193 protein-coding genes, 1 tRNA gene, 1 other RNA gene, 1 pseudogene and 1 riboswitch (2 of these 197 only partly in view) are annotated in these 230,686 nt (G+C 40.0%); of the genes and pseudogenes, 60 read left to right on the top strand and 136 right to left on the bottom strand.

Features of this window, described 5'->3' with window-relative positions; translation table 11 throughout:
* The 3 genes from ACWPW6_RS06715 to ACWPW6_RS06705 all read left to right on the top strand — a co-directional run.
* Window positions 1-233, top strand: partial view of a hypothetical protein gene (locus ACWPW6_RS06715; RefSeq protein ID WP_250000254.1) — the 3' portion only. The gene continues 7 nt to the left of window position 1, outside the view; 233 of the gene's 240 nt are visible here — the last part of the coding sequence; the start codon falls outside the window, past its left edge; the stop codon is at window positions 231-233.
* Window positions 234-727: 494 nt separating this feature from the next.
* Window positions 728-2,482 carry a lipase family alpha/beta hydrolase gene (locus ACWPW6_RS06710; RefSeq protein ID WP_196713344.1) on the top strand — a complete coding sequence of 585 codons (1,755 nt, stop codon included), beginning with the start codon at window positions 728-730 and terminating at the stop codon, window positions 2,480-2,482.
* Complete coding sequence (locus ACWPW6_RS06705; protein ID WP_247047880.1) at window positions 2,482-3,549, top strand: T6SS immunity protein Tli4 family protein; 1,068 nt, start codon at window positions 2,482-2,484, stop codon at window positions 3,547-3,549. Before ACWPW6_RS06710 ends, ACWPW6_RS06705 begins: the two co-directional genes overlap by 1 nt.
* Window positions 3,550-3,905: 356 nt before the next feature.
* Here the strand turns inward: ACWPW6_RS06705 and ACWPW6_RS06700 are convergent.
* Window positions 3,906-4,005, bottom strand: a pseudogene (locus ACWPW6_RS06700) (transposase); the annotation flags it as partial.
* A 332-nt stretch (window positions 4,006-4,337) separates the two neighbouring features.
* On the opposite strand from ACWPW6_RS06700, the gene ACWPW6_RS06695 reads away from it, so the two are divergent.
* Together ACWPW6_RS06695 and ACWPW6_RS06690 are read left to right on the top strand one after the other, a co-directional pair.
* Window positions 4,338-4,814, top strand: coding sequence for a GNAT family N-acetyltransferase (locus ACWPW6_RS06695; RefSeq protein WP_196713347.1), 477 nt, complete (start codon window positions 4,338-4,340; stop codon window positions 4,812-4,814).
* Between the two features lie 59 nt (window positions 4,815-4,873).
* Entirely contained in the window at window positions 4,874-5,968 is a 1,095-nt protein-coding gene (locus ACWPW6_RS06690) for a fatty acid desaturase family protein (RefSeq protein ID WP_154622935.1), read from the top strand.
* Between the two features lie 19 nt (window positions 5,969-5,987).
* Here ACWPW6_RS06690 and ACWPW6_RS06685 read toward each other — a convergent pair whose 3' ends face one another.
* Window positions 5,988-6,881 carry a hypothetical protein gene (locus ACWPW6_RS06685; protein ID WP_250000252.1) on the bottom strand — a complete coding sequence of 298 codons (894 nt, stop codon included), beginning with the start codon at window positions 6,879-6,881 and terminating at the stop codon, window positions 5,988-5,990.
* Window positions 6,882-7,280: 399 nt separating this feature from the next.
* Between ACWPW6_RS06685 and ACWPW6_RS06680 the strand changes: the two genes are divergently transcribed.
* The gene (locus ACWPW6_RS06680) at window positions 7,281-8,225 is read left to right on the top strand and encodes an ATP-grasp fold amidoligase family protein (RefSeq protein ID WP_154623621.1); all 945 of its coding nucleotides are present in this window, start codon (window positions 7,281-7,283) and stop codon (window positions 8,223-8,225) included.
* 60 nt (window positions 8,226-8,285) lie between these two features.
* On the opposite strand, the gene ACWPW6_RS06675 is transcribed toward ACWPW6_RS06680, so the two are convergent.
* Window positions 8,286-9,428 carry an MFS transporter gene (locus ACWPW6_RS06675; RefSeq protein ID WP_163863516.1) on the bottom strand — a complete coding sequence of 381 codons (1,143 nt, stop codon included), beginning with the start codon at window positions 9,426-9,428 and terminating at the stop codon, window positions 8,286-8,288.
* 652 nt (window positions 9,429-10,080) lie between these two features.
* Entirely contained in the window at window positions 10,081-11,673 is a 1,593-nt protein-coding gene (prpR, locus tag ACWPW6_RS06670; protein ID WP_154635749.1) for a propionate catabolism operon regulatory protein PrpR, read from the bottom strand.
* A 253-nt stretch (window positions 11,674-11,926) separates the two neighbouring features.
* Between prpR and prpB the strand changes: the two genes are divergently transcribed.
* From prpB to ACWPW6_RS06655, 3 genes are read left to right on the top strand one after another with little or no spacing between them, the layout of a single operon-like run.
* Window positions 11,927-12,811, top strand: coding sequence for a methylisocitrate lyase (gene prpB / locus ACWPW6_RS06665; protein WP_154624144.1), 885 nt, complete (start codon window positions 11,927-11,929; stop codon window positions 12,809-12,811).
* A gap of 46 nt (window positions 12,812-12,857) precedes the next feature.
* The gene (prpC, locus tag ACWPW6_RS06660) at window positions 12,858-14,021 is read left to right on the top strand and encodes a bifunctional 2-methylcitrate synthase/citrate synthase (RefSeq protein ID WP_163860987.1); all 1,164 of its coding nucleotides are present in this window, start codon (window positions 12,858-12,860) and stop codon (window positions 14,019-14,021) included.
* Window positions 14,022-14,035: 14 nt separating this feature from the next.
* Entirely contained in the window at window positions 14,036-15,484 is a 1,449-nt protein-coding gene (locus ACWPW6_RS06655; RefSeq protein WP_154624146.1) for a bifunctional 2-methylcitrate dehydratase/aconitate hydratase, read from the top strand.
* Window positions 15,485-15,853: 369 nt separating this feature from the next.
* Here the strand turns inward: ACWPW6_RS06655 and ACWPW6_RS06650 are convergent, their stop codons facing one another.
* From ACWPW6_RS06650 to ACWPW6_RS06620, 7 genes are all read right to left on the bottom strand, one after another.
* Complete coding sequence (locus ACWPW6_RS06650; protein ID WP_154624147.1) at window positions 15,854-17,485, bottom strand: sodium/sugar symporter; 1,632 nt, start codon at window positions 17,483-17,485, stop codon at window positions 15,854-15,856.
* A gap of 242 nt (window positions 17,486-17,727) precedes the next feature.
* Window positions 17,728-18,732, bottom strand: a complete 1,005-nt coding sequence (locus ACWPW6_RS06645; protein WP_154624148.1) for a substrate-binding domain-containing protein — start codon at window positions 18,730-18,732, stop codon at window positions 17,728-17,730.
* Between the two features lie 149 nt (window positions 18,733-18,881).
* Window positions 18,882-19,922, bottom strand: coding sequence for a galactose-1-epimerase (galM, locus tag ACWPW6_RS06640; RefSeq protein ID WP_196713350.1), 1,041 nt, complete (start codon window positions 19,920-19,922; stop codon window positions 18,882-18,884).
* 1 nt (window position 19,923) lies between these two features.
* Window positions 19,924-21,099, bottom strand: coding sequence for a galactokinase (galK, locus tag ACWPW6_RS06635; RefSeq protein WP_410241974.1), 1,176 nt, complete (start codon window positions 21,097-21,099; stop codon window positions 19,924-19,926).
* A 67-nt stretch (window positions 21,100-21,166) separates the two neighbouring features.
* Complete coding sequence (locus ACWPW6_RS06630) at window positions 21,167-22,219, bottom strand: UDP-glucose--hexose-1-phosphate uridylyltransferase (protein ID WP_163860982.1); 1,053 nt, start codon at window positions 22,217-22,219, stop codon at window positions 21,167-21,169.
* A 23-nt stretch (window positions 22,220-22,242) separates the two neighbouring features.
* Entirely contained in the window at window positions 22,243-23,268 is a 1,026-nt protein-coding gene (galE, locus tag ACWPW6_RS06625; protein ID WP_154624152.1) for a UDP-glucose 4-epimerase GalE, read from the bottom strand.
* Between the two features lie 302 nt (window positions 23,269-23,570).
* Window positions 23,571-24,500, bottom strand: a complete 930-nt coding sequence (locus tag ACWPW6_RS06620; RefSeq protein WP_154624153.1) for a cation diffusion facilitator family transporter — start codon at window positions 24,498-24,500, stop codon at window positions 23,571-23,573.
* A 297-nt stretch (window positions 24,501-24,797) separates the two neighbouring features.
* Here ACWPW6_RS06620 and ACWPW6_RS06615 point away from each other — a divergent pair, with 297 nt between their 5' ends.
* On the top strand, window positions 24,798-25,235 hold the full coding sequence (locus tag ACWPW6_RS06615; RefSeq protein ID WP_154624154.1) for a universal stress protein: 438 nt from the start codon (window positions 24,798-24,800) through the stop codon (window positions 25,233-25,235).
* A gap of 60 nt (window positions 25,236-25,295) precedes the next feature.
* Here the strand turns inward: ACWPW6_RS06615 and eco are convergent, their stop codons facing one another.
* Window positions 25,296-25,772: a serine protease inhibitor ecotin gene (gene eco, locus ACWPW6_RS06610; RefSeq protein WP_154624155.1), complete on the bottom strand. Its 477-nt coding sequence runs from the start codon at window positions 25,770-25,772 to the stop codon at window positions 25,296-25,298.
* 269 nt (window positions 25,773-26,041) lie between these two features.
* On the opposite strand from eco, the gene ACWPW6_RS06605 reads away from it, so the two are divergent.
* The 3 genes from ACWPW6_RS06605 (at window position 26,042) to ACWPW6_RS06595 (ending at window position 28,571) form a co-directional block, all read left to right on the top strand.
* A complete protein-coding gene (locus tag ACWPW6_RS06605; RefSeq protein WP_154635748.1) occupies window positions 26,042-26,260 on the top strand; it encodes a DUF465 domain-containing protein in 219 nt (72 codons plus the stop codon).
* A 233-nt stretch (window positions 26,261-26,493) separates the two neighbouring features.
* A complete protein-coding gene (locus ACWPW6_RS06600; RefSeq protein ID WP_163860980.1) occupies window positions 26,494-26,853 on the top strand; it encodes a nitrous oxide-stimulated promoter family protein in 360 nt (119 codons plus the stop codon).
* Between the two features lie 902 nt (window positions 26,854-27,755).
* Entirely contained in the window at window positions 27,756-28,571 is an 816-nt protein-coding gene (locus ACWPW6_RS06595; protein ID WP_251463868.1) for a helix-turn-helix transcriptional regulator, read from the top strand.
* Between the two features lie 274 nt (window positions 28,572-28,845).
* Here ACWPW6_RS06595 and ACWPW6_RS06590 read toward each other — a convergent pair whose 3' ends face one another.
* The 7 genes from ACWPW6_RS06590 to xerD all read right to left on the bottom strand — a co-directional run bounded on the left by ACWPW6_RS06590 (window position 28,846) and on the right by xerD (window position 39,378).
* Window positions 28,846-32,034, bottom strand: coding sequence for a hypothetical protein (locus ACWPW6_RS06590; protein ID WP_250000248.1), 3,189 nt, complete (start codon window positions 32,032-32,034; stop codon window positions 28,846-28,848).
* A gap of 26 nt (window positions 32,035-32,060) precedes the next feature.
* On the bottom strand, window positions 32,061-32,597 hold the full coding sequence (locus tag ACWPW6_RS06585; protein ID WP_154625090.1) for a hypothetical protein: 537 nt from the start codon (window positions 32,595-32,597) through the stop codon (window positions 32,061-32,063).
* Between the two features lie 629 nt (window positions 32,598-33,226).
* On the bottom strand, window positions 33,227-34,744 hold the full coding sequence (gene lysS, locus ACWPW6_RS06580) for a lysine--tRNA ligase (protein ID WP_154624309.1): 1,518 nt from the start codon (window positions 34,742-34,744) through the stop codon (window positions 33,227-33,229).
* Window positions 34,745-34,751: 7 nt separating this feature from the next.
* Window positions 34,752-35,853 (bottom strand): peptide chain release factor 2 gene (prfB, locus tag ACWPW6_RS06575; protein ID WP_154624310.1). Its coding sequence is split into 2 segments (ribosomal slippage): window positions 34,752-35,774 and window positions 35,776-35,853, totalling 1,101 coding nucleotides; the frame shifts between segments, so codons are not numbered across the junction.
* A 137-nt stretch (window positions 35,854-35,990) separates the two neighbouring features.
* On the bottom strand, window positions 35,991-37,724 hold the full coding sequence (recJ, locus tag ACWPW6_RS06570; protein ID WP_247047060.1) for a single-stranded-DNA-specific exonuclease RecJ: 1,734 nt from the start codon (window positions 37,722-37,724) through the stop codon (window positions 35,991-35,993).
* Window positions 37,725-37,733: 9 nt separating this feature from the next.
* Window positions 37,734-38,435, bottom strand: a complete 702-nt coding sequence (dsbC, locus tag ACWPW6_RS06565) for a bifunctional protein-disulfide isomerase/oxidoreductase DsbC (protein ID WP_154624311.1) — start codon at window positions 38,433-38,435, stop codon at window positions 37,734-37,736.
* Between the two features lie 19 nt (window positions 38,436-38,454).
* A complete protein-coding gene (gene xerD / locus ACWPW6_RS06560; RefSeq protein WP_247047071.1) occupies window positions 38,455-39,378 on the bottom strand; it encodes a site-specific tyrosine recombinase XerD in 924 nt (307 codons plus the stop codon).
* An 84-nt stretch (window positions 39,379-39,462) separates the two neighbouring features.
* Between xerD and fldB the strand changes: the two genes are divergently transcribed.
* The gene (gene fldB, locus ACWPW6_RS06555; protein ID WP_154624312.1) at window positions 39,463-39,981 is read left to right on the top strand and encodes a flavodoxin FldB; all 519 of its coding nucleotides are present in this window, start codon (window positions 39,463-39,465) and stop codon (window positions 39,979-39,981) included.
* 44 nt (window positions 39,982-40,025) lie between these two features.
* Here fldB and ACWPW6_RS06550 read toward each other — a convergent pair whose 3' ends face one another.
* Both ACWPW6_RS06550 and sdhE read right to left on the bottom strand, forming a co-directional pair.
* Entirely contained in the window at window positions 40,026-40,436 is a 411-nt protein-coding gene (locus tag ACWPW6_RS06550; protein ID WP_163860914.1) for a protein YgfX, read from the bottom strand.
* Window positions 40,417-40,683 (bottom strand): FAD assembly factor SdhE, encoded by a 267-nt coding sequence (gene sdhE, locus ACWPW6_RS06545; protein ID WP_154624313.1) that lies wholly within the window; start codon window positions 40,681-40,683, stop codon window positions 40,417-40,419. Before sdhE ends, ACWPW6_RS06550 begins: the two co-directional genes overlap by 20 nt.
* Window positions 40,684-40,936: 253 nt before the next feature.
* On the opposite strand from sdhE, the gene ygfZ reads away from it, so the two are divergent.
* A complete protein-coding gene (gene ygfZ / locus ACWPW6_RS06540) occupies window positions 40,937-41,926 on the top strand; it encodes a tRNA-modifying protein YgfZ (protein WP_154624314.1) in 990 nt (329 codons plus the stop codon).
* Between the two features lie 11 nt (window positions 41,927-41,937).
* A complete protein-coding gene (locus ACWPW6_RS06535; protein ID WP_154624315.1) occupies window positions 41,938-42,558 on the top strand; it encodes an HD domain-containing protein in 621 nt (206 codons plus the stop codon).
* A 96-nt stretch (window positions 42,559-42,654) separates the two neighbouring features.
* Here ACWPW6_RS06535 and gcvP read toward each other — a convergent pair whose 3' ends face one another.
* From gcvP to ACWPW6_RS06500, 7 genes are all read right to left on the bottom strand, one after another.
* The gene (gcvP, locus tag ACWPW6_RS06530; protein ID WP_163860913.1) at window positions 42,655-45,531 is read right to left on the bottom strand and encodes an aminomethyl-transferring glycine dehydrogenase; all 2,877 of its coding nucleotides are present in this window, start codon (window positions 45,529-45,531) and stop codon (window positions 42,655-42,657) included.
* Between the two features lie 92 nt (window positions 45,532-45,623).
* Window positions 45,624-46,016 carry a glycine cleavage system protein GcvH gene (gene gcvH, locus ACWPW6_RS06525; protein WP_154624331.1) on the bottom strand — a complete coding sequence of 131 codons (393 nt, stop codon included), beginning with the start codon at window positions 46,014-46,016 and terminating at the stop codon, window positions 45,624-45,626.
* 54 nt (window positions 46,017-46,070) lie between these two features.
* A complete protein-coding gene (gene gcvT / locus ACWPW6_RS06520; RefSeq protein WP_250000246.1) occupies window positions 46,071-47,165 on the bottom strand; it encodes a glycine cleavage system aminomethyltransferase GcvT in 1,095 nt (364 codons plus the stop codon).
* Between the two features lie 505 nt (window positions 47,166-47,670).
* Complete coding sequence (gene ubiI / locus ACWPW6_RS06515) at window positions 47,671-48,900, bottom strand: FAD-dependent 2-octaprenylphenol hydroxylase (RefSeq protein WP_154624318.1); 1,230 nt, start codon at window positions 48,898-48,900, stop codon at window positions 47,671-47,673.
* A gap of 25 nt (window positions 48,901-48,925) precedes the next feature.
* Window positions 48,926-50,104: a 2-octaprenyl-6-methoxyphenyl hydroxylase gene (gene ubiH, locus ACWPW6_RS06510; protein ID WP_250000244.1), complete on the bottom strand. Its 1,179-nt coding sequence runs from the start codon at window positions 50,102-50,104 to the stop codon at window positions 48,926-48,928.
* 29 nt (window positions 50,105-50,133) lie between these two features.
* On the bottom strand, window positions 50,134-51,450 hold the full coding sequence (gene pepP, locus ACWPW6_RS06505) for a Xaa-Pro aminopeptidase (protein WP_154624320.1): 1,317 nt from the start codon (window positions 51,448-51,450) through the stop codon (window positions 50,134-50,136).
* Window positions 51,451-51,723: 273 nt separating this feature from the next.
* Window positions 51,724-52,299, bottom strand: coding sequence for a YecA/YgfB family protein (locus tag ACWPW6_RS06500; protein ID WP_154624321.1), 576 nt, complete (start codon window positions 52,297-52,299; stop codon window positions 51,724-51,726).
* Window positions 52,300-52,473: 174 nt separating this feature from the next.
* On the opposite strand from ACWPW6_RS06500, the gene zapA reads away from it, so the two are divergent.
* From zapA to ACWPW6_RS06485, 3 genes are all read left to right on the top strand, one after another.
* Complete coding sequence (gene zapA / locus ACWPW6_RS06495) at window positions 52,474-52,803, top strand: cell division protein ZapA (protein ID WP_154624322.1); 330 nt, start codon at window positions 52,474-52,476, stop codon at window positions 52,801-52,803.
* Window positions 52,804-52,914: 111 nt separating this feature from the next.
* A non-coding RNA gene (ssrS, locus tag ACWPW6_RS06490) (6S RNA) lies at window positions 52,915-53,096 on the top strand.
* 142 nt (window positions 53,097-53,238) lie between these two features.
* On the top strand, window positions 53,239-53,829 hold the full coding sequence (locus ACWPW6_RS06485) for a 5-formyltetrahydrofolate cyclo-ligase (protein WP_250000243.1): 591 nt from the start codon (window positions 53,239-53,241) through the stop codon (window positions 53,827-53,829).
* Between the two features lie 40 nt (window positions 53,830-53,869).
* Here ACWPW6_RS06485 and serA read toward each other — a convergent pair whose 3' ends face one another.
* Together serA and rpiA are read right to left on the bottom strand one after the other, a co-directional pair.
* Window positions 53,870-55,120, bottom strand: a complete 1,251-nt coding sequence (serA, locus tag ACWPW6_RS06480; protein ID WP_250000241.1) for a phosphoglycerate dehydrogenase — start codon at window positions 55,118-55,120, stop codon at window positions 53,870-53,872.
* Window positions 55,121-55,500: 380 nt separating this feature from the next.
* Window positions 55,501-56,157 (bottom strand): ribose-5-phosphate isomerase RpiA, encoded by a 657-nt coding sequence (gene rpiA / locus ACWPW6_RS06475; RefSeq protein ID WP_154624325.1) that lies wholly within the window; start codon window positions 56,155-56,157, stop codon window positions 55,501-55,503.
* A gap of 192 nt (window positions 56,158-56,349) precedes the next feature.
* Here rpiA and ACWPW6_RS06470 point away from each other — a divergent pair, with 192 nt between their 5' ends.
* Window positions 56,350-57,252 (top strand): LysR family transcriptional regulator ArgP, encoded by a 903-nt coding sequence (locus tag ACWPW6_RS06470; protein ID WP_154624326.1) that lies wholly within the window; start codon window positions 56,350-56,352, stop codon window positions 57,250-57,252.
* On the opposite strand, the gene ACWPW6_RS06465 is transcribed toward ACWPW6_RS06470, so the two are convergent.
* The 4 genes from ACWPW6_RS06465 to ACWPW6_RS06450 all read right to left on the bottom strand — a co-directional run bounded on the left by ACWPW6_RS06465 (window position 57,249) and on the right by ACWPW6_RS06450 (window position 60,319).
* A complete protein-coding gene (locus ACWPW6_RS06465; protein WP_163860911.1) occupies window positions 57,249-57,983 on the bottom strand; it encodes an oxidative stress defense protein in 735 nt (244 codons plus the stop codon). The two genes, ACWPW6_RS06470 and ACWPW6_RS06465, sit on opposite strands and share 4 nt — an antisense overlap.
* Before the next feature lie 113 nt (window positions 57,984-58,096).
* Entirely contained in the window at window positions 58,097-58,717 is a 621-nt protein-coding gene (gene argO, locus ACWPW6_RS06460; protein ID WP_196713362.1) for an arginine exporter ArgO, read from the bottom strand.
* Window positions 58,718-58,924: 207 nt separating this feature from the next.
* Window positions 58,925-59,800: a small-conductance mechanosensitive channel MscS gene (gene mscS / locus ACWPW6_RS06455; RefSeq protein ID WP_154622356.1), complete on the bottom strand. Its 876-nt coding sequence runs from the start codon at window positions 59,798-59,800 to the stop codon at window positions 58,925-58,927.
* A gap of 147 nt (window positions 59,801-59,947) precedes the next feature.
* Window positions 59,948-60,319, bottom strand: a complete 372-nt coding sequence (locus tag ACWPW6_RS06450; RefSeq protein ID WP_154622355.1) for a YacL family protein — start codon at window positions 60,317-60,319, stop codon at window positions 59,948-59,950.
* Window positions 60,320-60,535: 216 nt separating this feature from the next.
* Here ACWPW6_RS06450 and ACWPW6_RS06445 point away from each other — a divergent pair, with 216 nt between their 5' ends.
* On the top strand, window positions 60,536-60,913 hold the full coding sequence (locus ACWPW6_RS06445) for a VOC family protein (protein ID WP_154622354.1): 378 nt from the start codon (window positions 60,536-60,538) through the stop codon (window positions 60,911-60,913).
* A 90-nt stretch (window positions 60,914-61,003) separates the two neighbouring features.
* Here ACWPW6_RS06445 and ACWPW6_RS06440 read toward each other — a convergent pair whose 3' ends face one another.
* From ACWPW6_RS06440 to nadC, 15 genes are all read right to left on the bottom strand, one after another.
* A complete protein-coding gene (locus ACWPW6_RS06440) occupies window positions 61,004-61,360 on the bottom strand; it encodes a helix-turn-helix domain-containing protein (protein ID WP_154622353.1) in 357 nt (118 codons plus the stop codon).
* 78 nt (window positions 61,361-61,438) lie between these two features.
* On the bottom strand, window positions 61,439-62,119 hold the full coding sequence (locus ACWPW6_RS06435) for a fimbria/pilus chaperone family protein (protein ID WP_163860910.1): 681 nt from the start codon (window positions 62,117-62,119) through the stop codon (window positions 61,439-61,441).
* Between the two features lie 42 nt (window positions 62,120-62,161).
* Window positions 62,162-64,588 carry a fimbria/pilus outer membrane usher protein gene (locus ACWPW6_RS06430; RefSeq protein ID WP_163860909.1) on the bottom strand — a complete coding sequence of 809 codons (2,427 nt, stop codon included), beginning with the start codon at window positions 64,586-64,588 and terminating at the stop codon, window positions 62,162-62,164.
* A gap of 36 nt (window positions 64,589-64,624) precedes the next feature.
* Window positions 64,625-65,257 carry a hypothetical protein gene (locus ACWPW6_RS06425; RefSeq protein WP_154622350.1) on the bottom strand — a complete coding sequence of 211 codons (633 nt, stop codon included), beginning with the start codon at window positions 65,255-65,257 and terminating at the stop codon, window positions 64,625-64,627.
* A 25-nt stretch (window positions 65,258-65,282) separates the two neighbouring features.
* Window positions 65,283-65,990 carry a type 1 fimbrial protein gene (locus ACWPW6_RS06420; protein WP_250000239.1) on the bottom strand — a complete coding sequence of 236 codons (708 nt, stop codon included), beginning with the start codon at window positions 65,988-65,990 and terminating at the stop codon, window positions 65,283-65,285.
* A 65-nt stretch (window positions 65,991-66,055) separates the two neighbouring features.
* A complete protein-coding gene (locus ACWPW6_RS06415; protein ID WP_250000237.1) occupies window positions 66,056-66,694 on the bottom strand; it encodes a fimbrial protein in 639 nt (212 codons plus the stop codon).
* Window positions 66,695-66,756: 62 nt separating this feature from the next.
* Window positions 66,757-67,389, bottom strand: coding sequence for a DUF1120 domain-containing protein (locus ACWPW6_RS06410; RefSeq protein WP_154635746.1), 633 nt, complete (start codon window positions 67,387-67,389; stop codon window positions 66,757-66,759).
* Window positions 67,390-68,286: 897 nt separating this feature from the next.
* Window positions 68,287-70,884, bottom strand: a complete 2,598-nt coding sequence (gene acnB, locus ACWPW6_RS06405; RefSeq protein ID WP_163860905.1) for a bifunctional aconitate hydratase 2/2-methylisocitrate dehydratase — start codon at window positions 70,882-70,884, stop codon at window positions 68,287-68,289.
* A 561-nt stretch (window positions 70,885-71,445) separates the two neighbouring features.
* Complete coding sequence (locus tag ACWPW6_RS06400) at window positions 71,446-71,799, bottom strand: VOC family protein (protein ID WP_154625093.1); 354 nt, start codon at window positions 71,797-71,799, stop codon at window positions 71,446-71,448.
* Between the two features lie 365 nt (window positions 71,800-72,164).
* Window positions 72,165-73,592 (bottom strand): dihydrolipoyl dehydrogenase, encoded by a 1,428-nt coding sequence (gene lpdA, locus ACWPW6_RS06395; RefSeq protein WP_154625094.1) that lies wholly within the window; start codon window positions 73,590-73,592, stop codon window positions 72,165-72,167.
* A gap of 204 nt (window positions 73,593-73,796) precedes the next feature.
* Window positions 73,797-75,662 carry a pyruvate dehydrogenase complex dihydrolipoyllysine-residue acetyltransferase gene (gene aceF / locus ACWPW6_RS06390; protein WP_250000235.1) on the bottom strand — a complete coding sequence of 622 codons (1,866 nt, stop codon included), beginning with the start codon at window positions 75,660-75,662 and terminating at the stop codon, window positions 73,797-73,799.
* Between the two features lie 13 nt (window positions 75,663-75,675).
* Complete coding sequence (gene aceE, locus ACWPW6_RS06385; protein WP_196713371.1) at window positions 75,676-78,342, bottom strand: pyruvate dehydrogenase (acetyl-transferring), homodimeric type; 2,667 nt, start codon at window positions 78,340-78,342, stop codon at window positions 75,676-75,678.
* Window positions 78,343-78,507: 165 nt separating this feature from the next.
* Window positions 78,508-79,278, bottom strand: coding sequence for a pyruvate dehydrogenase complex transcriptional repressor PdhR (gene pdhR, locus ACWPW6_RS06380; protein ID WP_154625096.1), 771 nt, complete (start codon window positions 79,276-79,278; stop codon window positions 78,508-78,510).
* Between the two features lie 604 nt (window positions 79,279-79,882).
* Complete coding sequence (locus tag ACWPW6_RS06375; RefSeq protein WP_369119982.1) at window positions 79,883-80,005, bottom strand: hypothetical protein; 123 nt, start codon at window positions 80,003-80,005, stop codon at window positions 79,883-79,885.
* 243 nt (window positions 80,006-80,248) lie between these two features.
* Window positions 80,249-81,148, bottom strand: a complete 900-nt coding sequence (gene nadC, locus ACWPW6_RS06370) for a carboxylating nicotinate-nucleotide diphosphorylase (protein ID WP_154625097.1) — start codon at window positions 81,146-81,148, stop codon at window positions 80,249-80,251.
* A gap of 252 nt (window positions 81,149-81,400) precedes the next feature.
* On the opposite strand from nadC, the gene ampD reads away from it, so the two are divergent.
* The 7 genes from ampD to yacG all read left to right on the top strand — a co-directional run bounded on the left by ampD (window position 81,401) and on the right by yacG (window position 87,122).
* The gene (gene ampD / locus ACWPW6_RS06365; RefSeq protein ID WP_250000490.1) at window positions 81,401-81,949 is read left to right on the top strand and encodes a 1,6-anhydro-N-acetylmuramyl-L-alanine amidase AmpD; all 549 of its coding nucleotides are present in this window, start codon (window positions 81,401-81,403) and stop codon (window positions 81,947-81,949) included.
* Window positions 81,950-82,348: 399 nt separating this feature from the next.
* The gene (gene ppdD / locus ACWPW6_RS06360) at window positions 82,349-82,774 is read left to right on the top strand and encodes a prepilin peptidase-dependent pilin (RefSeq protein WP_154635759.1); all 426 of its coding nucleotides are present in this window, start codon (window positions 82,349-82,351) and stop codon (window positions 82,772-82,774) included.
* A 15-nt stretch (window positions 82,775-82,789) separates the two neighbouring features.
* Complete coding sequence (locus ACWPW6_RS06355; RefSeq protein WP_154635760.1) at window positions 82,790-84,190, top strand: ATPase, T2SS/T4P/T4SS family; 1,401 nt, start codon at window positions 82,790-82,792, stop codon at window positions 84,188-84,190.
* Window positions 84,190-85,377, top strand: coding sequence for a type II secretion system F family protein (locus tag ACWPW6_RS06350; protein ID WP_154635761.1), 1,188 nt, complete (start codon window positions 84,190-84,192; stop codon window positions 85,375-85,377). The genes ACWPW6_RS06355 and ACWPW6_RS06350 overlap by 1 nt, the downstream gene beginning before the upstream one ends.
* A gap of 156 nt (window positions 85,378-85,533) precedes the next feature.
* Window positions 85,534-86,139, top strand: a complete 606-nt coding sequence (coaE, locus tag ACWPW6_RS06345; protein WP_154622666.1) for a dephospho-CoA kinase — start codon at window positions 85,534-85,536, stop codon at window positions 86,137-86,139.
* A 9-nt stretch (window positions 86,140-86,148) separates the two neighbouring features.
* Window positions 86,149-86,907: a cell division protein ZapD gene (gene zapD / locus ACWPW6_RS06340; protein ID WP_154622667.1), complete on the top strand. Its 759-nt coding sequence runs from the start codon at window positions 86,149-86,151 to the stop codon at window positions 86,905-86,907.
* A gap of 17 nt (window positions 86,908-86,924) precedes the next feature.
* A complete protein-coding gene (gene yacG, locus ACWPW6_RS06335; protein WP_154622668.1) occupies window positions 86,925-87,122 on the top strand; it encodes a DNA gyrase inhibitor YacG in 198 nt (65 codons plus the stop codon).
* 237 nt (window positions 87,123-87,359) lie between these two features.
* Here yacG and mutT read toward each other — a convergent pair whose 3' ends face one another.
* The 3 genes from mutT to secM all read right to left on the bottom strand — a co-directional run bounded on the left by mutT (window position 87,360) and on the right by secM (window position 91,141).
* Window positions 87,360-87,749, bottom strand: a complete 390-nt coding sequence (gene mutT / locus ACWPW6_RS06330; protein WP_163860900.1) for an 8-oxo-dGTP diphosphatase MutT — start codon at window positions 87,747-87,749, stop codon at window positions 87,360-87,362.
* Window positions 87,750-87,802: 53 nt separating this feature from the next.
* Complete coding sequence (gene secA, locus ACWPW6_RS06325; RefSeq protein ID WP_163860899.1) at window positions 87,803-90,514, bottom strand: preprotein translocase subunit SecA; 2,712 nt, start codon at window positions 90,512-90,514, stop codon at window positions 87,803-87,805.
* Window positions 90,515-90,616: 102 nt separating this feature from the next.
* Window positions 90,617-91,141, bottom strand: coding sequence for a secA translation cis-regulator SecM (gene secM / locus ACWPW6_RS06320; protein ID WP_154622671.1), 525 nt, complete (start codon window positions 91,139-91,141; stop codon window positions 90,617-90,619).
* Window positions 91,142-91,246: 105 nt separating this feature from the next.
* Here secM and ACWPW6_RS06315 point away from each other — a divergent pair, with 105 nt between their 5' ends.
* A complete protein-coding gene (locus ACWPW6_RS06315; protein ID WP_154622672.1) occupies window positions 91,247-91,768 on the top strand; it encodes a DUF721 domain-containing protein in 522 nt (173 codons plus the stop codon).
* Window positions 91,769-91,826: 58 nt separating this feature from the next.
* Here ACWPW6_RS06315 and lpxC read toward each other — a convergent pair whose 3' ends face one another.
* The 21 genes from lpxC to leuO all read right to left on the bottom strand — a co-directional run bounded on the left by lpxC (window position 91,827) and on the right by leuO (window position 117,067).
* Window positions 91,827-92,744: a UDP-3-O-acyl-N-acetylglucosamine deacetylase gene (lpxC, locus tag ACWPW6_RS06310; protein WP_154622673.1), complete on the bottom strand. Its 918-nt coding sequence runs from the start codon at window positions 92,742-92,744 to the stop codon at window positions 91,827-91,829.
* A gap of 99 nt (window positions 92,745-92,843) precedes the next feature.
* The gene (ftsZ, locus tag ACWPW6_RS06305) at window positions 92,844-94,013 is read right to left on the bottom strand and encodes a cell division protein FtsZ (protein ID WP_154622674.1); all 1,170 of its coding nucleotides are present in this window, start codon (window positions 94,011-94,013) and stop codon (window positions 92,844-92,846) included.
* Between the two features lie 56 nt (window positions 94,014-94,069).
* Complete coding sequence (ftsA, locus tag ACWPW6_RS06300; RefSeq protein WP_008910356.1) at window positions 94,070-95,326, bottom strand: cell division protein FtsA; 1,257 nt, start codon at window positions 95,324-95,326, stop codon at window positions 94,070-94,072.
* Window positions 95,327-95,362: 36 nt separating this feature from the next.
* Entirely contained in the window at window positions 95,363-96,172 is an 810-nt protein-coding gene (gene ftsQ / locus ACWPW6_RS06295; RefSeq protein WP_154622675.1) for a cell division protein FtsQ, read from the bottom strand.
* Window position 96,173: 1 nt separating this feature from the next.
* Window positions 96,174-97,094, bottom strand: a complete 921-nt coding sequence (locus ACWPW6_RS06290; protein WP_196713376.1) for a D-alanine--D-alanine ligase — start codon at window positions 97,092-97,094, stop codon at window positions 96,174-96,176.
* A gap of 4 nt (window positions 97,095-97,098) precedes the next feature.
* Window positions 97,099-98,517: a UDP-N-acetylmuramate--L-alanine ligase gene (gene murC, locus ACWPW6_RS06285; protein ID WP_230085795.1), complete on the bottom strand. Its 1,419-nt coding sequence runs from the start codon at window positions 98,515-98,517 to the stop codon at window positions 97,099-97,101.
* Between the two features lie 101 nt (window positions 98,518-98,618).
* Window positions 98,619-99,692: an undecaprenyldiphospho-muramoylpentapeptide beta-N-acetylglucosaminyltransferase gene (gene murG / locus ACWPW6_RS06280; RefSeq protein ID WP_154622677.1), complete on the bottom strand. Its 1,074-nt coding sequence runs from the start codon at window positions 99,690-99,692 to the stop codon at window positions 98,619-98,621.
* The gene (gene ftsW / locus ACWPW6_RS06275; protein ID WP_250000233.1) at window positions 99,689-100,882 is read right to left on the bottom strand and encodes a cell division protein FtsW; all 1,194 of its coding nucleotides are present in this window, start codon (window positions 100,880-100,882) and stop codon (window positions 99,689-99,691) included. The genes murG and ftsW overlap by 4 nt, the downstream gene beginning before the upstream one ends.
* A complete protein-coding gene (gene murD / locus ACWPW6_RS06270) occupies window positions 100,882-102,198 on the bottom strand; it encodes a UDP-N-acetylmuramoyl-L-alanine--D-glutamate ligase (RefSeq protein ID WP_231131800.1) in 1,317 nt (438 codons plus the stop codon). The genes ftsW and murD overlap by 1 nt, the downstream gene beginning before the upstream one ends.
* Before the next feature lie 10 nt (window positions 102,199-102,208).
* Window positions 102,209-103,291: a phospho-N-acetylmuramoyl-pentapeptide-transferase gene (mraY, locus tag ACWPW6_RS06265; RefSeq protein ID WP_154622680.1), complete on the bottom strand. Its 1,083-nt coding sequence runs from the start codon at window positions 103,289-103,291 to the stop codon at window positions 102,209-102,211.
* The gene (murF, locus tag ACWPW6_RS06260) at window positions 103,285-104,658 is read right to left on the bottom strand and encodes a UDP-N-acetylmuramoyl-tripeptide--D-alanyl-D-alanine ligase (RefSeq protein ID WP_250000231.1); all 1,374 of its coding nucleotides are present in this window, start codon (window positions 104,656-104,658) and stop codon (window positions 103,285-103,287) included. The genes mraY and murF overlap by 7 nt, the downstream gene beginning before the upstream one ends.
* Window positions 104,655-106,142, bottom strand: coding sequence for a UDP-N-acetylmuramoyl-L-alanyl-D-glutamate--2,6-diaminopimelate ligase (gene murE / locus ACWPW6_RS06255; protein ID WP_163860893.1), 1,488 nt, complete (start codon window positions 106,140-106,142; stop codon window positions 104,655-104,657). Before murE ends, murF begins: the two co-directional genes overlap by 4 nt.
* Window positions 106,129-107,895, bottom strand: coding sequence for a peptidoglycan glycosyltransferase FtsI (ftsI, locus tag ACWPW6_RS06250; protein WP_154622682.1), 1,767 nt, complete (start codon window positions 107,893-107,895; stop codon window positions 106,129-106,131). Before ftsI ends, murE begins: the two co-directional genes overlap by 14 nt.
* 15 nt (window positions 107,896-107,910) lie before the next feature.
* Window positions 107,911-108,228 (bottom strand): cell division protein FtsL, encoded by a 318-nt coding sequence (gene ftsL / locus ACWPW6_RS06245; RefSeq protein ID WP_154622683.1) that lies wholly within the window; start codon window positions 108,226-108,228, stop codon window positions 107,911-107,913.
* A 2-nt stretch (window positions 108,229-108,230) separates the two neighbouring features.
* Window positions 108,231-109,181 (bottom strand): 16S rRNA (cytosine(1402)-N(4))-methyltransferase RsmH, encoded by a 951-nt coding sequence (gene rsmH, locus ACWPW6_RS06240; protein ID WP_154622684.1) that lies wholly within the window; start codon window positions 109,179-109,181, stop codon window positions 108,231-108,233.
* Window positions 109,182-109,183: 2 nt separating this feature from the next.
* A complete protein-coding gene (gene mraZ / locus ACWPW6_RS06235; RefSeq protein ID WP_154622685.1) occupies window positions 109,184-109,642 on the bottom strand; it encodes a division/cell wall cluster transcriptional repressor MraZ in 459 nt (152 codons plus the stop codon).
* 695 nt (window positions 109,643-110,337) lie between these two features.
* Window positions 110,338-111,351: a catabolite repressor/activator gene (cra, locus tag ACWPW6_RS06230; RefSeq protein ID WP_163860892.1), complete on the bottom strand. Its 1,014-nt coding sequence runs from the start codon at window positions 111,349-111,351 to the stop codon at window positions 110,338-110,340.
* A gap of 164 nt (window positions 111,352-111,515) precedes the next feature.
* Window positions 111,516-112,007 carry an acetolactate synthase small subunit gene (gene ilvN / locus ACWPW6_RS06225; RefSeq protein WP_068445711.1) on the bottom strand — a complete coding sequence of 164 codons (492 nt, stop codon included), beginning with the start codon at window positions 112,005-112,007 and terminating at the stop codon, window positions 111,516-111,518.
* A gap of 2 nt (window positions 112,008-112,009) precedes the next feature.
* The gene (ilvI, locus tag ACWPW6_RS06220) at window positions 112,010-113,737 is read right to left on the bottom strand and encodes an acetolactate synthase 3 large subunit (RefSeq protein WP_163860890.1); all 1,728 of its coding nucleotides are present in this window, start codon (window positions 113,735-113,737) and stop codon (window positions 112,010-112,012) included.
* 307 nt (window positions 113,738-114,044) lie between these two features.
* A complete protein-coding gene (locus ACWPW6_RS06215) occupies window positions 114,045-115,877 on the bottom strand; it encodes an AMP-dependent synthetase/ligase (protein WP_154623206.1) in 1,833 nt (610 codons plus the stop codon).
* Window positions 115,878-116,113: 236 nt separating this feature from the next.
* The gene (leuO, locus tag ACWPW6_RS06210) at window positions 116,114-117,067 is read right to left on the bottom strand and encodes a transcriptional regulator LeuO (protein WP_250000228.1); all 954 of its coding nucleotides are present in this window, start codon (window positions 117,065-117,067) and stop codon (window positions 116,114-116,116) included.
* 885 nt (window positions 117,068-117,952) lie between these two features.
* Here leuO and leuA point away from each other — a divergent pair.
* The 6 genes from leuA (at window position 117,953) to mutH (ending at window position 125,879) form a co-directional block, all read left to right on the top strand.
* Window positions 117,953-119,533: a 2-isopropylmalate synthase gene (gene leuA, locus ACWPW6_RS06205; protein WP_163860888.1), complete on the top strand. Its 1,581-nt coding sequence runs from the start codon at window positions 117,953-117,955 to the stop codon at window positions 119,531-119,533.
* 2 nt (window positions 119,534-119,535) lie between these two features.
* Window positions 119,536-120,627, top strand: coding sequence for a 3-isopropylmalate dehydrogenase (gene leuB / locus ACWPW6_RS06200; RefSeq protein WP_154622664.1), 1,092 nt, complete (start codon window positions 119,536-119,538; stop codon window positions 120,625-120,627).
* Between the two features lies 1 nt (window position 120,628).
* A complete protein-coding gene (leuC, locus tag ACWPW6_RS06195; protein ID WP_163860886.1) occupies window positions 120,629-122,032 on the top strand; it encodes a 3-isopropylmalate dehydratase large subunit in 1,404 nt (467 codons plus the stop codon).
* Between the two features lie 13 nt (window positions 122,033-122,045).
* Complete coding sequence (gene leuD / locus ACWPW6_RS06190; RefSeq protein WP_154622662.1) at window positions 122,046-122,648, top strand: 3-isopropylmalate dehydratase small subunit; 603 nt, start codon at window positions 122,046-122,048, stop codon at window positions 122,646-122,648.
* Between the two features lie 318 nt (window positions 122,649-122,966).
* Window positions 122,967-124,646: an HTH-type transcriptional regulator SgrR gene (sgrR, locus tag ACWPW6_RS06185; RefSeq protein ID WP_154622661.1), complete on the top strand. Its 1,680-nt coding sequence runs from the start codon at window positions 122,967-122,969 to the stop codon at window positions 124,644-124,646.
* Window positions 124,647-125,195: 549 nt separating this feature from the next.
* Window positions 125,196-125,879 carry a DNA mismatch repair endonuclease MutH gene (gene mutH, locus ACWPW6_RS06180; RefSeq protein ID WP_154622660.1) on the top strand — a complete coding sequence of 228 codons (684 nt, stop codon included), beginning with the start codon at window positions 125,196-125,198 and terminating at the stop codon, window positions 125,877-125,879.
* A gap of 173 nt (window positions 125,880-126,052) precedes the next feature.
* Here mutH and ACWPW6_RS06175 read toward each other — a convergent pair whose 3' ends face one another.
* The gene (locus ACWPW6_RS06175; RefSeq protein WP_154622659.1) at window positions 126,053-126,292 is read right to left on the bottom strand and encodes a helix-hairpin-helix domain-containing protein; all 240 of its coding nucleotides are present in this window, start codon (window positions 126,290-126,292) and stop codon (window positions 126,053-126,055) included.
* A 183-nt stretch (window positions 126,293-126,475) separates the two neighbouring features.
* On the opposite strand from ACWPW6_RS06175, the gene ACWPW6_RS06170 reads away from it, so the two are divergent.
* A complete protein-coding gene (locus ACWPW6_RS06170) occupies window positions 126,476-127,345 on the top strand; it encodes an alpha/beta fold hydrolase (protein ID WP_154635629.1) in 870 nt (289 codons plus the stop codon).
* 39 nt (window positions 127,346-127,384) lie between these two features.
* Here ACWPW6_RS06170 and ACWPW6_RS06165 read toward each other — a convergent pair whose 3' ends face one another.
* The 4 genes from ACWPW6_RS06165 to speA all read right to left on the bottom strand — a co-directional run bounded on the left by ACWPW6_RS06165 (window position 127,385) and on the right by speA (window position 132,831).
* A complete protein-coding gene (locus ACWPW6_RS06165; RefSeq protein WP_250000226.1) occupies window positions 127,385-128,290 on the bottom strand; it encodes a sphingomyelin phosphodiesterase in 906 nt (301 codons plus the stop codon).
* Between the two features lie 371 nt (window positions 128,291-128,661).
* Window positions 128,662-129,441 (bottom strand): acetoin reductase, encoded by a 780-nt coding sequence (locus tag ACWPW6_RS06160; RefSeq protein ID WP_154622995.1) that lies wholly within the window; start codon window positions 129,439-129,441, stop codon window positions 128,662-128,664.
* A gap of 460 nt (window positions 129,442-129,901) precedes the next feature.
* Window positions 129,902-130,822, bottom strand: coding sequence for an agmatinase (gene speB, locus ACWPW6_RS06155; RefSeq protein ID WP_154622996.1), 921 nt, complete (start codon window positions 130,820-130,822; stop codon window positions 129,902-129,904).
* 104 nt (window positions 130,823-130,926) lie between these two features.
* Complete coding sequence (gene speA, locus ACWPW6_RS06150; RefSeq protein WP_250000224.1) at window positions 130,927-132,831, bottom strand: biosynthetic arginine decarboxylase; 1,905 nt, start codon at window positions 132,829-132,831, stop codon at window positions 130,927-130,929.
* A 643-nt stretch (window positions 132,832-133,474) separates the two neighbouring features.
* Here speA and metK point away from each other — a divergent pair.
* The gene (metK, locus tag ACWPW6_RS06145; RefSeq protein ID WP_154622998.1) at window positions 133,475-134,629 is read left to right on the top strand and encodes a methionine adenosyltransferase; all 1,155 of its coding nucleotides are present in this window, start codon (window positions 133,475-133,477) and stop codon (window positions 134,627-134,629) included.
* 351 nt (window positions 134,630-134,980) lie between these two features.
* On the opposite strand, the gene ACWPW6_RS06140 is transcribed toward metK, so the two are convergent.
* The 5 genes from ACWPW6_RS06140 to ACWPW6_RS06120 all read right to left on the bottom strand — a co-directional run bounded on the left by ACWPW6_RS06140 (window position 134,981) and on the right by ACWPW6_RS06120 (window position 139,676).
* A complete protein-coding gene (locus ACWPW6_RS06140) occupies window positions 134,981-135,895 on the bottom strand; it encodes a LysR family transcriptional regulator (protein ID WP_154622999.1) in 915 nt (304 codons plus the stop codon).
* Window positions 135,896-136,207: 312 nt separating this feature from the next.
* Window positions 136,208-137,887, bottom strand: coding sequence for a glycosyl hydrolase family 18 protein (locus ACWPW6_RS06135; protein WP_154635544.1), 1,680 nt, complete (start codon window positions 137,885-137,887; stop codon window positions 136,208-136,210).
* Window positions 137,888-138,497: 610 nt separating this feature from the next.
* On the bottom strand, window positions 138,498-138,905 hold the full coding sequence (locus tag ACWPW6_RS06130; RefSeq protein WP_154623689.1) for a DUF6691 family protein: 408 nt from the start codon (window positions 138,903-138,905) through the stop codon (window positions 138,498-138,500).
* 4 nt (window positions 138,906-138,909) lie between these two features.
* Window positions 138,910-139,347 carry a YeeE/YedE family protein gene (locus ACWPW6_RS06125; RefSeq protein ID WP_154623688.1) on the bottom strand — a complete coding sequence of 146 codons (438 nt, stop codon included), beginning with the start codon at window positions 139,345-139,347 and terminating at the stop codon, window positions 138,910-138,912.
* Between the two features lie 2 nt (window positions 139,348-139,349).
* Entirely contained in the window at window positions 139,350-139,676 is a 327-nt protein-coding gene (locus ACWPW6_RS06120; RefSeq protein WP_154623687.1) for an ArsR/SmtB family transcription factor, read from the bottom strand.
* Window positions 139,677-139,778: 102 nt separating this feature from the next.
* On the opposite strand from ACWPW6_RS06120, the gene ACWPW6_RS06115 reads away from it, so the two are divergent.
* Complete coding sequence (locus tag ACWPW6_RS06115; protein WP_154622146.1) at window positions 139,779-140,312, top strand: SprT family zinc-dependent metalloprotease; 534 nt, start codon at window positions 139,779-139,781, stop codon at window positions 140,310-140,312.
* 29 nt (window positions 140,313-140,341) lie between these two features.
* On the opposite strand, the gene ACWPW6_RS06110 is transcribed toward ACWPW6_RS06115, so the two are convergent.
* On the bottom strand, window positions 140,342-141,412 hold the full coding sequence (locus tag ACWPW6_RS06110) for a magnesium transporter (protein WP_163860880.1): 1,071 nt from the start codon (window positions 141,410-141,412) through the stop codon (window positions 140,342-140,344).
* A 74-nt stretch (window positions 141,413-141,486) separates the two neighbouring features.
* Window positions 141,487-141,660: riboswitch (M-box (ykoK) riboswitch) on the bottom strand.
* Window positions 141,661-142,273: 613 nt separating this feature from the next.
* Here ACWPW6_RS06110 and ACWPW6_RS06105 point away from each other — a divergent pair.
* On the top strand, window positions 142,274-142,510 hold the full coding sequence (locus ACWPW6_RS06105; protein WP_154635590.1) for a HEAT repeat domain-containing protein: 237 nt from the start codon (window positions 142,274-142,276) through the stop codon (window positions 142,508-142,510).
* A 147-nt stretch (window positions 142,511-142,657) separates the two neighbouring features.
* On the opposite strand, the gene hcr is transcribed toward ACWPW6_RS06105, so the two are convergent.
* Both hcr and hcp read right to left on the bottom strand, forming a co-directional pair.
* Complete coding sequence (hcr, locus tag ACWPW6_RS06100; protein ID WP_154624040.1) at window positions 142,658-143,662, bottom strand: NADH oxidoreductase; 1,005 nt, start codon at window positions 143,660-143,662, stop codon at window positions 142,658-142,660.
* 48 nt (window positions 143,663-143,710) lie between these two features.
* The gene (gene hcp, locus ACWPW6_RS06095; RefSeq protein WP_154624039.1) at window positions 143,711-145,363 is read right to left on the bottom strand and encodes a hydroxylamine reductase; all 1,653 of its coding nucleotides are present in this window, start codon (window positions 145,361-145,363) and stop codon (window positions 143,711-143,713) included.
* 318 nt (window positions 145,364-145,681) lie between these two features.
* Here hcp and ACWPW6_RS06090 point away from each other — a divergent pair, with 318 nt between their 5' ends.
* Entirely contained in the window at window positions 145,682-146,788 is a 1,107-nt protein-coding gene (locus ACWPW6_RS06090) for a porin (RefSeq protein ID WP_247047984.1), read from the top strand.
* 65 nt (window positions 146,789-146,853) lie between these two features.
* Here ACWPW6_RS06090 and ACWPW6_RS06085 read toward each other — a convergent pair whose 3' ends face one another.
* From ACWPW6_RS06085 to ACWPW6_RS06065, 5 genes are read right to left on the bottom strand one after another with little or no spacing between them, the layout of a single operon-like run.
* Window positions 146,854-147,276, bottom strand: a complete 423-nt coding sequence (locus tag ACWPW6_RS06085) for an NUDIX domain-containing protein (protein ID WP_250000220.1) — start codon at window positions 147,274-147,276, stop codon at window positions 146,854-146,856.
* 15 nt (window positions 147,277-147,291) lie between these two features.
* The gene (locus tag ACWPW6_RS06080; RefSeq protein WP_250000218.1) at window positions 147,292-148,551 is read right to left on the bottom strand and encodes an adenylosuccinate synthetase; all 1,260 of its coding nucleotides are present in this window, start codon (window positions 148,549-148,551) and stop codon (window positions 147,292-147,294) included.
* A 16-nt stretch (window positions 148,552-148,567) separates the two neighbouring features.
* Window positions 148,568-149,221 (bottom strand): HAD family hydrolase, encoded by a 654-nt coding sequence (locus tag ACWPW6_RS06075; RefSeq protein ID WP_154624036.1) that lies wholly within the window; start codon window positions 149,219-149,221, stop codon window positions 148,568-148,570.
* Between the two features lie 9 nt (window positions 149,222-149,230).
* Window positions 149,231-150,325: a phosphoribosyltransferase family protein gene (locus tag ACWPW6_RS06070; protein WP_250000216.1), complete on the bottom strand. Its 1,095-nt coding sequence runs from the start codon at window positions 150,323-150,325 to the stop codon at window positions 149,231-149,233.
* A gap of 11 nt (window positions 150,326-150,336) precedes the next feature.
* The gene (locus tag ACWPW6_RS06065; protein WP_154624034.1) at window positions 150,337-151,122 is read right to left on the bottom strand and encodes a HisA/HisF-related TIM barrel protein; all 786 of its coding nucleotides are present in this window, start codon (window positions 151,120-151,122) and stop codon (window positions 150,337-150,339) included.
* Window positions 151,123-151,464: 342 nt separating this feature from the next.
* Between ACWPW6_RS06065 and clcA the strand changes: the two genes are divergently transcribed.
* On the top strand, window positions 151,465-152,871 hold the full coding sequence (gene clcA / locus ACWPW6_RS06060; protein WP_250000215.1) for a H(+)/Cl(-) exchange transporter ClcA: 1,407 nt from the start codon (window positions 151,465-151,467) through the stop codon (window positions 152,869-152,871).
* A 48-nt stretch (window positions 152,872-152,919) separates the two neighbouring features.
* On the opposite strand, the gene tehB is transcribed toward clcA, so the two are convergent.
* From tehB to ACWPW6_RS06035, 5 genes are all read right to left on the bottom strand, one after another.
* A complete protein-coding gene (gene tehB / locus ACWPW6_RS06055) occupies window positions 152,920-153,807 on the bottom strand; it encodes an SAM-dependent methyltransferase TehB (protein ID WP_154624032.1) in 888 nt (295 codons plus the stop codon).
* A 114-nt stretch (window positions 153,808-153,921) separates the two neighbouring features.
* On the bottom strand, window positions 153,922-155,001 hold the full coding sequence (locus ACWPW6_RS06050; RefSeq protein WP_154624031.1) for a linear amide C-N hydrolase: 1,080 nt from the start codon (window positions 154,999-155,001) through the stop codon (window positions 153,922-153,924).
* A 354-nt stretch (window positions 155,002-155,355) separates the two neighbouring features.
* Window positions 155,356-156,162, bottom strand: a complete 807-nt coding sequence (locus ACWPW6_RS06045; protein WP_250000213.1) for a topoisomerase IV — start codon at window positions 156,160-156,162, stop codon at window positions 155,356-155,358.
* Between the two features lie 202 nt (window positions 156,163-156,364).
* Window positions 156,365-156,943, bottom strand: a complete 579-nt coding sequence (locus ACWPW6_RS06040; protein ID WP_154622050.1) for a YceI family protein — start codon at window positions 156,941-156,943, stop codon at window positions 156,365-156,367.
* A gap of 14 nt (window positions 156,944-156,957) precedes the next feature.
* The gene (locus ACWPW6_RS06035) at window positions 156,958-157,515 is read right to left on the bottom strand and encodes a cytochrome b (protein ID WP_154622051.1); all 558 of its coding nucleotides are present in this window, start codon (window positions 157,513-157,515) and stop codon (window positions 156,958-156,960) included.
* Between the two features lie 396 nt (window positions 157,516-157,911).
* Here ACWPW6_RS06035 and ACWPW6_RS06030 point away from each other — a divergent pair, with 396 nt between their 5' ends.
* A complete protein-coding gene (locus ACWPW6_RS06030) occupies window positions 157,912-158,550 on the top strand; it encodes a glutathione S-transferase family protein (RefSeq protein ID WP_154635592.1) in 639 nt (212 codons plus the stop codon).
* A 136-nt stretch (window positions 158,551-158,686) separates the two neighbouring features.
* Here ACWPW6_RS06030 and ACWPW6_RS06025 read toward each other — a convergent pair whose 3' ends face one another.
* Entirely contained in the window at window positions 158,687-159,304 is a 618-nt protein-coding gene (locus ACWPW6_RS06025) for a malonate decarboxylase holo-ACP synthase (protein ID WP_250000211.1), read from the bottom strand.
* A 216-nt stretch (window positions 159,305-159,520) separates the two neighbouring features.
* Between ACWPW6_RS06025 and ACWPW6_RS06020 the strand changes: the two genes are divergently transcribed.
* Window positions 159,521-160,489, top strand: a complete 969-nt coding sequence (locus ACWPW6_RS06020; protein ID WP_250000209.1) for an FUSC family protein — start codon at window positions 159,521-159,523, stop codon at window positions 160,487-160,489.
* 193 nt (window positions 160,490-160,682) lie between these two features.
* Window positions 160,683-161,324, top strand: a complete 642-nt coding sequence (locus ACWPW6_RS06015) for an NAD(P)-dependent oxidoreductase (protein WP_247047246.1) — start codon at window positions 160,683-160,685, stop codon at window positions 161,322-161,324.
* Between the two features lie 49 nt (window positions 161,325-161,373).
* Here the strand turns inward: ACWPW6_RS06015 and ACWPW6_RS06010 are convergent, their stop codons facing one another.
* The 11 genes from ACWPW6_RS06010 to ACWPW6_RS05960 all read right to left on the bottom strand — a co-directional run bounded on the left by ACWPW6_RS06010 (window position 161,374) and on the right by ACWPW6_RS05960 (window position 177,601).
* A complete protein-coding gene (locus tag ACWPW6_RS06010; protein WP_250000207.1) occupies window positions 161,374-162,486 on the bottom strand; it encodes a class II histone deacetylase in 1,113 nt (370 codons plus the stop codon).
* 349 nt (window positions 162,487-162,835) lie between these two features.
* On the bottom strand, window positions 162,836-163,675 hold the full coding sequence (iolB, locus tag ACWPW6_RS06005; RefSeq protein WP_154622771.1) for a 5-deoxy-glucuronate isomerase: 840 nt from the start codon (window positions 163,673-163,675) through the stop codon (window positions 162,836-162,838).
* A 142-nt stretch (window positions 163,676-163,817) separates the two neighbouring features.
* Window positions 163,818-164,711 carry a myo-inosose-2 dehydratase gene (gene iolE / locus ACWPW6_RS06000; protein ID WP_154622770.1) on the bottom strand — a complete coding sequence of 298 codons (894 nt, stop codon included), beginning with the start codon at window positions 164,709-164,711 and terminating at the stop codon, window positions 163,818-163,820.
* A gap of 32 nt (window positions 164,712-164,743) precedes the next feature.
* Window positions 164,744-166,648 carry a bifunctional 5-dehydro-2-deoxygluconokinase/5-dehydro-2-deoxyphosphogluconate aldolase gene (locus ACWPW6_RS05995; protein ID WP_454209456.1) on the bottom strand — a complete coding sequence of 635 codons (1,905 nt, stop codon included), beginning with the start codon at window positions 166,646-166,648 and terminating at the stop codon, window positions 164,744-164,746.
* 20 nt (window positions 166,649-166,668) lie between these two features.
* Window positions 166,669-167,802, bottom strand: coding sequence for a Gfo/Idh/MocA family protein (locus ACWPW6_RS05990; protein WP_250000206.1), 1,134 nt, complete (start codon window positions 167,800-167,802; stop codon window positions 166,669-166,671).
* A 275-nt stretch (window positions 167,803-168,077) separates the two neighbouring features.
* Window positions 168,078-168,782, bottom strand: coding sequence for a 3'-5' exonuclease (locus ACWPW6_RS05985; RefSeq protein ID WP_154622714.1), 705 nt, complete (start codon window positions 168,780-168,782; stop codon window positions 168,078-168,080).
* Window positions 168,779-170,650, bottom strand: coding sequence for a DUF294 nucleotidyltransferase-like domain-containing protein (locus tag ACWPW6_RS05980; protein WP_163860872.1), 1,872 nt, complete (start codon window positions 170,648-170,650; stop codon window positions 168,779-168,781). Before ACWPW6_RS05980 ends, ACWPW6_RS05985 begins: the two co-directional genes overlap by 4 nt.
* Before the next feature lie 16 nt (window positions 170,651-170,666).
* Window positions 170,667-172,355, bottom strand: a complete 1,689-nt coding sequence (locus ACWPW6_RS05975; RefSeq protein ID WP_154622712.1) for a solute:sodium symporter family transporter — start codon at window positions 172,353-172,355, stop codon at window positions 170,667-170,669.
* A 123-nt stretch (window positions 172,356-172,478) separates the two neighbouring features.
* Complete coding sequence (gene iolG, locus ACWPW6_RS05970; protein WP_154622711.1) at window positions 172,479-173,465, bottom strand: inositol 2-dehydrogenase; 987 nt, start codon at window positions 173,463-173,465, stop codon at window positions 172,479-172,481.
* A 674-nt stretch (window positions 173,466-174,139) separates the two neighbouring features.
* The gene (iolD, locus tag ACWPW6_RS05965) at window positions 174,140-176,077 is read right to left on the bottom strand and encodes a 3D-(3,5/4)-trihydroxycyclohexane-1,2-dione acylhydrolase (decyclizing) (protein WP_195848148.1); all 1,938 of its coding nucleotides are present in this window, start codon (window positions 176,075-176,077) and stop codon (window positions 174,140-174,142) included.
* A gap of 12 nt (window positions 176,078-176,089) precedes the next feature.
* Window positions 176,090-177,601 (bottom strand): CoA-acylating methylmalonate-semialdehyde dehydrogenase, encoded by a 1,512-nt coding sequence (locus tag ACWPW6_RS05960; protein ID WP_196713391.1) that lies wholly within the window; start codon window positions 177,599-177,601, stop codon window positions 176,090-176,092.
* A 287-nt stretch (window positions 177,602-177,888) separates the two neighbouring features.
* Here ACWPW6_RS05960 and ACWPW6_RS05955 point away from each other — a divergent pair, with 287 nt between their 5' ends.
* Window positions 177,889-178,725, top strand: coding sequence for a MurR/RpiR family transcriptional regulator (locus tag ACWPW6_RS05955; RefSeq protein WP_196713392.1), 837 nt, complete (start codon window positions 177,889-177,891; stop codon window positions 178,723-178,725).
* A 401-nt stretch (window positions 178,726-179,126) separates the two neighbouring features.
* A complete protein-coding gene (locus ACWPW6_RS05950) occupies window positions 179,127-180,119 on the top strand; it encodes a hypothetical protein (RefSeq protein WP_250000204.1) in 993 nt (330 codons plus the stop codon).
* 262 nt (window positions 180,120-180,381) lie between these two features.
* Here the strand turns inward: ACWPW6_RS05950 and ACWPW6_RS05945 are convergent, their stop codons facing one another.
* Complete coding sequence (locus tag ACWPW6_RS05945; RefSeq protein ID WP_154635594.1) at window positions 180,382-180,636, bottom strand: helix-turn-helix domain-containing protein; 255 nt, start codon at window positions 180,634-180,636, stop codon at window positions 180,382-180,384.
* A 722-nt stretch (window positions 180,637-181,358) separates the two neighbouring features.
* Here ACWPW6_RS05945 and glgC point away from each other — a divergent pair.
* The 4 genes from glgC (at window position 181,359) to ACWPW6_RS05925 (ending at window position 188,200) form a co-directional block, all read left to right on the top strand.
* Window positions 181,359-182,645, top strand: a complete 1,287-nt coding sequence (glgC, locus tag ACWPW6_RS05940; protein WP_196713394.1) for a glucose-1-phosphate adenylyltransferase — start codon at window positions 181,359-181,361, stop codon at window positions 182,643-182,645.
* 11 nt (window positions 182,646-182,656) lie between these two features.
* Window positions 182,657-185,110, top strand: a complete 2,454-nt coding sequence (gene glgP / locus ACWPW6_RS05935; protein ID WP_250000202.1) for a glycogen/starch/alpha-glucan family phosphorylase — start codon at window positions 182,657-182,659, stop codon at window positions 185,108-185,110.
* A 209-nt stretch (window positions 185,111-185,319) separates the two neighbouring features.
* Complete coding sequence (locus ACWPW6_RS05930) at window positions 185,320-186,207, top strand: helix-turn-helix domain-containing protein (protein ID WP_154621995.1); 888 nt, start codon at window positions 185,320-185,322, stop codon at window positions 186,205-186,207.
* 613 nt (window positions 186,208-186,820) lie between these two features.
* A complete protein-coding gene (locus tag ACWPW6_RS05925; protein ID WP_154621996.1) occupies window positions 186,821-188,200 on the top strand; it encodes a sugar porter family MFS transporter in 1,380 nt (459 codons plus the stop codon).
* Between the two features lie 217 nt (window positions 188,201-188,417).
* Here ACWPW6_RS05925 and ACWPW6_RS05920 read toward each other — a convergent pair whose 3' ends face one another.
* The 20 genes from ACWPW6_RS05920 to napF form a co-directional block, all read right to left on the bottom strand.
* On the bottom strand, window positions 188,418-189,164 hold the full coding sequence (locus tag ACWPW6_RS05920; RefSeq protein WP_154621997.1) for an SDR family oxidoreductase: 747 nt from the start codon (window positions 189,162-189,164) through the stop codon (window positions 188,418-188,420).
* 461 nt (window positions 189,165-189,625) lie between these two features.
* Window positions 189,626-191,668 (bottom strand): TonB-dependent copper receptor, encoded by a 2,043-nt coding sequence (locus tag ACWPW6_RS05915; protein ID WP_154621999.1) that lies wholly within the window; start codon window positions 191,666-191,668, stop codon window positions 189,626-189,628.
* Window positions 191,669-191,799: 131 nt separating this feature from the next.
* The gene (locus tag ACWPW6_RS05910; protein ID WP_410241973.1) at window positions 191,800-192,174 is read right to left on the bottom strand and encodes a DUF2946 domain-containing protein; all 375 of its coding nucleotides are present in this window, start codon (window positions 192,172-192,174) and stop codon (window positions 191,800-191,802) included.
* A gap of 265 nt (window positions 192,175-192,439) precedes the next feature.
* Complete coding sequence (locus tag ACWPW6_RS05905) at window positions 192,440-193,471, bottom strand: phosphotriesterase family protein (RefSeq protein ID WP_154622001.1); 1,032 nt, start codon at window positions 193,469-193,471, stop codon at window positions 192,440-192,442.
* Window position 193,472: 1 nt separating this feature from the next.
* Window positions 193,473-194,438 (bottom strand): DMT family transporter, encoded by a 966-nt coding sequence (locus ACWPW6_RS05900; protein WP_154622002.1) that lies wholly within the window; start codon window positions 194,436-194,438, stop codon window positions 193,473-193,475.
* A gap of 124 nt (window positions 194,439-194,562) precedes the next feature.
* Window positions 194,563-195,300, bottom strand: coding sequence for a glutamine amidotransferase (locus ACWPW6_RS05895; RefSeq protein WP_154623976.1), 738 nt, complete (start codon window positions 195,298-195,300; stop codon window positions 194,563-194,565).
* A gap of 25 nt (window positions 195,301-195,325) precedes the next feature.
* A complete protein-coding gene (locus ACWPW6_RS05890) occupies window positions 195,326-196,546 on the bottom strand; it encodes a PfkB family carbohydrate kinase (RefSeq protein ID WP_154635595.1) in 1,221 nt (406 codons plus the stop codon).
* 627 nt (window positions 196,547-197,173) lie between these two features.
* A complete protein-coding gene (locus tag ACWPW6_RS05885) occupies window positions 197,174-198,244 on the bottom strand; it encodes a cytochrome c-type biogenesis protein CcmH (RefSeq protein ID WP_250000200.1) in 1,071 nt (356 codons plus the stop codon).
* The gene (gene dsbE, locus ACWPW6_RS05880; protein ID WP_250000199.1) at window positions 198,241-198,798 is read right to left on the bottom strand and encodes a thiol:disulfide interchange protein DsbE; all 558 of its coding nucleotides are present in this window, start codon (window positions 198,796-198,798) and stop codon (window positions 198,241-198,243) included. The genes ACWPW6_RS05885 and dsbE overlap by 4 nt, the downstream gene beginning before the upstream one ends.
* A complete protein-coding gene (locus ACWPW6_RS05875) occupies window positions 198,795-200,726 on the bottom strand; it encodes a heme lyase CcmF/NrfE family subunit (RefSeq protein ID WP_250000197.1) in 1,932 nt (643 codons plus the stop codon). The genes dsbE and ACWPW6_RS05875 overlap by 4 nt, the downstream gene beginning before the upstream one ends.
* Window positions 200,723-201,202 carry a cytochrome c maturation protein CcmE gene (ccmE, locus tag ACWPW6_RS05870; RefSeq protein ID WP_163860862.1) on the bottom strand — a complete coding sequence of 160 codons (480 nt, stop codon included), beginning with the start codon at window positions 201,200-201,202 and terminating at the stop codon, window positions 200,723-200,725. The genes ACWPW6_RS05875 and ccmE overlap by 4 nt, the downstream gene beginning before the upstream one ends.
* The gene (ccmD, locus tag ACWPW6_RS05865; protein WP_154623891.1) at window positions 201,199-201,411 is read right to left on the bottom strand and encodes a heme exporter protein CcmD; all 213 of its coding nucleotides are present in this window, start codon (window positions 201,409-201,411) and stop codon (window positions 201,199-201,201) included. Before ccmD ends, ccmE begins: the two co-directional genes overlap by 4 nt.
* The gene (locus ACWPW6_RS05860; RefSeq protein WP_154623890.1) at window positions 201,408-202,148 is read right to left on the bottom strand and encodes a heme ABC transporter permease; all 741 of its coding nucleotides are present in this window, start codon (window positions 202,146-202,148) and stop codon (window positions 201,408-201,410) included. The genes ccmD and ACWPW6_RS05860 overlap by 4 nt, the downstream gene beginning before the upstream one ends.
* Window positions 202,149-202,340: 192 nt before the next feature.
* Complete coding sequence (gene napC, locus ACWPW6_RS05855; RefSeq protein WP_154623889.1) at window positions 202,341-202,943, bottom strand: cytochrome c-type protein NapC; 603 nt, start codon at window positions 202,941-202,943, stop codon at window positions 202,341-202,343.
* 9 nt (window positions 202,944-202,952) lie between these two features.
* Complete coding sequence (gene napB / locus ACWPW6_RS05850) at window positions 202,953-203,402, bottom strand: nitrate reductase cytochrome c-type subunit (RefSeq protein WP_154623888.1); 450 nt, start codon at window positions 203,400-203,402, stop codon at window positions 202,953-202,955.
* The gene (napH, locus tag ACWPW6_RS05845) at window positions 203,399-204,262 is read right to left on the bottom strand and encodes a quinol dehydrogenase ferredoxin subunit NapH (protein ID WP_247047579.1); all 864 of its coding nucleotides are present in this window, start codon (window positions 204,260-204,262) and stop codon (window positions 203,399-203,401) included. Before napH ends, napB begins: the two co-directional genes overlap by 4 nt.
* Window positions 204,249-204,944: a ferredoxin-type protein NapG gene (gene napG, locus ACWPW6_RS05840; RefSeq protein ID WP_154623886.1), complete on the bottom strand. Its 696-nt coding sequence runs from the start codon at window positions 204,942-204,944 to the stop codon at window positions 204,249-204,251. The genes napH and napG overlap by 14 nt, the downstream gene beginning before the upstream one ends.
* A 6-nt stretch (window positions 204,945-204,950) precedes the next feature.
* Window positions 204,951-207,437 carry a nitrate reductase catalytic subunit NapA gene (gene napA / locus ACWPW6_RS05835; RefSeq protein ID WP_247047581.1) on the bottom strand — a complete coding sequence of 829 codons (2,487 nt, stop codon included), beginning with the start codon at window positions 207,435-207,437 and terminating at the stop codon, window positions 204,951-204,953.
* Window positions 207,418-207,696 carry a chaperone NapD gene (gene napD / locus ACWPW6_RS05830; RefSeq protein ID WP_196713400.1) on the bottom strand — a complete coding sequence of 93 codons (279 nt, stop codon included), beginning with the start codon at window positions 207,694-207,696 and terminating at the stop codon, window positions 207,418-207,420. The genes napA and napD overlap by 20 nt, the downstream gene beginning before the upstream one ends.
* Entirely contained in the window at window positions 207,686-208,177 is a 492-nt protein-coding gene (napF, locus tag ACWPW6_RS05825) for a ferredoxin-type protein NapF (RefSeq protein WP_154623884.1), read from the bottom strand. The genes napD and napF overlap by 11 nt, the downstream gene beginning before the upstream one ends.
* 752 nt (window positions 208,178-208,929) lie before the next feature.
* Here napF and nrfA point away from each other — a divergent pair.
* The 7 genes from nrfA (at window position 208,930) to ACWPW6_RS05790 (ending at window position 216,265) form a co-directional block, all read left to right on the top strand.
* On the top strand, window positions 208,930-210,366 hold the full coding sequence (nrfA, locus tag ACWPW6_RS05820) for an ammonia-forming nitrite reductase cytochrome c552 subunit (protein ID WP_163860859.1): 1,437 nt from the start codon (window positions 208,930-208,932) through the stop codon (window positions 210,364-210,366).
* 45 nt (window positions 210,367-210,411) lie between these two features.
* The gene (nrfB, locus tag ACWPW6_RS05815; RefSeq protein ID WP_154622026.1) at window positions 210,412-210,978 is read left to right on the top strand and encodes a cytochrome c nitrite reductase pentaheme subunit; all 567 of its coding nucleotides are present in this window, start codon (window positions 210,412-210,414) and stop codon (window positions 210,976-210,978) included.
* Window positions 210,975-211,646: a cytochrome c nitrite reductase Fe-S protein gene (gene nrfC, locus ACWPW6_RS05810; protein ID WP_154622025.1), complete on the top strand. Its 672-nt coding sequence runs from the start codon at window positions 210,975-210,977 to the stop codon at window positions 211,644-211,646. The genes nrfB and nrfC overlap by 4 nt, the downstream gene beginning before the upstream one ends.
* Window positions 211,643-212,599 (top strand): cytochrome c nitrite reductase subunit NrfD, encoded by a 957-nt coding sequence (gene nrfD, locus ACWPW6_RS05805; RefSeq protein WP_250000195.1) that lies wholly within the window; start codon window positions 211,643-211,645, stop codon window positions 212,597-212,599. Before nrfC ends, nrfD begins: the two co-directional genes overlap by 4 nt.
* Window positions 212,600-212,630: 31 nt before the next feature.
* The gene (locus tag ACWPW6_RS05800; protein WP_250000193.1) at window positions 212,631-214,508 is read left to right on the top strand and encodes a heme lyase CcmF/NrfE family subunit; all 1,878 of its coding nucleotides are present in this window, start codon (window positions 212,631-212,633) and stop codon (window positions 214,506-214,508) included.
* A complete protein-coding gene (nrfF, locus tag ACWPW6_RS05795) occupies window positions 214,501-215,598 on the top strand; it encodes a heme lyase NrfEFG subunit NrfF (protein WP_423811150.1) in 1,098 nt (365 codons plus the stop codon). Before ACWPW6_RS05800 ends, nrfF begins: the two co-directional genes overlap by 8 nt.
* Before the next feature lie 238 nt (window positions 215,599-215,836).
* Window positions 215,837-216,265: a hypothetical protein gene (locus ACWPW6_RS05790; RefSeq protein WP_196713404.1), complete on the top strand. Its 429-nt coding sequence runs from the start codon at window positions 215,837-215,839 to the stop codon at window positions 216,263-216,265.
* Window positions 216,266-216,956: 691 nt separating this feature from the next.
* On the opposite strand, the gene ascB is transcribed toward ACWPW6_RS05790, so the two are convergent.
* Together ascB and ACWPW6_RS05780 are read right to left on the bottom strand one after the other, a co-directional pair.
* Window positions 216,957-218,387, bottom strand: a complete 1,431-nt coding sequence (ascB, locus tag ACWPW6_RS05785; protein WP_163860854.1) for a 6-phospho-beta-glucosidase — start codon at window positions 218,385-218,387, stop codon at window positions 216,957-216,959.
* A gap of 492 nt (window positions 218,388-218,879) precedes the next feature.
* Window positions 218,880-219,023 (bottom strand): hypothetical protein, encoded by a 144-nt coding sequence (locus ACWPW6_RS05780; RefSeq protein WP_154635554.1) that lies wholly within the window; start codon window positions 219,021-219,023, stop codon window positions 218,880-218,882.
* 1,709 nt (window positions 219,024-220,732) lie between these two features.
* Between ACWPW6_RS05780 and uidA the strand changes: the two genes are divergently transcribed.
* Window positions 220,733-222,544, top strand: a complete 1,812-nt coding sequence (uidA, locus tag ACWPW6_RS05775) for a beta-glucuronidase (RefSeq protein ID WP_154622915.1) — start codon at window positions 220,733-220,735, stop codon at window positions 222,542-222,544.
* Window positions 222,541-223,941, top strand: coding sequence for a glucuronide transporter (gene uidB / locus ACWPW6_RS05770; protein WP_250000191.1), 1,401 nt, complete (start codon window positions 222,541-222,543; stop codon window positions 223,939-223,941). The genes uidA and uidB overlap by 4 nt, the downstream gene beginning before the upstream one ends.
* Before the next feature lie 196 nt (window positions 223,942-224,137).
* On the opposite strand, the gene ACWPW6_RS05765 is transcribed toward uidB, so the two are convergent.
* The 5 genes from ACWPW6_RS05765 to ACWPW6_RS05745 all read right to left on the bottom strand — a co-directional run bounded on the left by ACWPW6_RS05765 (window position 224,138) and on the right by ACWPW6_RS05745 (window position 229,965).
* Window positions 224,138-225,553: an NAD(P)/FAD-dependent oxidoreductase gene (locus ACWPW6_RS05765; protein ID WP_154635555.1), complete on the bottom strand. Its 1,416-nt coding sequence runs from the start codon at window positions 225,551-225,553 to the stop codon at window positions 224,138-224,140.
* Between the two features lie 1,137 nt (window positions 225,554-226,690).
* A complete protein-coding gene (locus ACWPW6_RS05760) occupies window positions 226,691-227,263 on the bottom strand; it encodes a hypothetical protein (RefSeq protein WP_154622038.1) in 573 nt (190 codons plus the stop codon).
* A 716-nt stretch (window positions 227,264-227,979) separates the two neighbouring features.
* On the bottom strand, window positions 227,980-228,186 hold the full coding sequence (locus ACWPW6_RS05755; RefSeq protein ID WP_250000189.1) for a hypothetical protein: 207 nt from the start codon (window positions 228,184-228,186) through the stop codon (window positions 227,980-227,982).
* 414 nt (window positions 228,187-228,600) lie between these two features.
* Entirely contained in the window at window positions 228,601-229,356 is a 756-nt protein-coding gene (locus ACWPW6_RS05750; RefSeq protein WP_154635574.1) for a YnfC family lipoprotein, read from the bottom strand.
* 532 nt (window positions 229,357-229,888) lie between these two features.
* Window positions 229,889-229,965: transfer RNA gene (locus tag ACWPW6_RS05745), tRNA-Arg, on the bottom strand.
* A 187-nt stretch (window positions 229,966-230,152) separates the two neighbouring features.
* Between ACWPW6_RS05745 and folD the strand changes: the two genes are divergently transcribed.
* A protein-coding gene (gene folD / locus ACWPW6_RS05740; RefSeq protein WP_154623451.1) for a bifunctional methylenetetrahydrofolate dehydrogenase/methenyltetrahydrofolate cyclohydrolase FolD crosses the window boundary here: on the top strand, window positions 230,153-230,686 show its 5' portion. Its footprint extends 324 nt past the window's final position; the window shows 534 of its 858 coding nt (coding positions 1-534); its start codon is at window positions 230,153-230,155; its stop codon lies off the right edge, out of view.

The following is a 230,686-nucleotide window of genomic DNA, read 5'->3' as shown; positions in this document are numbered from 1 at the left end:
CTTCGAAAACTATTTATCAGGGGCTAAAAATAAATAGGTCAGGCACAGATGACGTTTATAGAACATTAGAAGCATATATATATGATAATTACATTACTTTCATTCTCGCAACAAATATCTTAGATTTATCAGCTACAAAATATGCAGATGAAAAAACATATATTGAAATATCTGGTTTTAGTGAAATAGAAAAAATACTCGGCCAACTAAACCTGCGTCTATGCGATATTTGATATCTCGATTAAATGAATGGTTTGAGCATTACATCCTTACTGAAAAAGAGTTTGTATTCCAAATGGTTTTATTTTAGATGAACAAAACACACAAAAAGAAGGTGTTTATTTTTTATACAGAAATAATAATTTTCGTATAGTACTAAACATGGATTATCACGAAGCGCCTCAGAATGAAGTATTATTAAGTAAATCTTTTGAAATAAAAAACCGATGATGCTAAACAATTTATAGAGGCTTTAAAAGGAGCGTTAAATCCTAATGACATACCAGCTCAAGAGTGGTTAATGGCTAAGTTTATAATAAAGAAAAATCAGATTTTCATTACTATTATTTTCTTTTAAAGGTAAATCCTCGTGCTAAATCCTTTTTAAGGATAACTTTATTTAACATAAAGGTGTTATGAGGATCAAAAAATTCGTCCTACTATCCTACTGTGATTCTTTTTAATTTAGGTTATGCTTTATACATAACCTAAATTTTAAGGATGTCTTATGACTCAGGATGAACAAAACGAAAATATCCAACATAGTTTTTGTGAGTTCGATGAGAAGAAACGTGTTAAGTGGACGTGTACAACAGAACATCAATCACAGAATGCCAAAGCGAACCTTTATGTCCCTGCAACCAAAGTGGTCCCTGTTATTTTCTTACCTGGAATTATGGGGTCTAACTTAAAACATAAAGATACGGGTGACTCTGTTTGGCGAGTACGGAGCAATTGGGGACTAATGGCATGGGATGCTCTAGGGTGGGCTTTTACATCAGGGAAACGTCGTCGTGAGCTATTAAACCCTAATGCGGTTGTGACAGATTTTGGTCAAAAAGTGGAGAATGATGATAACGAATCAACCTATTTTGCTAATTCGCGTCAAAAACGAGGTTGGGGAAGCGCATTGAGTTTTTCTTACTTTAAACCCTTAGAGCAATTACAGAAAGAATTACTGATATGGGAGGATTATTATAACCAAGCAAGAAAAGATGGTATCGCCTCTAAGGAGGCGGCAACTGAATATTTTAAAGGCCATGGTAAAGGTTCTAAATCTATTTTTCAGCATATTTTAGGCAAAAAGTTGTCAGACGACGATGATAATCCGCTTTCGCTTGATGAAGCTGGTAAATACCGCAGAGTGTTACTCCCATTACATGTTTTTGGCTACAACTGGCTGCAAGACAATGCACAATCTGCACAAGAGCTTGCAAAGTATATTGATGACGTATTGATGATGTACAACACCAATGAAAATGGGGGCATTGGGCATGGCCTCGCCTTTGAAAAAGGACATGAAAAAGTCATTCTAGTCACACATTCCATGGGGGGATTGGTTTCACGTTATGCCTCTGAGTTATTAGAGACCCCCTACAAAGATAAAATCCTTGGGGTTGTGCATGGTGTAATGCCGGATTTAGGCTCACCGACAGCCTACAAAATGATGAAAATTGGGGAACATGCATTTCCGATGTCACTTGTTTTGGGGGCTAGTGCAACACGGTTGATGTCTGTCTTGGCTCAATCCCCCGCGCCAATGCAACTTTTGCCTTCCCCAAAATATAACCATGGAAAACCGTGGCTACGGATTGAAAAAGGCAGTCCGGATGGCGTGACCAATTTATTGTTGCCTCAAAATGGAGACCCATTCAAGGAAATTTATCTTCAAGATGAAGTTTGGTGGCGAATGTATGAGTCTGATATTTTGGATAAGGATAAACAAACTATTGGTGATAACTATATAAAATATAGATTATTAATGAATCAGTGGGTTTTACCTTTTATACGAAAAATGGACGGTAAATATCATGCCAATACTTTCCAATTTTACGGAGCATATGACGATAAAGAAGACACTAAACTCGCTAAAGATGACCGCCGTTCTGACGAAACATTGACGTGGAAATTACAAGAACGCAATTCGTGGTTATGGGTGTCCGATGATAGTCGAGTCACTGAAATATATGGCGATAAGCGCGAATACACACTACTTAAATCCAATAATCAATGGCAACGGACGGGTAGTAGTAAAGAAGAAGGAGGGGATGGTGATGGTACTGTTCCTAAACTTTCGATAAATCTTAATGCTAGCAGCCAATTTAAAGAAATTTTAAAAACCAATGTTGGACATCAAGATGCTTATCAATTTGATGCATGGAAAGGGGATGGTAGCTATGGGGAAGGAAAATTATCGCCTGCGATAAAATTTACCTTACGATCCTTATGTCGAATATTGCAAACGGATGAGGTGAAACCCTAATGAAAAAGAGATTAATTGTTTTTTTCGGTTTGATCTTTTTAGTGGGGTTAGCTGCATGCTCAGTGTCTAATAAAACCTATTCACGCTCACTTAATGAAAAGGATTCTGCTGTGATTAATACTCTGTTTGATGATGCACCCACCTATTGCTTAGGTCGTTATAACTTTAATTATCCAAAAGCGTTAACGGAAACACTATCTTCGGTCATCATTGTGGATGACATGACGATTGAAAGCCAATTTATTTATCCTCCCGCATTTAAGCAACGTATTGAATTACGTGAAGATGAGTTAAAGAAACAACGTGTGAGTGATGAATCAGATGGGCCATTTTTAAAAGATATTGTGAGATTAGATAAAGGAATAATTGTTGATGTTAATGAAAGCTTTAGTACTCCTGACGCATATAGAGTACTAGAAGGACATGTTTATATTGATAATGTCGCTTTTATTATAAAGACTAAAATTACTGATTTAACGAATGATAAATACAAGGATGAACAAGAAATTTATATTAAATATAATAAGCAAATAACAGATAAACCTCAAAAACTAGCAGCGATGCAGTCGCTGATTTCTCGCTTACAGGGTCGTCCAAAGAATGAAATCCCGACAGAAAAAGGAATATGTATTCCTTATGGGTTTATTCACGATGATGGACGTGAACACAAATATAAATTATCCATGCTATTTAAAAATAGTCAGTTTTCTTGGGCGATTGTCATGGACAACATGTTGGGAAGTGAAGAGGAAAGTTTGCTTGAGCGTTCATCAGAAATTAAACCGATTATGCGACAGCTAGGCGCATCAACATTGAAAAAAGGCACCGTGCAATATAATCATATTGCTGGTGAAGAGTGGTTAATTTCCGGTGAAGAAGACGGGGATAAAAAATACCGTTTTCAATATAATGCCAATGAAAAGAGTGTCACTTACCTACAACCTTTAGTGCTTATTCTACTGCACAACTCAGGCATACTGACCGTAAAAGATTATACCGACAAACAGATGGTGGAAATCTGGGATCGGGTCTTGCAATCCTTTAAAATGCACCCAAACGCTTACTAAAGCGTATAGCGCAATAATATGATTATTATTGCGCTGATTTAATACAAACGTACTTATGGCGTTCAAGAAATTTGCCCTGTTATCCTACTGTTTTTTTTTATTTAGGTTATCAAGTATAACCTAAATAAAAGGATGTCTTGCTTGTATGGCATCGAGCGTTTCATGGTCTTTGTTTCCCCAATCTAATAGCTGACGATACAATGTGGCTTGTGACAACGATATCAGCTTGCAAGGTTTAATAACTGATAAACTCGTCGCCTTTAATGATTGAGCGTAGGGCTGCTCTACTCGGCCATCACTAACCTTTTTTGCGAAAAGCGCCTTCATGGCATGATTTTCAAAGCTGACTGCCGCAAAGAGCTTTTTAAGTTTCCTCTTTTCCTCTTCAAGCTCTTTTAATCGTTTAACATCATTAGCTTCCATGCCACCATACTTTGATTTCCAATTATAATCAGTTTTGATATCACAGTGAGTCATCATACCCAGCTCGATGGCATAATAATGAGTAGTACGGCAGAAGCTGAATGACATCAATGTTGGTTTAATTCACCTAAAAAATCGTTACAAAAACATTATGAGAAGCCTAGAAGAGAAGTCGAAACGGATGTGCAACGTAGATATAAAAACATTTCCTCAGAGAGCTATTTAGGTCAATACCTTAAAACTCTAACTCGGACTCCATCGGCAATAAAAACGAAATAGGCATTTTTCAAAAATACGAGTCATTTATTTTCTTTTAAATCCATTTGGGTAGACTATTGCCATCAAAAATAATGGAGCACCACACAATGCCTCTACAAGCTGATTTTATACCACTAACAAAAGAAATGATTGAGGAATGCGCTAGACTCTATTGCAAGACCTATAGCTCAGCACCTTGGTTTGAACATTGGCCATCGCATCAGCCCATTATCGAATTTATTACCCATCATTTAGGTAATAATTACTTTATGGGCTTTGTTATTCAAATAGATAAACGCATTGTGGGTGCCTGCCTTGGCTTTAAAAAACCGTGGAATCAGGGAGTAGAATATTATATTGATGAACTCTTTATTCATCCTGATTTTCAAGGAAAAGGTCTTGGAAGTGCTTTTATGCAACACATTGAACAACAATGCGTTCAGCATAATCTTAATGCTATTATCCTAAATACAGAAAAAGGCTTTCCTGCCGAGAATTATTATCAACGCAATGGCTTTACGATACACAATAATTTGATTATCTTATCCAAACACACCACTGACAGTCATGATAGTGTCGAATAATGTCATCATTATTTTACTACCACCTAACCTGTTATTTAACTTTTTAGCTATGTGAGATTATGGATACACCATTGAGTGAATTGCACTTTAAAAATAATGATGAGCAACGTTTTCATCTTGCATTAAAACAGGCTAGTAATGAATATCTAAAATGTAAAAATGACCATGTTTACGCTAGCTCAATGGATATCTGCTTAGTTCTCGGTATGTTTGCGATTGCCATTATCTGTTATATTCCCACGCTATTGACGTATTCAACGTTTGTCTATGTTATTGCCTATATCTGTTTTGTGTTGTTAATCATGTTATTAAATGTCCTTGGACAACATGATGCCTGCCATAATACGCTGTTTAAAACACCATGGCTCAATCGTATTTTTGGTCGTCTAGTTACCTTACCTCTGGGACTTGAACCTGAATTTTGGCGTGCGAGACATGTCTATTTTCATCATCGCTATGCCAATATTGAGCATTATGATTTAGATACGGAAGAAAATGGTATTTTTCGACAAACGCCTTTTCAAAAATGGCGCCCAGTCATGAAATACCAATACCTGTATTGGCCACTCATTGCTTCATTCTCTCTAACTTGGATTGCATTCGTTTTTGATTGGTCTGATCGGACAGGGAAAACCCCGCTAAAATCACGTGGAATTTTAACAGGCTGGTCAGGTTGGCTATTATTTTTTACTAGCAAACTTGCTCATCTATTATTAATGCTAGGATTACCCTTATTCATTGCCCATCATAATGGTATTAGTGTGATGACCATTTTGCTCACCTATCTAGTAAGCCAGATGATTGCTTCTTTATTTGTTGTCTATTTGCTGTTAGGCACACATTGGGCAGAAACTGCCTTTTTTGAGGCACCTGATAATCAGCAGATGCCTCACGGCTGGTATCAACATAATTTTATTACTGCGTGTGATTGGCTCCCCTCCCCTAAATACTTATGGCGTTTAACTGGGGGATTAAATTACCACCTCACTCATCATCTCTTTCCTGGTTGGCATCATCGGCATTACCCTGCACTTGCAGCAATTATCGAAAAACTTGCAAAACAACATAATATGCCGTATCGCTGTATTAGCTATCGACAATTGCTGAGCGCTCAAATTCGTTTTCTACGCCAGATGGGGAAAGAGCCACAATAATAAAACGGTCTAAAATAGGTTAACCTGCATACTGAGTGATGCCAGTATAACCTTTACCTTGGTATATTTTATCGACATCCCCTGTCGCTAATGCCACTTTATAAACGCCACCAAGCAGATCTGCAACATACATTAATTGTGCTTCTTTATCATGTGTTAAACCTATTGCTTCATTAAAGCCTCGACAAATAACGCGATAATGAGTTAGCCCATTGCTGGTAATGTCAGCACGGTTTAAACTATTACCCCTTGGTTCACCGCCTCTGTCGGTCCAATAAAGGACATTCGCTTGTTGATCAAGTAATAGATCAATAGGCTCAGGAAGATCACCGAGCAATAATTCAATATCTTTTCTCGACGATGGCTGATAATGGCTAGCGGGATGTAAAGGCGCCCTAAATAAACGACCAACCCCACCCTTTGCCGTTCCCTTTTGGGTCCAGTAAAGCCAGTTATTCGGAGCATCAACGGCAATTCCCACACATTGGTCAAGTATATCGACTTTGTTTAGGCTATTTCGAGGTCGCTCAATATGAACGTGTAAATCTGTTCCGTCAATGTTACATGAGCTAACTTTTCCGCCTTCTCGGTCACACCAATATAAACGCTGAGTTTGTTGATCGAGTTGGAGTTGTTTTGGCGTTCGTACAAGCCCATTTCCTACCAACATTTTTCTTTCTGTGGCATCAAAACTCATGACATTTATAGAACCATCATCGGCGTCATAGTCATCCCCCATATTGCTCCAATAAATTAACCTTTTTATAGGGTCAACAGCGATACCATCCGGTGTACCGCCAAGGCCTTCAATTAGTGTATCAATTTGGGCTGTTGATTTGTGAAGCTGAATAATTGCGGGATTGATAACATCCAATAGTAATAAATAAGGTTGAGAGAGCTCGCTAGGTTTCACATTAATACCTCATCATGTATTTAATTAACGTCATACTACAAATATAGTTAGCCAATTGATAATTAGCTAACTAATGATTAGAAATATAATGTGCTTTTAGGTACCTAGCGAAGATCGTATGTTGCGAGAATGTATTCTTAACGTTAATTTATTGACTATAAAATATAATGACTACTTTTGATATCAGTCTAGGCCAAAATAAGATTAACTAGCCCAATTCGTTATTACTTATTTTATTTAGCTTAAGTGTTTCTTAAGAAACTGTTCATCACTAGGTTAATTAAGATAACAATGCCTCTATATTTAATATCTATTTATGTTTGTAGAAATATAATTACCAAACAATTTCAGATTGTAACAATTTATTATAAATAACATTAAGAATGGTTGGCGACTCATATGAAAAAAGTCGAATATTCACTCAAAAAACTGCGCACATTAGTGATCAGCGATAGGCTCTATCTATCTAATAAATTTAGAAAAAAACTTAACTATACGCCTAATTTCAATAATCCTAAAAGCTTTAATGAAAAAGTAAACTATAGGATGTTATATGATAGGAATCCGTTATATACACAACTGGCAGACAAGCTAGCGGTGAGAGAATATGTCTCTCGAAAAATTGGTGAGCAATATTTAGTCCCCATTTTGGCCACTTATGATGACGTTAATGCAATCGATATTGATAAGTTACCAGAGCGTTTTGTATTAAAGTGTAATCATGATAGTGGTAGTAGTATTATTTGTGTGGATAAAAAGCGTTTTGATCTCCAAAAAGCAAAAGATAAGCTTTCATTCCATCTTATAAAAAATTTGTACTACATTACTCGTGAACGGCATTATAAAGATATTCAAGCTCAAATAATTTGTGAATCATATATCGACCTATTTACAAACAAAAATAGGAAGCTTGTACCTGAAACTTGTCGTATTCACTGCTTTGCAGGGAAACCGACCTTTGTTGAAATCGACTATACCGATGAATTTGGAAATGAGTTCATCAATATTTATGATACCGAATGGCAACTACAACCTTTCACGTTTGGTTATCCAAACATGTTAGAACCTGTTGCTGAACCAGCGTTGTTTCAAGATATGTTAAGGCTAGCTCAGCGACTTGTCAGCCCGTTTGATTATTGCCGCGCCGATTTTTTAATGTCTGAAGAGACATTATATTTTAGTGAACTGACTTTTGCGCCCAATGCTGGACGTACAGAAATTCAGCCGTTGTCATGGGATTTTAGATTGGGAGAGATGTGGCAACAAAAAATTATTGGTGCGACTGGTAACATAGAGGCTGAGGGAGCATTAGCCACAGGTACTTTTAGTCATAAGAAAAAATAACTGATTTAGTTAAAAAAACCGTGTTCACTCAATGAGTAACACGGTTTTTTTATATCATCGCTAATTCGCTAATACCCCAGCTTTACGGCGTACACTTGCAATCAACATATAAATGGTTGTGACGGTTAAAACAATAAAGAAGAAGTTCACTAATCCATTATGTTGTTCTAAGAAAGTACCTGCTACTAGCGGCCCGACAGCAGAGCCTACGCTATAGCTAAATAACATGACTTGAGTTGCAGCAACAATGTAAGAAGAATCCAAGTTATCGCAAGCTAGCGTAATCGCAATGGGGTACAAGGCGAATGAAGACATGCCTAACAACGCCAATGCCACTATCATTACCAGATAATCACTAGAGACATAAATGATCCCCATCGCGAATACCCCTAATAATGAGACCATCGCTAACAGAAGCGTTTTACTCATGATCACAGAAAGCTTGCTCACGACGGGCTGAATTAACATGCCACCTAAAATAATCGATGCCATTAATACGCCCACTTGTTGGGTAGTAAATGGACCATTTTTGAGTGATAACGGCATTAATCCATAAATTGTGCCCATCAAAATACCTGACGTCATGCAACCGATAATGGCAGGCTTGCTCAGACGAGTTATTTTTTTCAATGACAGTTTTTGATGGGAGTCGCAAGCAGGTTGCCCTTGACGAAATAACAAGGGAGGTAAAACCGCCAGCAATAATAACCCTAGAACCACCATAAAAGGATAGGCACCATGAGTACCAATCACCCCGATGGCTAATTGCCCTAATGTGGTTCCGCCATACAGGGACGTCATATAAAAACTCAGTCGTTTAGCTCTTTCTTTAGGGCTATCACCGATAAGCAACCATGATTCGACAACCACGAAAATCCCTGCAACAGCAATCCCTGCAACCACACGGTTTGGTAGCCAAGCCGCAATGCTTGGAGTCCAAGGTAAGATAACTACCGTTGCCGCAAGCAGTAATAAAAAGGCAATAAATGAAAGACGATGGCCAATTTTAGCAATAATAGGCTCAATCATCATTGAACCTATTAATAATCCAATATAATAGGCACTCGCTAACCACCCCGCATAACTGGTATCAATATTGAATCCACCCATTGATAATGGGATTAAACTCATCAGATAGCCCGATGCGATGGCAAAAATAGTCAAGCCAGCGACAGGAACGAAAGTACTGTCTTGTTTGCGCATTAATGTAGAGGCCTGTTTCACGACCTACTCTCCCACTGACAAAATAAATAATAACTCGTCATATTTCAAATTGCAGCATGCCTGACTTTGCGATTAGGACTAGAGGCATAATGGAGTATGCGCCTAGTAACACATTCACGGGTCACTTAGCTGTATTTAAAAATTTTTAGAGTATCTGCGCTGCATTCATCGGGGGGCCACGCGGCAATATTGAGTACCTAAAAAGCACTCAGTCCGGCGACTACTGCAGGTGTTAAAATAAAATGATAAGACTAATTTGGCGGCAATATAGAACTTTACTCAGTTAAATTAAAATGAGAAAAACTAATGCTCACTAGCAAAAATATTTATGTGAGAAAAATCACGTTTTTTTGCGACTTGATTTTTACGCCTATCAGGTTAGATAATAAATAAATAGCATTAAAAACAATAGGTTGAAAAAACCTCATTCCATTGTAACCTATGCCGCATTGTTGGTTAATTTTAAACCGCATCACGTTAATTTATTTAGTGGAACAACCATTAAAAAATATTTTCTTACAATATTGTGCTGCACTATTTACTTGATAAAGTCACTTACTAGTATGAATCATCTATTTTATTCATTTTTTGAATTGAAAATCTTATTTATCTTTAATTAATTTCATTTTAATTAAAGAGAGCTATTTTCTTGTTTTAATCGACGCCACAATGTTGTGCGACTAATCCCTAAATAGCGTGCTACGGCTTGCCTATCCCCATTAAAATAATCCATGACTTCAGATAGCGTCTCTCCTATCGGTTGATTTTCGACTAAATCATTCCTCTCGGTTTTACGCTCAGGTGATAAATTCATAAGCATTTTTTGGGTAATGCCTTTATCGGGGTAAGCACTGCAATATAATGCAACCCGTTCCATCAAATTACGTAATTCTCGAACATTGCCAGGCCATAAATATTGGCTAAAAAACTCACGACAACTAAATAGCTGTTGTACTCTAAAAGCAGGCAATGACTGCTGTAACCCAGCAAAAGCCAGTTTGAGCAATCTTTCTGCTAACATGTAAATGTCCTCTCCTCGTTCGTGTAGCGAAGGTACCTTCATACGCAATACGCCCAAACGATAAAATAGATCGGCTCTAAAACGGCCCTCTTTTACCCAGTTATCAAGGTCACAATGTGTTGCACAAATGACGCGGACATTCACCTGCAAGGGACGATAGCCACCAATTCTGACGACGGTCATCTCTTCCAAAACCCTGAGTAATCGCGTCTGTAAGGCCAATGGCATCTCACCGATTTCATCTAAAAATAGCGTTCCTCCATTTGCCATTTCAAACAATCCTGCACGTCCACCACGTCGTGATCCAGTAAATGCCCCCTCTTCATAACCAAACAGTTCCGCTTCTAATAAATTTTCAGGAATGGCGCCACAATTGACTGCGACAAATGGGATCGGAGATTTATTCCTTTTATGTTGATTAAATAGTCGATATTCATGATGAATAGCCTGAGCGACCATCTCTTTACCTGTTCCGCTTTCTCCTTGGATCAATACGGTCGCTTCTGACTTCGCATATAGCATAATATCTTGGCGAACGCGCTCCATTAGCGGTGAAGCACCAATTAAGTCGTTAATCGTGTGCCGTACTTTGGTTGTATTTTCAGATTGATAACCTGTTGGTATGGTTTTTTGGTCATAGGAGATACGACTTAATTCTATTGCATCATAAAATGCTTGGCGTATCGTTTCGGTTGAATAGATAAAGATCCCCGTCATTTCTAATTCTTGAGCGAGATCCATAATTAACCCAGCGCCAACAACGACATTAATTCCCATCGCTTTCAACGCTTTTAATTGTGCACGCGCATCTTCTGCGGTGATATAGCTACGTTGTTCAATGCGCAAACCAAAATTTCGCTGAAATTCATCCAGTGATGGAATGATTTTTTGATAATTAATAATGCCAACTTTATGGCTAATTTCACGAGCCTTAGCTAAGGCTTGCATCACATCGAAACCACTCACTTTAACAATAATGACTGGCACCGATACATGGCTTTTTAAGTAAGCACCATTTGAACCCGCACTGATTATTGCATCACAATGACCTGTTTTTAATCGTTCACGCACCTCTTCAGCGGCCTGCTCAAACCCCATATTCAGCGGTGTAATATCCGCCTGTGCACTGAATTCAGGGCTAATATCACGAAAAAGTGTGAATAATCGCGAAACAGAAACTGTCCAAATAATCGGTTTTTGCATACTGTTAGCCCTAAAAGTCTTATGATGTTTCGATAACGTTTCATTTAACACTAGCATTGTTTCAATGAAACATCACAGCCTCTTGTTCAAGAATTCAAAAGTCAGTCACAAACCTCATCTATTTCACATCACATTGATTTCAAATAGATAAAATAATTATTACACCTATATTAGATTTTGGCATGGCACTTGCTATACATAAAATAACAAACACAGATACATTTTGTTAGCAATTTGATAACGTGAGGTTTCTATGCCATCAATACCCGCAGGCCAAGCTTTTCGTCATGCATTAAGTAGTGAAACACCTTTACAACTCGTCGGGACTATCAATGCCAACCATGCTTTATTAGCTCAACGAGCAGGTTATAAAGCGATTTATCTTTCCGGTGGAGGGGTTGCAGCAGGCTCTTTAGGGATGCCAGACCTCGGTATATCGACCTTAGACGACGTCCTGATTGATATTCGACGCATTACAGATGTTTGTGATTTGCCTTTAATGGTTGATGCTGATATTGGGTTTGGCCCTTCTGCATTTAATGTCGCACGCACCGTGAAATCAATATATAAAGCAGGAGCCGCTGGCTTACACTTAGAAGATCAGGTTGGCGCTAAACGTTGTGGACATCGACCGAATAAAGAGATCGTTTCTACGCAAGAAATGGTTGATCGTATTAAAGCCGCGGTTGATGCTCGTGTTGATGATAGTTTTGTGATCATGGCACGTACAGATGCGCTTGCCGTCGAAGGATTAGAAGCCGCATTAGAAAGAGCTCATGCTTATATTGAAGCCGGCGCAGATATGCTATTCCCTGAAGCAATTACTGAATTAAATATGTACCAACAGTTTGTCGATCATACTCAAGTTCCTGTGCTTGCTAATCTGACTGAATTTGGTCAAACCCCTCTTTTCACACTTGATGAATTACGCAGTGTCGGTATTGCAATCGCCCTGTACCCACTCTCTGCTTTTCGTGCCATGAATAAAGCGGCTGAACAGGTTTACACCACATTACGTCAAGAAGGCACTCAAAAAAGTGTTATCCCATTGATGCAAACCCGCGATGAACTTTATCAGAGCATTAATTATTACGATTATGAACAAAAATTAGACGCACTTTTCTCACAACAAAAATAATCGCTCCAATAAAAAAAGTTGTGCGACACCGACAGAGGATAATCCGATGAATGAACAACTTAATACGACTGGAACATCACAATTTAAACCTAAAAAATCCGTGGCGCTTTCTGGTATTGCCGCTGGTAATACTGCACTCTGTACTGTTGGTAAAAACGGTAATGATTTGCACTATCGAGGGTATGATATTCACGACCTCGCGACACAATGTGAATTTGAAGAAGTCGCCTATTTGCTTATTCATGAAAAATTACCGACAAGCTCGGAGTTAACCGCATATAAAGAAAAACTCAAAGCGTTAAGAGGACTTCCTGCTAGTGTCAAACAGACCTTGGAGTCCATTCCGGCCAACGCACATCCAATGGATGTCATGCGTACCGGTGTTTCAGTCATGGGTTGTGTATTACCTGAAAAAGAAGCACATACATTAGCAGGTGCAAAAGACATTGCAGACAGGTTACTTGCCTCTCTTGGTTCCATGTTGCTCTATTGGTATCACTTCAGCCATCATGGTCGTCGTATTGAAACAGAAACCGATGATGATTCAATCGGCGCGCATTTCTTGCACTTATTACACGGTAAAAAACCGCCCGCTCAATGGGAGCGTTTCATGCATATTGCCTCCATTCTCTATGCTGAGCATGAATTTAATGCATCCACTTTTGCAGCAAGAGTAATAGCAGGAACTGGCACCGATTTTTATTCCGCGATTACCGGAGCCATTGCCGCATTGCGAGGCCCTAAACATGGTGGGGCAAATGAGGTTTCATTAGAAATTCAGCAGCGTTATTCCTCTATTGAAGAAGCAGAACAAGATATCATCGCTCGCCTTGCAAGGTCGGAAGTGGTGATTGGTTTTGGTCATCCTGTTTATACACTTGCGGACCCACGCCACCCTATTATTAAGTCCGTGGCGCTACAACTATCCGAACAGAATTTAAATCGCCAACTCTATGATATTGCCCATCATTTAGAGTTAGTGATGAAGCGAGAAAAAAACATGTTCCCCAACTTAGATTGGTTTTCAGCCGTAACCTATCATTTAATGGGGATCCCTACCGCGATGTTTACCCCCCTGTTTGTAATGGCGCGCACCGCTGGATGGTCTGCCCACATTATCGAACAGCGCCAAGATAATAAAATTATCCGACCTTCTGCTAATTATATTGGTCCAGAAAATAAATTATTTACTCGTATGGAACAACGTTAATAAGGATGACATTCATGACAACTGCTCTTTCAACTCAACAAGAATTCGATAAAGTGATCAGTGATATCGTTGATTATGTTACTGAATATCCAATTACTTCTGAGCTTGCCTATGAAACCGCTTATTATTGTTTTTTAGATACACTCGGTTGTGGCATGGAATCTCTCGAATATCCGGCTTGTAAAAAATTACTCGGTCCTATTGTTCCCGGTACTCTCGTACCTAATGGCGCTAAAGTTCCAGGAACGCAATTTCAGCTAGACCCTGTTCAAGCGGCTTTTAATATTGGCGCGATGATCCGTTGGCTAGATTTTAATGACACATGGCTTGCTGCTGAATGGGGGCATCCTTCTGATAATCTCGGTGGTATTTTAGCGGTTGCTGATTGGTTATCACGAGAAGCTATCGCAAAAGGTAAAGCCCCTTTAACCATTAAGCATGTATTAACGGCGATGATTAAGGCCCATGAAATACAAGGATGCATTGCCTTAGAAAATGCGTTCAATAAAGTCGGGCTTGACCATGTCATCTTAGTGAAAGTGGCTTCTACTGCTGTTGTCGCTCACATGCTAGGACTCAATCGCGAAGAAATCCTGAATGCGGTATCTCTTGCTTGGATTGATGGTCATAGTTTACGTACCTATCGTCACGCACCGAACACGGGTTCACGCAAATCTTGGGCGGCTGGAGATGCAACATCTCGCGCAGTGCGTTTAGCTTTAATGGCACAAAAAGGTGAAATGGGCTACCCCAGTGCATTAACCGCCAAAACATGGGGGTTCTATGATGTGTTGTTTAATGGGCAAGCTTTCCGTTTTCAACGCACTTACGGCTCCTATGTCATGGAAAACGTGCTATTCAAAATCGCTTTCCCTGCTGAATTCCATGCACAAACCGCTGTAGAGGCAGCATTACAACTGCACGATAAACTGAAATCACTCGGAAAAAGTGCAGAGGATATTGAGAGTGTATCAATACGCACCCATGAGGCATGTATACGTATTATCGATAAGCAAGGTCCGCTGAATAATCCAGCTGATCGTGATCATTGTATTCAATATATGGTCGCAGTCCCGCTGATTTTTGGACGTTTAACTGCTGCTGATTATGAAGACAATATTGCTCATGATCCACGCATCGATACCTTGCGTAGCAAAATAGTTTGCCGTGAAGAACCTAGCTTCACTCAAGACTATCATGACCCTGATAAACGCTCTATCGCGAATGGGTTAACGATCAAACTGAAAGATGGACAAGTCTTTGATGAGTTGTTAATCGAATACCCTGTGGGTCATAAACGCCGCCGTAAAGAAGGGATCCCTTTGCTATTAAAGAAATATCGCACTAATTTGGCTCGTCAATTTCCTGAAACTCAGCAATTACGCATTCTTGCTGCTTCATTAGATAAACCGCTATTAGAAGCGATGCCCGTCAATGAGTTTATGGACTTATTTGTTATTTAATCATGAAGTTTAAGTATGGGAGCATTAGCGCCCATACGCCCATATTTGATGAATAGCGCCTTGCTATTCATCAATTCCTGTTTTAGATAAAAATTAAATAGAGTGTGTTGTCATTCAAGAATGAAAACATGGCTTTCATCAAGCTAGATACTGGGTTATCAAGTAAAACAGGGGACATTCGTCCCCTGAGGTGGTTGACAACGCGGGATAAAAGCGTGGTTTTTCCCGCGTTGTATTATCAGCCGAAAATCAATAAATTGATTTTCCTCGTTTATTTTCAAAACCTATTCGACTTGCCGCCAAACATACTCGGTTTGTCAGCCGTCTGAGGGGACATTCGTCCCCTGTTGATTGTTTCAATCTATTCACTTACCAAAACAGTGCATACAGAACACACAAGATAATGAAGATTGCATAAGAGGCGATATTGAAACCCGCGGAGGTTTTAAAGGTTTCAGATGTCAAAATAATGGCGCCTTGGCTATCATCTTCTTTTGACGTAGTTAAACTAATTAAACCAATGACAACGGCTGTAAAGAAGAAGGTATACATCATTTGATCAAGGAATGGCATTCCTAATGGCATTAATTTTAAGAATAAAGCAAATGGAATGGAAAGCAGTACACCGATAATGGCCCCTTTTGCATTCGTTTTTTTCCAGAATAAACCCAGCAAGAATACGGCTAAAATTCCAGGGCTTACTAATCCAGTATATTCTTGAATATATTGGAAAGCTTGACCAATATTACCCAGTAATGGAGCAATAAAGCAGGCAATAATTAATGCAACTACAGCACTAACTCGACCCACATTCACTAATTTATGATCACTTGTTGAAGGTGCGATATATTCTTTATATATATCCATGGTGAAAATCGTAGCCACTGAGTTCAGCATAGAAGCTAATGATGACACGATCGCTGCTGCCAATGCGGCAAAAACAATGCCTTTAGCGCCAACAGGTAAGAATTGCGTTAACCAAGGATAAGCTTTATCTGCCTGAGCAAGTGTTGGAATATGCTCCTGCGCCATGGTACCTAAACCAGCTAGCAGTTGTGGGTCAGTCACAATCACATACGCCGCAATCCCAGGTACAACAACCAGAATAGGCACAATAAGTTTTAAGAAAGCGGCAAAGACGAGGCCTTTTTGCGCTTCATTGATCGATTTCGCCGCTAAAGCACGTTGAATAATATATTGGTTAAAACCCCAATAATACAAGTTAGCAATCCATAGGCCACCAATCAGCACAGCGATACCCGGTAAATTACTGAACTGAGGGTTATCTTGACTTAAGATCATTTCAAAGTGTTGAGGTGCTTCACTCACCATGCGGCTCATTCCCGCAGAGAGCCCACCGTCTCCACCAATATAACTGACCGCCATTATTGCCGTGAGTAAGCCACCGAGGATCAGGAAGAATACCTGTACAACGTCAGTCCACGCGACTGCCGATAGGCCACCATATAAAGAGTAAGCAACCGCAAACAATGCCAAACCAAAAATAGCGTAAGACATTGGGATACCTAGGATAGTTTGTAAAGCTAACGACCCTAAATATAATACTGACGTTAGGTTAACAAACACGAATAATGCGAGCCAAAATACCGCTAAAATCGTTTTTAGTGTGCGGTTGAAACGCTTTTCAACAAATTCAGGAATGGTAAAAATGCCTTTATCGATAAAAATAGGCATAAAGTATTTAGCAACAATAATTAATGTTAGTGCCGCCATCCATTCATAAGACGCGATCGCTAATCCAATAGAAAATCCTGAGCCAGACATGCCAATAAACTGCTCAGCAGAAATATTTGCCGCAATGAGTGAAGAGCCGATGGCCCACCAAGGTAACGTTTTGCCCGCTAGAAAATAGTCTTTAGTCCCCTTTTTCTCACCTTTTTTATTCCGAGAAACCCATAAACCCACTGATATGATGATAAGTACATACAGGATAAATACCCCGTAATCTAATGTACTTAAGCCAACACCTTCTGTATGCATGATCAATTCCCTCACCAAAATGATTCGCAATCAGTGTAAACGTTACCATTAAAAATCACTGTTAGATTAATCACATATTTTCACAATAAATTAATTTCGGTGATCAATCATGAAATAAGTGGCTATTTATGCGTATATTAAATACGCTAACCATCGTTGAAATATCATTTTTTTGAAAAAATCAAAAAAAATCACAACATCAAAAAGGATACCATCATAAAGTGATGATAACGTTTACATTGTTATGATTTTAATGGACGTACAGAATTACGCTGTACTAATGTTGGAGAGTAGATCAAACCACCCGTATCTATCTTTTCATTACGAGCGAGTGCCAACGCTAACTCCGTCGCACGCTCAGCCATCATTTGGATAGGATAACGGATCGTTGTTAAACGAGGATGGATATAACGCGCGATCAATACATCATCAAAACCGATGACTGATACTTGTTCAGGGGAAGAAATATCATTTTCATCGAGGACTGCGATAGCGCCTGCGGCCATAAAATCGTTATACCCCACAACCGCGGTTATCTCTAATGATTTCATTAATAAATTCGTCATCGCTTGTTCTCCACCTTCCCCATAAGGCATACCATATTCAATATAACTTTCAGGAAGTGAGATAGCGTGTTTTTTCAGCGCATCACAATAACCAAGCAACCGCTGCTCAGCATCTTCAATTTTATGATTTGATGAAATATAAGCGATTTTTGTATGGCCTTGGCGGATAAGATGTTCGGTTGCTAGGTAAGCACCTTTATAATTATTCAGTGAAACACAGCGGTCAGCAATCGCCTCAATACGTCGGTTGATCAGGACTAAACTCGGCACTTCATCAGCAAATTTAATTAACTCTTCATCTGATAAGGCTTTTGAATGAATGATCAGTGCATCGCAGCGATTATTAATTAATAATTCTATTGATTGACGTTCTTCTTGGGCAGTGTGGTAACCATTACAAATCAGAATATGCTTACCATTTTTATGGGCGACCGCATCAACAGCCTTCACCATGGTACCAAAAAAGGGGTCTGAAACATCATTGACCAACACGCCAATCGTATTTGAACTTTGGCTCACTAATGCACGGGCTGCGGCATTAGGCCGATAACCAAGCTTAGACATGGCACTTTTCACCGCAGCAATTGAAGTTTTACTCGCCTTAGGTGATTGATTAATCACTCTGGAGACTGTCGCTACCGACACTCCCGCTTCTTTCGCCACGTCTTTTATTGTTGCCATTTTTTACCCCTAAGTTCAGTTGGTTTCATTAAACAATGAATTAGTAGAAAAAACAATGGGGTATGTCTTAGAACCTGATAATGTCATGGAACCAATATATCAACTCTATGACTCATCACGAAAAACGCCGCATTAAAGCGGCGTTAAGCTTAAAAAATGAATTGATAACTCGTTTGTTGTTCGTATTGTTGGTTCGGTTGTGAAATTCCCCTGTATTCATCGCCCCATTCGGGATGATTAACCGCATCCGGAAGAAACTGGGTCTCAAAAGCCACGCCAGAGAACGGGGTATAATGACGTGATTTCCCTGGTACCGAAATTAAATAGTTTCCAGTATAAAACTGCATTGATGGCATCGTTGTTGCTATATCCATCCGAACGTCACCATCAGGTGCAAAGAATGAAGCGACGGTTTGCTCACCATCAATCAAGTCAGTTGAAAGGATCATCGTATGGTCATATCCCCCCGCTGCTTTTTGATCCGCATCTTGTAAAAAGTCATAACCAATGCGTTTTTTGCGACGAAAATCAAAAAAAGTCTCCGTAACATCCCGCCATTCTCCTGTTGGGACACCACGCTCATCCGTAGGCAGATAGTGAGTCGCTGATAATTGTAAGTCGTGCTCAAGCGCGGTTCTTACGGAATCCTCACCGGCCAAGTTAAAATAAGCATGATTTGTCAGATTGACAGGGCACAATTCATTCACTTGAGTGCGGTAATGAATGATCACTTTGTTTTCATCTGTTAATACATAACGTACTTCCACCTGGAGTTCACCCGGAAATCCCTGATCACCTGCCGCAGAAGTTAATGAGAATATTGCCTCTTGTGGATCTAATTGTGTGACTTTCCAAACCCGATAACTAAAATTATCCACACCACCATGTAAACAATTTTCACCTTGATTTTTTGTCACTTGATATTCACGACCCGCTAAATTAAAACGGCCATTTGCGATACGATTTGCTACCCGACCAACCGTTGCCCCCAAATAAACCCCCTGATCCATCTGGGCAGCCATGTTTGGTGAGCCAAGTAAAACATCGCGCTTACCCGTTGGCAGTGGCAAGATGCAACTGATCCAACTTGCCCCCAAAGTCGACAATAAAATTTTCATGCCATGACGGTTGGTGAGTGCAATGACTTTCGATGCACGGGCAACATACCTTTGGTCTTTTGATAACTGCACTTTATTCTCCCAACGATAATGCATTCGTTATCAGCCCAGCGCCATCGCTTGGCTGGCAAACATAGATATCCGCTTGTAGCCCTGTCATGGCGTGATAGTGTGTTTCAACAGCCTGAACAACAGATTCAACCAATTGTTGTTTCATCAGTGCCACAACACATCCGCCAAATCCCCCTCCAGTCATTCGGACACCCCCCTGTTCACCAAGAACGGCTTTCACAATATCAACTAACGTATCAATCTCTTTGACGGTGATTTCAAAATCATCACGCATAGAAATGTGTGACTGTTCCATTAATGTACTGAGTAGAGGCAGATTATTTTCTGTTAAGGCTTTTGCGGCTGCAAGTGTTCTATCATTTTCACTAATAACATGTTTGGCTCGTTTGGCCACCAAAGGCTCCAGCTCCCCTTGTTTTTGATTAAATTGCGCCATGGTGACATCACGTAATGCTTTAACACCAAATTGTTTAGCGGCGTTTTCACACTGCTGGCGGCGGGTATTATACTCACTATCAACCAAACCGCGCTGTTTATTTGAATTGATAATCATGACCACAAGGTCATCAGGTATCGGAATAGGCGCCAATGCTAAGCTGCGGCAATCAATGAGTAGAGCATGCCCCTCATCACCACAAGCTGAAATGAGTTGATCCATGATCCCACAATTGCAACCTACAAATTTATTTTCTGCTTGCTGCCCATTCAATGCAATATCTTGTTGGCTGATCTTGAGCTGATATAGCACCTTCAATGTTTGTCCTATCACCACTTCCAGTGAAGCAGAAGAACTAAGCCCTGCACCTTGCGGCACATTACCACTCACCGCAATGTCACAGCCTGAAAACTGGTAACCTCTGAGAAGTAAAAACTTAACCACGCCACGAATATAGTTTGCCCACATTTTTTCAGGTAAGAATTGAATCTCTTCATCGAGACTAAATTCATCGATATCATTCGCATAATCAGCGGCAACCACTCGAATGATGCGGTCATGACGTTTTTTAGCGGCCGTTATCGTTTGATAATCAATTGCACAAGGCAATACAAAACCATCATTATAATCTGTATGTTCACCAATTATGTTCACTCGACCCGGTGCTTGTACGTACACCTCTGGTTGAGAATCAAATTTTTGGTGGAAGGCGTCGGTGACTTTTTGGCGAAGAATTTCAATGCTACTCATAGCAACCTCTTGATAATAATTAAACTATTTTGATACGTCACTGTGTCTTTTCGAATATTCACTGCTGTTTATAGTGAACTTCACTGACAGCACGTAACCTTTCAGCTGCTTGTTCTGGCGTTAAGTCACGCTGAGTTTCTGCTAGCATTTCATACCCAACCATAAATTTTTTGACTGTCGCCGAACGTAAAAGAGGTGGATAAAACAACGCATGCAACTGCCAATGATCCCTGTTTTGATCATCACTCAAGAAAGGCGCAAAATGCCATCCCATTGAATAGGGAAATGCACATTGGAATAAATTATCATAGCGACATGTGAGCTTTTTCAATGCAATACTGAGGTCTTCTCGTACTTCAAGACTCATCTCGTTCATACGCCTAATATGCGTTTTCGGCATTAGCATTGTTTCAAATGGCCAAGCCGCCCAGTAAGGAACAACAGCAAGCCAATGCGCTGTTTCAACAACCGTTCTTGACCCCTCTTGCAATTCGGCTTGCGCATAATCCAATAATAAATTACTGCCTTGCTGCTGATAATAACGCTGTAACTGGGCATCTTTACGAGCAATTTCATTGGGTAAAAAATCACTTGCCCAGATTTGTCCATGTGGGTGAGGCTGAGAACACCCCATTATCTCACCTTTATTTTCAAAAATTTGCACCCACACAAAGCGTTGACTCAGCTCGTCAACTTGTTGTATCCAAGTGTCAATCACTCGACCGATTTGTTGCGTGGATAACTCCGGTAAAGTTTTACTATGATCAGGCGAAAAACAAATGACGCGGCTCAAACCGCTAACTGACTGTGTTTTAAATAACGCAGATTGCTCTTCCGGCTGCTGGCATGCTTCGGGCAATAAGGCGGAGTAGTCATTCTGAAAAACATACGTACCTTGGTAGTCTGGGTTGATATCCCCAGAGATCCGTTGGTTAGTTGGACATAAAAAACAACTCGCTTCATATTCAGGTAATTGTTTTATTTCTGGCTTTTCATCTTGCCCGTGCCAAGGACGCTTAGCTCGATGTGGGGAAACTAACACCCACTGCCCCGTTAATGGGTTATAACGTCTGTGGGGGCAATCTGACGGATTAAATGGAAGTTTATTCATCGTAATTATTCTCCTATCCTCTATTATGATTCATAACCATTAGGGTTATTGGATTGCCAACGCCATGAATCTATAGCCATATCATCAATCGTACGACACGCTTTCCATCCGAGTTCACGTTGCGCTTTTTCAGATGTTGACCAGTACTCAGCAATATCGCCCGCCCTTCTAGGAACGATGGTATAAGGGATTTTCCTTCCTACCGCTTTCTCAAATGCATGCAGCACTTCCAACACACTGCTTCCTTTTCCCGTTCCAAGATTATAAATATGTAATCCCGCCTTCTGGCTGACCACTTTCAGAGCAGCAACATGCCCATCCGCTAAATCCATAACATGGATATAATCACGGACCCCTGTTCCATCAATGGTAGGGTAATCGTTTCCATAAATAGACAGTTTGTCACGTCGTCCCACCGCAACTTGCGCAATATAAGGGGTTAAATTATTAGGGATACCTTGAGGATCCTCCCCCATAGAACCTGAAGGATGAGCCCCCACAGGATTGAAATAACGTAATAATGTGACAGACCAATTAGGTTGAGCCGTAAACAAATCTGACAAGCAACGTTCAACCATATATTTACTCGTGCCATAAGGGCTTTGCGTATTGCCCGTTGGAAATGCTTCAGTAATAGGCACAGTATCGGGTTCACCGTATACCGTTGCTGAGGAACTGAAAATAATACTGTGTACGCCTGCACGCTGCATACAACGGGCAAGTACTAACGTTCCATTCACATTCACGTCATAATATTCAAGTGGCTTAGCGACAGATTCACCAACGGCTTTCAAACCTGCAAAATGGATAACCGCACTGATTTTATGTTCACGAAAAATAGCCTCTAACAACGCTTCATCACGGACATCCCCTTGATAAAAAATAGGTCGTACTGCTGTTAGTTTTTCTATCCGGTTTAATACTTCTGTTTTTGCATTGCACAGGTTATCAATAATCACCGGTGTGAACCCTGCGAGGATCATTTGGACGCACGTATGACTACCGATGTATCCCATCCCCCCAGTGACAAGCACTTTTGTAGGCTGCATAGCTTACCCCTTGATTCATTTAAGGATATAAAAATTCATTGCACAGAGTATAACAACGGGCTAACCCACTAATCTGTGATCTGACTCGCGATAGTGTAAACGTTTACACAAATAGAGGCAATAACGCTAAATAAGCGGTCAATCGGCAAAAATAAGTTGCATGAGGCGTAACAGGGAATAGTAAGACTTGGTATGTCGGCAAGAAAAAAGATTAGTGTGCAAATACAAATAACTAAATGCTGGTTGTAATAAGAAGCCAGAAAGTCTTATTTTCTGGCTATACGTGGATTATGGGTAATGAATTAATGAATGCACTCTTTGTCATAGGGATCTAAGTGAGTCATTACATTAAGAATTTGTGGATTTTCCATTAGCTTATCACGGACGTTTACCGCAATTTCATGACCTGCAATGATCGATAAATTCCCATCGACTTCCAAATGCACATCGACTAAATAAAAATCCCCCGACTTACGCGTTTTTAAATCGTGGAAGCCTTTGATTTCATCAATACCATCAAGAACGGTACGGATCTCTTGTAATGTTTCTTCATCGGCACCTTTATCCATCAAATCTTGCATTGACTGATATGTAAATTTATAACCCATACGAAAAACAAAAGTCCCGACGATCAATGCAGCGATAGGGTCAAAAATTTTAAAGCCACATAAACTACCTATGATCCCGATAGCCACAACTAACGATGAGGCGGCGTCAGAGCGTGCATGCCAAGCATTCGCAACCAACATACTCGAGTTAACTTGATTCGCCACTCGTAACATATAGCGAAAGAGGCTTTCTTTGGCGATTAATGATACCAATGCAGCCACTAATGCAATTGTATGCACCTCTTGAATCAACTCTGGATTAAGCATTTTTTGTGTTGCCGACCAAATCATGCCAACACCAACAATTAATAAAATCACACCTAAAATCAAAGATGCTCCATTTTCGTAACGAAAATGTCCGTAGGGATGATCGTCATCAGGCTGCTTATGGCTTTTTTTGTTGGCAATTAAAACAACAAAATCCGCAATCAAATCAGATAATGTATGAATACCATCTGCAATTAAACCTTGTGAATGAGAAATGAAACCAATAATAATTTGCCACAACGAAAGCAGCATATTAACGATCACACTAATCAATGTGCTCTTTTTAGCAGCATGAAATTTTTGTTGTTGGAGTGTTAACTCATTGTCTGTTGTATCTGATTGCGTACGCTTATTCATAATCTATATTCTTAATGAAAAACAAAACAATTATCATTTAAATGAACTTTTAAATCAATATGTTACCTAATAGCATCACTCATATTGACACAAGAAACAAGAAAAGTCTTGTTATTTAATTATCGCTTATTCTGTTAATTAATAATCATCACTTTCTATAAAATAATATTAATTTGAATAGCTAAAAAAGACGTTTTTCTATTTAAATCCAATGTAATTAACAAAAGGCAACTCACTTATACTATATTAACGGCTAGCTGCTATAATAGCGCCAATTAACATACGAATGAGGTGGTTATGTATAATAAAATTTTAGTCCCTATCGACCTACTAGAAGATTCGCTTAATCCACAAATCATCAAACATATTGAAGAGCTATCAAAATTAGGTTCCCCTGAAATCCACTTCTTATCAGTGATCCCAAGCGCTGAACTATTTTTTGGTATTGAAGTGACTATTCTGCCTGAAAGTCATAAAAACTCAGCGGAGCGTTCTATTCTCGCACTCAGAGCGTTAGAAGAAGTGATCAAGGACATCAATATCCCTGATGACAAAATGGTATGTAAAATTGGCATTGGTTCAGCCAAAGATGAAATTCTCAGTTATGCCGATGATATCGAAGCTAACTTAATTGTAATAGGTTCCCATCGACCAAGTGCCTCAACCTATTTACTTGGTTCGACCGCATCTACGCTTGTTCGCCATGCCAAGACATCGGTACTGGTCATTAGATAAACGCTAAGAAAAAGTGCCACATATCATCATGTGGCACTGATAAGACAAAATGACGACAAATTATTTTTTGCTCGAATCAAGTAACTGATCGTCAGTTGACCAAATACGGTATTTCACATCCATCTCTTTTGGTGCATAAACCACAATAGGTAGTTTACTGTTATAACGAACAAAAGCATCATCACCAAGTTGTGTTGTCACAAAACGCTCTTTCGCTGGCTCTGAACACGCCATCATCGTTCCAGCTGGCCCTTTTACATCTTCTAATTTGTAATAGTTATATCCCCAGCCTTCTAAGGTTTTTTCTTCTAAATCGCCCATAAACCATTGGCGATTACAGTCAGCCTTAATCGTCTTACCGATAACTAATTCGACTTGCAAGTTATCTTCATTAGGTTTTGTAGGCAGTTGTATCACATGACGAGTCATGCCCTTTTCCGCTTTAGGATAAGGTGCGATCTTTTCCAACTCCCCTGTTGCCATTGCGCAAGAAGACACTAATGCTGCTGCCATTACAGATAAAATCGCTTTTTTCATTATAAAATCCTATTAAAAATAACAAAGCTAACTGAAAATACATATCATGCATCTAGAATAAGTTAAAAAGTCTAACTTTCCTACTCTGGATGATTCTTAATTTTAAAAATACGAAAATATAACTATCTCAATAAAGTTAATCATAGCTAATTTTAGTGGAATGATCATAAATTTGATAAAAACTATGTAAATCCCTATTTGTTATAATGCATAAATAATAGACGATGCTTATACTGAGTGTGAGGCTTAATACATTCTGAGGAGGTAGTATGTTATCTACAGATCAAGATTTAGTTTCAAAGTTAATATCTACACACCCCCGCTTTCAAAACCTTTATGAAAAACATCATCAGCTTGATAAAGAAATCAGCAAATTAGAAGGCCCGTCCGGTGCTGGTTATAACGAGCATGTTGTGAAACTCAAAAAAGAAAAATTACATTTAAAAGACGAAATGCAAAAAATAATGCAATCCGTCAATAAGGTCTAAATCGCAATCGGCTAGGTCATAACAGGAGACGTTTGGCTTATCACGCCACATTGTTGTGTTTAATTTTGTAAGTCATCTAAACTCACTGATAGACCTACTCAATAAATTTTAATTTTATTATGGCATAAGTATCAACTTATGCCATTTACGTGACTTGCGTTTATCTTTACTTTCTATTAAATGCAATAAGTTGTATATTAAATGCAATTTATTGCATAAATTGAGGTGATTCAATGGTCGGTAAACGTATTCAAAGAGAAATTAAAACTATTGAAAAAATGATCCAAATATATGAAAAGGCGCATCCCGCCTCCGCAGACTCACCAGAGCAATATCAAAAATTATATGATTATGCAATTAATCGCCTTGAAAAATGCCGTTATGGAGAACAAAAACCCGCCTGTAAACAGTGCCCAATACATTGCTATCAGCCTAAAATGCGTGAACAAATGAAACTGATTATGCGCTGGTCAGGGCCCAAAATGCTCTTTCATCATCCTATATTAGCAATACGCCATTTATTAGATGACAGAAAACCAGTTCCCGAACTTCCTGCAAAAAAATCAAGAAGGTCGTCAGATACAAATAATTAACAACAAGACGACTTATGTTTTGATTAAAAATATTCCATCATGAAAATTCTATTGATATAGCCTAGTTCTGATGCATAGAAAGATTGTTAATTAATAGTAAAAACTCCTTCATCTACAGTTAAAACCGTCGATATTAATTTATCACTGTACCTCTGTGAACTTTTACCAGTCCCTCCCTCACTTTACATCGTGTTTTCCTGCATCTTATATGACGAAATGTATTTATCTTAAATCCCATCGTGACGTTTTTCTAAAAATTAATACCCACTGGTAACTAATAATTAAAATGCATGTTTATATGTTCACTCAAAATGCTCATTCGCAAAAATACTGGGGTTAAATGAGATTATTGTCTCAATAATAGGAATTGTCTTACGACTTTAATATATATAATTAATCGTTACGATAATTATATTTGATTAGTGACGTAGTTAACAATTCCTATCATTAATTTTATTAATTAGTTATATGTTTACCGAGGTGAATGACAGTAAAATATATAACTAAATTTCTTCTTCACACACTGAAAACGGTAAGTAACCCTAACTAGATCAATAAACAATGAAATTGAGCAAATCCCTTAAAATAGTTTTCATCCTGCCAAAACCTAATAACCAAAATAATAAACCATCATAAACAAAATCAATAGATAATAAAAAAGGCAAGCTGTGTTAATATTCGTTATTTACGTCATAAATCTCAAAATAACTCGTAAAAACAACCTTTAGACACATTTATTAATATTTAGAATTAAACTGTGACACAAAAAAATGAGGTTTATATAATTTCAATCAATCAAAGGAAGGTGAATTTATATTTCACTGATTAAAACAACAAAGGTATTTAATATTAAATTAAAAAAATAACATTTGACTACATAGAATTAACATACAGGATGCGTCATGCAAAATGATAACAATGTGACTGATTGTCGTATAAAAAGAACCGCTATTAATAAAAATAGCTCATATTCTATTATAGAACGTCCCACAAAAGGATTACTTATTATTGAAAAAGGAACCTTAATATGGGAAAGTCCGACAACAATAGAAATGTTACACCCAGGTGATATTCTTTATCATCAACAAGGTTCATATGCTTTAAAAACTTTAGACTATGAATCTGAGTGTGAGTTTCTTTCAATATCCTTAGAAGATCAATTTTTGCGTGAGTTCATGAATCACTATGGTAGCCAATTAAGTGAAATTGAGCGATCAGATAATAGTAGCCATGATGTGATTAAATTTACCACATCAGCCATTATTGATGACCTAAAGAATAGTTTTAAAAACCTTATTAAACAACAATGTCCACCATTACTGGAATCATTGCGTATTTCTGAATTTCTTTTGTTACTCTCTTATAGTGAGCAAGGATCACAACTACTTTCAAACCTAAGACAACTCACCAATCGACAGGCTGAACGTTTACAGAATTTTATGGAAAATAATTTTTTAAAGGAATGGAAACTTGCTGAATTTGCAAAAACCTTCGGTATGGGGTTAACAACATTTAAAGAATTATTTAATACTGTTTACTCAACCTCACCACGTTCATGGATTAGTGAGAAAAGAATTATGTATGCACACCAATTGCTCATCAACACTCAAATGAGTATTGTGGAAATATCAATGGAAGCGGGTTTTTCAAGCCAATCTTATTTCACCCAAAGTTATCGTAAACGCTTTGGATTTACACCTAGTAAATCGAGAAGTTAGCCAATTAATTTGAGTAACTAAATGACAAAGAATACATGCCCTGTCAGTGATAGCAGTGCCCATTCACTGTATACTGACAGAAAGGCACATCTTATGGCCATGTAATGAAACACAGCCTTTCTTATCCCACCAACGCTATTAGTTTAGAGGTGGACAGTCTATTAATTAAACCTTTATATCGCATCGATAATTTGTGAATAATATGTCTATCGATAACGCCATAAAAAAGGCCGTATTACTAATATGTAAACGGCCTTTTTTGACCTGTTATACGTTATTTAACGCTAATGATTTTTAAATCGATAATTGACATGGAGTTTGGTGGTATTTGTCCAGGTATACCATCAACCCCATAACCACCTTCCGGTTTGATATAAACCTTAACCATCCCCCCTTCACCCGCCTTCTCAATAAATGAGTTCAACGGAACAGGTAACTCATTATAAGGTAATGTGACCGGATTCTTATCTGTATATAACACCGTCACGGTTCCATCGGTAAGCTGTTCACGCATAATAAATGTGATACTTTTCTTCTTCACATTACTAATTGGCTTACCTTTTTGTAGGATCTTATAATACGTAAAGGCATCAAGTTTGCTATATTTCTGCTTGGTGATTTCTTCAATCATTTTTTGATTGCGTTTTTTATTTTCTTCCGCAATCGCATTGAGTTCTTTCTGTGTGAGTTGTTTTACAGATGGACGAACCGCAGCAGCACCTGTAGACGATGGTTTTGCTTTTAGCTTATCGTTCTCTTCTTGAAGCTGCATCACCTTTTTATTCAGCTCCATAATTTGCGATTTCAGTGCTTCATCTGAAGATAAGAATTTTTGTTGCTTTAACTCAGATTGCAACGTTTTCAACTGTTCTTTCGCGGTTGCTAATTCTTTTTGCAATTGAGCACTATCAGACAGCTGCTTTTTCAATTTCTCTAATTCAGCACTCTGAGCTTGATATTTTGTATCAATCGTTTTCAGCTTTTCAGCGTCTAATTTTAATGCACTGATTTGCTTATTAGCTTCTGCTAATCGTTTGTCAATTTCAACTGCCTGTTTATCTTTTGCAGTAACGTCGCTCTCAAGGCGCTGAATTTTTTGTTCACGCTCTTTAACTTGCTTTTCAATTTCTGCTTTTTGGGTTTGCAGTTGCTGCTGAGCGACTTTCAGTTCCGCTTCTAACGTTTTTTTCTGCTCTACTTGCGCTATTTGAGCAGCTAACATAATTTGCGATTTCGCAACCTGTTGTTCATGCTCTTTTAACTTGGCTTGCAACTGCTGATTTTGTTCCGCTAGCTGCTTCGCTGCTGCCTGCTGCTGTGCCAATGCCTCACGGGTCGCTTGGCTGTCAGCTTCCACTTTCTTCGACGCCTGCTCTTGCTGCTTCAATAACGCCACTTGCTGGTTCAGATCAGCGGTCAACGCTTTAACCTGTTGATCTGACGCTTGTGCCATTAACTGTTTTTGCTTCTCAACCTCTTTTTGCAGCTGTGCAACATCCGCATTAGCTTGCTTCAACTGCGCTTGCGCCGTCGCATAATTCTGTTCTTGTTGCGCTAATTTCGCTTGCAGTTGCTGTTGTGTTTTTTCGTTACTTGCAGACTGCTTCGCCAACGCCTCTTGTTCAGCTTTTTGAGATTGTAGCTGTTGTTGTGCAGCTTTGAGTTCTGCCTCTAACTTCTTCTTCTGTTCAGACTGTGCCATCTGTGCAGTCAACGTGGCTTGCAGTTTTGCTGCCTGTTGCTCATGCTCTTTTAACTTGGCTTGCAACTGCTGATTTTGTTCCGCTAGCTGCTTCGCTGCCGCCTGCTGCTGTGCCAATGCCTCACGGGTCGCTTGGCTGTCAGCTTCCGCTTTCTTCGACGCCTGCTCTTGCTGCTTTAATAACGCCACTTGCTGGTTCAGATCAGCGGTCAACGCTTTAACCTGTTGATCTGACGCTTGTGTCATTAACTGTTTTTGCTTCTCAATCTCTTTTTGCAGCTGTGCGACATCCGCATTAGCTTGCTTCAACTGCGCTTGCGCCGTCGCATAATTCTGTTCTTGTTGCGCTAATTTCGCTTGCAGCTGTTGCTGTGTTTTTTCGTTGCTTGCAGACTGCTTCGCTAACGCTTCTTGTTCTGCTTTACCCGCTTTTAATTGTTGTTGCGCTAATTTTAGCTCAGCCTCAAAAGCTTTAGATGTTTCTTGCTGCTTAGCCAATTCGGCTTGAATATCACTATTTTGTTTTTGAGCTAACTGAAGAGCTGCTTCTTTTTGCTTCAGCAGTTCCTTCTGTTTTTCAAGGGAAGCCGTGACAAGTTTAACTTGTTCATCACTGCTTTTATTTAACCTATCGGCTTGTTCTTTTGCATCAGTTTCTAATTTAGCTAATTGCTCGGTTAATTGTTGAACTTGCTTCTGTGCATTTTCAAATTGTGATTGTGCTCGTACGAGTTCTTTATCTTTTTCTGCTAACTGCTTTTCAGCGGCTGTTTGCGCTTGAATACTGTTACTTAATTTCTTTTCAAGCGCGTCAATGGCCTGCTGAGCTTGCTGATTATTTAATGTCAGTTGTTCTAAACTATGTTGCTTTTCAGTCAGCGTATTTTTAACCGCGGTGAGTTCATCGGTGAGTAATACAATGGTTTCTTTATCATCTGTTGCATTTAGCTTTTCTCTTAATAAAGCAACCTGATTCTTGTTTTCAGTCAGCTGGTTATTAATGCGCTCTATTTCAAATTGCTTCTCAGCAATTTCATGGCTCAATTCCGCAACACTTTTATTATGTGCGATTAACTTTTCAACTAATTGCCTATCAGTTAAAAGCTGCTTATAAGCAATTAACTGACCAGCACCTTGAGCAGCACCAAACTTAAATAAGTGTGTTGACTGTTGTTGTGCTAATAAGTCAGCGAGCTGTTCTAAATAGTCGGTATTGTCACGTAATACATGGGTTGAGTATTTGGCGGAATAAAGCCCCAACGGATCCAAAACAAGCTGATATTTCGCAAAGTCTTTCGATAAATACTGGGGATGCCATTGCGTTGAATTAAAGAAATAAGGGTAGGAAGACAATAGCAAAGACTGGTGTGCTGAACCAGTTTGTTGTGCTGTTGTGTTTTCAGGTAATGGACATTCAGACAACGGCACCGTTGTTTTTTCTGTTGGTTGTGTAACAACCTTTGTCGTCGTGACTTTTGGCTGAGTTTGTTTCGTTACCGAACCTTGTGCCTTAGGCTGAGTCCGTACAGACGTTTTTCCTTGCCCAACGTTTCTACCCGCCGCAGATTTGGATTTTTCTTTTGGCTCAGGCGCAAGTGGTAAAGATGAAAATGAGTCATAGCCCTGACTTTGAATATTCAGTGGTTTTTCAGGCAATTTTCCTTCCTGCTCTAATTGCAGGTAAGTGTCAAAGTCATCAATGACGTTATTAAAGCTATCCGATTTTGCTAATTGACTAAAAGTAGCCGAAAAAATGGCCAATGATATACAAAGCCTTAGGTTAATTCTCATAATCCACTAATTTTTTCCAATGTTGATTCGGTAGACAAGACTGAGTTATAACGAACTTTGGCACAAAGCACCTTTGTTTTAGCTTCTATTGCCATCTGTAATAATTCGATCGTATCTGGACTCGCTGTTGAGGAGACTTGTTTATAGAGTTGATTTATTTCGCTCACCTCTTTAAACGAACCAACTAAGCGATTGTAATCTGCTGGCGACAGTGTTTTTAAAGCATTAAGCTCTTTAATGCAGGTATTTAAATGTTGAAATGATTCTTGGTCATTTCCAGTGGCATTTAATCCCATCGAACGCTGTTCTGTCGGTTTTTTACTAATAGCCGAGTTTAAAGCAGACTGGGAATCAGCATAGGAATAATCCATATACTGCTGTTTTGTTTCAGAAGAATTAGAAGCAGATGCGGTTGAGGTTATCGCTTCCTTTTTCTCTGTATTATCCGTGTGATAGCCCAAAGAACAGCCAGAGAGCATCGTCGTCCCAACTAAAAGCAGAGATGCAACAATAAATTTATCTTTTAAAAACATATGGTTACCTTACCAGCACTTTTTCTTCGCTATTATAATGAGATCCAAGAAACCTAGTGTAAGCTAAAATTTATCTATTTTCTATAATCCCCAATCTAGAAATAGATTCATCTCATAAATTTTGGTTAATTATTTTAATCTTAGCATTAAATCAGAACTAACCACACTCTTTTTAATGTGACAATAAACTAAAGAACACTTAATTTGAGTTTTATAAATAATCACGACAACAAATTATCATCTTACAAACCGAGTGGTAACTTTTATTTGGTAAATGATCTGTTATCTCAAGCGAGTCGCTATAGGAAATTGATTTTTCGAATAAAGTAAAATATTTCAATTGAGAAATATTTTCTAACAAAAAAATAAATTGACAGCGTTACACGATTGGCATTGGCTTAAATAAATTACACTTAATATGTTATCAATATAATTTATATTGATTATGTGTTTTTACCTACTTGGGAATAATAGATAATCTATATCTATTACCATACAAATATATCACTCAATCAGTTTCACTTAAGTTACGATTTTATCGTGTTAGACGGTCTTCTTTTATGAATTAAATAGTTTGGGATGAGATAAAATTATGCCCAGAAATATCTGGGCATAATGATGGTATAAAATTAAGCTTTAGATGGGCGTAATGCAGGGAATAAAATAACATCACGAATAGTATGGCTGTCGGTAAACAACATCACCATACGGTCAATACCAATGCCTAACCCAGCAGTTGGTGGTAAACCATGTTCTAATGCCGTCACATAGTCTTCATCATAGAACATTGCTTCATCATCGCCTTCATCTTTATGACGAACTTGTTCAGCAAAACGTTCCGCTTGGTCTTCTGCATCATTCAACTCAGAAAAACCATTACCGATTTCACGGCCACCAATAAAGAATTCAAAACGATCCGTAATAAACGGATTGTCATCATTACGACGTGCCAAAGGCGAAACTTCCGCTGGGTATTCAATGATAAACGTTGGCTGGATCAAATGACTTTCAGCAACTTCTTCGAAAATTTCACACTGAACACGTCCTAATCCCCAACTCTTTTCAATCTTAATACCAAGAGATTGTGCAATCGCAACCGCTTTATCCATGTCATCCAAATCGGCAACATTGGTTTCAGGACGATACTTGCAAATGGCTTCTTTCATTGTCAATTTGGCAAATGGTTTGCCAAAATCGAACTCTTGATCACCATATTTCACCACGGTGTTACCAAGTACTTTTTGCGCTAGCGTACGGAATAATTCCTCGGTCAAGTCGATCAAGTCGCGATAGTCCGCATATGCCATATAGAGTTCCATCATAGTGAACTCAGGGTTATGACGTGGTGATAAACCTTCATTACGGAAGTTACGGTTGATTTCAAACACACGCTCGAAGCCACCAACAACCAAACGCTTTAGATATAGCTCAGGCGCAATACGCAAGTACATGTCAATATCAAGTGCATTATGGTGGGTAATAAATGGACGAGCAGAAGCACCACCAGGAATGACCTGCATCATTGGTGTTTCAACTTCCATAAAGCCTTTGCCTACCATAAAATTGCGTAATTCGGCCAAGATTTTAGAACGAACCATGAAGGTATGGCGTGATTCATCATTAGCAATTAGGTCAAGGTAACGTTGACGATAACGAGTTTCCTGATCGGCTAGACCGTGGAACTTGTCTGGTAACGGACGTAATGCTTTGGTTAACAAACGCACTTCGTGGCAGTGAACGGTTAATTCACCTGTTTTGGTTTTAAATAAGCGACCTTTTGCACCTAAAATATCGCCTAAATCCCATTTCTTAAATTGTTCGTTATAAACGCCTTCCGCTAAATCATCACGAGAAACATAAATTTGAATACGACCACCCACATCTTGCAGTGTCGCAAATGATGCTTTCCCCATAATACGGCGCGTCATCATACGGCCCGCAATGGCAACTTCGATGTTTAAATCTTCGAGTTCTTCTGCGGATTTTTCATCGTACTGTGCGTGGATCTTATCCGACGTGATATCACGACGGAAATCATTTGGGAATGGAACCCCTTTTTCACGTAAAGTGACCAGTTTTTCTCTACGTGTTTTTAATTCGTTATTCAAATCGGGGGCTTGTTCTGCGCCCTGTTGTTGCTGAGACATTTTTTCCTCACAGGCCAGCTTTCAAGCTAGCTTCAATGAATTTATCCAAATCACCATCCAGTACGGCTTGCGTATTTCGCGTTTCCACACCAGTACGTAAATCTTTAATACGTGCATCATCAAGGACATAAGAACGAATTTGGCTTCCCCAACCAATATCCGATTTATTCTCTTCCATCGCTTGTTTGTCAGCATTCTTTTTCTGCATTTCCAGTTCATACAGCTTCGCTTTCAACTGGCGCATAGCTTGATCTTTGTTTTTATGTTGCGAGCGGTCATTTTGACACTGGGTCACAATATTGGTCGGTATGTGGGTAATACGTACCGCTGATTCTGTTTTGTTGACGTGCTGCCCACCTGCACCAGACGCACGGTACACATCAATGCGTAAATCAGCTGGGTTAATTTCGATATCAATATCGTCATCAACTTCTGGGTAAATAAATGCTGAACTAAATGAAGTATGACGACGCCCACCAGAATCAAAGGGACTTTTACGAACTAAGCGATGAACACCGGACTCGGTTTTAAGCCATCCGTACGCGTAATCCCCAATGACTTTAATTGTTGCGGATTTTAAACCGGCAACGTCACCGTCTGACTCTTCAATAATTTCTGTTTTGAAACCTTTCGATTCAGCCCAACGGAGATACATACGCATCAGCATACTTGCCCAATCTTGCGCTTCCGTACCACCAGAGCCGGCTTGTAGATCGATATAGCAATCGGCACTGTCATATTCACCAGAGAACATCCGGCGAAACTCAAGTTGTTCTAATTTGCCCTGTAGCTGATTTAACTCTTCACCCGCTTCATTAAAGGTATCTTCATCATCGGCTTCAATTGCCAGTTCAAGTAAACCTTCCACATCTTCAAGGCCTTGAGTCAGCTGATCGATAGTATCGACGATAGCTTCAAGCGATGAGCGCTCTTTACCTAACGCCTGTGCTCTTTCAGGCTCATTCCAAACATCAGGTTGTTCAAGCTCTGCGTTAACTTCTTCTAAGCGTTCTTTCTTGGCATCATAGTCAAAGATACCCCCTAAGAACCGCTGTGCGCTCAGACAAGTCCTGAATCTTACTTTTTACTGGGTTTATTTCAAACGTCATTTTTCAATGTCTTATGTTTGGTCGTTATAAATAGAATGAATTCTTTAGAAACCGTCAATTATAACGAAATTTCCGCAAAGTTTATAGCACCATGAAAATCAATATTGCAATAAACACGCTCGGCTAAGGTAAACGCATTATTCGGGCCAAATATGTTCAATCATTAATTGCACACTCTTTTGCCCTCGAAACTCATTCACATCAAGTTTAAACGCTATCTTAGCGCGTTTGACACTATGGTCAGGCCACCGCCGTACATCGATATTAAACATAATGGCATCGAGCATCGGCCCACCACTGACAGGTTCTAACATCAATTTAAGATGACGCTCACCGACGATTCGTTGTTGTAAAAGTTGAAAGTGCCCATCAAACACAGGCTCGGGGAATGCTTGCCCCCACGGGCCACTTTCACGTAACAGCTCTGCTGTTTCTAGCGTGTACTCATTCTGTTTCAATTCACCATCACTCCAGACCACACCGGCTAATTGTTCAGGATGAATGAGCTCCCCCATCAATAACTCAAAATGGTGCTTAAATAATTCAAATTTAGTTTCCTCAAGGCTTAGCCCGGCTGCCATCGCATGTCCACCAAATTTTTGCATAAGTCCAGGCTGTAAGGTATTTAAACGCTCTAATGCATCGCGCATATGTACACCGGGCACTGAGCGTCCAGAACCTTTGAGAGTGCCATCTCCTGCGGGCGCAAAAGCAATGACGGGACGATGGTATTGTTCTTTAATTCTTGAAGCCAAAATACCCACCACACCTTGATGCCATTCGGGGTGATAAATCGCCAGACCATTCGGTAGCTGGCTGTCTCCATACTCAATTTTATTAAATAAAACAGAGGCCTCTTGCTGCATACCCACTTCAATTTCGCGTCGAGCTTGGTTCAAACCATCCAGTTCGTTAGCCAGTTCTCTCGCATAAGCCATATCATCAGTCAGTAATAATTCAATACTGACTGACATATCATCCAAACGGCCTGCCGCGTTCAATCGAGGGCCTAACGCAAAACCAAAGTCATTGGCGACTAGGCGAGAACATTCTCGCTTTGAGACTTCAATAAGCGCTTTAATGCCCGCACAGCAGCGCCCTGCTCTTACTCGGTTTAATCCTTGATGCACTAAAATACGGTTATTTGTATCAAGAGGCACCACATCGGCAACCGTTCCAAGCGCAACTAAGTCTAAATATTCGGCTAAATTAGGTTCTTTTAGGCCTTGCTTAACAAACCAGCCTTCTTGTCGTAATTTCGCTCGTAATGCTGACATCAGATAAAATGTGACCCCGACTCCCGCTAAGGATTTAGAGGCAAACTGGCAGTTTTCTAAATTAGGATTAATGATCGCATCTGCCTTGGGTAACGTTTCTCCAGGTAAATGGTGGTCGGTAACTATCACTTTAATATCAAGTTGATGGGCAAATTCGACCCCTTCATGTGAGGAGATACCATTATCAACGGTAATGATAAGGTCGGCCCCTCGATGATGGGCTTCCTCCACGACTAAAGGGGTTAATCCATAACCATTTTCAAATCGATTTGGCACAATGTAATTTAGGTTTGCATACCCCATCGCTTTCAAGGCGCGCATCGCGAGTGCGGTACTCGTTGCACCATCAGCATCGAAATCACCAACAATCGTGATAACGCGATGGTTTTCGAGTGCGTCATACAGCAGTGATAGCGCATGATCGATACCTGATAATGCACGGTAATCCAATAAGTTAGCCGCTTTACGTTCTAATTGAGCAATATCGGTAATGCCTCTATGGGCATAAACTCGCTGAAGGATCTCAGGAAAACCGTCCAACGTTTTCATGTCATCCGCGAGTGTTCGCCGTTGTAAAAAAGTTTCTACATTCACGATAGTTAACTATTTTTGTTCGAGTATTTTTAAAAGATCATCAGGGGCTAAATAACCTGAAAGCAGCTGGCCATCAGGTAAAACAATCGCTGGTGTACCTGTCATTTTAAACTGGCTACCGAGTTTCATATGTTTACTGAGATCAATTTTACAGTCATCAATGATCGCCACTTCATCGCCCTTAAATGCTTTAGTTAACGCATTTTGAGGCAATGCATTACACCAAATTGATGCCATCTGTTTTGCTGACTCATGATTTAAACCTTGTCGAGGATATGCGAGGTAGCGTACTGTCACGCCTTTATCATTGAGTTCACCCACAGACTCATGAAGTTTTTTACAGTAACCACAGGTGATATCGGTAAATACCGTCACGACATACTTCTCTTTCGGAGCCTTAAATACAATCATTTCATCTTTTAATGCATCAGCCTTTTTCAGTAACGGCTGATTCGAAATATTGACTGGTACTTTGCCGCTTAAATCATAAATCGGTCCTTGCACCAGATATTTACCATCATCAGTGACATAAATAATGCCATCTGAGGTATCGATTGTGTTTAACCCCACGATTGGCGATGGCTTAATTGATTCCACAGATATGTTATACCTTGCCAGTTTTTCTTCGATAACCTTATCGTCAGTTGCAGCAGGTATCGATGTGGAAAATGTCGCAATGCAAGCTGCCCATAATAATAATTTACGTTTCATAATTATCCTTTTACGCACACTACCCCCGTGGGTGGTGTTGCTCATGTAACACGCGCAAACGTTCTGTTGCGACATGTGTATAAATTTGTGTAGTAGAGAGATCACTATGTCCTAACAACATTTGCACAACGCGTAAATCTGCGCCGTGATTCAATAAATGGGTCGCAAATGCATGACGTAGAACGTGGGGTGATAATGCTTCAGAATCTATATTCGCAATCACAGCATAATGCTTAATACGGTGCCAAAATGTCTGGCGCGTCATTTGAGTGCCACGTTTACTTGGAAATAGCACATCGCTAGCCTTGCCGTTCAGTAATTCAGGTCTACCTTCTTGAATATATTTTTCCACCCAATAAATAGCTTCTTCTCCCAATGGGATCAACCGTTCTTTATCGCCCTTCCCGACGACGCGAATAACACCTTGCCGCAAACTCATATCAGAGAATGTTAACCCGACCAGCTCAGAAACACGTAACCCACAGGCATACAGGACTTCAAGCATTGCCTTATCACGAAGCTCCAGTGAATCTTCAATTGCTGGGGCATTCAGCAAATCTTCAACTTGTTGTTCGCTTAAATCTTTTGGCAAGCGCTGCGGTATTTTAGGTGCTGCAATCACCGCTGAAGGGTCATCGTTCCGTATTTTTTCACGGCATAAATATTGAAATAACCGACGAATCGCGCTCAGCAAACGCGCTGAACTTGCTGCTTTATAACCACTATCAATACGTTCAGCCAGAAAAGCTTGCAAATCTATCGATTGAACATTTTCTAAATGCAATTGGTTCGCGTCTAACCATTTATCGAGTGATTGCAAATCTAAACGATAAGATGCTAAGGTATTTTCAGCGAGATCCTGTTCCAACCAAATTGTATCAAGAAACTGCTCAATTAATGGATTAAGTTGTTTTATTTCCACGCTACCTGTGTTCCCCTTCATCATTACCACACAATCGAGTCTGCCCGAATAGCATTCATTCTGTTACAATACCTCTCTACTGCAATGAAAACTAGTTACATTAACATGAAAATAGGTCTCTTTTACGGTTCTAGTACTTGTTATACCGAAATCGTCGCTGAAAAAATACGCGATATCCTCGGCGACGATTTAGTGACATTACATAACGTCAACGACACACCTCCTGAATTAATGGAACAGTATGACACCTTAATTTTGGGGATCCCTACGTGGGATTTTGGTGAAATACAAGAAGACTGGCTAGCCATTTGGGATGCACTTCCCAAACTTGATTTGAACAACAAGATTGTTGCCATGTATGGGATGGGCGACCAAATTGACTATAGTGAATGGTTTCTCGATGCACTCGGTATGCTTTACCACCAGCTAAAACCAACAGGGGTTAAATTTATCGGTTTCTGGCCACTCGATGGTTATGAATTCGAAAGTCCTAAACCATTGACTGAAGATGGAACACAATTTGTTGGTTTAGCGTTAGATGACGTTAACCAATTTGAAGAAACCGATGAGCGTATTGCCAAATGGTGTATGCAAATTTTAACCGAGCTGGAACAATTATTGTAACTATCTAATAGTTATATTTTCTATTACTGCAATATTATCTAAGATTAAATATCTGGATATTGCAGTAATAGTTGATTTAAATTACGCCAGCTTTCTTCAGATAACGCATCCTTTGCTATCCATAAGCGGATTTTCTGTTGCTTACCTTGTAGTGCACTTAGCGTCAATAATATACCAACACGACTACACCACGGTTGCTTAATAATATTCCACTCGTTTTTTTTCCATTGCACCTTGTTGCCATTCACGAGCACTGCGGTGCCTTTAATTTTACTGATACTTTTTTGGCTTTTAGCCCAACTTGCAATCACAATGGCAAGTAAAGGTAACCAGACCATGGAATTACCTGGCGCCCACGGTGCTACCAATAAAATAAAACCTACCAGCCCGTGTGCACAGGTTGAAAAAAGTTGTGTCTTCCATGAAATGGAAAGATTAGATTTCCACAGGACCACGATTTTTATTTCTTTCCTGAATCAATTTAACCATACCAAACAACTCTTCATCATCTGGACGCCCGTGATTCATTAACCAGTTAAATAGGTCTGGATCAGCGCACTCAAGTAAACGGACGAAAGTCTGTTTGTCCTTATCGGAAAGGCTATCATACTCATACTCAAAGAATGGCATGATGGAAATATCCAATTCACGCATACCACGGCGGCAAGCCCAATGAATTCTTGCTTTGTTCTCTATATCCATTCCGTTACGACCTTACTTTGTTACATTTAACTGATAAGATTGATTATTTTCAACACTCTAACAGATAATCGATTAGGAAAACATGACCTATAGTACAATGTCGCTAATTTCCATGCCTCATGGCGCTTTTATCTAAGAATGATAATTAAAAATATTGAATAATTGATGGTGCATCATAATAACTACTTGCAATGTTATCCAGCTCTTTTACCATTAACCACCTTCTGATCAGAAAGAAAAAACAGGTGAAATCATGACTACTGAAGTTGCTCACTCTCAACAATTCCCCCTCGATTCTCAGTCTTTACCACTTATATTGATTTCACTGGAAAACTGGGGGCTGATTCACTCACATGGCCTTGATGCTGAAAAATACCTTCAAGGGCAAGTGACTGCCGACGTGGCCGCATTGACACCCTCTCAACATACCTTAACCGCCCATTGTGACCCAAAAGGTAAAATGTGGAGTAATTTACGTCTATTCCACCATCTTGATGGCTTTTCTTATATCGTAAGAAACAGCCTCATCGAGAGCCAGTTAGCGGAACTGAAAAAATACGCGGTTTTCTCAAAAGTGACCTTTGAACAAAAAAATGATTTGAAGCTACTTGGTATTGCCGGAGAAGGCGCTAAAGAGGCACTCGCTCGTGTGTTCAGTACCCTCCCCGATGCTGAAAATCAAGTTGTCGTTGATGGAGACTCTACGATCCTTCACTTTGCACTCCCCAAAGAGCGTTTTCTCGTTATTACTGGCAATGATTCTGCCGAGAAAATATCGAATGCACTCAATGCTCCTATGGTAGGCGATGACCAATGGCTTTCTTTAGACATTGAAGCGGGGTATGCAATTATCGATCAAGCAAATAGCGCGCAACACCTGCCACAAGCTACCAACCTACAAGCACTGCCTTTCGGAATTAGCTTTAAAAAAGGGTGTTATACCGGACAAGAAATGGTCGCTCGTGCGAAATTCCGCGGTGCAAACAAACGCGCGATGTATTGGCTAAAAGGCAACTCAACCTCCGTACCTGCGATTGGTGAAGGCGTTGAATGGCAACTTGGTGACAAGTGGCGTCGTACAGGCACAGTGCTTGCCGCAGTCAAATTAGCAAATGGTGACGTCAACATTCAGGTCATTATGAATAATGACATGGAAGCAGACAGTGTCTTTCGTGTTATTGGCGATGAAAACAGTCACCTGACTATCCAGCCACTCCCATACTCTTTGGAAGAAGAACAATAATTGAGGTTTTTATGTCATCAGTAACAGGTAATAAGCCAGTAGACGTGTTAAATTTTGGCGATTTTACCGAAGTGATCCAATTCTTAATGGAATTGGATAAGCTAAAAAGTGTTTATCGCAAAAACAAGTTGCTCAACAATGAAAGACAAGAAAACACAGCGGAACATAGTTGGCAATTCGCGATGGCAGCGATGAGCTTTGCCCCTTATGTGAAAGGGGTGAATGTTGATCATGCCATCAAATTAGCCTTGGTTCATGATGTGGTTGAAATCGATGCTGGTGATGTACTGGTTTATGATGTTGCCGCACGAGAAGCAATCCGCGAACAAGAGGTAAAAGCGGCTGTGCGTATTTTCGGCCTGCTTCCCTCTCCGCAAAATGAACAATTTTTAGCCTTGTGGAATGAATATGATGCGGCTGAAACGTTAGATGCTAAGTTTGCCAACGTCATTGATAGAACCATTCCAATGCTTTTAAATTTACATAATCAAGGGCAGAGCTGGGTTGAAAATAATATTCGTCTTGAGCAAGTTATCGCTCGAAATGAGTTTATTGAAGAGGTTTTCCCTGAGTTTTGGGAGCAGTTGTTACCACAATTAAAAATTGCTCAACAAAAAGGCTGGTTATTGTAAGCCTCTCTTAAAATAACAAGACCCCCAATCATTGATTATTCAACGATTGGGGGTCATTTCTAATAGACTACTCGCTTGTTACTGCCAGCAGACTGACTAAATATAATCTTCAATCGGCACACACGAACAGTGCAGATGACGATCGCCATACACATCATCCAAACGTTTCACGGCAGGCCAATATTTGTTAGCTTTGGTTGCTGAAGTCGGGAACACCGCCAACTCTCGACTATAAGCATGTTCCCATTGCTCAACAAGCTCTGTTTGAACATGTGGAGCGTTCACCAAAGGGTTATCCTCTAGGGTCCACTCACCATTAGCGACTTTGTCAATCTCATTACGAATCGATAACATTGCTTCGATAAAACGGTCAATCTCAACAAGGCTTTCAGACTCCGTTGGCTCAATCATCAAGGTTCCCGCAACAGGGAATGACATCGTTGGCGCATGGAATCCATAATCGATCAGACGTTTTGCGATGTCTAATTCACTGATCCCTGTATCCTTCTTAATCGGGCGCAAATCAACGATACATTCATGCGCGACATAACCATCGCGACCGGTATACAGGATGTCATAGCGACCTTGTAAGCGTTTAGCTATATAGTTTGCATTTAAAATAGCGACCTGACTCGCTCTTCTCAAACCGTAGGAGCCCATCATGCGGATGTACATCCAGCTGATAGGTAGGATAGAAGCACTGCCAAATGGTGCTGCTGAAACGGCGCCTTGTTCCGTAACCATCTCGTGCTCAACCACGGAATGCCCCGGTACAAATGGTGCTAAATGTTTTTTCACACCGATGGGTCCCATGCCCGGTCCACCACCACCATGAGGAATACAGAACGTTTTGTGTAAATTCAGGTGGGAAACATCGGCACCAATATAGCCCGGTGTTGTCAGACCAACTTGAGCGTTCATGTTAGCACCATCAAGGTACACTTGCCCACCAAACTGATGAACGATTTCACAAACCTCTTTAATACTCTCTTCGTATACCCCATGCGTTGACGGATAGGTCACCATCACACAAGAAAGATCAGCACGATGTTTTTCCGCTTGTTGACGTAAATCTGTCAGGTCAATATTGCCTTCGTCGTCACACCGCACCACCACGACTTCCATACCCGCCATATGTGCCGATGCAGGGTTGGTACCATGCGCTGAGGCAGGGATCAAACAAATGTGACGATGACCTTCATTTCGACTTTCATGATAGCGTCGGATAGCCAATAGTCCCGCATACTCACCTTGTGCGCCGGAGTTAGGCTGCATACAAACCGCATCATACCCTGTCAACTGAACAAGCCAATGCGATAGCTGTTCGATCATTTGATGGTAACCTTGCGCTTGTTCTGGTGGGCAGAAAGGATGCATTTCACCAAATTCAGGCCAAGTGATGGGTAACATCTCAGCCGCCGCATTCAGTTTCATGGTGCAAGAACCTAATGGGATCATCGCCTGATTCAGCGCTAAATCTTTACGCTCTAAGCTATGCATATAGCGCATCATTTCCGTTTCACTGTGATAGCGATTGAAATTTGGATGTGACAAAATCACATCATTTCGTTGCATTGCAGGGCTAATCGCACTCTCAGCAGATGCAACCTGCTTATCCAGTTTTTCGAAATCTAACTTTTGCTCACTACCCGTGATAATAGTGAATAACTCATTCAAATCTTGTCGTGTAGTTGTTTCATTAAAGGTAACACCTACAGCGCCATGAATATCACTACGCAAGTTAACTTTCGCTTTTTCTGCACGTGCGAGAACAGCTGCTTTATCTGCAACTTCGATAGATAAGGTATCAAACCAGCTGTGATGGCGTAACGTAACCCCCGCATCCTCTAACGCTTTAGCAAAAATAGACGTAAAACGATGAATACGTTCTGCAATCAATTTTAACCCTTGTGGGCCATGGTACACCGCATACATAGCCGCGATGTTTGCTAACAGAACTTGAGAGGTACAAATATTTGAGTTCGCCTTCTCACGACGAATATGCTGTTCACGAGTTTGCATCGCCATACGTAATGCCGTGTTACCCGCCGCATCACGAGATACCCCAATAATACGACCGGGCATGGCACGTTTATATTCATCACGACAAGCAAAGAACGCTGCATGTGGGCCACCATAGCCCATAGGCACACCAAAACGTTGCGCCGAGCCAAATACGATATCGGCCCCCTGTTTTCCAGGAGCCGTTAGCACCACCAGAGCCATCATTTCAGCCGCAACACAGCTAATAATCTTACGCGCTTTTAATTTAGCCAACAGCTCGCTGTAATCATGCACCTCACCTGTCGACCCAACTTGCTGTAATAAAGCGCCAAAAACACCCTCGTGCTCAAGCACTTTTTCTGCTTTATCAACAATCACTTCAAAACCAAATGTGTTCGCTCGAGTACGGACTACATCCAATGTTTGAGGGTGAATATCATCTGCGACAAAAAAACGTTCAGCTTCTTTCAGTTTACTGATCCGTTTTGCCATTGCCATTGCTTCTGCGGCCGCTGTCGCTTCATCTAAGAGGGAAGCGGACGCTAGCTCTAAGCCAGTTAGATCAATGGTTAATTGTTGGAAGTTTAACAAGGATTCTAAACGACCTTGAGAAACTTCAGGTTGATAAGGGGTATACGCTGTATACCAACCCGGATTTTCCAGTAAGTTACGTAAAATCACAGGCGGTAAAATGGCTGGGGCATACCCCATGCCAATATAATTTTTATAACGTTTATTCAGGCTTGCAATCGCTTTCAACTCGGCAAGTGCTTCTTGTTCCGTCGCACCACTGCCTACTCTGGGCGGTTCAGCTAATAAAATCGCTTTCGGGACAATATCGTCCGTTAATGCATCAAGGGATGTGGCACCCACAGTGTCCAACATGGTTTTTACTTGTTGTTCTGAAGGACCGATGTGGCGTTGAATAAATTCCGAACGGTTTTCTAATTGACTCAGAGACATCGTCATATCTATGTTCCCATTCCTAATATCTGCAACAACAGGGTTGGTATAAAAGCAAAACGCCCCGTAATTACAGTCATTACGGGGCGTTAGTTGTGTTATTCGTCTTCTTCGAGTAACGCAGAATAAGCATCTGCATCTAACAAATCAGCTAATTCTGACTCATCAGAGATTTTTATACGGAAGATCCAACCTTCTTGGTAAGGCTGTTCATTGACTAACTCTGGAGAGTCACCAAGAGCTTCGTTAACTTCAATGATTTCTCCACTTAGTGGAACATAAATATCCGATGCCGCCTTAACAGATTCTACAACCGCACATTCACTACCAATATCCACCGAGCTTCCCACTTCAGGTAGATCGACAAACACCATATCACCTAATAATTCTTGTGCATGCTCAGTAATACCTACGGTGTATACACCATCACCTTCATGACGGACCCACTCATGTTCACGGGTATATTTCAGCTCAGCAGGAACATTACTCATCATCAACCTCACTCTTATTTACAAATTTTTTAGATAGATAGGATTTAACTCGTCTTAAACAAGCGCCTTTCCTTCCCGAACAAATCCCGGTTTTACCACCTCAACTGGCATTTCTCGGTTACGTATTTCAACAATAGCTTTATCTTGTATTTCTTTTGGTACACGCGCCAAAGCAATACTAAAACCGAGCGTTGGCGAAAAAGAGCCGCTAGTAATGACGCCTTCTTGTAATTTGCCTAGATCGTCAGTAAAACGTACCGTTTGACCCGCCCGTAATATGCCTTTTTCACGCATTACGATACCAACTAGTTTTTCTGTGCCTTGTTCTTTCAACTTCTCTAATGCTTCACGCCCAATAAACTGGCGCTCTTCAGGTTTCCAAGCAATCGTCCACCCCATATTGGCGGCCAGCGGTGAAATGCTTTCATCCATATCTTGGCCATATAAGTTCATACCGGCCTCAAGACGTAGCGTATCACGAGCCCCTAATCCTGCTGGATGCACACCGGCTTTAACTAGCTGACGCCAAAAATCAATCACTTGCTCTTTCGGTAAAGCGATTTCATACCCTTTTTCGCCCGTATAACCGGTTGTCGCAATGAACAAATCATCAACTTGAATACCATAGAAAGGTTTCATGTCAGCAAGTTGTGCACATTGCACTTGAGTCAGCAGAGAGTGAACTTTTTGTTGTGCTGTAGGGCCTTGAACGGCTAATAGCGCAAGATCATCACGAACGTGAATAGAAACGGCATATGATTTAACATGCTCTTCAATCCATGCAATATCTTTATCACGGGTTGCAGAGTTGACGACAAGACGATAAAAGTCATCATCAAGATAATAAACGATCAGGTCATCAATCACGCCACCAGAGGCATTTAGCATGCCGGTATAGAGTGCTTTTCCCTTATCAGTCAGCTTGGCAATGTCATTTGCCAAAAGATAGCGAAGGAAATCACGGCAACCTTCACCATGTAAATCAACAATAGTCATGTGGGAGACATCAAACATCCCAGCCTCGGTTCTCACTAAATTATGTTCATTGATTTGTGAACCGTAGTGCAGTGGCATCATCCAACCATGAAAGTCCACCATTTTCGCACCGCAAGCAATATGTTCATCATATAGCGGGGTCTGCTTTGCCATGAATACCCTCTTTACATTTGAATAAGATAGGGTGAGCGTTACGCTTTTTTATGCAGAGAAAAAGACCTATGACTCCACAACCAATAACGCTACGCAAACGATAACATCTTATTAAAAACTACCACTGTTTTTAGTAAGAAACCATTAAAAAAAATAGGGCTACCGATACTCTGTATTACTGATTACAAGGGATATAATCCAGCTAAATTTGTTAAAAAATTGAGAATGATCACTCAATACCACCATATTTGGTGTAAAAGAGTAGACTTAATCAACGTGTGTTCACAGAAGTTAGCGAAAAATCAATCTTAGCACTCAGTCATAAAATTAGTAAAACTAATCCGAAAACTGATTGTAATTAGAATTTCTCAGTCATTGACAATTAAATTAATGATGACATTAAAAACCGTAAGGCATGGTGAGCCATCACATAAAAATGGGTATTTTTAACCTATCAGGAAGGAAAGATTGGTGGAAAATATGGCCACCAATCTATAGAACGGGATTATTCCGCGGAATCAATTTGAATTTTTTGTAGCCACTCAGGCATATCAAATAAGCCCATAGCATGGTTAAGAAGTTGGGGTTTAACACCAGGTAAACTATCCGCGAGCACTAAGCCTAAATCGCGGAATAATTTTTTAGCGGGGTTATTGCCATCAAACAATTCACGGAACCCTTGCATGCCCGCTAACATCAACGCTGCACTATGCTTACGATGACGTTCGAAAGTACGCAAATAAAAATATTGTCCAAAATCTTTGCCTTCACGATGTAATCGTTTGATTTCACCGAGTAACATCGCCACATCCATAAAGCCTAAGTTAACGCCCTGTCCAGCCAGTGGGTGGATGGTGTGTGCGGCATCCCCGAGAAGCGCTAAACGTTGCGCGGCAAATTGACGTGCATACCGTCCTGTTAGCGGAATAGTCAATCTATCGCTTTCTAAATGACACAACCCTAAGCGGGTATCAAACGCCACAGCCAATTCTTTTTCAAAACTGGCTTTATCAAGCTGCTGACGTCTAGCCGCTTCTGTTGCAGGTTGAGACCACACAATAGAACAGAGATGAGGGTCAGTTAAAGGAAGGAATGCAAGTATCCCTTTCCCATCAAAAGCTTGACGTGCTATGGCCTCATGAGGTTGTTCCGTACGAATAGTCGCCACTAACGCCGTGTGCTCATAATCCCAAAACGTCAATGGAATATCTGCATGCCCACGCAACCAAGAGTTCGCACCATCGGCTCCAACAATCAACCTTGCTGTAAGCATTGAGTCATCAGAGAGTGTAATAAACACATCATTTTCCCCCCAAACCACCTTTTGAATCGTTGCGGGAGCGAATAAAGTGATATCTCGGGATGACGAGGCCTTTTGCCAGAGCGCATCTCGGATAACATGATTTTCAATAATATGCCCTAAATGGGAAAGATTTTGCTCTTTAGCAGAAAACTGGATACGGCCAAAACTATCGTTATCCCAGACCTCCATACCTTTGTAGGCCGATGCTCTCATCGATTTAATCGTTGACCAAACAGCTAAATAGCTTAATAACTTTTCACTTGCTGCGTTAATAGCAGAAACCCTAAGGGTGTATGGTTCATTCTCAGAAAACGGCTGTTTTGCTGGCTGAGGTTCAATAACAGCAACACGTAATCCTGTTCCTTCTAAACCACAAGCCAATGCTAACCCAACCATACCACCACCGGCGATAACCACATCAAACGATTGCATATTTTTATTCCTCTTAGTTTTGTGGTTATTGTTCCGCGACCCAGCCAAGTGTTTGACGAGCTAAAACATCACGTACTGACGGTAACATTTCCATTGCCATTAAACCTAAATTACGTCCAACCACTAACGGTAAACAACGATTTGCAAACACGCGCACTAAACCATCAGTCATTGTCACGGTTCGTTCTCTATCAATAGCTCGCGCTTGCTGATAGGTATTCAAAAGTGCATAAGCACCGATATCCTGCCCTTGTTGATGGGCGGCCACCACCGACTCAGCCAACTGCATGACATCACGGATCCCCAGATTAAAACCTTGACCTGCGATAGGGTGTAATGTTTGAGCCGCATTTCCCACCAAAACGGTGCGATGACTAATCGGATTTAACGCTTTTCGAAGTGATAACGGATAACAAAAACGGGTACCAACCTGAATGATTTTACCCAGACGCCATCCAAAAGCTTGTTGCAGCTTAGACATGAAGGTTTCATCATCCCACGTTTTGATAAGTTCCGCTTGCGCTTGTTGATGACACCATACTAAGGAGCTGCGTCCATGCGACATGGGTAATAACGCGAGTGGGCCAAATTCAGTAAAACGCTCAAACGCTTGCCCTTGTGGGTCAATTGATGTTTTAACATTCGCAATAATCGCCACTTGACCATAGTCATCCTGCTGCCACTGTACATGGCATGCTTGACCGACGGCTGAATGACTCCCATCCGCGGCCACTAAAAGAGCCCCTGAAAGGGTTTCACCGCTATCTAAGGTTACTGTAACGCTATCGTTGTGCCGTTGAATGTTTTCAACTTTTGCGGGGCAATACAACGAAACGCCCGCTGCTTTATGCAATAAATCAAATAACCGTGCACCGGCGTCATGTAACTCAATCACACTCCCTAATTCTGGAATATGGTAATCCTGTGCATGGATATTAACGAAACCAGCATGGCCTCTATCGGAAACATGAACATGAGTTATTGGTGTGACACAGTCAACGAATGAATCCCAAATACCAATTTTAGATAACCGCTGACATGTTCCATGAGCAAGTGCAATCGCCCTAGCATCAAACCCTGGGTGCTTTTCTTCTGGTAAGGCGGCCTCTACCAGCGAAACTGATAACCGTCCTTGGCTTAATGAAGAAATAGCCAGAGCCAAGGTTGCCCCTGCCATTCCACCACCAACAATAATCACGTTCATGTTGTATTTATTACCTTATTACAGCTTATTTAAGCATTGTTAGCTGCGGCCATTAATGCTTCTATTTCATCAGGGTCCTTCACCACTAAATCGGTCAAGTTTTCATTACCCGTTTCGGTAATCACAATGTCGTCTTCAATACGAATACCAATACCGCGATATTCTGGTGGTACATCTGCTTCAGGCGCAATATACAGTCCAGGTTCAACCGTCAATACCATTCCAGGTTCTAGAATGCGATCACGGTCAACGCCATAGAATCCAACATCATGAACATCTAACCCCAGCCAGTGGCTTAAACCATGCATAAAGAATGGGAAGTGTGCTTTGTTTTCGATCAATTGATCGACATCGCCATGTAAAATACCCAGCTCCACTAAGCCTTCCACTTTAATTCGAATGATTTTTTGTGTCACTTCATGAATGCTGGTACCTGGGCGATACAATTCTAAAGCGGTATTTAATGCTTTAAGAACGATATTGTAAATCGCTCGTTGTGGTTCAGTAAACTTACCATTTACAGGGAATGTACGGGTGATATCGCCTGCATAGCCATCAAACTCGGCCCCCGCATCAATTAACACCATTTCCCCATCTTTCATTTCACATTCATTTTCGGTGTAATGCAAAATACACGCATTTTCGCCACTACCAACAATCGAATTATACGATGGAAAACGTGCACCATGACGCGTAAATTCATACTCCAACTCGCCACAGAGTTGATATTCATACATGCCCGGCCGACACGTTTTCATTGCACGAATGTGCGCTAATGCGGATATCTCACCAGCCTTACGCATCACGGCAATTTCAGCTTCTGATTTAAATAGACGCATTTCATGTACCAAAGGACGCCAATCAATGATTGTCTGTGGAGCTCGTAAGTTACGACGTCCCCCTTTGCGTAAAATATCGAGCGCGCCGAAAACTAACTTATCCGCATATTCAAATTCGCCTTGTGCATGATAAATGACATCAAGACCATTTAATAACTGATACAGTTGCTCTTCAATTTCATCAAAAGGCAGTGCTTTACTGATCCCTAATTTTTCCGGCGCAGCCTCTTGCCCTAACCGACGACCAAACCAAATTTCTGCGGTCAGGTCGCGAACACGGTTAAAGAGAACGGTGTGGCTGTGTTTTTCATCACTTTTAATTAACAGTAAAACGGCTTCAGGCTCACTAAACCCCGTCAAATAAAGAAAATCACTGTGCTGGCGATACGGGTATTCACAATCCGCGTTGCGTTGAGCGACGGGCGCTGAAAAAATAATAGCGGCACTTGCTGGCTCCATCTGAGCCAATAATGCGTTACGACGAGAAATAAATTCCTGTTTATTCATACCGTTTCTGCCTTATTATCTAGACTGTTGAGTTGAACGTTATACCTTTCTATTTTAAGCATATAGACTCGCCATTCTTCAAGTTGCCTCAGTACTGACACCATACAACGCTTTGAATGACGATGACTTCGCAAACATCCTAAGCTTCTTTCGAGTGTCACCTAGCAACAAGAAATTAGAGTACAACGGCAAGCGCTTAATCTGTATCTGTTTTGCCTTGTAAAGCGCAATTTAGCTCAAATAAGCAAATAGACTTAACAAAGCCAGACAGTATTAATGAAGAATAGGTTTATTATTCGCCGCTGTTTGCACTTTTTTGCCTTCGGTGAAAGAGATATAGCAAAGCTGTACAGCGACTCTGACATACTCCACCACCTCTTCCAACGCCTGTTCAAGCTCTTCTTGGTCTTCATCCTCATCGTAACCAAGCATGCCGATATTACGTAAATCAGTGATCACTTCACTGACTTCTTTTTTATCCGCTAATTTAGGTTGCGCCACACCAATTCCTAGTAAGAAATGATTAACCCAACCCGCTAAAGCATCCGCATGATCAAATACAGACGCATTGTCATCAGGAAAAAGCATAGAAAAAGCAAATTCGCTTTCATCTAACACTTGAAAAGTCGTATCGTAGAGTTCACGTAGCGGTTGAGCAACCGCTTGAGGGAAGGCTAAACCGTCATTAGCCAAATCATGGACTAATGTCTGCCAGCCGCCATCGCGGCTACCACCGCAAATCAGCCCAGTAATTAAGCCATGAATTTCTGCGGCGGTAAGTGCGATAGAATATTGTTGGAGAAGATTGTCCAACGTTTCATAGTTTGGTAAAGATTTTTGTATAGACATCTGAATTCGTCATGTTAGCTAATCATTCATGATATGCTACCATCAAGGATGGTCGCTGTACCAGTAAGCTTTTGAACTGTCTTTTGAATAAAGCAACCAATACTAGTGAAATAACATCTATTACTTTACGCCGAGCATTGTATTTGCGGCGAGTCCTATTCGTATGGAGGTATCATGTCCGCACAACCTGTTGACATTCAAATATTTGGGCGCTCAATGAGAGTCAACTGCCCTGTCGAACAAAAAGAAGCCCTGATTGCATCAGCCCAAGAACTTGAGCAACGCCTTCAAGATCTTAAAGATAGAAGTGGGGTCACCAACACAGAACAGCTTATTTTTATCGTTGCATTGAACGTGTGTCACGAATTAACACAAGAAAAGACAAAAACGCGTGATTATGCATATAATATGGAAGAGAAAATAAAAATGCTGCAACAAACCATTGAGCAAGCATTACATGATCAGGTGAAAATTACTGAGAGGCAGGTTATGCCTATCGGCTAAATTTGCTTAATAATCATACATTAGTATAAAAAAATAAACAAAAATGGGGTTGCTTTTTCAATCCAAACTCATACAATGAAGTACATAGAGTAACGATATGTACTCAAACAAATTTCTCTGAGATGCTCGTCAGTGGGTAAGTCCCCTGAGCCGATATTTCAAAAAAATAGAATGTGGTTATTGCGCTGGTGAGCACGCCTGATTCGCTCAGGAAGCCTAAAGGTTGCTAAACTGCGTTCACCTTGAACCAAGGGTTCAAGGGTTACAGCCTACAACGGCATCTTGGAGACCCTCATTTTTCTGTGACACTTCCCCCTGAGTTTACGTCTAGTACTACCATCTCGCGCTCATTACGCTATACTTCCAACGCTTACTCACAAATTTATCAACCCTTTAATAATAATAGCGTTAATAGCCTCTGAGGTTGCGGATCTTATGGAAGATAAGTTATCAGTCATGCGTCAACAAATTCGCCAATCCGTTCGTCAATTACGCCGACAGTTGACTCCAGAGCAACAACAACTGGCCGCGAAAAAAATCGTACAGCAGACTTTATCTCACCCTAAAATAGCTCAAGCGCAGCACATTGCTTTGTTTCTTTCTTTCGATGGTGAGATCCATACCCAGCCCTTAATCGATGCACTCTGGCAACAGGATAAAAAAGTCTACCTACCTGTATTACACCCCTTTAGCCGTCATCATCTGCTGTTTTTAAACTATGCGCCAACGACGCAATTAATCAAAAATAGATTTAACATCGATGAGCCACCACTCGATGTCACTCAAGTGCTACCTATCAATCAGTTAGATATCATGATGATCCCATTAGTTGCCTTTGATGAACAAGGCCAACGTTTAGGCATGGGGGGTGGCTTTTATGATAGAACCTTAGCTAACTGGCAACAGAAAGGCTTTTACCCCATTGGTTTGGCACACAATTGCCAGCGCGTTCCCTTGCTCCCTGTGGCACATTGGGATATCCCGCTACCTGAAATTATTACGCCCCAAAAAATATGGCACTGGTGATCCAGTGCCATCATGTGTATTCAATCTCGTTGGTTAACGATTAATATAATAATCGTGCACGGATCGTTCCCGGCAATTGTTTCAATTTAACCAAGATATCGTCAGCGTGGTCAGGTTGTTGAGTGATAATATCAATAACAACGTAACCTACGTTTCCTGAAGTACGTAAATACTGACCAACAACGTTGATATTATTTTCAGTAAATACTTGGTTAATGCTATTCATCATACCAGGACGGTTTTCGTGAATATGCAGTAAACGGTTAGTATCTTCTGTATGAACTGGCAGAGAAACTTCAGGGAAGTTCACCGCAGAAAGCGTCGAGCCATTGTCTGAATATTTCGCTAATTTACTTGCGACTTCTAGCCCAATATTTTCTTGCGCTTCTTCCGTTGAACCACCGATATGCGGAGTCAAAATCACATTATCAAATTTGATTAGCTCACTAATGAAGGGATCATTCGGGTCATTATTAGCAGCAGGCTCAGTCGGGAAGACATCGACAGCGGCACCCGATAAATGTTTACTCTCAAGGGCATCGGCTAAAGCAGGAATATCAACGACTGTTCCGCGTGAAGCGTTAATGAAAATAGCCCCTGGCTTCATCAATTCAAACTGCTCTTTTGCAAACATATTCTTGGTGCTCACTGTTTCAGGCACATGCAAGCTGACCACATCACTCATGTTCAATAGCTCAGCCATTGAGCGCACCTGTGTCGCGTTACCAAGAGGCAGTTTATTTTCGATATCATAAAAATAAACATCCATACCAATGCCTTCAGCCAATATACCTAGCTGAGTACCGATATGACCATAACCCACAATCCCTAGACGCTTACCGCGCGCTTCAAAACAACCTTTAGCTTGTTTTTCCCAAATACCGCGGTGCGCTTTCATGTTCGCTTCAGGTATGCGACGTAACAATAACAGTAATTGACCAAGCACCATCTCAGCGACAGAACGGGTATTTGAGAACGGTGCATTAAAAACTGGGATACCGCGTTTAGCCGCAGCATCTAAATCCACTTGGTTTGTACCGATACAAAAACAACCAACAGCAACCAATTTTTCAGCTGCTGCAAAAATATCTTCAGTCAGATGAGTACGGGAACGAATACCAACAAAACGCGCATCTTTAATTGCTTCTTTTAATTCTTCGTCCGACAACGCACTTTTGTGATATTCAATGTTGGTATAACCTGCTGCTTTTAAATTATCAACCGCGCTTTGGTGAACCCCTTCCAATAGTAAAAATTTAATTTTGTCTTTTTCCAAAGATACTTTGACCATTTACCCTACCCTATCATGCTTAAGATTTGTAACAGATGAACTGACCGTGTACCAACATAGCAAAAAACGGCACAGTATCAATACAATCGTTTGCCTAGTCCCTCTCACTAAACGCGATGAAAAAGAAGTAATATGGTAGAAAATCAGGGTGAGTAACACAAAATAAGGATTTTGCCTGCACTATAAGCATTAGTGTGAGATATATCACCAAAATAATCATAAATAAAAATTAGTGAAATTTTTTACGGGTCAGTGATACCGCTAAAATAGATAACAAAAATCCATGCCACATAAAAAATAAGCCAACCACATAATGGCTGGCTTATCTGATTGACGGCTAGGTAAGGCGATGACAATCAAATCATGATTGTCATGCTAATTTATTTAATGGTTTTAACACCGGCAGACGTTCCCATTAAAACAACATCAGCACCGCGATTTGCAAATAGGCCTACCGTTACAACGCCTGCTATCCCATTGATTTTATTTTCAAGAGCAACGGGGTCAACAATGCTAAGGTTGTGAACATCTAAAATAACATTACCATTATCTGTCACAACATTTTGACGATATTCAGGTGTTCCACCTAACTTAACAAGCTCTCTCGCAACATAGCTACGCGCCATCGGGATCACTTCAACAGGCAGTGGAAATTTGCCCAATACATCCACTTGTTTTGACTCATCAACAATACAAACAAATGTTTTAGAAATAGCTGCAACGATTTTTTCACGTGTTAAAGCCGCTCCACCACCTTTGATCATATTCATATGATGGTCAATTTCATCTGCACCATCAACATAAACATCCAGTGAGTCGACATCATTACAGTCAAGTACAGGGATACCTAATGATTTAAGCTTAGCGGTTGATGCTTCAGAACTTGATACCGCGCCTTCAATTTGGCCTTTCATGGTCGCCAGTGCATCAATAAAATGAGAAGCAGTAGAGCCTGTGCCAACCCCCACGATCGTACCCGGTTTTACGTATTCTAATGCTGCCCAACCTACTGCTTTTTTTAGTTCGTCCTGAGTCATGCCCATGCCTTCTATTATTTTTCACAAGTAAATAAAGTTTGTTGAATAAGCCTATTATATAACGGACCCTTAACAAGGTCAGCTTTGTTCGTTGTATTCTGTGATTCACACATTGTCATCAATATTACAGGAGTTCTGAAATAAAATATGGCATAGTGAGTAGTAGAATAACAACAAGGAGAATACCCCCTAATGAAGCGCCCTGATTACCGCGCGTTGCAAGCACTGGATGCTGTCATTCGTGAAAGAGGATTTGAGAGAGCGGCTCAAAAACTGTGTATTACACAATCTGCGGTTTCACAGCGGATCAAACAATTAGAAAATCTATTTGGTCAACCGCTACTCGTTCGAACAGTTCCGCCACATCCCACAGAGCAAGGGCAAAAGCTATTAGCCTTACTCCATCAGGTAGAATTACTCGAAGAACAGTGGCTAGGTGACGAAAATGGGGGTTCAACGCCACTATTACTTTCACTTGCGGTCAACGCCGACAGTTTGGCCACATGGCTATTACCAGCCCTGAATCCTGTTTTAGGTAACACCCCCATTCGCTTAAACATTCAAGTGGAAGATGAGACGCGCACACAAGAGCGTTTGAGACGAGGTGAAGTCGTGGGTGCTATCAGTATCCAACCTCAAGCACTACCGGGCTGTTTAGTTGATAAGCTAGGTGCTTTAGATTATATCTTTGTTGCCTCTCCCGATTTTGCTAGCAAATACTTCCCTGAAGGGGTCACACGTTCATCATTGCTTAAAGCACCAGCCGTTGCATTCGACCACCTTGATGACATGCACCAAGCTTTTGTTCAGCAGAATTTTGGCTTATCACCCGGTAGTGTGCCCTGTCATATAGTGAACTCATCAGAGGCATTCGTACAATTAGCAAAACAGGGCTCTACTTGCTGTATGATCCCACATTTGCAAATTGCCGATGAATTAAAAAATGGTGAACTGATAGATTTAACACCGGGCCTATGTCAGCGCCGGATGCTCTATTGGCATCGTTTTGCGCCTGAGAGCCGCACGATGAAGAAAGTCACTGACGCCCTGCTCAAAACAGGACGTCAAATGTTAAAACAAGAAGATGAACTTTAGCGTTTTAATTCAAAAACCACATCAACTTGGTCATTAAAATCAATACTCTGCTGCTCATAGGTTTCATTCACATCTCTCTCTGGGGCAGCAGAGAGTGCCATTTTACCTCTGTAATTCATCACTGGTGCAGGATATGGTACCGCATCTGGCGCTCGATAATTTACGCTATATACAGGCCCTAATTGAACATTGAAGCCTTTCGCTAACGCATTCGCTTGTTCAATCGCATTTTTAATGGCTTTTTCACGTGCTTCATCGCGATATTGTTGAGGGTTATTAACACCGAACTGTACCGCATTAATTTCATTAAGGCCCGCTTTTAACGCGCCATCAAGAAGTGTATTTAATTGATCAAGTTTCGTCACTTTCACTTCAACAGAGCGAACTGCGGTGTAACCGACAATCGATGACTTTTGCGAATCTTTATCATATTCATATTTAGGCTGAGTGCGCACATTCGCGGCATTGATATCTTTTTTCTCGATACCATTTTGTTTTAAAAATTCAAAATACTCAGCGACACGCTTATCAACACCAGCCTTCGCTGCCGCGGCATCCTTTTCGGTCACTTCAACATTGATATTTAATGTGGCCATATCGGGTGCCGCTTTAATTACCGCATTACCTGATGTTGTAATATGTGGCCCTTCAGGAAGCGGATTAGCTTGTGCAATAGCTGGAACCGCAACACCAGCCATCATGGCCGCAAGAACTAGAGACTTTAACTTCACAGGACCTCCTAATAAATAATAATAAGAAAGTTGTAGTGACACATTATCTAGTCTACAACCCTGCCTAAACCTTAACACATCCTATGTGAAATTATTTTCGGATTAATAAGAAATTACCAATAACTTATCCCCTGTCTCGCTAATTGAAATGCGATGAACCACATGACCAGCCCAACAAAGAGATTAATGACCCGCTGTGAACGAGGTGTTTTTAATACAGGAGAAAACCAAGCTGCTAATAGTGACAAGGCAAAAAACCAACTAAAAGATGCGGTCAATGCTCCCGCGGTAAACCAAGGTCGTAGCTGGCTTTCTAGCTGTCCTCCTACACTACCTAACACCACAAATGTATCTAAATAAACATGAGGATTTAGCCATGTGACAGCAAATAGCGTCACCACCACTCGCCAACGACTAATGACCTTATTTTCTGCTTGAATAACCACATCATCGTGACTGATAGCTGTCCGAAATGCACCATAACCATACCAAACCAGAAATACGACACCAGCCCAAGTGATCAACTGCATTAACATTTCGGACTGACTCAATAACGCGCTTCCACCAAATACCCCCGCGACAATTAAAACGGTATCACTTAAAGCGCATAAAAATGCACTCATGATATGATATTGCTTGCGACTTCCCTGCTGTAAAACGAATGCATTTTGTGGCCCAAGAGGAAGGATCATTGCAGCCCCCAATAAAGCGCCTTGAATATAAATAGTAAACATGCATAAATTCCTAATAATTATTCATATTTTATACACGCAAATTCTAGCGAGAAAAAATTATTAGTGAAAATTATTAATTCTTATCGAACATTAGAAAAATTTATTTGGATAAATGAGTCAAAAACCGCAAGAAAAGAAGGAGAAAAGGTGAAAAAAAATGAGCCAATCCAATGAATCAGCTCATTTCTAAATAGTCTGCTAATAATCTTATTCAGCAGAATCTTTTTTTACCGCCACTGGATTTTGTTGATGCACATGCACATCCATTTGTGGGAATGGAATACCAATATCGTGCTTATCGAGTGCACGTTTAAAATTCTCCATCAGATCCCAATAGACTGGCCACGTATCACCATTTTTAGCCCAAAAGCGGACTAAATAATTTAATGAAGAAGGCGCCATTTCATGCAGACGAATCGTCACACCCTTATCATGTAAAATACGGTCATCTGCTGCGACAATATCACCTAATACTTTTTTCACTAGGTCAATATCGGAATCATAAGCAACACCCACAATGATATCGGTACGACGGTCAGGTTCGCGAGTTACGTTAATAATATTATCTGCAATAATTTTACCGTTTGGAATGACAATGATGCGGTCGTCCGCAGTTCTTAATGTGGTTGAGAAAATTTGCACATTTTGAACTGTCCCTTCTACCGCGCCGATTTGCACATATTCCCCCGCACGTAGTGGCCTAAAGACAACTAACAATACGCCAGCCGCAAAGTTACCCAGTGAATTTTGTAAAGCTAAACCAACCGCTAAACCTGCGGCACCCATAACCGCGATCACTGACGCTGTTTGAACACCAATTTTGCCAAGTACGGCAATGAAGGTAAACGCGATGATGGTATAACGCGCTATCGCAGATAAAAAATCACTCACAGTAGGGTCGATACCACGACCTACCATCACACGATGTAACCCACGCCCTACCCATTTCGCCACCATCAAACCAACAATAAGGATGATAATTGCGGAAACGATATTCACCGCATACTGAACTAACAGATCCTGATTAGCTGCAAACCAGTTGGTTGCGTCATTCAACGCCCCTGTAACATCATCAGTATTCATAGAGTCCTCTAAATTTAAATTAAATTACTTTGTATATGAAACAACCACATCTTCCAAACAGTTAATCCTATTCAGACGAATCATATCGCATCATTATTAAATAATAACGACAGTCTCCGAAATCAGACAATCAACCAAAATTAAAGTTTATTTCACTTTGTTTTCTAAAACAAATCGTCTGTATTCATTTAGCATGCTAATAAAGTCGTCAATACCACAAAAAGCGACACTTTCGTTATCATAATAACTCATGCCTTCTTCTAGTCCCTCGGTCTCAAAAGCTAATTGATTAGCACGGATCATCACTTCTTCATCATCCAATAATAATGTATATTCGTGACCGATCAGCTCCCACTGTTTTTCGCTTCCTTTGATTAATGCGTAATTAGCCTCTATTTCATCCAATAAGCTTAAATCACCTTTAACCTCTTCATTAAGCCAATGGCCAATCGCTTCATGATCCATCGAAAACTTTGCCGATATCTCACCTGTTATGTCTTGAAAAAATTGGTACTCCATAATACACCTCGAAGCAGACTCTATTATTTATAATTATACCTCTAGTTAGATATTATTGTGTCCTCTTCACTGCGCATAAAAAGAAAATTATCGACAAAATCGGCAACATTGATACATCTTTGAGCATATTGATATTAGACTAAAATCACTTTGATAACAGACAGCCTATCTATTATCAAACAACAATCACCTATAAATAATGGTAGGAACTCACAGATGATTGACTATTTAGACCACCTCGTATTAACAACAACCGATCAAAATGCCTGCATTGACTTCTATACCTCAGTACTCGGAATGGAGCTCATCACCTTTGGTACACAGCGTTATGCGTTGCAATTTGGTCAGCAAAAAATCAATATTCATCAATATGGTAAAGAATTTGAGCCGAAAGCACACTTGCCCGTTCCTGGCTCTCTCGATTTATGCTTTATTAGCAAGACACCCATTGAACAGGTGATCAAACATATTGAGAAACAAGGGGTTAAAATTATTGATGGGCCAATTAAACGAACCGGAGCGATGGGGGAAATCTTATCGATTTATGTACGTGATCCAGATTTAAATCTTATCGAAATATCAAATTATATCTAATCGTGATTCGCTACCATGCCACATGCAGTGTGGCATGATAAATCATATTGAATGTTTAACATTCGACTCGTCGTTATTAGAACAATTTATCTACTCTTTAGTTTTGAGAAAATATTGTTCTATTTCATCGTATGTTCCCAGCTTATTAAAAAGTGGCTTAAATTTAGTATAAGCTGGAAGATTATCTCTTTCTATTTGATAACGTAAATAAGCAAAAAAAGAATCGAGATCACACTCAAGGATATATAATATATGCAATAACGTATCGACAGATATCGTATTAATACCTCGTTCATAACGTGAGTATTGTTGTTGTGAAATACCCAACTTATTTGCCAGTTTGGTTCCTGACATAGTATTTTCTTTTCTTAACCTTTGAATCTCTCGACCAATAATTTGAGTAAAAAAATTTTTAGGTATCGAGCTATCTAAAATTGATTCATTCATATTATCACTTCCCTACTAAAGAGCTATAAATATCATCCTTTGATACCAACACTGATTAATCTAAAACATCATTATTAATTAGTGTTTCACTTTTACATTGACATCACTTTCAAGTTTAAATCCATAACGGCTTAACGGTGCTATTGTTATATCAGTAGCATTACCTGTTATATTGACTGCTTTATTTTCACCAGGTCTAATATAAAACTGACCTATAGAATAAGTATGGTTTCCAGGAATAACACTAAAAGAGGGTGACAATCTAATAACTTGTTTACCTTCATTTTTAAATATTAATTGCTCACCTTTTTGCGTAACAGAAAGTGCATCCCAAGGTGTCAAACTCACATTCATATTTTCAGGCATTACTAACATTGCAACATCTTGGCGAATAGGCATTTTAGCTGCATTTTCCCTTTTAGCACCTACACCTTGAAATGATGCTTTTAAAATAACTTCATCAGATAATTTAACGCCATTTTTCAAAATGAAATTAATTTGTTGGCTCTCATGAGGCTCAATACGAATGATAGGAGGCGTAATCATAATATCACCGGCCAGTTTCGTTGAGCCTTCAAGATCTTCAACTTTTGTGGATAATAAAATAGGTTCACTCCCTGTATTTTTAACGTTAAACACCTTTCTATTTTCACCCGCATCCAATATCACTGTCATTGTTTCCAACTGAAAACTGGCCATAACATTTGCGCTTATCATTAATAAGCAAACTGAACCTAAAACTGTAAGTAACTTCTTCATAAATAACCTCTACATAAAACTCATATTGAATTTAGTGATAACTTATTGGCATACGGCATCAGCTTCTTCATAAAGATTTTCAGGTGAAAAATGATCTGAGACGGTATAACTCACAATACAATCATCTGAATTCACTGAACGAAGAATTAATTCATCACCAATTTGTTCATTCGTTAAAAGCGCATTTCCATTACCCATCACCGTTCCAATATACTTTCCATTTTTATTGACAAGACTTGCACCATTAGGTGCTTCTGAACCATCTTTTAGGGTAATACTAAGTAATAGTTGTCTCATTTCCGTTGCTTTGATCTCTTTTGTGATCACACTACCTTTAGCCACCGCAACATCAAATGTGGTTGTATCAAGTCGAATATTTAATGGTAAATCTTGCGTATCAAGCTGAACGGTTGTTTTCCTATTTGTTGGTAATGCTGAAATAGCAGCAGTTCCAAAATGGTTCGTTATCGTTGTTCCACTTCCTAACGCACTAATCTTAACATTTGGCTGATTTGGAATATAAACAATGCCAAATGTATTGCTTAAAGGTAATGGTGAAGTTGCAACTAACCCATTAGAATACGCAATCGAGCCTGAAGCCGATGACATAAATGAATAAACATCATTTTCTGTCATAGAGGCATTTAGTGACAGTTGTGAATATGCATTTCTATTACTCACGCTACCATTGATACGATTAGTATCACTACTGCGACCTGCTCCTAGGGAATAATTCCATCTATCATTTGGCCGATAATGGTAATTCGCCATCAGAGTGCTACGGTCATCATAATATTGGCTTTGTAAAGTGACATTCGAGCGCTTATTTATTGGTATCGATGCATTTAAGAAATAGCGCTCCCCTTGCTCACGGCTAGATTGAAAAGAGAAATTCAACGAAATATCATAAAATTTTCGCCCATAAGCAACAGTATGACTGACCGAATCAGGTGTATTGCCATAATAATTGTTGTGGTTCAGGCTATAACTGAAACTTCCCCACGTCATATTACCCCAGCTAGCAAACAGAGAAGTCGATGACTGAAGTTCACCACTAAACCATGGCCAATCAAATCGCTCGTCTTCAATAATGGGGAGATCTTTTTGCACTGTATCATCCAACGTTGGATACTCATTACTACGATAGAGAAATGAAGTTCCTAATGATGCACCACCGCTGGAAACTGATGTATTAAAATCAATTTGGTTACCTTGCTTTTTATCATTACGGGACGCTGTCGCACTAATGCCACCACTAACCACCACGTCTGAACCGTACGACGTATTTGCTCCACCACTCATCGATTGATATTTATCTGAATAAAGCAACCCTGCTGAATAATCTATTTGCTTATACTGCGCACTTAATTCCAAGCTACCAATCAACGGTGTATCGACTTTTTGATCACGATTAACACGGCGATACTGACCAAGAGCAAATTGATAAGATAAAGGCGATAAATTATCGGTTGCTTGATTCGATGTCAGTACTTGATATCTCTGACGTTCACCATTGTCTTGAATAATAGTGACATCGACAGGCACACCACTACTAATATTATTAATTCTATTTAATTCAAATGGACCAGCCGGTACGATAGTTCGATAAAGCAGACGACCATTTTGCTGCACTTCCACTGTTGAGAGTGAATTTGCTACTCCTGTAATTGGAACAACCAAGCGGCTATTAAGCTGTAAGGCACTATCTGAATAAATTTGAACACCATTAATTGGAATACCAGAATAATAATGACCTACGCTATTTAACTGACCAACTTCGAATTGTGACTTTAATGACTCGATACTGCGCGACAGTACTGTCTCGTTAAACTGGTATTCTGAGTTTCCTTTACTTGATGAAAAGCTACTATTATTTCGTAGAACCCAATTATTCCAATTTGCGCCAGTCTCAAACTGCCCTTGATAAAAATTTTGATTATTAGTTCCATTAATCTTCATACCATAAATACGGTAATTATTGACTAAACCAAAACCCCCATAGGTCAACTCACTCCCCTGTAATTTAGGATCAAAGTTATCCTCAGAAACAATAATATCAATAATGAATTCATTTGGACGCATCACAACCTGTGAATCAGGATATACATCCTGAAAAATATGACATCGCTCACCAAGATGAGTCGATTTTAGTCTCAATGTTTTCTGCAAACTTTCATCGATACAAAGGTTACCACTATCATCTATTTTAGCATTTACAGAATAGCTATTGCTCCCATTTAATTTTATTGTGACATCATGATTACCAGGAAGAAACTTACTCCCTTGCATAAAAAAATCAGCGACTTCTTCACCATAGCCAAGCGCTTTCAATGAATCAATATCAAAGTCTACTTTTGAATTCTTATTTAACTTATCGCTATTCGATGAATAAGAGGACTCATTATAAAATATGAATATCAATGCAATAAAAAAATAGTAACATCGTGTTTTTTTATTAGTATATAACATACATGCTCATTGTTTTATTAGATGATTATTAAAACATTAAATACCAAATGAAAAAATCAACTCAGCATTACCATCCAGTTCAGCGCCATTAACAATAGGCCCATCCGTTTCTTTTAACGAATTCAGTTTAGCTGAAACGGTAATGTCTACAGAAAACACTTTTCCTGAAGCTGGCGTATTTTCTCCCAGCAGCCAGCCATAAGTTTTATTTTTTTTCACGGTCATAGAAGATGCTTTAGAGGCAGACATATTTTCACTTAAGAACATATCAGCTCTTTCATTATCAACGCTGGCATGACTTAGTGTTAATTGATAATTACCTATTTTACCCTGCCTATTAACATGACCTAAGCCAAAATAGCTTTCATTATCCATACGTGAAGAATCATGGCGATTATCGACTATTTTAAGAAACAGACTTACCGGTGTATTACATAAAACCTGCCATGTTTTTTTTACTTCTGGAATTTCTGTTAACTCATTTAATTTAAAATAACTAGCATGAAGCTGTGAAAATTGATAATTTCCATCATTCGGTGGAATAATGTCACAACTTGGTGGTATCACAGTTTCAGCCGGAATATTTTGGGCATATATTCCCTGGGCTTTTACAAAAACACTCAAAAAGCACATAAAAAACAACGTTACTTTTAATGAAATTAAACGCATAGATACGTGCCTAGTTTATTTATAATTAGATGCCAAAGTTAAATGTAACCACAGCTTCAGCGTTATAATTTACGCCATCATTTAGATTAATATTGGCTTTAGATAAGTCAGTTCTTGAATTAATAAACGCACCACCTTGTTTAAATGATACGGAAAAGACTTTCCCAGGAACGAGTGATTCTTGAAACTCAGATGTATCAACAGTTTCCTTTGCTACATTAGCCCAGCCATAATATTCATCTTTGGTCAGTGTATTGTCTCTAATCCCAGAAGTGGGCTTTATATTGCTATAAAGGCGACGAGCATAAACAGCCTTGTTATCTACTTCTAGATCCTCAAGTAAAAAATACACTCCACCCAGGGCTTGAGGCTCCCCCACATTAAAACGGAAATAGATATGACCGTATGATGACTTTAACGGAGTAGCCGGTAAGTTTAAGCTTTGGTATGTATCATTCGCCATAAACGTTAAATAGGTTGTTGCGTCACATGTCACTGTTACCGTGTTTTTAACTAATGATTCGTTAGGGAATATATACATATCAGATACCGGTATGACATCAAGAGATAATTTCCCCATATCATAAATAATATCTGTTTTTTCCATCCCATTAACTAAACATGTTGGTGGCTTAATATCGCCATTAACTTTTAAGTTTGCATTAATATCACCATAACTCATACCTGAAACTAATAATGGAAATAGTGTAATGCATTTTGTCAACTTATTCATGAATAAATCAATAACCTCAGTCACTTACATAATAGATAGAATACATAATTAACTTCAGCATTAGATTAAATAGAAAAACTAAACGCTAAAGTGGCATGGCCATCTAAAGACACATCACCAGAAAAATCCTTTAAAGCACCATTTAATACCGGTATTACTTCAAAATCAGCCGCAAAAATTTGTGCAGCAGCTAATTGCCCAAACTTAGATGCCCAAAATATTTTCCTTCCAAAATTGACGCCTAATTGTGTAGCGTTAAAATCTGAATCAGATGAAATACCGACTTTAGTTTCCTCAGCATCGTTGTTTGCTTTCGTTGTCGCATTTTTCATCTTAATCGAATAATAACCAATGTTTTTGCTATCATCAGCGCCATACTTACCTAAACCAAATAAATTAGCAGAACCTTTGAGTAAAACACTATCGCTACGATTATCTGTCGCAATAAAATTTAAAATTGTTGTAGCATCACAAACTATTTCAATACGTTTAGTTTCTGGTGTTAAACGTAAATTACCCGTTGTAGGAAACATTTGTGGAGATACCGTAAATTTATATTCAATATCACTTTCATCTCCATTATTAATACTACACGTTGGTGGTTTTACTGTTCCCATAATTTTTAAATTTGCATCAACATCAGCATAGCTTGCACTTAAAAAAAATAATGGTAATAACGCTACATATTTCACTGAATTGTTCATCTTTATCCGTAACCTTATTCAGTAAGGTAGGCCCCACAAGGCCCACCTTTATCTATGTAAAATTAAATAGAAAAACCAAATGACAATGTTGTATGACCATCTAAAGATACATCACCAGAATAGTTCTTTAGTTCTGCACTTAATGTTGGTTTCACTTCAAAGTCAGCTGCAAAAATTTGTGCAGCTGCAGGTACCTGTGAGGCTAATCCCCAAGATGCTTTTCTATTTTTCATTACTGAAAGCTCAGTTGCATTATAGGCTGTTCCAACTAACACACCTACTTTCTTTTCTGTTGCATCAGCATTTGCTTTGGTCGTTGCATTTTTCATAGCGATAGTATAAAAACCAATGTTTTTATCATTATCAGTACCATATTTACCTAAACCAAAGTTAGTATTTCCTACCGTCATAACGCTATCACTACGATTATCTGTAGCATCAAAACTTAAATAGGTTGTTGCATCACAGACTATTTCAATTCTTTTAGATTCAGGAGGTAAAACTAAAGCACCAGTAGCAGGGAACATCTGTGGTGCAACATCAAATTTATATTCCACATCAATTTCATTTTGATTATTAATAGTACATGTCGGTGGTGTTATTGAACCTGTTACTTTTAAATTAGCAACTGGAGCAGATAAAGCTGCACATGAAACAGAAATTAACGACAATGCACATAAAGTTTTCTTAAACATTTTTTTGACCTTTAATTTAATATAAAAAATAAAAACAAAACCCTAGCTAATAATGAATATCAGCCATTAATAAGACTACATAATCAGTAATAAAAATTACTTTCATCCAATAAAGATTATATTCAGACACTCATTAAATTTTAATAACAAATAAAACATCACTCTTTTTTAGATGGCTTATAAACAATGAAAATTTAATGAATAAGATTTATCTCACCTTCAAATTTATTAATTCCCCTACTGCTTCACAGATGCAAACATTATAGGCAATTTATACACCAATTCATATTACACCTAATAGACGTAAAACCTAGATAGACAGATACAAAAACAAATGTAACAAAAAATTTCATCATGAAAAACAGGACAATATACTACTTTCTTAATTTCACACACCATCCCATCTAGTTTATAAAATTAAAAGTGACGTATTATGAATAAAAAAAATAATATTAAACTCTTTATTTATTTTTATTTAACAGTTGTTAATATTTACTAACAAATTATACGCAAATGGAGTGTATAATTATCGATAAAAACATACATATATTTAAATTCAATATATTTAATTATATTTATCAATGAGATAGAAAGGTCATATATCATTACTTTATTTATCAGATGTGAGAGTAACATTATTATATTGACTATTTTAGTCATTCAAAATAAGACGGTATTTGTAATAACACTAACAATTTATTAAATTCATGTTCTTTATTATTTAATCGAATAATGATGAATTCGATAAATTTTATATTTATAAATTAACTTATCTAATAGGATAACTTCATCCTTTCTCTATTACTGCTGTACATAAAATAGGTAATTAATATCATTTTTAGAGTAAAAAAAAGCCCCGAAATAAATTCGAGGCTGTTACTTTCTTCCAGATGAAAACTACACGGCGGTTTGGAAAATCACGCCATCAGCCTTCTCGGTATACTGTTCTAACTGATCAAAGTTTAAGTAACGATAAGTATCAGCAGCAGTCTCATCAACTTTATCCATAAACTGCAAGTACTCTGAAGGCGTTGGTAAGCGACCTAATAGAGACGCTACAGCGGCTAATTCAGCAGAGGCTAAGAATACATTAGCGCCTGTACCTAATCGGTTAGGGAAATTACGTGTTGAAGTTGATACAACTGTTGCACCATCGGCAACACGCGCTTGGTTCCCCATGCATAACGAGCAGCCAGGAACTTCGATACGCGCCCCGCTCTTACCAAACACACTGTAATAACCTTCTTCGGTTAATTGCGCTGCATCCATCTTAGTTGGCGGAGCAACCCATAGGCGTGTCGGTAACTGACCTTTATGCTGATCGAGCAATTTACCTGCTGCACGGAAATGGCCAATGTTAGTCATGCAAGAACCAATGAAGACTTCATCGATTTTTTCATTTTGCACATCAGACAGTAAGCGAGCATCATCAGGATCGTTCGGTGCACATAAAATTGGTTCTTTAATTTCATTAAGATCAATTTCAATCACCGCGGCATATTCAGCATCAGCATCAGCTTCTAACAATTGTGGATCGGCTAACCAGCTTTCCATGCCTCTAATACGACGCTCAATCGTACGACGATCGCCATAACCTTCAGATATCATCCATTTCAATAGAACAATATTTGATTGCAGATATTCAATGATTGGCGCTTTATCCAGTTTAATCGTACAGCCTGCGGCAGAACGTTCAGCAGAGGCATCTGCTAGTTCAAAAGCTTGCTCGACTTTCAGCTCAGGTAAACCTTCAATTTCTAGAATACGGCCCGAGAAAATGTTTTTCTTACCTTTTTTCTCAACCGTCAATAAACCATCTTTGATTGCATATAGCGGGATCGCATGCACCAGATCACGCAAAGTGATCCCCGGCTGCATTTCACCTTTAAAACGCACCAATACTGACTCTGGCATATCAAGCGGCATGACGCCCGTTGCAGCAGCAAATGCCACTAGGCCAGAACCGGCAGGGAAAGAAATACCAATTGGGAAACGTGTATGTGAGTCACCACCTGTACCAACTGTATCAGGCAACAGCATACGGTTTAGCCATGAGTGGATGATACCATCCCCCGGACGTAGGGAAACACCACCACGGTTCATAATAAAATCAGGGAGCGTATGGTGAGTTGTCACATCGACAGGTTTTGGATAAGCCGCAGTATGACAGAATGACTGCATAACCAAATCAGCGGAGAAGCCTAGACATGCTAAATCTTTCAGCTCATCGCGAGTCATTGGACCCGTAGTATCTTGCGAGCCAACAGAAGTCATTTTCGGTTCACAGTATTCACCAGGGCGAATACCAGGACGACCACAAGCACGACCTACCATTTTTTGCGCTAAAGAGAAGCCACGATGACTTTGTGCAACAGATTTAGCGTGACGGAATACTTTGGTTGGTTCTAAGCCGAGAGATTCACGGGCTTTGGCTGTCAAACCACGACCAATAATCAGAGGAATACGGCCACCAGCACGAACCTCATCAATTAAAACATCCGTTTTCAGTGCAAATGTTTCAAGTAATTCACCCGTTTCATGGTGACGAACTTCACCTTTATAAGGATAGATATCAATGACATCACCCATATTCAGCTTAGACACATCGACTTCGATCGGCAGTGCACCCGCATCTTCCATCGTGTTAAAGAAGATTGGGGCAATTTTGCCACCAAGTACCACGCCACCACCACGTTTGTTTGGTACAAATGGAATGTCGTCACCCATAAACCATAGCACTGAGTTAGTCGCTGACTTACGAGAGGAGCCCGTACCAACAACATCACCCACATAAGCTAAAGGAAAACCTTTCTCGCTCAAAGCTTCGATTTGTTTAATTGGACCAACATTACCCGCATCATCAGGTTCAATACCATCACGTGGGTTTTTCAACATGGCTAGCGCATGCAATGGAATATCTGGGCGTGACCAAGCATCTGGTGCAGGGGAAAGATCATCGGTGTTTGTTTCACCAGTTACCTTAAATACGGTCACGGTTAATTTTTCGGCGAGCTCTGGGCGTTCTAAGAACCATTCTGCATTTGCCCAAGATTCTATAACTTGTTTGGCGTATTCATTTCCGGCTTTCGCTTTTTCTTCAACATCATAGAAGTTATCAAACATCAGCAGAGTATGTGACAGTGCTTTAGCGGCTATTGGCGCAAGCTTCGCATCGTCTAACGCTTCAATGAGTGCATGAATATTGTATCCGCCCTGCATTGTACCAAGCAGCTCAATCGCTTTTTCAGGGGAGATAAGAGGTGAGGCGGTTTCGCCTTTCGCGATAGCCGCTAAAAAGCCGGCTTTAACATAAGCTGCTTCGTCAACACCAGGGGGCACACGGTTGGTCAGCAGGTCTAACAGGAAATCTTCTTCACCTTTAGGTGGGTTTTTCAGTAGTTCTACTAGTGCAGCTACTTGTGCAGCATCTAATGGCTTAGGGACAATCCCTTGAGCGGCACGCTCGGCTACGTGCTTACGGTAATCTTCTAGCACGACGTTCTCCTCGCTTCATTGTAATTTATATACCCGGCTGTCTGCACCATCTTGAAAAAACATCATCCGGTGCCAGGTCAGAGGAATTTGCTCGCATAATCTCAATGGCAGTAAAATTATGTCCAGCTTCGGGCACTCAGCATAGCAGAGTTTAAATAGAATGTTAATTCATTCACAAGAAAGCAACATACTTCTACTTACTTTAGGCCCTAATCATCTATTACAGGTTGTTTTTAGTTTAAGATTCTATAATCAGTCACAAAAAGCAGATATAAACTCTAGTTAATTCAAGGTGCAGCTAGGCGACCAGTGAATCAGCCGCAAGGGGCATCAAACCCCGATGAAGAGCATGACAACACCTTAATTAAAAGCGCACAACTGGCAGTAGAGCCTATAGCCACACTTTTTATAATGCATTTATACCGTTAACGCACCCTCTTTTGTGCCCTTTTTCATTAGTTATCACAAATTATATCTTTTATCGTAATTTTATTTATCTCTCTAATTGATAAGGAAAATCATTACGATTGGTCATAATTTTTTTAACGGTTTTAATTGATTTTATTGCCCTTTTAAACCAATTAAATTACCAAACGGATCTTCAAGCTGACACATTCGGTTGTTACCATCGATTCGCATTGGTCCTCGGTATAGTTTCGCACCTAAAGTGATTAGATGTTTCATTGCAGCATCTAAAGATGCAGTTTGCCAATAAAGCACGGTTCCCCGCTTACCTTCTCTGACCTTTTCATCCGCTTGCACAATTTCAATGGTGAAATTCCCTATATGCAATAACGTAAAATCAAACTCAGGGAGATACTCGGCTACCGCTTGCGAAAAAGCTTGCTGGTACCAAGCTAAGCCTACGGAAACATTAGGAACATGAATTAAAATTGCAGCGGGTATCAGTTTCATGGCATTTGCTTATTGATATACGTTATAAGGATTAATCTACACTCTAAATAATTCGAGGTGCAACTATGTGACTAGTGTGAGTGAGCGCAGTCAGCAACGCTGCGACTTGAAGTATAAGCGTAATTAGCGCAAAGAATGTAATATTTCATGAGCCAAATACGCATTATCATTAATATTGATTTATCTTTCACTCTTAAAGACGCTTTTTATTTAAGAAAACTATTTAAATGAATATGATAATCACCCAAAAAATATAACTACCTATATACAAAAGCAAAAAGCCAATGTGCTTCCACATTGGCTTCTATCTACTTTACTGATAAACAGCGAATTAAAAAGGCTGTTTACCAAAGCGACTTAAGAAATTATTTTTTCTTTTTCGCTTTAGCGTTTGGTAAGTCAGTAATGCTACCTTCGTAGATTTCTGCCGCCATACCAATTGATTCATACAGTGTTGGGTGAGCATGGATAGTTAATGCGATATCTTCTGCATCACAACCCATTTCAATTGCTAGGCCAATTTCACCTAACAGTTCGCCACCGTTAACACCAACAACCGCACCACCGATAACACGGTTAGATTGCTTGTCGAAAATCAGTTTGGTCATACCTTCTGAACAGTCTGAAGCAATTGCACGACCTGAAGCAGCCCAAGGGAATGTTGCGACTTCATAGCTGATGTTTTTCTCTTTCGCTTCTTTCTCTGTTAGACCTACCCATGCAACTTCTGGCTCAGTGTAAGCGATAGATGGGATAACTTTTGGATCGAAATAGTGTTTCAAGCCAGAGATAACTTCAGCTGCCACGTGCCCTTCATGAACACCTTTGTGTGCCAGCATTGGTTGACCAACGATGTCACCGATAGCAAAAATATGAGGAACATTCGTGCGCATTTGCTTATCGACATGGATGAAACCACGGTCATCAACTTCGACGCCAGCTTTACCTGCATCAAGGTTTTTACCATTTGGTACACGGCCGATTGCAACAAGCACAGCGTCATAACGTTGTGGTTCAGCAGGTGCTTTTTTACCTTCCATAGAAACATAGATGCCGTCTTCTCTTGCTTCAACAGCCGTCACTTTTGTTTCTAATAGTAAGTTGAATTTTTTACTAATTTGTTTGGTGAATACTTTAACCACATCTTTGTCAGCCGCAGGGATGACTTGGTCAAACATTTCAACAACATCAATTTGAGAACCCAGAGCATGATACACAGTCCCCATTTCCAGACCGATGATACCACCACCCATAACTAACAAACGCTCTGGAACTTCTTTCAGTTCTAGTGCATCCGTTGAATCCCAAATACGTGGATCTTCATGAGGAATAAATGGTAACTGAATAGGACGTGAACCCGCAGCTATGATCGCATTATCAAAGTTGATCGTTGTGCTACCGTTTTCGCCTTCAACAACCAGTGTGTTAGCACCAGTAAATTTACCAAGACCGTTAACAACGTTCACTTTACGGCCTTTTGCCATACCAGCCAAACCACCTGTCAGCTGATTAATAACTTTTTCTTTCCACAGGCGAACTTTGGAAATATCCGTTTTTGGCTCACCAAAAACAATACCATGTTCAGCGAGGGCTTTAGCCTCTTCAATCACTTTAGCTACATGCAATAGTGCTTTAGAAGGGATACAACCAACGTTCAAACAAACTCCACCCAGAGTTGAATAACGTTCAACTAAAACAGTATCTAAACCTAAGTCAGCGCAACGGAAAGCCGCAGAATACCCTGCAGGGCCTGCACCAAGTACCACTACTTGGGCTTTAATTTCAGTACTCATCATGACCTCTTTTTGTTTTGTCCAGCGGGCTGCCGAAAAAACGAATTATTCCACCGGAAAATACACACCGCGAGCAGTTTACAGAATTGTTAACATCCTGAAAAGGCTCATTACGTGACGTGACTCGCAACGTTTCGGATGAACAGTAAAAAATTCTGCCCCAGCCTAAATAAAACAGACCGGCCTATTAGCCGGTCTTATTTATTACATCACCAGTCGGCGAATATCGCTCATCAATTGACCTACTAAGGTGATAAAGCGAGCACCATCAGCACCGTCAATCACACGATGGTCGAATGAAAGTGACATTGGTAGCATTAAACGAGGTACAAACTCACTGCCATTCCATACTGGTTTCATGGAAGAGCGAGATAGCCCCATAATAGCTACTTCAGGCGCATTAACAATTGGTGCGAAACCAGTTGTTCCGATACCACCAAGGCTAGAAATCGTGAAGCATCCGCCCTGCATATCAGAAGCCGTCAATTTACCTGCACGTGCTTTCTTAGAAACTTCCATCAGTTCGCGAGAAAGTTCCATGATGCCTTTTTTGTTCACATCTTTGATAACAGGAACAACAAGACCGTTAGGTGTATCAACCGCGATACCAATGTTGATATATTTCTTCATGAATAGGCGTTGCCCATCTTCAGAAATAGAGCTATTGAAACGTGGCATTTCTTCAAGCGCACGAGCCACAGCTTTCATGATAAACACCAGTGGGGTAATTTTAACACCTAGCTGTTTCTTCTCTGCTTCTTTGTTCTGCTGCTTACGGAACTCTTCAACATCAGTAGTATCAACGTCTTCCATCAGCGTAACGTGAGGGATCATGACCCAGTTACGGCTCAGGTTAGCACCGGAGATTTTTTGGATACGGCCCAGTTCAACTTCTTCAACTTCACCAAACTTGCTGTAATCCACTTTTGGCCATGGCAGCATACCTGGCAGGCCACCACCCGCTGCGGCAGGCGCTTCAGCACGTTTGATCGCATCTTTAACGTAAGATTGCACATCTTCACGCAAAATACGACCTTTACGACCAGTACCTTTTACCTTAGCAAGGTTAACCCCAAACTCACGAGCTAAACGGCGAATAACTGGTGTCGCATGAACATAAGCCTCGTTTTCAACGAATTCATTCTTGCTATCAGCCGCTTTCGCTGGCGCTGCCGCAGGTGCCGGAGCCGATGATGCAGGAGCCGGAGCTGGAGCCGCAGAGGCTGCTGCCGCTGGTGCTGCACCTGCCACTTCAAAGGTCATGATCAGCGAGCCAGTTTTCACCTTATCACCTGTTGCGATCTTAATTTCTTTGACTGTACCTGCAAATGGAGCAGGAACTTCCATTGACGCTTTATCGCCTTCAACAGTGATGAGTGACTGTTCTTCTGTAACAGTATCGCCAACTTTAACCATGATTTCAGTGACTTCAACTTCATCACCACCGATATCTGGTACATTCACATCTTTAATTGCAGAAGCTGCTGGAGCAGGTGCGGATGCTGACGCTGCTGGTGCAGGTGCTGCCGCTGGTGCAGAACCGGCGACTTCAAAGACCATAATTAGCGACCCAGTTTTCACCTTATCACCTGTTGCGATCTTAATTTCTTTGACCGTACCTGCAAATGGAGCAGGAACTTCCATAGACGCTTTATCGCCTTCAACAGTGATGAGTGACTGTTCTTCTGTAACAGTATCGCCAACTTTAACCATGATTTCAGTGACTTCAACTTCATCACCACCAATATCAGGTACGGATACTTCTTTTAACTCAGCAGCAGCTGCCGCCGCCGCTGGTGCAGCCGGAGCCTCAGCAAGAGCCGCTGGAGCGGCACCTTCTGCTGATTCAAATACCATAATTAATTTACCGGTGGTAACTTTGTCACCAACTGCAATTTTAATTTCTTTAACCACACCCGCTTGTGGAGATGGTACTTCCATAGAAGCTTTATCACCTTCAACAGTGATAAGTGATTGCTCTGCTTCTACTTTATCACCAACTTTGACCATCACTTCGGTGACTTCAACTTCATCAGCACCGATATCAGGCACTTGGATTTCAATAGACATTGATTCTTACCTCTTATGCCAGACGTGGGTTAACTTTTTCTGGGTTGATGTTGTATTTTTTAATCGCTTCTTCAACGACGTTAACATCAATCTCACCACGTTTAGCCAATTCACCTAGCGCCGCAACGATTACATAAGATGTATCCACTTCAAAGTGGTGACGTAGGTTTTCACGGCTGTCAGAACGACCGAAACCATCAGTACCCAATACACGATAATCGCTTGCTGGGATGAAAGTACGAATCTGTTCTGCAAACAGTTTCATATAGTCAGTTGATGCAACAGCTGGCGCATCATTCATCACTTGAGCAACATAAGGTACACGTGGTGCTTCAGATGGGTGCAGCATATTCCAACGCTCACAATCTTGACCATCACGCGCCAACTCAGTGAACGAGGTTACGCTATAGATATCAGAACCGATACCGTATTCAGTCGACAGCACGTTAGCCGCTTCGCGAACATGGCGCATCATTGAACCAGAACCTAACAGCTGAACTTTACCTTTACTACCTTCAATTGAAGCCAGTTTATAGATACCTTTGCGGATACCTTCTTCAACACCTTCTGGCATCGCTGGCATATGATAGTTTTCATTCAGAGTCGTGATGTAATAGTACACGTTCTCTTGTTTCTCACCATACATACGCTCTAAACCGTCCTGCATAATGACTGCAACTTCATAAGCATAAGCAGGGTCATAAGAGATACAGTTAGGGATAGTCAGTGATTGAATATGGCTATGACCATCTTCGTGTTGTAAGCCTTCACCATTTAAAGTTGTACGGCCTGAAGTACCACCAATCAAGAAACCACGAGCTTGTTGGTCACCCGCTGCCCACAATAGGTCGCCGATACGTTGGAAACCAAACATGGAGTAGTAGATGTAGAATGGGATCATCGGCAGGTTATTCGTGCTGTAGGATGTTGCAGCCGCTAACCATGATGCACCTGCACCCAGTTCGTTAATCCCTTCTTGTAGGATCTGGCCTTTAGAGTCTTCTTTATAGTAAGCCACTTGCTCACGATCCTGAGGCGTATACTGCTGACCTTTCGGGCTATAGATACCAATTTGACGGAACAGACCTTCCATACCGAAAGTCCGTGCTTCGTCAGCAATGATTGGGACTAAACGATCTTTGATAGAGTTGTTTTTCAACATCACGTTTAACGCACGAACAAATGCGATAGTGGTTGAAATTTCTTTTGATTGCTCTTCTAGCAATTGGCTGAAATCAGACAATGTAGGGATTTCTAATTTCTCATCAAAGTGAGTACGACGCGCTGGCAGATAACCGCCTAATGCTTGACGACGCTCATGCAGATATTTGTATTCTTCAGAATCTTTTTCAAACGTAACATATGGCAGTTTTTCGAGTTGATCATCAGCCACTGGCACGTTGAACTGATCACGGAAGTGACGAACGCCATCCATGTTCATTTTTTTCACTTGGTGAGCAATGTTTTTACCTTCTGCTGTTTCACCCATACCATAACCTTTAATGGTTTGAGCTAAAATAACAGTTGGTTTACCTTTAGTATCTGCTGCTTTTTTAAATGCGGCATAGACTTTCTTCGGGTCATGACCACCACGGTTCAGAGCCCAAATCTCATCATCAGTCATGTCTTTAACTAATGCAGCCGTCTCTGGGTAACGATTAAAGAAGTGCTCGCGAACGTATGCACCATCACGTGATTTAAAGGTCTGATAGTCACCATCAAGGGTTTCGTTCATCAATTGGACAAGTTTACCGCTAGTATCTTTACGTAGCAGCTCATCCCAACGATCACCCCACATAACCTTAATAACTTGCCAGCCAGCACCGCTAAAGATACCTTCTAGCTCATTAACAATTTTGCCGTTACCTGTTACAGGGCCATCTAAACGCTGCAAGTTACAGTTAATAACGAATACGAGGTTATCTAGCTTATCGCGAGTTGCGATAGTGATTGCACCTTTAGATTCTGGCTCATCCATCTCACCATCACCTAAGAATGCATAGACTCTTTGTGCAGAAGTATCTTTCAAACCGCGGTTATCAAGATATTTCAAGAATTTAGCTTGATAGATTGCGTTAATTGGACCAAGACCCATTGACACTGTTGGGAATTGCCAGAAATCAGGCATCAGTTTAGGGTGAGGATAAGAAGATAGACCTTTACCACCAATTTCTTGACGGAAATTGTTCATCTGCTCTTCAGTTAAGCGCCCTTCTAAGAATGCACGAGCGTAAATTCCTGGAGAAATATGACCTTGGAAGAAGACCAAATCCCCGCCATCATTATTGTTATGAGCGCGGAAGAAATGGTTAAAGCAAACTTCATATAAAGTCGCTGAAGACTGGTATGATGCCATATGGCCACCCAGTTCCAAATCTTTCTTAGAAGCACGCAGTACAGTCATCACTGCGTTCCAACGAATTGCGGAGCGAATACGGCGCTCCAAATCCATGTTACCAGGGTATGCAGGCTCGTCTTCAACAGCAATTGTGTTGATATAATCAGAACTACCAGATGCACCAGCAGCAATGTTTACACCGCCTTTACGCGCTTCGCTCAATACCTGTTCGATAATGAACTGAGCACGATCAACACCTTCTTCACGGATGACCGATTCAATCGCCTGTAGCCAGTCGCGAGTTTCAATCGGATCCACGTCATTTTTCAACATATCTGACATGGTGTATTCCTTATCTGTTATCTATTTTTTAATGTTTATGTGGAGCCTATCTTCGCGCTACTTTGCAGAAAATAGCGGGAAGATAGGCCCTGCTGTTGTTGCCGCTAGAACTCTCACAGAGAGTAGTCACAGTAATACAGACGCAGCAGTCAGTAATCTGCATTACTAATTTAATTCAGGATGTTGTTGCAACCGACGTAAAGAGCGTTCACGTCTTGTTTGTTCACGGCTAATATCCAAAAGTAACTCTTCAATAAATGCTAAATGACGATGAGAAGCTTCTCTTGCCTTCTCAGGTTCTCTTGCCATTATAGCGGAGAATATCTGAGCACGATGTTCACTAACTGCTTTATACATTTCTTTACGGGTATATAAAAACTCAAAGTTCTGACGAATATTCTGTTCCAACATCGGCACCATACAGCGTAATAAGTGCAGTATGACTACATTATGTGCTGCTTCTGTGACAATAAGTTGATATTGCAAAACCGCATTAGATTCCGCATCAATATCCCCACTTTGTTGAGCTTTTATGATCAATTCATAACTTTGTCGAATACGTTCTAAATCCTCATCAGTACCGCGTAATGCGGCATAATAAGCCGCTATACCTTCAAGGGCATGACGAGTTTCAAGAAGATCGAATTGAGATTCTGGATTACCGGTAAGGAGTTCGGTTAGTGGGTCACTAAAACTTTGCCACATTTGTTTTTGAACATACGTACCACCACCTTGACGGCGTGATAATAGCCCTTTGGCTTCGAGGGTTTGGATAGCTTCACGTACTGATGGCCGAGAAACGTCGAACTGTTTTGCCAGTTCACGCTCAGGAGGCAGCTTTTCGCCGGGGCGTAATGTCCCTTCGAAAATAAGATGCTCGAGGCGCTGCTCGATGACATCCGATAATTTTGGTTGGCGAATTTTACCGTAAGCCATAACCTGCCATGATCATTAGTGATTAATTATTGATTAGGTATCACTCAGTGTTAATTGGTAATACCAATTTCATTATGGATTAATAAAGTAACAAAGTATTCACTAACTGTCCATAAAGACCTTGCGCTAAATCATAAAATCCTGCAAATTTTAACAGATTTTTTTAAAGTTTAGCATGTTTTGATAACCAATTCGCCTATCACAAACACGTCGATTTAACATTTCTATCGAATTTATATGCTTAAACAAAGAAGCTGAAACGATATAGTTGCAGATATTTGGAATTTAAATTCATAAAAAATGAATATTCTCTCACTACTCTCAATCAAAGCGATACGCGCAAGAAACATACATGAGTTGGAGTGAAGAATATCGCTAACTATTCATACTATTTGTTGTTTTACTCAATATAAGAGTTGTATGGATTCACTAAAATAGCAAAATTTAACCATACAAAAATCTACAAGCAACCCGATTACATCGTATTCAGACAAGAATGCAGCCCAAAGCGTAGCCGTGTCGTTATTTTAAGCTCTCTCCACACAGATAAGCCAAAATGTCGTTTAACACCCTGAAATAAATATGCACTCTGCTTATAACTTGGTCAATCGGTCAGTCGGTTAACCGGTTGGTTGATTGGTTGATTGGTTGATTGGTTGATTGGTTGATTGGTTGATTGGTTGATTACAATAGAAATAAAATCAACATCGTCAACGCATTTTGTCATGCTCAATGTTCCTTCCCTAGAAAGTCACTTCAGTGCACCAGTAAAACAATCAGTCGGCACCGTCTCTATTAAATAACGATATAGAAATCGAGGCTCACTCGATGACACCAAAGCCAGAAAATAAGGCACTTTCTCGCTTTGGTCATTCTCTTACCTAGCCATCAAGGACGAGAGTTTTGCTGTATATACAGAAGGTTAAAATTCATAAATAGGTTAAATCTACTTCCATCTATCAGTGCTTACTTATTTTTCTTCCGCAAAACGCATCGATAGATCCATCGCTTTAATGTGTTTCGTGAGCGCACCGACAGAAATGAAATCAACGCCTGTTTCTGCAAACTCTTTGATCGTGTCTAATGTTACATCTCCTGACACTTCGAGGGCGGCTTTACCAGCCGTTAGCACCACGGCTTCTTTCATCATATTAACGGTAAAGTTATCGAGCATGATGATATCTGCATCTACTTTTAATGCTTGCAGTAATTCATCTAAATTTTCAACCTCAACTTCAATTGGCACTTCAGGATGAGCTTGTCGTGCCAACGTGACAGCTTTAGCTACTGAGCCAGCAGAAATAATATGGTTTTCTTTAATTAAATAAGCATCTGATAAACCAAGTCTATGGTTATATCCTCCTCCCATTAATACTGCATATTTTAAAGCGCTTCTTAGCCCTGGAATAGTTTTACGCGTATCTAAGAGTTTTGCTTTAGTGCCTTCAAGTTGTGCCACATATTGCGCGGTGACCGTGGAAACAGAAGACAACGTTTGAATAAAATTTAAGGCCGTTCTTTCACCAGTCAATAGGATGTGCGAAGGACCTGACATTTCACAAAGTAGCTGGTTTGGAACCACTTTATCACCATCATTAACATGCCATGTGATATCGATTTGCCCACCAAGCTGCTTAAATACTTCCTCTAACCATTTTTGACCACAAAACACACCATCTTCTCTCGTGATAATACGAGCAGTTGCGCGGGCTGCTGGCTGTAACAATTGCCCCGTGATGTCTTGTCGAACATCTACAATTTGGCCAAGGTCTTCTTTTAATGCATGAGTGACCATAAAAGGAATATCAGTATTTAATTTTTCAAACAGTGCTTCACGTCTTTGATTTTCGTCATAACGCCTTGTCGCCATCAATAAACTCCAATACCTGTATGTGCAATTCGCCATCTATCCTGTCACTTCAAGGCACATGGCATGTGTGATAAACCTATCTCTCGCTTAATCAACCAAATTACTTTAGCATCTTCTTCGCTTTAACAAAAAAAACACGTTATTGAATACAAACATACAACTCGAATTATTCTATGTATATGCTAATCTTTCTTCCTCACAGCGATGTTTGCAAATGAAGAATAGATAGAAAGGAATACTATGGCACTGGATATGAAAATACATAATGGTTGGTTGCAAAATGTGACCCATATCCCGTCACCACATCATGATGAACGACCAGAAAATGTGTCCCCTTCTCTTTTGGTGATCCACAACATTAGCCTCCCGCCAGGGCAGTTTGGGGGGTCTTATATCAACCAACTTTTTACTGGAACACTTAATCCAACAGAGCATCCCTTTTTCGACGAAATTAAACACCTTCGTGTTTCTGCTCATTGTTTAATTCGCCGAGATGGCGAAATTATTCAATATGTTCCTTTTCATCTACGAGCGTGGCACGCAGGACAATCGAGTTATCAAGGTAAAGAAAAGTGTAATGATTTTTCTATTGGCATTGAACTAGAAGGTACTGATTTTGAACCTTTTACTACTGCACAGTACGATTCATTAACCAAACTCACGTGTTCTCTTATCACGCTATACCCTGAAATCAAGAACCACATCACGGGGCATAGCGATATCGCCCCCAATCGAAAGACAGATCCTGGACCTTATTTTGATTGGCAACGATTTAAAACACAGTTAGCCACACACTGTTGATAAACACTATTATGAATTAACATCTCGCGGCATCTTTTGCCGCTTTTATTTATCCACTGTTTTAATCGCACCATAGCGTTTTTCAAATTGGATCTATCACATATCTTGCTAATCTCGTTTAATCGCAATAAATAATAGAAATATATAATAAGGTTCCTATTATTTTTATAATCAACTTATCCTATTTATTCTTTATACATATTATAGCTATCATACTCGCTAATAAATAAAACATGTTATTTTCCATTCAATCTGTATTTGCGAGGCTCCTCCCAAGAAAATGTAATATGTGTCATTTTCAATTTTTCATTTACATAGCCTTTCGCAAAATGAATTTTATTGAATTAAATAATCATCCCTTCCATTTTAAAGTATCCCCTCACCCAACAAGGAGGCTATATGAATCAAAAAGGATTTTCTTTAATTGAAATCATGGTCGTTATTGCAATAATTTCCATATTAAGTGCTATTGCTATCCCCGGTTATCAAGGTTATATGCAAAAGGCCGCCATAACCGATGTATTGCAAACTATTTTACCTTATAAGAATAATATAGAGATCTGTGCCTTTAATAGAGGAACACTCGCAGCCTGTAATGCAGGGAGTGAAAATATCCCCAACAATATAAAAGGAAAATATATAAAAAATATAGATGTAGCATCCGGAGTGATAAATTTCACCGCAGACAAAAATCTCGACAGTTTATCCGTCACATTAACACCAACAGTCCCGACTGATAGCTCCCCCTTTCAATGGCAAGTCATATGTGAAAGCAGCAATGATAATAAATTAAAAACGTTATGTGAAAATACATTTGTATTCTGAAAAATAGGATAAATTATGATGACCACCAGGGAACAGGATTTTATATTCAAAGAGCTTAAAAGTGTCTGTGACAAACATTATATTATTATTGTAGATTATAATAATAAACGACTGTCTATCGGTGTACCTAAAAAACCTCATGATAATGTTCTTGCGACTTTACGTTTTATTGCTGGTGTGCCTGTATGTTATGATATTTGGCCAAAAGAAAAAATTGACCACTACTTCAATAAAAAATATGCAGAGATTCAAGAACCAGAAACCGTATACCATAGCCAGGAAAAAGAACAATTAGCTATCACTTCTCCAGCCGTTGATTTTGCTGAAAATATGTTGAAAGCCGCAGTAAGAAAACGCGCTTCTGATATTCATATTGAACCGACAAAACAGGGGCTGAAAATCCGCCTACGCGTTGATGGTAAACTCTATTTTATTCCATCCCCACCATTAGAAATCAATAATGAAATTATTGCACGCATAAAAATACTAGCAAAATTAAATATTGCAGAAAAACGATTACCGCAAGATGGGCAAATGAATTGGTATTTTGATGGACACAACTACAGTATCCGTTTATCAACGATTCCAACGCTATATGGAGAAAAGTTAGTTCTACGAATACAGAATACTCAGCTAAAATATTCTATTGAACAAATTGGTATGAATAATCAGTTACTGGTCAGTTTAAAGAAAAAATTATTGCAGCCACAGGGGTTAATTCTCGTGACTGGGCCTACCGGTAGTGGAAAAACAGTCACACTCTACAGTTCATTAGAATATCTCAATCAATCTTCACGTAATATATCGACTATTGAAGACCCGATTGAAATCCCATTGTCAGGCATTAATCAAATACACGTTAATGATAAATATGGGCTAAGTTTTGCACATATATTACGCGCGTTACTTCGACAAGACCCAGATATTATTATGATCGGAGAAATTAGGGATGAGGAAACAGCCCAGATTGCAACCAGAGCTGCACAAACAGGGCACCTAGTATTATCGACTTTGCATACCAACTGCACGTTAAGTGCCATTGATAGAATGACTCAACTCGGGGTGAGTAAATCACAACTCAGTTCGTGTTTAAAAATGGTCATTGCACAAAGACTCGTACGTCGATTATGCCCTAACTGTAAAGTAAAACAGCCAAAGGTCGTGCAAATAAGTGAAAATATCTCAATTAAAGAATGGTCATCGGCTGGATGTGATCTCTGTTTTGCGGGTTTTATGGGAAGAACAGCAATCTATGAATATCTGGAACAAAATGCGCTTAGCCAAATTTTTCATTATGAAAAAAATCATACCAATCATTTTCAAACGCTTTTTCAAGATGGTTTAAATTTAATCGATAGCGGAGAAACAACGCTACAAGAGCTATATTCAGTCATCGGATATGGAGAAGAATTATAATGTTTATTTATTCCTATATCGCGTTATCTCATGAAAATAATCTTATTAAAGATACCATTATCTCTAGAAATAAAAAATCTGCATTTATTGAGTTACTCGAGTCTGAACACACGCCTATTCAAATCCGTTTTAGATCGTTATTCATTCTGAATAAGAGCAACATTCATTATCGCGTCCATTTTTTTTATCAATTAAATACGCTCCTCTCCTCTGGCATTAATTTATTGCAAAGCCTATATATTTTACAAAAAAATATAAAAGATCCATTGTGGAGAAAAATCATCGCATCAGCAATTTATGATTTAAAACGCGGGAATAATCTTTCCAATAATCTTGAGAAGCACCCAAACATATTCACTCCAACAATTATCAGTTTAGTAAAAGTAGCCGAAAAAACAGGAGATTATGAAAAAACCTTTAAAATTATCGCTACCATGCTAAAACACGATGCTGAAGCCCAAAAAAAGGTTATAAAGTCACTGAGATATCCGTTAATACTCGTGTTATTGTCAATTGTGTTAGTTTTTATTATGTTAATTTATGTACTACCTCAATTTGAAACTATTTATCATAGTTTTCAACATGAGTTACCAGCGATCACTAAATTAATGATAAGCATTTCTAATTTAATCACTCAGTATTTAGTTTATTTACTGCCGATTACCCTAATTTCCTTATCACTTATTTGGCGGTTTAATGCTTATTTTTCAATATTCATGGCGAGTTTACTGTTTTATATTCCCCCGATAAAAAAACTCATTGAAATAAATAATCTCAATATATTTTTTCTAACCTTATCCTCTACACTAGGCGCGGGGCTGCCATTAACAGAATGTCTGAAATGCACAGCAGAGACGATCCATACACCAATCTATAAAAAAACTAGCTTATTGGTATATCAATCTGTGTTAAAAGGAGAATCATTGTCTAATGCCGTTAAACATAACTCTTTTTTCCCCGCAATAGTCTATCAATTGATTGCGGTGGCAGAAGAGTCAGGCCAACTACCTCACTTTTCACAATACTTATTTACTCATTTTTCAACTCAACATACCGCCCTCATGGAAAAATCACTCAAAAACTTAGAACCCATATTGCTCCTATTAATGGCCTTACTTGTTGGGAGCATAATGGTCGCAATGTACCTCCCTATATTTAATTTAGGAAATGTTATAACAACCATTTGATATAGTTAATTATAGGATAGCATTTTATCTATTTATGCTATAAAACTACCTACTGACGGTAAGTCCGGTAAGCTTACAGTGCGTATTATCTCCTGAGTGAAGACAAACAGGAGAAATCCGTGTAACCTATTATTTTTCAAAACAATGAATACGATTATGGCCTATATTGTTGCACTAACAGGAGGAATTGGTAGCGGAAAAACAACCGTTGCTAATCAATTTGCTAAGCTAGGGGTACCACTGGTCGATGCCGATATTATTGCTAGAAAGGTGGTAGAACCTAATTCGCCTGCTCTTGCAGCGATTAAAAACCGTTATGATGAAAACATTATTCAATCGGATGGTTCTCTCAATCGCCAGCATCTTAGGAAAATTATTTTTTCTAATGAATCTGAAAAACAATGGCTAAATGCCCTACTTCATCCCCTCATTCAGCAAGAGACACAAAGACAATTACAACAAATTACCAACCCTTATGTCATTTGGGTTGTTCCTTTATTATTTGAAAACAAGCTATCACACCTAGCGGATCGGGTTCTTGTCATTGATGTTACCCCTGAAGAACAAATTCAGCGCACAATGCAAAGAGATAATGTTAATCAAGAACATGTAGCTAATATTATGCAATCGCAAACTAGCAGAGAAAACCGCTTGTTACAAAGTGATGACATTATTACAAATCATGATGGTGAATCTGATATTGCTGAAAAGGTCGCTGCACTCCACGAAAAGTATATGACGCTAGCACAACAGAACAAATAGGAAATCAATATGAGTGAATCAAACACTGTAAACTTCGTCACTTACGAGTATCCATTGAATGAAAAAATTCGCTCATGGCTAAGGCTCGAAACACTGCTAAATCAAGTTTATGAACTTAGCCACATTACCTCCTATACATCCGGTATTGCTTTTTTCCGTTCCGTATCAGAATTAATAGAAATTCTTGATAGGGGCGAAGTGCGATCTGATATGATCAAAGAGCTTGAAAAGCAACGTAGACGTTTATCTGCTTGGTCCGATGCACCGAATGCAGACAATCAGCTTATTTCATCTCTACTTAACGACCTTGCAACTAAAGCCGCAAATATCACAACAGCACCTAGATTTGGTCAACAGCTAAGGAACGATAAAATCATTAGTATGGTTCGCCAACGATTAAGTATTCCCGGCGGATGCTGTAGTTTTGATCTCCCCACACTCCAATTGTGGTTACATATGCCGCAAGAACAGAAAGAGCAAGCTATTAGCGGTTGGCTTAAAAGCCTAGCCCCTTTGAAAGATACGTTAGATACAATCTTGAACCTTATTCGTCAAGCGGGCTCTTTTGAAATTAAAGAGTGTCACAATGGCTTTTATCAAGATAGTGTCGAAGATAAAGAGTTATTAAGGGTGAGGCTATCAAGCGATAAGCTGATTTTCCCTCAAATTTCAGGCCATAAAACACGATTTGCAATTCGTTTTCTTCACATTGACAGCGAAAATGGTATTGTACCCGCAATGATGACTTTTGAATTATCCTGCTGTTAATAAGGGGGAAGTAGTAAATGACGGAAAAAATTGAAGTTAATTGTCCAACATGCCAGAAAATTGTTATTTGGGGAGAAGAAAGCCCATTTAGGCCATTTTGCAGTAAGCGATGCCAACTTATCGATCTTGGTGAGTGGGCGGCTGAAGAAAAACGAATTGCCAGCCAAGGTGATATTTCTGACAGTGATAATTGGAGTGAACAACCTGAACATTAATAGCAACAAGCAAGATAGCTATTGCTGTTAATGACATGCCTTATATCCTGTTGTTAATAAATTAACGGGAATATAAGGCATTATGCGAATAACTCGCGCCATTTCACTTTATCGTAAACCGCTTAATAAACGAAAGCTTACCTTACTTTTACTCACAGCCTGATTTTAATCACCCTCTTCTATCAGCACAGAAATGATGATTAATCCCCTCTTAACTGACGGTGAGTTCAGGGAAAATTATTTTAGCATATCAATAATAATACGATTCGCAGGTGGGAACTCACTAGCCACTAAATCTTTCTGATCGACCCAACGGCTTTTTTGTCCCTCTTTCCCATAAGGCTCATTTTCCCAACGAGAAACCATATAAAAGTAGAGAGTCACACGGCGTTCATCAAATTCATGTTCAACACAGTGAAAGAGCTCACATTCAGTGACAATTATCCCTACTTCCTCTTCTAACTCGCGAATTAACGCATCTTCAGGCTGTTCCCCGTGTTCTAATTTTCCGCCAGGGAATTCCCAAAAACCCGCCATATGAGTGCCACTTGGGCGCTCAGTAATAAATATTTTGTGGTCATCATTACGGATGATGCCAGCGGCAATATACAGATGTTTTTTTTCCATAATTTCTTCGTTAAAAAGGCGGGTTACCCCGCCTTGTGTGATGTGATATTAAATTACTTTAAGCGGCCATGACATTGCTTATATTTTTTGCCTGAACCACAAGGACAAGGATCATTACGACCGATTTTATGACCCTGTGTGGCTATCTGTGCTTCAGCTTCAGACATCAATGATTCAGCGCCGGCATCATGACTCAACTGCTGTTTTTTCGCTAAGCGTTCTGCTTCTTCTTTACGCTGTTGTTCTAAAGCTTCAACTTCTTCAGGTAAACGAACCTGAACTTTAGATAGTGTACTGATAACCTCGTATTTCAACGATTCAAGCATATTCGCAAACATGTTGAAAGATTCACGCTTATATTCTTGTTTTGGATCTTTCTGCGCGTAACCACGCAAATGGATACCTTGACGTAAATAATCCATCGAAGCCAAATGCTCTTTCCACAATGTATCTAACGTCTGTAGCATGACACCTTTTTCGAAATTACGCATCATTTCCGCGCCAACGATCTCTTCTTTTTTCTGATAGATTTCAATGGCTTTTTCCATAATACGCTCACGAAGAGTTTCTTCATGTAATTCAGGCTCTTTATCCAACCATTCTTTAATTGGTAAATCTAAATCGAAATCACTGACTAAGCGTTTTTGTAGCCCTTCAATGTCCCACATTTCTTCCAAAGATTGTGGTGGAATATAGGCATCAATAGTGGTCGTGAATACATCTTGACGAATGCTATCTACCGTTTCTTTAATATCACCACCGTCAAGCAGCTCATTACGCTGAGTATAAATAGCACGACGTTGGTCACTCGCTACATCATCATATTCAAGCAGCTGCTTACGAATATCAAAGTTACGGTTTTCAACTTTACGTTGCGCATTTGCAATAGCTTTCGTGACCCATGGGTGTTCAATCGCTTCACCCGGTTTCATGCCTAATTTACGCATCATGCCTGTGACACGATCAGAGGCAAAAATACGCATCAACGCATCTTCCATGGAGAGGTAGAAACGTGAAGAACCGGCATCACCTTGACGACCCGCACGACCTCGTAACTGGTTATCGATACGACGAGATTCATGACGTTCTGTACCGATGATATGTAAACCACCAGCAGCAAGTACCGCGTCATGACGCTCTTTCCAACGCGCCTTGATTTCATCAATTTGCTCTTGGGTTGGCGCTTCCAAAGCTGCAACCTCAGATTGCCAACTACCACCCAACATAATATCCGTACCACGACCAGCCATGTTAGTCGCGATAGTAACCGCTCCAGCTTGACCTGCGTTCGCAACAATATCCGCTTCTAAAGCATGGAATTTCGCGTTCAATACATTATGTTCAATTTTTGCTTTTCTCAATGCATTAGAAATCAGCTCTGATTTCTCAATTGAGATAGTCCCCACGAGCACGGGTTGGCCGTTTTGTGTTCTTTCACGGATATCTTCAATAATCGCTGCGAATTTATCCTCTTCAGTCATATAGACTAAGTCAGGTAAATCCTTACGGATCATAGGACGGTTAGTTGGGATAACAATGGTATCTAATTTATAGATAGAGCTAAACTCAAATGCCTCGGTATCCGCGGTTCCCGTCATACCCGCCAGTTTTTCGTATAAGCGGAAATAGTTTTGGAAGGTAATTGATGCCAGTGTTTGGTTTTCATTTTGGATCTCAACACCTTCTTTTGCTTCCACCGCTTGGTGCAAGCCATCAGACCAACGACGGCCTTCCATTGTACGGCCTGTATGTTCATCAACGATGATAACTTGACCGTCTTTAACAATATAATCCACATCCAGTGTAAATAACGCATGAGCGCGTAAGCCTGCCATCACGTGATGCATCAGCATAATGTTTGATGGAGAATACAGTGATTCACCTTCTTCCATTAAGCCTTCTTCCGTTAACAGTTGCTCAATCAGTACTAAACCACGCTCAGTCAGCGTGACCTGACGTGATTTCTCATCTACTGAGAAATGCCCTTCACCTTGGAAAGTGTCAGAGTCTTCCTTCTCTTGACGCACAAGTTTAGGAATTAATTTATCAACTTTTTTGTACAGTTCTGAGCTATCTTCAGCCGGACCAGAAATAATAAGTGGTGTACGCGCTTCATCGATAAGAATTGAGTCAACCTCATCCACCAATGCGTAGTGTAATTTACGCTGTACGCGCTCTTCTGGGCTAAATGCCATGTTGTCACGTAAGTAGTCAAAGCCGAATTCGTTGTTAGTACCATAAGTAATATCAGCCGCATAAGCTTCACGCTTAAGTCCTGCTGGCATACCTGGAAGGTTTATACCAACACTCAGGCCTAAAAATTCGAATAATGGACGGTTGTTTTCAGCATCACGTTTCGCCAAATAGTCGTTAACTGTAACAACGTGAACCCCTTTACCCGTTAATGCGTTCAAGTAAGCAGGGAGAGTCGCTGTCAGTGTTTTACCTTCACCAGTACGCATCTCAGCGATACAGCGCTCGTTCAAAACCATCCCACCAATCAGCTGTACATCAAAGTGACGCATACCAAAAACACGTTTACTGGCTTCTCGAACAGTTGCAAACGCTTCAGGAATGATGCTTTCAAGGCTTTCGTTTTTACTCAGACGCTCACGGAATTCTTGGGTTTTAGCTTTGAGTTCATCATCACTTAACTTTTCAAACTCCGGCTCAAGACGATTAATCTTTTCGACTTCTTTACGTAGACGACGGAGGGTACGGTCATTACGACTACCAAAAACTTTGGTTAATAATTTTGTTAACATATTTATATATTCTCAGGTAATTCAGTTAATTACTAAACAATTAAATCATGTAATTTGCTTAGAACATAGTGCATATCTCAAGATCGACAATGTTATTGCTAATTAACTCATAAGAGGACCGGCACGGATCCCATGAACCTGAGCAACCCAAATTGCAGGTTGATATGCTACAAAATGTGGAAAAGCGTAGCGTTCCGGTTGGGTAACATTGTCACCCCATTGAAGTGAACGTTGTGCCAGCATGGCATACAACGTATCAAGCATGACTTGTGGAGCTAGTAGTGAACCTTTAGCTTCATCTTGTAAATTCGTATCACCATCTTCAGTGTTTGAAAAAGCGAAAGTCAGTTGTCGAATGACATTCCTAACCGCATGTTGCTGCCAATAATTCACAGAATAGGACGATGACGGTGAAGAACGTTGGGGTTGTTGTTGTGCAAATAAGTTATCAAAAGCACTAACCGCTTGATTTTGGCGATTAACAGACGAATTAAACTGGGTTTGCTGAGCATCTGATAAGGCATTTAAAATCGCAGGCATGCCAATCCCTGTAGCGACAAGTCCTAATAGGAAATGAGACCACAAGTATCTTCTACCAAATTGTCGCCAAAGATTTAAAATGCCCATCAAAGTCTTATATTATGTTGCTGTTACACTATTTTTATTCAAGTTCGCGTTATACTACTCAGCTATACTTAAGAATAAACCTAACACATTAGGCGGAGCCGAAAAATGAGAGATAGTCACCCACAAGCATTATTCGATGTCCTTGAGGAGTCACTCGCTAAAACGAGCAGCCCCCTATTAACTATTCAGCGTACTGCTAACGCGATTAACCGGCTTAACAAAGCTGTTAAAGGATTGCTCCCTAGCGAACTTAAGCCGATGTGCCGCGTTGCAAACTATCGTAACAGCATTTTGATTATCGAGGTTGCTAATGCAAGCTGGATGACCCGATTAAATTACGAAAAACTTAATCTACTTTCTGCATTACGAGGCTCTATTCTACCATCTTTATCTTCCATAGACATCAGAATCAATCCTACTCTTATGCGAAAAAAGACTGAAAATAGCTCACTGAATAATCAAACAGTTAAAAATATGCAAACTAGGAATGAACGGAGAATAAGTGCGGAAACGGCTAAGCATCTTTTACGTTTAGCAGAGAATAGTTCAAAAGATTTAAAACAGAGACTAGAGCGGCTGGCTGCGCTGGCCGGAGAGAGTACCAGCACAACCAACAGAAAAGATTAACGCTGACATTCGCGTTTTATAACAACAACTGATTCAACTGTTTACCAACTTAACTTGATTAAGCGTAAACCGTTGAAGGTGCTTTGAATGCCACGGGTAATTCAGCTTCATCTTCAAATGTCACCAAATCCCAAGCAGATTCTTTAGCCAGTACCGCTTGTAGAAGTTTGTTATTCAATGCATGACCAGATTTATAGGCAGTAAATGCACCAATAATATTATGTCCACACATGAATAGGTCACCGATAGCATCAAGTGTTTTGTGACGAACAAATTCATCTTCAAAACGCAAACCATCTTCGTTGAGGACACGATAGTCATCAACAACGATAGCACAATCGAAACTACCGCCTAAGCATAGGCCTTGAGATTGCAGATATTCAATATCACGCATAAAACCAAATGTACGCGCACGGCTAATTTGGCTAACAAAGGCTTCAGCAGAAAAATCGATTTTATAACGCTGCGTACTGCTATCAATAGCAGGGTGATTAAAATCAATAGTAAAATCAAGGCTAAAACCATTATATGGTGTGAATTCAGCCCATTTATCACCATCTTCTACACGCACTTTTTCTTTAATACGTACGAATTTTTTCGCACAATTCAGTTCTTCAATACCTGCATCTAGCAATAAGAAGACGAACGGTGCTGCACTGCCATCCATAATTGGGATTTCAGGCGCATTGACTTCAATAACAATGTTATCGATACCTAATCCTGCCAAAGCAGCATTCAGATGCTCTACGGTCGAAATACGCACGTTATCTTCATTAACTAAACAAGTACATAACATGGTATCACGGACAGACTTAGCATCAGCCGGAAAATCAACCGGAGGATTTAGGTCAGTACGACGGTAGATGACCCCGGTGTTTGCCGCCGCTGGACGCAGAGTAAGCGTGACTTTCTTGCCAGTATGTAAACCAACACCAGTCGCTTCAACTATACGTTTAAGTGTCCTTTGTTTGATCATCGTTTTTTTCTCGCAATGTTATCCGTCCTGCTGATTATCATACTAGATAACCAGCAGGAAAGTTTAGCACAAAAAGCGGAGAAACCAATATAATTAAAATTAATCGGCCTGTTTACGCAAAAATGCAGGAATATCCAAATAATCGGGTTCTTTATTTGTTTGCGTATTTTGGTCATTCACCGCTTTCGCCGCAGCTGGTTTTTCTTCTGTCAATGAAGACATAGAAGACATGCTACTTTGCATTTGCTGGTAGCGCTGTTCCATAGAAACCTGCTGTGACATTTTGTTATTGACCAGTGTAATTTCAGGACGCTTGTCCATCCCAATACCTGTTGCAACAACAGTAACACGTAGTTCATCATTCATCTCAGGGTCGAGTGATGTACCAATAACAACGGTCGCATTATCAGATGCGAATGCACGAATGGTATTACCGACCGTTTCAAACTCATCCAAACGCAGATCGAAACCAGCGGTAATGTTGACAAGAACGCCGCGTGCACCAGAAAGGTCGATATCTTCTAGAAGTGGACTTGAAATAGCCATTTCAGCCGCTTCTTCAGCACGATCTTCACCACGAGCAACACCTGAACCCATCATTGCGTAGCCCATTTCTGACATAACAGTGCGTACGTCAGCAAAGTCCACGTTCATCAAGCCAGGGCGTGTGATCAGTTCTGCAATCCCTTGAACGGCACCTTTAAGGACATCGTTTGCAGCACCAAAAGCATCCAATAAAGAGATACCACGACCTAAGACTTTTAATAGTTTATCGTTCGGGATCGTAATCAATGAGTCAACATGTTTTGATAACTCAGTAATTCCCGATTCCGCAAATGCCATACGCTTTTTGCCTTCAAAATTGAAAGGCTTAGTCACGACGGCAACCGTTAGTATACCCAGCTCTTTAGCAACTTCAGCCACGACTGGAGCAGCACCTGTACCTGTACCACCACCCATACCGGCTGCAATGAAGACCATGTCTGCACCATCAAGTGCATTGCGTAAAGCTTCACGATCTTCTTCAGCGGCATTACGACCTACTTCAGGGTTTGCTCCTGCACCTAGGCCTTTAGTAATACCAGTACCAATCTGGATTGTTTGTCCGACTGCGGTTTTGCGCAGTGCCTGTGCGTCAGTATTGACGGCAAAAAACTCAACGCCTTCAATACGCTCACGCACCATGTGTTCAACGGCGTTACCGCCGCCGCCACCAACGCCGATGACTTTAATCACCGCATCGTTGGTTAGCTCCATTGGTTCAAACATAATGTCTCTCCGTTTTGTGCTTACTTCGAAGCTAATAATATGCTTCTGAATAAAAATTAAAATTCTTTTCTCAGCCAACCAGTGATTTTACTAAACCACCCTTTAACTGAAGCACGTTTTTCCGTTTCGGTATCATCGCCAAGATGGCTTTCTTTACCGTAATGCAGAAGCCCAACCGCAGTTGAATAGTATGGCTCCTGAGCATAATCCGTTAAGCCTGTTATATTGAGCGGGGTACCAATCCTGACTTGTGTATGGAAGACTTTTTGTGCACATTCGACGAGACCGTCTATTTGCGCAGCGCCTCCAGTAAGCACGATCCCCGCTGCCAAATGGTGTTTGACACCTTGTTGACGTAACTGTTCCTGTAAATTTAAAATTTCTTCGTTTACGAGGTTTAACAGCTCTGTATAGCGTGGTTCAATGACCTCCGCTAAAGTCTGACGTTGCAGACTTCTTGGTGGGCGTCCTCCCACGCTAGGTACTTCCACCGTTTCATCTTTGCTGACTATCGAACCGACAGCACAGCCATGACGAACTTTGATCGCTTCTGCATCACTTGGTGGAGTTCCAAAAGCATAAGCAATATCGCTGGTCACAACATTGCCTGCATAAGGAATCACTTTGGTATGACGTAATGCACCACCGGTGTACACCGCCATATCCATCGTGCCGCCGCCAATATCAACGACACAAACCCCCAACTCCCGCTCATCTTCCGTCAAAACAGAATAGCTAGCAGCAAGTCCAGCAAAAATTAACTGATCAACTTTCAGCCCACAACGTTCAACGGCTTTCACGATATTTTTTGCCATATCGTTGTGGCAAGTGATCAAATGAACTTTGGCTTGCATACGTACACCAGACAAACCAACAGGGTTCTTAATACCTTCTTGATAATCAATCGCGAATTCTTGCGGTATAACATGAAGAATGCGATGTTCATCGCGAACTCGGACTGATTTAGCGGTATGAACAACACTGTCAACATCTTCTTGTGTCACTTCTTCTTCCGACACAGGTACCATACCAATTTCATTTTGACAGCTAACATGCTTACCCGATAACGCAAGATAAACTGAAGAAATTTGGCAATCTGCCATCAGCTCAGCCTGATCAATCGCCCTTTGTACACATTTAACGACTGACTCCAGATCGTTAACGCCACCTTTGTCCATTCCACGAGATGGACAACTTCCCACCCCGATAATATTCACCATACCATCGGGCAGAATTTCGCCTACAAGGGCCGACACCTTGGAAGTCCCAATTTCAAGGCCTACAACTAATTTTCTGTCCGTCGTTTTGATCATTTGCTTCTGCCTAGTCTGAGTTATTAGCAATATTCATTATTGTAACTCCAGTGGTGCATCCACTAATAAAGGAGCCCACCCCACCGCAGCGCCACTGGTATAACGAAGGTCGACATAATCAACACGTTTATCTGTGGTTTGCTGCAACAGCGGATAAAGTTCAAGGAAACGATTTAACCGCTCAAGTACATCTTTTTTTCCGAGTTCTATTCGAACATCATTATCTAAAATAAGTTGCCAAGCATGGCGTGCAGTCATAGAGACTGATTTCAATTTTAAATTTTGTTCTGCCAGTATTCTTTTAAATTCAACATACTCTTTGATAACTTCTTTTTGGCTACCTTGAGGGCCATAAAGTAACGCATAATCGCCTTTGTTACTCTCACTCGCGGGGAGGCTAAAAACTCGCCCTTCACTATCAACCATGTTCTGATCATTCCAACGAGCGTAAGGAACATATTCTACCAGATGAATCTTTAACTCATCAGGCCACTGTTTACGAACTGTGACTTGACGTATCCATGGCATAGCACTGATCTGATTTTGAATGGCATTGACATCCACGGTCATAAACGTGCCCGGTTGACCAAGTGCTAATATCGCTTTTCTGACATCATCATTCGTTGTGTAATGACGCTCCCCCGTCAGTACTAACTTTGACATTGGCAGCCTGTCCGCATCTTTCATCCAATTCATGACGGTCCAGCCACTCCAAATGATTGTTCCAACAACCATTAAGAAAAAAATCAACCCACCAAGAAATGCCCCATTACTTGGGCCTGAGTTTGGGTCATTGCTGCCATCATTATGCTTATGATGTCGAACATTTAATGCTGCCTGTGACATATCAGTTAGCCAATTCCAAAATACGTACCACCAACTGCGAAAAATCCATACCTGCTTGACGTGCGGCCATCGGAACTAAACTGTGGCTCGTCATGCCTGGTGAGGTATTCACCTCTAATAAATAGAACTGACCATCACTGTCTTGCATCACATCAACGCGTCCCCAACCACGACAACCAACAGCTTGATAAGCACGTACCGCCAATTGTGACAACGCAGCTTCTGATTTTTCATCTAAGCCGCTTGGGCAAAAATACTGTGTTTCATCTGAAAGATATTTCGCATCATAATCGTAAAATACCCCAGCAGGTTGAATACGAATGGAAGGGAGCGCTTGCTCACCAATCATCGCCACCGTAAATTCCGGCCCACTTAACCACTTTTCAATTAATACTGTTTCATCGAAACGAAATGCTAATTCCAACGCGGTTGATAAATCATCCATGTTATCAACTTTGCTCATCCCTACACTTGACCCTTCTAAGCTCGGTTTGACAATAAGGGGGAGTCCTAGATGTGACACTAATGTTGAAATTTTTGCTTCCGTCAACTGACTAAAGCTAAATTGACTCAATGAAACGTAAGGTGCGACCGGTAAGCCTGCGCCTTCCCAAAGTTGTTTGGTTCTTAATTTGTCCATACTGAGAGCAGAAGCCATTACGCCACTCCCCGTATAAGGTAACCCTAAGAACTCCAACATCCCTTGTATAGTACCATCTTCACCACCACGACCATGAAGGGCGATAAATACTTTATCGAATCCTTTTTCCTTAAGCGTGATAACAGGAAAGTCTTTCGTATCAATTGGATGAGCGTCAACACCGGCCTGACGTAAACCCGCAAGTACTGCCTGCCCAGATTGCAGAGAGACTTCACGTTCAGCAGATGTACCGCCAAATAACACCGCAATTTTTTCGGCCATGAGTTTACTCCTCTGCCATTGGTGGCTGTAATTTTGTCTCAGCAAGATTACGGGCTATTTTACCAATATTTCCAGCACCTTGAACCAAAATTAAGTCATTAGGCTCCAGTGCTTGAGCGAGCAGTTGCGCGACTTGTTCAGGCTCTGCCACATAAATCGGGTCAAGTTGACCACGACCACGAATTGTTCGGCATAATGAACGGCTATCTGCACCGGGTACGGGTTTCTCCCCCGCTGGATACACTTCCAACATCAGTAACACATCAACTTGGTTGAGAACATGTGCAAAGTCGTCATATAAATCGCGAGTACGTGAATAGCGGTGTGGCTGAAAAACCATCACAATTCGCTTGTCAGGCCAACCCGCCCTTGCCGCTTTAATCGTCGCATCCACTTCAGTTGGGTGATGACCATAATCATCAACCAACATCACTTCCCCTTCTTTACCATTAACATGGCGTAATGAATAATTGCCTAAGAAATCAAAACGACGCCCTGTCCCCTGAAACTCTATAAGTGCAGAGAGAATATGCTGATCATCAATCCCTTCTTCCGTTGCTACCGCCACAGCGGCTGCCGCATTAAGGGCATTGTGTCGACCTGGTGCATTAAGAACCACCGTCAACTCAGGCATATTTTCACGGGCGATAGTAAAGAAGCCTTGATTACCTTTTTGTTCATACTTAACAATACGCACATCCGCATCGTCACTAAAACCATAAGTCGTCACATAACGGCTTACACGCGGTAATAAAGAGCGGATCACCGGATCATCAATACACATCACTGCACGACCATAAAATGGTAAGTTGTGCAAAAAGTTGATGAACGTATCTTTCAAGGTTTCAAAATTACCTTGATAAGTGTCCATATGGTCAGCTTCAATATTGGTCACTACCGCAACCAAAGGCTGCAAATGTAAAAATGATGCGTCACTCTCATCCGCTTCAGCAATCAGATAACGGCTACTTCCTAAACGAGCATGAGTCCCCGCAGATTTCACTAACCCCCCATTAACAAATGTTGGGTCTAAACCTGCTTGAGCATAAATTCCTGAAATCATAGCCGTCGTTGTCGTTTTACCATGCGTACCTGCGACAGCGATACCATGTCGATAACGCATTAATTCAGCCAGCATTTCAGCACGACGAATAACAGGAATACGCAACTCGTGTGCTGCCTGAATTTCTGGATTATCCGCAGAAATGGCCGTTGAAACGACAACAACACTCGCATCTTCAACATTTTCAGGGCGATGATTAAAATAAATCGTTGCTCCTAAAGCGGTCAGTTGCTGAGTCACTGCATTTGGCGCTAAATCAGAACCACTGATTTGATAACCTTCATTAGCCAGTACTTCGGCAATACCACCCATGCCAGCACCGCCGATACCGACAAAATGGATGTGCCGAACTCTTCTCATTTCAGGCACTGCTGTTCTTAATTTCGCCAACTGTTGTGTATTCACTCTATGTCTTCGCTTTTGTTAATTCTATATCAATGTCGTTTTATCGATGATCGCGGCTATTTAGCCACTTCACTAATCACCGCCGCGACTCGTTCGGTCGCATCGGTAATCGCACAAGAACGTGCTTTGATAGCCATCGATAATAATTCTTGTCGATCCCACTGCTCCAGCAGGCTAGCGACGTTATCCGCGGTAAACTGAGGTTGCTCAAGTATTTTGGCCGCCCCCGCTTTTTCTAACGGTAAAGCATTCCAATATTGCTGACGATCTTTATGTTGAAAAGGTACGAAAATAGCAGGTAACCCTGCCGCAGCGATTTCACTCACTGTTAAAGCACCTGAACGACAGATCACAATATCCGCCCATGCGTAAGCTTGAGCCATATCATCAATAAACTCAGTAACTTTATACTCGGAATTAACTGAATTTTTTAGCCTTTCATTATACAACGCTTCGGTAGATTCTTTACTTCCTTTTCCAGCTTGGTGCCAGATATTTAACTGTTTGCCGACTTTTTCAGCAACTTCAGGCATAATTTGATTCAAAATACGCGCGCCTTGACTCCCCCCTACTACCAGTACGCGTATTCTCTCATCGCGATTCGATAATCTCTCTTCTGGCAATGGCAGTGCCAATACATCCTTACGAACTGGATTTCCAACAATAGGGGCATGCGGAAAAGCGCCCGGAAATGCCTGTAAAACACGTTTAGCTATTTTTGAAAGCCATTTATTGGTTAAACCGGCTATACCGTTTTGCTCGTGCAGAATGACGGGCACTCCCGATAACCATGCCGCAATTCCACCGGGACCAGAAACATAGCCCCCCATCCCCAGCACAGCATCGGGTCGATACTGCTTAATAATCGCTTTTGCTTGGCAAACTGCCTTGCCTATCCGCCAAGGCGCGGCCGCTAATGCCATAATGCCTTTACCTCGGAGCCCTGATATTCGGATAAACTCAATGTCGATGCCATGTTGCGGCACTAGTGTCGCTTCCATACGGTCGGCAGTACCTAGCCAGAGGATCTCCCAGCCTTGAGCCTGCAAATAATGCGCCACAGCTAAACCTGGGAAAACATGTCCCCCAGTCCCACCCGCCATGACCAGTAACCTTTTTGCTTGACTCATTTAGCACTCCTTACAAACGCCTGGGCTTTTTCCAGACGCGTTTCAAAATCTACACGTAATAATACTGCGATAGCCGCGGACATCACGAGCAAGCTCGACCCACCGTAGCTAATCAATGGTAAGGTTAACCCTTTAGTTGGCAACATACCTGCTGCTGCCCCTACGTTTACTAATGCCTGAAAAGTAAACCAAATACCGATTGAGCAAGCTAAATACCCAGCAAATAATTGGTTAGCTAGCAATGCACGACGACCAATCATCATCGCCCTAAATGCCAACATGAAAACCATCAGTAAAACCAAAACAACACCAACATACCCCAGCTCTTCCGCTAAAACGGAAAAAATAAAGTCAGTGTGAGCCTCTGGTAAGTATTCAAGTTTTTGCACCGAATTACCCAGTCCCTGACCCAATAACTCACCTCTACCGAATGCCATCAACGATTGGGTTAGCTGATAACCACTTCCAAATGGGTCTTCCCATGGATTGAGAAATGATGTCACACGGCGCAAACGATAAGGTTCCAACCAAATCAAGGCGAGTACACCAAAAACACAAGCGGCAATCCCAATAATAAAGGGGGCTAATCGTGCTCCAGCTAAGAATAGTAACCCTAATGTCGTCACGACGAGGACGATAACCGTTCCTAAATCCGGTTGTAACAGCAGTAATAACGCCATGATAATTAAAATACACATGGGTTTTACAAAGCCTAGGAAGCGAGTTCTTACTTCGTCTGATTTTCTCACTAAGTAGCTGGATACATAGCAAAATAGCGCGAATTTAGAAATTTCTGCTGGCTGAATTTTTACAATCCCAACATCAATCCAACGTGATGCACCGTTAACGGAGCTACCCGCTACCAGTACAACCGCTAACAGTAAAAGAGAAACCATCAACAACACAAAGCTGTATTTTTCCCAAACAGCCATGGAAACTCGCATCACGCCTAAAACTAAGATAAAGGCGACAGCTAAATACATGACATCACGTTTAGCAAAATAAAATGGGTCGTCAGTCAGTCTCTGCCCAACAGGCATCGATGCCGATGTCACCATAACAAAACCGATAGCGGCTAATCCCAAAGCCAGCCATACCAAGGTGCGATCGTAGAGTGTAGAGCCAGCGATGACACCCCCTTTCTCTCCAATCACCCAATTCTTCAGACGTAAAGCACCCGGTATCGTCATCAGCCTAGCTCCTTCGCTAACTGAGCAAAAATGGCACCTCGTTGCTCAAAATTCTTAAATTGATCGAGGCTTGCACATGCCGGTGAGAGTAAAACCATATCCCCTGATTTTAGATTCGGAGCTAAATAACGCATGCTCTGTTCCATTGTCTCAGTCAACACGGATTTTTCAGGTTCCAGCTGAGCTAGTGCTTTACCATCACGACCAAAGCAGTACAGGCGCACATTGTCCTGAGCAAGATAGGGCTTCAATGGTGTAAAATCTGCCGATTTACCATCGCCCCCAAGTAGAAGATGCAGTGTACCTTCTACTTTTAAGCCATTCAGTGCCGCTTCAGTGCTACCCACATTGGTTGCTTTGGAATCGTTAATCCAACGCACCCCGTTATTCAGTAACACCAGTTGGAAACGGTGCGTTAATCCTGCATAATTTTTCAGCACACTTAAACTTGCATGGCGAGCTATACCCGCGATATCAGCAAGAGCAAGAGCCGCTAATGCATTGGTATAATTGTGTTGTCCCGTTAAGTGCATGTCATCAACCTTGATCAGCACTTCATTTTTTGCGACCAATGTCCGCTGCTGTGTATCAAAATAATAATCGCCACTATCAACACCAAAGCTAATGCATGCTTCCTCATCGGTATGCTGTGGTAACGTCAATGGATCTTGAGCATTAACAATACAATTCAACGCATGATGATAGATACGTAACTTCGCTTCGCGGTACTGCGCTAGACCTAGCGGATAGCGATCCATATGGTCTTCAGTGACATTCAAAACTGTTGCTGCAAGGGCTTTTAAGCTGGATGTCGTCTCTAATTGAAAACTAGATAGCTCTAACACATACAGTTGGTGACCTTGATTTAACAAAGACAATGCTGGAATACCGATATTTCCGCCAACACCAACGGAGATACCCGCAGCTTGAGCCATTTCCCCCACCAAAGAGGTCACGGTGCTTTTTCCATTAGAGCCAGTGATCGCAATAACAGGCGCATCAACTTCGCGGCAGAACAATTCGATATCACCGACAATTTCAATACCGTTATTCGCCGCTTGCTGTAATTCAGGTGTCGCTAATGCAATACCGGGGCTGGCAACAATTAAGTCAGCCTCTTGCAACCATTGGTTGTTTAAACTACCGCGATGGCATTCCACCTCTTTCGGTAATTGTTCAACGCCCGGAGGAACAGCTCGGGTATCCATCACTCGCGGAATAACGCCGTGTGATAAGAAAAAGTGCACACAAGATAGGCCAGTTAACCCCAGCCCAATGATGACCACTTTTTTACCCTGATACTGTTTACCCTGCATACCTGCCATTTTAACGTACCTTCAGTGTTGCCAGTCCAATCAGTACCAGCATTAAGGAAATAATCCAAAAACGTACAATTACGCGTGGTTCCGGCCAACCTTTCAGTTCATAATGATGGTGAATTGGCGCCATACGGAATATACGTTGACCACGTAATTTGAAAGAACCCACCTGTAGGATGACGGATAATGTCTCAACAACAAAGACGCCTCCCATAATGACCAACAGGAACTCTTGGCGTAATAAAACGGCAATCGTACCGAGTGCACCACCAAGAGCAAGGGAGCCAACATCGCCCATAAAAACTTGCGCAGGATAAGTGTTAAACCATAGGAACCCGAGCCCCGCCCCCACTATCGCCGTACAAACAATAACTAATTCACCCGCATGTGGTAAAAATGGAATATTTAAGTAACTAGCAAAGTTGACGTTACCCGTTGCCCACGCCACTAATGCAAAACCAGCTGCCACGAAAACCGTTGGCATAATCGCTAATCCATCAAGGCCATCTGTTAAGTTAACCGCGTTACTGGTACCAACAATCACAAAATACGCCAACAAAATATACAGCAGCCCAAGTTGTGGCATGATGTCTTTAAAGAACGGCACCACTAATTGCGTTGCAGGGGTATCTTTCCCTACTGCGTACATTGAAAACGCAACCACAAGTGCAATCAGTGACTGCCAAAAATATTTCCAACGAGCAATCAACCCTCGGCTATTTTTTCTGACCACTTTCAAGTAATCATCCGCAAATCCGACAAGGCCATACCCGACTAACACGAGTAATACACACCAAACGTATGGGTTATCTAAACGCGCCCAGAGCAATACTGAGATGCTGATCGAAAACAGGATCAGTATTCCTCCCATTGTTGGCGTACCACGCTTACTAAAATGCGATTCAGGCCCAACATCACGTACAACCTGACCAATCTGCATTTTTTGTAAGTAAGTAATTAAACGTGGCCCCATCCATAACGCAATGGCAAGTGCTGTCAGCAAACCGACGATGGCTCTAAACGTCAAATATGAGAAGACGTTAAAGACAGAAAATTGATGCACCAATATTTCGGCAAGCCAGACTAACATGCAAAGCACTCCTTCAATGCATTCACTACATCTTCCATCGCGGAGCTGCGTGAACCTTTAACTAAAATAGAAACAACTTCATTCTGCTGTACTAGCGGAATCAGTCGGGTTAATAAGTCTTTTTTGAATGCAAAGTGCTCTCCACATTCACTGAATTGACTGATCATTTCGCTCAGCGTACCGACACTCAGTACTTTATCCAGACCTGCATCTTTTGCGGCTATACCAACTCGTTGATGACACTCTTTTGCATAATCGCCGAGTTCACCCATATCTCCGGCCACTAAAATGCGATAACCGGGCATTTTAGCTAAAACATGAATGGCTGCAATCATTGAGCCGTCATTGGCATTATAAGTGTCATCCAAGACAACTTTTGTCTCACTCAACTGCACTGGGTATAAACGCCCCGGCACAGCTTGAGTTGTGGCTAGCCCCTGACGAATATCTTCCAGCGTTGCGCCCACTGAGATAGCCAAAGCACTAGCCGCCAAAACGTTAGCAATGTTATGCATGCCTGGCAGAGGTAAAGTGATAGCAACCTGTCCAACAGGTGTATGCAAAGTAAAATCGGTTGAAAGCTGCTTGACCTCAATGTCAGAAGGATAAAAATCCGCTTTATCTTGCGCTGTTAATGAATAACACCACACCGTTTGGCGTGGCTGAAACTGCCATTTGGCAGAACAACTATCAAGATTAACAATTGCGGTACCTTCATCCGGTAGACCTTGGTATATTTCACCTTTTGCCCTAGCAACGCCTTCAGGTGAGCCAAATCCAGCTAAATGAGCCGCGAACAAGTTATTCACAAGAGCAGTTTGCGGCTTAACGATATTCGTGGTGTACGCGATCTCATTAGGGTGATTCGCCCCCATTTCAATCACTGCATATTCATATTCGTGAGTTAGCCTAAACAACGTTAAAGGTACACCGATATCATTGTTTAAATTACCTGCGGTATACAGTGTTTTACCGCGTTGCGACAAAATAGAGGCCGTCATTTCTTTTACCGATGTTTTCCCCGACGACCCCGTTAAGCCAACCACTTTGGCTTGGCTTTGTTGGCGTACCCAAGCAGCAAGCAGCCCCATGGCCAGACGCGTATCTGCGACAACGACTTGAGGGCAATCAATATCTAGTTGACGCTCAACCAGCACAGCCGCTGCACCGCCTTCAGCCACTGAAGGCACAAAATCATGGGCATCGAAACGCTCACCTTTCAACGCAATAAATAAGCTGTTCTCGCCAATTTGGCGGCTATCCGTGCTCACATCGCTTAATACTCGTGTTCCTGCATCAACGCCATCGGCATGATACAGATATCCACCCGTGATAGCGGCGAGTTGAGACAACGTTAGCGGGATCATGCTACCACCCCCAATAATCTAGCGACCGTCAATCTATCTGAATAATCTAAGCGGCGATGACCGATAATTTGATAATCTTCATGGCCTTTCCCCGCAATAACAATAACGTCATCCACGTTAGCTTGCATGATAGAACTGGTCACGGCTTCAGCACGTCCCGGAATAGCCAGAACTCGGCTAGAGTCAAGAATGCCAGCCATAATGTCATTGATGATATCTAATGGCTCTTCGCTACGCGGGTTATCATCAGTAATGACAACATTGTCTGCCCACTCTTCAGCCGCCGCCCCCATTAATGGACGTTTACCTTTATCGCGATCCCCCCCGCAACCAAATACACACCATAATTTTCCTTTACAGTGTAAACGTGCCGCTGCTAATGCTTTCTCAAGCGCATCAGGGGTATGCGCATAATCAACCACCACCGTTGGTTTGTTCGGCGCACTAAAGACTTCCATACGACCACACACCGGCGATAAAGATGATGATGATTCCAAGAGTTGCGTTAATGGATAATCCATCATCAGCAATGTACTCATTGCTAACAACAAATTACTGACATTAAATGCCCCCATTAATGGACTTTCTAAGGTGCCGTTACCCCATGATGAGGTAAATTGAATGGTGGCTCCACGGTCGTGATACTCAACCGTTGTGGCTTGTAACCATGGCCCTTGCCACTGTTCAGGAATACGCTGTTCCATTGAAACAGCACAGGCTTTTGGTAAGCGTTGCAGCCATTTCAAACCGACATCATCGTCAGCATTAATAATTTGCGCTTTTGTTTGATGCGTGGAAAATAATAGCCACTTCGCGGCTTCGTAATTTTCCATATCACCGTGGTAGTCTAAATGGTCACGGCTTAAATTAGTAAATACAGCGGCAGCAAACGGTAAGGCAGCAACACGACCTTGAACTAAGCCGTGTGAAGAAACTTCCATTGCGGTTAATGTCGCCTGACATTTTAATAATTGGGTTAATTCAACTTGGATATCCACTGCTGAACCCGTGGTATTTTCACTCGGCGCGACCTGTCCAAGTAGGCCATTCCCTACAGTTCCCATCACCGCGCTGGTTTCACCCAACCCTTTTGCCCACTGAGCAATTAATTGTGTTGTCGTCGTTTTACCATTGGTTCCTGTCACACCAACCAACTTCATTTTTGCACCTGGGTGCTGATAAAACTCCGCGGCCAATGCAGACAAACGATTATTCAGGTCATTCAAATAAATAACAGGAACCCCATGAACGTAACGAATTTCACCTTCATCCGCTTCGCCATTCGCTTCTGCGATGACAGCGGCAACACCTTGAGCGATCGCTTGGGAGATATAGTGCCTACCATCCGATTGATGGCCTTTAATTGCAATAAACAGATCACCAGCCGCTGCTTTACGGCTGTCTAACGTCATCTCATGTAGTGAGATATTTGCTGTGCTAACGCCAAATGGCGAAAGAAGATCACAAAGATTACGATCTGCCACTTTTAACCTCTTTTTTATTGATCACTATGTCGCTTTTATCATCTGCTTGTAATGCATCTGGCTCAACATTCATCATTCGCAAAACACCGCCCATGATGGAACCAAATACCGGTGCGGATACTGCACCACCATAATATTTACCCGCTTTAGGCTCATTGATAAGAACGACAAGGGCATAACGTGGGTTACTTGCAGGTGCAACACCTGCTGTATAGGCAATATATTGATTGATGTACCGCCCTTCAGGCCCGACTTTCTTCGCAGTACCTGTTTTAATCGCTATTCGATAACCTTTTATCGCAGCACGTGTTCCCCCGCCTCCCGGTAGAGCAACACTTTCCATCATATGAACCACTGTACGCATGGTTTGTTCTGGGAACACTCGGGTTCCTGGGACAGGTGGGTCCACTTTGGTAATGGATAATGGGCGATATATTCCAAAGCTACCAATTGTTGCATAGGCACGGACTAATTGTAACGGAGTGACCATTTGTCCATACCCAAAAGAAAAGGTGGCCCTATCTAAATCAGACCACCGTGTTTTTTTACTTGGAAAGATGCCACTACTTTCCCCGACTAACCCCAGATTAGTCGGCTTGCCAAACCCAAAGCGGCTATACACATCCACCAGCTCTGTGGCAGGCATCGCTAACGCCAGTTTTGAAACACCCACGTTACTCGACTTCTGTAAAATACCCGTTATTGATAACTCCGCATAACGCGCAACGTCCTTAATTTCATGGCCATTGACACGATATGGATAGGTATTCAGCACGGTATTTTCTTTGATAATTTTGTTGTTTAACGCACTCATGACAACAAGTGGTTTCACCGTCGAACCAGGCTCGAAAATATCGGTTATCGCGCGGTTACGCATGGCATCCATCGGAGTACCCGCTAAATTATTTGGGTTATAGGATGGACTATTAGCCATAGCTAAAATCTCACCGGTATGCACATCAACTAAAATAGCGACACCAGATTCAGCTTTATTCTCCTGTACGCCCTTAGTCAGTTCACGATAAACAATGGATTGAATACGCTCATCAATACTGAGCACGAGGTTATGCGCCGCTTGACTATCAACGGAGGAAACCGTTTCAATAACACGTCCATTACGATCTTTACGAACTGTTCGTTCACCTGGAGAGCCTTTTAACCAGCGCTCAAAGCTTTTTTCAACGCCTTCAATGCCTTCGCCATCAATATTGGTTACGCCAATTAAATGCGCGGTCACCGGACCTGAAGGGTAATAACGGCGAGATTCTTTACGTAGATAAATACCCGGTAATTTTAATTTTGTGATGTATTCACCAATAGAAGGGTTTACCTGACGAGCAAGATAGACAAAACGACCTTTTGGGTTCGCCGAAATTTTTGTTTTGATTTGTTCTAATGGGATTTCAAGCGCATCCGCTAACGCTTTCCAATGTTCATCGTTATTGATCCCACCTTTTTCAAACACCACTTTGGGGTCAGCCCAAATGGCATTCACAGGCACACTGACAGCAAGTTGGCGTCCTTCTCTATCACTGATCATTCCGCGTGCTGTAGAGACTTCCTGTACACGTAAAGAGCGCATATCGCCCTCTTTAACCAGTTTTTCAGGTGCGATGATTTGCAGATAAGCAACACGCACTAACAGCCCAGCTAAAGCTAGCAGGATACCGCCGCACAGCAAAGCAAAACGCCAGCTCACAAAGCTGGTATTTTCTTCCTGTTTCTTGTTTTTAGCTGACTTAGGTGCTTTCATTCGTAACCTTATCTACTACTTAGAAACAATAATATTTTCTTGAGAAGGCTCAACGTGAACCATTTGTAATTTTTCCACAGATAAACGTTCAACTCGGCTATGGCTGGCTAACGCGTTTTCTTCTAGGATCAAATTACGCCATTCGATATCAAGTGCGTCCTTTTCTTCGTATAGCTTGTCTTTTTCCGCCGTCAGGAGACGTGTTTCATGCGCTGTCGTGACCACAAAGACAGCGCTGATAATAATGGCGGCTAGCAAAATCAATGGAATAATCCCATAACGGAAAAGGTCACGACCAATCACTTTTCCAAGACTATGCCTTTCAGGAACCATTTTTATGCCATCCTTTGTGCAAAACGTAGTACTGAACTACGTGCTCTAGGGTTTTCGTCAACTTCCGCGGCTGAAGGTTTCATCTTGCCCACTTCACGCAACTTAGCCGTACCCAGCGCTTTTATTTGAGCTTCCGTTAATGGGATCCCTGCGGGAACACTGGGCCCTTTGCTATTTTGACGAATAAACCGTTTTACTAATCTATCTTCCAAGGAGTGAAAACTAATCACTGAGAGGCGCCCTTCGGGTGCTAGCACGGATACAGCCCCTTCCAATGCCTGCTCAATTTCTTCTAGCTCACTGTTAATATAAATACGTATGGCTTGGAAGCTGCGAGTTGCTGGATGCTTATGGCGCTCTTTGATTGGGCTTACTTGAGCGATCAATTCAGCTAGCTCACGTGTACGGGTCAACGGCGTCTCTTCTGGATTGTGGTTACGTTCAACAATCGCCCTAGCAATGCGTTTTGCGAAACGTTCTTCTCCAAATGTTTTCAACACCCACGCGATATCATCAGCTTGCGCAGACATGAGCCATTGATGTGCTGATTGTCCTTTAGTTGGATCCATTCGCATATCCAATGGCCCATCACGCATAAATGAAAAACCGCGTTCAGGATCATCTAATTGCGGTGATGAAACGCCTAAATCCAGCAATACGCCATCAATCTTGCCAACTAACCCTTCTTCCTCAACATATTCAGCGATTGCAGAAAATGGCCCATGTTTAATCATAAAGCGCGGGTCATTAATGAGTTGCGCTGCTTTAATGGCTTCAGGGTCGCGGTCAATCGCAATCAAGCGTCCTTGGTCATTTAACTGACTCAATATCAGCCTTGAGTGTCCTCCTCGCCCAAATGTTCCATCAATATATATGCCGTTTGGTTTGATATTTAGGCCATTTACTGCTTCATCAAGCAGTACTGTTACATGTTTAAATTGCTGTTGTGTCATGTTTATAGTGACAAATCCTGTAAGCGGGCTGACAGGGGTTCTTGGGTTTGTCGTTCAGCATTAATGTCTTCTTCCACTTGCTGATACCAAGTCTGTTCATCCCAAAGTTCAAATTTATTTATTTGGCCCACTAGCATGACCTCTTTTGTTAGCCCTGCGTGTTGACGTAGTGTGTTAGCTAACAAAAGACGTCCGGCACTGTCCATTTGGCATTCGCTGGCATGCCCTAATAAAAGCCGTTGTACTCTTCTTTCTACTGGGTTCATGGTTGAAAGCCGTGAGAGCTTCTCTTCAATAATTTCCCATTCAGGTAACGTGTAAAGTAATAGGCATGGCTGGTGGAGGTCGATAGTACATACCATCTGCCCCTTAGATTCCTCGCTCAACATTCCCCTATATCGGGTAGGCACGGTTAGACGCCCTTTGCTGTCGAGATTTACCAGTGTTGCCCCACGAAACATACCCAGTAAAACCTCTTTATTTCCTATTAACCCACTTTACCCCACAATTCTCCACTTATAAAGTTTACGAATGGTAGGAAAACGTTGTCAAGCCAGACACCTGTAGCTTTTGCTTTATTTACAGAACAATTCAGAAAAGATAAGAGAGGGTAAAATCGAGCGCAGAGATAAAATGAGGAATAACGGATTGATATAATTCATTTATTTTCAACAAAACAATAAATACAAGGTTAATTCTATTTTATTGATGAAAAAACACTCAAATGATGATATTTCCTATACCCGTCTCATTTTTAATCAGCCTACCTATAACCGATTCTTTACTTTTTAAATAACGGTAAATGCTAATTAACTACAAATATTATCAATAACGGCCCCGTAGAAAAATAAAAACAATAAATTTCAACACGTTAAAATACTGTTTTAATAGACAGTGTTATAACTCAAATATGCGTTCATATGACTTTTATTTATTTAACTGCCATTTCTTAAATTAAATTTTTTATTTTGTTTTCCTTGCGAGAGAAAATTAAATACATCCAGTTAAGAATAGTCCTAAAGTTAAATATTTACGTATTTTTAGCATCAAATAAAAAGCCCCTTTTGCATAGGGGCTAAGATAATAGCGATAAACGTGATCAATATCACTCTATATTCAACCAGACATTTTGTCTGGTTTTAATTATTTCTTATATTTATTGCTGTTTGCGGCCAAGACTACCACGACGGCAGAGATCACGACGGATACGAGTAATTCCTGCGTCTGGTTTTTGTTTTTCATCAAGGCTCGCCAACACCAATTCCAAGATTCGCTCAGCGATATCTCTGTGGCGCTGTGCCAATGATAAAACGGGGCATCCTAAGAAATCTAATAACTCGCTATCGCCAAATGTGGCAATCACCATGTCCTCCGGTAGACGACCATCACGTTTTAGCGCCACATCCAGTACTCCCTGTAGCAACGAAAATGACGTCGTGAATAACGCATCAGGCATGGAGTTACCTTTATCTAGCCAATCAGCAAAAACCTCAGCGGCAGAAGCCCTCTCATAACTATTTGCATACAGATAATTCACTTCACGGGAGTCGCCTTGCCAACCTTTCCTAAAACCTTGCTCACGAAGATAGCTTACTGATAACTCAGGTAAAGCCCCCAGATACAATACGGATTCTGCCGAGAATTTTCGTAATTCCGCAGAGATCATAAATGCATCTTCTTGGTCATCACCGACCACACTAATAAAGTGATCTTTTTCCAATGCTCTATCAAGGGCAATGATAGGCAAAGAACGGTTCGCCCAACGCTGATAGAAAGGATGCTCAGGAGGAAGCGCGGTTGAAACTATAATGGCATCAACCTGACGCTGTAAAAGGTGCTCGACACAACGAATTTCGTTATCTGGCTGATCCTCGGAACACGCGATCAATAATTGATAACCACGTTGCCGTGCTTGACGTTCAAGATAATTAGCAATGCGAGTATAACTTGTGTTTTCGAGATCGGGGATCACTAGCCCTATCGAACGTGTTCTCCCTGCTCGTAGCCCTGCTGCTACAGCATTTGGATGGTAATTGTGCTCTCTGACAACAGCCATCACTTTTTCTACAGTTTTATCGCTGACTCGATACTGCTTGGCCTTGCCATTGATCACATAACTAGCCGTTGTGCGGGAAACCCCTGCTAAACGTGCTATTTCATCCAGTTTCACGTTAACCTCTTTGTGTTATCATATAAAACCAACTCATTGATTTTACTATTTATTTTTTACAGTCCCTGATTACCGCTGCGAGGCAAAAATAGCTGCCAACGGTCAGAGCCCCGAATCAATCGGGGCTCTATATGACTACATTCTACCTTTAGAAGACAAATTTTTCATCGCATAATTTTATCGCCGCGTGAAACTCCTACAATACCTGAACGTACAACTTCAACAATTTCAGCAACACCACGCACCGCTTCAATAAATGCATCCAGTTTATCGCTTGTTCCTGCTAGCTGAACGGTATAAAGCGTTGGTGTCACATCAACGATTTGTCCACGAAAAATATCGGAGCAGCGTTTGATTTCATCGCGGCCATAGCCTGAAGCCTGTAATTTTACTAACATGATTTCACGCTCTATATGTGCTGAAGCGGTAAGCTCGCTAACGCGAAGCACATCCACTAATTTATGCAGCTGTTTTTCTATCTGCTCAAGAACCTTCGCGTCCCCTTTCGTTTGAATGGTCATACGTGACAAGGTGGGGTCATCCGTGGGGGCTACGGTCAAACTTTCAATGTTGTAACCTCGTTGAGAAAACAGCCCAATCACACGGGACAATGCACCAGATTCGTTTTCTAGTAAAACTGATAAAATACGACGCATGCTCAGGTCCTCTCTGTTTTGCTCAGCCACATTTCATCCATTGCACCACCGCGGATCTGCATTGGGTAAACATGTTCAGTTTCATCAACATTGATATCAACAAACACTAGGCGTTGATTTTGGTTCACTTCAACCAAGGCTTGTTGCAATTTTTCTTCTAACTCATCAGGAGAATGGACCGCGATGCCAACATGACCATACGCTTCAGCCAGTTTAACGAAGTCAGGGAGCGATTCCATATAAGATTGAGAGTGGCGACCTTGATAAATCATATCTTGCCACTGTTTTACCATTCCCAAAAAGCCATTGTTTAAATTCAGTACGATAACAGGCAAGCCATACTGTAGCGCCGTAGATAGCTCTTGAATATTCATTTGAATACTGCCATCGCCTGTCACGCAAACAACCGTTGACTGTGGGTGTGCGAGCTTAACCCCTAAAGCCGCAGGTAAACCAAATCCCATCGTGCCTAATCCGCCTGAATTAATCCAACGACGCGGCTTATCAAATGGGTAATAAAGTGCCGCAAACATTTGATGCTGCCCAACGTCAGAAGTCACATAAGCCTCACCATGAGTTAAACGATAAATCGCTTCAATCGCCTGTTGAGGCTTCACTTTCTGGCTATTTTTTTCGTAATTGAGGCATTTTTTCTCACGCCAAGTTTCAATCTCTTTCCACCATGCCGCTAATGCTTGGCTATTTTGTGTCGCTGAGACTTGCTCTAATTGATTTAATATTTGCTGAAGCGTCAGTTTCGCATCCCCAACAATCGGGATATCCGTATTCACCGTTTTAGAGATCGAGGTGGGATCCACATCAATTTGAATAACCGTGGCATTTGGGCAATATTTTTCCAAATTGTTGGTCGTTCTATCATCAAAACGAACGCCCACAGCAAAGATCACGTCAGAATTATGCATAACCTTATTCGCTTCATAGGTTCCATGCATACCAAGCATCCCCACAGAAAGATGATGCGTTTCAGGAAATGCACCAAGCCCCATCAGTGTTGATACAACAGGAAGCTGTAATTTTTCTGCTAATGCAATAATTTCCGGCGAGCAACTTGCATTAATAGCACCACCACCAACATAGAAAACCGGCTTCTCCGCCGCAATCAGTTTGGATAACGCTTTTTTAATTTGCCCTTTATGTCCTTGGAGAGTCGGATTATAAGAGCGTAGAGATACGGATTCCGGATAACGATAAGGGTATTTATGCGCTGGACTAACGGTATCTTTGGGTAAATCAATCACCACAGGGCCTGGCCGGCCACTTGACGCAATATAGAATGCTTTCTTGATGGTTTCAGGAATATCTTCTGCTTTTTTAACCAAAAAACTATGTTTTACAATAGGTCTGGATATCCCCACCATGTCACATTCTTGAAAAGCATCATTGCCAATAAGGGAGCTTGCAACTTGTCCTGATAGAACAACCAAGGGGATAGAATCCATGTATGCCGTCGCAATACCAGTAATCGCATTTGTCGCTCCGGGTCCTGACGTTACCAACACCACCCCAACATCGCCAGTTGAGCGTGCGTAACCATCAGCCATATGAACTGCCGCTTGTTCATGGCGAACTAATATATGATCAATGCCTCCGACTGTATGCAGTGCATCATAGATATCTAAAACAGCACCACCTGGATAACCAAATACGTGCTTTACACCTTGGTCAATCAAAGACTTGACGACCATTTCTGCTCCCGACAACATCTCCATGAGTTTGCCCCCAGACTATTTTTATCCGTTAACAGAGGTATGACTGTCCTCTTATTGTGTATTGTCATTCCTGTCATAGTGATGACAACTATTAACATATCGTTGTGCTGGAGACGACGCAAACACCATTTCTTAAGCAAAAATGACAACATTCAACATCGTCTTTATCTTTTACGATAATTAGTTAAATTAACCAAGAAAATAAAAAAAAGTGGAAATTTTCACTATAAACAGATGAAAAAGAGTACAAAGAGAAGCCGGATATCATCAATATTCTATCCGGCTATATGAGATGGTGATAATTTAACTATTCGCGATACATTGATTCTATTTCTGAATGATAGCGTTCAGAAATAATTTTTCGACGTAGTTTTAGCGTAGGCGTTAGCTCACCTTTTTCCATAGAAAAATTCGCTGGGAGTAAGGTGAAACGTTTAACTTGATGAAAAGTTTCAATATTCTTCTGTAACTCTTTCAAGCGACTTTCAAATAAAGCCACAATGTTGGAGTCTCTTAATAGCTCTAGGCGATCACGATATTTTAAATTAATAGAACGGGCGTACTCTTCTAATGAATCATAACAAGGGACAATAAGCGCAGAAACGAATTTACGCGCATCCGCAATAACAGCAATATGTTCAATAAACTGGTCTTGCCCTAATACACCTTCAATCATTTGTGGTGCTATATATTTACCATTTGATGTTTTCATCAGGTCTTTCAAACGGTCAGTAATATACAGGTTACCTTTAGCATCAATTTCACCTGCATCCCCCGTTTTTAACCAGCCATCAACCGTGAATGCTTCATCAGTATCTTGAGGGCGATTGTAATACCCTTTCATTACGACAGGTCCTTTGACCTGAATTTCATTGTTATCGCCGATACGCACTTCAACAGAAGAAAGTGGTGTACCAATAGAGCCTAATGGATAATGCCCTTCTTCCCAACAAGAGACTGTGGCACAGGTTTCGGTCATCCCATAACCGTATTTAATATTGATTCCTACAGCAAGGAAAAAGGCAATGACGTCATCATCCAAACGAGCCCCCGCCGCTGGCATGAATCGAATACGTCCGCCTAATAACTGACGCAGCTTAGTTAACACGAGCTTGTCGGCTAAATTAAATAGAGATTGATTGAATGCGGAAAGTTGCTCACCTCTAGCCAGTGATTGAGTTCTTTTATTGCCCTGTGCGATCGCCCATTTAAATAATAAGCGGCGCATAAGAGGGGCTTTGGCAACTTTACCCTGTACTGCACTATACACTTTCTCGTAAAAACGAGGGACTGCACACATCACTGTCGGTTTAACATCAGCAAGCGCTGCCCTAACCGCATTGGTATCCGTTAAATAAACATTACGTGCACCTGTGTGCATCACATAGAAGCTCCAAGCGCGCTCAAACACATGCGATAGAGGAAGAAAGCTTAAAGAAACATCCTCATCGGTCAGCTTTAAACGCTGGTCATGAAGGTAAAGTTGGGCGGCCATGTTGTAATAATCTAACATCACCCCTTTGGGTTCGCCTGTTGTGCCAGAAGTATAGATAATTGTGAACAGATCACTAAGATGATGGGCGGCAATACGTTGGTTTAATTCCTCTTGGTATTTAGGTTCAGCTTGGGCCATAAAATGAGCCAAATGCACTGAATCTACCCCACACTCTACCAACTCGACATCGTTATTAAGCACGACAATCGTGGTAAGTTGAGGACAAAAAGCCTTCAATTGACAAGCAACATGATACTGTTCTTGCTCACCAACAAATAGAATTCGAATATTTGCATCATTAATAATATAAGCAGCCTGTTCTAGGCTACTTGTCGCATATAAAGGGACAGTAACGGCTTTTAGTTGTAGCACAGCAAGATCAACCAAAGACCAATTCATACTGTTATGCGCGAATAATCCAATATTTTCTTGTACCTCAACATTAAGGGCTAACAGACGGTGAGCAATCGCAGTCGAATGCGTTTCAACTTGTTGCCATGTGAGCTCACTTTGCTGTCCATTATGCCATTGACTGAAAGCTATCCGATTCGCTGAATCAGCGGCACTAAACCGACTGTGTAAGCGATTGACCAAATGGTATGGATATAGATTTTCAGTAATCAAAGTATGTTTCCTATAATACATGTGTTAACGGAAGACACTCGGTAAACACACGACGTGCTTCGCCAGTTAATTATTTCAGCTTACATCTGTTAGCTGAACAACTTGAGTGTATAGACGAAAGAGGATTGTGAAAAGGGGTAGAATGTAAATATTCTGCAAATGTTATATAGGTAGCATAACTCATCACAGAATTTCACCATGATGAGTTAGCGGTAAATAAAGCGATAATCACAATTTAAGCGAGTGATTCAAAAGCCTTAGGTCAACAAATCAGTGATCAGCTGACAAAATTGTGATTTCATCCATTGATGTCCTTTATCTCGAGCCGTCGATTCATGCCAAGTCAAATAGCAAGGACGAGTATTCTCTTGCCATGGCAATGCAACCATCTGTAATTGATGCTTGTAACTTGAGTTTTCAACCAGCCACTTCGGAACAATAGCCACCAATTCAGTTTGAGAAACGATATTTAAAACACTGTTTAAATCGGTTCCTTGGTAACTAATCGTGTGGGATAAATCCGTATTACTATAATAAAGTTGGCTGAAAGAACCTATATTATCCATTGACATTACCGCATGTTTTTCACTATTCAACAGACTTTGCGTCACATTATTCACAATACGAGGGTGATTTTTCGCGACAACGAGAACTAATTCATCATTAAATAAAACTTGTTGTTGATACTCGCTTTTTTCGAATTGATTATAACTCACCGAAAAATCAGTTTCTTGATATTTTAATTTATGTTCAATGTTATTATCTAAGAAACAATGAATATGGATATTAATATTAGGCGATATATCTTTAAATTTTTCGACGATAATTGCGGCTAAACGAATATCTAATGGAGAACAAATAGATAAATTGAATACTCGATCACTCAGTTTCGGGTCAAAACCTGCCCCCGGTAACTCATTATGCACTAGTTGTAGTGCTTGTCTAACAGGCCCAAAGAGCTGTTTAGCGCGGGAGGTTGGTTGTATTCCACGACCATACCGAACAAAAAGCTCATCATTAAACATTGATTTTAAACGAGATACAGCGTTACTCACGGCAGGTTGAGACATACCTAATACCTGCGCTGCCCGTGTGACATTTTGCATCTGCATGACCACATCAAAAACCGTCAATAAGTTAAGATCAACATTTCGCAAATTAATATCACAATTCTCTTTTTTAGCTGGTGAAACCGCATCAAAATCAGTCATTATTTACTCCAATAAAGATATCTATCATTTTTATTAATGAAAATAATCTTCTCCTAAATAAATAAGGATTTTATAAATTCATTAAATATTATTCTTCGAACAACTTATCAATGATAAGCTATTTCGCGTTCCCTGCATTTATTAAAACGACGCTTATATTATATTATCTATCAATGTAACAACACACTAAAGATGTTATAACAAAACGAAGGTATTCATCGACATAATGATTTTAAATTACGCATTTAAAATCGTTATTATTAACTTAAAAATAATAAAACAAATTTAAAAATAAATCATAATAAATATCATCAACAACCATAAAATGGTCTTATTATCAGATTAAATTTAAATTATTCATTTATTAAATAATTTGTTTAATTAAAACTATAATTAGAGCTTATTTTTATATCTAACGTTATAGTTTCCCCTATGACAAGCTGTACAAAATTTTAATCCAAACCATCAGTTTATGCTATATTTCCATCTAGTTATTTCATGAAAAGAATTTTACCCCTGACTTATCGATAAAATATAGAGAAAAACATCACCAAATATAGCGAAATTAGTCACAATCACTAACTCTGGCTAATGATGCATAATTCTCCAAAATTGCCGGAAAAATCTAAAGTTGACAGCAAAGAAAAGATCACGTATCAATAAATACAGATTAGTTAAAAACCTATTTAGAGACTGTGAAAATGACAACTTCTATCCGCCTACTAAGCCTACTACTACTCGCATCCAATGTGCGCGGTATGCTTATGGACGGAAGATAAAAACTCACAGTCCAGAAACATAAAAAACCCGCGCCAGCCGCGGGTTTTTTTATGCCTGCCGGCATCGCAAAGCATAACGATAAAATCTGTATAAGAGGAACACAACATGAGCGATCAAGTCATTATCTTCGACACCACCTTACGTGATGGTGAGCAGGCATTACAGGCAAGTTTATCTGTAAAAGAAAAATTGCAAATCGCATTCGCATTAGAACGCCTCGGTGTTGATATTATTGAAGCTGGTTTTCCTGTTTCCTCCCCAGGTGATTTCGAATCGGTACAAACCATCGCGCGTGAAATTAAAAATAGTCGCATTTGCGCGTTAGCGCGTTGTGTTCAAAATGATATTGATGTTGCGGCAGAATCACTGAAAGTGGCTGAGGCATTTCGAATTCACATCTTTTTAGCGACCTCGAATTTGCATGTCCAAAAGAAATTAAATAAAACATTTGATGGTGTCATGGATATGGCTATCGATTCGATTAAACGCGCGAGACGCTACACCGATGATGTTGAATTTTCATGTGAGGATGCCGGACGTACCGATATTGATAATTTATGCCGTATCGTTGAATCAGCCATCAAAGCTGGCGCCACCACCATCAATATTCCAGATACCGTTGGTTACACAACGCCTTATCAATTCGGTGGCATTATCACCTCTTTATATGAACGCGTCCCAAATATTGATAAAGCGGTCATTTCTGTGCACTGCCATGACGATTTAGGTATGTCTGTTGCCAACTCGATTACGGCTATACAAGCAGGTGCTCGTCAAGTCGAGGGAACAATTAATGGGTTAGGTGAACGTGCAGGTAACACCGCCTTAGAAGAAGTCATCATGGCCATCAAATTGCGCGAGCAAATGATGAATGTACATACCAATATCAATCACAAAGAAATCTACCGTACCAGCCAATTGGTCAGCCAATTATGCAATACCCCAATCCCTGCTAATAAAGCCGTGGTCGGTAGTAATGCATTTGCGCATTCATCGGGAATTCACCAAGATGGCGTGCTGAAAAATCGTGAAACCTATGAAATCATGACGCCTGAATCAATTGGCTTGAAAGCAATCCAATTAAACTTAACATCTCGTTCAGGCCGTGCAGCCGTTAAGCATAGAATGGAAGAGATGGGCTACCATGAAGGGAAAGATTTTAATTTAGATGAATTGTACACCGCTTTCCTGAACTTAGCCGATAAGAAAGGACAAGTGTTCGATTATGATTTAGAAGCGTTGGCATTCTTTGCTAACCAACAAGATGAAACGGATCACTTTGTCATGGATTATTTCAGTACCCAATCAGGCTCAAGTGTTGTTGCTACTGCCACCGTGAAAATGCGCTGTGGGGAAAGTGAAAAATCGGAAGCTGCAACAGGAAATGGCCCTGTTGATGCGATTTATCAAGCCATCAATAAAATTACCAATTATCCAATTAACTTAGTCTCTTATAAGTTGTCTGCAAAAGGACAAGGGGAAAATGCGTTGGGTCAAGTCGATATCGTTGTCGAATGCTTTAATCGTCGTTTTCACGGCATGGGCTTAGCAACCGATATTGTCGAATCGTCCGCCAAAGCGATGGTGCATGTGTTAAACAGCATTTGGCGCTCTGAACAAGTTGAAAAAGAAAAACAAAAAATATCTCAAAAAGAATCACAATCAAATACAAAGGAAGCTGTATAACAATGTCTAAGAGCTATCATATTGCCGTATTACCTGGAGATGGTATTGGACCAGAAGTCATGGCTCAAGCCAATAAAGTGTTGGATGCAATCCGCCAGCGTTTTGCATTATCTATCACAACCAAAGAGTATGACGTTGGCGGTATCGCAATTGACCGCCACGGCAAACCGCTACCTGAAGAAACTGTCGTAGGTTGTGAAAATGCAGACGCCGTTTTGTTTGGTTCCGTTGGTGGCCCTAAATGGGAAAACTTGCCGCCAGATAGCCAACCCGAACGAGGAGCACTGCTGCCATTACGCAAACACTTTAAATTATTCAGTAACTTGCGCCCTGCCCGCTTGTATCAAGCGTTAGAGGCATTTTGTCCTCTGCGTGCTGATATCGCAGCCCAAGGTTTTGATATTCTCTGTGTACGTGAATTAACAGGCGGTATCTATTTTGGTCAGCCAAAAGGCCGTAAAGGTGAAGGGCAAGATGAATACGCTTTCGATACCGAAGTTTATCACCGTTATGAAATAGAACGTATCGCACGCATTGCTTTTGAGTCAGCACGGAAACGTCATCATAAAGTGACCTCAATTGATAAAGCTAACGTATTACAAAGTTCTGTTTTATGGCGAGAAGTTGTTAATCAAATCGCTAAAGAATACCCCGATGTCGCTGTTAGCCATATGTATATCGATAATGCAACAATGCAAATGATTAAAGCACCATCTCAATTTGATGTTGTTTTGTGTTCAAACTTGTTTGGTGACATTATTTCTGATGAGTGTGCCATGATCACTGGTTCAATGGGGATGTTACCATCGGCAAGCCTAAATGAAGATGGCTTTGGACTCTATGAGCCAGCAGGAGGTTCCGCGCCAGATATCGCAGGTAAAAATATCGCGAACCCAATCGCTCAAATTTTATCGGCAGCCATGCTGTTAAGATTCAGTTTAAATCAGAATGACGCCGCTGATGCCATCGAAAGAGCTGTGAATAAAGCGTTAGAAGAAGGCCATCGTACCGCAGATTTAGCCGGTGGTGGCAAGTCCGTCAGTACTAGTGAAATGGGTGACATTATCGCCCGTTATATCACCGAAGGGGTGTAACATGGCCAAAACTTTATATCAGAAATTATATGATGCGCACGTTGTACGTGAAGTCGATAATGAGATACCCCTGATCTACATTGATCGTCATTTGGTTCATGAAGTGACATCACCTCAAGCCTTTGATGGCTTGAGAACCAAAAATCGTCCATTGCATCAACCAAGCAAAACCTTTGCAACCATGGATCATAACGTATCAACACAAACAAAAGATATTAACGCTTGTGGTGATATGGCACGTATCCAAATGCAAGAGTTGATGAAAAACTGCAAAGAGTTCGGTGTGACCTTATATGACCTTAACCATCCTTATCAAGGTATTGTTCACGTGATGGGGCCAGAACAAGGCATTACTTTACCGGGTATGACCATCGTGTGTGGGGACTCGCATACTGCAACTCATGGTGCATTTGGTGCATTGGCTTTCGGTATCGGTACTTCTGAAGTTGAGCATGTCATGGCGACCCAAACCTTGAAGCAAGCTCGCGCCAAAACCATGAAAATTGAAGTTATCGGTAAAGCACCGGTCGGCATTACAGCAAAAGATATCGTCTTAGCCATAATTGGTAAAACAGGCAGTGCTGGCGGTACAGGCTATATTGTCGAGTTTTGTGGTGAAGCAATTGAAAACCTCAGTATGGAAGGTCGTATGACCGTTTGTAATATGGCCATTGAGTTGGGGGCGAAGGCAGGTATTATCGCTCCAGATGAAACAACGTTTAGCTATATGGAAGGTCGTCAATTTGCCCCTAAAGGAAAAGAGTGGGATGAGGCTGTTGCGTACTGGAAAACCTTAAAAACCGATGAAGATGCGCAATTCGATAAAATCGTCACATTGCAAGCCAGTGAAATCGCGCCACAAGTCACTTGGGGAACGAATCCGGGTCAAGTTATTGCCATTAATGAACCAATACCTTCCCCAGAATCTTTCAGTGATCCTGTGGAACGGGCATCTGCTGAGAAAGCTTTAGCTTATATGGGGTTAAAGTCTGGTATCAAGCTGTCTGACGTAAAAATTGATAAAGTGTTTATTGGTTCTTGTACTAATTCACGTATCGAAGATTTACGTGCTGCGGCAGCTATTGCTAAAGGTAAAAAAGTGGCTTCTGGTGTTCAAGCGATCGTTGTTCCCGGTTCAGGCCCAGTTAAAGCTCAAGCGGAGCAAGAAGGGTTAGATAAAATCTTTATCGAAGCGGGTTTTGAATGGCGTTTACCTGGTTGCTCCATGTGCCTTGCAATGAATAATGACCGTTTGAACCCTGGTGAACGATGTGCATCAACCAGTAACCGAAATTTTGAAGGTCGCCAAGGTCGAGCAGGACGTACTCACTTAGTTAGCCCTGCAATGGCTGCGGCAGCGGCGATTAATGGTCATTTTGCGGATGTCCGCGATATTCACGCCTAAAGGAGCATTTATCATGGAAAAATTTATTACCCATACAGGCATTGTGGCCCCTTTAGATGCGGCGAATGTGGATACAGATGCGATTATTCCAAAACAGTTTTTGCAAAAAGTCACCCGTACAGGATTTGGACAACACCTGTTTAATGATTGGCGTTTTCTTGATGACGCCGGACAGCAACCAAACCCAGATTTTGTATTAAACAAGCCAGTGTTTAAAGGTGCGAGTATTCTACTCGCCCGCGAAAACTTTGGCTGTGGCTCCTCTAGAGAGCACGCGCCATGGGCCTTAACTGACTTTGGTATCCAGGTGGTTATTGCACCTAGTTTTGCTGATATTTTTTACGGTAACTCTTTCAATAACCAATTGTTACCAATAAAACTGAGCGATGCAGAAGTTGACGAAATGTTTAACTATGTGCAAAACAATGAAGGTTGCCAATTCACGGTTGACTTAGAGCAGCAAACGGTTCAAGCAGGCGATAAAACTTATCATTTTGAGATTGATAGTTTCCGTCGTCACTGCATGATGAATGGCCTTGATAGCATTGGTTTGACCTTGCAGCATGCTGATCAAATTAAGCAATATGAGCAGAAAATTCCTTCATTTATGCGCTAAGCATTAACAACCACTTTCTAAACGCCCACCTTCTGTGGGCGTTTTATCTTATAAATAGTGAATAAGCCTACCCCTACATCATGATTTACTCTAAAATCATCCTCATTATTATGTAGACTAAATCCAATAACAGTATTCAAAATAAAGGCAACAAAAAAAGCCGATAATGCTGCTATCGGCTGGTAAATTACCATTACTCAATAATTCTGGGAGTCAGCCTGCCAATTAACAGGCCTAACGAGCTACTTACTGGTGTCTATTATCAAATGGATATTGGGAAATAAAAATTGATGTAATCATTGCCGGAGTTCCTCTTTTATGTCCAGTTCTCGCTTACAAACACAATTCGTCCGTCTTTGGCAACACTTTCAGGGTCAAGATAGTGAAACCACATTGCAACATATTGCCGATACACTGTTTTGCTCTCGACGCCACGTCCGCACTTTATTAAATAGCATGCAATCTCATGGGTGGCTCAGTTGGCAAGCCGAAGCAGGCAGAGGGAAACGTTCAACCTTACTCTTTCATGTTAATGGATTAGAGTTACAGCAAGCCCAAGCGGAGCGTTTGCTAAAAGAAGAAAGCATTGAAAAACTTGTTGCTTTAGTGGGAGATAAAGAAACAATCCGCCAAATGGTTCTCTCTGAATTAGAACGCAGTTATCGGCAAGGTAAGAATCTTTTACGCATCATCTACTACCGTGATTTCCCTAATTTGCTACCAGGAACCCCCATGAGGCGTTCTGAAATTCACTTAATGAGTCAGATATTTAATGGATTAACGCATATAAATGAGGAAAAAGGGGAAGTCGAAAATGGTATCGCTCATTATTGGCAAATGATAAATGACACTGAATGGCGTTTTTACTTAAGACCCAGTATTTACTTTCACCACGGTAGAGAGATGCTAGTCGATGATATTATTAGTTCATTGATGCGTTTACAGCAGTGCTGGCCATTATTTTCACATATTAAATCTGTCACCTCCCCTCTTCCCAATGTCATTGATATTCAATTAAGTGAAGTCGACAAGCAGCTACCTTTACTATTAGGGAGTCCTCATGCTGCCATTCTCCCCAAAGAGTGGGAGTCTTTTGACAATTTTGAGCAAATACCTATTGGTACAGGCCCTTTTTTGGTTGAAAAAAACTTACCGCAAAAACTGACAATCACTGCATTTGACCGCTATTTTGGCTACCGTGCACTACTTGATGAGGTCACTATTTGGGTCGTGCCTGAATTATCTGAGCAAATGGTGTGTACCACATTAAAGATGGACAGTGACAGCAAACCAAATGATTCGTTAGAAAGTCGTATGGAAGAAGGATGCTACTTTTTATTGATGGATCAACGCTCTGCCCTAGCGCAGCGTTGTGATATACGTCAATGGCTATGCAGTTTTTTAACACCAATCAATCTGCTCGCGCATTGTGAATCATTTTATCAGCGGCACTGGGCTCCCGCTTATGGGCTATTACTGCATTGGCATCATAGTCGCATGTTAACGCTATTACCTAAGCCAGCTGATTTAACCGAATTGACGGTCACTTTCTATCATCAACACCACGAGTTTTATGCTATCAGCCAAATAATGAAGCGTGTATTGAAAACGCAAGGTATCGAATTAAAAATAAACATTGTTAATTACCCTGAATGGTTCAATGGCACAGCAGAAAGTGATATTTGGCTTGCGACAGCCAACTTCTTTAAACCTCTCGAATTTTCAATTTTTGCCACTTTATATGAAATGCCATTATTTCGTGAATGTTTAGGCTCCCCCCTCAAAGAGGAGCTGTCAAATTGGCGACAACAATCACTTAATGTCGAAGCATGGTGTGAAAGCTTAGTTGATTCACAGATTTTTCATCCAATCTTCCATCATTGGTTAGAGCTTCAAGGACAAAAAACCATGCGTGGAGCAAGGATGAATACGTTCGGTTGGTTTGATTTTAAATCGGCATGGTTTCAACCTTCTGAGGATAATGCACAGAAATCATAAAAGTTATGAACACCATAGATGAATAATAAGGATGTTATTCACTTTTTCTGTGGATATCCATGTGAACAACCCGATAGTAATCAGGGTATATCCTACAGGTCACTTCTTCAAGAAAATCCTCACGCATTACTAACTCATTTTAAAACAATAAGATACTTACATTCCATCCTGTTATCTCCTGTTTATGTTTTCGACTTTATTCATTAGGAGTTCAAATGAACAAAGATCAATCAATGTATGATTTATCCACAAGTAATGCGCTTAACTTAGGCAAGTTGTGTGATTAGGTTCAAAAAAACAGGTAAGTCAAGCCTGTAAATGCACACAGTAATTAAAGTTTTTCACAGTTATCCAATAAATCTGTGGATAACCTAGTGAATGATCCTGTGATTATTATGGGATGAACGTGAATAACCTATTTTTCGTTAAAGATAATGTGGTTAAGTCTTCTATTATTATCTTATATATCAATGCATTAATTATCTGGTGTAAAAAGTGATATACTTTCTCTACCCTGTGAACTTTTTTTGATTATTATTTAATCGCATTATGCCATTTTTACCGCCACCACCACCTGAAAATGAGTCTGTTTTAATGGCGAGAGCGCAAGCCCTTGCTGGTTATACGCTGGGCCAATTGGCTGAATATGCAGGATTACCAATCCCCCCTGATTTAAAGCGCGACAAAGGCTGGGTCGGCATGTTGCTAGAGTATTTTCTAGGGGCTAGTGCAGGAAGTAAGCCTGAACAAGATTTTGCTGAAATTGGCGTCGAATTAAAAACGATTCCTATCGATCGTCATGGTGTGCCACTGGAAACAACATTTGTTTCCGTTGCGCCTTTAACGGGCAATAGTGGGTTGACTTGGGAAAACAGCCATGTTTGTCGAAAGCTGTCTCGGGTACTGTGGTTTCCTATTGAAGGAGAGCGCCAAATTCCTCTTGCACAGCGTCGTGTGGCGACGCCTTTACTATGGAGTCCCTCACCACTGGAAGAGCAATTGCTACGTCAAGATTGGGAAGAATTGATGGATCTGATTGTTCTTGGGAAGGTTGAAACCATCACTGCACGGCATGGACAAGTGCTACAAATACGCCCTAAAGCCGCTAACAGTAAAGCATTAACAGAAGGAATTGGTGAGTTTGGGCAAACTATCATGACATTACCGAGAGGCTTTTATCTTAAGAAAGATTTTACAGCCCCTCTTCTCGCTAGGCATTTTCAACTCGGTTAAAAAGAAAATGTATATATGATGACACCGCTATCCGCGTTTACTCAAGATACGCCGGTAACAGCTCAAGCCAAGATAACTAAAGTCTCTATTTGTTATCAACACATTTTATCGTTCGCGAATACGGCTGGGATCACATTCGCTTATTCATCAATCAGGAGCCTTGAAACCACTCGCTATTTAGTGGCCATCTTAGCGGCGTTAATGGCTCCTTCCACTGCTTTCTTAGCCTGTGGGCTGTTTTTCCAACAGCTAGACCCTGTGAGTTCAGCGCCTAACCGCAAAATTTCCTCATAGGATGCTTCACTTAGCTGAGATAACGTCGAGAATCCCATTTGTTCTAATCGACTCATCACCGTCGGCCCTACCCCTTTTACCGCGAGTAAACACTGTTTGTCCGCTTCTGAAAACCCCATATTCGTTCCTAATTAAATGAGTAGCTTATCTTTTTTTAATGAATAGCTTTGCAATATACCTCATTATTATTTTACTATTCTTTTATGGCTATTATTATTTCAATAAAATCTCCTATATCCTTTGTGTCACTCATCACATTTATGGTAGTACACCCTCGATTTAGCATAAGTTAGGAATTAGCAATGTATACTCGTCAGCTCACCACGACACGCCATAATTCACTCCAACTGCCTGATGGCCGTCATTTGAGTTGGTATGAGTCTGGGCCGAAAACCGGTTTTCCAGTTATTTTTTGTACTGGTGCAGGTATGAGTGGGACACTCGGTTTTGGCATTGAATTCCTCAACCGTTTTGGGCTGCGATTGATTGTGCCTGAACGAGCGGGTTTAGGGGACTCTTCCCAAGATCCACAAAAATCACTTTCTCGTTTTGCCGCAGATGTCGCTGTGTTGTTGCATTCTCAGCAAATCAAACATTACTCAGTGATTGGTTTTTCTCAGGGCGCTGTATTTGCCATGGCACTGGCTTTTTATGGCACTCCGAATGCATTATCCATCGTCTCAGGCCAAGACCAATTTGAACATCCAGCAACGAGAGAACGACTACGCTCTGATGTGATTAATATGCAAGAGCAAGCCATAAATAGCCCTGAAGCGCTCGCTGACTGGTTGAAAAAAAATGTCAGCGCACCATGGCTATTGGCATTTATTCTCAATTGTAGTGCTGAAATCGACCAACAGCTTTATCATGAAGCCACCTTTTTAGAAGCTTACACCGAATGTATGAACCGTGCTTTTGTACAAGGTAATTTAGGCTATGTTCAAGATTTGCTGATTACGCTACAAGCATGGCCTTTCCAACCTGAACAGATCCAATGCCCTGTATCATTATGGTATGGCCAAAAAGATGAAAGTTCTGTGCACTCACCCGATTTTGGCCATATCCTTGCCACTCGCTTTCCTCATTGCCAACATTTCCTGTTTAAAAATGAAGGGGGTTCTCTATTATGGACCCAATCAGAAGCGATCTTAAAAAATTTAAAAGCTGAATAAGTAAATATAAATTAATAACTGGCTGAATATTGAATATTATCATAATTCAATTTCAGCCACGACTGGATAATGGTCTGAATAATCATAATAAGCATTATTATTATAATAATAAGCTGTTTTCATTTTCACCTGTCTGGTTTGTTCTTTGATCGAAGCAACATTTTTTGCAAAAATATAATCTAAATGCCAACTCTCTTTTTCATCTGGATGCGCAGCTTTAATGATATCATTGCTTGTGACATCCCACGAAGGAGTCGATGAAACATATTCAGGTTCTCCCCAGCCAATAATATCCAAAGCTTGTATATATTCCCTTTGCGTATAATTGATATTAAGGTCACCCCCTAAGACGACGGCTAAATTCTCTTCTGAAGCGATGCTATTAGCCCAGTTGATTAACTGATTAAGCTGAGTTTTACGATGATCTGAAGGGGTTGTCATTATACAATAATGATCATCCGACTGCATATGTGTACCAATAACATTGACCTTACTGCCCTTAAAGTCAATAACGGCCCTCACTCCTCCTTTAGCACTAAAACGGTCAGCACCACAGCCCGAATCATCAAAAAGATGATATTCACGATAAATAATGGGATAACGAGAAGCAATAGCGATACCTGAGTTAACTTGCTGAATAATATCCCATGTTCCTTTTTTATTATTCCAACAATTATTCGAGTCACAATAAGCTAGGATAGATTCATTATATTGAGCCGCAACCGGTGTGTGATAGATAACCCCCAACTCTCTCATTCCTGAAAATAATTTCTTTTCAGAATCTTGGCTAAAAACCTCTTGAAAAATAACAATGTCAACATCAGAAAAAATATTATCTCTAATCATCGCATTAATTCTTGTATTTCTTGTTGATGCACCAATACTAAAAAGAGGAACATGCAATAAATAAGTATTAAATGTCATCACTTTAATTTTATTTGGCATAGTTTTTCCTATCATGTCATTGATTAATAATATATAAATTACATTATCATTTTAAAATAAAGGCTATTTCAGTAAACACATTGTGTTTGACAATGACGACAAGAGCTATGCTAAACCATATCAACAATAGCGAATAGATTATTTCTTATTGTATAACCAAAAGAATTTTATCAGTAATCAGAGCTAATTAAATAATTAGAATAATATTTAAGATATATAAAAGAGATGATAGCGAGAGGATAATATTGATGACAAGCGTTCATTACCCATATTTTCTTGTTATACAATATAGCCATTGCGCCCTCCGCTATATTTATAGCTTCAGGCGCAATTTAGGCATGAGTTTATGTAAAAACTAATCGCACCACGGATTAGCGATAAACAATACCGCCATCAGTTAGGATTGATTGTCCAGTAATGTAGTCTGAGTCATCACTTGCTAAAAATGCGACCAAGCCCGCCACATCTTCTGGAGTTTGTGCTCGACCTAATGCAATACCTTCAACATATTTTTTATAGGTTTCACCTTTTGGTGCACCTGTAATTTCAGCAAAACGCTCATCAATTTCTACCCACATATCGGTACCCACAATACCTGGGCAATATGAGTTAACAGTAATGCCTGAGCTTGCATACTCTTTCGCTGCCGCTTGAGTTAATGCGCGCACTGCAAATTTAGTTGCAGAGTAAACACCTAGCATTGCAAAACCATCATGCCCTGCAATAGAAGAGGCATTAATAATTTTCCCCTTCTGTTTACGTTGTTGGAATTTCTCACTGGCTGCTTGGATCCCCCACATAACACCATCAACGTTAATTTTGAAAATTAAGTCCATGTCTTCTTGGCGTACATCGGCGAGAGGTTTAACTTGCGCAATCCCCGCATTATTAATCATGACATCGAAACCACCTAATTCAGCTTCAGCATGCGCCACTGCTGCAAACACTTCCTCACGTTTACTGACATCTGCTGCAAATGTTGTCGCTTTACGGCCTAATGCTTCAATTTCCTTCGCCACATCCGCTAGCTTATCTTTTTTAAGATCCACAAGTGCGATATCAGCTCCCTCTTTCGCTAAACGTAATGCGATACCACGACCAATACCTTGTGCTGCGCCAGTAACCAAAATGACTTTATTATTCAGTGCCATGAGCTATCTCCCATTAGGATAGTTAAAATAAATGACTCTAACTAAACAATACGTTAGCAAGATTGCGAATAAGTTACAAAGTTATGATTTTAAACTGTTTTAGGTGAATATTGTAACAGATACAACTCTATTTGATTGATTATCACTCGCATTTGCAATAGAAATGACTACAAAAAACCAAATAATAATTAAATTGAGGTAGAAATACCCATTAAGAGGTATAGCAAAAAATGCTATTTATAACAATCTGTTCAAATAACAAACGCTTTTTTAAGAAAAAAATAGGCTGACAAACCTATTATGTTTGGCGGCAAGTCGGATAGGTTTTGAAAATAAACGAGGATAATCAATTTATTGATTTTCGACTGACAACACAAAGTGGGAAAAACCACGCTTTATCCCACTTTGTCAACAACCTTAGGCTGCCCATATGGCAGCCTAATAATAAAGCAATGACGGCTTATTTTTTGGATGCTTGCAAGTACAGCATATCCAATGCAATAGAAGCCGCGGCTAATGCTGTGATTTCTGATTGGTCATAAGCAGGAGCCACTTCGACCAGATCCATACCAACAATATTTAAGGGTTGTAAACCACGCAGTAGTTTCAACGCGCGGTCAGATGTTAATCCCCCAACAACCGGTGTCCCTGTTCCCGGTGCAAATGCAGGATCAAGACAATCAATATCGAACGTCAAATAAACAGGCATATCACCAACAATTGATTTGATTTGTTCAATCATCTCATCAACACCACGGTCATTAACCTGAGCCGCATCAAGTACCGTAAACCCATTGTCGCTGTCATGTTCCGTACGAATACCAATTTGCACTGAACGAGTCGGGTCGATCAACCCCTCTTTCGGAGCATGATAGAACATCGTTCCATGGTCATACTGACTCCCATTACCATAAGTATCAGTATGTGCATCAAAGTGAACTAAAGCCATTTTGCCAAAGTGCTTTGCATGAGCACGCAGCAGAGGAAGCGTCACAAAGTGATCGCCACCAAACGTTAAACAACGCTTTCCAGCCGCAAGGAGTTTTTCAGTATGCGCTTGTAATTTATCGCACATATCCTGTGCATCACCAAAAGCAAAGACAACGTCACCACAATCAACAACGTTTAAACGCTCGGTTAGCTTAAAGTTCCATGGCCAGCGATGGCTTTCCCACGCTAGGTTTGTTGATACTTGGCGAATCGCTGCTGGCCCATGACGGCTTCCCGCACGGCCTGAAGTTGCCATATCAAAAGGAACACCGGTGATCACCCATTCAGCATCAGAGCTATATGGTTGAAAATTCAGTGGAAATCGTAAAAAGCCAAATGCGTTAGAAACCAGAGAGTTATCAATCTGGTTACCTAATGTGCTATTAATCATCACTCTTCCTCTATCAGCATTTGTAATCTGCAAATACTTTTATTATTTAGGCTCACGGGTAGCTTTACGCCACCCGTGATTAGCCACCGTTCATTTAACGCTAATTATTCGTCTTCTAAGTAAGTATAGCCATAGAGACCATTCTCAAACTCATCCACAAAATCTTTTTGTAGTTGTTCGCTTAGCCCAGTACCTTTAACTTGCTCGATAAAGCTTTCCAATAAGACTTCTGGTACTAGCTTGACGTATTGCAGCATATCCGCAACGGAATCCCCCTCTTCACTTTGCAGATAACGCACATTACCTTGGCTATCAACCCAAACGTCAAGTGCCGCCGTATCCCCAAATAAGTTGTGCATATTTCCCAAAATTTCCTGATACGCACCTATCATAAAGAAGCCAATCATTGGTGGATTTTCTGGATCATATGCAGGCATTGGCATAGTTGTTTCAACGCCATCTCCGTCAACATAGTGATCAATAATACCATCTGAATCACAGGTGATATCCAATAACACCGCTCGACGGTCAAGTGGCTTATCTAAACCTTCAATGGGTAAAACGGGGAAAACTTGGTCAATCCCCCATGCATCAGGTAATGATTGGAATAGCGAAAAATTCACATAGAACTTATCGGCCATACGCTCCTGTAGTTCATCAATAATAGGACGATGAGCGCGATTACTCGGATCCAGATCTTGCTGAATGCGACGACAAATATTTAAATAAAGTTCTTCAGCCCAAGCACGTTGAGTTAAATCCAAAACGCCATGCGCATATTGTGTATGTGCTTCTTGCAAATCGAACTGACTATCATGAAGCCATTCGCGCAATGAACGACTGTTTCCTTGATGCTGCATCGATTCCCACGTTTCCCACAACGAAATCAATGAGCGTGGCGCATCTTCATCTGGGGGAGATGTTTTCGTAAACTCGTTACGTTCAACCCCAATCACATTAGAAACCAAGACAGTATGATGAGCAGTCAGTGCGCGTCCTGATTCTGTGATCACCGTTGGATGAGGTAGGTCATATTCTTCACATGCATCACCAATTGCCCAAATCACATTATTGGCATATTCATTTAGACCATAATTCACTGAGCAATCTGACTGTGAGCGAGTGCCCTCATAGTCTACCCCTAATCCACCACCAACATCGAAACATTGAATTTTGACCCCTAAGCGGTGTAATTCAACATAAAAACGTGCTGACTCACGGACCCCTGTCGCAATATCACGAATATTGGCCATTTGCGAACCAAGATGGAAATGCAGCAGTTGTAAGCTTTCTAGGCGGTCGGCATTACGCAGGATTTCAACAAGCTGCAACACTTGTGTCGCTGCCAAGCCAAATTTAGATTTTTCACCCCCACTGGCTTGCCATTTACCTGACCCTTGTGACGCTAAACGAGCACGTACCCCTAATCGAGGAGTCACATTCAAGCTTTCCGCTTCTTTAAGCACCATCTCAATTTCAGACATTTTCTCGATAACAAGATACACCTTGTGACCGAGTTTTTCCCCGATAAGCGCTAAACGAATATATTCACGGTCTTTGTAACCGTTACACACAATCACAGTACGGGTACGGCCGGCATTCGCTAATACCGCCATTAATTCGGCTTTCGAACCTGCTTCCAGTCCAAGAGGCTCTCCAGAATTCACTAATGACTCGATAACGCGACGCTGTTGGTTAACCTTAATCGGATATACCAAAAAGTAATCGCCTGTATAACCATAAGATTCACGAGCACGTTTAAACGCCGCATTAATTGAACGTAAACGGTGCTGTAGAATTTGAGGAAAGCAGAACAATGCGGGTAAACGCAAATGCTCTTGTTCCTCTTGAACTTGATAAACAAGTTCAGCTAAATCAATAGACGTGTCTGGGTTATCAGGATTAGGGCAAACACAGACATTTCCGCGCTCATTCACCTGATAGTAACCACCGCCCCAATACGCGATGTTGTATGTCTGGCGCATTTTGCGAGCGATATTATCATTCATAACAAACTCCTTTATGGAGGGGTGAGTGACGCTTTCTCCGGCCAGAAAGTCGCCCGTCATTAGACGTGGCACTGCTGGGCAGTTATGTCGGGGAAACAGCTATTACTCGGATTAATTAAAGTGCTTAGAACATCTAAACGGTGACAAATACGACCATTTGGCAGACAGTTACCGACTGGTAGCCAAAGGTGTACTAAGAAGATGATGGTAACTTCGAGAAGAAGTAAACAAAGGCAGGAAAGTAAACGCCAAAGACACGCGGCGATCCGCGTTCAGCTGTTGATTACTGTTATTCAGTAGATTATGGATCATTACCCATTAACCCCCAATATAACTGTTTAATCTTTATCAATAACGAAAAAGATAAACACTCCTGATCGATAGCAGGCACATTGTCTGCCTACTGGTGTATAACGGAAAATTTTTAACTAACCGTCACGGTCGCTGTTTATACATTGATTAGGCAGAAATTGCAAAACGTTATTGCCCTAATAGAAATAAAATTTGTCAGTAACGTCTTTTCACTCACTGTTTTTCTATCAAGAACAAAAACAGGTGGCACTTTTTTTGTTAAAATATTAAAATAGACGTCTAGATGTTAAAACATCCAATTACAATCAGCGAATTCTAAGGTATTAATCTCATGGCTACACATCTCTTTACTTCTGAATCTGTATCGGAAGGGCATCCTGATAAAATTGCCGATCAAATCTCTGATGCGGTTCTTGATGCGATTCTTGAGCAAGATCCAAAAGCTCGCGTTGCTTGCGAGACCTACGTCAAGACAGGTATGGTGATGGTTGGGGGAGAAATCACCACCAGCGCTTGGGTTGATATTGAAGAGATCACACGTAAAACCGTTCGCGAAATTGGTTATACCAGCTCAGACATGGGTTTTGATGCGAACTCGTGTGCGGTTTTAAGTGCGATTGGTAAACAATCACCAGATATCAACCAAGGTGTTGACCGTGCAGACCCATTAGAACAAGGTGCTGGTGACCAAGGTATTATGTTTGGTTATGCAACAAATGAAACTGACGTTCTTATGCCTGCACCAGTGACTTATGCTCACCGTTTGGTACAGCGCCAAGCTGAAGTCCGCAAAAATGGCACATTACCATGGTTGCGCCCAGATGCGAAAAGCCAAGTAACATTCCAATATGACGACAACAAAATTGTTGGTATTGATGCTGTTGTATTATCAACTCAGCATTCTGAAGACATCAAACAGCAAGATTTACATGAAGCGGTGATGGAAGAAATTATCAAACCCGTTCTTCCAACTGAATGGTTAGCTCCAACAACAAAATACTTTATCAACCCAACAGGTCGTTTTGTTATTGGTGGACCAATGGGTGACTGCGGTTTAACTGGCCGAAAAATTATCGTTGATACATACGGCGGTATGGCTCGTCATGGTGGTGGAGCATTCTCAGGTAAAGATCCCTCTAAAGTCGACCGTTCTGCTGCTTATGCGGCCCGCTATGTTGCAAAAAACATTGTTGCAGCTGGTTTAGCGGATCGTTGTGAAATCCAAGTATCCTATGCAATTGGTGTGGCTGAGCCAACCTCTATCATGGTTGAAACATTTGGCACAGGTAAAGTTCCAGAGGCACAACTGGTTCTGTTAGTACGTGAATTTTTCGATTTACGCCCATACGGACTCATTCAAATGCTGGACTTGCTACACCCTATTTATCAGCAAACTGCATCATATGGTCACTTTGGTCGTTCTCAATTCCCTTGGGAAAAAACTGACAAAGCGGCTATTTTACGTGAAGCTGCCGGTTTGAAATAAAACAAAAGGCTCTGATAATAAAAATAGGCCCCACAATGCTGGGGTTTATTTTTTAACACTCAATATGTTCGATTATTTTACTACTCATTGAAATGTAGATTTAATATTTACACACGCAGAATAGCCCTAAAAATATCCGCTCTCCTTCAATCTAGTCACTGTCACTCCGTATTAATCATAGAATATCAGCTCAATTCAATAAATGAATTGAACTAATTTAGTAGAAAACTCAATAGTTCAATATCTAAATAATAAAATAAGCCAACCCTAGAGATAGGTTGTATCATAATAACTAGGGTAGCTCAGCATAACTCAGCCTCACAAACCGAAAAATATTTAATATATCTTCTATTATGATTTAGACAAATTTTCGACAAAACTTGATGTATCTATTTTTTTGATTAATCGCTCTTTCCACCAAGAGAAATTGCCCCCCTTACTTGAGGGATGCCAAGCTAACCAAATAAATTGATCATCTTTAGGTATTTCTACAGGCACAATAACGAGTTCTTGATTTTTTAACTCGTTCTTTATATGTAAGGGACAAATGAAACCATAACCAATCCCGCGTTTCAGTAATATTAATTTACTTTCTAAATCACAAACCAGTATTTGTCGCTCCAATGTCATTTCTTTTTCTTTATTAATTGATAACTCATGGCTACTATCCGCAATTTCCACATAAATATCATTGAGTAATTGTTTTCTAGTAATTATTTTCCTTTGTGATGCGAAAGGATGTGAAGGAGAGACACAAAGTGAAAAACTAATTTTGCCAAGGAGTTGAGTACTGGCTTTTATATTTTCAGGGATATAGCCTAGAGCAATGATAAAATCGGCTCTATTCTCTTTTAATGCATCCCATGCCCCCGTCATTGCCTCCCTTTGAATAGAAATATGAACATCTCCATTCGTATTAATATAATCTCGAATATCTTGCACAAAGATATCGAGTGGTAAAAATTTTTCCACCACAATACGGATTTGATTATCAAGCGTGGGGATGTTCCTTACTCTATTTTCAAGATCTTGCATTGCATTTAAGATCCATGCGCCTTCTTGCAATAAAAACTCCCCTTCTTTAGTCAAACGCACTATAGGCCCATTACGGTGAAAAAGCTTCACATTCAAACGGCTTTCTATATTCAATACTTGATATGAAATTGCTGAAGGTGTTTTATGTAATACATCTGCGGCCGTTGAAAAGGATCCTGTTTTTTTGATAGTACTTATTATATTAATTGCATCCACGGATAATCTACTCATATAAGCTCCTATTAATTTAAAATAGCTAATACAATGATTTCAGCGCATGAATATTAAATTAATTCAGATATAGAACTATCATAATGTCGATAATAAACAATCAAGAAATATCCTAATCTATTTATTTAATAACAACCAACCTTTTTACTTGATATATAATTAATAAATAAAAACATAACAAAAAAATATTGATTAGATAAAACAATAAAAAACCCCAAAAATATATATTTATTATCAATGAAAAAACTAACATTCAAACAATCACCAATATAGAGGGAAATATTCTCCCTCTATATTAAATCATACAATCACTTATTTAGAGAGACTATTACCTAAGCTAGAATTCATATTATTCAAAATATCACCATTATCTGCATCAATTTCCCATGCAAATAATCCGCCGAGTTTTTTATCTAAAACATATTTTCCTTTCGCTTGTACTGAGCGTTCATCATCAAACGTAATTAAATCGCCTGTTGATGCTTTAAATACATATGGAGCCTCCGCTACAGCATCATAGCTATATACCCATTCTCCACTCATATACTGATTTTTTATTTGGCGATAATCAACAACCCCATTTTCCCACGTTCCCGCTATTGGGCCTGTCGCTTTGCCCGTGAAAGGGTTACCCGCAGTATAGCCATTTACGCCAGTCCAACCTCGGCCATACATCGCTGCACCTACCACAATTTTCCCTGGATCAACACCTTGTGCTAATAATGCATTCACACCATTGACTGTTGTATATTCAGTATCAGGCCGCCAGCTTGATGCATTAAGAGCGGTTTGATAACCCAGTGTATTTAAATCAAAAGCACCGTAAAAGTCATAGCTCATCATAAAGAAATGATCGACTGATTTTTGTACCAACCCAAAATTAACTTTATCAATTTTCACTTTGGCCGCACTGATTGCGGAAGTTAATTGATATTGGCGTCCGGTTTCTTTTTCTAATTCATCCAACATAGCACGGAGTTCTTGCATCAGTAATAAATAGGTTTCACCATCCTTATCTGACGCTAATGTCACACTGGCTCCATTTGCACCGGGATATTCCCAGTCAATATCAACGCCATCAAAAAACTTCCATGTTTGTAGAAACTCTTTTACTGAACTGACAAAAGTATCCCGTTTCGTTTTATCTTTTAACGCATAAAATGGATCTGACAATGTCCATCCACCCACCGAAGGTAATATTTTTAAATCTGGATAAGCACGTTTGATTGCCATGAGTTGACCAAAATTCCCTTTATATGGATCAACAGTACCAGTTTGCCCTAATTGAAGGGCAGCCCATGGGTCATGAATACTAACCTTGTAATCCTCTCGACCAGAACATGATCTTTGTAACGACTCAAAGCTACCTTCAATTTCTTTTAAGCTATCATTAATTCCATTACCACCACACATAGGAATAAAAGCATATAAAATATGGGTTAGATTTTGTACGGGTATCTTATCAACTGGAAATTTCCGCCCGTAAACGCCCCACTCAACAAAATAGGCGGCAATAACTTTGCCTGAATTTTGTGTATAAGCTTTATTATTTTCTAATAACTGCGGCTTAAGCGGATCAAGATGGCTTCCATCGGTGTCTTTAACGATAATTTCTTTTGCATCACTTAGATTGCATTCATCTCCATTACATAACGCAACTTGTAATTGATATTTACCCCCCTTAGAAATTGAGATCGTAGCTTTACCTGATGCACCTGTGGATGCACCACTCCATACTTCTTTACTATCTAAATAAACCTTAGCTGTCGTTCCATAATCACCATTCCATAGAGCCCAGCTCACTTCAACATCAACGGCAGTTTTTCTTGTCACCAACTTTTCATAAGCGGTCGCATCACTAGAAACAGTGACTAGACTGTAAACGCTCTCTCCCCACTGAATAGAGGGTTTACCCGGAAGAGCAGCATACGAAAATTGGCTAGCAAAATGACTTACAAGCATGGTAAGAAGTACTTTATATAGTTTAAGCATATCTAACTCCTCAATTTAGCCGGAAATACCAACTATTAATGCCTGTTGGTATCGCGTTTATTCCTACATTAATGGCAGATATGACATCACTGACTGATTCACAAAAAGCATTTGCAGAATCATAAACATTCCATACGGCAAGAATGACGCAATACTCAGTGCAGTCATCGGATACTTACGCGCCACAATTTGTACTTTTTAGCTCCGTTGTGTGATGAGCTGAAGTCAATAGACTCGGCATGGTAAAACAGTGGGATAACCATGAGCGAAAACAGATTGAGAAGCTATCAGTAATAATGAACATAAACAGTTTAAGGAAAGGACTTGCTGAAATTGCTTTTTCATAACCCACCTCTGATATTCACTTAAATAGATTTTTTTGAACAGTTCATTCATTTATGAAAGCGCTGTTCATTTATATTATTGTGTGTTTAACAAGGGTGTTTTATGAAAAGTTCAATAGGAAAAGTGAAATATTTATCATGATAAGTATATTTTTAAATAAGCTTATATTTATTTTCATATGATAAAAAAGAAGGGGATCAAAAGTTAATAGATATTTTTAATTTACGAATAAAGGCATAAGCCCCGCTTGTCGTGGGGCTTATATTTATTTTTTGGTTATTTGAAAAATAGACATTCCCGCTATCATTGCTAACGTGAAAACGATGCCTTGAGTTATCCCCATTCCCGTTAATAATAGTGCTGGTCCAGGACAAATACCCGCTAGCCCCCACCCCAATCCAAATAACACACTACCTATAATGAGTGGCTTATCAATTTTTTGATTTGTTGGGATCTGCATTGGGCACGCTAATAAACTGACTTGGCGTTTTTTCGCGACAGCGAAGGCAATCGCACTCATTCCCATTGCAACAGCCATTGTCACTAACAACGATGGATCCCAATTTCCTGTAATATCTAAAAATCCCAGAATTTTTGCTGGATTTCCCATACCCGCTAATAATAATCCCAAGCCAAATAATAAACCTGAGATTAAGGCGATAACGATAGGCATACCTTTATCCTCTTAAATCAAAGAAATTTATCAGTGCCACTGTCGCAAATGCCACCACCATAAAAGTCACCACCGCAACAATAGAGCGACGAGAAAACCTTGCCATGCCACAAATACCATGGCCACTTGTACATCCACTGCCCATTCTTGTACCAAACCCAACCAGTAATCCTGCAAGAATAATAATGGGTGTGCTTGTGGTAATAGTGACTTCAGGTGAAAAAAAGAAGAGAATAAATAAAGATGGAGCAATCATAATGCCTAATATAAATGCAACTTTCCAAGCCGTATCACCGGCGATAGGTTTCAATACTCCACTTAAAATGCCACTGATACCGGCAATCCTGCCATTTAAAAGAAGTAATAGTGAGACCGCGGCGCCGATCAATACTCCTCCTGCGGCGGCTGACCACGGAGTGAAATTAGCCCAATCAATAGACATTGTTATTTCTCCTGTACAGGACAATAAAGTTGATAGAGTGTATTTAGCAGTGTAAAAAGCTTTTCATCCGCAATAGCGTAATAAATACGTTTCCCCTCACGGCGTGTTACCACAAGGCCTTCATGACGTAACACCGTTAATTGTTGAGAAAGCGTGGGTTGTTGTATACCTAATGAGGCTTCTAACTCGCTCACACAGGCCTCTCCCTGCGTTAACTGACACAGCAGCAACAGCCGATCAGGGTTACCTAATGTTTTCAACAACGACGATGTTTGCATTGCGGCCTGCTTCATTGCAGAGAGCACGAGTTCTGAAGAATTATCGCTCATGATATACCTCTATATATTATATAATTAAACAATATATTATTTAATATAATGATAGTCAATAAGACTTGTTTCTCTAGGTCGGGTTATATTATTCTTGCCATCATGAAAACAGTACGCGTCCCTATCTATCTTCAACAGAAAGTCATGCATACACTGCGTGAAAAGCTTCACTTAGCACAACAAAAACTGGAAAAAACATTTCCAGAACCAACAGTTAACTATAAACAACGAGGCACAACGGCTGGCAGCGCATACTTAAAAGAATGGGAAATCCGCTTAAACTCAATCCTACTGATTGAAAATGGTGATCTCTTTATTGAGCAAGTTATTCCCCATGAATTAGCGCACTTATTAGTCTATCGTATGTTTGGCCGACAAGGTATTGCACCTCATGGCCATGAATGGAAATGGATGATGGAACAGATTTTGGAAGTTCCAGCGAATCGAACTCATCATTTTGCAGTTTCTTCAGTGAAAAGCCGAACTTTTACTTATTATTGTGCTTGTACGACATCACATGAATTAACGATCAGAAGGCATAATAAAGTTGTTAGAGGGGAGAATCAGTATTTGTGTCGAAAATGCGGTGAAGTCCTAAAACAGACTATTTCGTTGGTTGCGGCAGATGTTAAATAACACTGCCGCATCATATCGATGGTGTGTCTTTAGGCGAACTCCGTCATCACCAATTTGGCAATTTCAAAGTAAATAATTAAACCTGTTCCATCAATAAAAGTCGCAATAAATGGCGCTGATACAACAGCCGGATCCACTTTTAATTTCTTCAATACCATTGGGATAATAGAAGAAACAATCGCACTCCACATAGTAATTGCAACAATCGTTAAACTCACAACAATAGTGACTTCAGCCCCAACACCTAAAATCCAGGCCCTAATCAAAGCAGCGGCACCGATAGTTATTGCCACTAAAAACGATGTTGATACTTCTTTTTTCAGGACTGCACCTAGATTACGTAAGCTAACCTCACCTAATGCCATCGCTCTGACAAGCGTAGAAGTGATTTGTGTTCCGCTATTTCCCCCTGTTCCAATCAGTAATGGAATAAAGAAAGCAAGAGAGATTGCGGCTTCTAATTGCTCTTCAAAAGCTTTTAACACTGTGCCTGTATAAGCCTCTGCAACAAATAGCATCAATAGCCATACAACACGTTTACGCCATAATGTCACTGGGCTTGTTGCTAAATAAGGCTCTTCAAGTGGTGTTGTCGCACCTTGAAGTTGTGCATCTAACGTATTCTCATCTTCTATCAATTCAGCGATATCTTGAGGTCTTAAAACCCCCATCAATTTGCCAAATTGTACAACCGGTATCATGTCTAAACCACTATGATTAATCAAATCATAAACATCATGACGTGATTGCTCAGGAGAAACTGAAAAGTAGTTGTGACGCATAATATCAGACACAAGCAAATTTTCTTCAGCTGCTAATAATGATTTAACGGAAAGGATACCATTTAAATAATTTTCCTGATCCACAACGAACAAATACGTAGGAATTTGCTCACCCTCTAAATGTTCGATCAGATTTTTTTTCACGCAATCAACTGAATCTGCAATAGAAACAGGCAAATAAGATTGGCTCATATATGCACTGACAGTTGCGTCGTCAATTTTTGGTTGCTGAGTGTTGTTGGTATTCAGGCGTGCGCCTTTCATTGCGGACTGAGCGATTGCTACAGATCCCGCTTTGTTCTGGGTAGTGAATGTCATTTTATTAGTCCCTAGTTACTGTTGTTTACTCAAACAGTACTCACATAGGGGCGAAACCAGATGAGAGAATGCGATGGCTATCTCTACGTCTCGGTTTTAGCACTATACAACGTATCCAACACATATATTGGAAGTTACATGGGGATATACCTTCGGTCGATATATCCTGTCCTGATCTTGGGCGTCTCTCGACGTCGTCAGATCAGTAACCTGTGTTTGTATAGGAGCCTCGCCTAACGAGATACTGCACTTTTGATGCGACGCGAATTATAACCATAAGATGATTAATTACCACCCCGAAAATACGGTTAATTTCCGATGACCATAGCCTTGTTTAAGTTTTGTTTAGGTTTATGTATAACAACAATTCTTGGTGTTACAAAGTGTAACCATTGATGTTTTTTTATTTTTTCTCCTAGTAAATAATACGCTATTTACTGCTATTGTTCATAATAACCAATAGAAATAGCACTTGAATAGTTATCTTCATAACCCCATAAGAATAAAGGCAAAAAAAAATTTCTTCGCTGTTTTATATTATTATGAGATGTTCGCTAAACGAATAAAACTGAACATATTAATTTAGCTCATTAGAATTTATTGAACGAAAATAAATAACAATAAAATCCATAATACAGGTAAATTTATTCAACGATAAATTTACTTACTTTAATTAACTAACTCAATCAAAGAAAATAAAAAAATAAGAGAATGCACTTAATGCATTATTTAACTCGAAAAAAAGTCTCATTTTTGATGTTTTCAAAATAAAAACATTAAATAAACGATCAATTTGGAAGTTAATATATATAATTTTAATTTAAAATATCTTCAAGTTAATTAAAGAGTGAAGTTTTAATTATGGACAGAACTATTGTCGGTATGCTGACGAATCTAACATTTCGCGTTAATGATGAGATCAAAATCGCTGCAATAGCAGCTTTGGGAGATTATAAAGCAACGATTGAATACCAAGAAGCGATTGTTCGTATTATCAATCTTTGCCAAGACCCAAATAAAGAGATAGCCGTCTCAGCTATAAATGCATTAAGTAAATTATCGGTTTATTTTATGCCTGAAGGACCCGTTTTAAAGTAAACAAATTTAACGCTAATAAAAATTACATAGTGATTTTTATATAATAACTTATAACTACGTATGTATAGTTATTTAATAACTTGTCTATAAGTCACTGTCTCATTATTAGTGGGATATATAATGAGACAGTTCATTTAATTGTTTTATTTACGCAATCTCTGTATCGCCTTGTAATTGACAACTACAAGCCAAAACATACCCTGCGGCAATCTCTTCCTCTGTTAATGTCATCGTACTGGTCGTTGTATAATTTCCTGATAATACTTTTGTTTTACAACTCCCACAAACACCAGCGCGACAAGCAGCAATCACTGGTTGTTTATTTTGTTCTAAAGCCGATAACAAAGACGTTCCCACCGGAACCTTAAAATCAACCAAACGTTGACGAATTTTTAAGGTAATGGTCTCTTCACTGGCAATCGGTTCCGGTTCTAGCGAGAAGCGTTCCATGAAGAAGTGTTCAGGTGGCACACCTAACGTTTTTGCAAATTGCTGGGCATTTTTCATATAAGGTGTGGGCCCACACGTCATGACGATGCGAGAACAAATATCTGGCACTAATGCAGATAATTTTTCAAGGGTTAAACGCCCTTCCGCAACCCCTCCATGATCAGGAGATTCCGGCATAATACATAACTGTAATCGTGATGGATATTGTGCAATTAATTGTTGCCACTCATCCGCAAAAATAATTTGCTGCTCATCTCGCACATTAAATAAAACTTTTACGTTAGCTTGAGAGCGGTATGCCATTAACCAACGTACCATCGACATAATTGGCGTTACACCACAGCCAGCAGCTAACATCAAATATTGATCACTATTTAATTCAGCACAAGTAAACTCACCCTGCGCATCTGAAAGCCATAGATAATCACCTGGCTTCACCGAGCTCGTTAACCAACATGACCCCGTTCCTTGCTCTAATCGTCTGACCGTAATAGTAATAAAACGACTTTGTCCAGGGGTCGATGAAATCGTATAAGCACGCATGATTTCATCGCTATTTTTAATACTAACAAGAGCGTATTGTCCCGGAGAATAGGTATAAAAGTCGTGATTAATTAAATTAATCGTCCATACATCGGAAGTTTCTTGATGGATAGAATGTATCTGCATTCTATTTGGACATAAACTACTCGGCATTGTCATGGTATCACTCCAATTAGGGGAAATAAATTTCCCCTATCACACTTAATATTATGCAGGCAGAATTTCAGCTAGATCTTGTTCAACAGTCGTAATACTACGCATTCCAAATTTTTCATTCAGTATGTTTAATAGGTTTTCAGTTAAGAATCCTGGTGCTGTTGGGCCGGTATAGATATTTTTAACACCGAGCGATAATAGCGTTAATAAAATAACAATCGCTTTTTGCTCAAACCAAGATAGGATTAAACTCAACGGTAAGTCATTAACGCCACAACCTAATTTTTCTGCTAAGTTTACAGCAAGCATGATTGCGGAATATGCATCATTACATTGTCCAACATCTAATAAACGAGGTAAGCCTTCTAAAGTACCAAAATCTAATTTATTAAAACGATATTTACCGCACGCCAATGTGAGAATTAAGCAGTCTTCAGGTACACTACGCGCAAAATCAGTGTAGTAGCTACGCTCACCACGGCTACCATCACATCCCCCAACCAAAAATACGTGACGTAGTTTTTTCTGAGAAACAAGATCAATCACTGTATCAGCTGCACTCAATAATGTTTGACGCCCAAATCCAACCGTAATTTTGTGCTCAATTTCTGTGTATGGAAAACCATTCATGGCTAAAGCTTGGTTGATCATTTCAGAGAAATCATCACCGGTTAAATGTTTGGCTCCAGGCCAACCCACAATACTACGAGTCCAAATACGGTCTTTATATTGCCCAACATCTGGGTCAATAATGCAGTTTGAGGTCATCAGAACAGGACCTGGAAATTTAGCAAACTCGGTTTGCTGATTTTGCCAGCCACTACCATAATTACCGACAAGGTGTGAATATTTCTTCAGTTCCGGATAGCCATGTGCAGGTAACATTTCACCATGGGTATAGATATTAATACCTGTACCTTCGGTTTGCTCTAATAGCATTTTCAAATCTTTTAGATCATGCCCTGAAATAAGAATACATTTCCCCGCAACTGGGCGAACATTCACTTCTGTTGGCACTGGATGACCAAATTCTCCAGTTTCTCCAGCATCGAGAATTTCCATTACCTTAAAATTCATCATGCCAATAGCCATCGCATTATCAAGCAACTCATTCATATTTGCGGGTAACGTACCTAACCACGCCATAATTTCATGATATTGGCGATAGATATCATTATCATATTGGCCTAATACATGCGCATGCTCCATATAAGCCGCTGCACCTTTTAAACCATATAAACAAAGCATGCGTAAACCATGAATATCATCACCAACTTGTGCTTTATCAATATCAAGTGCAAAATCTTCAGCCTGTTTTTGCAATGCAATAATATCATTACCTTTAAGCTGAATATTAATTAAAGGATGGTTAAATACAATAGCACTATTTTTTGCTTGGCATTGCTTGATTAATTTATCTCTTAAATAAATAGCTTCTCGAGCATAACCAATAATACGTTCTGAATCGAAATTAACATTTGTCAATGTTGAGAAAAACGCTCTAGGCGCGAAACTATCTACGTCGTGATCAATAATACCTAATTCACGTGCTGTTACAGCGCTAGCAGAGAGACTTTGTAACACCGCAACTAATAAGTCTTGTAGATCTGACGTTTCTGCTGTTTTACCGCACATACCCTGTGCGTATGCACAGCCATTTCCAGCTGGAGTTCTAATTGTTTGTTCACATTGCACACAGTACATGTTCATTGCCTCATAAGTTGCATTTTATATACAACATTAAGATTAAACCTTTTTCGATAATAAGGAAGAGGGATTTGAAGCTTATCTGAAGGTTTATTGATCTATATTAATGTTTTCATTGAATGAGAACTATTTACATCTATCTACCTAATAAAATAGGGAAAATTAGCCTTATTGCAGTGTACTTAATATATATAGTGTCATTTTTAGTCTAATTAGTGCTTGCAAGATTTGATTTATTCACTTGATAATACCCTCGCTTAACTTGTTAGATAGGCAAAATTTCACTTATATAGTTATTGGGTCAAAGGATTAGTCATGAAAAAAAATAATATTATTACGATAGCGATCCCAGCGTTATTCGCTGCTGGTGTTGCTGGTGTTGCTAATGCCGCTGAAGTCTATAATAAAGATGGCAATAAGCTTGATGTGTATGGTCAAATTGACGTTCGACACTATTTTGCAGATGCTAAAAGTGGTGAAGATGGGGATGATTCACGCGTTCGTTTAGGCTTTAAAGGTGATACTCAAATTACTGACCAACTCATTGGTTTTGGCCGTTTCGAATGGGAAACAACAACTCATAAAGCGGAATCGGATAACGAAAACCAGAATCGATTGGCTTATGCAGGATTGAAATTTGCCGACTTTGGTTCTGTGGACTATGGCCGCAATTATGGTGTGATCTATGATACGAATGCTTGGACCGATGTATTACCTCTGTGGGGAGCAGATACTATGGACCAAGAAGACACATATATGATGAGTCGTAACCGTAATTTATTAACTTATCGCAATAATAATGCATTTGGTTATATTGATGGTCTGAGTTTTGCTCTGCAATATCAAGGTAAAAATGGTGACCAAAACAAATCAACTGGCGACAGCTCATTAGATAATAATGGTGATGGTTACGGTTTTTCTACAGCCTATGAACTAGGTTGGGGTATATCTATCGGTGGGGGTTATTCGAACTCATCACGTACGCCAAGTCAAAAAAATGGTTCTGTCGGGGCAACGGGTAAACGTGCTGAAGCATGGAATATTGGTAGTAAATTAGAGCTTGATGAACTCTATTTAGCTGCAATGTATGGTCAAACCCTAAATACAACTCGCTTTGGTGGTGATGATTCTGAATCTATCGCAAATAAAACAGAGAACTTAGAAGTTGTTGCATTGTATTCATTCGATTTCGGTTTAACCCCTTCTCTTGGTTACAACCAATCTAAAGGTAAAAATCTCGGCACCTACGGTAGTCAAGATTTGGTGAAATATATTGCAGTTGGTGCTGCTTATGATTTCAACAAAAATATGACCGCTGTTATTGATTACAAAATCAATTTATTAAAAGATAAAGAATTTACTCGTGATTATGAGATCAATACTGATAATGTACTTGGCTTAGGTCTCATCTACCAGTTTTAAATTAAATAATTCACCCCCATTTTGATAATCATTATGGGGTGAATTCACAAGACTTCGGATTTTTATTAACGACAATCTATTGTTAATGGTGTATCCAAAATAATTTTTTGGTCCTGAGATAATGGAATTAACCAAGCTAAATTAGCAATTTTGTTTTTTGGTAATGACGCCGTGTGATGAACACTGACTTCTTCCTTCTCAACTGTCTTAACCTGAGTAAATTGTTCACTATAAGTAGAAAACATATATATACGATATTTATCAGGATTTGTAAGAATTAAAAAACATCGCCAATCGGATACGGCTGTCATTACCCCTGTTTCTTCCAAAAATTCGCGCCTCATAGCCTCCTCTGGGGTTTCTCCTTGATGTATTTTTCCGCCTACACCATTAAACTTCCCTTTTTGCCATTCTGGTTGACGTTTTTTTATCAGCACAACCTGAGTTGCATCTGGTGAATACATAAAACCAGTTACATAATTTATCATAATTTTCTTCTTAACTTAATGACAAATAATTGTTTTATCTCTATCGGCCCCATACGAAATGTAACGAATTTTTTTATTTGTATGCTCTTCAATAAATGATAAAAATAAACGTAATTCTACAGGCAATTCTAATCGGCTATGATAGTTCCCCTTTAATTGAGGCCAACCACGAAATGTATAATATATTGGTGTCACCTCTGATAAATTTAATAAAGCCGCTTCACAAGTAATAGGCTTATCTTTTTTCATATAATTTATAGCAATTTTAATTTCATCTACATTTGCTAATACATCCACATTTGTTATCGCTAATTCTGTTACACCATTAAGCTCAATAGCCTGTTTGATTAAATTCAGATCTAACCATCCGCAACGCCTTGGCCTCCCTGAAACCGTACCATACTCATTTCCACGTTCACGAATATTAATTGCTGCATCATCATGTAATTCGGTTGGGAATGGGCCATTACCAACTCTGATCATATAAGCTTTCATTACTCCTAAAACATGAATCGGTGAAGCAGGTATACCGATAATAGAAAAGCAACTTTGCACCAATGTTTGATAAGCAACGGTATAAGGATAGGAACCAAATGCATTATCCAAAAAGGTCGCTTGAGATGTTTCAAGCAAAACATCCTTATTATCTCCAAGCAATTGACGTATTTTTTTATCCGTAAAAGCAAGGTAAGGTTTAATATACTGACATTGTTCATATAAGCGTTCTACAACATCTTCAAACTCTAGCGTTAATGTGTCATTAAATACATATGTGATCTGTTTTTCCCTTAAATCCCACAGGAAAGCTAATTTTTCACGAAGTTTTATTTTATCAAGCGCATCATAGAGACGAATGCCATGCCGATTGGCTTTATCTTCAAAGCATGCACCGATCCCAAGCCCTACAGAACCAATCTTGCGACTTCCTTTGAATTTTTCGGATGCTTGATTCAATGAAGCATGAATCGGTAATACAATATGACATCGATAATCAATATAAATGGAGATATCTTGTCTAATTTGCTTAAGACGCTCTATTTCGCTAATTAAAATTTCAAGACTGATTAGTGCCCCTTGGCAAATATACATATTTCCTTGATATAAGGTAGCGGGTAGCTGTGAAAATGACAGTCGTTGATTTTTTACTTGTACACAATGACCAGCATTGGCGCCGCCATTAAACCTTGCGATATGTTTTATTTTTCCCGCAAGATAATCAACAAACTTGCCTTTGCCTTCATCCCCAAACTGTAACCCAACCACTGAATACAACATTTATCCTCCTATCTATTTAAACAATATCTTCTGCTAACATTGCAGCTCCTAAAAGCGAATCAACAAGATAGGCTCCTGTCTTAGCTAAATTCTCAGCGCAATGAGTCCCACCAGTATAAAGAATCGCTTTAGCTCCTACTTCAAAAGCAGATAATGCATCATCTGCGGCATCACCAACCACAACACACCGTGATGGTAAAATATTTAATTTTTTTATATGCAATGAAAGTTGTTCGGATTTTCCCTTTTTTAATAAAGGTAATGTCCGCCCTTCCACTAAATTAAAATATGAAGATACCTGTGTATCAAAAATACTTTGGTTAAGTTCGTCTTGTTCCATTAAAGAACAAACTGATTGAGTGAACTTATTTTTATTTCTATATTGTAATGCTTCAATAGCCCCTCTAGATAAATAGGCCGTTCTAACATTGGGTTTATAATATTGGTTAAATACATCACCTATTGTTTGCCATTCCGATTTAGTCGGTTCTCTCCCCATCACATTATGATAAAAAATGTTCACCGGAACAGAGTAGTTCTCTCGATATTCATGTAAGCTTAACTCTTTAAAGCCTAACTGATTAAATACTTTATTTGCTGCAAGAAGAGAGATATGAACATCGTCTAAAAGCGTACCATTCCAATCCCATATTACATGTGACTTCCCCATAATTGTCCTTTATTGGTTATTGTTCATGAAAAGTTCAAACTTGCTTTTCAGGTTTAATAAATACTTTTCTTCTGGAAGTATTTTTTCTAATAGCGAAATAATCGTCAGCGAATAATCCATCCAGTCGGCTGTTGTGATACGTGCCGCTTCCGTATGATATTTTTCTTTTTTCCTTAACAAATTTATTAATTCAAAATGTCGAAAACACCAAGGCGAAAGCTCAGTTAGCGTTTTAGGATTAAAGATATTCTCTGGATGCTGATAGACTTTTTTTCTAAAAAATTTTTCCCAATGTAACTCTGTTGCGAAAGTTGAAATATCATTCATCGTGACTTGTTTGAGATATTTTTTAGCATGACTCAGGGTTCGCCCACTTCCACAATTATCATCCACTAAGAGTATCTTACCTGCCCCTTCCCAACTACGATAAAAGGGTATTTTCTTGTTTATATTAACCTCATCATAATGAGATAGCTTAATTATTCCTAAAGGCTTTTTTAAATAGCAAGATATGAGCGCAGAGCACCCTACTCCCCCTAATGCAATACCAACGATATAATCATATTGTTCAGTTAACCATAATGCAGATGTTAATGAAATAAAATGATTATCTCCCTCTATTTGTTCTCTTGGATACTTTAACCCTAAATTTGAATTTATACTGAGACTCTCCATTTCACCTAGATATTTAGGTAAATCAGTTCCCATGATGAAATTTATAATCACTGTCGCACACCAATCAATTGCTTTTATATATCCGTTAATAACATCCCTATCCTCATCATTATTACCAATAATAAAGTCTAACATTCTTAGCAATTTAGAAAACATATGGTCAGCAATGACATACTTTATGACCTTCTCAGATTCAATATCTGGGACCATTAAATATTGATTTTTCAATTCCATTAATTGATAAATAATTTGATTACAATTCAATTTTTGATAATAAACTTCTCCTCGGCTATTAATGACACCATTTTCATAATAAAATAACTTTGGTAAATATCGATATGCTTTATAAAAGCGAGCATTAGTTACAGGAGAAATCAAACTGCCTAATAAGCTAATATTTTCCGCACTAACAGAAAATAACTGACTCATAAATAAGCTCTCTATTCAATATCGTGACTCTTGGTAGCCAATAATGCATTAGGTAAATCTATTAAGCCTATATGAAGCGCTTGACCAAGGATGACTCCTTCAATACCTTGCCTACGCATAGTCGATAATTTTTTAATATCATCAAGTGAAGCCACACCACCACCAGCGATAATCGGAGAAGCCGTTTTATTACAAACTTGCTGTAATAAATCAAAATTAGGAGAGGAAAGCATCCCACCTCTGTCAACGTCGGTTACAACATAACGTTGACAGCCTATTTTGTTCAGCCTTTCTAAAACGGGCCATAGCATTTTATTGATGATATTCCACCCTCGGCTTGTAAGATAATATTGTCCTTCTATTTGTTTAACATCCAATGCTATTGCGATCTTGTCGCCATATTCCATAAGCACCTTTTCGCACCAAGCTACATTTTCCAGCGCTGCCGTACCGATATTCACTCTTTGGCAACCTAAATTAAGTGCTCGAGATAATGTTTCATCGTCACGTATCCCCCCACAAATTTGCACTTGCGCATTCGCTTTAACAACGGCTTCCTTAATGGATTGATAATTGTCACCTTTACCAGCAGCCGCATCCAAATCAACCATATGAACGTATTTGGCGCCAGCATTTTGCCAGCGATTAACGACTTCAACTGGGGTTCCAAGGATCTTGTTATCAACTTGTGCTTTATTATAGTGTTTACCCTGCGTTATTTTAATTGCAGTCTGAGAAACCATTGCATAGCCAGATACAATATCGATTGAAGGATAAATATCTAAAAATTTAAGCATCGTTAAACCTAATTATTCGTCACTAACGGAGCTAAATATTAGCTTACTGATTATTTAAGTCACAATCTCAATAAAAATTAGAGCATTACTTATTATTATTACGCTTAAATAGCTTAAAGCACCCTCTATAAATAATTAGCTATTAATCTTCATAATTTTTTCCTTAATCATTCATAACTCATCATTATCCAATAGTTTAAATTAGAAAAATTTCGTTTAGTTTACGTTATCTTTTAAATAAAATACCTAACAATAAATTTATGGTATGGTTTAGCGAACTTACTGTTGTGCTAAAATAATCACTATTTGTTACTCATTACCAATATAGAGAGTCATAAAAAGATGTCCGAACAAAGTCCCATTAGCCAATCTGCAATGAAATATCGTTTTGGAATACTCAGACGATTGAAAGAGTCTAATAAGACACCAGTGACGATTCTACTTTTAGCCGCAGTCATTGGCGCATTTGTGGGCCTTATTGGTTCTTTGTTTGAATTAGGTACAACTTGGGTAAGCAACTACAGAAGTAGCACTGTTGGTGAACTGGTCACTGATAAATGGCTAATAATTCCAGCCATGTTTGCTGTATCTGCCATATTAGCGATGGTGGGATACTATTTAGTGAAAAAAATATCTCCGGAGTCTGGAGGCTCAGGTATCCCAGAAATCGAAGGGGCTTTGCAAGATTTACGCCCAGTCCGTTGGTGGAGAGTGATCCCCGTTAAATTTTTTGGTGGACTAGGGGCTTTAGGTTCCGGAATGGTACTGGGCCGCGAAGGCCCTACCGTACAACTGGGGGCTAATATAAGCCAAATGTTTTATGATATTTTTCGCGTTAAAAATAATGAGTCACGTCACACCCTATTAGCCGCAGGCGCAGCAGCTGGTTTATCAACAGCCTTTAATGCACCGCTTGCTGGTATTTTATTTGTCATTGAAGAAATGCGCCCACAATTTAAATACAGCCTGATCTCCATCAAAGCTGTCTTTATTGGCTCAATCACGTCTACGATTGTCTACCAGTTAATCAGTGGCCAAGCAGCGATTCTAAACATCGGACAATTTTCATCTGCCCCGCTAAACACGCTATGGCTTTATTTAGTCTTAGGGCTGTTGTTTGGTGTCGTGGGTATTTGTTTTAATAATTTTTTACTCTACCTGCAAACTAAGTTTCTCGCCTTCTATCAAAATAAAGTATCCCGCTTTGTATTAATGGGGGGGTTAATTGGTGGTAGCTGTGGTGCTATTGGCGTTTACACGCCTGAAATTGTGGGTGGAGGCTTTTCAATGATCCATCAGATGATGGCGGGAAGCTTTACAATCTCCCTTTTAATTCTATTTTTTGCTTTACGCTTTCTAACATCAACGATCAGTTTTAGTTCTGGAGCCCCAGGAGGCATTTTTTCACCCTTACTCGCATTAGGCACACTTTTTGGTGGGATCTATGGTTACTGTGTTTTAGAAATTTTTCCTGATTATCAAATTGAAATAGGGACTTTTGCTATTGCGGGTATGGGTGCATTATTTGCAGCAACCGTTAGGGCACCATTAACAGGGCTAGTTCTTGTCCTTGAAATGACCAGTAATTATCAACTGATTTTACCGATGATTATTACTTGTTTAGGTGCAACTATGGTCGCACAACTACTCGGCGGTAGACCGCTTTATTCTGTTTTATTAGAAAGAACATTACAACGAAGTGCAGCAGAAAAATCAGAAGAGCAAACAAAAACGGTAAATCAAGCCTAACTCATTGGCGGGATGGTATACATCCCGCCATCATTAACCAATAAGCACTTATTTCTTTTTCGCGATTAAGGTAGCGAAATTGAGTTTAATACGCTGACCTTGTGCATCAGTTCTATGAAGATGACCTGGATCCTCATTATATTTTAGAATTTCCCAATCTTTATAATATCCGCTTAATTCCCCTGCTTTAAGAAAACATTTAAATGGAACTAAGTCTAAAGGTGCGTTCGGTGTTTCTACTGCACAGACAATGACATTAATACCGCCAGGTAATGTGTGAGCTTGCATATCGGCAATAATATCGGCTATGTTTTCACGCTGTAAAAACATTAAAACGACGGTTGAAACAATTAAGTCATAATCACCTTTGATTTGGTGGCTATTGATATCATAAATTGCGGTTTTAATGTTTTCTATACCCGCTTGTTTTTTCACAAAATCAATAGCTTGAATATGCTGTGGATTAATATCTACCGCAGTGACATCATAACCTTGCAGTGCAAGATAAAAACTATTACGACCTCTTCCTGAACCTAAGTCTAATGTTTTGCATGGTTGAGATAGCTTATTTTCACATAAAAATCTGACTTCAGAATGTGGGATAGTTAATCCGTGTTCTTTATAGAATTTAATGTCAGGATGGCACAAGAAAGAGAGTTGGCATTGCATATCATCACTACAGGATGAAATTCGATGCCAAACTTGTGGTTCAATTACGGGAGGTTGATTATCAACATCAAATGTGAATTTTTGCTCACTCCCATCATCAGCAAAAATAACAAAATCAAGAGAACCTTTTAGTACTTTCAGTTGCGCGTAAGTCTCTTCTTTTGTGTTGTGGCGCTCTTGGAACATGAGAGGCAGAGAAGCTTTATCCCATACCGGCATGGTTTTATAACAAACTAACTCGCTCATATCATCACCTTTAAGTTGCATATTAAATACATCTTATAGTGTTATTCGATTACCTGCAAAGGTTTCATAAGGTGATAATAGATAGCTTGATCAAAATCAACCTTCAGGACTCCCAGAAGGTTGATGACGATAAATTTAATAACCGAGTTGTTTCGCTGATAACCCTAAAAATTCAAAAGGCTTGCTATCCACATATTCATTGGTCGCATCACCTGAAAAAATATTGCTCTGCTCAACGCCAAGACTTAATTTTTTCACCTTGCCTGTTTCTGCTGAGAAATCAATTTTTTTAAGGTCGGTCCAGAATATATTTGGGGTTAATGCTGACTCAAAGAAATATAATTGACGCTTATGGTCAACCAGCGTTCTCCAGCGTGTCGATGAAATTTCAGGGGAGTTTTCAGTCGTTAATCCATATGGAACTGACACATTACGGATCACCCCAAACACGCTTGCTACAGCCTTATTAGGCGTGGTTTGTTGTGGGATAGCATTCACATAAAACTGTGCGCGTGCAAACCTATCTGCTGAACGGTTTGTGCCGGGTAGCATCACCGTACCACCAATGCCCTGCCAATATTCCTGCATAGCTAACTGTTTTTCATAGGTAGGAGAGTTGGTCATAACTTGGTAATTACGGCTATGATGAATAACTTGTTTACCATCAATGTACTCAATAATCGCGCTATCACCACTTGCATCAGACAAGGATAAATGTAATGTCGCCAAGCGATCCTGCCCTGGTACATTATCTGTCATGACTAATAATGGCGTTTTTTCCAATGCAGCGACTGCTTCAGCAACCGTAGCATAGTTATCTAGCATATATTGAGCCCATAATGAGATCGATAATGCCGGTTGTTTATCATTTGCTTGCGGATATTTTGATTCAGCTAACCATAATAAGTTAGCCACTAAACCTTTTTCATTAACCCCGTCTGTCGTTGAAATATCATAACCTGACGCGATCACGCTGCCATACTTTGATTTCCATTTGAGGGAGTTAGGTCCGGCAATACCATCCCTATCCATACCTCGTGGGAGGATCCATAAATTGGTTCCAATATCATATTTCCAATCCATCGTTCTAGCGGTCATGGTCTGCTGATCCTCACCCAAATAAACCACTCGAGTACAAGCTTGAGTCACGACTGAGGGAACATAAACCGCAGCCGCAGTGAGTAAGGCGACCATGCTTTTCTTAACAAATGACATCTTTCCTCCTAGATACAAAGACTTACCGCCGATAGATTTTAAACATATCATAGCCAAAAAATTGATGGATCAAATAAATAAAATATATCAACTGAACTCAATAACAATATTCACAAACTTAATGAATATAAAATGACACTCTGACGTTAAAAGTATAGAAGAATTACCGCGTAATCACACGGTTGATTCATCATTTGAAACACACAATAACAATTACATGCTATTTAGTCGCGGAAGTTAATTATGATGAGTGAGAAATATTTTCGGATAGAAAAAAGCATGCTAGAGAAGATAAATTGGTTGAAAACGCAATATCCCATCATTTTTTCATGGGATATTGCAATCCATAATCAACTAATTAGCGGCTGAAAATAGCGCTCGTAAAAAAGCAGCTTTTTTCTGATTGTCAGGTATAGCGAGAATTTGGTCGTAAAAACTCATCGTTATACGACAAGTCACTGCTGGCTGCTGTTTCGCTTTATCTAAATTTTCAAGCAATAATGTTTGATCGCCATATTTTGCAACAAGCTTTTTCTGAATGCCGTCCAAAATTGCAGCTTGTTCTTCACGTGAGACCATTGGCTGTTTGATGCCTGATTCAGTTGAAAGTAATAAATCATTAGTTGCTTCCAACTGTTTAAACAATACCGCGTGACTTTTTGCTGGGGGAATTATCGCTGCCGAATCCCGTAAATATGGAAATAGAGAGTAGAAACATGTTTTCCCTGAAGGGTCAGTTTCTAACAACACATTCAAATAATCATTTACTTTACTCGTAAAGTTGATAACTGATTTATCTGAAGCATAAGGTATACGCTCAATAACTAACTGCATGACACTGCCAACGATCTGGTCAAATATATGGCGAGTCAGTAATTCATTCGATGGCTCATAGTCACGAACAATTTGTTCAAAACTTGAATACGCTTCTGGGCTTAATTTTTTAATTGTGCCAATGACAGGCATTTGTTTTTCAAGCTTAGCTAATGCCTCTACTTGAACAGTGCTTAATGGTGCCTCTAAAGAAGTTGTCTGAGCTTCAGCATCCGTTTGCGTCGATAATGTATTATTATCTTTACCTAACCAATAAAAACCGAGCGCAAATGCAATAAAAATAATAACAACAATCAATGCTGTTTTGCGTGAACTATTTGTCTTCAAGGGCCCCTACCTTTATAACAGTGCCTATAAATAAATAACCTTAATTGACTTATCTAAAATATTATTTTTTAAGTCAATTAATTATTAATACATTCTACCCCTTTATAAAGTGAATTAGCTATAGGAAAAAAGGAAATTACCTAGCTAAAAAAAAGCGCCCAGTGACAAAAGGACACTGAGCGCTTTTTAGCTGAAAAATTAATTACTTGTCTTGTACGCCCTCTACTGAAATCAGTAGTTCAGCTTCTTGGGACTTAGGTCCTAAATCAGATTTAATGTTAAAGTCTTTCAGCTTAATATTGCCTTGTGCTTCAAAACCTGCACGATATCCACCCCATGGGTCTTTACCTTCACCCATCAATTTTGCATCTAATGTAATGGGCTTCGTAACACCATTTAATGTGAAGTCGCCGGTGATCTTGTAAACATCACCTTCTTTCTTCACTTCAGTAGAAACAAATTTTGCTTCTGGGTATTTAGAGGCATTCAAGAAATCACCACTACGTAAGTGTTTATCACGTTCTGCATGGTTGGTATCGATACTGCCTGTTTTAATTGTTACTTCGACTTTATCTTTTGATGGGTCTTTCGCATCATAAGTAAAACTACCATCAAAATCCTTAAAGCTACCATATACCCAGCTATAGCCTAAATGTTGGATACGGAATTCGATAAATGCGTGCTGACCTTGCTTATCAAATTTATAGGTTTCCGCTAATGCAGAACCCGCTGTTAAAAATAATGCACCTGTTGCCAGACCAAGAACCGTTTTCTTCAACATAATTATCTCCACGTTTATTTATCGGGATTAAAACCCAACATTCTTTTTAAAGTAATATCACGGTCAAAAAAGTGATGCTTAAATGCCGCAAAAGCATGTAAAACTGATAACAAAACAACTGCCCAAGCTAAATATAGATGAATTTCACCCGCGGTATCGGCTTGCGTTGCCGCCCCAGTAAATAAAGCCGGCACATCAAACCAACCAAACACACTTATTGGTTGACCATCCGCTGTAGAAATTAAATATCCACTTATCAAAATGCTAAACAAGATGATATAAATCAAAATTTGAGCAGTTGCAGAACTTATTTTGGTTAAACGGCTATAACTCTCAAGAGGTTTAGGTGGGGGAGAAATAAAACGCCAAACCACACGAAATGCCATAACAATAAATAATAAAATACCTATACTTTTATGAATTTCAGGTGCTTGATGATACCAGCTATCATAATAACCGAGAGTCACCATCCATAAACCCAATGCAAACATTCCATATACAACAATTGCAACTAACCAATGTATGAGCAGCGATAAATGCCCATAGCGAGTGGTACTATTTTTCCATTGCATAATTAATAACCCTACAAATTAAAAGGCGATCACTTTTTAATAACCTACTGTAATCATAAGGGGATTTAAAAATTATTCCTATCCCTAACTTAAACAAATATTTTGTTGAAGATATTCAAATACTATCAACATAATCATTGTTTTCTAAAAAAACATTTTTTGTCTAGCCTAAATAATTAATGTAAATAAAATTAACTTCAGTTTATGTAAATAATAGAAACCATTTATTTAATTACTCGTATCTAAGGTGACTTTTTTATTATAATTTTAATTCATAGCATATACTTTTAATATATAAGACTACTGTATTTATCTTTCTTTAAATTTTTTAACATGCTAATTTTAGGAGCCTTCTTAATTTCTATGACTCTTCGCTGATCATCCGGTAGGTATATTATGTATAAACTTTGGATTGCTAATAAAAATTATTCTTCGTGGTCACTCCGACCCTGGGTATTACTCAAAACTTTAGGTATCCCTTTCGAAGAAAACCTTTGCTATTTTGACATTGGAAGCGGTCACAATAGCTATGACAAATTTAAAGCATTCTCTCCCTCAGGCCTCGTCCCCTGCCTTATTGATGGAAAACAAACAGTTTGGGATTCCCTAGCGATTTGCGAATATGTGTATGAAGCGTATCCACAAGTATGGCCTAAAGATAAACACGCGCGGGCATGGGCGCGCAGTGCGAGTGCGGAAATGCATTCTGGATTTACCACCCTTCGTAAAGAATGCGCAATGAATCTTTCTCATCATGCCCCATTAGAAAAAATTTCCCGAGAACTACAAACAGATCTCAAGCGTCTCCAACAATTATGGCAAGAAGGCCTCACAACCTTTGGTGGACCGTGGCTAGCCGGAGATCAATTTACTGCCGTAGATGCCTTTTATGCACCCGTTGCGTTTAGAATTCGCAGTTATCAATTACCGATCAGCAATGCTGCTCAGCAATGGGTTGACCGTATGGTCGCATTATCGGCGATGCAAGAATGGCTTCAAGCGGGATTAGCTGAACCTTTTGTAGAACATCTATGATACGTGCGTTTGGGCTGAAAACAGCCCAACTCACGACTTTCTATCGATTAGAAAAAAATCATCTGTACGAACATCAAAATTAATTTTTGCGCAACACGAACAAATAACAAGCATAATCAGTCTGTTATGCCATCAATTACAAATTTTCATCCCATGGGTCCGCCGTTATGACTGCTCCTCGCGGTGTATGGAGTGTCACCTGTTCATTTTTAAACCATTCCGCTAATGAGAAGCCACCTTTTGGCGTTTCAATATGAATATCAATCCGACATAAAGGTGTATTCGCTTTAATCGCGAACTCAGCAAAATCTTCTTTTTTATGGCGTGTAGGACAACGGATTAATACGTCAAGATCACAATCGGCAAGCATGCTTTGGATGTCAGTCACTAATGTATAAGCACAGCTTCCGGTCACAGCCCACGCCCACGGCCAATTATGCTGTGAAAGTAATAACAGTACTTGTACAGGCGGTAATGCGATAAACATAGAACGTTGCAATTCACGGGAATTCGCAACTAATGATTCTACATTCATAATGTGAGTAATAGCTGACTTATCAATTTGCGTGATAAAGCGCTGACCCGGCTTTATTCCTCGAATTCCCACTGAAAGTTTTTCTTGAGCCGTTGCCTCTCTACGCACAACCAATGGTAGTTGCTTATTCCATTGAGAAATAACCCATTCAGGCAGTAATTCCTTCGGCAAATCATCAAGGCTACTGATCCAGACAAAATCATGGGGATTCACTTGCATCACTTATTCCTTATTTTCATTATAACGACATGCTCTGCCATTATTATGCATTTTTTAGCATGCAAAAAATACCGTTAGCTTTATTTTGGCTGAAGTTTGCCTTTTGTCTGTGAATTCAAATGGATTGATTGATAGACAGCGTTTAACTAAGATCTGTGTTAGTATAAATTACCTTAATAAATAATAACTTACACTGCAAATTGTGAGCATCTTTTTATGAGAAAAATACCAGCGATTCATGACGGTCTCATGTTTAGTGGCTGTATGCTATTAAGTGCAGCAGTCGCTTTTACTATTATGGATGTGCAAGCTTCTATGTGGGCCGCTTTCTCAACCTTATATGCATTTAACCTTTTTAATGCCGCGAAAGAGTACAAGAACTATTTCTATACCGCTTTTTGGCTTGCCATGATCATGGCTGCGATTTTTATCGGGGATACATTACGGTTAGGCACAGGTTTTTATATTTATCTCGCCATTTTTTCATTTATTTATTACCAGTTGTATGGCACGGATCCTGTGATGGATTTGACCATGAAATTTATGATTATCATGTCAACCATCGGCACTATTTTACCTGATATTTCAAAAAGCCTTGCGCTTGGTTTTTTAATCGGTAGTAGCGTCACTCTAATGACTTGTTATCTCTTAAGCCAAAAGATGCATCGTCACACTATTCTAACGGGCAGCCTTGTTGAACAAAACCTATTCACACTACGTAAGTATATCATTCCTAGATCAATGACTTACGCGATAGGTTTATTGCTTTCGTTAGCCATACCACGAATGTTAGATCTGGGCCATTTCTATTGGACGTTACTCACCTTTGTATTTGTTTTACATCCAAAATCACAAAGTATTATTCATATAACACTTCAGCGTGTAGCGGGAAGTTTACTTTCAGTTATTTTACTTTATTTTTTATTCAATACACCGCTAATGCCCTATATCGGCCTAATTTCCATCGTTGTTTTTGCATTTCTAATGCCGATGAGCTTCCATCACGGCTATACTTTTATGACTTTTATTGTAACCAGTTTAATTCTTTCGGTTCTCGAACAAGTCATCTATTGGCGGCATCCTGCATACGTGCTGCTCTTTGATAGAGTATTAGAAACCGCGCTAGGTGGTGCCATCGCCATTATCACGAGTATCGTCTTAAAACTATTTCGAGATGCCAAATAATGCGTTGCAAGACGGTCCGATTGCAACGCAATGAGATGCAAAGCGGCTCGTAATGTTCAGTAAATTGATAAGGGAATACCACTATAGTCATACAGAATGAGATATACTCAAAGAAAGCTACGTAGAAAATCTGTATCAATTATGGTTATAAAATGACTATAACTCATATTGTCAATCAATTGCGGGGCAAAAGATGAAAATATCAATTATTGGAGCAACAGGTTTTGTTGGTAAGCCATTGGTTGAAGAAGCACTGCTACGCCAACACCAAGTGACTGCCATTTCACGTCACAGTAATAGACTTCCACAACATGCCCATTTGATAACCTCTTCAGGTGACATTACTGATATTTCATGGCTAACAGCCCGACTGAAAGGACAAGATATTGTGATCAGTGCTTTTAATGGTGGCTGGCAAAATCCTAATCTATACCAAGATACCGTGATAGGTAATCAAGCTATTTTACAAGCGGTCAAGCTATCCGGTATCAAGCGATTAATTGTTGTTGGCGGTGCCGGCAGTTTAGAGATAGCCCCCGGTATAGAATTGATTGATTCTCCCGATTTTCCTGAGGAAATTAAACCTGGTGCACAGGCTGTAAGAGAATTTAAGCAGGTACTACAGAATACGCCGGAACTGGATTGGACCTTTGTGTCTCCCGCGGCCATATTAGAATCAGGAGAGCGTACTCAAACATTTAGGCTTGCAGGTAACCAGTTGCTCATGAATGGTCATGTTCCAGCCAAAATTTCCGTTGAAGATCTGGCTGTTGCTATTCTTGATGAAGCAGAAAAGCCACAGTTTATTCATAAACAATTTACCGTCGCTTATTAATAAATAGGGGCTTTGCATCACATTAGCAAACAGCCCCTATCGAATAAGATTACAAACCAAATTTTTCTTTTAGTTTATCTAATTGTTGCTGTTGAAAGCGTTCAAATTCATCCCTTGGCTGCTGAAGAGCAATAAAATCTAATAGCGGGTCAATCACCTCAGTACGGACGCCACTCATCTCTTCTATGACAGCTAAGCCACAAAATGGTACGTAAGCTTCTGAATAACCGCCTTCATGAACAATAACCAATTTTCCATCACACAGCCTATCCGCGGCATCCATCACAAGCTGTGTCATTTCTCGAAAGCTTTCACTATGAAGTTGCATTCTTGCTAACGGGTCCATTGCATTGGCATCATAACCACTGGCAACAATGATCAGTTCAGGCTTAAAGCGTTCTAAAGCAGGTATAACGATTTGCTTCATTGCATAAATATAGCTATTGTGGCCTGCCCCCGCTAACAATGGGATATTCAAATTGAATCCTTCGCCTTCACCAACCCCAATATCATCTTCACCGCTATATCCCGGAGGGAAACATCCATCTTGATGTAGCGAAATCGCTAATACATCGGCGCGATCCCAAAAAATATGCTGGGTCCCATTACCGTGGTGAACATCCCAATCAATCACAGCAACGCGTTCTATGTTAAAACGCTCTTTTGCATATTCAATTGCCAAGGGAATATTGGCAAGAAAACAGAAGCCCATTGATTCATCAGGTAGACAATGATGCCCCGGTGGACGAGAAAGGCTATAAGCATTATCCAACTCACCTTTCAGTACAGCTTCAACGGCTGCACAGGCTAACCCCACTGACAGTTTAGCGATTTCATAGCTTCCTGGACCTAATGGAGCCTCTTTACCCAATAAGCCACCGCCGTTATCACTCACCTGTTTGAAACGCGTTAAATATTCTTGAGGATGGATTTTGAGTAGGGTCTCTTCGCTCGCTGGCTCCGCAGAAGACAAAATAAGAGAGCGGCTTAGCCCTGAGACATCCATCAAGCTTTTTAGACGCCTTTTGGTTTCCGGTGATTCAGCATGAGAAGCGCCTGACGGAGGCTGAACCCAACCACCAACAGGCAATGTGGTTGCATGCAAACCAGTACTATGCCAAAAACAATGCTCATCAAAGAAAAAACCTGTTTTGCGCTTCATTCACACCTCACTCATTGTGTTTTTGTTTACACAAAATTAACACAACGGAAACATTCGAACAGATTAATATATTAATAATGTGATTGACATTACAGTTCAGATTCAACCATTGACATGCTTTATAACTGATTCAATAAGAAAAAATCATTTATTAATATGGTAATAAATAAAAAAGCCGGTAATAAATTACCGGCAAATAGTAGATAACAGATTTTGGTTTTGGTACATACTCTAAAAATTCACATTGTCTCTAAATAACCGATCAAAGCGCGCTAATTCGTAGACCACATATACGGTATACCGTGCCTGTGAGAGGCTATTAACAAAACAAGCTAAACTCTCTGAGTTTTCACGACGACTTTTTATCACGATGTTTAGCAGCATACTCTTCACTATTAACCCAGCTATGGTCTTTTTCCCATGTAAATAACCATTTACGTGTCGGACCAGCCATAACGTTAAGATAATAGTTGTCGTAACCTGCCATTGTGGCCATTGGGTGATATCCTTTCGGCACCATGACGACATCTTTGTTGTAAACAGCCATACACTCATCTAACTCACGATCATCAGTGTAAACTCGCTGCATACAGAACCCTTGTGGCGGATTCAAACGATGGTAATAGGTTTCTTCTAGATACGTTTCTGCTGGCTCATTATCGGTATCATGTTTATGACTTGGATACGAACTTGTACATCCCTCATCGGTAAAGACTTCAACCACCAGTAAGCTATCAGCAGATTTATTATCAGGTAGGATGTTATGAACATAACGTTTGTTATTGCCATGGCCACGTTGCTCTGCACCAATGTCATCAGGCCCAATCAAACGTGTAGGATAAGTTCCTTTCCCTTTTGCTTGGCATACTGCTAGCTCTAGCGCCGTTTCTGCGGTTACTTCAACCGACTCTTGTGCTGTCACATAAACCGCATACGGCTTTTTGCGCTCAAAAGGATCCATACGGTCGCCAATATTTTCGAATGTCTGCTTTGGTGTTTTCACCGTTGCTTTACCCGCAACCAACACTAGACAAACTTCATTCTCAGATGCCGGCAAGGAAATAGATTCACCTTGTTTGAGTTCATACACATCAAAGTGCACATATCCCCAGTTAGCGGATTCAGGCGTAATATGCTGAGTACGCTTGTTTTCATCTGGAGAATGATACTTTGATAATAATTTTGACATATCGCTTACCTCGGCCTCTAAAACAAACTTTAAGCTGTGGAAGCTCAGTTACCCGAATCCTCGAAAATTATCGATTCATCGGGATAACTTCACTCTTCAATAACCTGTAACTCAAGTCATTGAGCTTCACTATGATGATTCGTTAGATCAGTCCTGCATCTTTAGCAAATTTATGCAGGTTGTTATAACCCATTGTTGCATATGTTAGTGGATGAGCAATAGCTGGGTCTTGTTCCGCTTCAACCACCAACCAACCATTTTCATATTGACTATTTTTCAATACTTTAAATACTGCTGGATAATCAACGCAACCATCTCCTGGTACAGTAAAGACACCCGCTAATACCGCATTCAAGAAACTGGTTTTGCGATTTTTCACATCTTTAAGTACATCTGGACGAACGTCTTTGCAGTGAACGTGATTGATACGCTTAGCCCAACGCTTAGCAACTTCAACGGGATCAGCGCCAGCGAAAGTTAAGTGTCCAGTATCAAGCAGTAATCCCACTTCATCACCGGTGTGTTTCATTAGATTATCAACATCTTCTGCTGACTCAATCACTGTCCCCATGTGATGGTGGTAAGCAATTTGTACCCCTTGTGATAGGGTATATTTTGCAAATTCAGTCAATTTTTTACCGTATTCTTCCCACTTGTCCGCAGGGAATAAAGGGCGCATATGTACCGGTTTGTCTTGGTCGCCGTGTATGCAATGAGTCACTTCTGCGAAGACCATCACTTTAGCCCCCAAATCACGGAGTAGTGCTAAGTGCCCTTGTACTGCTTCAATTTCTTCTTCCACGCTGCGAGTCAGTAATTCACCTGAATACCAGCCTGAAACCAATTTAAGGTCATGTTTTTCTAAAATTGGGCCCAGAATTTCAGCCTTACGCGGAAATTTATTACCCAATTCAAAACCTGCAAACCCTGCCTGACGGCCTTCAGTTAAACATGTTTCCAGTGGCGTTTCTGCGCCCAATGTTGGTAAATCATCATTGGTCCATGTCAAAGGGTTAATTCCGAGTTGGATTGCCATGATGAAGCTCCTGTGTATAGGTAAAAGTAAAATTATTTACGCTGACGCCATAGGGCGATCAGGCTGTGGTAATTTGATTTAATCGTCTGTACTAGCGCATCATCGTCCATTTCACCTTTCATCCATGCGAGAGAAGGTTTAGCAAATAATGTGCGACCCACTGCGAACCCTTTTACAACAGATTTGCCCGCAGCAGCATTGAAGCCGGCTTCTAATTCAGCTTGTGGTGCATCTAGCCCCAATAGCACAACACCACGGCAATACGGATCACGTTCTTGGATCAATGCATCCACTTCATCCCAATTTTCAGCTTTCAATGGCGGTAATTTCCACCAGTCAGGTTTAATACCTAAGTTATAGAAGCGTTTGATTGCTCTGAGATAAAGTTCGTCATTACGTTCCATATCGGCTGGTAGAATGACTTCAAGTAGTAATTCATGACCTGATTGACAGCAAGCGCTATAGACCTCTTGAACGGTTTTTTCTTGCTCAAGGCGTAATGGATGATTATCTTCCGGGTGGAAGAAAACTAAACATTTCACGATATGCTCTTTTGGCCAACTAACTAGCTGTGAGCCAATATTACCGTGCTCTAAACATAGTGGTCTTGACGCGGGTAGTTCAATAGGACGCCCTATCCACCAACCGCGACCAGTCACATCATTCAGCACATCTTGGCCAAAAGTACTGTCACACAGTAGTCCTGCTTTGCCTTGCAAGTTAGCCTCTTCCGCCACTTCACAGCTTGCACGGAAAATCAATTTTTTCAGGTATGGAATACATGAAATATCAGCACCAGCAGCACGCGCCATATCGACAAATTGAATGCGATGATCAAAAGCCATTACGCACAATTCTTCCCAGTGTGTGGCTCGCGTTGTCACACGATGTAAATGATTAAGCATCGGATCCAAGTCTGGTCGAGGTACAGCAGCGGCTCGTTCAAGATAGTTATCTAATTCAATTTTGCTTGGCATCGCTGGTGCACAACCATGACGAGAAACGACTAACGCCCCACAAGCATTCGCATAAGTACAGGCTTTTTCCCAACCTTCACCATTGAGATAACCACGCAATAACCCCGACATAAAGGCATCACCAGCCCCTAATACATTCAGGACTTCAACGCGTACACCTTTTACAGTAATTCCTTCATCCAAGGTTTCTGGGATCACATCGGTAAATACTGAGCATCCCAATGCGCCACGCTTACAGACTAATTCCGCCTTGGTTAGTTTTCGGATATTTTTTAATGCTTGGATGGTATCGGTCGAGCCGCCTGCAATGTGAAACTCTTCCTCGGTGCCAACAATCAAGTCAAATAGCGACAATACTTCTTGCAGCTGCTCGGTCACTTTGTCTGACTCAATAAAACGTGTCTCTCCGTCACCCAGTGAAGTCAATCCCCAAAGTACAGGGCGATAATCAATATCGATTGCGGTTTTCACGCCATTGCGTTTTGCATAGTCTAATGCTTTAAGGACCGCTGCACGGGTTTTAGGATGGGATAAGTGAGTCCCTGTGATAGCAAGGCAACGTGCTGAAGCAATATACTCTTCACTAAAGTCATCTGGCGTAATCGCCATGTCGGCACAGTTTTCGCGGTAAAAAATCAGAGGGAAAGTATCTTCATCTTTAATCCCTAAGATCACTAATCCTGTTAGCCTATCTTTATCGGTGATCAGGTGGCTGGTATCACAGCCTACACGTTGTAACTCTTCGCGAATGAAGCGTCCCATGTGCTCATCCCCAACACGGGCTAGCATCGATGATTTCAAACCTTGTATTGCCGTACCATACGCAACGTTCCCAGAAGATCCTCCGAGATACTTAGCAAAGCTACTCATATCCTCTAAGCGCGCACCAATTTGCTGTCCGTAAAGGTCAACGGCGATACGCCCCATGCAGATAACATCTAACTTCTTCTGCTTATCCATTAATTACCCCTTGAACAGAATTAATTGATTTCAGTGACTTTAACCCAGCGTTGTTCTTCATAAGAACGTGCGATAGCATCAAGAATACGCGACACTTTCCAACCTTCCTCAAAGTCAGGCCACATATTTTCACCGGTCGCAACACCATCAATTAAATCGCGTACTTCAACTGTTTTTTGGTCATTAAATCCAATACCGTGCCCTGCACCATTACAAAACGGCGCATAATCCGGATGTTCTGGCCCAACTAAAATCGTTTTGAACCCTTGACGGTTTGCAGGCTCATCGTGACGATAGAGTTTCAGTTCAGCCATACGCTCTTGGGTAAAGAATAAGGTGCCTTTTGTGCCTGTTACCACATAAGTCAGCCCCATCTTACGCCCAGCCGCAATCCTCGATGTTTCAATCACGCCCATTGCACCACCAGCGAAACGCACCATGGCATGTGCTTGGTCTTCATTTTCAACATCAACCATCACTGAAGAACCTATTTTTTCTGGGCGTTTTTTAATCACTATTTCCATATCGCCACAGACTGTTTCAATATCGCCCACTAAGAATTGAGCCATATTGACAATATGAGCAGACAAATCCCCTAAAGCACCCAAACCGGCTTTTTCTTTAAAACAGTGCCAATGGATCGGTGCGGTTGGATCAGCCATGTAATCTTCATTATGTGTGCCATAAAAATGAATCACTTCCCCAATTTCACCATTAGCAATAATTTCTTTAGCTAACTGTGCAGTTGGGTTCTTCATATAGTTAAAGCCCACTAACGTTTTCACCCCTGCTTTTTCAGCCGCGGCAACCATTTCTTTGGCATCTTGAGAATTTAATGCGAGAGGCTTTTCACAATAAACATGTTTGCCATGTTTAATCGCTTCCATTGCCATTTCTTTGTGTAAAAAGTTAGGAGAGCAAATATCAACAACATCAATATTTGGGTCGGCAACCAGTTTACGCCAGTCATCGGTTGAACGATTAAAACCTAACTCTTTTGCGCGCGCTTCAGCTAATTCAGGGGTCACCTCTGCCACCATCTCGCGAACGAGTTTTCCTTTTAATGGAAATACGGTTGGTGCTTGCGCATAAGCTATTGCATGGGCACGGCCAATGTAGCCAGTACCAATCAGACCAATGCGGATTTCTTTCATTCTGTATTCTCCCTTCATGCAGCTCATCATTTATAGTGCAAGCTAGTTTGATGTCTGTGTCTGATGTTTTTATTTAATACTGATGTTATACGGAATATTTATTTCATTTTCAACATAACGAGAAATATTAATTTCATTATGTGATCTAGCCTGAGTTTTTTATGTAATCATCTAATTTATAAAGAAATAAAAATAAAACGCTTCGTTAAGAATGATATAAATGAAATAAAACAGCGTTGAAAATGAAATGAAAATTTCAAAAAAACAGATAAGCGCTACAGTGAACGCTTATAAAGTTGTTTAATAACAGGATGTTGAGAGGGATAAATGACTTTAGATTGGGCGAGAAATAATTCTGCGGTGGCAATCGCATCTGAAAGCGCATTGTGTGCGTCATAATCAGGCAACTGATAATGGTTTCTTAATGCCGATAAACTGAAATCATTTCGATTAATATTTTTATGGCTTAACACGCTTTTTTCGATATTCAGTGTATCAAACCAAATTAATGGTAATTCTTTTATATTTAATGCGTTAGAAAGAAAGGCTTGCTCTATGGCACCACCGTGCGCCAAAATGCATTTATCTTTTGCTTCATGTAAGAAAAAAGCGACAGCATGAGATAAAGAGATGCCACCACTTAATTGCTCTGGCGTTATATGGTTAATTACCGCAGTTTCCGCTTTAACAGGTTCCACATCATTCACATAATAATGTTGAGCACTTTTGAGGAGAATTTTATTCTCTGCAATAGTAACCATCCCAATACTCAAAATTCGATCTTTTGCGGGATCCAACCCTGTTGTTTCTAAATCAATGGAAAGAATTTTTTGTGTTTTTAATGGGCTATCATCAGTAGGTAAAGGTGCTTCCAGCACTTCCTGCAATAATGTGGGTAGCTGACGAGTACGTAATAATTTTGCTCGCCGACGCGCTAAACGGGTCAAAGGTTGATGATAGCACAACAATGAACCTATCATTTCATTATCCCTTTAGCATGATAACGTTGTTCCGCAGCTTCTTGAGTCCTCGCGATGATACGAAACGCATCTTTTAAGTGGTTTCGCTCAAATTGGGTGAGCCGTTGAGGAACGATTAAATTGGAGAGTACATCCCCAGCTAATAATGCCCTACGCTGGCAGCCAAATCTAACCTGATTGATAAATAAATATGCTTCAGTTAATTCTTGGCAGGAAGCAGCGCTAATAATGCCTGAATCTCGGGCAACTTCAAAGCGAGTCATTGTTGATGGTGTCAACACTCCCGCCTCTAATGAATATACGCGTGCCAATTCAACTAATAGGTTTACCGCTTGTTTTTTAATATTAAATACACTGTGGTTTTCGCCATTTTTGACCAACACAAACTGCCTAAACATGCCCAACGGTGGATTGATTCGCGTGGAGTTGGCAACTAGCATCGACAGTAATCGCTTATTACCTTTTAAATGAGATTCCGCAGAACGAAGCAATGAGTTGAAAAGTACTTGGCTACCATAAAGAAAACGAATATCTAAAAAAACAGAAATATTTAATAAAGCAAGCTGCTCAGGCTCTTTTAACCACTGCTGATAATAAGCTTGCCACTGAGTCAAAGGCTTACACCATTTCGGGTTGGTTGCCATAATATGACCGGGGCAGAGAGAATACCCGCACTCATCCAAGCCATAGCAAACATACTCTGCTAGTTGCCTAAACCAGCCCTCTTCTTCTTTAGTCACTTCACGAGCTAAAATGATGCCATTATCTTGATCGGAAAGGTAATGCATCTCTTGTCGCGCTTGTGATCCAGCAGCAAACCAGCAATAGTCACAAGGAGGCTCCCCGAGTTCTCGCTCAGCCAGTTTCAAAAGCTGTTTATTAAAGGCATCAGCAATTAATGTCATCATCAATTGAATCGTGTGCGATTGAACCCCAGCCTCTATCAGAGATTCAAATACCGCTTGCCGTTGCACGCCTAATGCCTTCAAATCATCTAAGCTATCTTGACGATAAATTCGGCTAATTAAGTACACCGCTTGCATGCTGTTTTTTTGCACTAAGCTTGTTGCGGTTAAAACCCCCGTAATACGGTGGTTCGTCATCACCGGTAGGCTACGGATGTTATGTTGCATCATCAGCTCAATGGCATTTATGATGGGGGCGTTCGCCGCAATTGTAATTGGATTTTCTGTCATAATCTTACTGACCGGCGTTTTAATATCTAATCCCAAAGCAACAACACGCTTTGTGAGATCTCGGTCAGTAATAATGCCTAATAATATTTCCCCATCCATCACTAATGCCGATGAACGGTGCTTACGTACCATTTCTTGAGCGGCATCTTGAACACTCGTTCCCGGAGTAATGACGACGATATTGCCATTTTCTATCGAGGATACTGGGTTTAAATACAACAGACTATCTTCTGTCAGTTTATCGACCTTAGGGCGTGATGCTAACCGTTCACCTTCTTCACAAGCAAAATGATGACGAACAGCTTGGTTTTGCTCCATTGCTAACAATAAAGAAACCCTCGGAATACAGTAGAGTAATGTATTCTCTATCGCGATCACTTGATACTCGCCTGGGGAATCCGCTGTTTTATTTAACACACTGAAACCAAAAACATCACCGGCCCCCAGCCTTGCTCTTAAAGAGCCATCAGCGTAACGCTGTTCCACCGCCCCAGTTCTCACCAGATACAAACCTTGGCCAGCAATTTGTTGCGGTTTTAACACCTCCCGTTGTGTCAAATAGCTAATTTCAACACTATTGACTAACTGGTTTAATTGCATTTCATCTAAGCGATCAAATGGGTCACGCTGCGAGATGAATTGCTTAACCATCGGGATAAGTGATGGCTCCATAATCTGTTACTCTCCTTTATGCATTCACTGATTGTGTTTTGCCTGCTAGCCATGCTTTTGAAAATTTATAAATAATAAACGTTAACAAGATGGCTGCGAAAATATAGTAACCAACCATGACATAGCTTGGTGCACCTTGAGCTAAATAGACGTACATTGAAATTGCGCCCAACACGATTAGACAAGCTACAGGCGTTGCAAAGCGCCATGGTGAAATGTCCACTTGCTCTGTATACACTTCTTCATAAGGTTTACCGGGGAAGAAATAGCCAATCGTCAACATAAAGATAATATTAGCAACGAACAGAATACCGACTAAATGGAAGAAGTGAATATTCAGGTCTAAGACAAAGTTGCAAATTAAATAGGCCGACATTCCAAATAATAGCCCTAATTTTGCCGCAATAGCAGGCACGCGTTTAGTCATTAAACCAACTAACACGACACTTAAAATAGGTGCGTTAAAGATACCTTGTAATTGCTGAATTAAATAAAACAACCCATCCGGTGCATTAGCCACTAAAGGTGCAATAATCATTGTCGCCAGCGCTAAAGCAATACCTAAATATTTACCGACTTTCACGGTTTGAGCTTCAGTAGCATTCTTATTGATGCGATCTTTATAGATATTCACGGTGAATAAAGTGACGGATGAGTTCAAGCCACCACTGAAGGTGGAGAATACAGCACCAACAACCACCGCGGCGAAAAAGCCAACTAAAAACTCAGGCAGCACCATGTGTACTAATACAGGATATGCATTATCAGGATTATCAATTTCACCACTAAGAATATGGAATGCAATGATACCAGGCAGAATAATAATAGATGGGATAATTAACTTAAAGAATGCGCACAGCATCACCCCTTTCTGCCCTTCAGCTAAGTTCTTCGCTCCTAACGACTTTTGTACAATTGATTGGTTGGTACACCAGAAAAACATATTGGAAACGATCAAACCAGTAAATAGCGTCGAAAAGGGTACCAGTGAATCTTCGTCACCAATGGAGTTAAACTTATCAGGGTGAGCTTGATAAACTTCACTTAGACCCGCCCACGCATTACCATCACCAACATATAATAATGCAAATATCGTGACTAATAGCCCCCCGATAATAAGCCCTGCACCATTAACGGTATCTGCAATCGCGATTGCTTTAATACCACCAAAAATAGCATAAATAGCACCTAAACCACCGACACCCCATACCATAATCCACAATGCTGTCGTTTTATCGACATTAAAAACATGTGAAACTTGGAATAAACTTTCAAGGGCAATCGCACCTGTATAGAGAACAATTGGTAGCAAAGAAATAACATACATTGCTAAAAATAGAATGGATGTAATTAACAAGGTGTTTTTGTCAAAGCGGCGTTCTAAATATTCAGGAATCGTAGAAATACCTAATTTAAGATATTTCGGTAAAAAATAAATGGCGAATAACACAATAGTTAATGCCGCCATGACTTCCCAAGCCATAACAATAAAGCCGGTTCGGAAAGATAAACCGTTAAGCCCAACAAGATGCTCTGTCGATAAGTTCATTAGCAGCATTGAGCCACCAATATATAGGCCTGTCATAGAACGACCGCCTAAGAAATATCCTTCCGCAGAAGAGGTTAAATGAGCATTTCGTGTTTTGTAATAGGCAATCCCTGCAACTAATAAGGTAAAGCCGATAAATGAAAGTAGAGCCAGCATTAGTACCCCCAAGCCTTTCTATTTATAATTAGCGCATAAATATATGTAAGGTGACTGATGAAGCGGGAGTATGATTTCCCGCTTTTTATAGTTAGTAATCGGTAAATAAGAGGTAATTAAAAGTTAAAGTTGAACTTCTTTGCCTGTTTTTAATGACTCAAGCGCTTTATCTGCTAGATACAGTGCCAACTCACCATCGGTACCCGTTGTTTCTGACTCAGCACGACCGGCAAGAATATCAACAAAGTGATTCCACTCCGCTTTATAAGCTTCGTGATAGCGCTGTAAGAAGAAAAACTCCGGTTTCGCTGATAAGCAACCGACATCGCTTAAAAACTCAACGCTATTCTCTTTGATATTACCTGCGGTTAAGAGACCTTTCTCGCCATGTAATTCAATACGCTGGTCATAGCCATAACCTGAACGACGACTGTTAGAAATTGTTGCCATGGCACCAGAAGGGAATTTCAAAATAATAAATGCGGTATCGATATCCCCTGCTTGTCCAATCGCTGGATCAACAACATTGCTGCCTTGCGCATAGACAGAGCATGGATTTTCTCCGATCATAAAACGCGCCATGTCAAAGTCATGAATCGTCATATCTCTGAACATACCACCGGAAACTTTTACGTATTCCGCTGGTGGAGGTGATGGGTCCCGTGATGTAATAATTAAAGATTCAGCTTTACCAATCGCGCCTTGTTCGAATAAATTTTTCAGGTGGCGGAACTGTGGGTCATAACGGCGGTTGAAACCAATAAATAAAGGCACATTGTGTTCTTTAACGCTTTTGAGGCACTGTCTCACTCGTTCAAGATCTAAGTGAACGGGTTTTTCACAGAAAATAACCTTGTTGTTTTTTGCTGCCAATTCGATTAAATCCGCATGAGTATCCGTTGCAGAAGCAATCAGAACACCATGAACATTTGGATCTTGCATCGCTTCTTCTGTTGATTGCACTTTTGCTTGATACTTTTCAGCCAATGCGAGGGCGTTAGGCTGATAAGGATCAATCACAGAATAAAGTGAGGTTTCTTTGTGGCCGGCAATATTGACAGCATGAACCTGTCCGATACGTCCTGCGCCAAATAGTGCTATATTGAACATTGAAATGCTCCTTGAGGCTATAAATCCACTATTAGGATATGATGAAATATAACAAATAAAACATTCATTTCAATTTATAATTAATTGAAAATTATGTTTTTGAGCGCTAGGTAACAATTGCTATAATTAAGTGGATTTTTAGTGTTATTTCGATCACAAAATAACAATGTAAACTCAAGCAATTAGGCTAACAGCAGTGTAATTAGTCACAATGAGAGTAAGCCTTAAAGCCACCAACATGAGACTTAACGGCTATTTTGAAATGTATATTTCATTAACGATGATTTTATTACAGTTACTCTCTTTTATTTTTCTGTTTTTTGCCCTTATCAACAGATAAAAAGTTAACTAACCGCCAAAAAACAAAAAACCCAGCTTTCGCTGGGTAACAAAAAATAACTTAATGACGTCAACCACTTTAATCGTCAAATTGCAGCCAATGCATCCATGCAAACTTCCCGATAAATAACCTTACGTTGTTTAACTCAATTCAAGCTAATCCCGTGTTATTGCAAACTGGACTCTGCTTAAGGCTAGGATGACGACATCCCCTTAACAAGGGTATCAATTCCCCCATCCTTAATCAGTTATCGATGCATCAAAGAATGATTTAAGGCGCGACTATCGGGCGGCAAGCCGCCCTTAGCGCATGGCTCTCCCTACAGAGCCATGCGCTAGTACTGCCGTACTCGATTTGCGACCATATCCTTAATTTTATCTGCTGCTGCAACAACTTCTGGTTTTTTCGCTACCTGAGCGGTTCCTGTACGCCACCAAGCTTCATAACCATTAGTCATGGTCTTAGGTAGCACTTTGATATCAATTAAGACACAACCAGACTGTGATTTTGCCTCTTCGATAGCCGCAATTAATTGTGCTTCATCATGAACACGATAGCTTTTACATCCATAACTCTCGGCATTTTTAGCAAAGTCCACTTTAACTAAAGGACCGTCCATTTGCCCCGTTTTAGGATTACGGTGACGATTCTCTGTGCCAAAACTGCCCATTCCTTGACTCATTTGCAGGTTGTTAATGCAGCCAAATCCTGCGTTATCAAATAACAGAATGGTAATTTTTATGTTTTCTTGGATGGCGGTTTGTAACTCGCTGTGTAACATCAGGTATGAGCCATCTCCTACCATCGCATAAACAGGCTGATCTGGTGCGGCAATTTTCGCCCCTACCGCAGCGGCGACTTCGTAGCCCATACAGGAATACCCGTATTCCAGATGATAAGTATCAGGATGTTTAGGTAACCAAATGCGTTGTAAATCACCGGGTAACGAGCCTGCTGCACCAACAACAATAGCGTCATCCTCCATATACTGTTGCATTAGCCCCAGCACGCGAGTTTGGGTCAGTTCAGAGCCTAAAACCTCACGGTACTCTTCTAACTTATCATCCAGATGCCCCGCAATTTCAGGAATAAAATTCAATGGGTTATACTGAATTGAAAACAGTCTTTCTAACTCAGATTGCCATTGTTTTTTGGCCTGCTGAATACGCTCACCCCACTGAGCCTGATAGCCACAATCTTGTAGCAAGGCATCAAGCGCTGTTAAGCCTTCTTTTGCGTCAGCAATGATTTTTAAGGCATCTAATTTACAAGCATCAAACTCAGCAACGTTAATATTTAAAAACTGGACATCAGGGTGACTAAATAAGGATTTGGATGCCGTCGTAAAATCCGTGAAACGCGTACCGACACCAATGATTAAGTCTGCTTCTTTCGCTAATAGGTTAGCTGCCAAGCCGCCTGTTGTACCAATACCACCGACATTCAGCGGATGATCGGCCACAATGGCACTTTTACCCGCCTGAGTCTCTCCAAATGGGATCGCATAATGTTCAGCAAAAGTACGAAATGCCTCATGCGCCTCGGAATAGCGAACACCACCACCACAGATAAGTAATGGTTTTTTCTTACTACGAATTAAATTTACAGCATCGGCTAAACTCACCGTCGTTGCAGGACGGCGTTCAATACGATGAACACGCTTGGCAAAGAAATAATCAGGATAGTCCCACGCTTCACCTTGAACATCTTGCGGTAAACAAATTGTCACTGCGCCAGTATCAGCGGGATCGGTTAATACGCGCATCGCATTGATCATCGCTGCCATTAATTGCTCAGGGCGAGACACGCGATCCCAATAGCGGGAAACAGGTCGAAAGCAATCATTCGTGCTGATCGTACCATCACCATACTGTTCCACTTGCTGTAAAACAGGATCCGGCTGACGGGTTGCGAAAGTATCACCTGGCAGCAGTAACAGAGGGATACGGTTAGCGGTCGCTGTCGCGGCCGCTGTCACCATATTTGCCGCTCCCGGCCCAACAGAAGATGTGACGGCACAAATTTGCTTACGTTTTTTCTGTTTTGCAAAACCCGTTGCGATGTGTGCCATCCCTTGTTCGTTGCATCCTTGATAAACTTGTAGGTGTCCAGGCGCCTCTTCCAGCGCCTGTCCTAAACCTACCACGTTACCATGGCCGAAGATGGTAAATACTCCCTGAATAAACGGATACTGCTCACCATCAACTTCAACATATTGTTGGTTCAGAAACTTAACTAATGCTTGAGCTGTGGTCATTGTCTGCTTATTCATATGGGGCTCCATTTATTCCATAGTTGGCATTGTGAAACTACTTTCATGATGCTCCAGACGTACACTTGCAGGCCAACGGCTGGTAACCGTTTTCATACGTGTATAGAAGCGAACACCATCATTACCATGAACGTTCAAAGGTCCAAAGATAGAGCGTTTCCAACCACCAAAGCTATGGAATGCCATTGGGACTGGAATTGGGATATTGATACCGACCATGCCTGCCATGACATTTTCTTGGAATTCACGGGCAGTTTCACCATCGCGCGTGAAAATAGCGGTACCGTTGCCATACTCATGTTGGTTAATTAATTTCAACCCTGTTTCGAAATCAGGAACACGAACAATCGCAAGTACGGGTCCAAAAATTTCATCTTTATAGATATCCATTTCAGGGGTGACATTATCAAACAGAGTCGGTCCAACAAAATAACCGTTTTCGAAGCCGGCGACTTTAAAATCACGGCCATCAACCAACAATTTAGCGCCTTGTTTCTCACCGCTGGTAATGTAATCACAAATTTTCGCTTTATGCTGTGCAGAAATCACAGGCCCCATATCATTTTCTTTACCTTCAACAATGCCAGGGCCGACAGTCATTTTAGCGATTTGCGCTTCTAAATGAGTAATCAATGTGTCCGCAGTTTCATCGCCAACAGCCAGCACAACAGATAGAGCCATACAGCGTTCACCCGCCGCACCAAATGCAGCGCCCATAATTGCATTTGTCGCCAGATTCATATCCGCATCAGGCATCAAGATACAATGGTTTTTCGCACCGCCGAGAGCTTGGCAACGTTTGCCATGTTCTGAAGCCGTTGTATAGATATACTCAGCAATTGGCGTTGAACCAACAAAGCTAACTGCTTGAACTTCAGGTGCTCTTAAGAGTACATCAACCGATTCTTTATCACCTTGTACAACGTTAAAGACACCATCTGGTAAACCTGCTTCTTTTAACAATTTTGCTAGCGCAATAGCGAGAGAAGGATCTTTTTCAGAAGGTTTAAGTACAAACGTATTTCCCGTAGCCAACGCAACGGGGAACATCCACATGGGGACCATGGCAGGGAAATTAAAAGGTGTAATACCTGCACACACACCTAATGGTTGCATTAACGAGTGGCTATCAACACCTGTTGCAACATTCGCTGAGTGCTCACCTTTTTGTAAATGTGGGATACCACAAGCAAATTCAACAACTTCTAGACCACGAGTTAACTCGCCAACCGCATCGGAAAAAACCTTACCATGCTCTTGAGAAATTAAACGCGCTAAATCATCCATATTGGCTTCAAGTAGTGCCTTAAATTTAAATAGGATACGAGCACGTTTGAGTGGTGACAGTTTTGACCACTTAGGGAAAGCTTTGTGGGCGACCTCTATTGCCTGTTTAGTTTCAGCGGCACTGCTCAACACAACTTGAGCTATTTGTTCACCTGTTGCAGGGTTAAATACGGGTGCAAAACGCCCACTTTGGCTGGATACAAGTTCACCGCCAATGAAATTCTGAATCTGTTGCATGTTGCCTCTCTTTAGCTGATAGAGTTACCTTGTTGCTAAAGATATATGAAATATTCATTTCATTTTCAACTAAAACTGAAATAACATTCAATTTATGTGATCCAGACTGAGTTTTTATGAAATTGTCGATTGAAGATAAAGACAGATGTTTTAAAAATCGTTTTAATCAGCCCTCAGTATGAAAGGCAATATGAATTGATTATTCCATTTGGTCGGATTAGTTTTTCAAAAACATTCGACTAACGGCTGAAAATAACTACAATCAATAGCCTAGTCACGGAGGTTTTATGTCAACTGCATCGAATTTGAATGAATTTCAGGAGCAAGTTCGCTCCCGTTACGATGAACTAAGTAAACGGCTGCAACAAGTAGCACGCTATGTGCTGGATAACACGAATAGCGTGGCATTTGATACTGTGGCGGTCATCGCTAAAGAAGCCAATGTTCCACCTTCAACTTTAATCCGCTTTGCCAATGCATTTAATTTCAGTGGATTTAATGAAATGAAACAATTGTTTCGTATGAATTTAGTTGAAGAGACAGCAAGCTATACTGATCGCGCTCGCTTATTTCGTGAAATGGATAGTGACCAAGAACTCAGCGATGATCCCGCTCAGATCTTAAAAGAATTTGCACACTCCAATGCGCAAGCATTGCAACAAATGGCGGCCAGAACGCCAGCAGAAGATTTAGAAAAGGCAGTAACGCTTTTATCTGAAGCAAATAATGTTTATATCATTGGCTTACGCCGTTCCTTCAGTGTTGCCACTTATTTAAGTTATGCTCTTAGCCATTTAGAGTGCCGCCCTCAATTAATTGACGGTCTTGGTGGTATGTTCAAAGAGCAAATAAGTCGAATTGGTGAAAATGACGTTGTCATTTCAATTAGTTTTACACCTTATGCTGAAGAAACCATTATGGTCAGCGAAAAAGCAGCACAGACTGGTGCCAAACAAATCGTGATCACGGATAGCCAAATTAGCCCACTCGCAAGTTTTAGTGATGTTTGCTTTGTTATCAAAGAAGCGCAGGTTGATGCATTCCGTTCCCAATCCGCAACACTTTGCCTAGTACAATCGCTCACGGTTGCGCTGGCTTATCGACAAGGCAGTAAACTGGTTTAATCGAAAATGGGCTTTACTCACAAATACCTCCGTTGTGACTAAGCCCAACAGACTCACGTTATATTAAACGCCTTTCTCTACTCCCCACACAATAAAATTAATTAATCTCTTTAAATATCAATAAGATATAATAAAAAATACGATTATTAATCCTTATTAACAGCAGAAAGACCGATAAATATCGAAACACACAATAGATTTATAGATTAAAAATCTAATAACCAATTGAATATAGAGAGTTTATTTAATCCAATATGGATTTATTATCAGCGATAATAAAATTGTGATACCCATCAGAAAACATCAATTTCAATAAAAATAATAATGGAATTATTATTCCACGCTGTTATGTTGAAATAATGTAAACACCTGAAACTAATCTTTCGGTGAGGAATGATCACATGAATACACACTTTCTCTATCTCTTTGGCCACCTTCGCTTGCTTGAACAGCAACATGCGCTTGTTTCGTTAAACAAGACGGGTATTGGCCTTATCGGCTCGCCTAGGCATAACCAATGGTATACGCAGGCAATATTACATAGCCAACACCATTGTGAACTTAAATCCGTCTGTGTGCTTGAGTCTCCCCTTCCTTCCGCTTCTTACTTCATTTGTCAAAAAAGAAAAATTGAACAGCTGATAGAAAATGATGCTGTTGATACCGTTATTGTCACCTCCGTCTGTAGTGATGAATTATTAAAATTTATTATTCAGGCCACTATTCATTCAGGTAAAAATATATTACTTAATAATGTTCCAAATTATGGAACTAATGAATTTAACGATTTATTAAAATTAGCCAAACAAAACGATGCTAATATTTGTCAAAGTAACGTATTACTCTTTTCTAACCAATACGACAAAGTTAAAGCAATATTATCGAACAAAAGTATACCCGATAGTGGCTTATTACGTTTATCAGCCCATAGGCAAATTGATCAAAATGACCCGCTTTCTAAAGCTAAATTACGCTCATTAATTGCAGAAAAAGTGACGTTATTACTCAATTCACTTCCTGACTTTAAATTCGATACCTCATCTGTTCAATACTCTCGTCCGCTATCTAATATTGAAGCCGGCGATGTATTAATTATTAACCTTAAAAATAATGATGGCTTTCTCGTTTCATTTGAACTGTTTTTTAATACAGGTAATGTTTCAGATAAATTGTCGTTAAAACAACACCATCATGATCTTCAATTCGAGAATTTTCTAATGTTCAATAATCAAAATTCAATTATTGACGAAAACTCATTGATGATAAAGCAACTTGATTATTTCATATTAAGTTTACATAAAATAAACAAAATACGGGTAACTACTCAGTTATTACTGGTTAATCAAATGACTGAGTCTATTTTAGCACAACTTGAATTAAGTAAATTTATTTAATGATTAAAAACATAATCAATACGAATTAATAACATTAATAATTATAACTTTATTGATTGTTTTTTTTGATTAAATCTAGATTAATTAAGTAATATTACTATATTGAACAATCAAGCCCGGAAGAAACAGAGTAACCGCAGACGCTCTGTAATTTCTTCCGGTCCGATTAACTTTCTCATAGTATCTCGCTATGTTTAATCCTAGTGGTTTTACTGATAGTGCTCACAAGATATTTATACCTTCCTTGCGATATGTTATCCCTTTAATGGAGAGTGCACCGAGTACCTACGTTAACGTTAACAACCCCATATAGAAACGTGGTTGGCTCTAAATTAAATAAGCAGGCAAACTGAAATAATGAATCGACGTCAATACAACTTTCGCCACTTTCAAAACGGCACATTTGATCCTCTGAAACACCAATCAATCGCGCTGTTTGCTTTAACGTCATTTTATGACTTTCTCTTTGTTTACGAATTTTGATACCTAGCATTTTTGCAATATTATCTTTTTGCATAATAACCCCCTAAAATATAATCGAAGTGCAGTTAGTTTTATGGTGCGTAAATTAACATTCAATCCCTATAATTTAATTGATTTAAATTAAACAATTACGCTAAAAAAACCTTCCAATTACGATTATCCACAAAAGAATAATACTAGAGATAAAATAATAACAACTTGAATTACATTAGAAAAAATCAAAAGCAAGCTATGTTATTACCGAAAACGTATTGTGACACTAATCACAAAAAAAAACGTATCCTAATTTCGTATTATTCAATTTGGGAATGTCTTTAAAAGACTATAACACATATTTTTAATATGTTTATTATTAATATTTTATTTCCATTTCGAAAAGTAACTATAAGATTAGTTCTATATTATAATCAAATTAAGTAAGTTTACCTTTAAATTTTGTGACATTTTATGTCTATTGATTTCAGACTATTAATTTTTTTAATAAAAAAACATTTAAAGTCATATTTTAATTCTCAAAGTCTAGTATATTATTGATGATAAAAAGCATAAAAATCAAAAATAGTCATCATTATTAGATAAATAACCGTCATAAAATGATTTCAAAGATTTATATTATATTTAGAAAGTTATAACCAATTGTAAACAGTGAATAACACAATAGTTAGGTCACTGAATTAAAAAGAACAAATATAAAATATATGCAGCAACTGGGGAATCTTTAAATAACAATTTGTTCATTTTGGAGAGTTCTAAGGTATGTCTCATAATGATATGAATAATATGATGATGTTAGCACGTCATTTACCTCAAAAATCAGTTGCCCTAATCCTTGCTGGTGGTAGAGGTACACGTCTTAAAGGTTTAACCCTCAAACGCGCTAAACCCGCCGTTCACTTTGGGGGAAAATTTCGTATTATCGATTTCGCATTATCCAATTGTCTAAATTCTGGAATTAGACGTATTGGTGTCATCACCCAATATCAATCTCATTCATTAGTCCAACATATACAAAGAGGATGGTCTTTTTTCAATGAAGAGATGAATGAGTTTGTCGATTTACTTCCGGCACAACAGCGAGAAATAACAGATCACTGGTATAAAGGCACCGCTGATGCCGTCTATCAGAACATGGATATTATTCGTAATTATGATGCTGAGTATGTCGTGATCCTTGCCGGTGATCACATCTATAAGATGGATTACTCTCGCATGTTGCTCGATCATGTAAATAACGACGCAAAATTTACCGTTGCTTGTATTAAAGTAAAAAAAGAAGAAGCCCATCAATTCGGTATAATGGAAATTGATGATAACCGCTGGATCACTCAATTCCATGAAAAACCTCAGCATCCTCCTGTATTAAAAGCGTCTCCCGATTCATGTTTAGCCAGCATGGGGATCTACATTTTTAATAGTGATTATCTCTACAAAATGCTTGAGGACGATAGTATTTGCCCCAATTCGAGTAATGATTTCGGAAAAGATATCATTCCCAAAATTGTTGCTCGCCGAGAAGCTCTCGCACATCCCTTTGAATATTCATGCGTCACAAGTAATAGCAATGTTCCCCCTTATTGGCGCGATGTCGGCACCTTAGAAGCTTATTGGTCCGCGACACTTGATCTAGCATCTGTGACACCTGAGTTAGATATGTATGACCGAAACTGGCCGATTCGAACTTATATGGAACCATTACCGCCAGCAAAATTTGTGCAAGATCGTTCTGGAAGCCATGGAATGACGATGAACTCACTGGTTGCAGGCGGCTGTATTATTTCAGGCTCTATTGTTATCCATTCCGTATTATTCCCTCGTGTAAGAGTTAACTCATTTTGCAATATTGAATCTTCTATTTTACTCCCCGGCGTCAATGTTGGACGTTCATCACGTCTGCGGCGTTGTATTATCGATCGAGGCTGTATTATTCCTGAAAATACAGTCATTGGTGAAAACCCTGAAGAAGATAGTCAACGTTTCTACCGAACTGAACAGGGTATCGTTCTTGTCACAAAAGAAATGTTAGATAATTTGAATCATGAATAAGGAATGAAATTGTGAGCACCCATTTTGTTTATGAATGTCATTCTCCCCAAGTGACACAAGAGGCACTAAAAAGCTCGATTATCTATAAATTGAAATTTGTGATTGGCAAAGAACCTTATATTGCAACGCAAAGGGAATGGTTAGAGGCTATTTTATTGGCGATACGCGATCGGGTTGTAAACCGTTGGATGACAACTAATCGAGCGACCTATTCGCAGCAGGTTAAGCAAGTTTACTACTTATCGATGGAGTTTTTACTTGGGCGCTCATTATCCAATGCATTGATTTCAATGAATATGTATGATGACCTGACTCAAGTAGTGACTGAACTCGGATTCGATTTCGAACAGTTGTTAGAGCAAGAAACAGATCCAGGTCTAGGTAATGGGGGTTTAGGGAGGCTAGCAGCTTGCTTTTTAGACTCTCTAGCCACACTGAACCTACCCGGTGGCGGCTATGGCATTCGTTATGAATACGGCATGTTTAAACAAACCATTCGTAATGGCCAGCAAATTGAATGTCCAGACGACTGGCTTGCTCATGGAAATCCTTGGGAGTTTCCTCGAACAGAAAGTCGCTATCAAATACAATTTGAAGGCCATGTAGTCGAAGAAGAAGGTCGTTATCAATGGGTAAAAACTAACGATATTATCGCCATTGCTTATGATCAAATCATTCCCGGCTATAATACTGAAGCAACCAATACGCTCCGTCTATGGAGTGCTAAAGCAAGCGATGAGTTCGATCTACAAATTTTTAATGATGGCGAATATTATTCAGCGGTAAAGAAAAAAAATGACTCTGAGAATGTTTCCCGCGTTCTTTACCCTAACGACTCTACCTATTCAGGAAAAGAACTACGCTTAAAGCAAGAATTTTTTCTTGTTTCTGCTTCAGTTCAAGACATACTTTATCGACACTGGCTAGTGTATAAACGTTGGGATAACTTAGCGGACAAAGTAGCCATTCATTTAAATGATACGCATCCTGTTCTTGCTATTCCGGAGCTTATTCGACTACTGGTCGATAAACACCAAGTGAGTTGGCAAGAAGCAATGACTCTGGCAAAAAGAGTATTTTCTTATACAAACCATACTTTAATGAGTGAAGCGCTGGAAACTTGGCCAGTTGAAATGATCCGTAAAATTCTACCGCGCCATTTGCAAATCATTTATCAAATTAATGATGAATTTTTACAGCATGTTAGCCAAGAGTTTCCACATGATTATGAACTTCCTCGACGTGTTTCCATCATTAATGAAGAGCATGGACAGCTCGTTCGAATGGCTTGGCTAGCAGCTATCGTCAGCCATAAAGTGAATGGTGTCTCTAAGCTACATAGCCAGCTAATGACGGACTCTCTCTTTGCTGACTTTGCTAAAATTTTTCCCAATAAATTTTGCAATATCACCAATGGCATTACACCTAGACGTTGGTTAGCCATTGCGAACCCTGAACTCACGTCGATGATAGAAAGTTATATTGGCCAACAATGGTTAGTTGACTTACCGCAGCTCTGCGAACTGAAACAATGGATAGATTACCCACAGTTCTTAGACAAATTGAGCCAAGTGAAAAAAAGTAACAAAATGAAATTGGCGCACTTTATTGCACAAACTCAGCAAATTGTTATCAATCCCGAAGCCTTATTTGATGTACAAATCAAACGCATCCATGAATATAAGCGCCAGCTATTAAATTTACTGCATGTCATTACTCGCTATAATCGAATATTAGCTAACCCTGAAAAAAATTGGGTACCTCGTGTGGTGATTTTTTCAGGTAAAGCGGCCTCATCCTATAGCGCGGCTAAAAAAATTATTCATCTCATCAACGATGTTGCTACCGTTATTAATAATGACCAACGCATTGATTCACGGCTAAAAGTCGTTTTTATCCCTGATTACAGTGTCAGTTTGGCACAAAAAATTATCCCTGCGACCGATCTTTCTGAACAAATATCTCTCGCAGGTACTGAAGCGTCGGGAACGGGTAATATGAAATTTGCGCTAAATGGGGCGTTAACAATAGGCACATTAGATGGCGCCAATGTTGAAATTCGTGAGCATGTCGGTCCTGATAATATTTTCATATTCGGGAATACCATTGATCAAGTGAAACAAATCAAGCAAAACTACTATTACCCACGCTGGTATTATGAAAATGATACGGAACTAAAACAGGTCATAGACCAAATTGCGAACGGCTATTTTAAACCTGATACCCCTAATTTTTATCAAGATTTAACGCATAGCTTATTAGATGGCGGCGATCAATATTTACTCTTTGCAGATTATCGTAGCTACATTAATACGCAAGAACAGGTCGATCATCTATATCAAGACCCATTAGCTTGGCAAGCCAAAGTTGCACAAAATATTTGCAATATGGGATTTTTTTCGTCAGATAGAACGATAAAAGACTATGCCTCTCAAATTTGGCAAATTAACCCTATCATTTTGTGAGTATATGATTTAGATTGGACTAATAATTTAAGTTAGGTGTGATTTTAGTCATAAACTTACTTAACTTCACAACTATTTAAAAAAATTCTCAGTCGGCATGCTATCCTGATGCCGACTGGAATGTATTTTGGTATAGCCTAAAAAGTCCAAATCATGTTCACTCTATCTTTATTTTAGATCTTGGACAAAGCCGATTTAAAAGGGTCATCATGCTTCAAGAAAGTGTTATCAGAGAAATTATTCTTTGGATCGAGAAAAATTTAGAGTCTCGCCTATCTTTAGATACTGTTGCTGAAAAATCAGGATATACTAAATGGCATTTCCAACGCCTATTTAAAAACCAAACAGGGCTTGCCTTAGGTTCCTATATCCGTGCTAGACGTTTATCTTGTTCAGCAGTGGCTCTTCGGCTCACAAACGATAGCATTATGGATATCTCTTTGCGTTATCGATTTGACTCGCAACAAACATTTTGTCGAGCCTTTAAAAAACAGTTCAATGTCACACCTTCTGAGTATCGCAAAAGAACAGGCTGGAAAATTGAAGGCTTTTGTTTGCCATTAAGGGAAAGCAAAGAATTTAGTGTTGAGGTTAGCCTAACCAAGTTAGAGCCCATCACACTTATCGGCAAACAGCACCGGTATACAAAAGGGATTAATGAGTGGAATTTTAAAACTGAAGAACTCAGACGCTATTACTGGCGAGAATTCCTCAGTGAAACCCAATGCGTTACCACTAATTTATATGCAATTCATGGCGTTGATACGATCGACTCGCAGGAAGGACAATTTTGTTATACCACTGCATTGGATGAGGATGACCTTGATACTGTCGCCTTTAATCCCAAAACGATAACTCTCCCTGATGGTGACTATTTACAAATTAAGTTTACCTGCGATGAGCTTCATGGCATCGATTACAACGATATCATCTACACTGTTTATGGGAAAGTCCTCGCGAGTATGGATATAGCGAGAGGCGAAGGCTGTGACATTGAAAACTATGTCTTAAAAACTAAGCCTAATTACCAATCATTTCTTAATAGTCCTCGTACCTACCTTAAAGAGCTAAACTATTATATTCCCGTCATTATCTGACACTATCATCGCCCTTCGCAACGCGAGGGGTTATGACTCCCATCCTGAACGTTAATAAAAAAACAAAACAACCGCAGTAATATTGCCGATAATACACATTCGTTTATATGGATTGAAACAATAAAAATACATCAATAATAAATTCAAAAGCTCCTCAAATAGAATGATGGCTCATTATCAACCATCATCATAAGCTCTATCAATTACCGATAAAATCGTCATTCAAATGTAGTCTATTATTTAATTTAATACATTGATGATACAAAAAAGACATTTTAGATTTAGAATAAAATATTCATGTGAGTTAATCGTTAATTCCCCATCTTCTGTATACAGCTATTTTGACATAAATAACGTTGAATACTTTTATGATCATTAACATTAATAAATATCAATTTCATTATCAAAACAAACATCAATAAATGATATTCTAATAACGACTACATTGTATCATTCCACATATTTATTTGAATGTTGTTTAAATAAGGTTAATATTTAATATAACTATCTCCCATTGAAAATAGATAAATATCGCGTTAGGATAAATCTGAGTCTTATCTTTTGAAAGGACAGATAAATAATAATCTAACTTTACGATAAGGGACTAATGATCATGGTTAAAAATAATACACCAACGGGTCTTATGGTTATCTTTGTCGGCTTACTCGCCGCGCTAGCAGGCCTTTTTTTTGGTTTAGATACCGGTGTTATTTCTGGCGCCCTTCCCTTTATAAGTCAGCAGTTTGATATATCTTCAACCCAACAAGAACTCGTCGTTAGCTCAATGATGTTCGGTGCAGCCGCCGGTGCAATTATTAGTGGCTGGTTATCTTCTTTGGGGGGAAGAAAGAAAAGTTTATTAATTAGCTCAATATTATTTATTATCGGTGCGTTAGGTTCTGCTTTTTCACCCAATGCCAATATACTTATTTTTTCAAGAGTCATATTAGGACTCGCTATTGGTATTTCATCATTCACGACCCCCGCTTATTTATCAGAAATTGCACCTAAAAAGATCCGGGGTGGGATGATCTCTATGTATCAGTTAATGATTACTATTGGTATTTTACTGGCTTTTATTTCTGATACTGCTTTTAGTTATGATCATGCATGGCGTTGGATGCTCGGAATAACCGCTATTCCTGCTGTTCTGTTATTTATTGGCGTCACTTTTTTACCAGAAAGCCCTCGTTGGTTAGCCAGCAAAAATAGGTCTAATGATGCCAAAGCTATTTTATTAAAATTAAGGAAATCAGAAACTGAAGCGATACAAGAATTAGAGGATATATTTAACAGCTTAAAAGTAAAACAAACTGGATTTGGATTATTCAAAAGCAACAGTAATTTCCGCCGCACTGTCTTTTTGGGGATTGCATTACAATTTATGCAACAACTGACCGGTATTAATGTCATTATGTATTATGCGCCCAAAATTTTTTCGCTCGCTGGTTTTGAAAGTACCGTGCAGCAAATGTATGGCACCGTTCTCATTGGTCTCGTCAACGTCATCGCCACTATTTTTGCGATTTCGATTGTTGACCGTTTCGGACGGAAAAAATTATTAACCTTTGGCTTTAGTGTCATGGCAATCAGTATCGGTTTTCTTGCCTACTTATTGTCATTCGATGCTCACTCTCAATTATCACAGTACACTAGCATCGCCTTTTTATTAATCTTTATTATTGGCTTTGCTGTGAGTGCAGGACCCGTTATGTGGGTGCTCTGTTCTGAAATTCAACCTTTGAGAGGACGTGATTTTGGTATCACTTGTTCCACTACATCAAACTGGATAGCCAATATGATTGTCAGTGCAACCTTCCTAACATTGCTATCAACATTAGGAGACACCAATACATTTTGGGTTTACGCGGCACTGAACGCCCTATTTATTATTGTCACACTCTACTTTGTGCCTGAAACAAAGAATGTTTCATTAGAGCATATTGAAGAAAATTTAATGAAAGGTCATGCCCTAAGAGATATTGGCCGCTAACCATATTTAGCGCTATCCATCGTTCTTTTATAAAATACCCGATATCACTATCAGGTATTTTAGACCACTGACGAGCCTCATGCTTTTTGCATGGGGTTTATTCGCCGTTCAACGACTGACGTCATTTCGTTCCAAGGGAAAAACTACCATGACTCCCATATGCGACCCCGATGGTATTTTGTCCCTACTGTAGGGGCTTTTTACTCTGAAAGAAAACTTATTTGCACACTGAAACGCCACCATCAACATACAGTGAAGTCCCAGTCATAAAGCTCGACATAGAGCTCGCCAGAAACAACGCTGAAGATGCAATTTCTTCCGGTTCAGCTAACCGCTTCATTGCATGTAAATTGGCAGCCCATTCACGCTGTTGCTGATCTCCTGCCATGTCCGTGTTAACCCCACCCGGTAAAATAACGTTTGCCCGTATTTTCTTATCGGAATAATCCGCAGCGATACCTTTAGCTAATGCCAGCAAGGACGCTTTTGCCGTACCATAACTGCTCATTCCGGGAAGCCCAACACGACTGCCAACAAAACTGGATGTGAATATGATCGAGCCACCACCCGATTTAACCATCAAGGGTATCTGGTGTTTAACCCCTAAGAACGCAGCGGTAGAGTTTGTATTCTGAACTTGATTCCATTCATTGAGATCGAACTCGGCAACGGGTTTTATTGGCCCGACCATACCGGCATTGTTAACCGCAATATCTAACTGACCAAACTCTTGAGATATTAGGTCTGATATTCCCTTATGCGTTTTTTCTAAACACACATCTCCAACATAATAAATCGCCGTTCCCCCCGCAGAACGGATCTCACTTACCACTCGCTGAAGCTCTTCTTCACGCCGGCCAGTCAAACAAACAGAAGCCCCGTTCTGTGCGAACATGATGGCAATAGAGCGACCAATGCCTGAAGATGCGCCAGTAATAATTGCCGTTTTACCTTTAAGTAGCATGTTAGATACCTCATTGACGATGATGAGCTCAATGTACTGTGCTTTGAAAGTGTAAAAACTCTGGTTATTGCTTTTTATTTTGCCCAAAAGTCATGGTTTATTGTGTGACAATCAGGCCTGCGTTTTTATTTTCGGCGGGACAATCACTGACACTGTCCGCAAAAAAGCACTGACCGCAATGAAAGAGAGGAAGCCACCCTGTATTGCGAAGACATCAAAATAAATTCAAGCCTCATCGCGATATCGATTTTTCTAACAAGGCGCTCTTCAGAAATCAGTTCATTCACCGCAAGGGCTGCGAACTGATATTGTTGGGGGAATGCTTCTTTTAACCAATCGGTTAGCTCATTATTTATACTGACCTTATAAGATCAAAGCCCTCAAAAAACGAGGGCTTTGTCAGTAGTTTGAAATACCCGATATCACTATCGGCTATGTTACTTTCAATCCGTAATATCTAATTAAAAAGTTAAGTTTAATTTAGCCCAAAACGTTCTACCAGGCTCATTTACAGGTTCATTAGATGAATAACCAAATCCACTATTACCTGCTAAATTGAGGTGTTCGCTATAGTTTTTATCAAACAGATTATCCACACCAGCACTTAACTTCATATGATCGTTAACACGATAAGCGGTATTAAGAGAAAAAATAGTAAAACCAGCACTACGACCAAAATCTTTACCCACGACATTACCATCATTGATTGCAACACGATGTTGGCTACTAACTACACGCATTAACCCTGTTGCAGTCCAATCATTTTTCTCCCAAGATAACCCGAAACGCGTCTCTAATGGAGGCATCTGTGGTAATGGTTGTCGATCACTACGATTCTCTCCCCAAGCATAGGCAAGACTCACATCCGCTTTCCATTCATCCGTTAATTTATGGGCAACACCCAGTTCTCCCCCCATAATCATGGCATTAACGTTTTCAACTTGGCTTTCTCGTGAATTATGTGGGTTATAACGGAATAAAATGAAGTCATCCACACGGCCAATATAAGCAGAAACCCATGCACTGGTTTTTTCGTGATGATATTTTGCACCGATATCTAACTGAGTCGTTTTTTCAGTTTTTAAATGATCAAATACATTCGTTGTACCATCAGGGCCATAGGTTGGTGAAAACAGCTCCCAATAATCAGGGAATCGCTCGGTATAACCCACCCCCGCGTACAACATGACTGGCATATCCGACAACGAATGTTCATAACGCACAAAACCAGCCGGCATCACGGTATTACGGCCAGATGAGCCAATCGTAGTATCATTATCCACTAAGACCCTATCTGCTCGGGCACCTGTAACAACTTTTCCATGTTCGTTGGCATCCCATGTCAGCTCACCAAAAATACCGTAATCTTGAAATTGTGCATCTTTATTCCAGTGATCATTGCTCTCTTTACGATGCGTGTTACTTTGCATATCAGCACCAGCGCGCAGTTCATAATCACTCCACAGCCAAGTTCCCATGACCCTACCACCGACGGTTTTACGATCAACACGCATCTTCATTGGCATGTTCATCATGCCATGACCACCGCCCATCATATGTCCCATATGACCTGAGCCACTTCCCGCAGAGCCACTGGTATCACGCAATGAGTAATTATCCATGATATGGTCCGCGTAGTTGTAATACAGGTTGGCTTCTAACTTATCAAAATGAGTACTAATGTTCGTTTTTTCAAAACGCATACCTAAGCTTTCACGCTTAAATTGCGAACCATCCATTCCACGGCCGGCATAACGCGCTTCTCCATCCCCTTTCCCCGCGGTAAGTTCTAATAACGTATACTCGTCAGGGGTCCAACCAAGGGCTACATCGGCATTCCATTTATCCCATTTTGATGGCACCTTATTACCATCCCCATCTTTATAGTCATTCGAACGCGATTTGTTACCAATCAAACGTAAGTAACCCTTTTCATTGCCCATACTGACATCCGCATTCGTATCCCAACGCTGATTTGATGCGACTAACGCACTCGCATTTCCTTGAATGCCCGCTTTATCAAATACTGGCTTTTCACGCTCAAAACGGATAGTTCCCGCTGAGTTTCCAGGTCCCCACAAAACAGACTGTGGCCCTTTAATCATTGTCAGTAAGTCAAAGTTTTCTGGTGATATATAAGACGTAGGAGCGTCCATACGTGATGGACAAGCCCCCAACATTTCACTGTTGTTGGTTAAAATACGTAATCGAGAGCCAAACATACCTCGAAATACTGGGTCGCCATTGGTTCCACCATTACGAATCTGCGAAAAACCGGGGATGGTTTTTAAATAATCAGAACCATCACTTGCAGGCACTGGCTGCCGAGGTGTTTTTGGTGATGTACTTATCAGCAGTGGTGAATCAACAGGTGCTGTCACTATCATCACCGCGCTGTCTGAGAATTTACTTTGATTTTCTTCATGAGCGAATGCTGTATTTGCAATAAGCGCAGTAGCAACCCATATTGCGACAGGTGCGATGACCAAATTTTCTTTTTTCATTATTTTGCCTAGTTCTTTTCTTTATGACGTAACAATGCCGCCTGAATTGGCCAAGCCAAATTCAAGATAAAGCGCACCCTTTGCACTTAATACGGCAAATGTGACAGATTAAATTTAATATTTTTCAATAATTAAGAAGAAAAGTGTGTAGGCGGCGCTCGTGCAAAGCGTAGAGACCAAGGTCGAAATAGATAAAGGCGAACACAAGGTTCTAAGGGTAAGTAAATCGTTAAAGTGAGCAGTTGGCGAATAACCACTGCAATAAACAAAATGATAAATGGAAAATGAATCAATAGCTGACAATAGCCACAAGCAATGTCTTCCATTGGAGATAACCCAACGCCTGACATAAGCAGGTGATTCATCATACCACTTGCATGGCATTCTTCTGGCAATGGCATCCCTTGATGCGCATGGTGCATCGCATGTTGTGCCTGACTATCCACAAGAGAGCAGTCTGCCATCTGCATCATTGATTTTGATATCAATGGGGCAATAAACAGCATTGCGACAGCAAGAAGCGCAAGATAAGCGGCGAGTTGTCTATATTTAGCTTGCAGGTGCAACGTTTTTCCGTCATATCTGTTTTTATTTTTTAACGGGCAAAAGTGTATCCTATTTACCTTCTGGTTGTTATCGTTTTTTGTCAATAATGTTACCCATAAGATAGAAAATGTGCTTCACGCTTCGTTTCAAAAGATCCAATAAAAAGCGGCAATCGCTATTACGCTATCGCCGCAAAATAAAAAACGAATAACAAAGGGTGACTGATTAAGTGAGTAAATTAGCTGGGTTATCGATACATAAACGATCTAGCGTTGCTTTATCAACACCTTTTTTCGCCAATAACGATAAGAAAACATTGGGAACAAATCCCCAACCATTTCCACCATTTTTAGCCCACATCTGTTTTAAGAAAACATCGTGACTTAAAACAATCTGGTTACTGTATCCCAACTCGATCAGTTTATAGACTGCATCAACCGTTTCAGTAACGGTTGGCGCAACCCCTTCTTTTGGAAAGGAAATATCAAGACCTATCATATCGAATTCAAGCCATACGCCTCTGTCCAACATACGACGTTGATAATCGATATCCTTTCCGGAGGGATCTGAATGTGCCAATGAGATTTTAGCGGGGTTAACGCCCATTTCTTTAATTAAGATATCCAATACCTCATCACCACGACGTTGCCAGCCTGGCATATGAATATTCATAGAAACATGGTCGTTGGCTAGCTGTGCTACAGATGCTGCTCTAAGGCTATTTTTTTCGCCCTCAGTAAAAAATGGTGACACCCCAATCTCACCAATCATACCTGCTCGAATATCCGTGCCATCAATACCAATATTTAATTCATCATCGATCATTTTGGCCATCTCATCGATGCTTTTAACCAGACGCTCGCCTTCAAATTTCTCGATATATAGCCCCGAGGAAGCAACAACATGAATACCTGTTTTTATCGCCACTTCACGTAATTGACGGACATCACGACCAATCGCTTCAGAGCCTGTTGCATCAACTAAGGTTTTCCCTCCAAGCTCTTTGAAGTTATTCACTTCATAAATCACATCATCGATGGGTTTTTTATCCATATTGTCACAGCAGCAATATGGATCATGTTTAAGCCCCCACTGAATATCCGCACTGACTTTTTTATCGACTAAGACATGTGAGAAATCATAAAAAGGTTCATCGACTACCGTTGATAAATCGTTAAACAGATGTTCATGGGGAAGAGTCAAACCCATATCTTCTTTTTTAACTGGTCCAGTTACTGTCTGAATATAACCTTTCATTTTATACTCCTGCTGTTTTTGCAGCCTTTGCTTCTTTAAATTCAGGAATAGTCGTAATAATCGCACCGACGAGTGCAAATAGAGTTCCAATGATCGTCACTAGATAAACAGTATTTCCCAGTGATGGCAGCAATAAATCAATCAGCACAGAACCGAGTAATTGCCCTGCTGTTGATGCCACCCCTAACATTAACAATCCTAATCCACGAACCAAGATAGCCATTAATGCGATAGACATAAGTCCTAATGGTCCACCGAGATACATCCACCACACACCTGGTAATTCAAGGGTGATGTGACCCAGCGCCATACGAATCACCAGCGCGACGGTTAAAACGGTGAAGCCAACAATAAAGTTCCAGGTGATAGAGACCATCATTGACCCTGTCGCTTCTGCAACTTTCGAGTTACCCGCAGGCTGCCATCCAGCTAAGAGACCGGCTAAGAATGGAAGAATGGCTAAGTAAATCGCTGACGTCGAATGCCATTGCGGTGAAACAACAAATAAGGTGGCAACAACAGCAAAAACAGCCCCTAATACACGGAAAGTGGTAAACGGTTTTTTCTCGTCAATACCGATCCCAAAACGGTCACACAGTAAGCCTGATAATAATAGTGCTGAAATCAATGCGGTTTGGAATGTTGCGATCCCCAGAGCACTCGCAGAAGCCCCTTCAGAGAAGACGACCATTGCGCCACATAAACCTGCAAACCAGTTCCATAATGGAATTTTACGTTGTTTAATTAAACTGGGAATGGCAGCAAATTGTTGTCTGGTCTGTTTTTTAGCTATGATAATAAAAAACATCACAACTAAACCGCTGGCGAAAGAAATCACAGCGCTGGCATTACCGTCTTTTAATACATCCCCTAGTTGCCCATTAACAGCAGATTGCATTGGCGATAACATACCGGCTAAAACCGTTGCTATCATCAGTAAAGGTGTAGAATAACTTTTTGCACTCATAAAATATTCCTTTTGGATTTTTGACTATGAGTCATTATTTTTGTAATCGGAGTACAAAGTGCGGGGGAACTCCCCACACTTAATTTCTTATTTTTTTGCTATTTTACTTTTGATGATATTTTAATTAGCGAGCGATCTGTTTTAGAATATTTACCCACATATCAGAGTAATGTTCCCAAGCCATAAATTCTTTACTTCCCCAATGTGGTGAGCAATCACTCATAAAACAGGCTGTTTTACCTTTTTCATATTCGCCGAAAACTAATAATGGATCTTCGCCAATATTTAGAACCGTTTCAGTATTATCTTTAGCTTTAACTTTGTTATAGCCTAAGAACATTGGCCAATTGCCAAAACCTTTAACTGAATCGTGTGCAGAATTAACTGGCGTTGCAAAAATACCTTCTGGTGTTTCAACACGGTCATCACCGTCTAACATTTCAACTGGCAATACATCCGCCAATAGCGTATTTTTATAATTCGCTTTAGCTTCAATGCCCATAAAGGACAAATAGCCACCAATCATTAATAACCCACCACCATTAATTACGTATTGCTTAATTAATTGCAGTGCATTTGGTAATACTTTCATATTATAGAAAGTATCATTCTGTAATAGGAATGTATTTGCACCAATATCGCTGATGACAACAACATCATATTTTTCCAATTCCTCCACCGTTTTAGGAAATGCCATTTGAACGGTATGAGCAGGCATATAATCAATTTCGACATTTTTATTTCTTAGGCAGCTTAATAAAAAAGTCGCACCCTCTTCATATTTACTCGAAGTAAAACTGTCGTAGCCTTTAGTATGAATCATATGAATGTGCCATGACTCACCAATAAATAAAATTTTCATTTTTATTCCTCTTTCAGAATATGAATTATTCAGGGGACTGAGTAACAACCTGCGAGTAGGTTGTTTGGTTAATACGATACATCACATTAATATCTTCAGGCATTTCTGAAGCATTACTGGTTTCTACGGCAAGCGATGAAAATGCAGAGGCATAACGCAACGCATAAGAAAACTGTTTTCCTTTCGCTAATGATGCGGCCAACGCACCATTAAACGCGTCTCCTGCACCTGCGGTATTTTTAACGACTGCCGTATAAGCGGGGGAGTAAATGAATTTATTGCCATCATAAGCAATAGAACCTTTACTTCCCAGCGTTATGACAACCTTCTTAACACCTTTGGTATGAATAATTTCTGCCGCTTTTTTTGCAGATTCCATATCAACAACATTGACACCTGAGAGCAAACTCGCTTCAGTTTCATTTGGCGTTAAAATATCGACCTTTTCCAATAGCTCAATCGCAATGTCACTATAAGGTGCTGGATTTAAAATAATTGGGATATTATATTCATTACCTATTGAAATAATTTCCCTTAATGCCTCAATATTGGTTTCAAGCTGCAACAGGATAATATTAGAATTAATAATCTTATCTTTTTGGATTTTCACTTCATCTGAACTAATATCCATATTCGAGCCAGGATAAATTGAGATGATATTTTCGCCACTATTTTCCGAAACAAAAATTGATGCTGTACCTGTTTGGAATTTTTCGGTCTGATAAATAGTTGATGTCTTAATTTTTGATGATGAAATAAAATTCACCGCATAATCACTAAATTGGTCAGTACCAATTTTAGTAATAAAGTGTACCTGTGAGTCTGAATAACTTGCAGCTAAGGCCTGATTACATCCTTTGCCACCCGGTGAAAATATAAATTTATTTGATAATAATGACTCGCCAGCCTCTGGTAATCGAGGCAAATAACTTATCATATCAACATTAAATGAACCTAATACACAAACTTTGCCGTTCACTGAATCATCCTTATTGGTAATTTCATTAAGGCTATCGTTACATTCAAGAAATTGTATAATTTCTTTTTTTGCAACTTTATCTAGGGATTCAAATTCAATGAATGCGCCACCATGGCAACGGCTAACAATTCCTTTTTTTGCCAAAGAATTTAAATCTGCTCTAATGGTTTCTTTTGTGACATTCAGTTCTTTCGACAAAACAGAAACTTTTGCTGAGCCTGCATTTTTTAAAAAATTAATTATTTTTTTATGTCGTTCTGCTTTCATGCCATTTTACCTCATGGCATTTACTCTAATTCAGATAATGTTATTTTAATGTGATAATAATCATATGTTCCCAAGACAAAGCAAAAAAAAGCAAAAAACACAAAAATAAAAACAAAAAAAAGCAAAAGCATATTACGTTAAGGTAAATTTAATTTTAAATACAAAATAAAATAAGAAAACATTAGCTAATTTAATTATCATTTGATTTAAGATTAAAATAACATCTATATGATTTATTATAAAAAAACAAAATTAAATGAAATTAGACATTTATTTCAATCAATTATAAAAAGAAAAATAAACTTATCACTAATAGTTAATTATAAAGAGTTTTAAATAAATAAATTACTTAATTTTCAATTTTAACCCGCTAAATTCAAAATTGAATCGATTCAAATTTTTGCATTTTCATTGATTTTATTTTTTCCTATAAATGTCATCAGTAAACTAAAAAGTTCGGTTCCACTCCAATCAGTACCCTGTCACACGTTACCTGACCAGAAAAATGATGGCTAATACAACTCACAGTAAAAGGTAACCTATTGACATTAAAATTAAATCTATCGTGAAAAATAAAAAAAGGGAGCTTTAGCTCCCCTTTTTTATTTCGTTGAAAAATTTAACCCGCTACTGCTGAGCCGCTTTTTTCTCATGTATCATCATTAATGCTTGCTCAATACTACGTTCAATAACACGTCTACGCTGATCGTTTTCAGGCAATAGCTTCAGCATCATCTGCCAAGCCGAGATTGCTTCAGCGTAACGTTCTTGTTCAAATGCATTAAAGGCAAACATACTGAGCGCCTTCACATTCATTCGATTTTCAGCGATCAATTTGCGTAATAACTCGCCCCCCAACCGATTATCTTCCGGATCAGAAGAACGGGTTAAAACCTCGGCATAGCCTAATGCAATGTTATCATCTGTGGGTTTAAGACGGTAAGCACGCTCATATGCATCTGTCGCCATTGTTGCGTTATTTAACACCATGCCTATGCGACCTAACATCACCCATGCATCCACATTCAAAGGTTCATCCTGTAACCGAGAACGTAGTCCTAATGCAAGGCGTTCCATTTCTTCATTATTTAATGGCGGCTCTGACGGATCTAATGCCCTATCGAGTAAAGCTGGAGCTTGCTGGTAAGCCAAATTCCAATCAGTAACTTTGCTATAATTTCCTACCTGATAATAAGCTGTAATCCCAATACCAACCGCAATAATCACCCCAGGAACATATACCCAACCACTTGCGCGTGTTGATTCTAGTGCATCAACCAGTTGCGGCTCATGCTCAGCAACACTCTTTATACGTATTCGCTTTTTAGAACGTGCATAGATAATCCATCCCCCCACAATAATAGCGGCAAAAGGTAAGCCCCATAACAACAGTGTTAATGGCGTCAACGGCGGATTATAAGTGACAAAATAACCGTACCGCGCCACCATATAATCAACAATTTCGTCACGGCTTTTGCCTTCTTTCATTAGCTCATACACTTTTTGGCGTAAGTCTAACGCGATCATAGAATTTGAATCAGCGATACTATTATTTTGACATTTAGGGCAGCGTAGCTCCTCGGTTAATTTACGAAACTGCTGCTCCTGTTGCTCATTATCGAAGGTAAAAACCTCTGTCGCTGCAAAAGTATGCGTAGCGGTCAGCAGAAACATCAAAAAGCCAATAAGGTATTTCATTGATTGGCCTCCTTGCTATATCTATCCCACAGCGGCTTCATTTCCTTATTCCAGACTTGCTCATCCATCGCTCCTGCATGGCGATAGCGAATAATACCATTGCCATCAATCAAAAAAGTTTCTGGTGCTCCGTAAACGCCTAAATCAAGGCCTAACATGCCTTCACCATCAAATAGGCTTAAATCATAGGGATTACCTAACTCGCGTAACCAAACAATGGCTTTTTGCCTATCATCTTTGTAATTGAGGCCTACCACTCGTACCCCCTGAGCTGCAAGTTCATTGAGGTACTTATGCTCTGCACGACACGTAGGGCACCATGTTGCCCACACATTTAATAAAATAGGTTTACCCTGTATCAAGACATTAGATTCGTAATGTTGTCCAGGGTTTTCCAATGACTCTAAACGAAATACAGGCACAGGTTTTCCGACTAAAGCAGACTCCAATAAGCGTGGATCATCACCTTCCGCATTCCGCATTAATTGCCATAATAAAACCGCAGCAATTGCAGCAAAAACAACCAATGGGATCAAAAATACTTTGCGGCTCATACAGCCTCCGGCACAGGTTTACGGCGACGATAACGTGGATCGAACAGGCAGAACAGTGCACCAACAGCCATTAAGATGCCGCCAGACCATATCCAACGTACAAATGGTTTATAGTAAAGACGCATCGTCCAAACATTTGGACCGATTTCTTCACCTAATGCCGCATACAGGTCTCGGGTAAAACCACCATCAATAGCCGCTTCAGTCATGACTGCACGACTGGTATTATAAAAACGCTTTTCAGGCTGAAGTTTTGTCAGCAGTTTGCCGTTTTCTTTAACATCAATATTACCAATAACACCTTGATAGTTAGGGCCATCTGCTTCATGTACCCCATTAAATACAAAAGTATAATCACGGATAACCACACTTTCGTTCGGTTTCATTTTAACATCACGTTCAATGCTGTAATTTTGGCTAAAGGCAATTCCAACAATCGTCACCGCCAAACCTAGATGTGCAAATACCATTCCCCAATAGCTCGGCGTCAGCTTAATTTTTTTGCTAATACGCACTCGCATTTCAGCGACGGCTAATATCGCTATCCAACAAGCCATCATCAAGCCAAGTATGGTGAGCGCCTCAAATCTATCTTGCATGAGCCACGGTAACAGAAATGACAAAATCAACGTCACTAACAATGCAATCAGTAATAATTTGCGAATTGATGCGGGGCGATCTCGTCCCCAACGTACCAGCGGCCCGATACCTAATAACAGTGCGAATGGCACCATCAAGGCAATAAACATGGTGTTAAAGAAGGGTTCGCCTATCGAAATACTTCCAAGGCCGATTTGTTTATGAACCAGCGGTAATAATGTGCCTAATAACACCACTAGCATGGCGGCTGTTAAGATCACGTTATTAGCCAATAACATCGACTCTCTCGACCAAAGCGCATTATTAACGCGTGAACGCACTTTGTGCCCTCTCACTGCGAACAGCAGCAATGAACCGCCAATCACTAACACCATAAAGGCTAAAATAAATAACCCTCTGGAAGGATCTGAAGCGAAAGCATGCACAGAAACCAATACACCAGAACGAACGAGGAAGGTACCAAGTAAGCAAAGTGAGAATGCAAAAATAGACAACAATAGTGACCAAGCCTTAAAAGTGGCTCTCTGCTCAGTGACTGCCAATGAATGTATTAACGCGGTTCCGACTAACCAAGGCATAAATGAAGCATTTTCAACAGGATCCCAGAACCACCAGCCTCCCCAGCCTAGCTCATAATAAGCCCAAGCTGAACCTAGCATGATCCCTAATGTTAAGAAAAACCAAGCTGCCATCGTCCATGGCCGAGCAAAGCGCGTAAACGAACTATCTAAGCGACCACTTAATAGCGCTGCAATCGCGAACGCAAAAGCCACCGAAAATCCGACATAGCCCATGTACAATAATGGTGGATGAAAAATCAAACCGGGGTCTTGCAAAAGTGGGTTGAGGTCACGACCTTCAATTGGGAAAGACGGTAATGTGCGTGAAAATGGGTTAGAGGTAAAAATAATGAATAATAGAAAACCTACACTGACCATTCCCATCACGGCGAAAACGCGTGCCACAATATCCAGTGGCATACGATAGCTACACAAGGCGACCGCAAATGTCCAACCACTCATCAACAGTACCCATAACAGCAAGGAACCTTCGTGAGCTCCCCATGTTGCCGCCACACGGTACCAGATCGGCAATTGCGTATTGGAATTATTAGCGACGTAAGTAACAGAAAAATCATTCACAACGAATGCATTGACCAAGACCAAAAAAGCGCCCGTGACACACAAAAATAGTAGCCAAGCCAAAGGCCTAGATGAACGCATCAGTCGTTCATCATGCCGCGATACGCCCCATAATGGATAGACAGACAGTAATACTGCAATCCCCAATGCTAGACATAATAATAGGTTTCCAACCTCAGGGATCATGACGCGTTATCCTTATAAGCAGCCGCGGGTCTGCGGTGATTTTCTTGCATCGCTTGCTCAACTTCTGGTGGCGTATAATTTTCATCATGTTTAGCGAGTACTTCTTTCGCAATAACATGGTGATTTTCAGCCAACTCGCCCTGCACAACAACGCCCTGACCTTCACGGAATAAATCAGGCAAGATACCGTCATAGCTGACGTCAACTTCCCCTTCAGCGTCATACACGGTAAAAGTGACTTTGAGTGAATCAGGATCACGCTGCACAGTGCCCGGCATCACCATTCCACCAACACGTAAGCGTTGTCCGACTTCGGGTATCTGTTGTGTTTCCCGTTTTCCGTAAATAATCTCTCCGGGCGTATAAAACAGATCAATACTGGAGCGAAGTGCATAAAGTAATAATGCTACCGTTAACCCCACACCAATCAGGATTGCACAGACTAGCCATAATCTATTTTTACGACGAATATTCACTCAACCTCCCGACGCGCTCGTGCCGCTTTTTGTCTCGCTTCTCTTGCTTGCTGTGCAATAATTGAGTTAATTATCATTTTTCGTTGTAACACCGTGTGAATACACAGCAACAACAATGGGGTAATCGTCAAGGCGACGGCTAGCCATACATAAAATGCATAGCCTCCCATCGCAAAAAAATCGCTCCAAGATGCAAATGCACTACTCATGATTTGCGCCCCTTCTTGTTCACAATATCAAGAACCCACGGGCGATTACGTTCCAGTAGTAAGAGTTGATTACGTAAACGCACCAGCGTCAGAGAAATAAATAAAAATAGGTAACCTAGAATCGCTAAGCGCAATGGCGTGCGCATCGCAGGATTAATACTTTGCTGCATGCGTGTTGACGGCTGATGCAGTGTATTCCACCATTCAACAGAATAGTGAATAATCGGTAAATTAATGACACCAATTAACACTAATATTGCAGCCGCTTTTCCGGCTGTTCGACGATCATCGAATGCATGCCAAAGAGCAATAATACCGACATAAAGGAAAAAGAGGATAAGCTCAGAAGTTAAACGTGCATCCCACACCCACCATGCACCCCACATCGGTTTTCCCCATGTCGCCCCAGTGACTAAAGCGATAAAGGTAAAAACAGCGCCAATTGGCGCCATGGCTGCAATCGCCAGTTCAGCGACTTTCATCTGCCAAACTAAGCCAGTAAATGCGATGATCGCCATCGTGGCATAAATTCCCATGGACCACATTGCAGCTGGAACATGGATGTACATGATGCGATAGCTATCGCTTTGCTGATAATCAGTTGGTGCAAACCCGAATCCCCACCCCCATCCTAGTGCTAAAAAAATGACACTGAGAATAATAAACCAAGGTGTCAATCGTCCACATAATTGATAGAGGTTGACTGGGATGGCAAGTTGGTGAAGCTTTTTCCACATATTTAAGGGCTCCGGATCATATCGCTGGCAAACGTTATGCTGCTGCAATATACCATACACGTATTAACGATGGGTTTATTGATATAACACAAATATAACTTGAGGCTAGTCAAACAATTAACTGTTCACTAGCCTCGGTGCTTGTCAGACATAAGCGGATTCAAGCACTCGTCATGAACCCGTTTTTTTCATTTAAAAACCAGGCTCAACGTCACGCATATCAGGTAACTTATGCGCTATCCCTTTATGGCAATCAATACAGGTTTTTCCATCAATAATGGCTTGGTCATGCATTTTAGCAGCGACCCCTTTTTGGGCTGTAAAATCCATATATTCAAAGTTATGGCAATTACGACATTCCTGTGAATCGTTATCTTTCATCCTTCGCCACTCATTTTGCGCCATCGCTAAACGATGCTCTTCAAATTTTTGTGGGGTATCAATGATGCCAAATGCCTTACCATAAAGTTCTTTACTCGCTTTGATCTTTCTGACCATTTTAGGCACAAATTCATGGGGTACATGGCAATCAGGGCAAGTTGCTCTCACACCACTACGGTTAGTGTAGTGAATAGTGTCCATGTACTCTTCATAAACATTCTCACGCATTTCATGACAACTAATACAAAACTCTTCTGTATTCGCCATTTCCATGCCCGTGTTGAATCCGCCCCAGAAAATGACGCCACTCACAAAACCAATCAGTAACAACGTTCCCAATGCCAAGCGGCTTGGACGTCGCCACCACTGCCATACTCGACGGATCAAACCCGGTTTTTCATTATTCTTAGCCATGAGTGCCCCTTATTGACCAAAGCCTTTGGATGGGGTGAATGTGTTATCCACAATGGGTGAAGTATCTGACTGTGGTACATGACACTGCAAACAGAAATAACGGTTTGGTGCTACCCCGCCCAGCACCTTACCCGTCGCATCCATAAAGTGAGTTGGACTCACGCGAGGTGCCCCTGTGGTGCGATAGTTTTCAACACCATGGCATTGCAAGCAACGGTTTGTGTTGGTGGTAATTTGATATCCTTCAACACTATGTGGGATCATAGGAGGTTGATTCACATAGTTTAATGCCATTCTTTCCTGCTCTTTAGGGATATGAATGCTCCCCTCTTGAGTACCAGACACTTCTGGTGACTTAGAAAGATCGACGCCATTTGCAGCCCAAGTCAGGCTCGTCGCAATGAGGGCCATTCCAACCATCCAACGGCTCGCTGTCTTAATCAGGGCATGGATTTTCATGATTTCGCTCCCGAACTCCATCGTAGTGTTATTTTAAAAACATCCTCAGAACACACATCAATACAACGACCGCATGTAATGCAATCCTTATCAGATATCATGACTGGGGCTTGTTTATCTAAAACCGGCGCTCGCAGTACTTGCGGCTCCGGACAAATGTGGAAGCAATCCATACAGCGGGTACAGTTTTGTTTGTTCATCGCTGCAACGGTGATAGCCCCTTTACAGCCCGCGATGCCATATAACGCACCGAGCGGACATAGATGGCCGCACCAGCCATGCTCCACAACGAGTAAATCAAATAAAAATAAGGCGAGCAGTAGCAACGCTCCGCTGCCAAAACCGAATATTAGACTTCGGCCCATTAATGAAACGGGGTTAATCCATTCCCACACTAAAGTTCCCGTGACCGCGGAGCCTATCAAAATCACGATAAGCAACACATAACGGATATAGCGCGGTATCGTCGCGGATTGATTAAAATCGAATTTACGACGTAGCCACGCCGCGGCATCTGTCACTGGATTAATCGGACATACCCAACTGCAAAAAATGCGTTTTCCTAAAAATGCATAAACCAGTAATACAATGGCAGCGCCAATTAATGCTGAAATGGCTGGCAAATAGCCACTTGCAAGGCTTTCTAATGTAATCAGTGGGTCGGTTAATGGCACGGTATCTAACAATAAACTACTGCTATAGTTACCGTGTAAGATCCATACCCCAAACCAAGGCCCACTCAAAAACATCGCTAACACCAAAAATTGGCTGACCCGACGCATCCACAACCATTTGTGACTTTGCCACCACCCTTTTTTCGCCAGTGCCTCACGCCCAGCATCGCGTTTACGATTTGCCATCATTTCCCTCCAACCAACCAAAGCGGTAGTGATGTCCTAACTCCCCTTTAGCCAGCGTTAATGGAAGCACTTTGATTGCCGCCTCTTCTAAAACACAAGCTTGCTCGCATTTACCACATCCAGTACAAGCACTGCTATGCACTGTAGGTAAAAAGCGAGCATGTTTGCCGGTACGGTGGTTTTGCTCTATTTCTAGGGTAATTGCTTCATCAATTAACGGACAAACGCGATAACAGACATCACAGCGTAGTCCTTGAAAATTGAGGCAGTTTTCCTGATCAAGTAACACTGCCAGCCCCATTCGAGCGTCGTTGATGGAGTCGATCTCTTTATCCAATGCACCACTTGGACACACTTTGGCACAAGGAATGTCCTCACACATTTCACAAGGGTTTTCCCGTGCAATGAAATAAGGCGTTCCCGCCGCTAATCCCGAGGCTAGTGTGGCCAGTTTTAACATGTCATAAGGACAGGCTTGCACGCATTGACCACAACGAACACAAGCACTTGCAAATGCATTTTCATTAATGGCTCCCGGCGGACGAAGACGAATTCCGCTCGCTCGGGAGGTTTGCTGTTGTAACCCCAGTACCACACCAATAGCGGCCAATCCACCTGCCGCGCGAACGGTATCACGCAAAAAACGGCGGCGACTATTTTGAAGTTTCGGCTTCTGGGACATGAGCAATTACACCTTCTCTAGCTTAACGGCACATTTTTTGTAATCCGTCTCTTTTGAAAGCGGATCGGTAGCATCTAGCGTTAAGTTATTCACTAACTGAGATGCATCAAAGAAGGCCATATACACCAGTCCTTTCGGTGGCCGATTGCGCCCGCGTGTTTCAACGATAGTCGTCACCTCACCACGACGCGAAACGACTTTCACTTTGTCACCACGACGCAACCCTCTGTCTTTCGCATCTAATGGATGCATAAATACTTGTGACTCAGGAAATGCACGATGTAACTCTGGTACACGACGCGTCATACTGCCTGTATGCCAATGCTCTAATACTCGACCCGTCGATAGCCACAAGTCATATTCTTTGTCTGGTATTTCTGCGGCTGGCTCAAATGGCAGAGCAAAAATGACCGCCTTGCCATCGGGCTTGCCATAGAATTGGTAGCCACTGCCAGCTTTGACATACGGGTCATGCCCTTCGCTATAACGCCATTGTGTCTCTTTACCATCAACCACAGGCCAACGGATACCACGTGCTTTGTGGTAGTCATCGAATGGTGCAAGGTCGTGACCGTGGCCTCGGCCAAAACTTGCGTACTCTTCAAATAAACCTTTTTGCAGGTAGAAACCGAGTTCCCGCGACTCATCATTTAATTGGTCTTCTGCCAACTCTGAAATCGGAAACTGAGTAACGGCTTGGGTTGCAAACAGAACATCATAAAGCGTCTTACCACGGTATTCAGGTTTCTTAGCCAGTAACTCTTCAGGCCACACTTCTTCTGTTTTAAAGCGACGAGAAAATTGCACCATCTGCCACAGGTCAGATTTTGCTTCGCCTGGCGCTTTAACTTGTTGACGCCAAAATTGTGTCCGACGCTCTGCGTTACCATAAGCACCTTCTTTTTCAACCCACATTGCAGTCGGTAAGATCAAGTCAGCAGAGATAGCACTCACGGTCGGATAAGGATCTGAAACAACGATAAAATTGCGCGGATCACGCCAACCTGGCATACGTTCTTCGTTAATATTTGGGCCAGCTTGCATGTTGTTGTTGCACATTACCCAATAGAAGTTGAGTGTACCGTCTTTTAATGCACGATCTTGCGCTACCGCATGTAGCCCCACTTTTTCTGGGATCGTGCCAGCGGGTAATTGCCAAACTTGTTCGACTTTCTCACGATGTTTTTCATTGGTTACGACCATGTCTGCGGGTAAGCGGTGTGCAAAAGTGCCTACCTCACGAGCCGTACCACATGCTGATGGCTGTCCTGTCAATGAGAAAGGACCACAACCTGGTTGTGAGATTTTTCCGGTCAATAAGTGCAAGTTATAACAAAGGTTATTTGCCCAAACACCACGAGTGTGCTGATTAAAGCCCATCGTCCAGTAAGAGACTACTTTTATGTTTGGATCAGCATACAGTTTAGCTAATGCTTCTAACTGATCTTTAGGAACTCCCGTCATTTCGGCGGTTTTGTCTAGCGTATAGTCAGCAACGAATGCCTTATACTCATCCCATGTCATTGGTTCTGAAGCATCTGAACCTGGGTTTTTGGCACTTTGTTCTAAAGGATGAGTGGGTCGTAAGCCATAACCGATATCCGTTGCACCACGGCGTAAATTAACGTGTTTATCAAAGAATTCCTGATTAACCGCATTATTTTCAATAATATAGTTAGCAATATAATTCAGGATCACTAAGTCAGATTGCGGCGTAAACACAATGCCGTTATCCGCCAATTCAAAACTACGGTGTTTAAAGGTAGAAAGAACCGCAACACGCACATTTGGGTCAGATAAGCGGCGATTGGTGATCCGAGACCACAAAATAGGGTGCATCTCTGCCATATTTGAGCCCCAAAGCACAAATGCATCGGCTTGCTCGATATCATCATAGCAACCCATAGGCTCATCCATACCGAAAGTACGCATAAAGCCAACAACCGCAGAAGCCATGCAGTGACGTGCATTCGGGTCTAAATTATTAGAACGGAACCCCCCTTTGAACAATTTAGAGGCTGCATAACCTTCCCACACGGTCCACTGACCGGAGCCAAACATACCCACGCCTTCAGGGCCGCGCGCTTTTAATGTCGTTTTGAGTTTTTCTTCCATGACATCAAAGGCTTTTTCCCAAGTTACAGGGGTAAACTCACCATTTTTGTCATATTCACCGTCTTTCATACGCAGCAATGGCTGAGTCAAACGGTCTTTTCCGTACATAATTTTAGGTAAGAAATACCCTTTAATGCAGTTTAAACCCCGATTAACCGGCGCTTCTGGATCGCCTTGGCTCGCCACTATACGGCCATTTTGGGTTCCTACAAGTACACCGCACCCTGTACCACAAAAGCGGCAAGGCGCCTTATCCCATTTGATGTCCTCTTGTTGCCCGACGACTGCCTTAGCGAGACTCGGTGCACCAATACCTGCCGCCGCAGCAGCGGCCGCAACAGCATTGGCTTTCATGAAGCTACGACGACTGAGTTTCATCATTTTCCTCACATTGCTCATCCTGCTGGTGGTAAACCAGCGAAACAGACAGCACGCCTTCAACATTGCGTACTGAATCAATAGTATCAATCAGAGTGCGACTGTGTTCTGACTCAACAACAACAATCAATTTGCCTGTTTCAGGTGAGCTAATCGCCACCTCGCAACCAGGCAATTGATTCAAAGCCGTCGTCACAGTGCAAGCCTGTTCACATTTTACTTGTACAATCAAACTACATACTTGCCAGCTATTGTGCATTTTCATGCTCCAAAGTAATGGCTGATACAGGGCAACTGGCAACACAGGCGCCACAACCTGTACAACCCTGCTTATCAATCTTGGGCTGATAGATTCCAGTCAGTGATGGACGAAAAGAGATCACTTGCGGCTCACAATTGTCTTCGCAACGTCGACATTCAATAGAACGGTAGGCCAGACAGGTTTGAGCAATAGAAATGGAAATATCCCAAGGCTGAGACGTTTGCGGCAGAAATATTGGTTCAGGACACGCGGTAGCACAGGCATAGCAGAATGTGCATTCCCCTTGTAAAAAATCAACGACAGGATAACCGCCAGGGCCGGAAACGAGAATTGCAGTTTCACAATGTGTAAGGCATTCGTTGCAACGAATGCAACTTTCAATAAAGCGATCTTCACTACCACTCCATGGCGGTCGAACAACAGGCGTCGCACTGCGCCACGCACCTGTTAATACTCCCCGACGGGTGATATCAACCATGTTGATTTCCTTAACATTGCCCAAACAAAATTAATGCAAAAATTGAAAATTAACCGCAAATTTTATATGTGTATTAATGACAAATATTAACGACTGAGGGTATAAAAATACATACTACTAAGTAGGTAACATTAATTATTATATTAATTGAAAAAAAATAGTTTACTTGGAAAGTATTTTGAATTTTATTAGGTAACTTGCTGACTAACCCTTATATTATTTAGAGTAGTAAAAAGTTATTAACATTTTTTAAATAGGGTAAACCAAATTAAACCTAAACCTTCATGAAATATTCATATCTATAACAGATAGAAATACTACTAAAGAGGTACAAGAGCAATTCTCTTTATTCTTTTCATATCGAAAATATTAGAACTAATGCACATTTTATTTTTCATTCTATAAATCGAAAGCCTTGCGACTCATTGAACACTGTCATTCACAACGCATTATCGTCCTCATTATTATCGCTGATAATGAGAATAAATCTTAACGGCTGAATACCTCTTTTTATTTTAGACTGTTTCATGTTTTCTTTCCTAATTTACATCCATGATCAGATATTACTCACATTATCTTAATCACACTTCTTTTAATAAATTTAGCTTTGATCAAAAACAATATTTTGAGTGTGGTTATTTGCTAGAGCTATTAACTAGGCATGTCATGATGGCAATCATCTATTTGCCATCACTTATAAATAATAATATTACAGCCAATGGGATGGCTGGCTTACATCACTCGAGGCCCTTATGGCAAAGATAAGAAATAGTATTCTGTGCTTACTGAGTTTGCTTGCAGGAATATTTCTATTTAGTAACTCTATCCACGCACAAACAGAATCAAAGGAAGCATCATCAACCATTAATACCAAAAATGAGTCCTTTGCTCAGTCACATCCTGACCAATATCATTCATGGCGTGCAACCTCTGAGCAAGCACAACGTGAAGACGCTCTTGCTGAGGATCCACGCTTAGTGATCCTTTGGGCTGGTTATCCTTTTTCTCGTGATTACAACAAGCCTCGCGGTCATGCTTACGCACTCATTGATGTGCGTGAGACACTAAGAACTGGGGCACCTAAAAACGCACAAGATGGCCCACTTCCTATGGCATGTTGGAGCTGCAAAAGTCCTGATGTTGCCAGACTGATTCAAGAACAAGGCGAAGATAACTATTTCCATGGTAAATGGGCAAAAGGCGGTCCCGAAATCGTTAATGTATTAGGATGTGCTGACTGCCACAAAACTGACTCACCTGAATTTGCTCAAGGTAAACCTGCGCTTACACTCACACGTCCCTATGCCGCAAGAGCTATGGAAACCATTGGAAAGCCTTTTGAGCACGCGAGCCGTTTCGAACAACAATCTATGGTGTGTGGTCAATGCCATGTCGAATATTACTTTGCAGGAGACAATAAATCCGTCAAATTCCCTTGGGATAACGGTACCAAAGTAGAAGACATGGAAGTGTATTATGACAATATCGGTTTTTCTGATTGGACAAACTCACTGTCAAAAGCCCCCATGCTAAAAGCACAGCATCCTGAGTTCGAAACATGGAGTGCAGGTATTCACGGAAAAAATAACGTCACCTGTATCGACTGCCATATGCCTAAATTGCAAAATGAAAAAGGTGAACTCTATACCAGCCACAAAATAGGAAACCCTTTCGATAACTTTGAACAAACCTGCCGTAATTGCCATACCCAAAGCAAACAAGCGCTACAAGCTGTTGTCGCTGAGCGTAAACAAGCGATCCAAGAGATGAAAATCAAAGTGGAAGATCAACTCGTGCATGCCCACTTTGAAGCCAAAGCAGCTTGGGATGCCGGTGCGACAGAAAAAGAAATGGCACCTATTTTAGCTGATATTCGCCATGCTCAATGGCGTTGGGACCTCGCGATTGCGTCTCATGGTATTCATATGCATGCGCCTGATGAAGGCCTACGTATGCTAGGTGGAGCGATGAATAAAGCTGCCGATGCACGGACTAAATTGGTGCGCTTGTTAGGTGCGAAAGGCGTTACCCATGAAATTGCTATTCCTGATATTTCAACCAAAGAAAAAGCCCAACAGGCAATTGGTTTGGATATGCAAAAAATCAATGCTGAAAAACAAGAGTTTTTGAAAACCATTGTACCGGAGTGGGATGATCAAGCTCGTAAAAACAATCTGCTAAGCCAATAACCGCAATCCGCCTCTGCAAAGTGGCGGCATAACAATGGAGTCAATATGAGCGTACTACGTTCGTTATTAACTGCTGGGGTGCTGGCGTCAGGCTTGTTATGGAGCATTGCCGCATCCGCAGCGACACCATCCACACCAGAGAATGGTGAACGCTGGGTTGTCACTCAGCAACGTAATCCCGATGCTGCTTGTTTGGATTGCCATAAACCCGACAAAGAGGGTATGCATGGAACTCACGCATCCGTCATCAATCCTAACAATAACCTTCCAGTGACCTGTACTAACTGCCATGGCAATCCAGGTCCTCACCATCGTGAAGGGGCGAAAGATGTCATGCGTTTCAACCACCCTATGTATAGCGTGGAGCAACAAAATAGTGTTTGCCTATCATGTCATTTACCCGAACAGCTACAAAAAGCGTTCTGGCCACATGATGTGCATGTGACCAAAGTCGCCTGCGCAAGTTGCCATGATCTTCATCCAAAACAAGATACGATGAAGGTTCTCAATGACAAAGGACGCATAACAATTTGTGTTGATTGCCACTCAGAGCAACGCAACAACCCTGATTTCAATCCAGCGGCGGTAAAATTGCGTAAGGAGCAGCCATGAGTTGTTCGCGTCGTCAATTTATTATCTATGCAGGAGTGTTAGCTGCGTCTGGAGGGACGACGGTCCATACTCTAGCAAATACAATGAAAATTAATGGGCTACGCTATGGCATGATTCATGATGAAGCCTTATGTATTGGCTGTACAGCTTGTATGGACGCTTGCCGAGAAGTCAATCACGTGCCTGAAGGCGTTTCAAGATTAACGATTATCCGTAGTGAACCAATTGGCCACTTTCCTGATATCAAATATCGTTTCTTTAGGCATTCATGCCAACATTGTGAGCATGCCCCTTGCGTCGATGTCTGCCCGACAGGGGCCTCATTTATCGATAAGACAACCGGTATTGTCGATGTTAATCCAGACTTGTGTGTCGGTTGCCAATACTGCATTGCGGCATGCCCTTATCGAGTACGTTTTATTCATCCTGTTAATAAAACTGCCGATAAATGTGACTTTTGCCGTAAAACCAATTTGAAAAAAGGTCAACAACCGGCTTGTGTTGAAGCATGTCCAACAAAAGCGCTCATTTTTGGTAATTTGGATGACCCAAACAGTGATATTGCAATCATGCTCCGCCAAAAAACAACCTATCGCTATAAAATTGCACTTGGTACTCGACCCAAAGTCTATCGAGTTCCATTTAAGTATGGGGAGGTGAGCCAATGACAACCGCTTCTGCTTTCCATTTTGAATCGCTGGTCTGGGATTGGCCAATCGCTGTTTATCTCTTTTTAATTGGGATTTCAGCGGGGTTAGTGGTACTCGCCATTTTATTACGTCACTTTTACCCTTCCGAAGCGACGAGTAACAGCACGCTAATGCGAGCCACTTTATTACTTGCACCAACGACCATCATTCTTGGTTTACTGATTTTGATTTTCCACTTAACCCGACCTTGGACTTTCTGGAAATTGATGTTCCACTATAGCCCAACCTCTGTGATGTCGATGGGGGTTATGTTATTCCAAGTGTATATGGTTGTGCTCATCGTGTGGTTAGCCAACGTTTTTCAATCTGAGTTAGTTGAATTGCAACAAAAATGGCTACCCCGTTTTGGTTTTATCCAACGGCTATTCCCCCTATTTACACCCGCCATGCGCGTGATTGAAGTCACCATGCTCGTCTTAGCAGTATTGTTAGGCGCCTACACGGGATTCTTACTTTCAGCTTTAAAATCATACCCTTTCTTAAACAATCCTATTTTGCCTGCATTATTTCTCTTTTCAGGGATTTCATCCGGCATTGCTGTTGCACTGATAGCCTTAGCGTTATGCTACCGTAAAAATATCCACAACCAAGAAGCTCATTTTCTACATCGCGTTGAAAGCTTTGTCGTTTGGTTAGAAATCTTTTTGCTGGCAGCATTTTTTATCGGTTTAGCACTTGGGGATGATGGCAAAATGCGCGCCCTAATTGCCGCATTGGGTGGTGGTTTTTGGACATGGTGGTTTTGGATTGGTGTCGTAGGAATAGGTTTTATTATCCCTTTGAGTTTGAAAAAATGGGTGAATAAAAGCCAAACAGCATCTCGGGTTATTTTAGTCAGCAGTGCTAGTCTCATTGGTGTCTTTTTACTGCGATTCTTCGTACTGTATGCAGGACAATTGACGGTCGCTTAATCACTACAATCAACATAAACAAGGTGCTTCATTGGAACTGATACTCCCTGAAATTGGCTTTATTAGCTTACTGCTAACACTGTGTATAGCCAGTTTCCATACCTTGTTTGGGTTGGTTGGTTACGATAAAAAGACGCCTAATTCCGTAAAATTAGGCGTCTTTTGGTCCACTTTACAATTTATTTTTTTAGCTATCGCCTTTCTTTGTCTTACCATCAGCTTTATTGAAAGCCATTTTTCTGTGGTCTATGTCGCTCAACATAGCCATCGTCTATCGCCAATGGCTATCAAAATAGCCGCGGTTTGGGGCGGACATGAGGGTTCATTGTTATTATGGGCGTTATTCTTATCTGCTTGGAACTTACTTGTTGCCTGGCGATATCGTAAACAAAAACATCCATTCTTTGCGCTAGCCTTAATATTCCTGTCAGCCATGACTGCGGCATTGCTGTGGTTTATCGTCTTTTACTCCGATCCTTTTGTGCGGATTTTTCCACCTGCGATTGAGGGGCGTGATCTCAACCCCATGTTGCAGCATTGGGGGCTGATCTTACATCCTCCTCTACTTTATCTTGGTTATAGTGGTCTCATGGTCGTTACCTCATTAGTCTTAGCGGCTCTTGTTGCGGGTAATTTTAGTCAAACCATTGCATGGCTTTGCTGGCGCTGGGCCGTACCAAGCTGGTGCATATTAACTTTAGGTATCACACTCGGTTCATGGTGGGCTTACAGTGAATTGGGATGGGGTGGCTGGTGGTTTTGGGATCCTGTCGAGAATGCCTCATTATTGCCATGGCTAGCAGCAACCGCCCTACTACACAGCTTATCTGCATCACGAAAACAAGGAAATTTCCGCCACTGGTCAATGATGTTGGCAATTATGGCGTTTATTTTATCACTACTTGGTACACTGATCGTCCGTTCAGGCATACTCGTTTCAGTACATGCTTTTGCCCTTGATAATGTTCGTGCGTTACCGCTATTTTTGCTATTTATAATCATGAGTATGGTGGCCTTATTTATTTACAGTAGCAAAGCTCAAACCTTACCATCACGGGCCAAAACTACACTTACGACAAGAGAAATCTATTTACAATTATCTTTGATTTTATTTGTGGTGGTCTTATGTATCGTACTCCTTGGTACCCTATATCCAATGCTCTACAGCATGTTTGGCTGGGGGAAAATATCTGTTGGCTCACCTTACTTTAATCACGCTTTATTTCCTTTTGGGCTATTAATGCTCACGGTTATTGGCGCTTGGGCGCTACATTACCCAAAAATATCTCCTCGATTTTTTTACTGGCGTTTATCTCTCCTTATTATCTGTACGATTGGCATTACGCTGTATTTTTGGCGTGAAGGAAAGCTGTTCTCCAGTATGATGGCTATCATGGCTGCATTACTGCTTCTTTTGTGGTTGCGACCATTTCGAGATATACAGCGCCAATTATCCTCCTTAATTTCACACTCAGGTGTCATTATCTTCGCTATAGGTATTGCTTTCTCAACAGTAAGTAAACAAGAAGTTAGTGCAAATATGACATTAGGGCACTCTATTTCACTATCAGGGTATCAGTTTACGTTTCAACAGCTACAACTTGAGGCGCAATCTCATTACACAACAGAAAAGGCCTTAATTACTGTTGTTCAAAAAGATAAATTAATCAGTACGCTTGTGCCTGAACGTCGATTTTATACCGCCCGAAAACAACTCATGATTGAGCCAAGTATGCATTGGGGATGGATACGAAACTGGTATGCCGTTTTAGGCGAAAAAACAGGAAATAACCGTTATGCACTACGCTTTTATGTGCAAGATGGTGTTCAATGGATTTGGGGTGGCGCTTTGGTCATGTGCATTGGACTTTTTTGGGGTTGGATAAAAGGAAGAGCTAAGCATGTTTAAATTACACTACACCCCTTTATTCATTCTACTGCTCATGGTCACCTATATTGCAAAAGCTGATATCGTAGATACTTGGCAATTTACTCACCAAGAGCAACAATCTGTTTCATTACAAATAGCGTCACAATTACGTTGCCCACAATGCCAAAACCAAAATCTGCTCGAATCCAATGCCCCTACCGCTGTTAGCATGCGCCATCAAGTTTACAAAATGGTTGCAGAAGGCAAAACAGAAGCAGAAATTCTCGCTTTTATGACTGAGCGCTACGGTGATTTCGTTCTCTATAATCCGCCCCTGCGCATAGGGACGCTAGTATTGTGGCTATCGCCATTTATCGCTTTTATATTGATAATAATCCTAATTTATTATCGATATAAAAGCAGCCCCCCTAAGATTAAAAGACATTATCAAGACGTCATTACTCAACCCGCCTCACCGCAATGTCAGTTATCAAAACAGCTGACATCTGAACTTCCATTCAAAGTATCGCAAAATAGCGGTTCATGGTTGTTATCGCCTATTTCGCTGAATTTCACCCTCTTATTACTCTTATTTTTCACCGTTTCGGGTTATTTTTTATTGCCGCGTTTTAGTGAAAATTATAAAGAATATCAACGCACTGCTGACCCATTGTATTTATTGACACCAATACAACAACAGCAAAGTGATCTTGCACGTCTACAAGATAATATCCGTAAGTCACCTAAAAATGGGGAGCTTTGGGCCATTCTCGGTGAATACTACCTCTATCAAAATAATTATGAAGATGCATTAATAGCCTATGGGCAAGCACTGAAATATACAGGAGAAAATGCACAACTTTATTCAGCTATTGCGACAGTCCTTTATTATCAATCAGGGCAACAAATGACGGAGATGACCGTAAAAATGATAGATAAGTCATTATCAATTGATAAAAATGAAGTTACCGCCTTAATGTTATTAGCTTCAGATGCATTTATGAATGCGAATTATGAAAAAGCAATTAGCTTATGGCAACAATTACTAGATAGTAATAATGATAGAGTTAATCGCTCACAATTAATAGAAGCTATTAATATGGCTAACACAATGAAAAATAATCGCTAATTTTCCTACTTTTAATTTATCATTCGCATTCCCATTAACTTTAAAATAAGAAACCAGTAAATAAAATTAATTATTTTAATTAAATTAACCATAACAATTTATTATAAATTGTAACTCTTTGTCTTTATTTGAGCATTGTTATTACATCTTCATATAAATACCCTTCTACTTATGCTATCTTAAAATAGCCTAATTCATAAGTAACTATTATTTATAATAATATAGAAAGAGTAACGCCATGAAAAAGAATATATTTTCATATTTAATTATTGCTCTTATTGCTGGAGGATCATTTGTTGGAGGTATGATGGCTAATTATACCCCAGATCTTGATATCGTTAAAAAATCGCAAAAGGCTGTAGAGGACTTCCTCCCTTTTCCAGAAACGGCTGAGTATAAAAATGTGAATTACTATGAAATTCGTGAAACTCTTGATCATGGTATCCTTGGGTATGTATGTGGTGAAGTTCTTATCTTTAAAAGTGAAAATTCTTTTAGTTATAAAAGGTTTCTTGTCAAAACGTATATGCATAAAGATGGAAGAAACGTCGTTTCTATCCCTTTAATTGATCGCTCAGATAAAATTTTTCCTAGTGAAAATTTCAATTTTATCTGGAATCAATTCTGTCACGAAAGACCTAATAAAGAAGAGAGCAATAGCAGATAAAATTATTAACAATATTTAATTTTTTCTGTGTTTATACACCATTACCCTTATCTTCGAATTCTCTTGGTTATTGTTGATTTCTTTCAATTCATGTCGATTTATTACAGAGATAAAAAATCAACAAATTGAATTTAAAAGAAAATTTAGCATAAGTCAGTGTGAGTTAACTTAATAATATTAACACTTGAAATGTATTTTGATACATAGATCACATTTTTATCATCCAAATTATATTGTACATTAGTATCCAGATAAGGGATGAGTGATGACAGCTGATCATTCAATCACAGAAATATTATGATATTGATAACATGGCATGCTTATATCATAGCAGATAAAGATACAACCAATTTACAAACACGCTATGCAAAATAATGCCTAAGTAAAAAAATAGCGAAATTATTGCCAAACAATAATTCAATGAAGTTAATCACGAGCCTCTCACCAAGAAGCGTATATTAAAGAGTGAAAAAGATAACGCATGATAAAAGAGCGCTCTAGACATCGAATTCACTCACTTGGCACTTTAAAGTTGCTACAAGTATAAGTAAATCTGACATCATGTATGATATAGTAGTGAAGAAAATAACCATAATACCGCTGTAAATTAAATCATGTAGTAGTGATTTCATTTAGTTAGAGTCCCTAAAGGGACTCTTTTTTTTATCTACAAAATATAAGAAAGTGTAATTTACTCTAACTCTCGACCATGCGTCTGTATTACTTTCTGGTACCACCAAAAGGATTTTTTACGTATTCGGGCTAATGAGCCATTTCCGTGATCATCTTTATCAACATACACAAATCCATATCGTTTACTCATCTCCCCCGTAGAGGCAGAAACCAGATCAATACACCCCCATGAAATATAGCCCATAACCGGTATACCATCCGCAATCGCTTCCGCTAATGCTTGGATATGTGCTCGATGATAGTCAATTCGGTAGTCATCAATAATTTCACCGTTTTCATCAAGCTTATCGTGAGCCCCTAAACCATTTTCAACTAAAAACAACGGTTTTTGATAGCGATCGTAAAGCATATTCGCTGTTAGCCGTAATCCCAAAGGGTCTATCCCCCACCCCCAATCACTATGTTGAATATAGGGAGAGGTCAATGATTTTTCAGCGTTAACTGACTGATTTTCATCTCTTTCCATATCCGATGCAGCGCAACGAGAGGCATAATAGCTGAAAGACACAAAGTCCACTGTATTTTTAAGAAGTTGCTCATCTCCTTCCACTATTTCTAGCGAAACCCCCTTTTCACGAAAAATACGTTGGGCATAAGCAGGATAAATACCACGTACCTGTACATCAATAAAAAACAAGTTTTCACGATCCTTTTCCATTGCCGCCCACACATCAGCCGGTTTAGGAGACCAAGGATAATAACCTCCGCCCGCTAACATGCAGCCAACTTGATTTTTGGCGTTAACTTCATGAGCAATCTTAGTCGCTAATGCACTTGCAATTAATTGATGATGGGCAGCCTGATATTTCACTTGCTCAATATTTTCATCTGCTTCAAACCATAATCCAGAAGACGAAAAGGGGGTATGAAGTAATAAATTAATTTCATTAAAAGTGAGCCAATATTTAACTAAACCATCAAAAGCTTCAAAGCAGGCCTTGGCATAAGTTGTGAAAAAATCAATCATCTTACGTTCACGCCATGAGCCATATTCAATCACCAAGTGCATCGGCACATCAAAATGACACAGGGTAACCAGTGGCTCGATATGATATTTTTTGCATTCATTAAATACGGCTTGATAATAAGCAATACCTTCTGGGTTTGGCGTAGTTTCATCACCTCGTGGAAATAACCGACTCCATGCAATTGAAGTTCTAAAAACCGAGAACCCCATTTCTGCCATTAAAGCAATATCACTTTTATATTGATGATAAAAATCAATGGCATCATGACTAGGATAATATTCATCTCTTTGTAACTGAAACCGTTTTTCTCTACCGATTTTTATGGGATACCTTTTTTCTCCATAAGGAATAACATCTGCGGTACTTAAGCCTTTCCCTCCTTCACTATAAGCACCTTCAGCTTGATTCGCTGCCATTGCTCCTCCCCACAAAAAACCTTGAGGAAATATCGTTTCAGACATGGTTACCCTCATATTTAAATAAGTTAACTATCTTTTTCAAAAATAGTAGATTCTATTTATTCCATCTAATTGTGGAATAATAATTTTAATAGGAGCACAAAAGTAAATTATTATCAAAATATAAACCAAGATAATATAATTAATATTTTATATAAATATATTTATAAGCCCACAATCACTTACAAGAAAACTAACAATATATCGTCATTGAAAACAACTCAACAATGAGAAATAATTATTTTTTGTGATTTTCCACACAAAAATAATCCATATCAAAATGCTTTATTTAATAAGATAGCCAAGAGATCAATTTATATTAAAAATAAATGACAGTCTTACAACGCTGACAAGGCAGAGAAAAGAGGAAAGAAAAAACACAAATAATTGATTTTATTAGAAACAAACCACAAAAAACCATAACATAGTCATTGATTGGGTAAAATTTATAAATAAATTTCACCATCAATGATAACACTTAAGTTAACATCAAAATTAATAGACGAAGAATAGTGTTAACAACGCACTGACATCACCAATAATATTAGTCTGATAAAAGAACTCAAATGGCGTACAAACCATTTTTATGCTAGAAGCAATGGAGTAGCCTAATAGTTCTGTCATATCAATAGATGGCATAATCTGTTCCTTGTTATCGAAAACATTACAATAGTGACATTGATTGTAATAATCAATCAGAATAGTGTTAAAATGCCGTGCTGTACTTTTAAAACCACATAAAAATCACTCGCTATAACGAAGTGAATACCCTTTTCGTTTACGCTTACTTTTAGCTATTATCTTTTCTTTTCAATGTGGACTCACCAATAACCGCATAAAATTACAACTTATCTAAAATAAAGCAGCTATGTATTAACGATGCTGTTTTAAAATCCCCCCTCTAAACAGTCATTAATAGAATACTTATATTAAATAGACAAAGTATTTAAACATAATAAAATAATTGTGATATTAATCACTTTCTAAATAGTTAAAACACACTAGGTAGTAACACTTAATTGTTTGATTTGTATTTTTTCATGAAAATAGGCCACAGCAACACACTAAAAAATTACATAAAATAACAATTTCTTTTCAAATCAATCGATTAAAATAAATTATACATCAGGTAATAAAACAAAATGTGTAATTAAAGTTCCATACCTTAATGTAATTATCAATATTATAAATCATTTTACCCATCATTTGAGTTAAATGTGCTAAAAAACAACAATTCTGATAAGTGATTTTAATATTAAATAGCACGAATAGCTAATAAAAGCTTCAATATTTTATTTAAATCATATACACTCATCGCGGAACTATAAAAAGGAATTGTTATGTTTAAAGTTATTGAATCATTTTTTAGTGAATTGTCTAATGCAATGACGGCAAATAGCCGGCGTATTATTGTCACCATTCTCGCGGTTGCAACACTCTTTACTACAGTTACAGTGGAGGCCATTAATATCTATTTTATTGCTGCATTCTTATTCATTAGCTTTTCCTTATATCTACCTGAAATATATAAGTTTATAATGAACAAGATAAACTAAAGATTAGCCAGATAACACACATGCACTTATTTTTTGTTATTAGTTAGCAACTTATTACGTATTAACACCTAATTCACTTTATCCTAATACAAAATACAATACGTAATCAGTAAAAACAGCCAATATAAGCCGTCACTAATAGCACTAACAGGAATAAGAAGGATAGATGTTCACTCTAGTCTCGGTGACAGACTAAAACCACGCCTACTTTAAGTTTCCTTAAAAAATTGACATGGGCGCACTGTCCCACTCAACGAATCATGCCTGACCTAGTCCCTGAATATAATTGGTTAACCAATTATACATTAAACACTTAGCGATAAACTCTATCAGAATAGCAGCCTATTTAAATTTAATCATAGCTATTAGTCATATTTTATAAGTGAACACTCAAATAAACCATAATACTAAAAAAGAACTCATAACATCATACTCTTATGATCTTCCGCTTCAAAAACAAAAAAATAATACATTTAAATATCAAATAGATACAGGCAAAAACCTCTTTAATGAATTCAATCAAATTTATTAAAATCACGATAATTTATAGAGAAATTAAATAATAAAACCACTTATTAATAAACTTCATCTTTAAATAAAAGTTTAATTATTTGTGATTTATTCCACATAATATTAATGATTTTTTTTTAATACATGATCCACTCATCAAATTTTACCTCTTTTCATTTTTCATAGTTGTATTCCTCATAGCGCACACCTAAAAATTGGTAAACCAAATAACAAAATTGATAAACCAAATTTATTCCATCCTATTCGAAAGGAAATAATAAAATGCTACGCCCTATTGAAACATCAACCCGAGAGATCAAAAAACTGGATGGCCTTTGGTCATTTTGTTTAGATACAGCAGATCTCGGTATTACCGCACAGTGGTGGAAATTTCCTCTGCCTGACCACCGAACCATTGCCGTACCGGGGAGTTTTAACGACCAATTTGCGGATAACACTATTCGTAATTATGTCGGAAATGTTTGGTATCAGCGCGAAGTCTACATTCCAAAAGGTTGGGAACATCAAAGAATCATCTTACGATTTGATGCCGTAACACATAATGCCATGGTATGGCTAAATGACCATTTCCTAATCCAACATCAAGGAGGTTATACCCCCTTTGAAACTGATATTAGCCACTTAGTTTCAACAAATGAAAAAGTACGAATTACCGTTTGTGTCAGTAATGAACTCACATGGCAAACCATTCCTCCTGGCATAGTGACTCATGACGAAAATGGCAAAAAAACACAAGTTTATTTCCATGATTTTTTTAACTATGCCGGAATCCATCGTAGCGTCATGCTCTATAGCACGCCAAGAGTATTTGTCGACGATGCCATTATCGTCACTGAGCTATCCGATGATAAAAGCCAAGCCTCAATTCATTGGGAAATCATCGCTAATGGTGAAGTCGCCATTGAGTTATACGATCAAGATAAAAAATGCGTTGCTTTTGGGAATGGCAAACACGGTGTATTGCAACTCAGCTCACCTCACCTGTGGCAGCCGGGTCATGGCTACCTCTATACCTTGAAAATATTCGTTAATGATGCAAATCACTATGATGAATACCCTCTAAAAATCGGTATTCGCTCATTAAACATAAAAGATGAGCAGTTTTTAATTAATCATCAACCTTTTTATTTTACTGGGTTTGGGCGACATGAAGATGCGGATATTCGCGGAAAAGGCTTTGATTATACGTTTATGGTACATGACCATGCATTGATGAATTGGATTGGCGCCAATTCTTATCGTACCTCTCACTACCCCTATGCCGAAGAAATGCTTGATTGGGCAGATGAACACGGCATTATCATCATCAATGAAGTGGCAGCAGTCGGACTTAATTTAACTCTTGGTGTTAGCTCCGATGTTTGTCAGAAACCCCCCGTATTATTCAGTGATGAAACCGTCAATAGCGAAACCCAGCAAGCCCATTTACAAGCGATACAAGAGCTCATCAACCGCGATAAAAACCATCCTAGTGTCGTCATGTGGAGTATAGCAAACGAACCAGACTGCCAAGCCAAAGGCGCTAGAGCATACTTTGAACCATTAGTGCAAGCCACACGCAAACTTGATCCCACTAGACCCATTACTTATGTCAATGCCATGTCTGGAGACATTGAAAACGACATGATTATGGATCTTTTTGATGTTATTTGCCTAAACCGTTACTACGGGTGGTACCTAAAAAGTGGCGATTTAGAACGCGCCGAAAAAGCACTAGAAACTGAATTATTACAATGGCAAGAGAAGTTTCATCGCCCCATCATTATCACGGAGTATGGGGTCGATACCCTGCCCGGACTGCATTCCATGTATACCGATATGTGGAGCGAAGAGTTCCAATCTGCTTGGTTGGCAATGTACCACCGCGTTTTTGATCGCGTTAAAGCGGTTACTGGCGAACAGGTATGGAACTTTGCTGACTTTCATACCGCACAAGGTGTTTGGCGTGCTGGAGGTAATCGAAAAGGGATTTTTACTCGAGACAGAAAACCTAAAGGCGCAGCTTATTTATTAAAAAAACGGTGGAGTGAAATGAATTATGGGCAAAAACCTTTTCAAGGAGAAAAACAATGAATCAACAACTCTCTTGGCGTTCAATTATTGGTTATGGCCTAGGAGATGTTGCCAATAACTTTGCCTTTGCTATGGGGGCAATGTTTTTACTCAGTTATTATACCGATGTCGCCGGTATTGGTGCCGCAACAGCAGGTACCATGTTACTGGTTGTTCGAGTTTTTGATGCTTTTGCTGACGTTGCCGCTGGTCGTATTATTGATAAAACGCATACACGATGGGGGAAATTTAGGCCTTTCATCTTATTTGGTTCTGCCCCATTAATGTTCTTCAGCGTGCTGGTTTTTAGTGTTCCAACCGAATGGGCTCATAGCGATAAGGTCATTTATGCCTATGTCACTTATATGGCCTTAGGTGTTTGCTATAGTCTAATCAATATTCCCTATGGTTCCCTTGCTACGGCGATGACACTACAACCATTATCCCGTGCCAGATTAGGTGCAGCCCGAAGTATTGGGGGAGCCGTTACGGGTATCTTCCTGACACTTTTAATTACTCCTTTTGTATCAAGTGCTGGCGCTAATATAGCGTCAATTGAGATGGAAAAGGTCTATTTTTACGTGACATTAGGCTTAGCTTTCTTTGGTGTAGGGCTCTATTTTGTCTGTTTTAAATCTACCAAAGAAATTATTGTTAGAACTGACGTTCAACCATCACTAAAAAATAGCTTAAATACGATAAAACAAAATAAAGCATTAATGATCTTATGTTCAGCCACAATATGTGTGCTCATTTCAGGTTTTACCGTCAGTGCTTCATCTCTATTCTATGTTCGATATATCCTCAATGACGTAACCTTATTCCCTATTATTTCATTAGCTCAAGGGATATTTGGTGCAATCACTTCAGCCTTGATCATGCCTATACTCGTTGCTCGTTTTGGCAAAAAAAATACATTTCTAATCGGTGGAATGATAGCCATCCTCGGTTATTTGATCTTCTATTATCTCTCGATATATCCACCAATGATTGCCCTTACCTCATATACAATAGCATCCATTGGGATGGGGATCGTCGTTACCGTATTATGGGCAATAGAGGCTGATACTGTCGAATACGGAGAATATAAAACAGGTATTCGCATTGAGGGCCTAACATATTCTTTATTCTCTTTCACTCGCAAATGTGGCCAAGCCATTGGAGGGTCAATTCCTGCCTTTATTCTCGAATACAGCGGTTATATTGCCAATCAAATACAAACACCAGATGTTATTTTTGGCATACGTATGTCAATTGCACTTGTACCATGTATTTTCATGTTACTCGCATTTGTGATCATCTGCTTTTATCCGCTGACTGATAAAAAGCATGCAGAAATTGTTGCCGAAATTGAATTGAGAAAAAAAGAAAAACTTGAGCAGGTCGAGACGGTAAAAAGCGAGTCATTAACGACATAGTCACTATTACATTTCACGGATCGGTTGAAATAGCGCCCGATTTAACTGATCCGATTCTTAAAATAGCAAATCCATCTTGTCACAATCAAATATCAATAAACGCATTGGCGCCCAAAGTAACATCTAGAGATAAAATTATCATTGAGTATAAGTAGAAAAGCCCTCATAAAGAGGGCCATCATCAAATAAGTTTTATCTAAAATCGATAAAGACTGAATGGTTTCACATCTAATGCAGGTTCTTTACCAAGCAGAAGATCTGCGGTAATTTCTGAAGAGACTGGACTTTCTGTCATTCCCCAACCTGTCGCCGTATTGATAACGAGGCCTGGATACTCATTAACTTGTGAAATGATTGGGTTTTCATCCGGCGCTATCGCCATAGCACCACTCCACTGATCAATAAGCTTAGAATCTTTAAATGCAGGGAATTCAGTTTTCAGCTTCTCGAGTGAAGCATTTAGCTCAGGGATATCTGGCAGTGCAGTCATATTTCGATACTGTTCGAACGGCGAAACCTCGTCTAAATTCCAATGTGTTGACTGCATAAACGAGTTAATTAACTGTTCGTTTAGTGAAATATGCACAGGGAAGTCAGGCATTGACAGTAATGGCAAATATTTATATCCATAAATAAAGGATTCTTTGACAACCGGAGCCACAATAACACGCGGAGAAGTGGCATAAGTGCCATCTGCTTGCTCGCGGAAGAAAATATTGCCCGGTAAAGCGACATTTCCACCTGGCGCAGTAGGTGAACCACTAATTAATTGTTGAGACTGATAAGCAGGTAATGTTGGAACGTCAACATTAAGATTTTGCATAAAGAGTCTAGACCATACCCCCCCTGCTACAACGACTCGTGAGGTTTTTATTGCCCCTTTCTCTGTCACAACATCAGAGATAACGCCTGCTTGGGTCTCTAAACCTCTCGCCGCACAATTTGTGTAGATTTTAACGCCTATCTTTTTAGCGTAATCAGCCATCACAAAGGTTGCAATTTCAGCGTCTAAACTACCGGAATCCTCTTCAAAACCAGCAATAGTCCAATTCGATGTAGCTCCGCGAAGACGTTGATTTAGTTCAGCACCTTCAATCATTCTGGTTTTAAAAGGAATATCGGAACCAACATTTTTGCTTCTTGCATCAATCCATTTTTTAACATTTTCTAAATCCTCTTCATCAAGAGGTACTTCCACTCTTCCTTGTGTACGATAACTGGTATCAACGCCGACTTTTGCATTCATTTCTCTCCAGCGCTGTTTACCAATATGGTGAAGGAGGAATGTTTCGTCAGGCATTTTATAAGTGATAACTTGGCCATAGAACCTAGAAGATTGTTCTCCCGCGATATTTCCTTTTTCTACGATCACAACAGACAATCCCCTTTCAACAAGGTTAATTGCCGTCATAATGCCTAAAATACCGGCACCAATAACGACAACATCTGCCTGCTTAGGTAGTGCTCCGGGAGTTCCTTCAACAAAACCATGTCTCGGTGTACCTGGAACAAATCGACCTTCACGCGTTAACATTGGCGTTAAAATTCCTGCACCGCCAGCTACAGCGACAACAGCCCCGCCGATAAGAAACTTTCTTCTCGTTATTGCCATTTAAATATCCTTTCCACAGACAAACTATATATCGAAATATAGTCATCACTTAATAATATTTGTAATGCAATTGTATTCCAAATTTAAATAAAATTAAATTTATTTGTTAAAAAATATTTTATTGAATGTTTATTCAAATAATGAAATTGATATAACGACAGGATATTTCCGAATAAAATCCGAGCAATTATCCAAACTAAAGCCTGATAAATTAGGCATTAAGAGTTTATGAGGAATATAACCTTAACGAGATACAACAAATAAATTATAAATCACTATGATTAAATATTTATTCACATAAACATGTAAAAATAAGCAAACAAAATAAACCTTAAAAATAACATAGGTATTATTTTTAATAGCATAATGTTTATAAAACGATCACTGCTATGTAGATTTGAAATAAGCGTTCACTCATTCTTGCTCATTAAATTGACGATATCTATCACTGAACACATAAATAAAATCCGCCTCCCTTCTATAGGGGTAAATACTTAAATCCTTTATTGGAACGCTTTAATTTTATGCTGATTGTTTAATGAATAACCATGGATATTCTCATGAAATTGTTCATGAGGAAGTTGAATAAGAGTCATCATTAAGTAAATACACGAATAAACGGTAGCAATTCTTTTTTGCCTACCGTTTATTTATTGAGCTTTTTGCGTTTTTTTGAGGCATTGTTTTAAGGTATTGTTTTAAGGTATTGTTTTGAAACAGAGAGGGGATATCACTCTTTAGATAAAGGCAGGCCATCATCAACTATTTGCTTATTTAAAATAAATCCTTTGTACCATGCCTTATATTAAGAATAATATTGATACTAAAATAACCGTAGTTATTAAAGAGATATTGCTCGATTTCCAGCACAAGTGGCGTATATCAATAGTAATTTCAATACCGATATTGTTTCACTATAACATTCCTGTCAGAACGCCCACCGGATTATTCTCGACAAGCCGCTTATTACTCCTACGTTGATTGTTCTCTACATCACAAAAACCATATACTGAATATGGTTTTTATCACTTAAAACGATTTCTATGAGTTAGGGGAAATTTTTCCGCCTAACGCATTTTAGATACGAACAAGGCTATTTAGATTATTTTTCTAAATACCCTTAACCTGTCAGCAAAATTATGACTGGTATTTTTTATAAAAATTTTCACCGCACATGACTTTAATAAAGTCACCACTCACTGTCGTGACAGATAGAGGCTTATCTTTAGCAACATAGATAAATTGCTTTCTGATCTTATCTTCTTCTTTGACCGCTTTTACTTGGCCATTCTCCATACGATCAGAATCATAATTCACACAATAACCAAGTGTATTTGATGATTTCTTATCCTTAACCACCATGATTTCATTATATTTAAAACGATAGCCTTGGTTTTCTTTAGCCAATTTATCTTTGGCTTTATCACTTCTGGCAAAAGGCGAAGATAAACGATTCACCGCATCCGCATATTCAGCATCCATTTTATGACTGACAAATTGCTGATCCGCTGAATTCGCCTTACTGTAAACAACACCTTGCTGGGTTGTTTTTATGCTATACGCTTCCCAGTCTTCTGATTCTTTAACAATAGAGCTAGAATCAGTCAAGATATTGGCGAATTCGCCCCACATATCTTTATTTGAACTACAGCCTGTAACTAGCAGTGTAGCAGCGCTAAGTAGAGTAATTGGTAGAATATGTTTTTTCATTTTGATCCTAAAAGTTATAATTAATACTGCACAAATAAATTGTACTTAATGATATCTTTAAAGATTTTTTATTGTATATAGTAAATATATAATCTGCAAACATACTGATTATCATTGTCCAATGATTAAACTAAAACAAAGCGCTATATAACGAAATAAATTTAGAATAAAAACCAATAATTCCAATTTAATTCGCAGTATAAAAAAAACGAGTGTCATCAATTTTAATTTAGATATTGATTCTCACAGAAAGCTAGCATTATAGTGACTTAGCTCTTATTCCCCAGATTAAACCCTGACAAAAATTTGATAAAAATTTGACATAGGAGCAAGATGAATAAAACATATAATGATGGCTTTATTTATATCTATTAATTACCATAGGAAAACAAATTTATCGGATATATCTTAATTAACTTAGATTTAATCTAACCGTCACTATCTATCGTTTTTAACATAGCGTACTACTTCAATAATTCTTGTCATCGATCTTAATCATCATTTTGTTTTATTTGCTAAGAGAGAGAAAGATGTCTAAAAGGTAAATAACTTTATCTTTTTTGGGTAAGCCATTGATAATCAGGAAGTATATCTTATTTTTACAGCAAATAGTAATAGCCCTCAAACTGAATTTGAGTTAACACTATTATTGATAAAATTGATTCGAGCAATCGGCTCATGAGCAGCTATTCCATTGCTGCATATTCTCTTATTGCTTATTCCAAGTGATGACATCCAGTATTAGATTCATTATCGCATAGTGCCAATTGAGTTGTTATCCACTGGCAAAATACTTTTGTTAGGAGATGATTTTCACTTTCTTGATGAATTAACCATGCCCAGTTAGCTCCCATAATACGCTGTTCAGCTAAAGGGAATAACGGTCCTATTGCACATGCCTTGTAGGCGGGTAATTGACTCATAAGGCCCACACCAAGCCACTGAATAACAGCATCGAATAACAAACTGGGATCTGAAAAATTTAAACTACCAGTGTTTGTCCTACATTTTCGCCACCACGCATACTTCCATTACGCCAATTCATCGAATTAATTTGATTTTTGGTATTGATCTAAGCGGGGAATGCCAATAGCTAATTGCAGCAACATACTGTGCGTACCGATATGAAAATCTAGCCCTATCTCCGAGAGTACTAGACTACGTCTTTGACGAAAAATAGCGATTATTCAAGAAAGCGGCCTAAACGAGCTGTGAGCTTCAAACACGCATCACGCATTTAAAGGCGGTTAATATTTTAACATCGCTGACAAGCCTATCTAATCAACACTCCGCTAATTATATCGCCAGATTTTATAGGCTTTGTCATCACCCGCAGCTCAATAGAACGTCACCTTTGTGGTGCTGTTTTTTTTCAGATGGATCTTCTTACCATTCGAGTCGAGCGTTAGAACAAAATTACATTGAGATGGAATATTTTGATGATCATAATGACACTTAGAATCGACTTGCAATATAGTCTGACCTAAAGCCCGAATTTCCATTAAATGGTCAAAAGCTTTGCTCATATCTTTACCATAGGTGATTCTAGTTTCAGAAATGACATCATCACCTTTGTAATATTTTATTGCGATAGGCAATTTAAACTCATTGTAAATATTTTCACCAAATTTTTCTTTGGTGTCAGCCAGTATTGAACCGGTAATAAAACCATCTTTATTGTATTGATATATCAATTCACCATTAGTGTCCTTCCTTGATATTATCTCACAGTTATTACCTATGGTCATTTCTACTGGCCCATTAGCATCCATACCTATTAACTTATTTTTTACTCTTTCTACAAAAAGGTAATTATGAAGACCACTCAGGTACTCATCTTTTTTCTGATTTAAGCTAAAACTCTCTACACAACCATCACGGCCAATTTTTAATTTTGATTCATAGTTGATAGTCTTATCTTCATTATAAACCGTTGATTTTATTTCTTTAACATTACCTTTGACTGGATTAAAGTCATATAACTCTGCCATGTTGAACACAACAGGATTGTACTCTTGTTTGTCAAATGCTGAGGATTCAAAAGATATAAAAAAAGTTAACGGTACAACTAACGCTATATATTTATTATTCATTTAATTTTACACCTTTAATCTACTAATATGCTGTGAATCATTCTTAATTATAATCATGTTGATTTATTGTTAATATTGTCGATTTTTATAGGCTGAAAATAACATAGGTAAATTTACTTAGAGCAAAAGATTTCAATGTATATATTTAAAAGTACGTATTTTTATTACGCTATTATACTCATAAATTTAACAAATTATTGTAAAAAGATCATTAACGATAAGAGCTTTGAAGGTTATTCTTGCGGTATATAAAAAGCTTAGAATTCAATAGAAAAGCGGTTATTTATTGGTAAAATTCCCCTTGTGAAGGAAAAGATTGCCAGCTGCCCTTTAATTTGAACACTTTATCTGTCTTAGCGATTAGACTCTTTTGAGCAAAAACCGCAGTGCCTAATCAATCATTCTTTCTAATTATGCCCACACATACGTAGATTTCAATAGGCTAAGTCACCCTAAATATAGGGTAATAAAACTAATTTATTGATTTATTTTAAGTTTTTAAGGGAGTTAGTAAAATCGGGGAACATCGAAATGGTACGCCCTACAGGGTTCGAACCTGTGACCTACGGCTTAGAAGGCCGTTGCTCTATCCAGCTGAGCTAAGGGCGCATCGAAAAATGCTTCAACCTATCTGGCTGATAGCGTGGGATTATACGGTTGCTACGCGCTGAGTCAATGAGTTTTCTCTACTAAAATAACTATCTGCTCATTTTATGTTACAGATAGAACTGACATTAACGCGAACTTCTGACAAAATAGAGGTATCCCCAAGTCTCATTTATGGATTAAGTCACAGATGTTAGCAAAAATTATTGATGGGAAAACGATTGCGCAGACAATTCGGCAGGAAGTTGCCCAAAAAGTACAACAACGCATAGAACAAGGAAAACGCGCCCCTGGTCTTGCAGTTATCTTAGTCGGTGCAAACCCTGCTTCACAAATTTATGTTGGTAGCAAACGTCGCGCCTGTGAAGAAGTTGGTTTCCTATCTCGTTCTTATGATTTACCAGATACAACCACAGAAGCAGAACTCCTGAAACTGATAGATGATTTAAACCAAGACCCTGAAATTGATGGTATTTTAGTTCAATTACCGCTTCCAGCAGGTATTGATAACGTAAAAGTCATTGAGCGCATTCATCCAGATAAAGATGTTGATGGGTTCCATCCGTATAATGTTGGTCGTCTATGCCAGCGCGCACCTCGTCTGCGTCCTTGCACACCAAGGGGGATTGTTACCCTATTAGATCGTTGTGGTATTAACACCTATGGTCTAAATGCCGTTATTATTGGTGCTTCAAATATTGTTGGTCGCCCAATGAGCTTAGAA

The sequence above is a fragment of the Providencia sp. Marseille-Q8014 genome, assembly GCF_965112055.1.
Note: the sequence above shows the minus strand (reverse complement) of the source record. Positions and strands in the feature narration are given on the sequence as shown.

What these genes read in the sequence shown, in the direction of transcription:
- ACWPW6_RS06710 (WP_196713344.1), top strand. Translation starts at nt 728, where the DNA reads ATGACTCAGGATGAACAAAACGAAAATATCCAACATAGTTTTTGTGAG.
- ACWPW6_RS06705 (WP_247047880.1), top strand. Translation starts at nt 2,482, where the DNA reads ATGAAAAAGAGATTAATTGTTTTTTTCGGTTTGATCTTTTTAGTGGGG.
- ACWPW6_RS06695 (WP_196713347.1), top strand. Translation starts at nt 4,338, where the DNA reads ATGCCTCTACAAGCTGATTTTATACCACTAACAAAAGAAATGATTGAG.
- ACWPW6_RS06690 (WP_154622935.1), top strand. Translation starts at nt 4,874, where the DNA reads ATGGATACACCATTGAGTGAATTGCACTTTAAAAATAATGATGAGCAA.
- ACWPW6_RS06680 (WP_154623621.1), top strand. Translation starts at nt 7,281, where the DNA reads ATGAAAAAAGTCGAATATTCACTCAAAAAACTGCGCACATTAGTGATC.
- ACWPW6_RS06675 (WP_163863516.1), bottom strand. Translation starts at nt 9,428, where the DNA reads ATGCGCAAACAAGACAGTACTTTCGTTCCTGTCGCTGGCTTGACTATT.
- prpR (WP_154635749.1), bottom strand. Translation starts at nt 11,673, where the DNA reads ATGCAAAAACCGATTATTTGGACAGTTTCTGTTTCGCGATTATTCACA.
- prpB (WP_154624144.1), top strand. Translation starts at nt 11,927, where the DNA reads ATGCCATCAATACCCGCAGGCCAAGCTTTTCGTCATGCATTAAGTAGT.
- prpC (WP_163860987.1), top strand. Translation starts at nt 12,858, where the DNA reads ATGAATGAACAACTTAATACGACTGGAACATCACAATTTAAACCTAAA.
- ACWPW6_RS06655 (WP_154624146.1), top strand. Translation starts at nt 14,036, where the DNA reads ATGACAACTGCTCTTTCAACTCAACAAGAATTCGATAAAGTGATCAGT.
- ACWPW6_RS06650 (WP_154624147.1), bottom strand. Translation starts at nt 17,485, where the DNA reads ATGCATACAGAAGGTGTTGGCTTAAGTACATTAGATTACGGGGTATTT.
- ACWPW6_RS06645 (WP_154624148.1), bottom strand. Translation starts at nt 18,732, where the DNA reads ATGGCAACAATAAAAGACGTGGCGAAAGAAGCGGGAGTGTCGGTAGCG.
- ACWPW6_RS06630 (WP_163860982.1), bottom strand. Translation starts at nt 22,219, where the DNA reads ATGAATAAACTTCCATTTAATCCGTCAGATTGCCCCCACAGACGTTAT.
- galE (WP_154624152.1), bottom strand. Translation starts at nt 23,268, where the DNA reads ATGCAGCCTACAAAAGTGCTTGTCACTGGGGGGATGGGATACATCGGT.
- ACWPW6_RS06620 (WP_154624153.1), bottom strand. Translation starts at nt 24,500, where the DNA reads ATGAATAAGCGTACGCAATCAGATACAACAGACAATGAGTTAACACTC.
- ACWPW6_RS06615 (WP_154624154.1), top strand. Translation starts at nt 24,798, where the DNA reads ATGTATAATAAAATTTTAGTCCCTATCGACCTACTAGAAGATTCGCTT.
- eco (WP_154624155.1), bottom strand. Translation starts at nt 25,772, where the DNA reads ATGAAAAAAGCGATTTTATCTGTAATGGCAGCAGCATTAGTGTCTTCT.
- ACWPW6_RS06605 (WP_154635748.1), top strand. Translation starts at nt 26,042, where the DNA reads ATGTTATCTACAGATCAAGATTTAGTTTCAAAGTTAATATCTACACAC.
- ACWPW6_RS06600 (WP_163860980.1), top strand. Translation starts at nt 26,494, where the DNA reads ATGGTCGGTAAACGTATTCAAAGAGAAATTAAAACTATTGAAAAAATG.
- ACWPW6_RS06595 (WP_251463868.1), top strand. Translation starts at nt 27,756, where the DNA reads ATGCAAAATGATAACAATGTGACTGATTGTCGTATAAAAAGAACCGCT.
- ACWPW6_RS06585 (WP_154625090.1), bottom strand. Translation starts at nt 32,597, where the DNA reads ATGTTTTTAAAAGATAAATTTATTGTTGCATCTCTGCTTTTAGTTGGG.
- lysS (WP_154624309.1), bottom strand. Translation starts at nt 34,744, where the DNA reads ATGTCTCAGCAACAACAGGGCGCAGAACAAGCCCCCGATTTGAATAAC.
- dsbC (WP_154624311.1), bottom strand. Translation starts at nt 38,435, where the DNA reads ATGAAACGTAAATTATTATTATGGGCAGCTTGCATTGCGACATTTTCC.
- xerD (WP_247047071.1), bottom strand. Translation starts at nt 39,378, where the DNA reads ATGAAGGGGAACACAGGTAGCGTGGAAATAAAACAACTTAATCCATTA.
- fldB (WP_154624312.1), top strand. Translation starts at nt 39,463, where the DNA reads ATGAAAATAGGTCTCTTTTACGGTTCTAGTACTTGTTATACCGAAATC.
- sdhE (WP_154624313.1), bottom strand. Translation starts at nt 40,683, where the DNA reads ATGGATATAGAGAACAAAGCAAGAATTCATTGGGCTTGCCGCCGTGGT.
- ygfZ (WP_154624314.1), top strand. Translation starts at nt 40,937, where the DNA reads ATGACTACTGAAGTTGCTCACTCTCAACAATTCCCCCTCGATTCTCAG.
- ACWPW6_RS06535 (WP_154624315.1), top strand. Translation starts at nt 41,938, where the DNA reads ATGTCATCAGTAACAGGTAATAAGCCAGTAGACGTGTTAAATTTTGGC.
- gcvP (WP_163860913.1), bottom strand. Translation starts at nt 45,531, where the DNA reads ATGACGATGTCTCTGAGTCAATTAGAAAACCGTTCGGAATTTATTCAA.
- gcvH (WP_154624331.1), bottom strand. Translation starts at nt 46,016, where the DNA reads ATGAGTAATGTTCCTGCTGAGCTGAAATATACCCGTGAACATGAGTGG.
- gcvT (WP_250000246.1), bottom strand. Translation starts at nt 47,165, where the DNA reads ATGGCAAAGCAGACCCCGCTATATGATGAACATATTGCTTGCGGTGCG.
- ubiI (WP_154624318.1), bottom strand. Translation starts at nt 48,900, where the DNA reads ATGCAATCGTTTGATGTGGTTATCGCCGGTGGTGGTATGGTTGGGTTA.
- ubiH (WP_250000244.1), bottom strand. Translation starts at nt 50,104, where the DNA reads ATGAACGTGATTATTGTTGGTGGTGGAATGGCAGGGGCAACCTTGGCT.
- pepP (WP_154624320.1), bottom strand. Translation starts at nt 51,450, where the DNA reads ATGAATAAACAGGAATTTATTTCTCGTCGTAACGCATTATTGGCTCAG.
- ACWPW6_RS06500 (WP_154624321.1), bottom strand. Translation starts at nt 52,299, where the DNA reads ATGTCTATACAAAAATCTTTACCAAACTATGAAACGTTGGACAATCTT.
- zapA (WP_154624322.1), top strand. Translation starts at nt 52,474, where the DNA reads ATGTCCGCACAACCTGTTGACATTCAAATATTTGGGCGCTCAATGAGA.
- ACWPW6_RS06485 (WP_250000243.1), top strand. Translation starts at nt 53,239, where the DNA reads ATGGAAGATAAGTTATCAGTCATGCGTCAACAAATTCGCCAATCCGTT.
- serA (WP_250000241.1), bottom strand. Translation starts at nt 55,120, where the DNA reads ATGGTCAAAGTATCTTTGGAAAAAGACAAAATTAAATTTTTACTATTG.
- rpiA (WP_154624325.1), bottom strand. Translation starts at nt 56,157, where the DNA reads ATGACTCAGGACGAACTAAAAAAAGCAGTAGGTTGGGCAGCATTAGAA.
- ACWPW6_RS06470 (WP_154624326.1), top strand. Translation starts at nt 56,350, where the DNA reads ATGAAGCGCCCTGATTACCGCGCGTTGCAAGCACTGGATGCTGTCATT.
- argO (WP_196713362.1), bottom strand. Translation starts at nt 58,717, where the DNA reads ATGTTTACTATTTATATTCAAGGCGCTTTATTGGGGGCTGCAATGATC.
- mscS (WP_154622356.1), bottom strand. Translation starts at nt 59,800, where the DNA reads ATGAATACTGATGATGTTACAGGGGCGTTGAATGACGCAACCAACTGG.
- ACWPW6_RS06450 (WP_154622355.1), bottom strand. Translation starts at nt 60,319, where the DNA reads ATGGAGTACCAATTTTTTCAAGACATAACAGGTGAGATATCGGCAAAG.
- ACWPW6_RS06445 (WP_154622354.1), top strand. Translation starts at nt 60,536, where the DNA reads ATGATTGACTATTTAGACCACCTCGTATTAACAACAACCGATCAAAAT.
- ACWPW6_RS06440 (WP_154622353.1), bottom strand. Translation starts at nt 61,360, where the DNA reads ATGAATGAATCAATTTTAGATAGCTCGATACCTAAAAATTTTTTTACT.
- ACWPW6_RS06435 (WP_163860910.1), bottom strand. Translation starts at nt 62,119, where the DNA reads ATGAAGAAGTTACTTACAGTTTTAGGTTCAGTTTGCTTATTAATGATA.
- ACWPW6_RS06430 (WP_163860909.1), bottom strand. Translation starts at nt 64,588, where the DNA reads ATGTTATATACTAATAAAAAAACACGATGTTACTATTTTTTTATTGCA.
- ACWPW6_RS06425 (WP_154622350.1), bottom strand. Translation starts at nt 65,257, where the DNA reads ATGCGTTTAATTTCATTAAAAGTAACGTTGTTTTTTATGTGCTTTTTG.
- ACWPW6_RS06420 (WP_250000239.1), bottom strand. Translation starts at nt 65,990, where the DNA reads ATGAATAAGTTGACAAAATGCATTACACTATTTCCATTATTAGTTTCA.
- ACWPW6_RS06415 (WP_250000237.1), bottom strand. Translation starts at nt 66,694, where the DNA reads ATGAACAATTCAGTGAAATATGTAGCGTTATTACCATTATTTTTTTTA.
- ACWPW6_RS06410 (WP_154635746.1), bottom strand. Translation starts at nt 67,389, where the DNA reads ATGTTTAAGAAAACTTTATGTGCATTGTCGTTAATTTCTGTTTCATGT.
- ACWPW6_RS06400 (WP_154625093.1), bottom strand. Translation starts at nt 71,799, where the DNA reads ATGAAACTGATACCCGCTGCAATTTTAATTCATGTTCCTAATGTTTCC.
- lpdA (WP_154625094.1), bottom strand. Translation starts at nt 73,592, where the DNA reads ATGAGTACTGAAATTAAAGCCCAAGTAGTGGTACTTGGTGCAGGCCCT.
- aceF (WP_250000235.1), bottom strand. Translation starts at nt 75,662, where the DNA reads ATGTCTATTGAAATCCAAGTGCCTGATATCGGTGCTGATGAAGTTGAA.
- aceE (WP_196713371.1), bottom strand. Translation starts at nt 78,342, where the DNA reads ATGTCAGATATGTTGAAAAATGACGTGGATCCGATTGAAACTCGCGAC.
- pdhR (WP_154625096.1), bottom strand. Translation starts at nt 79,278, where the DNA reads ATGGCTTACGGTAAAATTCGCCAACCAAAATTATCGGATGTCATCGAG.
- ACWPW6_RS06375 (WP_369119982.1), bottom strand. Translation starts at nt 80,005, where the DNA reads ATGACAAAATGCGTTGACGATGTTGATTTTATTTCTATTGTAATCAAC.
- nadC (WP_154625097.1), bottom strand. Translation starts at nt 81,148, where the DNA reads ATGGCGACAAGGCGTTATGACGAAAATCAAAGACGTGAAGCACTGTTT.
- ampD (WP_250000490.1), top strand. Translation starts at nt 81,401, where the DNA reads ATGAAAATACATAATGGTTGGTTGCAAAATGTGACCCATATCCCGTCA.
- ppdD (WP_154635759.1), top strand. Translation starts at nt 82,349, where the DNA reads ATGAATCAAAAAGGATTTTCTTTAATTGAAATCATGGTCGTTATTGCA.
- ACWPW6_RS06355 (WP_154635760.1), top strand. Translation starts at nt 82,790, where the DNA reads ATGATGACCACCAGGGAACAGGATTTTATATTCAAAGAGCTTAAAAGT.
- ACWPW6_RS06350 (WP_154635761.1), top strand. Translation starts at nt 84,190, where the DNA reads ATGTTTATTTATTCCTATATCGCGTTATCTCATGAAAATAATCTTATT.
- coaE (WP_154622666.1), top strand. Translation starts at nt 85,534, where the DNA reads ATGGCCTATATTGTTGCACTAACAGGAGGAATTGGTAGCGGAAAAACA.
- zapD (WP_154622667.1), top strand. Translation starts at nt 86,149, where the DNA reads ATGAGTGAATCAAACACTGTAAACTTCGTCACTTACGAGTATCCATTG.
- yacG (WP_154622668.1), top strand. Translation starts at nt 86,925, where the DNA reads ATGACGGAAAAAATTGAAGTTAATTGTCCAACATGCCAGAAAATTGTT.
- mutT (WP_163860900.1), bottom strand. Translation starts at nt 87,749, where the DNA reads ATGGAAAAAAAACATCTGTATATTGCCGCTGGCATCATCCGTAATGAT.
- secA (WP_163860899.1), bottom strand. Translation starts at nt 90,514, where the DNA reads ATGTTAACAAAATTATTAACCAAAGTTTTTGGTAGTCGTAATGACCGT.
- secM (WP_154622671.1), bottom strand. Translation starts at nt 91,141, where the DNA reads ATGGGCATTTTAAATCTTTGGCGACAATTTGGTAGAAGATACTTGTGG.
- ACWPW6_RS06315 (WP_154622672.1), top strand. Translation starts at nt 91,247, where the DNA reads ATGAGAGATAGTCACCCACAAGCATTATTCGATGTCCTTGAGGAGTCA.
- lpxC (WP_154622673.1), bottom strand. Translation starts at nt 92,744, where the DNA reads ATGATCAAACAAAGGACACTTAAACGTATAGTTGAAGCGACTGGTGTT.
- ftsZ (WP_154622674.1), bottom strand. Translation starts at nt 94,013, where the DNA reads ATGTTTGAACCAATGGAGCTAACCAACGATGCGGTGATTAAAGTCATC.
- ftsA (WP_008910356.1), bottom strand. Translation starts at nt 95,326, where the DNA reads ATGATCAAAACGACGGACAGAAAATTAGTTGTAGGCCTTGAAATTGGG.
- ftsQ (WP_154622675.1), bottom strand. Translation starts at nt 96,172, where the DNA reads ATGTCACAGGCAGCATTAAATGTTCGACATCATAAGCATAATGATGGC.
- ACWPW6_RS06290 (WP_196713376.1), bottom strand. Translation starts at nt 97,094, where the DNA reads ATGGCCGAAAAAATTGCGGTGTTATTTGGCGGTACATCTGCTGAACGT.
- murC (WP_230085795.1), bottom strand. Translation starts at nt 98,517, where the DNA reads ATGAGAAGAGTTCGGCACATCCATTTTGTCGGTATCGGCGGTGCTGGC.
- murG (WP_154622677.1), bottom strand. Translation starts at nt 99,692, where the DNA reads ATGAGTCAAGCAAAAAGGTTACTGGTCATGGCGGGTGGGACTGGGGGA.
- ftsW (WP_250000233.1), bottom strand. Translation starts at nt 100,882, where the DNA reads ATGACGATACCGGGTGCTTTACGTCTGAAGAATTGGGTGATTGGAGAG.
- murD (WP_231131800.1), bottom strand. Translation starts at nt 102,198, where the DNA reads ATGCAGGGTAAACAGTATCAGGGTAAAAAAGTGGTCATCATTGGGCTG.
- mraY (WP_154622680.1), bottom strand. Translation starts at nt 103,291, where the DNA reads ATGTTAGTCTGGCTTGCCGAAATATTGGTGCATCAATTTTCTGTCTTT.
- murF (WP_250000231.1), bottom strand. Translation starts at nt 104,658, where the DNA reads ATGATCCCGCTAACGTTGTCTCAACTCGCCGCTATCACGGGTGGATAT.
- ftsI (WP_154622682.1), bottom strand. Translation starts at nt 107,895, where the DNA reads ATGAAAGCACCTAAGTCAGCTAAAAACAAGAAACAGGAAGAAAATACC.
- ftsL (WP_154622683.1), bottom strand. Translation starts at nt 108,228, where the DNA reads ATGGTTCCTGAAAGGCATAGTCTTGGAAAAGTGATTGGTCGTGACCTT.
- rsmH (WP_154622684.1), bottom strand. Translation starts at nt 109,181, where the DNA reads ATGACACAACAGCAATTTAAACATGTAACAGTACTGCTTGATGAAGCA.
- mraZ (WP_154622685.1), bottom strand. Translation starts at nt 109,642, where the DNA reads ATGTTTCGTGGGGCAACACTGGTAAATCTCGACAGCAAAGGGCGTCTA.
- ilvN (WP_068445711.1), bottom strand. Translation starts at nt 112,007, where the DNA reads ATGCGTCGTATTTTATCAGTTTTACTAGAAAACGAATCTGGTGCATTG.
- ilvI (WP_163860890.1), bottom strand. Translation starts at nt 113,737, where the DNA reads ATGGAGATGTTGTCGGGAGCAGAAATGGTCGTCAAGTCTTTGATTGAC.
- ACWPW6_RS06215 (WP_154623206.1), bottom strand. Translation starts at nt 115,877, where the DNA reads ATGTATTATAGGAAACATACTTTGATTACTGAAAATCTATATCCATAC.
- leuO (WP_250000228.1), bottom strand. Translation starts at nt 117,067, where the DNA reads ATGACTGATTTTGATGCGGTTTCACCAGCTAAAAAAGAGAATTGTGAT.
- leuA (WP_163860888.1), top strand. Translation starts at nt 117,953, where the DNA reads ATGAGCGATCAAGTCATTATCTTCGACACCACCTTACGTGATGGTGAG.
- leuB (WP_154622664.1), top strand. Translation starts at nt 119,536, where the DNA reads ATGTCTAAGAGCTATCATATTGCCGTATTACCTGGAGATGGTATTGGA.
- leuC (WP_163860886.1), top strand. Translation starts at nt 120,629, where the DNA reads ATGGCCAAAACTTTATATCAGAAATTATATGATGCGCACGTTGTACGT.
- leuD (WP_154622662.1), top strand. Translation starts at nt 122,046, where the DNA reads ATGGAAAAATTTATTACCCATACAGGCATTGTGGCCCCTTTAGATGCG.
- sgrR (WP_154622661.1), top strand. Translation starts at nt 122,967, where the DNA reads ATGTCCAGTTCTCGCTTACAAACACAATTCGTCCGTCTTTGGCAACAC.
- mutH (WP_154622660.1), top strand. Translation starts at nt 125,196, where the DNA reads ATGCCATTTTTACCGCCACCACCACCTGAAAATGAGTCTGTTTTAATG.
- ACWPW6_RS06175 (WP_154622659.1), bottom strand. Translation starts at nt 126,292, where the DNA reads ATGGGGTTTTCAGAAGCGGACAAACAGTGTTTACTCGCGGTAAAAGGG.
- ACWPW6_RS06170 (WP_154635629.1), top strand. Translation starts at nt 126,476, where the DNA reads ATGTATACTCGTCAGCTCACCACGACACGCCATAATTCACTCCAACTG.
- ACWPW6_RS06165 (WP_250000226.1), bottom strand. Translation starts at nt 128,290, where the DNA reads ATGCCAAATAAAATTAAAGTGATGACATTTAATACTTATTTATTGCAT.
- ACWPW6_RS06160 (WP_154622995.1), bottom strand. Translation starts at nt 129,441, where the DNA reads ATGGCACTGAATAATAAAGTCATTTTGGTTACTGGCGCAGCACAAGGT.
- speB (WP_154622996.1), bottom strand. Translation starts at nt 130,822, where the DNA reads ATGATTAATAGCACATTAGGTAACCAGATTGATAACTCTCTGGTTTCT.
- speA (WP_250000224.1), bottom strand. Translation starts at nt 132,831, where the DNA reads ATGAATGATAATATCGCTCGCAAAATGCGCCAGACATACAACATCGCG.
- metK (WP_154622998.1), top strand. Translation starts at nt 133,475, where the DNA reads ATGGCTACACATCTCTTTACTTCTGAATCTGTATCGGAAGGGCATCCT.
- ACWPW6_RS06140 (WP_154622999.1), bottom strand. Translation starts at nt 135,895, where the DNA reads ATGAGTAGATTATCCGTGGATGCAATTAATATAATAAGTACTATCAAA.
- ACWPW6_RS06135 (WP_154635544.1), bottom strand. Translation starts at nt 137,887, where the DNA reads ATGCTTAAACTATATAAAGTACTTCTTACCATGCTTGTAAGTCATTTT.
- ACWPW6_RS06130 (WP_154623689.1), bottom strand. Translation starts at nt 138,905, where the DNA reads ATGCCTATCGTTATCGCCTTAATCTCAGGTTTATTATTTGGCTTGGGA.
- ACWPW6_RS06125 (WP_154623688.1), bottom strand. Translation starts at nt 139,347, where the DNA reads ATGTCTATTGATTGGGCTAATTTCACTCCGTGGTCAGCCGCCGCAGGA.
- ACWPW6_RS06120 (WP_154623687.1), bottom strand. Translation starts at nt 139,676, where the DNA reads ATGAGCGATAATTCTTCAGAACTCGTGCTCTCTGCAATGAAGCAGGCC.
- ACWPW6_RS06115 (WP_154622146.1), top strand. Translation starts at nt 139,779, where the DNA reads ATGAAAACAGTACGCGTCCCTATCTATCTTCAACAGAAAGTCATGCAT.
- ACWPW6_RS06110 (WP_163860880.1), bottom strand. Translation starts at nt 141,412, where the DNA reads ATGACATTCACTACCCAGAACAAAGCGGGATCTGTAGCAATCGCTCAG.
- ACWPW6_RS06105 (WP_154635590.1), top strand. Translation starts at nt 142,274, where the DNA reads ATGGACAGAACTATTGTCGGTATGCTGACGAATCTAACATTTCGCGTT.
- hcr (WP_154624040.1), bottom strand. Translation starts at nt 143,662, where the DNA reads ATGACAATGCCGAGTAGTTTATGTCCAAATAGAATGCAGATACATTCT.
- hcp (WP_154624039.1), bottom strand. Translation starts at nt 145,363, where the DNA reads ATGTACTGTGTGCAATGTGAACAAACAATTAGAACTCCAGCTGGAAAT.
- ACWPW6_RS06090 (WP_247047984.1), top strand. Translation starts at nt 145,682, where the DNA reads ATGAAAAAAAATAATATTATTACGATAGCGATCCCAGCGTTATTCGCT.
- ACWPW6_RS06085 (WP_250000220.1), bottom strand. Translation starts at nt 147,276, where the DNA reads ATGATAAATTATGTAACTGGTTTTATGTATTCACCAGATGCAACTCAG.
- ACWPW6_RS06080 (WP_250000218.1), bottom strand. Translation starts at nt 148,551, where the DNA reads ATGTTGTATTCAGTGGTTGGGTTACAGTTTGGGGATGAAGGCAAAGGC.
- ACWPW6_RS06075 (WP_154624036.1), bottom strand. Translation starts at nt 149,221, where the DNA reads ATGGGGAAGTCACATGTAATATGGGATTGGAATGGTACGCTTTTAGAC.
- ACWPW6_RS06070 (WP_250000216.1), bottom strand. Translation starts at nt 150,325, where the DNA reads ATGAGTCAGTTATTTTCTGTTAGTGCGGAAAATATTAGCTTATTAGGC.
- ACWPW6_RS06065 (WP_154624034.1), bottom strand. Translation starts at nt 151,122, where the DNA reads ATGCTTAAATTTTTAGATATTTATCCTTCAATCGATATTGTATCTGGC.
- clcA (WP_250000215.1), top strand. Translation starts at nt 151,465, where the DNA reads ATGTCCGAACAAAGTCCCATTAGCCAATCTGCAATGAAATATCGTTTT.
- tehB (WP_154624032.1), bottom strand. Translation starts at nt 153,807, where the DNA reads ATGCAACTTAAAGGTGATGATATGAGCGAGTTAGTTTGTTATAAAACC.
- ACWPW6_RS06050 (WP_154624031.1), bottom strand. Translation starts at nt 155,001, where the DNA reads ATGTCATTTGTTAAGAAAAGCATGGTCGCCTTACTCACTGCGGCTGCG.
- ACWPW6_RS06040 (WP_154622050.1), bottom strand. Translation starts at nt 156,943, where the DNA reads ATGTTGAAGAAAACGGTTCTTGGTCTGGCAACAGGTGCATTATTTTTA.
- ACWPW6_RS06035 (WP_154622051.1), bottom strand. Translation starts at nt 157,515, where the DNA reads ATGCAATGGAAAAATAGTACCACTCGCTATGGGCATTTATCGCTGCTC.
- ACWPW6_RS06030 (WP_154635592.1), top strand. Translation starts at nt 157,912, where the DNA reads ATGTATAAACTTTGGATTGCTAATAAAAATTATTCTTCGTGGTCACTC.
- ACWPW6_RS06025 (WP_250000211.1), bottom strand. Translation starts at nt 159,304, where the DNA reads ATGCAAGTGAATCCCCATGATTTTGTCTGGATCAGTAGCCTTGATGAT.
- ACWPW6_RS06020 (WP_250000209.1), top strand. Translation starts at nt 159,521, where the DNA reads ATGAGAAAAATACCAGCGATTCATGACGGTCTCATGTTTAGTGGCTGT.
- ACWPW6_RS06015 (WP_247047246.1), top strand. Translation starts at nt 160,683, where the DNA reads ATGAAAATATCAATTATTGGAGCAACAGGTTTTGTTGGTAAGCCATTG.
- ACWPW6_RS06010 (WP_250000207.1), bottom strand. Translation starts at nt 162,486, where the DNA reads ATGAAGCGCAAAACAGGTTTTTTCTTTGATGAGCATTGTTTTTGGCAT.
- iolB (WP_154622771.1), bottom strand. Translation starts at nt 163,675, where the DNA reads ATGTCAAAATTATTATCAAAGTATCATTCTCCAGATGAAAACAAGCGT.
- iolE (WP_154622770.1), bottom strand. Translation starts at nt 164,711, where the DNA reads ATGGCAATCCAACTCGGAATTAACCCTTTGACATGGACCAATGATGAT.
- ACWPW6_RS05995 (WP_454209456.1), bottom strand. Translation starts at nt 166,648, where the DNA reads ATGGATAAGCAGAAGAAGTTAGATGTTATCTGCATGGGGCGTATCGCC.
- ACWPW6_RS05990 (WP_250000206.1), bottom strand. Translation starts at nt 167,802, where the DNA reads ATGAAAGAAATCCGCATTGGTCTGATTGGTACTGGCTACATTGGCCGT.
- ACWPW6_RS05985 (WP_154622714.1), bottom strand. Translation starts at nt 168,782, where the DNA reads ATGATAGGTTCATTGTTGTGCTATCATCAACCTTTGACCCGTTTAGCG.
- ACWPW6_RS05980 (WP_163860872.1), bottom strand. Translation starts at nt 170,650, where the DNA reads ATGGAGCCATCACTTATCCCGATGGTTAAGCAATTCATCTCGCAGCGT.
- ACWPW6_RS05975 (WP_154622712.1), bottom strand. Translation starts at nt 172,355, where the DNA reads ATGCTGGCTCTACTTTCATTTATCGGCTTTACCTTATTAGTTGCAGGG.
- iolG (WP_154622711.1), bottom strand. Translation starts at nt 173,465, where the DNA reads ATGTTCAATATAGCACTATTTGGCGCAGGACGTATCGGACAGGTTCAT.
- iolD (WP_195848148.1), bottom strand. Translation starts at nt 176,077, where the DNA reads ATGAATAAGCAGACAATGACCACAGCTCAAGCATTAGTTAAGTTTCTG.
- ACWPW6_RS05960 (WP_196713391.1), bottom strand. Translation starts at nt 177,601, where the DNA reads ATGCAACAGATTCAGAATTTCATTGGCGGTGAACTTGTATCCAGCCAA.
- ACWPW6_RS05955 (WP_196713392.1), top strand. Translation starts at nt 177,889, where the DNA reads ATGTCAACTGCATCGAATTTGAATGAATTTCAGGAGCAAGTTCGCTCC.
- ACWPW6_RS05950 (WP_250000204.1), top strand. Translation starts at nt 179,127, where the DNA reads ATGAATACACACTTTCTCTATCTCTTTGGCCACCTTCGCTTGCTTGAA.
- ACWPW6_RS05945 (WP_154635594.1), bottom strand. Translation starts at nt 180,636, where the DNA reads ATGCAAAAAGATAATATTGCAAAAATGCTAGGTATCAAAATTCGTAAA.
- glgC (WP_196713394.1), top strand. Translation starts at nt 181,359, where the DNA reads ATGTCTCATAATGATATGAATAATATGATGATGTTAGCACGTCATTTA.
- ACWPW6_RS05930 (WP_154621995.1), top strand. Translation starts at nt 185,320, where the DNA reads ATGCTTCAAGAAAGTGTTATCAGAGAAATTATTCTTTGGATCGAGAAA.
- ACWPW6_RS05925 (WP_154621996.1), top strand. Translation starts at nt 186,821, where the DNA reads ATGGTTAAAAATAATACACCAACGGGTCTTATGGTTATCTTTGTCGGC.
- ACWPW6_RS05920 (WP_154621997.1), bottom strand. Translation starts at nt 189,164, where the DNA reads ATGCTACTTAAAGGTAAAACGGCAATTATTACTGGCGCATCTTCAGGC.
- ACWPW6_RS05915 (WP_154621999.1), bottom strand. Translation starts at nt 191,668, where the DNA reads ATGAAAAAAGAAAATTTGGTCATCGCACCTGTCGCAATATGGGTTGCT.
- ACWPW6_RS05910 (WP_410241973.1), bottom strand. Translation starts at nt 192,174, where the DNA reads ATGCTGTTTATTGCCCCATTGATATCAAAATCAATGATGCAGATGGCA.
- ACWPW6_RS05905 (WP_154622001.1), bottom strand. Translation starts at nt 193,471, where the DNA reads ATGAAAGGTTATATTCAGACAGTAACTGGACCAGTTAAAAAAGAAGAT.
- ACWPW6_RS05900 (WP_154622002.1), bottom strand. Translation starts at nt 194,438, where the DNA reads ATGAGTGCAAAAAGTTATTCTACACCTTTACTGATGATAGCAACGGTT.
- ACWPW6_RS05895 (WP_154623976.1), bottom strand. Translation starts at nt 195,300, where the DNA reads ATGAAAATTTTATTTATTGGTGAGTCATGGCACATTCATATGATTCAT.
- ACWPW6_RS05890 (WP_154635595.1), bottom strand. Translation starts at nt 196,546, where the DNA reads ATGAAAGCAGAACGACATAAAAAAATAATTAATTTTTTAAAAAATGCA.
- ACWPW6_RS05885 (WP_250000200.1), bottom strand. Translation starts at nt 198,244, where the DNA reads ATGAAATACCTTATTGGCTTTTTGATGTTTCTGCTGACCGCTACGCAT.
- dsbE (WP_250000199.1), bottom strand. Translation starts at nt 198,798, where the DNA reads ATGAGCCGCAAAGTATTTTTGATCCCATTGGTTGTTTTTGCTGCAATT.
- ACWPW6_RS05875 (WP_250000197.1), bottom strand. Translation starts at nt 200,726, where the DNA reads ATGATCCCTGAGGTTGGAAACCTATTATTATGTCTAGCATTGGGGATT.
- ccmD (WP_154623891.1), bottom strand. Translation starts at nt 201,411, where the DNA reads ATGAGTAGTGCATTTGCATCTTGGAGCGATTTTTTTGCGATGGGAGGC.
- ACWPW6_RS05860 (WP_154623890.1), bottom strand. Translation starts at nt 202,148, where the DNA reads ATGTGGAAAAAGCTTCACCAACTTGCCATCCCAGTCAACCTCTATCAA.
- napC (WP_154623889.1), bottom strand. Translation starts at nt 202,943, where the DNA reads ATGGCTAAGAATAATGAAAAACCGGGTTTGATCCGTCGAGTATGGCAG.
- napB (WP_154623888.1), bottom strand. Translation starts at nt 203,402, where the DNA reads ATGAAAATCCATGCCCTGATTAAGACAGCGAGCCGTTGGATGGTTGGA.
- napH (WP_247047579.1), bottom strand. Translation starts at nt 204,262, where the DNA reads ATGGCAAATCGTAAACGCGATGCTGGGCGTGAGGCACTGGCGAAAAAA.
- napG (WP_154623886.1), bottom strand. Translation starts at nt 204,944, where the DNA reads ATGTCCCAGAAGCCGAAACTTCAAAATAGTCGCCGCCGTTTTTTGCGT.
- napA (WP_247047581.1), bottom strand. Translation starts at nt 207,437, where the DNA reads ATGAAACTCAGTCGTCGTAGCTTCATGAAAGCCAATGCTGTTGCGGCC.
- napD (WP_196713400.1), bottom strand. Translation starts at nt 207,696, where the DNA reads ATGCACAATAGCTGGCAAGTATGTAGTTTGATTGTACAAGTAAAATGT.
- napF (WP_154623884.1), bottom strand. Translation starts at nt 208,177, where the DNA reads ATGGTTGATATCACCCGTCGGGGAGTATTAACAGGTGCGTGGCGCAGT.
- nrfA (WP_163860859.1), top strand. Translation starts at nt 208,930, where the DNA reads ATGGCAAAGATAAGAAATAGTATTCTGTGCTTACTGAGTTTGCTTGCA.
- nrfB (WP_154622026.1), top strand. Translation starts at nt 210,412, where the DNA reads ATGAGCGTACTACGTTCGTTATTAACTGCTGGGGTGCTGGCGTCAGGC.
- nrfC (WP_154622025.1), top strand. Translation starts at nt 210,975, where the DNA reads ATGAGTTGTTCGCGTCGTCAATTTATTATCTATGCAGGAGTGTTAGCT.
- nrfD (WP_250000195.1), top strand. Translation starts at nt 211,643, where the DNA reads ATGACAACCGCTTCTGCTTTCCATTTTGAATCGCTGGTCTGGGATTGG.
- nrfF (WP_423811150.1), top strand. Translation starts at nt 214,501, where the DNA reads ATGTTTAAATTACACTACACCCCTTTATTCATTCTACTGCTCATGGTC.
- ACWPW6_RS05790 (WP_196713404.1), top strand. Translation starts at nt 215,837, where the DNA reads ATGAAAAAGAATATATTTTCATATTTAATTATTGCTCTTATTGCTGGA.
- ascB (WP_163860854.1), bottom strand. Translation starts at nt 218,387, where the DNA reads ATGTCTGAAACGATATTTCCTCAAGGTTTTTTGTGGGGAGGAGCAATG.
- ACWPW6_RS05780 (WP_154635554.1), bottom strand. Translation starts at nt 219,023, where the DNA reads ATGCCATCTATTGATATGACAGAACTATTAGGCTACTCCATTGCTTCT.
- uidA (WP_154622915.1), top strand. Translation starts at nt 220,733, where the DNA reads ATGCTACGCCCTATTGAAACATCAACCCGAGAGATCAAAAAACTGGAT.
- uidB (WP_250000191.1), top strand. Translation starts at nt 222,541, where the DNA reads ATGAATCAACAACTCTCTTGGCGTTCAATTATTGGTTATGGCCTAGGA.
- ACWPW6_RS05765 (WP_154635555.1), bottom strand. Translation starts at nt 225,553, where the DNA reads ATGGCAATAACGAGAAGAAAGTTTCTTATCGGCGGGGCTGTTGTCGCT.
- ACWPW6_RS05760 (WP_154622038.1), bottom strand. Translation starts at nt 227,263, where the DNA reads ATGAAAAAACATATTCTACCAATTACTCTACTTAGCGCTGCTACACTG.
- ACWPW6_RS05755 (WP_250000189.1), bottom strand. Translation starts at nt 228,186, where the DNA reads ATGAGTCAATTACCCGCCTACAAGGCATGTGCAATAGGACCGTTATTC.
- ACWPW6_RS05750 (WP_154635574.1), bottom strand. Translation starts at nt 229,356, where the DNA reads ATGAATAATAAATATATAGCGTTAGTTGTACCGTTAACTTTTTTTATA.